Genomic DNA, 193505 nt, shown 5'->3' with positions numbered 1-193505 from the left:
CCCCAATAGTTTCATCAATCTTAAAACGGTTTTATGATTGATAACGATTCCTTTGTTTTGAAGTTCATCGGTTATTCGTCTATAACCATAACGTCCTTTATGTCGTTGATAAATAGTTTTAATCAACTCTTTAATCTTTTTATATTTATCAGGTAATCGGCTTTGTTTTTGATGATAATAAAAACTACTTCGTGCCATATTTGTTAGATCTAGAAGCAATTCTAAATCAAATTTATGCCTTAACTCTATTATGGCTTTGGTTTTCTCCTGGCTTGAATTAAGGCTTGTAACTTTTTTAGCAATTCATTCTCACAACGAAGTCTTTCGTTTTCTTTTAAAAGTTCTTCTTCTCTTGTTAAAGGTTTGTTTGGTTTGCTTTTTTTACGTTTATCACTCATAGAAATTGGTCTGCCTTTTTGTTTTGGTTCTAAGCCTTTTATTCCAAAGTTAGCAAAATCTTTTTTCCATTTTAAAACAATGGAAATATCAGGAATATTAAACCTAACACTAGCTCTTAATAATGAAAGAGATTCTTTTTCTATAGCTGTAACCACTTTTAATTTAAATTCAGAGGAATAACTTTGATTCATTCGTGGCAATAAACCTATTTCGCCATAAGTCTTGTAAAAACTGACCCATTTACGAATATTCCATCTCGGAATCTGCTTCAATTTTGAAACATATCCATCCGTATAATGTTTCTTTAAAACTAATTCTACGCATTCTAATTTAAATGCATAATCATACTTTACTTTTCTTTCCATAAAAAATGCCTCAAATAGTGTCTAACTTTTTGGGGCATGTTCAAAAACTCATTTTTAGGCTTTGTTGCTTTTTATTGTTTTGTAAAAATCAAACAAACTGGCGAACACATTTCAATACGTTTTCCGGTATCGGTTAAGGCTCATCTTACTGTGTTGAATTTCATTTATTTTTTAACTCCATAAAAGCCTTATTCTTTCTTCTTTTTATTAGTTTATCAGCTATGATAAAAAAACCTAATAAAACTAAAAAGTGGATTAAATATGATTTAGGTTCACTATGTATACTCACCACAGAAAAAATACGATTCCATCTTACTTTATTTAATCCTTTTCCATCTTTATCCCAACTAAACCAAATAAATACTGGTTTACCAACTATATGATCAAAAGGAACAAAACCCCAAGAACGAGCATCCAAGGAGTTTTGACGGTTATCTCCCATCATCCAATAATAATCTTGCTTAAAAGTATAGCTATTATTTACTTTTCCGTTAATTATAATTTCATTACCATTAACTTCTAAACTATTTTTTTCATACTCCTGAATAATACGCTTATAAAATGGAAGTGATTTTATATCTAGCTTTACAGTTACACCTTTCTTAGGAATATAGATAGGTCCAAAATTATCTATGTTCCATCCCAATGAATGAACATGAGGAAAAACTTCTTCATTATTACCTTGTCTTTTTGGTGTCAAGTATTTTGTAACACTTTTTACAACTGGATTTTTGGCTATTAAATCGGCTTCTTTGTCTGTTAAAGTTAAAAAATATTGCCCCTCATTTGTTAAAGCGAAAGTTCCATTTTCGTACTTCATACCTTCTCTGGCTCCATATCGATGTACGAGAGCATCCTGATTTATACTTTCTCCTTTTGTATCTACTAAAAAATTAAATTGAGGCTTGGCACTTTCCGGCATTTTACTCAATTTGCCATTAATGTAAATAGCTCCATTACGAATTTCTAAAGAATCTCCAGCTACACCAACACACCTTTTTACCAAATTTGTTTTTTTATCAATAGGTTTATAATAGTTTCTGTCTGGTTTAAAATTATCCATATCTCTTAAAGTATCTGCAGGTTGATTAAACACAACAATTTCATTACGCTCAATTTTTTCTATTGCAGGAAATCTAAAATAAGGTAATTGGAATTTATTTAACCAACTTGTTCCTTTCTTTGTAGCATCATCGCTAAATAGATAAGACTTTAGTTTAAAAAAAGGTATTGAATCATGCACCATTGGCAATGCAATTGCTGTCATTGGAGTTCGCGCGCCATAATTAACTTTACTTACAAACAAGTAATCTCCAATTAATAAGGTCTTTTCTAAAGATGAAGATGGAATCGTAAAAGGCTGAATAACATAAGTATGAACTAATGTAGCTACAATAATTGCAAATAAAAGTGAGCTTATTGTATCTCCTGTTTTTGTTTGAAATTTTAAATCACGATTTTCTATATAAACTAGATTTTCAGAAGTATAATTTAAATAAGCAATATAAAAACCGAATGTTACTAAGACTAATAAAGTATCCTGAGTGGTGTTTTTTCCAAAACTTCTAATTGTCTCAACCCAAATTACAGGAATCATTATAAGATTAATAATGGGAATGAAAAGTAATAAAAACCACCATATTGGACGTTTAATAATTTTCATTAAAACGACTAAATTATATAATGGTATAAAAGCTTCATAAACTTTTCTACCAGCTTTTAGATAAAGTTTCCAAGTAGATAATCCATGAATAATTTGTAGTACAAAAATAAAAATTAACCATTCTGATAAACTCATATTAATCTTTTTTATTAATTATTATTATAATTTTAGAATTCTAGTTAGCCTCATAAATAGACTATTAACAGTAAAATTTTTCTTTAAATAATTCAAATACGATGATACATATTTTTTTATCAAAACACTATTAAAATATCATAAAATTAAGCTAAATTCTTACTCTAATTTTATTATTGCTTATAATTAGGAATTATATTCGTTTAGTAGCCAATAAAATATCCTGCTGCAAAAAAAATAATTAGAAATAGTCTTGAGATTTCAGAAAGCAATCTGCAGTTTACAGAAATAAAAAAAGTTTTCAGATTAAGAATAACCTATAATCTGAAAACTTTTTTTTCTTTTAAATTCTTAAACCTGCTTTCTCCTTTCTGCAGCCTGAAATCAGTTTTACTTCTCCGTAAAAACCAAACAAACCGGAGCACACAATTCGATTCTTTTTCCGGTATCAGTCAATGCTCCTGTTTCTTTATTACGTTTAAAAACAACCACATTATTAGTATACTGATGTCCAACTAACAAGAAATTACCGCTTGGGTCAATCGCAAAATTACGAGGACCGTCACCCAAAGTACTGATTCGGGAAGCCAATGCTAATTTTCCATCTTTTAAAATTTTGAAACAACTAATCGTATTGGCTTCTTTTCTGTTGGTTGCATATAAAAATTTCTCATCTGGCGAAATATGAATATCGGCAGCTGTAAAAGGTTTTGTAAAACCATCCGCTACTACAGTAGTTTCCTGAACTAATTGCATTTTTCCTTTTTTATAATCAAAAACCGAAAGCGTTCCATCCAATTCCTGTAACAAATACAACTTACGTCCATTTTTGCTAAAAACAAAATGCCTTGGTCCACTCCCTGCTTTCACACTGATGCTGTCTTTTAAAGCTAAAGGCTTTACTGCTTTTGAATCATATTGGTACACATACAATTTATCAGTTCCCAAATCGGTTGCCAACACAAGCTTGTGATCGGGTGAAAATTGTACCGAATGCACATGCGATTTTTCCTGACGGGCAGGATTTACTCCTTTTCCTGAATGCTCTATAAGCTGCTTTAATTCCGTAAGACTTCCATTTTTATTTTTACCAAAAACCGCCACACTTCCGCCGGTATAATTGGCTGTTATCACGTTTTTGTCATCATTAATAATGTAACAAGGTCCCGGATTTTGAATCTTTTGCTTATTCAAAAAATCTAACTTTGCATTTTTCGAATCGTAGCTAAAAGCGCTAACGGTACTTTTAGGTCCGTCTTCATTAACCGAATACACAAAATCATTCTTTTTAGAAACCGTTACAAAACTGGGATTGATAATATTCTCTGTTGCAGATTTAAACTGAGAAACTCCGGTTTCTGCATCAAAATCATAAACATAAATCCCTTTGCTTTCGCAACTCTTGGTGTAAGTTCCAATGACTAAATTAAATTTCTTTTCCTGCGCCTGAAATTGTTCACAACACAATAATGCAAATGCAATTAAAAAGCTTTTCTTCATTTTTATCGTTTTTAGTTGAACGCTAAAATACATATAAAATACTAACAACTATCGGTTCCTGCTACGATTGAAAAAATACCAAGTCTACATGCTTAGAACTTTGGCACAAATTTGTATTTTTGGAAAGAATTCACTGCTATTATTTTTATAACAGCCAGTAAACATTTGAACTCCATGCATTTTAAACATCCGGAAATTCTATACTTTCTTTTTTTATTGCTGATACCTATTTTGGTTCATTTGTTTCAGTTTCGAAAATTTAAAAAAGAATATTTTACCAATGTTCGTTTCTTAAAATCGATTTCTATTCAAACCCGAAAAAGTTCCCAACTCAAAAAATGGTTGTTACTCGCCTGCCGATTATTGCTTTTTTTCTGCCTGATTTTGGCTTTTACCCAACCTTTTTTTGATGCAAAAGACAGCCAAAACCGTTCGAATGAAACCTACATTATTCTGGACAACTCTTTTAGTATGCAGGCCAAAGGCAAAAAAGGCGAATTATTAAAAAGAGCCATTCAGGAACTGCTGGAAACTACGCCGGAAAACAAAAAATTCTCCTTACTAACCAATACCGAAAGCTATTGGAACACCGATATTAAATCGATTAGAAGTACGCTTCAAAATCTAAAATACAGTGCGATTCCCTTTGAGTTAAACGCCATTTTAGTCCGAATCAATGCTCATCCTACAAATGCTAAAAAAGACATTATTGTGATTAGCGATGCTGTAGGAATGAATGAAAAACAACTCAAAAGCATTTCTAAAAATGACCTTTGTTACTTTGTAATTCCGGAATCGGAACAAAAAAACAACCTGAGCATTGACAGCGTTTTTATTGCTGAAACCACGAATGATTTTTATGATATTGAAGTCAATTTGTCCCGTTTTGGCAACGAAATCAAATCGGTTCCTGTAGCAATTTATAACCAGAAAAAGTTAATCGCAAAAACGGTTGCTAATTTAAACAGTTCCAAAAAATCATTACATTTTAATATTGCCAAACAGGCTTTTCAGGGTTATGTTTCCATTTCCGACAACAGCCTGACTTACGACAACAATTATTATTTTAGCATTGCCAACACCAAAAAAACAAAGCTAATCAGCATTGGCAAAAATGCCAAAAGCAACTTTTTACAACGCATTTATACGCCGGACGAATTTAATTACAGTAACAGTGAGTTAAGCACTTTAGACTATAATACACTCGAAAAACAAGACGCGATTGTACTCAATGAATTGGAAGAAATTCCGCAGGCTTTGCAAATTACGCTGAAGGATTTTGTTCAAAAAGGCGGCAATCTGATTCTTATTCCGTCTGTCAAAAGTTCCGCCACGGCGCTAACTTCTTTTATGAGCGCTTTTGGCAATTTCCAATTTAAATCTATCGAAACCAACTCAAAACTAATCACCAAAATAAACTTTGATCATCCCTTGTTTTCAGGCGTTTTTGAAAACAAAATCAGTAATTTTCAATATCCAATGACTAAAAGTTCGTTTGGAATTTCAAACAAACAGTCGGCCGCTTTATTGTACGAAGATCAAAGTCCGTTTTTATCGGCAATCCAAAATACTTCCGGAACCGTTTATGTTTTTTCGGCAGCTTTAAATACCGAAAATTCTAATTTTCAACAATCACCTTTAATTGTTCCTGTTTTTTACAAAATGGCACTTTTTAACCAAAATAACGGCGTAAACGCGCTAACAATTGGCAATTCTAATGCATTTATTGTTGAAACTTCTCTTTCCAAAGACGGTATTTTGGAAATCAAAAATGAACACGAACAATTTATCCCAACCCAACAAATGAGGAATACAAAAGTAAAACTCACTTTTAACGACCTGCCACAGCAAGCCGGAAATTTTGAAATTTACAATCAAAAACAATGGGTTGAAAATATCAGTTTTAATTACAACCGAAGCGAAAGCAATCTTCAGCAAACCAATACCCAAATCCTATCCAATTACCCAACAACCGATTCGGCAGAAAGTATTTTTCACCGCCTACAAAGCGACCGAATGGATAAGCAACTTTGGAAATGGTTTGTTATCTTTGCACTGCTCTTCCTGATATGCGAAATGGCGATTATAAAATTCCTGAAATAAAAAATATGACAATCATTATCCGAAACGCAAAAATTATCGATCCGCAAAGCCCTTTTCATCAGCAAACGGCAGATATTTTAATAGTAAATGGTTTAATTGAAAAAATGGGGAGTAATTTACCCAATCCAGATCATGCCGAAGAACTAAAACTGAATAATCTTCATGTTTCCCAAGGCTGGTTTGACAGCAGTGTTTCATTGGGAGAACCCGGTTTTGAAGACCGCGAAACCATCGCCAACGGATTAAACGTTGCTGCCCAAAGTGGTTTTACAGCCATTGCTTTGCAACCGAATTCTTTTCCGGTAATTGACAATCAATCGCAAATCAATTTTGTTAAAAACAAAGCTTTCGGACAGGCAACAGAACTTTTTCCTATTGGAGCTTTGACCAAAAATTCCGAAGGAAAAGACATGGCAGAGATGTACGACATGAAACAATCAGGCGCCATTGCTTTTGGGGATTATAATAAAAGTTTAGACAATGCCAATTTGCTTAAAATTGCCTTACAATACACACAGGATTTTGACAGCGTGGTAATTGCTTATGCTCAGGACGCCAACATCAAAGGAAACGGAGTGGTTAATGAAGGCGTTGTTTCTACCCGTTTAGGACTCAAAGGAATTCCAAATTTAGCTGAAGAATTGCAGGTAGCCCGTAATTTATTCTTACTTGAATACACCGGTGGAAAAATGCATATTCCTACGATTTCTACAGCAAAATCGGTTGCTTTAATCAAAGAAGCCAAAGCCAAAGGTTTAAATGTAAGTTGCAGCGTGAGCGTACATCATTTAACAATGACGGACGAAAAATTAGACAGTTTTGATACCCGTTACAAAGTAGCTCCGCCATTACGAACGGAAGCAGACCGTCAGGCTTTATTAGCCGGAGTACTGGACAACACCATCGACATTATTACTTCCGACCATAATCCGATAGACATTGAACACAAAAAAATGGAATTTGATTTGGCTAAAAACGGAACTATTGGTCTGGAAACTGCTTTTGGAACTTTGACAAAAGTGTTGCCTTTAGAAAAAGTAATCGAAAAATTAACAGCGGCAAAAACTATTTTTGGCATCGAAAATCATCCGATAAAAGAAGGCAAAAAAGCCAATCTGAGTTTATTTAATCCGGAAGGAACAAGCATTTTTACCAAAGAAGCCATTTTGTCCAAATCTAAAAACTCTGCTTTTTTAGGTCAGGAATTAAAAGGAAAAGCCTACGGAATTGTAAATCAGGGAAAAATAATTTTAAGCAAATAAAAATACAATGACTTTAGATAAAGAAAGTAAAAACATAGCCATCATAAGCTATTTCACGATTATTGGAGCTGTAATTGCGCTGTTTATGAATAATGACAAAAAAGATCCTTTTGCCTCTTTCCATATTCGTCAGGCGTTGGGTATCTTTTTATCCTTTTTTTTAATTGGGTATTTTATTGGTTATTTTGACAGCTGGACCATTTCTTCTGCCTTTTATATCTTTTATTTTATTCTTTGGATTTACGGATTTCTGGGAGCTTTGCAAGGACAAATGAAAGCGATTCCTATTTTAGGCGAACAATTCCAAAAAATATTCAAAAACATCTAATTCCAAAATGAATTTATCCTTAGAATACCTCATCAGAGAACCCAAAATAAAATTAGACACAAATCCGCTTCTATTATTATTACACGGTTACGGCAGCAATGAAGCCGATTTGTTTTCTTTTGCTTCTGAATTACCCGAAGAATATTATGTAATTTCTGCACGTGCTCCTTATGACTTACAATATGGAAGTTATGCCTGGTATGCGATTAATTTTGATGCCAATGAAAATAAATTTTCTGATCACGAACAGGCAAAATTATCCCGTGATTTGATTGCTCAATTTATCGAAGAATTGGTTGCTAATTATCCTATTGATGAAAAGAAAGTAAGTCTTTTAGGTTTTAGCCAGGGTGCGATTTTAAGTCATTCCATCGCCTTATCACATCCAGATAAAGTGCAAAAAGTAATTGCGTTAAGCGGTTATATTAGCGAACCTATATTTGAAGAAAATTATAAAAACAATGATTTCTCCAATTTAAAAATTTTCGCTGCTCATGGAACAGTCGATCAGGTGATTCCGGTAGAATGGGCCAGAAAAACAAAATCGTTTTTGAGTAATTTAGGAATTGACGTTGTATATCACGAATACCCTATCGGTCACGGTGTTTCACCTCAGGAATTTTATGATTTCAGAAATTGGCTTACACAAAACTAAAAATTAATTTTTTCCCAAATTAATTACACAAAAAATCCCGTCTTGATGAATCTCAGGACAGGATTTTTTTATTATCTCAAAATGAAAATCTAGTGACAATTTTTATCTAAATGCTTTTTAATTCTTGCTTCATTAGTTGTATTTCCACCACAATCAGGAATTGAAGCAAAAGGAGTCACAACACCATTAACCGTTATTTCAAATTTAGTTACATAACCATCGTTATCATCATCAACATCTAAAAAATCAGGAACTCCATCTCCATCAGAATCGTCCGGATTAATTGCACCCTCTGGCAACTCCTGTTTTGTCCACATATAACCATCACCATCTATATCTTCTTGATAAGATAAAATTTTATCTGGATTTACAGTATAATCATTAGCTCCATTTCCAAATCGTATGAAACCATCTATATCACTTCTTTTTATTTCATACAATTTAAAACTAAAAACTAAAGGTGAATAGGATGGAATTCTTCCTTGTTCGGCATTATAATACCCTAGTCCCGAAGGAATAAACATTACACCCGCACCAAAATCATTATAAGAAATAGTACCGTCAGAATTAGATACATATGTTCCTGTTTTAAACTGCGGAAAAATTTCTTTCCATCCCCTTATCAGTTCAAATAATCCCATAAATCCTCGTGGATACAATACTTCTTCAAATAGTGTAGAAGTAATACTAGTGACTCCATTAGAATCCACTTCTTTCAAGTATTTACCATTATAGGAAGTAAAAACTTCATCTACATTACAAGGTTTTTCACCAACACCTTCTCTCAAAACTAAATAATATAATTTATACGTAATTCCGTCATCTTTTACATCACGACTCAAAAGTTTTGGAAAAGTATTACTATTCAAATATGACTTTATAGATCTTTGATTAACAGGATCTGTAATTTTAGTAAAAACTATATCTTGGTCTTCTGGTTGTCCAGGAGCATTGGTATGCACAAAAGTATAAGTCTCCAGATATTCCTCAATAGTGGCTTTCTCAATTACATATTGTTCTGCATAATCTTTAGGAGGTACTACTTCAATAGAATTGTTATCGTCTTTCGAACACGAAAATAACGCGAGGCTTGTAATTATTAAAATAAAATAATACTTAAATTTGTTCATTATAGCTGAATTTTAAGTGCGCAAGATACAATATTGATTTATTTTTGTAAACTATTTAACTTTGATTTTATAACTTTTTATGCGAATAGATAAATATTTATGGTGTGTAAGATACTACAAGACCCGAAATATGGTTACCGAGGCCTGTAAAAAGAATCATATCACCGTAAACGGCGTGGTTGCTAAACCTTCTAAAGAAGTTTTCCCTACCGATATAATTACTTTTAGAAAAGATCAAATTACCCAAACCATTACCGTATTAGACATCCCCGATAATCGTGTGGGAGCCAAATTGGTCGATATTTACAGAAGAAATGATACGCCGCCCGAAGTTTATCAACATCTGGAATTACTAAAATTATCCAAAGAACATTATCGTAAAGCCGGAACCGGTCGTCCCACTAAAAAAGACCGTAGAGATATTGATGATTACGGAAACGAGAATTATCCCGAAGATGATGAGGATTGAGTTAAATTCCAAAACTTCAGTGTAAAATTCCAAATCACAAATCACAAATTCCAATCCTGAAGTTTTAGAAATCAAAATTATAAACCTGTTTCCAAATTGGAATTTGGGATTTTCTTATTAGGATTTGGATTTTTTTATATTGGAATTCAAATTTAATTATATTAGCAAAAAAACAAATCATGAGCAAAAATATCATTCTTAGTCATCAGGAAATTAAACACAAAACCAAAAGAATTGCATACCAAATTTACGAAACCTTTATTGAAGAAGAAGTAGTAGTTTTGGCCGGTATTGCAAAAAACGGTTATGTATTTGCCGAAAAAATTGCTCAGGAACTTCAATCCATTTCCGACCTCAAAGTGTTATTATGCGAAGTTTATATTGACAAACAACATCCGCAACAGCCTATTCAAACTTCTGTTCCAGCTCAGGAATATGCCAACAAAGGACTTATTCTTATTGATGACGTTTTGAATTCAGGCACAACCTTAATTTATGCAGTAAAACATTTCCTGGATGTGCCTTTAAAAAAATTCAAAACTGCGGTATTAGTAGACCGTAATCATAAAAAATACCCTGTAAAAGCCGATTTTAAAGGTATTTCCCTTTCTACTTCCTTATTAGAACATGTACAGGTAGAATTTGACCAAAATAACAGCTGCGCCTGGTTAAGCTAAAATTGCCAAAATTTCCCCTACGGTCTGCTCAATAGTTTGCTCATCTACAGCAACAATATATTGTGCCTGATTGTAATAATAACTTCTTTCAAATAAATGAGTAGCAATAAACTCTTTCATCTCCGCATCATTTTTGTTGGCGATAAGGGGTCTGTTGCTCTTGTTTAAAGACAAACGGCTTACTAAAGTATTGATAGAGGCTTTTAAATAAACCGACAATACATCTTCTCGCTTTAACAACTCATGATTATTGGCATAACATGGAGTTCCTCCTCCTAATCCTATAATAACGGGCTCTGTTAAATTTAATAATTCGACAAAACATTCGTGTTCTAGCTTTCTAAAATGAATTTCTCCCTTCTCGGCAAAAATAGTTTTAATGTCCATTTTGACCTTTTTTTCAATAAATTCATCTAAATCGATGAACGGGACAGCTATTTTTTTTGACAATTCTTTAGCGATGGTTGACTTACCACAACCCATGTAACCTAACAGTATAATTTTCTTCATAGAATAAAACCCTATAAATTAGAGTGTTAAAATTTATTATTAAAAAAAGACAAATTTATAATAAAAATGCTTGGAAAACTTAAAATAAAGTCCTTATATTTGCACCCGCAATCAGGGAACGATGCAAGACTCGATAGCTCAGTTGGTAGAGCACATCACTTTTAATGATGGGGTCCTGGGTTCGAGCCCCAGTCGGGTCACAAACGAGTGATTCACTTGAAAAACAAACGTTTTCTGATGCAACGACTCGATAGCTCAGTTGGTAGAGCACATCACTTTTAATGATGGGGTCCTGGGTTCGAGCCCCAGTCGGGTCACAAAAGGTTAAGTAAAATTTACTTAACCTTTTTTTCTTTTAGGCCATGTGGAGAAACGGTAGACTCGCCATCTTGAGGGGGTGGTGCTCGCAAGGGCGTGAGGGTTCAAATCCCTCCATGGTCACTTTGAAATATTTAAAACCCCAGCAAACACTGGGGTTTTTTATTATTTATACTGGTATTTGTATCAACATTTGTATCAACATTATTATATCTAAACAAACCTATTTATATATAAACTTATAAATTTACTATTGAATTTAAACCTATTTACATTTCTGTTTTACAAATATATCTCACTTGTAAAATAGAACGAATACTACTCACAGGCATTTCAATATCTTCATAATCTTCATTTCTTGAAGTCAACAAAACATTACCTTCAATAGTAGATCTCTTCAAATATTTAACCATACGTTGTTCTTCGGTAACAATTAAATACTTCATACCGTAATTAAAAAAACTCCAGTCTTTAATAAATTTATAACCTACTTTATCTCCATTTGAAATTTCAGGATACATTGAATGTCCAAAAGTTGGAAAAGCAATATCACAATCTACACTTACAGGAACATGGATGTAATCACCCGGAACAAGACTTTGTACATCTCCTTCTTTATCCGTCAGACTGGTCTTTACTCCTACAATTCCGGCTACTATTTTCCAAATTTCGGCTCTTCGAAAATGATATTGCCAAGACAATCTTTTATTTGGAGCAACCACTAAAATTTTTGGACTTAACTTATTGGTAATTCTAATCGAGTCCATTTCAAGGTGAGGGAAATATTTAGCTGCAAAATCAGCTGCCTGACCTTCGTCAATTACGAAAAAACCTCCCCCAAGGTCTAGAATTATCTTTCCTGACAACCGTAAAATTTTCTTTTTTTAATTCAGCTTCAATTCAATTAAAAACCAGCTCTTTAATATTATTTTTATCTGTATTAATATCCATTAATCTATTCATTTGAAGGTTTTCCGATGGTAGCCAAAATTCCACCGTCCACATAAATCACCTGACCGTTCACAAAATTACTCGCATCAGATGCCAAGAAAACTGCTGTTCCGGCTAAATCTTCCGGATCACCCCAACGTCCTGCCGGAGTTCTTCCTATAATAAATTCATTGAAGGGATGACCGTCCACACGAATTGGCGCTGTTTGTGAAGTGGCAAAATACCCCGGACCAATTGCATTTACCTGTACATTATATTTAGCCCATTCTGTAGCTAAGTTTCTGGTCAACATTTTCAAACCTCCTTTGGCGGAAGCATAAGCACTAACATTGTCTCGCCCCAACTCACTCATCATCGAACAGATATTAATAATCTTTCCAGACTGACGTGCTATCATTCCTTTGGCTACTAATTTTGACATGATAAAGGGTCCTACTAAATCGACATCGATTACTTTACGGAAATCTTCTACTTTCATATCAATAGCTAAAACACGCATGATAATACCAGCGTTATTTACTAAAATGTCAATTTTACCGTGATTAGCTTCAATCTCTGCCACTTTCTTTTCGGCATCAACCTCATCGGTTACATCAAACGCATAACCTGTTGCTTTGAATCCTGCCTTTTTGTATTGTTCGATAGCTGTATCTAAAGGTTCCTGAACATTATTGGTAATAATTAACTCTGCTCCTGCTTTGGCTAAACCTTCTGCCATTGCCATTCCTAATCCGTGTATTCCTCCGGTAACCATAGCTGTTTTACCTTCAAGACTAAATAAATTTGTCATTCTTTATTATATATTAGTTATTAGTTTCACTTATTTAGTTGCCAGACTTTCTGATAATTCTTCCAAAGTCTTTCCTTTAGTCTCCGGCATTTTAAAGAAAACCCATAATAATTGCCAAACCATCATCAGACAGAAAATAGCGAACACTGTTGTAGAACCAATTTCTTTAAACAAAAACGGAATGAATGAGGGGATTAAGGCAGCCAATACCCAATGAACTGAGGTTCCAAATGAAGTTCCTGCTGCTCTTAACTTATTAGGAAATAATTCAGATATAAAAACCCAAATTACCGAACCCTGTCCTACTGCATGAGAAGCGATGAATAAAAAGAAAAATACAGGAACTGCCATTCCTTTCCACTCAAAATAAAAAGCCAGAGTTACTAATCCTAAGGAAACAATATAGCCTACAGAACCTAAATACATTAAAGTTTTACGACCATATTTATCAATTAAGGAAATTCCAATTAGGGTAAAAATCAGGTTAACAATTCCAATCCCAATACTGCTAAAAAACGATGCTGATTTTTCTAAACCCGCCAATTCAAAAATACGCGGCGCATAATACAAGAAAGCATTAATCCCTGAAAACTGATTGAAAAGTGCGATGAAAAAAGCCAGCATTAATGGTTTTCTATATTTTTTCATAAAAATAGACTCATCAGCTATTTCTTGTCCTTTTTCATTTTCCATGGCTTTTATTTCCTCAGCCACTTCTTCCTCTGTATTCACCAAACGTAATATCTCAACCGCTTTTTCTTTGTCTTTTTTATATTCATAAATCCAACGCGGACTTTCGGGAATTCCAAAAACTAATACGGTGTAAATTAAAGCCGGAGCTGCTTGTACACCCAACATCCAACGCCAGGAATTTTCGCCAATATCCTGCAATAAATAATTGGATAGAAAAGCAATCAAAATTCCGAATACAATATTAAATTGGTATAAGGCTACTAACTTTCCTCTATCTTTGGCAGGAGCAATTTCAGAAACATAGGTCGGTGCGGCAATCGTTGATGCTCCAATACCTAAGCCTCCTAAGAATCTAAAAATTGAAAATACTATAGAATCATTTGCAAAAGCAGTTCCTACAGCTGAAAGGAAAAATAAAATACCAATAGCAATTAAAGTTTTTTTACGTCCTAAAGCATTGGTAGGGATAGCTCCAAAAATAGCTCCTATTACCGTCCCCCAAAGGGCTGATGACATCACTACCAAACCGTGATACAAATCGGAAGAATTCCATAATTGTTGCAATTGCTTATCAGCACCTGAAATCACTACGGTATCAAAACCAAATAGAAAACCGGCTAAGGCAACAACTATAGACCAGTATATTATTTTTTTATTATTCATTTTTATATTTTATTTTTTGATTGGTTATTTATTAATTGAATTTATAAGTTAGTAAAGGTTGTTCTCCTTCCTTCATTTTTTTATATCTCAATAGAGCTTCTACATAATAATAATCAGCGTAAATGATTGAGTAATCAATTTCTGATCCTGCCGGTTTATGCCCTGTAGAATGCAACAACAATGCTGTATTTTTATCCCTGCTCTGATAATGTTCTGAAAGTTCTTTTAGCATCGCTTCGGCTTTATCAAAATATTCTTTTGCTAAAACAGCATCCTGAGTATAGGTCGATAATTCTAAAAGAGCCGATGCCACAACTACTGCAGCTGAAGCATCACGAGGAGCCTTTGGAATCATTGGATCATCAAAATCCCAATAGGGAATTAAGTCTTTTGGTAATCGGTCTAAATATACCCGGGTAACTTTATGTGCAAAATCCAAAAATTTAGGATCTTTCGTTTCTCTGTAAACCATAGTATAACCATAAATTGCCCAGGACTGCCCACGAGCCCACATACTGCTGTCACTATAACCCTGATGCGTTACCGCTTTTATTTTTTTACCGGTTTCTTTGTCGTAAATCACTACATGATACGAAGTATAATCCGGTCTAAAATGATTGTTCATCGTTACGGTGGCGTGACTCACCGCCATATCGTATAATTTTTTACTTCCACCATTTTTAGAAGCCCAAAACAACAATTCGAGATTAATCATGTTATCCATAATCGTATTATGTTGAGGCCATTCCATATTAGGCACCTCTCTTGGCCAGGATAAAATCGTTCCTACTTTTGGATTGTAAAGCGTTGCCAAGGTATCGGCTGTTTTTAATAAAACACTTTTATATTCCGGATTTTTAGTGATACGATATCCATTTCCATAACTATTAAAAACCTGAAAGCCTAAATCATGATCCAATGCCGGACTAACAGAAAGTGGTGCCAGATAATTAGTAAATTTATCCGCCGCTGTTGCCCAGTTTTGATTGCCAGTTGCTTCATATAGATACCAAAGCTCTCCCGACCAGAAACCACTGGTCCAATCTGTATAATCTACATAACGCCATTGTTTGCTATCTGGAGCAATATTTCTGGGAATAGAACCTTCCTCAGGTATTTGTTTTAAGGCTTCAGTAGTTTGGTTAACACAATAATTTAATTGCGCATCAACATCAAAGTCTTTATCCAATTTAGCATTTGTATATTTACTTCCACATCCCACTAAGAGAGAGGAAGTAATAAGAGCTCCTATAATTTGTTTTTTTATATTCATAATATTTTCTAGATAAATCTTTTATTTTGTCAAATTCCAATAAATAATATAACGCTCCCCATGAATTGCTGAGATAGGTTTCAAAATGTTGCCTGTACCTTTAATCTGGAAATCTAATGTTTCTTTATTCAATCTTAAACTGTTTTCTGTTAGCTGTTTCAATGAAAAATCCAGTTTATTTGTTAGACTAGCAGGAACATAATAGTCATAAGTATAATAATCGTTATAGAGCTTTGGATTGCTATATGGAGCTGGATTCCGCATTCCATCAGTACCTTTAACTCCTGCTAAAACTACCGGACCATAGGTTATGGCTGCCACCTTAGGATTATCAGCTGTAGGAACTACTTTTATTTGCATTCCAAAAGAAATATCAATATTATCACCATCACTCCAAGTACGGTTTAATACTATATAGCTTCCTGGTTTTGATTTAACCAATTGTTTTTTACCGTTTACTTTCACTTCCACATTGTTTGCCCATGAAGGGTAGCGAATATGGATTGGCATGTTAACAGCTGTCTTTGTACTCAAACTAAGGTTAACATTTCCGTTATTTGGAAAACTTGTTTGCTGCCTGATAATTATTCCTTTTTCTTTCCAATTCAATTCAGACGGAATAAAAAGGTTCACATAAAGCCCTTTATCATGGTAATAAATAAACTCCCCGTATTTTGCCTGATTTTCAAAACCACTTCCCACACAACACCAAAATGAATTTTCAGGCGTACTGTAAACCTTATGTGCACCGGGTTTCATCGGTAAAAAATAAGCTACCATCCCTGTTTTTGGATCCTGCTGTCCCAAAATGTGATTGTAAAGTGCTTTTTCGTAATAATCCACATATTTTATTTGCGGATTATAGCCATACAAATGACGGGTCAGTTTTAGCATATTATACACATTACAGGACTCTCCTGTATAACCACTCAAATGCTCTGAAAGATGATCTGGTTCAAAAAATTTCTCCTTATCACTATTACTACCTGTAACAAATGTGTGATGATCAACAACCGTATTCCAGAAAAACTCAGGGATTTCACGGTTTTTATTTCCTCCTTCCAATTCATAATTTCGTGACAAACCTATTAGTTTAGGGATATAGGTGTTGGCATGTTTTTTATTGAGATTATCAACCTTATCCAAAAGCGGATTCAATGCTTCTTCGTGATAGAAAAATTCGGCAAGGAATTTATACTTATTGTCTCCTGTAATTTCATATAAAGCATAAAAAGAATCATTCATTCCCCCAAACTCATTTCTAAGCATTCTTTTACGTTCTTCATCAGTCAAAGGCTTGAACTTTTCATAAGCCCAATCAGCCATTCCTTTAGCAATTTCTAATGCCGGCTTACTATCACAATACAGATATTGGTCTATTAAACCCGAAAATAATTTATGTTGGGTATACCAAGGAGCCCAAACACTTTTTCCTCCAATGGCGCGGTCTATTAAATTTTGTGGAAATGCACTCAGATAGCCTTTTTGATTCAATATTTTTTGAACCTCAACCAAGCCCGTAACCAAACTATCCGCTTTAACTTTGTACATTTTCTCTCCCGTAGCAGCATATAATAAAGCCAAACCGGAAAGAATATGCCCCGTACTATGACCTCTTAAATCACAATCCAGCGATTCCCAACCTCCTAATTTATTCACCGTAAAATAACCACCTTCCTGACTACTAAATGTCCCTGCATTAGTCCTGAAACTATGCAACAATCGATTAGCATCTATATTCATGATCCACTTACTTTCACGCACCATATTATCCTTAAAAGGACTGTCCAATAACTTCACATCATGGAGATCAAATCCTAAAACTTTTACGTTTTTAGTATCATCTAATTTCAATTTCCCCTGATGCTGTCCCGGATAATGAGATTGCCCATACATACTAATTGACATGCCTGCTACTAAGATTAAATACTTAATCATTAATTTTCTTTTTTATTAAAATCATTCTGTTTTTTATCTAAAAATGCTTCCTGACAAAAGTTCTTTTTACTTATTTCTTTGCTACTTTTCATCAACAAAAATTATCCTTGCTAAGAATATTCAATGTTAGTCAGAAAAATATTTTCGACAGATAAATTATGATGCAATCAGTATAAATTATCATCCTTATACCCTATAAAAACCTGTAAATACTGCAGTTTACCAATCACTCTCTTATTTCCACAAAAAAAGCAGTTAAACTTTGTTGCTTAACTGCTTTGCTTTTTTCATTTATAAAAACCTAATTATTTCTTAATCCAAAAACTTTGTTCAACAGGTTCCGCAGATTGTAATTCATCTGCAACTCCATATTGCCAAGCTACCACGATAACTTTAATTGGAAATTTTGTTCGTGGAGGAATTTTAGTAAAATGTAATGCATTATCTTCTATATAAGCCGGACCTTCTTTTACATAATACCCTACTTTGACCCCAACACTTGATTTAGCATTTAATGCTATTTTTTTCACACCAAATGCTACATCATTAATTGTTGAAAAATCAATCTGCTGTGGTGTTCCTTCTTGATTTTTAATTGGAAAACGTAAATGCAACTGTTGTACCGCACTTTTATAAACAGAATCACCATCATTGTGAGCCAAAAGCCAAATATCATTGCTTCGTTTGCTATTATTAAAACCCAGTTTATCAAAGCTAATTTGGAAAACAGTATCATTAACTTTCTTTACAGGACCACAAATACGGTCAATTAAAAGTGGTGTTTTTGCAAAATCAGAAACTGGTTTTAACCTTAAGCTATCTGAAAAAAAAGCTTTTAAAGTAAAAGAAATACCATCCTGTAAAGGTTTAAAATTTAAAGTATAGTTGGCATGGGTTTTATCAGACTGAACTATTTGTCCATTTTGAATCAAACCAATGTATTGCTTTTTCTTTCCTCTGGATTGGGCGTAAAACTGTTCTGTATTTCTTGCCATTTTTTTATCAAAAACCCAGGAAGCGGTTTCTCCGTCTCCCTTAAAATTTTTGAATGTAGCAGCCTTTGCCAATGGAATAGAATCCTGTCGCCACTTATCCATTAACCAACCTGATTCGGGTTTAACAACGTTAAGCTGTGGTTTTTCATTTAATGTAGCTTTAGCTGAGATTCTTTTTTTTGCAGCTTCCCGAATATAATTGGCCACATATTTTACCATTTCATCTGAATAATCAAAATGACCATGACCGGCATCGGCAAATAATGTAATTACGCTTTGGGGATGTTTTTGAATATAGTTATAAGCTGGCTGTATCCGTTTTTCCCACCATTCGTATTCCCCCATGATGAATAAGGATGGAATTCCGTCTATATTTCTGTTACCCCAATCGGGATTCGGTTTCCCGTTTCCTGTTAGATTCGTTTGAGGAGCATCACCATGAATTGAAACTAAAGTTAAGGTTCGCTCGGGGTTAAAAGCCGCAAAATTCCATGGAAAACTTGCCATTGCCGAATGCCCGATAGGAATGATTGGAGCGTAAGCTAATTCCTGATAACCGGAAACTTCAGCCAAATCGTTGAACATATCTGTAATAATCTTATCCTCTCCTTTGGTCATATCATACATCCAGCTTACCACCGGTGTGACCCATACTTCAGCAAAACCCAGTTCGGCCATTACTTTTCTGAAATAGGCGTGTTCCAAAATTCCTTCTTCGATCATGTTGTGTTGGCCCAAAACAATTCCTTTAACCTGCTTGCAATTCTCAGGAATCCATAAATAAGCCTGCGGATGCTGCTTTGTTTCGTCAGAAATCATTCCTTTTACCGGAGTACTCCATTGCCAAACCTGTGCATAGCTGTTCAGACAAATGAAACACAAAGCAAAATTTAAATAATTTAGAATTCTCATTTTTGAAAATTTACTTTTTAGAAACTTCAGAAATAATCAGCGCCACACCGCCTGAAGCTTTTAGATCAAAATTCAATACTTCTCCTCCTTTAATTTTTAATTCAGAAACAGCTACTTTGGTACGCGTTGCTACTTTGTCATCATCCTGAAATGATTGTACTATGTATTTTTTTCCTTTTTGAAGGAAGTTAGTTGGAATTTTAATTTTACGATTCTCTTTGTTTGTAATTGCCCCTACTAACCATTCTTTTCCACTTCTTCGGGCAACTGTAATATATTTTCCTACTTCACCATTAATTACTTTAGTTTCATCCCAAACCGCTTTTACCTTATCAAAAAATTCAATTTCCGGCTCTCCCTGATATGCAGAAGGCTGGTCATACCAATACATAAATTGAATTGGACTGTAATATACCGCTGCTAATGCCAATTGGTGTGCATGTGTATTTTTAATCGCTTTGCTATAATACGCAATCGTATAATCGGCTGGTCCTGCTAAAAAACGTGTAAATGGTAAAATCGTATTATGATCGGCATCCGGCATTTCTTCGTTGCCGCGGATTCCTTCCTGTGTCATTAAATTAGGATAGGTACGGCTAAAACCGGTAGGACGGTATTCGTCATGAATATCCACCATCAAACCGAATTCCGCACATTTCTTTACCGCTTCATGCATCCAGGTTGTCCAACGCTGATTTCCTACCTGGACAAAACCAAATTTAATTCCTTTGATTCCCCATTTTTTATATAAAGGCAAAATAGAATCTAATTGTTGAATCAAAGCTCGTTGATTCACATAAACCCAAAGCCCAATTCCTTTTGAAGCGGCATAAGCCGTCAATTCAGGCATATTAAAATCTTTGGTTTCAGAAACTGTAGTTGCATTGGAACTCATTTTCATTTCAGGGCCATACCAGCCCGCATCTAAATGAATGTATTGTAAACCTCGTTCGGCAGCAAAATCGACACATTTTTTAGCATCCTCCTGAGTTAATTTTGCTACACGAATTACTTTTCCCGGTTTAATCCAAGAAGTATCCTTAATTTGATTTTCCGGATTTAGATTCAAAATGATTGTATTGTTTTTTATTAAATCAATATCCTTATCCGCAGCCATAATTACACGCCAAGGAGTACTATAGGCAGGAATTACATCTACACTACTGTATAATGTAGCCTGTAAGGTGTTGGGTTTTGTGGCATTTAAACTAAACTTCATTCGGGCATAGTCAATCATTTGAGCTTCAGCAATTGCGACTGACAAACCATTTGTAAGTTTCATTGTCAAAGGGCGTTCGCTCTGACCTTTCCAATCTTTCAGTAGCAATAAAGAATAATGCCCTTGCGCCCAGGGTTCATAATAAGCCAAAGTACCTTCTGGCATCGTAAACTGGGTTTGTTCTCCTACAATATGCAGGAATAATCCATTTGTAGGCTCTGGAAAATGGTATCGAATAGCTACCCCTTCATTGTAAGCACGAACAATAACGTTCATAAAATAGCTTTTGTTCTTATCGTAACCATCGCCTTGCTTTTCTTTGGGAAGCTCACCTTTACGAAACGACACTGTCATTTCGTTATAATTATTATGAATAGCAACATTTTCACCGTAAACGGGCTTCCATGTTTCATTTACGGCATTACGTTGAACTCCGGTAAAATTTAAATTCTCGCCCCAAACTTTACAACTATCATTTGGTATTCCAAGAGCCGACTCGAAAGTCTGATTTTCAATCAAAACGCCCAGTTCTGATTCCTCTACAACTTTTTCCCCTTTAAAAGAAAGAGTATAATACATTTGTTTCTCACCTTCATTATTCTGCTTTTGATAAAAAGCGAATTCGTAAGCTCCGTCAGGAGACTTTAGGTTTTGTACTGTTTCCTTTATGATCGTTTGTGCATTTATTGTTGCTGCACAACAAAGGAAAACACCTATTGTATAAATTTTAAATAATTTCATTTCTTCAATATTTATTTTGTTATCCTAAACCAGTCAAAATCGGCATAGCCTCCCATTTTAACATTGGGTTGACTGATGGCAAAAATTCCAATTTTGGCTGATATCCATAAATCCTTTTCGGCTTTGGCTTTTTCTCCTATTTCAGTAAAATCAGTTCCGTTTTCACTGTAACTGAATTGACAAACGGCATCAGGAGCGGTGATTCTCATTCGTAATTGTATCTCATTCGAAGACAAAGGCTTTTCTTCTATTATTTTCTCCACCGTTCCTTCATTTGCATTGGTACAACTGATTTGTTGCACCCAATATTTCCCATCATGATAGGCAATAGCAGCATAAGCATAGGATTTTCCCATTAATAGCAAACCTGCTTTTTTCCCCGAAGTTTGCCACTCGCTAGTTAATTTAACTTTAGTCGTTGCTGTAAAATCAGGAGCCGGTAATTTTTGTAACAAAAGATTGGGTACATTCCAAAGATTGGGTTCCCCTTTCTGACTTAAAGTAAAAAGCCTCAAATAATCTGTTCCGGGAATTTGAGCACTCCATTTTATCGAAGAATTTGCATACCATTGCCATTGTAAACCCGATTTTCCATTATCAAATTCGTCGCTCTCAACGGGATGTACAATTGGTAAATTATTTCTGGTTACTGGTTTTATTCCGGAAAGTATCGGTTCTCCAACTCCGTTGCCATCATAATCTTTCCCTATCATTGGCCAGGCTTCTTTCCATTCCATTGGTTGTAGATGCAACACACGTCCGTAAACTCCCTGATCCTGAAAATGGATAAACCAGGAAGCATTATCAGGAGTCGTTACCCAAGCTCCCTGATGCGGACCATTTATTGCAGTACTTCCCTGTTCTAAAACAATTTTATCTTCATAAGGTCCGTAAATATTTTTAGAACGCATCACCACCTGCCAACCCGTTTCAACGCCACCGGCAGGAGCAAAAATGTAATAATAGCCGTCTTTTTTATATAATTTTGGTCCTTCCATCGTATGGTGATTGTCATGACCATCAAAAACATTTTGTCCTTCATCCAATACTTTTGTCCCTTCAGCATTCATTTTATTGATGGTGAGTACACTGTTGATACCGGCACGACTTCCTGCCCAGGCGTGAACTAAATAAGTATTTTCTCCATCCCAAAGCGGACAGGGATCAATAATTCCTTTTCCTTCCAGAACTAGTATGGGTTTTGACCATTTGCCATAAATATTTTTGGTTTTAATCATATAAACACCAAAATCAGGATCACCCCAATAGATGTAAAATTCACCTTTATGGAAGCGTATTGCCGGAGCCCAAACTCCTTTACTGTGCTGCGGAATATTAAAAATAGCTTCAGGAATCTGTTTTTCCAAAGCATAATTGATAATCTCCCAATTCACTAAATCTTTAGAATGCAAAATGGGTAAACCCGGTACACAATTAAAACTACTGGCAGTCATGTAAAAATTATCTTTTACCCGAATTACATCAGGATCAGAATAATCAGCATATAAAACAGGATTCGTAAAAGTCCCGTCTCCTCGATCTGATTGCCAAACTTTAGAAACATAGTTTTGAGAATTAGATTGACTTCCAGGCTGTTTTTCACTTCCCGACTTACAAGAGTATAAAGTAAAAAAAGCTATTGCAATATAAATTACATATTGAATTCTAGAGATCATTAGATTAGTGTCTTAAATTGATATTGGTCTTATTTATATATTTGTTTTACTAATTTTCTTTTTTGCTTGATCAAAAAAGAAACAAAAAAATATTCATGCGTTTTTATTGTTTTTTGGTATTCATGAATCTTCGATTTCAAGTCTTACGCTTTCTCGTCGGTCAAATTAGTTTTCGAATACTAAAAGAAAAGAACTCGTCCCGAAAGCTTTCGGGACTCAGACAGCTTTTCTTTTTACGTATTCTTCAAACATTTGACACTCGACTGCGGAAACTAAGGACGGTTTAGTGTCCAAATCAAATTTGATGATTTCAATCAACTAGTATTATTTGACAATCAGTTGTAAAGGATTTGCTATAATTTTCGCCTGTTTATTAAGCATCTCATCCCAATCCATAACATCTCTAATTTGTTTACTTCCCGTCCAGGCAAAACCGGCATAATAGGTTATTTTGTTATCCGGATGAGTCAGTATTAACAAATTACTTTGATCAGTTGCATTTGAATCGTGAACAAAAGCAGTATCAATTAATTGGGGACTTAATACAATCCCTTCTCCAACAAAAGTACTATCCATTGGTTCCCAATGACGAAACCAGCCTTTTTGCCTGTTAATATTTACTTCTCCTTTTTTATCATGAAGCGTAATCCCTACCGTATAATTAGGAATCTTTTTATCGGATTGATAAGTGATTTCAAATTTTGAGAAATTAGAATCCAAATCCAGTGAAATTCTTTTTACTTCATGAAGGCCATAAGTACTCCATGGTGCATAAATCAATTCAAAAACGGTGCGCAAAGGTCCTGTAGCAATAGTTTTGTAACTCACATAGTTTTTAGATACCTGCAAACTGTCATTTCTCCAAATTCCTGTGCCACCAGTACCTCTACTTGCTCCCACATGATAAGGATCATAACCTTCACCATGCTCAATATGATAATATCCAGGGCTTTTTACATTTTTTTGATACCAACTGTCAATAATCGAATAATCTACTTTTTTAAGCCATAAATCGATTCCGCTGAAAAGCGTTCCTCCTTCTTTTCCCTGTTCTACTAATTGCTGTGCTACAGGACCATAAGCTCTAAAAGCTACTTTATTATTTTCCCAGGCATAATCATCGATACGCTCGGGAACAAAACGGGAATAGGTTTTTGCTTTAGGAATTGTAACCGACACTGTATCTAGCATAATTACATATTTAGTTGTCGAATTGGCCGCTACATTCGCCTGAAAAAGCAATTCATCCCCTTTTCCGTCTCCATTATTATCCATCCATTGCGTTACCAAATATTTATCGGTTTCCGGAAGTTTGACACGAATATTTTTTTCATCATTTTTGTCTAAAAGAGAAAGTAATTTATTACGCTGGATGCTAACAACTTCATTTCTGCTAAAATTGAGTTTATTTTGTATTTCAATAGTAATCTCCTCTGCTTGACCCTTTTTTGTACAAGCCGTTAAAGCTATCAGTTGAAAAAAGCTTACTGCAACCAGTACACTTTTAAAATGATTGTATTTCATAATTTTTAATTTTAATTCATTTTAAAAATAATTCCCTCTGCATGTTCCCCCACAAAAATACCGGCCATATCAGCCGTTTTATACCATTTGGGTTTTCCCTGCATTTCATCTGTAATTAAAACTCCGTTTATTTTTAGATTTTCAAAACTGATGTTCTTAATTTTTCTTTGTTCGTTGTAACCGGCTATTATCGAAGTATTGGCATTTTGTCCATTATAATCGATGTTACGAAACACTACATTTTCAATTCCTAAACCAGGTGCCGTACAATACTTGGTATTATAAAACACTCTCAAATTAAGCAATTGTCCTTCTCTGAAATCTTCTACTCTGATATTCTCAAAAAGGACGTTTTTAGCCAGATTATTATCCCCAACATTGATAGCCAAACAGCCCTGATAATCGAGTTGTTTTTCTTTTTGATCTAAAATGTCAATATTTTGATAATTCAAATTTTCCAGCACATCGGGTTTCTCACTATTTCCATGTGTACCAATCAAAATAGGATGACCCACATCTGCCCATAGTGTAGAATTTTGCATAGTAATATTTTTTGCTCCGCCTTTAAACTCTTTACGAGTACCATAAACCGTAGTACAATCGTCTGAAGAGCGAATGAAGACCCCATCAAACAAGACATTATTAGCAGCCATTATATTCATCCCATCACCCCAACCAAAAAAACTGATGGTTTTTACATTTTGAATGGTTACCCTATCCGATTCGCCCGTCAAGCATTGTGAAGCAAAAATATCCTGAACAGTAATATTTTTAGAAAAAGCTATTTTAACACCCAACCTAACTTCCTGATCTACTATACCTCTGCCACAAACCTTCACATTTTGAACATTGTCAATCAATATCTGCCCTTTTAATACGGCACCACCGGCTAAATAAAGAATTTTATTCGATGGTACTTTTAATATTTGATTTGGAATTTCATGAATACCAGGACCAAAATAAAGTACCTTTTTATCTTTAGGATTGGGTTTGTTTTTTTCAATTGGATTAGCAAATAAATGCAGATTATGAAAAATATCATCATTGATTTCTACCGATAGATTCGCCGGATTTGTTAAAGTAAAATAGAGCGTATTCTCATTTATTTGGGTTTTAATTCCTTTAGACAAAGGTCTTACCCTGGCCTTGTTAATCGTTCCTTTACTAGAAGTTACAGCTATTTCTACCGTACCCGAAAAATCAAAAGAAGCCATAGAGGCATTTTGTACCGAATGTCCGGTACCAATTACCTGATCCACTTTTACATTGTATTCAAATAAATCTTTCCACAGTCCGCCCGGTTTTCTAACCTTTACAGAAAAGTCATCATTGTGCATCGTTTTTATAATATCCTCAGTCGTTTCATAAACTACTAATTCCTGAGCAGTCATATTAAAACTCATACTTAATAAAAATGCTATTGTAATTATTTTTTTCACGTTCTTTTATTTTAATCTTTAGTTAATCTCAATTTTTACTATTTGATAAGGCAATGGTGGTATCTCAAAACTTACCGTTTTTTCCTTACTATTGTATGTTCCTTTACATTGAGCACCGGGAACAGTCAAAGTAGCGCTCTTGATTTTTCCTTCTACTGATACTGTCAAGACCGAAGCCGCATCGGCACTGAAATACATTGTTCCGTTTTCATTTTTCAATACAGCCGAACCTATTTTATTCCCCAAATCAAGCGTATAATTACCATTAGAAATGTTTTTCCCATTGCCTAGAAAAAGTGTAAAATCATCCGCTTTTTTACTAATCATTCCATAAGTTCCTGTCACATAAAATTGTTTCTCATTTAATTTTATATCAGCAGTAGTATTCGAAAAAATAAAATCTTCTTTTCCTGATTTATTAGTCACATGAATCCCTACAAACTCATTTTTTCCAAAATAATCTACTGATTGAATATTGGTTTCATTATTCAAAGCAGGTTCATAAACAGCTACAAAAGGTCTGTTCCAGGCTTCTCCATTTTGTTTCACTACCAATGTTGGAATTGGACTTTTGTTAATATCATCCGGTAATAAGCCATGAGTTAAAGCAGTTGATTTTGGCGATAGCACTGAAAAAACTTCTCTGTCTGATTGTCCTTGAAACCAAAGATTCATATTTACTGTTTTGTCTTTTAAAGCCAAGTTAAATTTGCCTTTAAAATCCTGAGACGTTTCCATTGATTTTTTATCCCACATATAATCGTAAGCCATCAAATCGCCATCACCAAAAGCCAATTTTGTAGTCGGTTTTAAATCTAATGGAGTTCCGTTTGTAGCCGTCAATTCTAAATTTTGTCCCAGATTATGAAAGAAATATTCATTTTTTACATTATTTCCTTTATTTTGAGTCGAACGGAAAATATCGATATAATAGCCATCTTCAGTATTATCTTTTACAATTCCCATTACTCTGCGTTGATTACTGTCGGTTTCCGGTTCTAAAAAAGAAACATCCGAAAAAGTAACACCAGGCATGACCCCTTCAGCAATTTCACTTTTTGGATAAGCAGCATTTACACTAAAAGCGTGATTGCTTTTCATCTCTGGATATTTGGATTTTCCATTTACAATCACGGTATTATGCGCTGGAAATTGGGTGTAATATTCGGCATATTCTATCGAAAAATAACTCGATCCGTGTCCCATTTCCGGAGCTAACGGCAAGCCTTTTCCATACAATTCCATTGCAATTCCGTTAGAGTGCATGTGATTTCCCAAGGATCCAATTTGACTTATCATTAATGCAGAATCTCCTTCCCCTTGGCGTTGTACCAGCCAGCTGTTATGAGGCACATAAAATAAGGATGTAGTAAAATCGGTTAATTTTCCTGACTTGATACTGTTTTTAAAGAGTAAAGCTTTACCACCAAAAAGATCCTGAATATTTTTCCCAATAAATTTACCCTCAGTTACACCATCAGCATAAATCGTTTTGTACATTTTGGTAAAATAATTTTCATCCTCAACTTTACCATATTTTTGAGCATTCTCAATCATGTAACGGATGGGCTCATTACGCAATTTATTGTAATGTCCATCTCCAAAAGAAACCATATATTTATTAGGATAAAGATATTGTGCACTTGATTTTACTGCCTGTTTTAATAGGGGCATTTCTTTTAATAAATCAATATCAAAATTGCGGTCATAGAACTCGGCAAACGAAATAAAATCACTCAAAACGTTCATAGAGTAACCCGGACTTTCATTCCAAATTCCTGTTTTTTTATCATAACCATAATCCATCAATTTATTCATAGACCATTGTCTGGTGGAGTTTTGATTCATGATTTGATCCAAATAATATTGGGCTCCTTTAGCATTTTTATAAGCTGAATTATTTTCTAAAACCAAAGCAATATGTGAAATATGAGCTGCTTCCAATAAATTCCAATTGTTAAAACTAACTCCGTTTTTAATTTGTAAGTCGGCCCATTTTTGTAAAGTAGCATCATAAATCGCTAAACTTTCCGGATTTTTATCTCTTATAAAATCGTGTAGAAAATCATAACATTGTGTTATTTCATTTAAAATGTGATCCTGAATAACTTCAAACTGAATGTAGCTTACCAAAGTTTGATGGTGACCATGACTTAAATCAATAGGTTCATTCAAATAGTAAACCCCTTTTAAATAAGTATCCAGAACATGGTAGGCTAAATTTGCATACTCTTCCTTTCCGGTGTACCAATACAAAAATGCTGCATCTCGGGCAATACTTAAAATTTGTCTGTTAATAGCATTCGTAATACCACTTGTAGCAGCTATAGGTCCCCATTCCCAAACATTGGTGGTACTGTTTTGAAGATACAAACCTCGTGGATCATCCATGTAGGGCTTAATATCTTCTAATTTTGGAGTTCTATAACTGGAAGGTGTTCCACGTCCGCCAATAAACTTTACAGTAGGAACCGGTGCTTCTCCATCAGCATGATCATATTTCCCTCCATTAATGTAAACTTGTGTTGATTTGGTTTTCCAATACATCTGCAATCGGGAAACTAACCAGGTTTTATCTGTTTTATAATAATTAATATAGGGTGCAACGTTATTTTGAGTTTTTGCAATAATAGCTGCAGCCCAATCTTCTTTCTGTACCAGTTCTTTTACTTGTTCCAATGACATGTCTTTCCCAAAAACACGCGGATGCTGTGTCCCAATCTCTTGGGGAACAGGCAAGTTTTGAGATTCTACATTACTTATTGAAAATAGTAGAAAAAGAAGAACCAGAATTTTATTTTGCATATTAATCATTATTTATATCAGAAAGTTACAGAAAATTTGATTACTAGTTGCTAGTGACCAAACCAGCAACTATACTACAAGTAATCAAACTAACTACAAACTAACCAAAATTTGTATCGTATTCAATCTATGTCAGAAGCATTTTTAAACTGTTTCAAAAACATAGAATCATTTATTAAATTTTTAAAATTCTAATAAACAGTTGCTGGCTAACCAAACCAGCAACTGTCATAAATATTAGAAACACACTAATTACAAGTTAACCTAAACTTGTTTTTTTTAAATTCATCAGTATAACTATCCTTAGAAAGGATACAAACTTTTATATGAATTTTGATTTTGTCATTCAATAATCAGAGTAAACCGGTATTGTGATTATTTAATTCTCATACCAGCTTTAATCTTTTTCAATATTACTAAGAATCCATTTTTTTAAGGATAAATTATAATTCATTTACTATAAATTATAAGCCATAAACAATCGAAAACCGCTATATTACTGACTTTTACCATTTAACACCTATAATCAATAGTATTTATAAAATATAAAAATTTAATCTATTGTATAAATGAGAAAGCCGACTACAAGAGCCGGCTTTAATTCAATTCGTATTAATTAATTATTGTTTGATAATGTTTTTAATAGTAATGTTATGACCGTTAAAAACATATAACAAATAGTTTCCTGAAGGCAATCCTTCTAAAGAAATAGCTTGTAGTTTATTTGTTAATGCCTGAAAACGTAACTTAACACCTAAAATATTATATACTTCAAGTGTTGCGCCACTGTAAACTTCATTCACTTTTACATTCAAAATAGAAGTCACAGGATTTGGATAAACAACAACATCTTCAGTTGTATCTCCATCAGTAATTAAACTTTTAACAGCTTCTTTATTAGCAACGGCGCATGAACCTAACTTATCTCCGTGATCTAAATGTGATTGAACCGAATTTGAACTTACACAAATTGCCTGGTTATTATGGCAAACCATAACTTTGTCATTGGAATTACCACATTGTACATTTAAAGTTTTAACCTCAATAGAAGCTGATGTTTGACAACCTTTAGCATCAGTTACAATTACAGTATAGGTTCCCGTAGCTGATACATTGATTGCTTGTGTTGTTTGGGCTGTACTCCACACATAAGTGTAGGGCGCTGTTCCTCCTGAAGGAGTTGCAGTAATACTAAGAGAAGTTGGTCCATAACCAATATAAATAGTATTTTTTTCGTCAACTGTCGCACTAAGAGCATACACATCCGGAATCGTTGCGGTTAATTGTACCGGATTCGTGTCATCACAATCATTAGTATTTGCTACACCACAGGCTACTGGGCTACCCGCTCCTAATCCATCATCATCATTGTCAGCATACAGTATTTTAGTATCATCACAATCGCTGTTATTAGTAGCATATCCTTCCGGAGCATCATTTACAGAGAGCAAAACAGCTGTAATCGATCCAAAACCATCTTTATCTGCATCAACATAAAACAGCTTATTCACTGTTAGCGGTTGTGTAACTGAAGTTGCAGCATTGTAGATTTCATCTCCTGACTGCGAAGCTGAGATAATGGTTGTTCCTGCACCAACAATGTGAACTTTACCGTCAACAATTATAGCAACTTCCGGATTAGAACTCGTATAGCTAACCGCTAATCCTGAACTAGCTGTGGCACCAATATTAAAATCAACATCACCTACTATTTTTGCTTCAATTGAAGCAAAAGCAATCGTCTGATTTTTTTTCACTATCGTTAATACTCGTGCTACCGACGATGCTGATGTGTAATCGGTACTTCCTGCCTGCGATGCAGTAATAGTTGATGTTCCAATAGCTAAAATATGCACTTTCCCATCCACAATAGTTGCAACCGAGGTATCTGAACTTGTATAAGTTACAGGAAGACCTGAAGAAGCTGTAGCTGAAGGGTCAAAATCAGCATCTCCCATTTCTTTTTGAGCAAGCGTATTAAACGTAATCGTTTGAGTTGACATCATACTTCCGGCAATTTCTGATGCACTTAAAGCCCTGTTGTGAATTTTGAATTCATCAATGGAACCTTTGAACATAGGATCGTTAAATTGTGCTTTTCCTAAATAATTCAAATTGGTACTACCAATAGTCATTGGTTTTATGGTAACATTTGAATTAGAAGCCACAGCTGCCCCATTAATGTACAAGGTACAAATGTTTCCAGACTGAGTAACAGCAAAATGTGTCCAGGTGTTAAGAGGCAGATTATAGTTAAAGCTGACCTGCTGTTCTGAACTTCCATTTTTAATAGCATAACGCATAACATTAGCACTTCCTGCCTGAATAGTTAAAAACATATATTTGCTGGTTCCAGTACCAAAATCAAATACGCGCATCCAGTTTGCTTTAGCATCCATTCTTACCCATGTTGATATGGTAAAATCATTTAGTGTATTTACAATTCCGGTTGGTAATGTAGCATAAGCATTGGCTGTTCCATCCAGTTTAAGCGATTGGCTGTATTTACCGGTATCTCTAGTGGCTGTGGCTGCCAATGTTCCGTGATTTGCTCCCCAGTTGTCAATAGCACGCGTTCCACTTTGTTCATCAAATTTCAGGTAAGTTATTTGTCCTGCATTAGGAGTTGCCGCAACTTCCTCACTAACAGAGTTTTCTTTAACACCATCAACAGAAGTAACTACATAGTAATAAGTAGTTCCATTACTAACTGTAGTATCGGTAAATTTTGTACCGGCAGTATTTCCGATAACAGTATAAGGGCCACCTGAAGTAGTGGAGCGTTTAATATTATAACTAAAATCCTGGATAGCATCCCATTCAATGGTGTTTTTAGCATCACCAGATGCCACTATAACATTGCTTACTACAATATTCTGTACTATTAAAGAAATCGTCTGCGAACCTGTAACACTGCCATTGCTAGCAGTTAAGGTCACGGTAAAAGTCCCAGTTTCTGTAGGTGTTCCAGAAATTGTTCCTGTAACGTTATCAATGCTTAAACCTGTTGGTAATCCAGTTGCAGTAAAATTATTTAGCGATGTATTACCAGTAAAAGTATAGTTAAATGATTTACCTATCAATGTAGTCAATTGAGTATCATTTATAATAACCACCGTCAAAACTTGTGATTTTGATTGTGCTGGCCAGTAAGTGTCATTTCCTGCTTGTGAAGCAGTAATAGTTGCAGTTCCGGTAGAAAGAACATGAATTTTACCGTTTACAATACTTGCTACTGATTCATTCGAACTTGTATAAGTTACTGGAAGACCTGAACTTACTGTAGCCGGATTAAAATCGTCATCGCTCAATGCTTTTTGAGCAACTGGATTTAGAGTGATCGTTTGGTTTTGATAAGTTCCTGCTATTTCAGATGCACTTAAAGCCCTGCTGTAAATTTTAAACTCATCAATAGCTCCTTTAAACATGGGGTCTGGCCATTGAGATTTGCCAAGATAATTCTGATTCATAGCGCCTATTGTTGAAGGTTTAATCGAAACGCCGGTATTAGTGGAAACCAAGGTTCCGTTAATATACATACTGCAGGTGTTTCCTGATTGAGTAATTGCAAAATGAGTCCAGGTGTTAAGAGGAACAGCATAATTATATGTCATACCCTGTTCTGAACCTCCATTTTTAATTGCAAAACGTACCTGACCTACAGTTCCTGTCTGAACGGATAAAAACATATATTTACTGGTTCCGGTACCAAAGTCAAATACACGCATCCAGTTAGCTAAAGCATCCATTTTTACCCATGATGATATGGTAAAATCATTTAATGTACTAACTATATCGGTTGGAAGGCTAACATAAGAGTTAGTTCCTCCGTCCAGTTTAAGTGCGTTTCCGATTCTACCCTCACTTCGACTTGCTGTAGCAGCCAATGTTCCATGATTTGCTCCCCAGTTGTCAATAGCAAGTGTTCCTGTTTGTTCGTCAAATTTCAGGTAACTGATTTGTCCGATATTAGGTGTTGCCACAACTTCAGTACTGTTAGGGTTTTCCCCAATAGTATCAACAGAAGAAACTACATAATAATAAGTGGTTCCATTAATAATATCCGTATCGGTAAATTTTGTTCCAGTAGCAGTTCCGATGGTAGTATATGGACCACCAGAAGTAGTTGAACGCTTGATGTTATAGCTGAAATTCTGAATAACATTCCATTCTACAACATTTTTAGCATCACCTGATGCAACCATAAGATTGCTTACTACAATATCCTGTACTGTTAAAGCTAAAGTTAGCGTACCAGTCGTAGTTCCATTAGAAGCAGTTAAAACCACTTGAAAAACACCATATTCTGTAGGTGTCCCCGATATTATCCCTGTAGTACTATCGATACTTAAACCTGCAGGAAGTCCCAAGGCATTAAAGCTATTCGGTGATTTGATACCTGTAATAGTATAGCTATAAGGCTTGTTAATGAGAGTTATGTCTGTAGTGGCACTGGTAATGACAACTGGCAACGTACGTTCGTCTAGTAACTGTACATCATTTCCATCACCTCCTTTATACGTAATACGGAAATCATAACCACCTATGTTAAGTAAGGCCATTTCGGGTAAATTCATAAAGGTTCCTGTTATAGCCTCTGTCCCTATATTATCAATAAGCGTATATGCTGCTCCAGATGGTAATGTACTTCCAATACTGGTTATGATTAATTTTGGACTGTTAAGCAAGTTTACACTAGTTACATTGATTTTGTCTCCTATGGCAGTATCCAGATTAATTTCTTCCTTAAAAGTAGCATCAGCTTTCATGGTAAGTGCTCCAATTGTAAGTGTACCTATTCCCAGATATCCTGGTTCAAGGGCAGCACCTGGTCCCGATCCGGTTCCGATAGTGGCTGGAGCTGTACTTTTTCCTGTTCCGGCAAATATTCCTTCTTCTACAATTATTGGGCTGACAAAAACACCCGAAGTTGGATTATTAGCTAAAAGGAATCTTCCTTTTTTTACCGTGGTAGTACCCCCATAAGTATGGTTTCCACCAAAACCCAAGTCTCCGGTTCCTACTTTTTCTACGTTAAGAAAATTTGCAAAAGTACCTGAAAAATAGCAATTGGTATTTAAGGCACCGATACTGATTATTGGTGAACCCCCCACGTTGTTACGCAAATAACCTCTTCCTGAAAGTCCGCCAAAATGCAACGTCCCATTTTGAAACTGAATACTATGACAATCAACACCATTAGCATCTAGTAACCAATGTGCTTTAGCACTTCCCGACTGAGGTACTTCAAAACGAACTCTCTGACTACCACTACGTAATTTTGATATAAATGTACCGGTAAACTCGCTGTTATCTCCAAAAAGATGCAAACCGGCATAGGTATTTCCATCGTGTTCCAATGTACCACTACCAATAAGTCTTCCTCTTAGGTTCAATGCCCAACTGGTTTCATACATATAACTTCTCTTTCCTGCTGTAACTTCAATATCATTATAAATGGTAGCATCTCCAGACTCAGAGTATAATGTACCTCCATTCATGATAATTTTTCCAGTTCCTAACGGCCCTGAAGTTGGTACACTTTGAGTTCCCGTTCCGGTGCCAGATATCCCGATTCCATTTTGTGGAGGCCAACCACCGGTTGTTCCGTTAATGGTTGTATCTCCAGAATAGTTATTAGCTCCTGAAATATACAGGAGTCTGCTTCCTGTTTTAAGCAAACTTCCCGTACCAGTGATAACTCCTGAAAGACTTATCCCCTCTGTATTGGTATTCACGTTCAATTGGGTGTTTAGATTCACAGGCGTAGTTATGATTTGATAACTTGATGAATTATTAACTAAATCACTTTTCAAAGTAAGCTCATTTCCTCCAATGGTATAGGAGTTGGCATCAGAACCAAAAAGTATTCTGGAAACTTCCAAACCTGACATATCATTGGTCAAAGTGCTTTCTGTTGAATTATTAAAAGTGATTATAGCTGGACTTGTAGGGATTACCTCTTCTTCCCAGTTAGAGGCTTGATTCCAGATTGCTGATGGCGGGGTAGGACTCCAAGTAACAGTATTTGAACCAGCAACTCCGAAAGTTTCTGGTGAATTTCCGCTTTCTTGGGTATTACCAACTGAAGAAACTACATAATAGTAAGCATTTCCGTTAGTAAGATTGATGTCTGAGTAAACATTAGACGTAACAGAAGCAATAGTAGTATAGGGTCCGCCCATAGCTGTGCTTCGTTTTACATTGTAGGTTATAGCCCCCAAAGCAGGTTCCCAGCTTAAATCTATTTGTTGGTCTTTGTTTACCACAATAGGTTTAGATGGAACTGCCGGTGGAACTGATGCAAAAACCTCATTAGAAATTGCACTTTCCAATTCTCCTGTCAATGCCGTCACTACATAATAATTGTTTACTTCTGGTTCCGGCATTGTATCCACATAAGATGTACCTGTTATACCTGATTGTACAATGTTGTATGGACCGCCAGCTGAAAGTGAACGTTTTACAGTGTAACTGGTAGCACCTGAAGTAGCTGCCCAGGAAAGACTAATCCGTGTAGAATTAACAATGCTTGCCAATAAGTTCGAAGGTGCAGCAGGTACTTCACTATTAATCACTCTGAGTATTAAAGTGGCTGTTCCTGTTCCATTTGCATTGGTAGCTGCTATAGTAACTTCACTTTGTCCTAACTCAGTTGCTGTACCCGAAATAACTCCGGTAGTGGTGTCAAGACTAAGACCTGCCGGCAACCCGCTGGCACTATAAGAAGATGGATTAGCACTACCAATAATGTTATAACTAAAAGACGAACCAATAGTAGCCGTGGCTGTAGTAGCACTACTAATCTCTGGAGCTCCGACTGGTGCGGTTTGACTATATCCCACATTACTAAAAGTGGCTATATTTTGTGCCGACGAATTATTTGAAACAGTATAAAAACCTGCATACAAATCATTTGGAAAACCAGTAGCAGAATAGGCACAACCAATATTAGTCCAATGAATACCATCCTGTGAATGATACGTAAATATGCGGGTACCCACACGTTCAATTTTCAACCACCAGGGAGCCTTAGGCTGCCAATGCCTGCCAACTCCTCCATTAGCACCAAGGTAAATATCCCAAAAGCGGGAATCAGGTGCCAGAGATTCACGTAACATAACACCACATCCACCAGTTGTTAGCGACATATTTTCAACTTTCACGACTAATCCTGCATCACCACTAACTTTTTTAAAATTGAAACTAAAAGCATTAGAAGTTGAAGTCCCAGCAGATTTGAGTGTCCATATCCCATTATTGAAAGAAGAACTGCCTGTCAATCCAGGATTGCCAATATCTATATTAGTAAGGTTACTTACCGGCTGCACATAATCAGCAGGATAATATACAGGAGGTAAACTAACTGCTGTAGAAGCATCTGAGGATTTTAGATACAAGAAATCACCACCTGCTCCACCCAAAGCTGCTCTCATCCTGTCGGTATCAGGGGTTGGTATTCCCTTACGAACATTATAAGCACTATAAATAAGATTAGTCATATCCCCCACTCTTGCCCCAGGTTGAATCCCCCAATTAGTCCAATATGTAGCATAACCTCCGAAGGGGATAAATTCCATATTTGCACCGTCAAAAGCATATTTATGATACAATTCACCGATTGCCAATACCCGATTGTCTAACTCCGAAAACATATCTACGTTTTGCTTGTAGGCAACTTCTGCTCCCCAGGCCAAAGCTGCAGCCTGCACACGCCAGTGGTCATCACGACCGGTATCTCCAACTTCACCATTTGGCAGCGAGTTACGCATACCACCGCCAGCGTCCATTCTATAAACTTCCACAGCCTGATTAAATCTGGTGACATCATTACAAAATACGGATGCAGCCAAAGCTATTTTCAACTGAATAGCTCCTTTGTTCTGGTCGCGTAACGGATAAGGCACCCAGGAAGCTGGGAACAACACCTCAGAAAAATATTTTTCAACATGATCTGTATTGGCTTGCGTCCAGCCAGGATATGTATAGCGGAGTATTTCGGCAGCTGTAGCCCAGTAATGAGCATAGTCGCCAATATCCAGCATATTCTCATTGCCGCCCCAGCTAGTATTGGTTACTGCCCACGCATCTAGCATATTAGTGGCTTTTTGGGCATAAGCTGTATCACCAGTAAACCACCACATCCATGCCAGATTGTGGATGGCTTGCATATCGCTCTTCCATTGATCATTATTTAAATTTGGAGCGCGGCTCACCGAAGCAAACGGACCCCGCATCCAATAGTCTAGTCTGGATCTTGAATCATTTTTAAAGGCATTGTAAGCCGAAAGCCAGGGTTCCTTGGTAATATTGACCTTCAACTGATCCAGATCAGATTGAGTAAAGGGTATCCCAGGATGTACAAACATTTGTTGTGCTGAAATTTGCTGGGTAAACCCCAGAATCAGCAACAAAATCCCATAGAGAAAAATAGAGTACTTGTTTTTCATTGATTAGTTATTTAGTTAATATTGAATTAGATACTTATTTTTAATCTTAATAAAAGAAAAGAAAGATTAATTAGGGTTGTATCTATTTTTAGGAGTTTTTCTACACTAGAAGACTCTTTTACTCTAAAATTAGTTCTACAAAAAACATCTTAGAATATTTTTTTTAAAGTTTTAATTTACCATACACAACTTAATTTTAATTTACAATTAAACGATTGTTAACAAATAATTTACGTTGTACTTTATTCGTTTATTTATTTGCTAAAATTAATTTGAATGTTTTGTTTTGTATATAAATTATAGTTCATATAGCATAAATTATAGTTCTTTACTAAATATATCTCATTAAAAAAGCAGTTAATTTTTACAATATGTTTTTATTATTAAAAAAACTGCGTTTTTAATAACCTCAAAGCTTTTATTTTATGAGTAATGAATGTATCTAAATTGGAGGTATTGAAGTAATATTTTTTTACTTCATAATGCAAAATCCAAATGAAAGTTGGATTAAAAACAGAACAAAAGTTCCGACCATTACAAAAAAAAAAAGCCAAAATTGTATTTTAAAAAAAACAATTTTGGCAGATCAAATGGTATAAAAAAAGATCATTGATTATATTAAATTTCGTATTCGCATATAACCGTTTTTCGCTATCCGATTTTGTAATTATTTCAAAATAAATGGATTTTTAATTCATTTTTATTCGGTTAGTAAATCATTCCATTTCTGGTAAAAAAGATACATCAACCGAATACTTTTTAGGATCATTCCTGTCAATTAAAACTTTTATTTTATCAGTTTTTATACAGTCGGTTGGATCATAATAAATGTAGTCACTAGTAAAAACGTGCATTTTTGACGTAACTGGATTTTGCCACTGTGATTTTATTTGATAATAATTACGGCTATTTTTAGTAGAGGAATTATTATTCATTACTACACTTTGAAAATTAGTTTCAATTGTTGTTCCACTTTGTTTTAGGTGTTGCAGAAGATCTCTTTTCTTTTTGTCAAAAACATAATTGGACCAACCAAAAATAAATAAACCAACACTCCCTATTCCGGTTACGGTAGCTACTCCCCAAATTTCAAAAAAACTATTTATCTTAGCTTCATTTGAAGCTATTGAATTATATATAACTTCTACTTTTTCACCAACATGATATTGTGGACGACTATTAGCTGAATTAGATACAAACTCAACATTTTGCCCTTTCTCATCAATAAATTTAACTATTGGTCTAAACAAAACAGAATGGTCAGAACTGCGATATTTTTCAAAACCTATAACTGTGCCTTGAGATATAATAGCTGTTTCTAAAAATTTATAATTATTATAAAGTAGAAAAAAAGTGGTCGTAAGCAATCCAACCCCCACGATTATGAATATGTATTTTAAAAAATTGAGCTTTTTCATTTTAGTGACATTTTTAATTCTTATTAAATTGTTGGAACAACAACTTTTATCATTACATTTTCATTAAATTAGATATGCAACATCTGCCCATAAGACAGCATTATGAATGAAATAATTCCTGGCATCTCCATAAAAATCCCAACGATGTCCATAAATAGTAATACAATCATCCGAATTCCTCATAAAAACATTATCGATTTCAACATCCGAACAGGACATTAAATCGATACCATCACTCTAACCTTTACCGCTAAATAATTTGATTCTTCGAATTGTTAACTTATTCCTCTGGCCCCCATATTTTTAAAAAAAACCATTAGATTTCAATCTCTAATGGATTGTTAACATATCAAGACTTATTGATCAAGCAAAAAAAACTACTCTAAGGTAAACAATAAAGTCCCAAAACCTAAAAAATAAAACCTTCCCTATTTAATTATTGTTTATCACAGTAAAAAAAAAATTATGCGCGGAAGACAAGATAAATGCAGGCGCTTTTTGAATGCCCCTGCACTTATTTAAAATTAAACTAGTTTTTAACCAACTTAACCCATTTTCCTAAAAAGTAATTCCCTTTTGTATCCCTGCCTTTCATGTTCCCTAAGAACCCTATCGAAACTACCTTCGAAGTTTGCAGTTCAAAATCAAGGGTTACCTCTCCTCCAAAGTTTGGCTTGGTATCACCAATAGTCGTTCCATTATAAAGCATAACTGATGCTAAGGCTGTCGAAATATCAGCCAACAGAGGAATACCATTTCCTCCTGCCGCAACCACTAAATGTACCGAAGAATCCGTTTGAATTTCCCCATAATAATTAAGTGTCAGCGTATAGTTCCCTGCCGGTAAAGCCATAGACGTTGGCTGATAGATTGTTCCGTCAACAACAGGTGTATTACCCCAAGTTTCCCAGCAAATAAATCCGTCACGCCCATTCCATTGCTCTCTTCCATATCCTCCCCTGCCTGCTTTATTTAATCCGGCAGCGTTTGTTATCCAAGGAGCTGCAAGCGTTCCCCATCTGCTTCCATCATAAGCACTACGTACAAAGCCTCCTCCTTTTGCATCCATAACTCCAGTATTACTCATAAAATATGGCGTAATATCACCTGGTGCCGTTGGATTAATAATCGCAGTTGTTCCTGAAATCGTTAAACCACCTATTGTAATGCTAACATAACCAGTAGCATAATCAGCCGGAGCTAAAACTGTAATTTTGTCATCTGCAATAGTTTGTATTGTGGCAGCAGTACCATTAAAACTAACGGCTACTTTTGATGCGTCAGTACCAAAATTAACTCCTTTAATAGTTACAATATCAACTTCAGGAAACGCAACAGTACTATTTGTGTTACTTGAAACTACCGTACTAATTGCCGGTGCAGGAAAAACAGTAAATTGAGCAAAGGCTTCATTAGTATGTTTCCATACTTGTAAGGTTACATCTCCGGAAATTGCATTAGCAGGAACTTGTACTACTATCTTAGTATCCTCACAAGAAACTACATTCGTTGCCAGAACACCTCCAAAATATACTTTTACAGCTCCTTTTAAAGTTCCAAAATCGGTTCCGGTTATGGCAACATTAATACCAGGGTATCCAGAAGTTTGATCTATTCCTGTCGCTGTTTGCTCAGGATATTCAACAATTCTAAAAACAGGTCCTTCTTCACATGCGGTAAAAAAAGACAAGCTTAAAATCATTATAAAAACTATAATGATTGATCTATTAATTTTTAATATTTTCATAATTTTCATTAAAATTTTATTCTATTATATAATATCTATTTAAATTATTAAGATTAATCCAAAGTGTACATCAGTGTTCCAAATCCTAATTGATCAAACCCACCGCTGTTCGGACCATAATCACCACCTCCTCCTTCCGGAGTCGTACTGGTTACTCCCAATTTGGTATATTTTGCTAAATTTTCCGAGACTTTTTTAATTTTTGTATAATGAAAATAAGGACCACTCCACATAGGACGCACCGTTCCCTGACCTGCGCTACTTACCTGTGTATGCGTTTCCACTCCTCCACATACACTCCAGGCATCCTTATAATTTCTGGTGTACTCTGTAAAAGGAACATTAAGTCGAGCTACATTATACTTTGCTGTATATTCACAAGCTTTTAAAAAGCGATTATTGTCTAATCCATAAAAATCATCTCCCTGATTCCATGTTAACTGACAAATATGTCCCATTAATGCAATACATAATGTTGCGTGTCCCTGATCCCGTCCGCTTTCCTGAATCTGGGCTAAACCTTGATTATCCCCACTAAAAACATGATTTATTGCCTTATACCAGTTACCATTGCCGTCTCCCTTTTGTAAATAATTAATCGCATAATTGTAAATAGCTCTGTCATCTGTTAAAATACCTATGGCCAATACAGAGGTTAAATTAGCCAAATCCCAATTGGCCCAATAATGCGATTTGCATGTTCCCCAATGACTTTCTAAAAAGGCTTTATTCAAACTATAGAAAACATCTTTCATCCATTGTTGGTATGCGGCAAAATCATTTACGTTCCAACCCGGATAGCCTCTCAGCATTTCTCCGGCTATAGCAAATTGATATCCATAAATCCCTGCTGCCAAAGCCACATTGGAATCCCCACTAATACGAGTACAAGTTGAAGCCCATGCATTAAGAATATTTACAGCGGTTTGAGCATAAACAGCATTTCCACTTATCTTCCAACGCAATGCCAGTTGATAAGCAGCCGCCACATCATTCATAGCACGGCTATAATTATCCGGATCTGGTTCCTCCGCTGATTTTCCTCCTCTTATTAATTTTTCAACTGGACTCGGAGAATAAGTAGATTGTGCATGCGAATTGGCTATTAATTTATTCCATCCGGATGTCCATGGTTCTGTTCCAGCCTCCAATTTAGCTTTTACTCTGGTATAATCTGCATCAGTATGAATACCTCCCACATGTTTCATAGGAACAGAAACATCTAAAGTCTCAATTACATTAACAGTTGGAGTAGGAGTAATTATAGCATCCTCTTCCTCGACAGAAGACGACTTTGAACATCCCATCTCTACAATACATACCACACTTAAAATTAGTATTGGTATAAGTAGCCGATAAAATTTAAATTGATATTTTTTCATAATTACTATTTTTATAAATAGACCTTACAGCTATAAACCCTGCAAGGTCTATCAAATTTCTGGCTACTAGTAGCCCGGATTTTGAAGTAACTTATTGTTTATCCCCATTTGGTATTGGGAAATAGGAAACAAATAATGTTTAGGAGCTACAGAATGATTCAACTTACTGTCAATTACCACACATTCTAACATCCCTTTTGCAGTCTGTACTTGCTCTTCACCATATACATACGTATTAGGCTGATAAGAACTAGTTGCATTACCAGATGCGTCTTTAAAAGGCGTAGTATATGAAGCATTACCTACTACTCTACCCAAACGTGAAGGATTTAATGAAGCTTCTAAAATTCCCCAACGTTTCAAATCGTCAAAACGTTTGCCTTCACGATAAAGTTCCACACAACGTTCTCTTCTGATTTCTTCTTTCATATCTAAACTATTAGCTGAAACCAAAGCATTAGTTAAAGGTGCGACACCAGCACGAGCTCTTAATTTATTGATTGAAGCGTTCAATTGCGCATCAGTAATACTTCCGTTTAATTCGTATAATGCTTCAGCATATGTTAGGTACACCTCTGCCAATCGAATAATAGGCCAGTTAGCTGATTCCGTATTATCTTTTCTTCGATCACCAAAACCATACACGGCATATTTCGAATTTCCGTAACCACTGTATCCCAAAACTCCATATGCTAAACCAACTGAACTTGGCGCTGTAGTAGATGCATATAAATAATTTAGTAAACGTAAATCCCTGTTTTTAAATTCACCGTCAGCAGTGTGATACCCTTGAAACAAAGGCGATTTATCTGCCGGTAAACCATCGGTACATACCGCCATGTCAACAAATTTCCTACTTGGATACAATTGCCACGAAGTCCAAGTTATATTAATCCTTGACTGCTTAAGTAAATAATCGTAAACACTATACAAAATAAATTCTTTATTTGTTGATTTATCATAACCTCCCGGATTAGACCCTGAATCTTCCAAATTGAATAAGTACCAAGAACTTAAGTTAGTCATCTTAGTATCGGCATTCTTGTTCCACAATTCATAAGCTGAGTCTGCCATGATTTCCTCACATATTGCCCAAGCATCTGCCAAATAAATAGCTGCATTAGCAGGGTCATATCCTGCTGTACCCGCACCTTCTGTAATTCCATCTCCATCCGGACCCTGACCTACATATTTTTCCCAGGTAGCTTCATACAACTCTGCCTGTGCTTTTAAAGCCATAGCTGCACCTTTGCTTATTCTTCCTTTATCCGCACTTGCTAATGTCTGTTCATTAGGCAGATTAGCTATAGCTTTATCCAAATCTTTTAAAATTTGTGCAAAAACCTCATAGCGACTGTTTCGAGAACCATACAATTCAGGTGAATCAGTAGTAAGTACTGTAGTAATTAATGGTACACCTCCAAAAGTTTTTAATAAGCCAAAATAAGAATAGGCACGAAAAAAATAAGCCTCTCCAACAAATTGACGTATATCCCCTTTAGAACTATCATATTCAGTTGCTTTATCTAATAAGATATTGCTACTGCGGATAGTACCATACCATCCTCCCCAATCAATCCCTGCTGATCCAATCGTACCATGCCCAATATCATATCCATTACTATTAGCGTTCGCAGACAAATCCGAATTAGTATCCCAGTTTCCAAAACTCCATCCCTGCAAGCTTCCGTATAAACTAAGTGTATATGCTTTAAAATCACTCGGATTTTTAAAATAAACTGCATCAGTATATTGTGCTGGTGGATCTAGGTCTATAAAATCATTCTGACATCCTATCATCCCCAAAAAAAGGCCCGTAAAAACTATATATTTTAAATTTATTTTCATCTTCTCTCATTTAAATTATTAAAATCCAATATTTACACCAAAAGACCATGTGCGTCCAAAAGGATAACCTGCATTTTCTCCATCAGTAGCATTATCTTGAGCTTCCGGATCAAATCCATCTTTAATTTTAGATGCTTCCCATAAATCGTTACCTGAGAAATAAAATCTAACTTTATCTAATTTCATAATTTTTGTTATTCTTTCAGGAATAGTATAACCCACCACTAAAGTCTTCAAACGGATATAACGGTTGTTTTGCAACATAAAATCATTATTAGCATAATTCCAAGCCGCACGTGTTGGATTAACTGTTAAACGAGGAAACTCTGCATTAGGATTTTCTTCGGTCCATGTTTTTCCCAAAAATCTCGGATTTTGATTAGTAAATAAGGCTCTAAACGGATAAGCCATATATCCTGTACGCATTACATTTTGTTTTAAATGTCCTTGAAAAAATGTATTAATATCAAATCCTTTAAAATTACCTCCAAGGTTAATACCAAATGTATAATGAGATGCTGAATCTCCCGCATATACTAATGAACTTAATTTATTACCTGAACCAGTAATAATTCCTGTACCAGCTACATCAACTTTCTTAGTATCACCAGGACGTAAAGTTTTTTCCGGACTAGTTTGTTGTAATTGAGCTAAATCTCCATTACCTCCGTAAGCTGCATAATACGCATCAACTTCTGCCTGATCTTTAAAGAAACCATCGGTTTTATAAACAAAAATCGGTTTATACCCATAACCATTAACAACACCGTTTTGTCCTGCACCATAACTATCACCATTTAAGACACCAGATACTTTACTTGTTGAATTACCAATATTAAAAGACATATTATATCCATAATCCTTTTTTATTTCTTTCCAACCTACTCTAAACTCCCAACCTTTATTATTAAAGTTTCCATTATTTGTTTTCGGTGAATTAGCTCCTAAAACAGATGGATATACAATATTTATCAACATTCCAATATTTTCTTTTTGATAAACATCAAATGTAGTGGTCAGACGATTATTAAGAAATCCAAGATCTATACCTATATTTTTTTGCACTACTTTTTCCCAAGTTCGTGTCGGACTGTATATTCCATTATTCTCCAAATAAGATGCTGTTTGTTGTGTTGGTGCCTGCCCTATTACTCCACTCCCAATTCCCACAAGAGAAAGATATTCAAAATCTCGTAAATCCTTAGCTTCGTTACCTGTACTACCAATAGTTGCTCTTATCTTACCAAAATCGACAATACCATCAAGAGATTTTAAGAATTTTTCTTTTGTAAACACCCACCCTAATTGAGCAGACCCGAAATTTTTAAACTTATAACCTGTGCCAAAACGTGAATTACCATCCTTTCTGCCAATAAACTCAGCAATGTACCTTTCATCATAGTTATAATTTAGTCTGGCAATGTAAGAGTAGCGCCCGCTTAGAGTTTTATATCCTCCATTAGTTTGTCCTTCAGCAGGAGCTAAACTAATATCATAAACACCTAAATCCGTAAATCCAAGACGTGTTCCACCTATACCTTGTGAAGTAAATTTTTCACCATTTACCCCCGCCATAACCGAAACATTATGGACGCCATTAAAAGTTTTATTATAACGTGCTAACGCCTGATAATAATAATAATATTTAGATTCAGCACTTGTTGAATATACATTATTTGCCCCATCCGTTTGATAAGCATTAAATGTAGGGTTACCATACCAATTATATAGTTGAACAGGGACAACATAAAATTCTTTATCAACTCGTTCATTCTGAATAGAAGTCAAACCTTCAAATGAAAAACCATTTCCAATATCATATATTGCCTTTAAATCTATACGTCCTGTTAATGTTTTCTTAATATTCCTACCCCCATCTGAAGTTGCGGCTGCTGAATTTTTTACAGCACCAGCATCAACACCATTAAAAGGCGCATTCCATTGACCATAAGGGTTTTTAGCCGGATAAAATGGCATATCAAACGAATAAAGAATATTTCCTAACCCTCTGGAAGGCTTAGAATTATTAATATTATTAATACTTACGTTTGATTCTAATTTTAATTTATCCGTTATCTTATAATCATAACTAAAACGAACATTCATCTGTTTTTCCCCATCATAAGCTGTTAACAAATTAGCCTGATTATCCGCATAACTAGCAGATAATCTATAACTAGATTTATCTCCTCCTCCGGAAATAGCTAAATTATGTTGATATGAAAAACGTGGACCAAACAATTCTTTAATTCTGTTAGCATTGTATATAAAGAAATCTCTACCCGGAAATGCACTAAAATGATACGCGCCTTCAACACCCTGCTGTAATTTTATTAAATTTTCTTCATTATCCCAAATCCACCAATTAGGTTTAGTCTCCTCTTTATTAGCCTCAATCCACATAGTGGCATATTGATTCATACTAGGAGAAAATTTCGTTAAACCATTAGTAACATATCGGAAATTAGAATTAAAAGTAATTTTAACTTCACCTTTACCTTTTTTAGTAGTTACCAAGATAACACCATTAGCGGCACGGGAACCATAAATAGCAGCCGATCCATCTTTCAAAACGGAGATACTTTCAATATCATCCGGGTTCATATTCAAGAAAGCCTGATCACTTATTGCCGGTACCCCATCTATAACAACTAATGGAGAAGACCCATTGATAGAAGAATAACCACGAATTTGAATATTCAGTCCCTCACTTCCCGGTCTGGAAGAAGTTCTGGTAACCACCAAACCCGGTGATTGTCCTTGCAATGCCAATCCAACATTTGTAACCGCACGATCTTCAAATACTTTTGAGCTTACCACTTCGACAGCACCGGTTAATGTTGTTTTTTTCTGGGTACCATAACCTACAACAACAACTTCATTTAATGTAGAAACATCAGCCGCCATTGTTACATTTATTACTTTTTGAGTACCAACTTTAATTTCCTGAGTTTTAAGTCCTATTCCACTAAATACCAGTACTGCATTTGGAGAAGATACATTAATAGAAAAACCTCCGTCAAAATCTGTACTCACTCCTCCTTTTACTCCTTTTATATTTACGTTTACACCAGGAATTCCCATTTTATCCTCAGCAGAAACTACTTTCCCTTTAATTGTAATTTGCTGTTGAGGAGTATTTAAAGCATATTTTTCAGCCAGATTTAATTTCCCATTATTTGCTGCATACGTTTGGGAAGAAACACAAACCAGAAAAGACAAAACCAAGGATGGTTTGAGCCTGTTCCATAATTCGGTTTTATTCAAAACATTTATTTTCATAATGAATTGTTTTTTTTCGTTATTAATTGATTTAGTTAATTAGTTTTTGTTATTAATTCACCCTTAAAATTGGTGAATTATGATTGGTAATGAAATTTTAGTTCTTTTTACATTTAATTATTTTTTACAGGTTAATAATTTTAATACTCATAATTTTTAATCATTAATTTTACCATAATGATGATAATAGCATTACAATATTATAGATTTAAAAAAAAGCAGTGTATAACCTATGATTCAAACAGTATAACTTATCGACCATTTTTTGTTTTTCTCTTATTTTAAGGGACTTAACAACTACATTAAAATCTAAAAAAAATCTAAACTATTTTAAAAAAAACTCTAAAAATTAAATGATATTTCCTCTAATCCTCCCAAAGAACCATAAAAAAAAGGCTCCGTTTCAACTTAAAAACGGAGCCTTTTTTAGCAAAATATTATGTTAAAAAAACTATTCTTCAGTAGTTTCGTCTAACTCTTTTTGATCCTGAATGTACTGCGTAGGAGTTACATTAAAAACTTCTTTAAAGGTTTTCGTAAAATAAGCTGTTGAATTAAAACCACAATTAAGTGCGACTTCTTTAATCGAAAATTGATTGGTCAGTAACATTTCTGAAGCATATTTTAATCGGATGGTTCGAATAAAATTGCTTGGATTTTGACCCGTTAAGGAATTTATTTTTCTGTAAAACTGTGAGCGTCCCATTCCTAAATTACCAATTAAATCATCCAAAGTAAAATCGATATTACTGACATTATCCACTACTACTTTGGTAGCTTTATCCAAAAAGTGTTCATCTAATGAGTTAATCGTAATTTCAGAGGCAGCTACAATTCCTCCAATAGCAGCAAAGCGCTCTCTGGATCTTTTTCTGGATTCCAGCAAATTATCAATTCGGGTTTTCAGTACCGCCATATTAAACGGTTTAGACAAATAAGCATCGGCTCCTGTTTGATAACCTCGAATCATATCTTCATCTAAATTTCGAGCCGTTAATAGCAAAATAGGTATATGACTGATTTCAAAATCATTTTTAAGCTGTTGGCAGAGCTCAAAACCATCCATCTTTGGCATCATCACATCACTAATTACCATATTTGGCTGGTATTTTCTGATTTTCTCCAAACCTTCTGCTCCATTTGTAGCCTCTTTTACCTGATAATATTCTTTCAATTCACTTTTTAAGTGATTGCGAAGCACCTTATTATCTTCTACAATAAGAATTAGTGGTTTATTTTCACTTTCAGAAGCCAGTGAATCCGGTTTCATTTTTTCGTCTGAAATAGCAATTTCATATTCTGCCGATTGGATAGCATTCATTTCCTTACCTTGTGTACTCCAGTTATCCGACTGCTTTTGTTTTACTACCGCTTTTAAATCAGCAGGAAGTGTAATAGAAAAAGTAGTTCCTTTTTTATACTGACTTTCCACAGTAATATGTCCTTTGTGCAATTCGACTAAACTCTTAGTGTAATTTAATCCAATTCCGGTTCCTGTTTTGGAAGCATCGGCGTGAAAAAACCGCTGAAACACTTCTTTTAATTGTTTTTTCTTGAAACCAATACCTGTATCACTTATCTGAATTTGAATCCCTTTTACCTCAGTCGTCGGACTAAAGAACAACTTTTTATATTTCTTTTCTGAAATCATCACTTCGGATAAGGAAAGCGTAATTATTCCACCATTATCGGTAAACTTAATCGCATTGGACAACAAATTAGCCAACATTTTCTCTATTTTATCAGGATCGAATTGTCCGTAATATTCTTTTAAAACAGATTTGAATACAAAACGAATATCCTTCTTTTTAGCTAAATCTTCAAAAAGCGAAAAAGTATCTCTGGCAAAAGCAACAATATCCATATTTGAAAGTTCTAAACGGGATTTACCCAAATCCATCTTTCTTAAATCCAAAAGCTGATCTACCAAATAAAGCAATCGCTTACTACTCTTTTGAATAATCATAGCTGATTTTTTGACTTCTTCGGTATCGTTAAAATGGGATAAAATCTTTTCTACCGGATTTAAAATTAAAGTAAGTGGCGTTCTGAATTCGTGAGAAACATTGATAAAGAAACGCAACTTCATCTGATCTAATTCATGTTCTTTCTCTTCATTAATTTTATTGGTATAATATTCCAATCCGAACCACAACAATGCTACAAAAAGGGCAAAATATAAAAGATAAGCCCACCAGGTTTTCCAGAATGGCGGAAGTACTCTAATTAAGATATTTGTTTTTCCGGCATTTTTCCATTGCCCGTCAATGGATGCTATAACTTCAAAAGTATAAAGCCCCGGAGCCAAATTAGCATAATTAGCTACCCGATTGTTATCTACATTCACATATTCATCATCCAGACCGCTCATTTTATAAGCATACTTTACCCTCTCCGGATTTTGATAATTTAAGGCCACAAACCCAAATGAGATATACCCCTCGTTGTACTTTAGTTCAATTTCTTTAACATTTGACAAAGCTTTATCGAACAATACTCTTCCGTTAACAGCATCACCGGCATTTACCCGTTTATTGAATATTCTAACATCGGTTAAAATGGGCTGTACTTTGTGTGTATTTAAAGCAATATCATTAGGATAAAAAATATTAAACCCATTGAGTCCTCCAACAATAATTCTTCCATCAAAAGTTTTGGCAATCGATTTACTTTGAAACTCTAATCCCTGCAAACCATCATGAGCATTGAAATTTTTAATATTCTTAGTTTTAGGATTTAATAAGGACAAACCACTTTTAGTACTTACCCAGATATTCTTATTATTATCTTCCTGAATTCCAACTACCAAATTATTTGGAAGTCCGTTTTTAGAAGAATACGCCTGTTTTAATTTTAAATCAGTTCCTAGCTGGTACAACCCCATATCGGTTCCAACCCAAATATTTCCTTTATAATCTTCGATAACCTGATTGACACGATTACCCTGTATGTTTTTTATCTTTATTTCTTCAAAATTGATATTTTTAGGAATTCTGGTTTCCAAATGATTCAGTTTTACATAACACAAACCTAAAGAAGTCCCTACCCAAAGTCGTTGTTTAGAATCAACAAATAAGGAAAAAACAAAATTGCTTATTAAACTTTTAGAATTGTTAAGTTGATTTTTATACTGGTAAAACTTTTCCGTTTGGGTATCCAACAAATTTAAACCAGCTGTTGAAGTACCTACCCAAAGCCTATGCTGATTATCTTTAACCGCACACCAAACTGTATTTTGTCCTATTGAAAAAGGATTATTTGGATTGTTTTCATATCGTTTTACAGTTCCGGTTTCTGTATTAAATTTATTGAGCCCTCCATCCCAGGTGCATACCCATAAATCGCTATTTTCTCCCCTCGCGAGATATAAAATTTTATTGGAACTCAATGTATTTACTGAACTTGGAATTGATTTAAAGTGTTTAAACGTTTGTGTTTTACTATCAAACAAATCAAGCCCTCCTCCATCGGTACCAATCCAAATACGTTGTTTTCCATCTTCTATAACCGACTGCGCAATTTTGGTACTCAAACCTTTATTTCCACTGTTTGGCTTATAAAAATAGTGTCCGAAAGAGGATTTAAACAAAGCCAGTTTATTAATTCCTTTATTATAACTGGCAATCCAATAGATACCATCTTTATCTTCTAACACATTTGAGGGCTGGTTATTAGGCAAAGAAAAAGGATCATCCTGATTTTGTAAAAGATGCTGTAATACGCCTTTATTTCTGTCTAACAAATATAAACCACTCCCGTCAGTAGCAGCCCATACTGTTCCCTTTCTATCCTCATACAAATGAAAAACTGGTGTACTTTGTCCAACTGGTGCTACTTTTTTCGCAATTTTAGTAATAGGATTATAAAGATACAGATGAGATAAATCGTTCCCTATCCAAAAATAACCTTCTCTATCCAGAAGAATTTGTTTGGGCAAATGATCTAAATATTGATGGGTTTCAAAAACTATATTAATTCTGTCGAATGTATTTGTCTTAAAATTATAACGATGTAAATTATTCCCTTCGGTTCCTATCCAAATACCTCCTTTTTTATCCTGAATAACATTAGTAACGTTATTATTATCAATTGACTTTTTATCGTTAATCTTATTCGTATAACGGTCAAAATGAAAATTTTTAAATGAAGGATAGTCCGCAGAATTTAAAATGATTTTCACTAAACCATTTTTAGTTCCTACCCATAGCAATCTGTTTTTTTTATCAAATAACAAACTGTTTATCTCTTCCCTGACATTAACATCTTTATTTTTATAAAGATTGATTCGGTAAAATTTTTGTGATTTTTTATCAAAAACATTCAATCCATTGCTTGTACCTACCCATAAATAACCTTTACCATCCTGAGTAATGGCATTAATCCTGTTATTACTTATAGAATGAATATCATTAATAATTGGACGGTAAATTTCAAATTCATAGCCATTGTATTTGTTTAGTCCGTCAATAGTACCAAACCATAAAAAGCCATCATTATCCTGAAAAATTTCCACACTGGTACTACTGGAAAGTCCTTTATTAGTATCAAAATTTTCAAATTTCAGATTGGAATATTGTGCAAAACTTAAATGACTGACAAATAATAACACCATCCAAATGATGATTGATTTTTTCATTAATCTGGAATATAAAATGGTTTAGAGAATAGCTTTAGAAGGATTCAAATTTATAAATTAAAATTTAAAGGGAACTATTTTTCTAAAATAGAATTAAATATTCTTAATATTTTAGAATATCTATAATCAAAAAAATCACAACTAATAAAGAGACTCTAACTAATTAGAGTTAAAAAAATTTTATCAGAACTTGTAATTTAAGACATTGAGTCGTTCCAAATCCTCTACAAAATGTTTCGACATTTGTTCAGTTAAGGTCACTTGACGGAACAAAGAAAATTTTTTCTTTTTTGTCCCATTTTTTTTTTAAAACTAAACCATTGTTAATCTGATAAATTAGGAGGATTAGTTTCAAAAGAAATCAACCACAAAAAATGACTAATCATACCAACTAAATTTTAAAAAATTACCACAATCTGATATTACTTAACCCAATAGAAGTGACACAAAACAACCGAATTTGAATTGCAAATTCAGTTATTTTTTTATTAAATATTCACAAAGAACAACCCAATTAGTCTTTTGCTATTTTCTTATTATTTATCAGCTTACTTAGTTTTAAACTATATTTCATCTAATAGATCTTATTTTACAAAAGCTTTTTATTCCTTACTCATAAAAATACAATCGATTGTTTTTTTATCTACTTTTGCAGTAAATCCTTTTATAATAGCAAACAGACAAAATTTAGTTAAAAGAAATAATAACTAAAAATCAGGATGATAACACCTCAATACTTATTATAAAATGTATATTTGTTTACAAACGATTAATATTTATGGAAGAAAATAAAGTGGTGACCATATATGATATAGCTGAAAAATTAAATCTGGCTACTTCAACAATATCCCGGGCACTAAAAGACCATCATACCATCAGCGAAAAGACAATTAAAAAAGTTAAAAAAGTTGCTGAAGAAATGGGCTACGTTCCTAATACTTTAGCTGCCGGATTAAGAGGAAATAAAACCCAAACCATAGGTGTTCTTGTTCCTACAGTAACACAACCCTTTCTGTCGTCTTTGATTAGTGGTATTGAAATCACAGCACAAAAATCAGGATATAATGTTATTATCATGCAATCTAATGACTCTTATGAAGCTGAAGTAAGCATGGCCAAATCTTTGTATGGCAGTAGAGTAAGCGGTGTCATTTGCTCTTTGGCAATGAAAACGACTGACACTTCTCATTTTCAACAATTTGTAAGCAAAGATATTCCGTTAGTTTTTGTCGATAGGGTTCCAAAAGATTTTGACACTTTTAAAGTCATCATTGATAACTATGCTGCCGGATTTAAAGCAACAGAGCATCTAATTGAGCAAGGCTGTACCCGAATAGGACATCTTACAGCAGGTTCCAAATTTGGAAATTTATACACCGAAAGGATGCGAGGTTACCTAGATGCTTTGAAAAAACACAATATAACTCCAAAAGAAGAACTGATAGTTGACCTAAAAGCAGTAACCTACGAAGAAGGTGTTAAAGCCAGCAATAAATTACTCGATTTAAAAACTCCTCCAGACGGAATTTTTGCCTCGGGAGATATTATGGCTGTCAGTGCTATTCAAAGCGCTAAAAAAAGAGGCCTCAGCGTTCCGGGAGATATTGCTATTATTGGCTTTAACAATGATCCCATTTCAGAAATAATCGACCCTAATTTATCCACAATTACACATCCAGCAGCTAAAATGGGACAAATTTCGGCCGAAATTATTTTAAAAAATATCAAATCGGCCAAAAAAAATGCAGAAAAAGGAATCACTTATTTAGATACGGAAGTATTAGTTAGAGAGTCTTCTCAAAAAAACTAATTTCCATTTCCTTCTATAAATGTTATAAAAAAACTCATTGAATTTGCTTTCAATGAGTTTTTTATTTTACTTGATCTGCATTATTTTTTCACTTCAAAAGGAGTCGAAGGCAATCCCTCTTTTGAAAATAAATTAGCCTCCGACGGATTATTATCCCAGGCATAACGAACAACTATCGGATTCTTTATATTTTTATTCCAAACTTCAACAGTATTCCCTGCTATTTTAGCTTTTGCCCAAACAAATTTTTTCCCATCATTGGAAATCGCAAATGATTTTAAATCTGTTCCATTTTTTACAACCAAACCCTTTCCTGTATTCTTAAAAGAAATTATCACCTTATTTTCCTCAAATACCGATTTTGCAGGCATCGGACTTGATGCATTTAAATTCTTTTCTCCATAGGCTATTTTTCGAGCCAGCAATGCCAAACGATTTCCAACATCTTCTTTGTTCAATGGATGAATATCATTCCATTCCCCTAAATCAATGGCAACAGCCATAGCCGTGTTAGGCATTTTCAAACTTTCAAATTGTGACTGTCTTAAAACAGCCCAATTACTTTCTCTTGGTTCCGGATAAGTTTCCATATAATTAGGCAATTGTACAAACAAGAAAGGAAAGTTTCCCTGTCCCCATTTTGTTCGCCAGTCTTCAATCAATACCGGTAAAGTTTTCGCATATAATTTTGGATTTCCCGCATTGGATTCACCCTGATACCACAACACTCCTTTAATTTTTAAATGGGTCAAAGGTGCTATCATAGCATTAAACAATCCTTCCGGCTTCCATCTTATAAAAGTTGGCCCTTTTAAGGGCTGCATGGCTACGCCTAACTTATATTTCCATTCTCCCTTTAAATCAATCGTATCCTTATTAACAGCCAGAAAATACGGTTTATCTTCTACAAATCCACCTCTTCCGGAATTGTTTATTACTCTAATAGAAATGGTGTTTTTTCCTTCTTTCAATACATCTGCATTTACATCATATCTACGTGGGGGATATTGATAACTCGTTGTCCCTATTAATTGATCATTTACATAAACAAAATCCTGGTCAACAATTCTACCCATAAACAACTTGGCTGGTTTTCCAACCATGGATTTTGGAACTTCAATTTCTCTTCGAAACCAAACTACACCATTGGTATTTCCAATAGAAGAATCAGCCCAATAACCCGGTATTTGCATCGTATTCCAATCTTTATCATAAGTTCCTGCTAAATCCCAATGATTTTCTAAACCCAAATCGGTTTTATTCAATAAATCATACCAGTCATCATTCCTTTTTTTATCACCAGATTCAATCTCTTTGATTAGCTCTTTATTTTTAAATTTCTGACTCTCCTTATAAGCTTCCGGAAAAGCCCTTAAAGCCCCCTCACTTAACCAGGATTCAATTGGAGAACCCCCTAAGGCTGAATTAATCAAACCAATAGGAATTTGCTCTTTTTCATATATTGCTTTAGCAAAAAAATAAGCCACTCCCGAAAACTCCAGCACTGTTTTTGGATTAGCCGAAACCCAACTTCCGGAATCTACATCCGACTTTTCTTCGTTAAAATCATATTTATCGGGAACCAAAAACTGTCGGATATTAGAATTGGAGGCGTTTTTAATCACCTCTCCATATTTTTCTTTCAGGCGCTCCATAGGCAATTCCATATTAGATTGTCCTGAACAAATCCAAACATCGCCAAACAAAATGTCTTTTACGATGACTTCATTACCAGCATTAAAAGTCATTTCGTAAGGACCTCCTGCCTTTTGAACAGGCAATTGAATAGTCCAATTTCCCTTTTCATCGGCTTTGGTAACATACTTTTTAGATTTAAATGTTAACTGAACAGATTCATTTGGCGAAGCCCAACCCCATAGTTTTACATTTTCATTTCTTTGCAAAATCAGCCCGTCACTTATCAATTTAGGCAATCTTATTTGAGCTTTAACTGCTCCTACTTGCACAAAAAATAATAGGATAATTACATTTTTGAATACTTTCATTACTTCGATTTTTTAGTTATTTCACAGTTAATAGTATTTCTGCCATTTTTGGCGCACCCAATTCAAAACTTCTTTTCATTGGACTGGAACCTCCTACATGAATTTTAAAATCTCCCGATTCTATCATTTTTGATCCATCCATTTTTACTATTTCAAAAGCTTTTGGTATCAACTGAAAAGATACTTCTTTAGATTCACCCGCTTCTAAGCTAATTCGTTTGACTGCATTCAATTGAAAATTAGGAACATCAACAGACGCTTTTAAATCGGATACATACAATTGCACTACTTCGTCTGATTTAACCTGACCTGTATTGGTCACTTTTACCGTTACAGTTACGTCCTCTTTTTTAGAAATTTTATTTTTAGAAATTTTAGCTTCACTATAAGTAAAATTAGTATAGCTCAACCCAAAACCAAAAGGATACATTGGGGCAACATTCATGTATTTATAAGTTCTGCCTTTCATCGAATAATCCTCAAAAGGAGGCAATTGATCTAAAGATTTTGGGAAAGTAATTGGTAATTTTCCAGAAGGAGCCACTTTTCCAAAAAGAATATCTGCGACAGCATTTCCTCCTTCTTCTCCGGGATACCAAACAAGCAAAACGGCATCAGCCAATTCCTGAACTTCGGCTAAATTCATCGGACTTCCGCCTGTTACAACAGCAACTATCGGATTTCTATTATCGGATTTTTTATTGGCTGTTTTTCTTAAATCTCTAAGATACGCTATTTGATTTTCAGGCAAATTATAATTCAATCTGTCTCCGGCTGAATTAGAATCAATCGAATCACCTTCCTCTCCTTCTAAAGTACTTGAAACCCCTAAAACCACAATCGTCACATCGCTGCTTCCGGCATTTCCGGTTGCATAATTAATCGGATTTATTGATGGTTTATTGAGCATCGCACCTAAGCGGTATTCTAATTGGCTCTCAGCACTAATTGCCGATGTAATTCCTTCCAAAATAGTTACCATATTTGGATTAATTCCATAATAATTTCCTAATAGTACCTCAATACTGGACGCATTTGGTCCTGTGACGAAATATCTTGGAAGATTGGTTTTTAGAGGTAAAACACCATTATTCTTTAACAAAACAATACTTTTTTGAGCCACTTCTTTTGCCAAAGCTCTATGATTGGCACTATTAACAACCTCATACGAAATAACATCATAAGGATTACTTCCCATTGGATCGAATAAACCTAATTTAAATCTTGTTTTCAAAAGAACTGCTAATTGCGCATCGATTTCTTTTTCACTCACCAAACCTAATTTCACCGCTTCTGACAAACCTGAAAAAGAACTCCCGCAATTTAAACTGATTCCGCTTTTTAAAACAAGTGCGGCAGCTTCGGCTTTGCTTTTAGAAACTCCATGACCACCATTATCTTTGGTTGTAAAAAAATCCTCAATCGCCCCGCAATCTGTAACAATATGACCCTTAAAATTCCATTGCTTTTTTAGTACGTCACTAATTAAATATTTATTGGCGCAACAAGGTTCACCGTTAGTACTATTATAAGCACACATTACCGATTCTACCTTTGCCTCTTCAACCAAAGATTGAAAAGCCGGCAAATAAGTTTCCCATAAATCTTTAGGTGTTGCCTCGGCATTAAAACCATGCCTCACTTTTTCAGGGCCGCTGTGAACGGCAAAATGTTTGGCGCAGGCCGCCGTTTTTAAATAATTTGGATTATCTCCTTGTAAACCTTTCACAAACGCTGTTCCTATTTGTGCAGTTAAAAACGGATCTTCCCCGTAAGTTTCCTGTCCGCGTCCCCATCTTGGATCTCTAAAAATATTAATATTAGGCGTCCAAAATGTCAATCCGCTATACCTTAAATGATTTCCTTTCGCTTTTGCTACATTATGCATGGCTCTGGCTTCATCAGAAATTGCACTGGAAACTTTGTATGCCAAATCGGTATCAAAAGTCGCCCTTAAACCAATAGCCTGCGGAAAAACAGTTGCAACTCCGGATCGCCCCACTCCATGTAAAGCTTCATTCCAATAATCATAAGGCGCTATATTGAGCCTTTTAATTTCCGGAGTACTATTCATCATTTGCTCAATTTTTTCTTCCAATGTTAATCTGGAAATTAAATCCTGTACGCGTGCATCAATTGGCAAAGAAGGATTATTAAACCTAAATAATCCATCATTTTTTGCCTTCAATTGTGCTTTACAAGGCAAAATGGTAAAAAACAAGAGTACCAAAACAGAATAACAACAAAATCTCTTCATAATTTAAATATTTTTTACTTTTTAATAAAAATCATTAGGAATATAAAAAAAATAACATAAAATTTTTTTATTATATTTCTATGCTTTACTTTTACGCAACCGATTGCAAATATAAAACAAAAAAAATTATAGCATCGAATAAAAAAATAAATTCATACGATCAATAGTATTTAATTAGCTAACCAAATGAACTCAATTAAATTATTTTTTATAAATATTCCTAAAAATCCAACTTTCCTATATGCATTGGTACTACTCTTTGGTATCCAGAAAACAATAGCCCAAACAGACTATAAATTGTGGCTTCAATATAATAAAGTTGTAAATTCAGAAAGAATAACCGAATACCAAGAAAAAAACAAAAATATTGTGACGATTGGGAATTCAGAAACAATTAAAATTGCCACAAAAGAATTACAGAATGCCTTCAAAAGTCTAATTAACAAAACAGTCCCGTTATCAAACAAAACAGCTGAATCAGCCAATATCATTCTTGCCAATCAGTCAAATTTATCACCGGAATTACTAGATCAAACAAAAACTGAATTACAGAAAATAAATAATGAAGGCTTTGTCATTAAAACAATTCAGTTAAAAAACAAACCTCAAATTTTAATTACTGCCAAGAAAGATATTGGTGTTTTATATGGTGTATTTCACTATTTACGATTACTTCAAACCAATCAATCCATCAATAATTTAGACATAATTGATTCCCCAAAAACAAAAGTTCGCATTTTGAATCATTGGGATAATTTAAACGAAACCGTAGAGAGGGGTTATGCAGGATCGTCTATTTGGAATTGGCAAAAATTACCCGACTTTATAGACCAACGTTATATTGATTATGCGCGTGCCAATGCTTCTATAGGTATCAACGGAACCGTTTTAAATAATGTAAATGCCAATGCATTGATATTAACCCCGCAATATTTAGAAAAAGTACAGGCTTTGGCCAATACTTTTAGACCTTATGGAATAAAAGTATATTTAACAGCTCGTTTTTCTGCTCCTATCGAAATTGGAAAATTAAAAACTGCTGATCCTTTGTCTTCTGAAGTTCAACAATGGTGGAAAGATAAAGCCAAAGAAATCTATAATTACATTCCTGACTTTGGAGGATTTTTAGTTAAAGCCAACTCTGAGGGACAGCCTGGACCACAAAATTATGGCAGAAATCATGTGGATGGAGCCAATATGCTTGCGGATGCCTTAGCTCCTTTTGGCGGTATCGTCATGTGGAGGGCTTTTGTATATTCTGAACACAATACCGATGACAGAGCCAAACAAGCCTATAGCGAATTTGTTCCTTATGATGGAAAATTTAGAGATAATGTAATCGTCCAGGTTAAAAACGGAGCAATCGATTTTCAGCCTAGAGAACCATTTCATCCATTATTCGGTGCAATGCCCAAAACTCCTTTAATGATGGAATTTCAAATCACTCAGGAATATTTAGGATTTAGTACGCATTTAGTATTTCTTCCAAAATTATTTCAGGAAACTTTAGAAGCAGATACCTTCAGCAAAGGGAAAGGTTCAAGTATTACAAAAATCATAGACGGTTCTTTAGATAATCATCAATTAACAGGAATAGCCGGGGTTGCAAACATTGGCAGTGACCTCAATTGGTGCGGACATCCTTTTGCTCAAGCCAATTGGTATGGATTTGGGCGTCTGGCCTGGAATCCAAACTTAGATTCAAAAACCATTGCAGATGAATGGTTGCGCATGACCTTTTCTAATGATGAAAAATTTGTTTTGCCTGTTCAAGAAATGATAATAAATTCCAGAGAAGCCGTTGTCAATTATATGACTCCTCTAGGTTTACATCATATTATGGATACAGGACATCATTATGGCCCAGGTCCCTGGGTGAGTAATTTATCCAGACCCGAATGGAATCCAGTCTATTACCATAAAGCCGATAAAAATGGAATTGGATTTGACCGTTCTTCAACCGGAAGCAATGCAACCGCACAATACGCTCCCGAAGTAGCAAAAGAATTTAACGATATAGCCAATTGTCCAGAAAAAAACTTATTGTGGTTTCATCATGTATCCTGGGATTATAAACTAAAAAATGGAGCTACACTTTGGAATTCCTTGGCACTAAAATATCAGGAAGGAGTAAATCAGGTGGCCAGTATGCAAAACACCTGGAACAAGATAAAACCTTATGTTGATGAACAACGTTTTCATGAAGTGGAAATGCTTTTAAATATTCAACACAAAGAAGCCAAATGGTGGCGTGATGCCTGTTTACTCTATTTTCAACAATATTCTGGTAAAGAATTACCTAATGGAGTTGAAAAACCGACACAAACCCTAGAGTATTTTGAATCACTCAAATTTCCATTTGCTCCGGGAAATAATTAATAAAAAACAGAATAGTACAAATTAGAATAAAGGATTGAAAAATAGAATGAACAACATAATCAAAAAATATAGCTTTTATACTTTATTGATAGTATTGATTTTGACTGTTCAGAACAACTATGCAATCAATCCTAATAAATATGTAACTAATTCAACTACAAAAGGAAGTTTTCCTATTGCAACCAAAGGTAAAATTGCCTCAATCTTAGTAAGTGATAATGATTTTGCGGGTGTTTTACGTGTTGCAGGACATTTAGAAAATGATCTTTATAATGTAACTGATTTGCACGCTAAAAAATTAGAAAACAAAAATCAGGAAACCGAAAATGTCATCATCATTGGTACACTCGGACATAGTACTATTATCGATCAATTAGCTAAAGCCGGAAAAATAAATGCCGCTGAACTAACTGGAAAATGGGAAAAATTCACCACTCAAATTGTAGAAAACCCAACAAAAAACATAAAAAGAGCTTTAGTAATAGCAGGTTCAGACAAAAGAGGAACAATTTACGGCATGTATGATTTATCAAATCAAATTGGTGTATCTCCCTGGTATTTTTGGGCTGATGTTCCTGTAAAAAAACAATCGGAATTACATGTTTTACCAGGGATTCATACTTTGGGTGTACCAAAAGTAAAATACCGGGGCATTTTTATCAATGACGAAGCGCCTGCTCTTACCGGTTGGGTTCGTGAAAATTATGGAAAATTCAATGCGAAATTTTACGACAAAGTTTTTGAGTTAATCTTAAGACTGAAAGGAAATTATTTATGGCCTGCTATGTGGAGTGAAAAGTTTTATGCAGATGATCCTCAAAACGGAATTTTAGCTGACGAATATGGTATTGTCATGGGAACTTCGCATCACGAACCATTAGCAAAAGCGCATGGAGAATGGAATAAGGCTGTTAATGGCGAATGGGATTTTAATAAAAATCCGGAAAGTTTAAAGAAATTCTGGACAGATGGAATCCAACGAATGGGGACTAAAGAAACACTGGTTACCATTGGTATGCGCGGCGATGGAGACGAACCTATGACCGAAGGTACTGCGATTGAACTTTTAGAAAAAATTGTAAAAACACAACGTGAAATCATTAGTAACGTAACCCAAAAACCTGCTGAAGAAACACCTCAAATTTGGGCTTTGTATAAAGAAGTTCAGGAATACTATGACAAAGGAATGCAAGTCCCGGATGATGTAACCTTATTACTATGTGATGACAACTGGGGTAATTTAAGAAAACTACCTGAATTGAATGCAAAGCCGCGTCAAGGAGGTTTTGGAATCTATTACCACTTTGATTACGTAGGTGGTCCCAGAAGTTACAAATGGATTAACACCAACCAAATTGAACGCACCTGGGAACAAATGCATCTCGCTTATGAACACGGAGCTGATAAAGTATGGATTGTAAATGTGGGTGATATAAAACCTATGGAATTTCCTATAGAATTCTTCTTAGATTATGCCTGGAATCCTGAATATTGGAATGCAGCTAATTTACAAGATTATTATACCCAATGGGCTACAGCGAATTTTGGTGCACAAAATGCCAATGCTATTGCTGAAATATTAAAAATGTACAGCAAGTACAATTCAAATCGAAAACCTGAACTATTAAATCCTTCAACCTATAGTTTAATTCATTATAACGAAGCCGAAAACATAGTGGCAAACTATAACGAATTGGTACAAAAAGCACAAGCAGTAAATGAAAAACTAAGTCCGGAATATAAAGATGCTTTTTATCAATTAGTATTTTATCCTGTCTTAGCAAGTGCTAATTTAAATGAATTGTATGTCACGGCAGCAAAAAACAATTGGTATGCCAGTCAGGGAAGAGCAGCTACTAATCAATATGCTGATAAAGTAAAAACATTGTTTAGCAAAGATGCTGAACTTTCTAACTATTACCAGAAAACAATGGCTAATGGAAAATGGAATCACATGATGTCCCAAACTCATATTGGCTATACCAACTGGCAGGATCCTAAAACCAATATAATTCCCGAAACTAAAACAATTGTAATTCCGGAAAAAGCCGAAATGGGAGTCGCTGTTGAAGGCAACACACAATGGTGGCCTAACTCCGGCGAAGCAGCCACATTAGCTGAATTAAGTACTTTTTCAAATAATAGCTCTTACATTGATATTTTTAACCGGGGAAGTAAAGCTTTTGATTTTAAAATTACATCAAAATCTAATTGGATACAGATTTCTAAAAGAAAAGGAACAATTGCTCAACAAGAACGTATCATCGTTAAAATAAATTGGAAAAAAGCACCTAAAGGCATTCAAACTTCAGAAACAATCATTTCAGGAGCAGGAAGAAAAATTCCGGTTACAATAACAACTAATAACCTCAGCAAAGATGGGATTCAGGGCTTTGCAGAAAACAATGGATATATCGTCATCAATGCCGAAAATTTTTCAAATAAATCAGAATCTCAGGATTTTAAATGGGAAGTGGTTGAAAATTTAGGTAAAAGTAATGCCGGAGTTATATCCTTACCAATTAAAAAAGGACGAGTAGAATTAACTCCAAACTCTCCTAAACTTACTTACAATGTCAATTTTCAACATTCTGGAAAAGTTAAAGTACAACTCTATTTTTCTCCAACCATAAACTATTCTACAAGAGAAGGATTTTACTATGGATTATCTTTTGACAACGAAAAACCTAGTCAAATAAATTATTCTTCAGAACCTAATATTTTTGATTATAACGGAAAAGTACCTAAATACTGGGATAAAAATGTGTCGGATAATATTAAAGTGATTACAACCGAATTTGATATTCAAGAGGGCAATCATACTCTAAATTATTTTAGAGTAGACGAAGGCTTAGTACTACAAAAAATTATAATCGAAACAGAAAAAAGCAATTTAAAGCAAAGTTATTTAGGTCCTCCTCAAAGTTTGAATATTAAAAATTAATCAAAAAATATAAAACATGAAATCAACCAAACCAATTTTACTCTTCTTCTCGGCAGTTTTTGCCTTAAGTAGCTGTAATAATAAAATCAATACTAAATTGACAACTACAGGCACTTCGCTTAAAGATGCTTTTAATGGCGATTTTTATATTGGAACCGCATTAGATGTCAATCAAATTGAGGAAAAAGACCCCAAGGTAACTCAGTTTATTTCAAAAGAGTTTAATGCCATTACCGCTGAAAACATCATGAAATCAATGTTTGTGCATCCGCAAAAAGATAAATTTGATTTTAAAACAACCGATAAGTATGTGGCTTTCGGAAAAAAACACAATATGTTTATTCACGGGCATACGTTGATTTGGCATAGCCAATTACCAAAATGGTTTTCTGAAATAAAAGACAGTGTCGAAATGAATGCCGCATTCGAAAACCACATTACTACCATTGTAAAAAAATACAAAGGTCTAATTAATTCATGGGATGTTGTTAATGAAGCAGTCAACGATGATGGAAGTTTAAGAAAATCGGTGTTTTTAAAAACACTTGGGGAAGATTTTATAGCTAAGGCATTCCAACTTGCAGCGGCAGCTGACCCTAAAGTTGATCTTTATTATAATGATTACAGCATGACAAATCCCGCAAAAAGAGAAGGTGTAATCAGAATGGTAAAAAAAATACAGGAAAAAGGAGTTAAAATTGACGGTATTGGCATGCAGGGACACTGGCATCTTGACAGACCTACAATTCAAGAAATAGAAAAAAGTATTCTTGCTTATTCCAGTTTAGGTGTAAAAGTTGCTATTACTGAACTTGATGTATCTGTATTACCTAGTCCTTTCGGATTACAGGGTGCCGAGGTAAGTCAACGATTTGAAAATAATGAAAAAATGAATCCTTATCCTAAATCATTACCAGATTCCATGCAGGTTAAACTTGCACAACGCTATGAGGATATCTTTAAACTATTTCTGGAACACAAAGACAAAATAAGCAGAGTTACCTTCTGGGGAGTCAATGATACCCAGTCCTGGTTAAATGATTTCCCGATTAGAGGAAGAACTGATTATCCTCTGTTATTTGATGCTAATTTACAGCCAAAGAAAGCCTATTATCAAGTATTAAGTTTAAAACAAAAAAACAAATAAATAACTTTCATGAATACGACTTCACAAAAATTATCCATAAAAGAAAAAATAGGATATAGTCTGGGTGACTTAGCTGCCAATTTGGTTTTCCAAACCTTAATGACTTATCTGGCTTATTTTTATACCGATATTTACGGATTATCCCCTACTGATTCCTCGATAATTATGCTTATTGTTGGATTGATAGCTGCATTTATTTTTAATCCGGTTATTGGTGCCATTGCTGACAGAACCAATTCAAAATGGGGAAAATTTCGTCCCTGGATTTTATGGACTTCGGTTCCTTTAGGAGTGGTAGCCTTATTGGCTTTTAGCACACCAAATTTTGCTTATCAGGGAAAAGTAATTTATGCTGTAATAACCTACTCCTGTTTGTTATTGCTATATGCTGCCAATAACTTGCCCTATTCGGCCTTAAGTGGCGTAATTACCGGAGAAATGGCGGAGCGAAACAGCTTATCCTCGTACCGGTTTGTTGCGGTAATGTTTGCTCAGTTTTTTGTGCAGGTATTCATGCTAGGAATTATCAAAAGTGCCGGAAATGGCGATAAAGCAATCGGTATTGAAAAAGTAATGACCATTCTGGCTATTGTGGGAACTATCATGCTTTTAATTACTTTTTTCACCACAAAAGAGCGTATTGTTCCTAAACCAGAACAAAAATCAAGTGTTAAAGAAGATTTAGGCGATTTAGTAAAAAACAAACCCTGGGTCATTATGCTCCTGCTTACAACATTAGTATTTATTACACTGGCTTTAAAAGGAGGTTCTTATGTTTATTATTTTGAAAATTATGTTGACAAGGAACAACTGACTTTATTTATCAAACCTATTTTGGATGTACTCTCCACTGTTGGTTTAAACCATTTTGGTGACGATCCTATCTCGTCCGGATTCGGATTATTTAACGCCGGTGGCATTATTTTTATGATTGTTGGAATAACCTTGTCAAAAAAATTAGCAGACAAATATGGTAAAAGAGATATTTTCAGATTCTTTCTTTTTATATCAACACTATTTATCATTGCTTTTTATTTCTATCCTCCGCAATCGGTTTCATTGATGTTTTTATCCCAAATTTTCCATGGTTTTTTCTATGGAATTACTATTCCTGTTTTATGGGCGATGATTGCCGATGTGGCTGATTTTTCGGAATGGAAAACAAACCGTCGTGCCACAGCCATTATTTTTTCAGCGATGATGGTAGGTTTAAAAACTGGTTTAAGCATTGGAGGAGCTTTAACCACATCGCTATTAGGAATTTTTAATTATATCCCTAATTCATTACAACAACCGGAAAGTGCCGTTAATGGAATAAAATTATTAGTCAGCATCTTTCCTGCCATTCCATTCCTGCTGGGAGTTGGTTTACTGTTTTTCTATGAAATTGATAAAAAAATGGAAATCCAAATCGAATCGGAATTAAAACAACGAAGATCTTAATAATCACATAAACACTAATACAAAAACTAAAATTATGCCTGAAGAAAGTATCGAACATATCGACTTTAAAGAATTAGAACAAAATGCGATTTCTCAGCCATTAGTATCTCATATTTACACTGCTGATCCTTCTGCTCATGTATTCAATGGTAAAATATATATTTACCCTTCTCATGATATTGATGCCGGAATTGCTTTCAATGACAATGGCGATCATTTTGGAATGGAGGATTATCATGTCTTCTCCATGGATTCTATTACATCTGAAGCAAAAGACAACGGACTTACATTGCATGTAAAAGATGTTCCATGGGCTGAACGCCAAATGTGGGCTCCGGATGCCGCACACAAAAATGGAAAATACTACCTTTATTTTCCTGCTAAACGTGCCAATGGAATTTTTCAAATTGGTGTCGCCATAAGCGATTCACCAACAGGACCTTTCATTCCTGAAAAGGAAGCTATAAAAGGAAGCTATTCTATTGACCCAGCTGTTTTTGAAGATGAAGAGGGAAAATATTATATGTACTTTGGAGGGATTTGGGGAGGTCAGCTTCAAAAATACAGAAATAATAAATATGCCGAAGAAAATGAAGAACCAACAGATTATCAGTCTGCTTTAGGTCCAATAGTGGCTCGACTTTCAGATGACATGAAAGAATTTGATGAAGAACCACGAGAAATCAAAATTTTAGATAAAAATGGTCAAGAAATTCTAGCCGGAGATCACGAACGCCGCTTTTTTGAAGGTCCGTGGCTTCATAAATACAAGGGGAAATACTATTTTTCATATTCAACCGGAGACACTCATTACATTTGTTATGCCACAGGCGATAGTCCTTATGGACCTTTTACTTATCAAGGAATTATTTTAGAACCTGTTATAGGATGGACTACCCACCACTCTATTTGTGAAGTTGACGGAAAATGGTACTTATTTTATCATGATTCAAGTCTTTCAAAAGGGATTACCCATCTGAGATCTATTAAAGTTACCGAGATAAACTACAACGAAGACGCGACGATACAAACAATTAATCCCTATAAAAATGAGGATTAAAAGAATCCTGTCTGACCTGTAAAAAGGCTCTTTACAGGATCATAAAAAAATTTAAAACAGTGGTAAATTTTTATTTACTACTGTTTTTTTTTGCAGGTTCGCTTTATTTTATCAATCCCTGAAAAAAAGTTTTCAAAATAATTAAAGTAAAATACGAATCAATTACTGCTTTTAAATTTTTATAAATCATCTTGCCAAAAAAAGGGCAAAAAAAAGCTGTCCAAAAAAATCAAGACAGCTCTTCAAAGGGCTATTTTGGTTGATTGGTTTCTTTTTTAATTACTCATAATTTTTTTAATTTTTAAATAATAGATTGATTTTTTAAAATAATAACAGAAAACTCCGAATTAGTACTGAGTTTTACAAAATCCTATCTTACATTAAGATTTTAATGACTTAGTTGATTTTCTTTTTTAGATAATCAAACAGCATTTTGCTAATTAAATCAAGAGCATTTTTTAGTTACATAACTTCATTGTTTCAGCATACTCTTTAAACCATTTATATACCGGATTAGCACAGGCTTGTGGATCATTATCATAAGCAATACCTCCGATAATAGAACCTCTATCGATAAGATTTTCAGGTGATAAAACATTCCAGCTTACATTTCCGGATTCATCAGTAATAACTTTAAAATTAGCGCCAAAACCCCATCCTTCTGCAGTTCCGGTCACTCCTCCTTTTCCCCATACAGGATATTTATCAGGTCCCCAGTCAATTTCTGTAATTGCAATTGGAGCAATATCTGCTACCGGTTTAATATTTTCATTCCAATTGGCTCTAAAAACCGCAGGATCATTATTATCTTTTCCCCAATATCCGGGATAAATATGAACCGCATAACCAATATTAGTACCTGAAATTGGGTTCACTGCATAACCTTTGTACTGAGACTGCCATCCGGAACCCGGAATCCACAGTATATTATTAGCTCCATTTGCCCGAATCATATCTACTATAGGTTGGAAAAACAATTTTAACTGATCAAAATGAGCCTGAGTATTGGCTCCATAAGTCTCATCCGGAAGTTTTATTCTAATTGGCTCATTTGCCAATTCAAACATCACATGATCGGCATTTTTTAAGGACGGATGTTTCGATATATAATCCCAAATCACTTTTAAATAATCGTGATAAGCATCTCCAACTCCTATTTTATCAGGGCAAACACCAGGTGGACGTAAAATAATATACATTCCTCTTGTTTTTGCATGAGCTATAAGCGGAAGAATCACTTTGTCTATAGCGTCCTTAAAACGGTCGATATTAAATTGCGAAATATCATTTTCCTGAATACCTGAAACTCCTTGATTATTTGTCCAATAAGGATCAATATGTAAACGAACATAATTAAGATACCAACCTTGTTTTGCATCAGATAATTTATCCATTATTGCTTTATTATAGGATAAACATCCAGCCACATCATAATTGTTCCAACGCCATTCACCCACAGCGCCTCCGTTAAACCAAGGACTTGGAGTCATGGCTACTCCATGTAACTTAACAATATTGCCACAGGGATCTTTTAAATATTTTCCTTCCACTTTTAATTTAGGTGTCGCTAATGGCCATGTAACAGTTTCTTCGGCGGGTACTTCTTTTATAGGTTTTTTTGAAGTTGGAGCTTCATCCTTTGAACAGGAAAACAGGAATAAACAAACAAGTTGAATACTCAATAACTTATATAATTTCATTGGGTTTCATTTTTAAATTAAAAAACCTTTGGACGTAATTAAAAAAATAAGTACGCCCAAAGGGTAAACTCAAACTAACTATTTATGATTGCTTTTAAATAATAATAACGTTTTACTATTTTTATTATTTTGAAGACTTAAGACCTTCGGCAAAACCAACATAAGCAGGTTTACGCGTGTAATTTAAATCCCAAAGTCCAATTGGTTCTCCTCCTCGCCATGATGAATTGGCTGGACTGTCTGTCGCTGCCCATTGCGTGATACCGTAACGCTGAGCAGCTGGTACAATATCAAAATAAGCTTCTACTATCTGTTTGTAAAAATCTGACATCTGTTGTAGTTGAGCAGCAGTAACATTTTCAGTTTTTACGGTGACTCCTCCTACTTTGATTCCCATATCAAGTTCTGATATTTTTACTAGTTTGCCTGTTGCTGCTAATTTTGTCAACATTGTTCTAATTCTCTCAATTGTAGTTTCGCCCAAAGTTACATGCATCTGAGTACCTATACCGTCAACTATTTGTCCTTTACTTTCAATATAATTGACATACTGAATAAGACCGTCACATTTATCACCGCTACCTTCAAGACCGTAATCGTTGATAAAAAGTATATCATTAGGATTTCCGTACAATCTGGCTAGTCTAAAAGCTTCCACCGCATAATCTTTGCCTAAATAATCCTGCCAGTAGAATTCATCAGCAGCCATATTGGTTTTACCAACACCTGTTTTTAATTCAAATTGATTGGGCCAATCTGACATTGGCTCATTGACAACATCCCAGGCTTTTACATACGTTTTACAATTAGTAACCATTCCGCTTATCCATTTATCAAGTGCTTCAGTAATAATAGCTTTCTTCTCTTCAGGTGTTTTCTCTTGTGTTTGAATACTACCTGTAGCATTATATTTTTCAATTTTTATATTGTCATAATAAAAACTAGTAGCGAACTTCCCTAGATTAAAAGCTATTGTATTACAGTCTTTCATTTGTTCTATTACTGTAATCTCTTTAGTATAAGTTGTCCATGTTGTTGTATAAGGAACTGAACCAAAGAAATCCCAATGTCTATAACCACCGGGGTTAAATTGTGCCTGTGTAGGAGAAGAAGCTACATCATCAGCTCGCACATCCATAGTAAGCCTGTATTTCTCACCCACTTGCACGGCCGGAGAAAACTTTATGTAAAGCTGTGCATCCCATTCATTAGTACGAACACTGGCATTGGTTAATTTAAGTGCTCTGCCTGTACCGTTTGCCCCTTGACCAGCAGCAGTATAGCTTGAAGTTAAACCTGAATTAATCTGATAATTGGAACTATTATCGGTCTCAAAATTATTTTCCATTATCAAATCCCAACCTGGACCTGTTGTTGATAAAACATCCGGAGCAATCAATTTATTGAGATAGGTCGCATTTTGATTGGCATGCCAACAAAGTGTATGACCAAAAACGGAAACATTAGCCTCCTGAGCTGTTTTTAATAACTTATTGACATTGTCAAGATTAAGACTCCCATCTGCCTGAACTATTGCACCATGTTTCATTTCGTAACCCAAAGTAATCTCATCAAAATTTCTATTGGCTAATCTATACATAAGGCTTTTACTTGTATAATCATTCAAAGAAATTCCCAGCCCTAATTTAAAATTAGGGTTAGCCTCTCTGTCAACGTAAGTTTTTAAATCCGCATAAGCATCAATATCTTCCTGATTAGCAATAGTAACCGGTTTTTCAACGTCATATGAAAGTACATGTGACTCAGTACAGGATGCTAATGATAGTAGCAACACTGCAAAAGGGATAATTTTATATGTTTTTTTCATTTTGTTCATTTTTTTAGATAAAAAATTACTTAAGAACAGGATTAAACACCTCTACTTTAACACCTCTGTCACGTAATACCAGAGTATCTTTTGTAGCAACATTAAAATCTGCTAAATTAACCGTGTAATCAAGATAAAGTGCATCTCTGTCTTTAGACCCCCAACTATTTTTCTCTCCTTTTTTAACAAATTTTCCTGTACCGGTAGCTGTATAGCTACTTGGATTAGAAGAAGAAACAGTACAATTACCTGCTTCATCAAAAGAAAGTATTAATTTACAATTGATATTATTGCCTCCAGCATCTTTATAGACAACAGGAAAATCAATATTGGTTAGTGATAAAGTATTAATTTTAAATACCTCATCTTTTTCTACATAAGTCTGATGTCTAACAATTGTTTTATTTAATGAAGTATTTCCATTATTACCAACTATAACATCTTTTCCTCTTCGCAAATAAAAACCATCCCAAGGATTAACATACTTTATGGCATAAAATATAAAATCCTTTGGAGCAACTGACCAATCAGAAGCTATAGCTCGGTTAGGATTTGCAACTAATTCCTTGCCTGATAAAATAGTATCGGCATTAATCACGTTAGTCATTCTAAGAGGAATCACATAGGTGTTTTTTATAGCAAGTGGATCTGCAAAAAAAGCATCAGTCAATTGAACATCTACCCCACCTGTAATTTGTCCTTTGGAAATAACTATTTTGTCTGATGATAGTGAATAATAATTACTAGGCATAGCAACAATCTCAGCACCTGCCGCTTTAAACAGCAATCCGGTTGTTAATGGATTAGCAACTTCAACATCAATAGTAACATTTTTATCATTACTATATACACCTCCCAAAGTTGCCATGATTCTGCATTTGTGCTCATTATCCATAGAGGTATCAAAAACATCCTCACCCAGGGTTATTGTTCTAACCGGAAATTGATAAGCAAAGTAAACAGACTGGTAATCAAAATTATCAAACACCACATCTTCATTTGAACAAGATGTTAAAGTGATGAATAAAATTGTGAACATTAAAAATATCTTATTTTTCATTTTCTTTTGATATTATATTAAAAATAAATAGCACTATATAAGTTTATAAAGCTTACCATCCTTTATTCTGAATCAAAGCGTTAAACTTCAGCGTTTCACTATATGGTATTGGACCATAGAACATATCATTAGTAAAAACTCTATTCTCTACAGAAGGAATTTTAGTATATGTAGGAGAAGCTGTAGTACCTTGAATATCCATACCTTGAGCTGATTCGTTTAAGTTTAATTTCCATCTGCGTAAATCCCAAAAACGGTATCCTTCAAAACATAATTCTAAACGACGTTCATTTCTTATTAACTCACGCATTGCATCTTTGTCTGATTTAATAGATTCTAAATAATTATCCGGTTGCGTAATACCTGCACGTTTTCTAATTGCTTTAATTACATCATAAGCTGAAAAACCATAACTAGCTGTTGCTAAAGGCCCCCAAGCTTCATTGGCTGCTTCGGCATAAATTAAATACAATTCGGTGTAACGCATACGAGGTCTATAATGTCTTTGACTAGTTGTTGAATTAGGATTCAAATTCACGTCCTGTCTTAATAGTTTTTTCATATAATAACCCGTTCTTGTCGATGTTTCCACCTTATTTAATGCATCGTTAGTAGTTCCGTTACTGGCAGTTGTAATAACTGTTGAACTTACCCCGGCCACATCCTGATTCACTAAAATAAAATGTTTTAAACGTGGGTCACGATTTGCATAAGGATTAGCTGAATTGTAATTACTTAACGCATTCGTGATTGGATACCCATTGACTGCAGGGAAAGCATCCACTAAATTTTGGGTAGGATTGACACGTCCTCTACCATAAAGTGTAGGAGGAAAATTATCAGCCTCTAAATTATTACTATTAGCAATATCTGTTCTCCAAACTACTTCTTTTGAATTTACTCCTGTACCTAGTGCCGCAATTTCTGCGGTATTTTTATACCAGGTTAAACCTGTAGGATCTATACCTGCAATACCTCCATTAAGAACTAATAATTCTCCTGCTGAATTAGCGGCAGCAGCCCAATTAGCAGAGTTTCCACTATTGAATGCCGGACTGGCAGCTAATAGTGCAGCCTGAGCTTTAACAAACATCACTATTCTTCCGCTCATTCTTTGTCTGGCAAGATCTCCAAAAACTCTATTGTAATCATTTAAATTATCATAACCCGGAGGTAAACTGGTTGCTAATTCAAAATCCAAAGGAAGAAGTTCTCTTGCTTTGGTAACATCACTATAAATTTGATCCATGCATTGTTGAAATGTATTACGTGGAATATTAAAATTAGAAGCAGATGTTTCGGGCTCTAATAAAATAGGGACACCTAATAACTCGTTCCCTTCTGTTATCCCAGCATGAGCCTGTAATAAGTAATACATATACAAGGCGCGTAAACCATAGGCTTCTCCTTTCAATCTTTGCGCAAACAGTTTACTAACATTTTCATCTTTAGCCCAAGTCACTTTATCCGCTTCAGCAAGAAAAATATTGATATATTGAATAGCTGCTTTTGAGTTTGTCCATTGATCTAATGGATTAAAATTAGCAGCCCATTGTCCCGTAGCAATCTTACGATAATTATTGGCTACATCATTTGAAACAGCGTCATCCGTTGCTACATCACTAAAAGACCAACCGTTTCCTGGGAGTCTCGTATATGCATTCAGTAGAATTCCTTGTGCAAATTCTGCTTCAGCATACATATCATCAATCCCCCTATTATTTTCAATAGCCGGCTCTATAAGATCATCACAACTAACAAAAGTAAAGATGACCGATAATAATATTAGAAAAGTTTTTTTCATATCATTTATTATTTAATGATTTGTTATTTTAAAATAAAGCTTTCAAACCTAAATTGAAAAATCTGGTTTGTGGAGCTATTCCAACATTGAGTTCCATTGTTTCACGTTCAGGAGATATTGTCAACAAATTAGCACCATTTACATAGACCCCTAATTCATTGATAAATGAATTTTGAATCATTTTCTTTGGAAAATCATAGCTAACCTGAACTCTGGCTAAGTCTATTCTATTGGTACTATAAATCCAAAAATCTGATGAACGATAATTATTATCGCTTGTGGTTGTAGTTAATCTTGGATAAGTAGCTGTAGCTTGATTTTCAACTGTCCAGCTATTTCTAACCATAACTGAATATTTATCTTCTCCATCTATCCAAAAATAAGAATTGTTCTTCATAGCGTGAGCTCCAAACTGCCCCGTTGCTAAGGCAAAAAATGTCAAGTTTTTCCATTTAGCCGTAAAATTAACACCTCCCGTAAATGGAGCTCCACTCCAACCTCCTTTACCTAAATAAACCTCATCCTGAGCATTAATAATACCATCTCCATTTTGATCTTTGTATTTAATATCACCTGGTTTAACTTGTCCAAATGATGGTGTTGCATGATTAACAATATCTTGAGCGTCTGTATAAAAACCTTCATTTTTAAGTCCCCAAATTGCATCTAAAGGCTTCCCTTGTCTGTTTTGATATTGATCTTCAAACTGTTCTGCTCTTTTTGAAGCTTTAGTGTCATAATAATTTCCTGCTATTCCTAAAGACAAATCCACTTCTCCAACTCTTTTATTAACTCTCACATTAAAATCAAATCCAATTCGCTTATCATCATTGTAATTGATAAACGGAATGAAAGAAGAATTTGGAAAACCCGTAGTAAAATAATTAGGATATAAAACATTAGCCTGTATTACATTTCCCTTAATCTTATTAGCAAAGAACGAACCGTTAAAAGTGATTAATTTATTAAGAAATGATGCTTCTATACCTGCATTGATTTCCTCTCTTTTAGCATAAGTAAGTGCTAAATTTTCCCCTCTTCTTGAATCTGTACTTCTGTTTAAAGCACCATCTCTCCAACTAAACCAGGCTCCATCTGTTTGAGAATAGATACTTTCATACAAATAATAATTAGAAACATCTAAATCTGTATTTAAAATACCTGCAGATACAGTAAGTTTTAAATTATCCAGAGCAGACCAGTTTTTCATGAAATTCTCTTTACTCAATCTCCATCCTAAAGATAATACCGGAGAAGTTGCATTTCGCTTCGTTTCAGCAAACTTAGCAGAATGAACCAATGCTTCACTAAATTCTACATAATACTTATTCGCATAATTATAACTTAAATTAAGTCCTAAATTAGCATTACTTACTTTGTGATATACTTCAGAAATTGATTGTTGAAATCCATTAGCAATTAACATTCCTGAAAAATTATGAACTTCATTAATCTTTTTGACATAATCAAACTGACCTGAAAATGCCAACGTTTGCTGATAAGCACTATTAGAAATATTTTGAACTCCTGATTTAGCATCTTCTCCAAATTTAGTTAAAGAAGTAATTTGATCAAATCCGGCATAGGTATTCCAATTAGCCTGATAAACGGCATAAGTATTGTTAAAGGATTGATTATATGAAGTTTCGTAATCTACAGCAAATTTAGAATGAAAAGATAAACCATTAATAAAACTATTCAGCTTTGCATCAATACCTGTATTAAACTGGAACTGACGATTCGTATAAGTATTATACCCCCCAGCATAAATAGCCGAAAATGAATTATTTAAATCCAACTGTGTACCCCCTAGTAAATATTTACCGTCAATAATATTGTTACTATTATTCACAATAGTCTGTGAAGCATCATCCCCTTCTTCAAGCATATCGATAGGTATTAAAGGAGTAAAACGATGAGGTCTTGTAGTTGCTGCACTATTCCAATAATCAGTATTTACACCTCTACCATTATAATAAATAGCATTAGTACCAATTGAGGCTGAAATGAAATCATTAATTGCCAAATCTACATTTCCTCTTATGTTAAAACGACTGGTATTATTATTTTTAGCTTCTCCAAAATCCAATAATTCTCCTGCTCTGGAAAAATTAACTACTGTATAATATTGGGCTATATTATTTCCCCCTTTAATTTCAACATTAGCATCATACCTTTGAGAAAAATCCTTTAAATATTTAGAAGAATAATAATCTGTATCGGCATATCTGTAAGGATTATTTCCTGAAGCATAATTATAAATCGTTTCATCCGAATACAATGGTGATAAACCATCATTCATACGAGCCTGATTGTAATATTTCATGTACTCTGCTGACCCCAGATATTTAGGAAATCTTTTTGCTACATCAATCCCTGCATTAGCTCTGACGCTGATTTGTTGTTTTTGAATTTTCCCTTTTTTTGAAGTAATATAGATAACCCCTTTAGCAGCACGGCTTCCGTATAAGGCTACTGCAGCAACCCCTTTCAAAAAAGTTACCTGTTCAATCTCTACAGGTAAAATAGAACCTGCACTACGAGGAATACCATCTACTAATACCAAATAACCACCTGTTCCCCAAATATTTCCACCATTAAATCCTCCAACAAAAGTTTGCAAACCATCTAAACTGTAAGTGGTATAATTTTTTTCTAAAATATCCGGTAAGTTAACATAAGATACTCCTCCTAAAAGATCCGATTCCTGAACTTTCTTAAAAGCAACTTGAACTTGCTGACTCTTATCCAGCACTAAACTCATTTTTTCAGATGTAACAACAACTGATTTTGTAATATAACCCGTTGCATTTATTAATAATTTTGAATTCACAGGCACACTAAGTAAAAATTTACCTGTAAAATCAGTAGTTGTTGAAATATTATCTTTTTCACTAACCAGAGTAGCTCCTATAATTGGCTTCCCTTCAGCACTCTTTACAATACCATTGACATCAATTGTACGAACAGCCTGAGCAATTAGAATTGTAGGAGAAAAAGCAATAATCAAAAAACATAACACTATTCTTAGTTGTATATATCTCATTATTTTCTAATTTGTATTTATAATTTTTAAAATAATCTGCATAATTACCATCCTGGATTTTGTGGAAATTCCAAGTACATGTTCACATCAGCATTTTTCAATGGTAACCAGTAATGCTTATCACTAAAATTTCTCTCTAGGATAACCGTTTCACGAATATTAAGTACTTTATTCGTTTTTGGAGTTGCAGGATTAAAACTAGGATCTCTATCAAATTCTATTGATTTTTTCAAAGTATATGGACTCTGAGTAAATAACATCCATCTGCGAAGATCATTAAAACGATGTCCTTCAAAAGCTAATTCAACAGCACGTTCACGTCTTACTTCGTTCATAAATAAATCAAGCGTAACTAAAAATTTATTAGCCACATGACCTACATTAGCTCTGTCTCTAACCACATTTATAGCTTCTACAGCGGTTTTATTATAAGAAGGATCTTTTCCATTTGGTGAGTTGTAAGCTACAGCAGCTGATTCGGCGTACATTAAATATATATCAGACAAACGCATCCATGGAATATGAATATTTAAGTTACTTCCCCAATCATAACCGCCATCATATTTATTAGCCGTAATTGGTATAAACTTATATAATAAATACCCTGTTCTACTTCCTGTACTTATATTACGATAATTACCTCCGGTATATAAATTCGCGTAACGATCTGCAGCATTAGCAGCAGGAATTGTCCCCTTAACACATTGCACCCCATCATAAACTATATCGTTGTAAAAACGAGGATCACGACCTTGCCATGGGTGAGTTGGATCATATCCGGACTCTGCATCCGCTTGAGTAATATTTGTTATTGGTAAACCATTTGCCATACCATAATAATCAACATAATTTGCCGTTGGAAGAAACTTAACATCTCCGTCAACCAATATTGGAGCAGGTTGATATTGCTTACTTGTTCCCCAGTTAGAACCGTTTGCACCATAATAAGGTCCTCTAAAAATAGCTTCAGTACCTCCCGGAATAGCCCAGTTTTGTCCGGTAGTGTAAAAATTATCACTGTACTTAGCAAAGGGCAATAATGCATATTTAGAATTACTACTCTCAGTATGATTTAACAATTCTGCAAAAGCCTGAGCCGCTTTTTTACAAAACTCTGTATTGTAAGCAGCACTTCCGGTAGAAACTTTATTCATTAAAGGACTTCCTGCCCATAGATAATTTTTACCTAAGTATCCTAAAGCCATTATTTTATTAATACGTAAGGCATTTTTTCCTAAAGTTCTTTTTCCTACAGTAGTTTCATCCCAATCAACAGGTAATAAATCAGCCGCTAATCTAAAATCGGCTGCTGCTTTTTCGGCACATTCAGCATAACTAAGTCTAGGCAAAGTTAAAGGCTGATCACTTGGTAAAACTGTATCAATATATGGAAGTCCGCCAAAATACTGCATAAACTGGAAATGGAACCATCCTCTAAAAAATAAAAGTTGGCCTTTTATCATATCTTTTTCTTCCTGAGTAGCATCTTGTAATTTATCCATATTGGCTAAACCAATATTGGCTTTACGAATACCAGCCCATCCTAAAGTCCATAAATCTTTAGCAAACCGATCATTATTAGTAGAAACATTTCTACGATTCATCCATCCTGCCTGCCAACCATCGAATTCGGATTGCCAGCCCCATAAATTTCCGTTATCAATTTTAACAACAAAATGGAAATCACGTGCTGTAGATTGAATTTCATCTTCTCCCCAATTCCAGGAATTTGTCCAATACGCATTCGTAAAATCAGGAATACACTGATATAATTCTTCTGTAAATCCCTGAAATTTAGTAAAATTTTCAAATGCCTCATTTTCAGAAATTATTGTATCCGGAGATCTGTCAAGGTAATCTTCACAGGATACCGAACTAAATATCAAGCCAAATATAAAGCCATATTTTACTATTGTTTTGAAATAATTTTTCATACATTTTTAATTTTAAAAAATAATATTAGCTCCTATATTAAAACGTTTAACGGTTGGATAAGCACCTTGTGAAGCCCATCCTGTACCAGCATAATTACTTTCTCTATCATCCGGCATTTTTGACCAGAAAAAAAGATTATCTCCGTTTATAAAAACTCTTATATTTTGAAGTCCTAACGATTTTATTAAAGAAGTACTTCCATCAAATGTATAGGCAATTTCAGCATTCTTCAAACGCACATAAGATCCGTCGTACATATGACGTTGCGCATCATTATAACTACTTGGTGTAGAAAGCCATCGAGGCATTGGAACATCTGCATTTATATTGTCCTGAGACCACAGGGAACCTTGATTATAGACTACATGGTTTTGTGAAACTAAACTCCCTAAAACTACCTGTCTTGTAACATTGTTAACCCCATAAAACTGAACAAATGCACTGAATTTTTTCCAGTTAAAACCAACAGTAGCATTATAAGTGTTTTGAGGTGTACCTGCATGTCCATAAGGAATATTGTCATAATTATCAATTACACCATCTGCATTATAATCCAGTAAATTATAATTACCCGGTAATTTTTGATTATCATTGGTATTGGTCATAGTACTTGCATACAATTCATCCCAAGTATTATAATAACCCTGCCCAACATAAGAATATGCCTGCCCAATAACTTTACCTTCTGTTTTTTGGTAATCAGGCAATAACTGCGCGTTATTAGCATCAATAATTTTGTTTTTTGAATGACTCATATTCAAATCTGCCCACAAATTCAAATTATTAGCAAAAGTATGATTCAATTTAATCTCTATTTCATAACCTTTGTTAGTAACTCTTCCTAAGTTAGCAGCAGGAGCTACTGCCCCATAATAGGAAGGTATTGATCTTCCTCCACCCGCAATAAAAATATCAGATCGATCTTCTTTAAACAAATTGAAAGTACCTTTTACAAGACCTTTGAATAAACCAAAATCAACACCTAAATTAGATTTCTTTGCCGTTGCCCACTTTACATCCGGATTTCCAACTGCTGACTCTTTGTACCAATTATAAGGACTAAGCTCTCCACCTTCTCCGGTTGTACCTAATTGAGATTGTCCTCCAAAACTCCATTGCGTTAAATATAACCATCTGTTACCACCTATATTATCATCACCCACTTCACCATAATTTAATCGAATCTTAAGCATGTCTAGAAATGATTCCGTTTTTTTCATAAAACCTTCTTTAGAAACTATCCAAGTAATTCCACCGGATGAAAAGAAAGCAAAGCGTTTCCCTTTAATAAATCTTTCAGAACCATTATAGGCACCATTATATTCTGCAAAATATTTCCCGGCAAAACCATAAGTAGTTCTAAATACCCAGTCCTCTCTGTAACGTGGAATTTCACTTCCTGTAGCACTTTTATCTCTATTAAAAAGGCCCATTGCTGTAATATCATGCTTTGAATTTATGTTTACAGCATAATTCAATTGAGCCTGATAAAAAATTCGTCTATATGATGCCCAATCTTGTACGTTTCCTGCACTTGGAGACCATTTGATACCTTCCTGAAAATCAAATCTATTATTGGAATCGTAATTTTGTTTGTAAGTAATGGTACCTGTTACAGGATCAATCCATTTTTCTTGTGTATTATTATATAAATCAGTAACTCCACGATCTGCTTCTACGAAAGTATTATCTAATGCTATTTTACCATTAAAACTAAGCCCTTTAATCAACATATCCAGTTTTTGATCTAGGGTAAAATCGGTTGTGAGTCGTGTTGTAGTTCTATATTGAACACCACTAATAGCTAAATTACGGACAGAATTTGATGCCTTTCCTTCATTTGGAGCAAAATACCCCCAAGAACCATCCGATTCATAATAAGGTAAAAACACATCCGGAGCTGTAGAATAAGCAGCATCCCACATAGTATATTCTCCTCCTGTAGCTCCCCAAGGACTTTTCTTTACTCCATGTGAACCAGAAAGATTTACTTTAAAAGTGGTAGTTGGAGAAAATTGAAAATCCAAATTAGTTCTAACATTCAAACGATTAAAACCATAACCTGGTTCATAACCTCTATTATTACTATATTTTCTAAAAAGATCGCCTTCATGTAAAAAATCTGCACTGGTAAAATACTTAACAAATTCAGTACCTCCGCTTACATTTAAACTGGCATTATGCGACATTACATAATCCTTAAACAATGTCTTTGCCCAATCTACATTTGGATAACGCTCTCTTTCTTCCTGATTAGCAGGAAATCTATATTTATTGATAATATCCTGCGGAAGATAATCATTCCAACTTGACGGAGACAATGCCAACTCATTCTCAATAGCCTGATTTCTTATCATTAACGCATCATACGCATCATACTTATTTGGTAATTGAGAAGGAACTTTCATTGTTGAATTAACGCGGGCTCTAATTAAAGCTTTCCCTATGCTTCCTCGCTTAGTTGTAATAATAATTACACCATTTGCTCCTCTTGAACCATAAACCGCTGTAGCAGAAGCATCTTTTAAAACAGAAACAGATTCAACTGATCCAATATCTACACTGTTCATTGGGCGCTCAATACCGTCAACTAAGATAAGTGGAGAGGAATCATTCCAAGTACCTGTTCCTCGTATTACAATTCTCGGATCTTCTTCTCCCGGCATACCTGTACTGGCAGTAGTAATCAAACCAGGAGCATTACCTGTTAAAGCTGCACCTATACTTTGAACCCCTCCAGCTCGTTCTAGTGTAGATCCTGAAACCTGAGAAATGGCAGCAACTAAACTTTCCTTCTTTTGTTTACCATAACCTACAACCACTACCTCTTCTAAAGAAGTCTGATCAGTAGCCATTGCAATATTAATCACAGTTTGCCCGCTTACTTTTTTCTCTACTGTTTTAAAACCAATACTACTAAATATTAAAACTGCATCCGAAGAAGGCAGACTAATCTTATATTTCCCATCAAAATCGGTTATTACACCTAATTTAGTATTTCCCTTGACAGCTACAGTAACCCCTGGAATAGGCAACTTATCTTCGGCGGAAGTAACTGTTCCAGTTATAATTATCTGCTGGGTATTCTGATTATTCTTTGTTACTAAAAAAGGTAAAGAAGTACTCCCTTCGCTAGCCAACAATACATTTGAAAACATAAACTGAAACAAAACTCCCATTACCACGAACTTTCCTTTTCGCGGAATTTTTATTAATTGTTTTTTCATATTAATATTTTGACATTTTTTAATTTATTAAAAATTAGAATTTGACTTGATTTTACATAAGCTGCTTTTCTCTTTTAAATAAAAAAAAACAATTAAAACCATGCTTCTGAAAACTTTCATACCGTTTAATTTCATGATTAATATAACTAATTGTTTTTCTTCGCATTTCAGTATGCAAAAAGGATAAAAAAGCGATGCGATTTAGCTATTCAAAACAACTTTAACAATTTTTAATTTCTGTAAAAGAAATCTAATTTGAAAAGACCATATTTATCTCTTTCAAAACAATACAAGACAACTATATCTCGATTTTTTTTACAAAAAAAACAAACGCTTATAAAAGCTGTTCTTCTTTGGTGTTTTATTCTCTCATAGGCGTTGTTATTGGTTGTTATTGGTTAGTTAATAGTGTTTATATGGTTATTTAGTTGATTCCCTTTTTTCAAATACTTCTCCATTTGCTGTTCCCAATATTCTGTTCAACACTAGCTTTTTACAGCTCATTTTTTTTAACAAAACCGATTACGCAATCGGTTGTTTGTTTTCAGAAAAATATTAGTGTCTTTAAGACACTAATATTTTTTAACACAGTATTTTGATTAAGTGTTAAGCAAATGTAAAATAAAAAAATGTAAAAACAACCGATTGTTATATTTTTTTTACAATAAACAAAAAAATAACAGGTATAAAATATTCATTATATATTAATCCACGCTATTAAATATCATTACTTCAACAAAAAGCTTTTTTTATTTAAAAAAACAATAGTTAATTTTTACAAAAAATGATTGAAATGAGAAATCAATAAAATTAAAACTTTTAAATCCTAAACCAAAATATGGTTTGGGATTATCATCTATAATTATTCTGGCGAAGCATCATTATTTGAAGTAGCATACAATCCTAACAAGCAACCTGTAAATCCACCTGCTACATCAGTTGATAAAATATCTCCTGAAACAGGTCCTCCAACAGTAACAAAATTAACTCCATCAAGAGAATAACTGAAGTTGTATTCGTCTCCTTTGGCTTTTATTTGTAATTGTATTGATTTCTTGATATCAATTTTTGTACTGCCAACTATTGTAGAGTTTACTGCAGCATCTCTTCTCGTTTTTTGATTTTTTTGTAAAACGATATAATAGTCTTTATCTTTCATCGTAATTCCAAAAACATAATTAGAACCTTCATTTTGTAAGGCTACAACTCCAGCTAAATCTTTATCTGATTTTGGTTTATAATCAATAGTAGTCGTCAAAGAAAAACTATTATGTTGCTGACGATAAAACAAAGTTGAAGTAGGTTTTACTTCCTTAATATTAATATCAAACGGATTAATTGTCAGGCCTTTTTTCGAAGTTGTGATAAATTTTTCACGAGGTCCTCTTAAACCGATCCAACGGTAATCTAACTTAGTTGTTGTAAAATCATCTTTGAATGTAAAATTTCCATTAGGGAAGAATCCTTCTTTTCCTGTTTTGTTTTCGCTAACTCCTTTTGGCATTTTCAATTTTGGCTCCAATGGTACTAATCCATTTTCGAAAACCGGAAATTCGCCAGACCAATCTACAGGAAGGATGAAAGTTTCACGTCCAGTATTGACTCTGTTTTTTTCATTTGGTCTTACTGCTAAGAAAACTCCGTAGTATTTATCTTCAGGTCCTTTAACTAAGTCAGCATGGCCTGCCCAGTCTACTCTATTTTTTCTGTCTCTGCCAAAATACTTTTGCGTTAAAATTGGATTGCCTGGTGCAGGAATAAATGGTCCTTTTGGGTTATCACTTTTAAAGATAACTTCGGTATGATTACCTCCTGTCCCTCCTTCAGCGCACATTAAAAAATATTTTCCATCTTTTTTATACAAATGTGGAGCTTCTATCCAAATTGGGTTTTTAGCAGGATCTACTCCTCCATCAACAATAATCTTATCCGTTCCAGGAATTACCTTATCATTTTCAACATCATATTCCCATACTTTAATCACACGGTGGCCATTGTAACGCTCTTTTCCATTATCCGGTGCATCATTATGAACGATATACCCTTTACCGTTATCATCAAAGAAAATGGAAGGATCAATACCTCCAAAACCAAGTTTTATTGGATTTCCCCAACCTTTTTTCGGATCTTTAGTCTTAACAATAATATTGTTCAAACCTCCAGAAAAAGCGGTAACAATCATATAAAAAGTATCATTATGAGGATTATAAGTGATTCCAGGAGCATAAACCCCTGCACTAATACCTGTATCGTGAGGATTAAATTGAGTGACATCATTTAACACGCCACCTAAATCTGTCCAGTTTACTAAATCTTTAGAGTGAAAAACAGGTACTCCCGGAAACATTGCAAACGAAGAGCAAACCATATAATAATCATCTCCTTTTCTGGTAATGGCTGGATCAGGGTAGCAACCTTGCAAAATTGGAGTATAAAACTCATCCGATTTTAGGGGGTTATCTTTATATACCTGATCATCTCCCTGATAAGTAAAATTCGAAAATAGTGGTGCATTATTTTTTGATTTATTTTGACTGTTCGCTACCATAAAAGAAAACAGTACTACCATTAATAACAATTGCTGCACTTGCGGTTTTTTCATTACATTAATTTTAATTGGTTTATTTATAATTTATTTATTAAAAAATAATTTTTAATAGCATTAATTTGTGGTTGTTTAAAAAATCTAATTTATACTTTTTTAAAGATAAAAACAACCGATTGCTTAAATATTTAAAAAGAGGTTTATTTCGAAAACATCCAATAATCAAAGTACATGATTTGACTCGTTGCTTTTCCTTTGAAAATAAAATATAAATCGTGAATTCCTGATATTTTTTTAATATCAATTGTTTGTAATGACCAACGGTCATTACCTCCTGTCATTGGAACTTTTACCGTACCCAAAAGCTCTCCATCTTTGCTATCTAATCTTATTTCCATTGATACATTTCCATTATGAGTTGTTCCAATTCGTGCTGTAAACTTTGAAGCACCTTCTTTACGAAAATCTACCTCTTTGACCTTGGTGTAAGCATCATTGTATTTAGCGGTAATAAAATTACCAACAACATCATTTTTCATTGATTTCACACCTTCCGACCAGGCAATAGTCTCTGCTTCATTTTTAGCATAAGGATTTAATAGACTTAAGCTCTGCTTGATTCCTTCGGTCATATTCATTTGTACAATAGAACCATCTTTATTAAATTGAAGTTCTTCTACACATACCGAACGGGTAAAACCAGTTCCTCCAGGCAATCCCGCATTGTGATAAAAAAAATAACTTTTTCCTTTGAAATCGATAACACCGGGATGGTTAGTAAAAGACCCGCCTTGTGTAGGCATTACCACACCCTGATATTTCCAAGGTCCTGTAATACTTTTACTGGTGGAGTATCCAATATGTTCCGAAATAGGTCCCGCTGCAAAAAATAAATAATAAAGATTATTACGCTTATATAACCAAGGCCCTTCTTCATAAGTTGTTGGTCTTTGTTCATTCACTTTTCCTTCACGCTTGCCAAATGCTTCTATTGTATTAGGAATTTGCTGGATTTCACCCTCAGTAGAAATCATATCTTCATTCAGTTTTACATAGTGACAAACAGGATTTCCCCAGAATAAATAAGCTTGACCATCATCATCAATAAAAACGGTTGGATCAATATCGGCATTACTATTCGAAACTAAAGGTTTCCCTAACGGATCTATAAAGGGACCGTAAGGACTATTGGAAACAGCAACACCAATACCATTCTTTCCCTGACGATCGGTAATAGGCACATACATATAAAATTTTCCTTCTCTTTCAATACATTGAGGTGCCCAGGCATTCATTTTTGCCCAATCAAATTCTTTGTATGATAATACAGCTCCATGATCTGTCCAGTTAACCATATCCTCAGTAGTATATAATCGCCAGTCATTCATGGTAAACCAAGTCGAATTATCTTCATCATGGCTGGTATATAAATAGACTTTTCCATTATAAACCATTGGAGCCGGATCAGCTGTGTAATTAGTTTGTACAATAGGATTTTGAGCTCTTCCTATTATACAATTAAGACAAATTAGTATTACTATAAATAATTGATGGTACATCTTCATTTTATTAATTATTTAAAACAAATCCTCCGTTAGGCTGGATCACTATTGATAATTCTCCATTTTTAGAAACCTTTGAACTTGTAGTGTTTGTTTCTTTATTAACATTGTCATTCAAAATAAAAACATTTTGACCAGCCAACATTGGAAGTTTAATTTTCAATGCTTTAGCTGTCTTTTCAGCATTAACACCAGCAACATACCAGTTTTGTCCATGTCTTCGGGCTACTACACTGTATTTTCCTGGATATCCGTCAATAAAAACAGTTTCATCCCATGTCGTGGGAACATTTTTTAAAAACTCTAATTCAAAAGCAGGAACATCAATCAAATTATTAGGCGTTAAACCAAACATTTGAACCGGATTTTGAAATAAGACAGCTGTTGCTAACTGAAAACCGTCTGTAGTCAATCTCTGGTTTCCTTTTTGATTTCCTTTATTTAGATATTTATTCAACAATACGCCTCCAAATTCCATACTTCCTACTGCATTTCGAATAAATGGATGTAATGATGCATAATAAGCTTCTTTATCGCGTGCATCTTGTGAAAAAATCAACATTTCTGATGCCAATACGGCTTCGCTTCCCATAAAATTAGGATACATTTTTTCCCATCCACGAGGAAGTGTAGCGCCATGAAAAACAATCATTAAACCATAATCATTAGCATCTGAAAGAATATCTTCATACAATTTCATGGTTTCTTGTTTATCTCCTCCAAAGAAATCAACTTTAAGCCCTTTTACTCCTGCTTCTTTAAGCCATTTCATTTCGTTTTTTCTTGCTATAGCAGTATTCATCTTATTAAGTGGAGTCTGAAAAGCATCATTTGCAGAACCATTCGAATTATACCATAAGAAAACCTCAACATTTTTAGATTTAGCATACTTGATTAATTCTTTCATTTTATCATAACCTATTCTTTCATCCCACCAGGCATCAATCAAAATGTACTCAAACTTCATAGCTGCTGCCAAATCAACATATTTAACCTGATCTTCATAATTCATACTATTGTCCTGCCAAACAATCCAGCTCCAGCTACTACGACCCGTTTTATAATCCTGTGAAGCTTTGTAAAGAGGTTTAACAACATCAAAAGGAATAGTAGTTTCAACAATAGGCTTGAGTGTTTCGCCTACAGTAATTGTTCGCCACGGTGTTACTCCCGGAAGACTTATTTGTGCTGATGAACTTCCAAAACCATTATTCTGTTTAATATTTGGATATTCCACTGTATATAATCCATTTTTATAAGAACTTAAATGTGATCCTGTATAAGAACCACCAACACCTGTCTCAGAAAGTAAAACCCAGGCTTTATTAGCTAAATTAAAAAGTCCCGGAAATACATAACCTTCAGAGGATGTTGATTTACTCAATGGAGCATCCGCTTCGTAACCGCTTTCATAGCTGGGTGCCGTACGGGCAAATCCTGTCATTGGTCGCATCATTGGAGAAAGAAAAGTAGTTGTAGATACAGGAAATCTAAACCCTGTTTTTTCTTCTGAAATTACACAAACTTTTGTATCTCCTAATGCCGGAAGTTCATATCTAAAAGCGATATTATTATTACTTACCTGAAACAAAACCGCTATTTTTTGTTGCTTTGCATTTGAAAACACACAGTTTAAAGTATTTGCATTGTAACTTACCTGAGATTGTTTAATCTTAGTCTGATTGTAAGTTTCATCCACCTTTGCTACAGTTGAATTTACAAAATTCATATTAGTTGTAAAATCGCCAGCATTAGCAATTAATCCCAGCGGAGAATCTTCTAATACAATTCCTCCTTTGTAAGTAACAGAATAAAATGCTGTTCCGTTTTTAACTAATACATTTAATTTCAAATCTCCATCAGGACTGGAAACTGACATGTTATTTTGAGAATAAGCTGCCGAAAAAATCATCAAGCAACATAAAACTATTATATTTTTCATTTTTATTTATTTACTGAATTTCCATGCGTCAAAATTGAATAGCTCTCCCTGTTCTCCTTTAAAAACAAAAAACAAATCATGAACGCCATTTACTTTTTTAACTTTAGTTTTAAATGTTTTCCAATTTTGCCCTCCACCCGTATTTTCTATTTTACTAGTGCCAATAATAGGACCGTCAACATTATCCAAGCGTACTTCAATTGTTCCTCCATTTAAAGATGCAGCAATAAGTTCTATTTTTTTCGCCCCTTTTTGAAAATCAACTCCTCTAAGCTGAATAAAATCACCATTATGGATTTGAGTTACATAAACTCCTGACTCTTTGCTCTTATCTGCTTTAACACCTTTACTCCAAGCCATAGTTTCTGCTTCTATACGTCTGAAGGGGTTTAATGTTTCTATCTGTTCAGGTCCCTCTTTTGTGAAATAACTATAGTTTTTAATGGTTCCATCCTCGTTATAAATCATCTCTTCAGCATCTACAGAACGTCTTTCATAAAAGGTAGAAGTTTCACTTTTAAGCAAATCATAAGTATGTCCAAAAACATAAGATTTTCCTTTATAGTCAATAATTCCTGGATGATTCCCTCTTGTTTTCTCACTTGCATCTATAATCATTCCTTTGTATTCCCAAGGACCTGTAGCTGAATTACTCATTGCATAACCAATACCTTCCGGGCAACAAGTTGAAGCATAAGACAAATAATAATGATTTTTTCTTTTCCAAACCCAAGGTCCTTCCTGATAATTTTTAGGTTTTGAATCCACTTTTACAACTTCACCAGAAGTAGAAATCATATCTTCATTTAGTTTCACATAATACAAATGTGGATTTCCCCAATACAAATACGCCTGACCATCATCATCAATAAACGGACTTGGATCTATATCGTCCCAAATGTTGTGATCGGAATAAACTAGTCTTTTACCAAGAGGATCTTTAAATGGTCCATAAGGACTATCTGAAACTAAAACACCAATACCTCCACCGTGCATTGGACAGTATAAATAAAATTTACCATTTCGCTCAATACACTGAACCGCCCACGCTCCATTATCTTGTTTAGCCCATTTAAAATCTTTTAAAGATGCAACTGCTCCATGCTCTGTCCAATTGACCATATCAGTTGATGTATAGAGCAACCAATCGAGCATTTTAAAACCTTTAGCATCGTCTTCATCATGTGAAGTATAAAGAAATATGGTATCATTATGTACCATAGGTGCCGGATCAGCTGTATATTTTGTTTGAATTATTGGTTTTTGAGCTATTACTGTTGAAAGATTTAAAAGGAAAAGTGTCCCAAAAGCCAATAGCTTCTTTGTATTATGCAACTTTGAATAATTAGCCATAATTGTTTTTTACCTTGTTAAATAATATGTTATTTGAAATTTAATTGGATAATTTATCTGTAATTATTTTCCAGTAGAAGTGTTACCCAAAATAGTGTATTGATTCAAGGTCGAAACATCTACAGGTTTAAACAAAAACTGTGAGAACATATACAATCCATTTTTCCAAACCTTAAAGTCATGTCCTCCAGGCTCTAAATAATATACGTGTGGAACGTTTTTTTCCAATAAATAATCGTGTAAACGCTTGCCATAAGTGATCAAACCATCTTTATCACCACAGGAAATCCACAACAATTTCAATTGTTTTTTTGCATCTTCAGGATTAGGAACCAATACTTCCGGCATTTTAGTATTTGGTGCTGATGAGAACCCTCCTACCCAGGCAAATTTGTTTAAATTTCCTAAACCAAAATTAAGTGATTGTCCTCCTCCCATTGAAAGTCCGGCAATAGCACGATGTTCTCTATCTGTCAAGGTTGGATATTTTTTTTCGATAAACGGAATTAAATCGTCCAATAAATCTCGTTCAAAAGTGGCAAATCCCTGCACTTTATCCGGCGCCATAATGTTTCCTGTAGCACGGTCATCTTTAATAGCACGACCATTTGGCAATACCACAATCATCGGCTTTATTTTTCCTTCGGCAAATAAGTTATCCAATATTATTTGCGGTGCTCCTCCTTTTAACCATTCTTTTTCATCTCCACCAATCCCATGTAACAAATACAAAACCGGATATTTTTTATCTTTTGAAAATCCCGGAGTTTTATAAACTAAAGCTTTTCTTGTCGTACCCACTGTTTTTGAATCATAAGAGATGGTATCTATTGTACCATGAGCAATGGCTGCTCTTTCCTGATCAAATCCTTTTGGGCCTTCTTTTTCTATTTTTTGTGCAACTATTACCAGATTACACATCAACACCATTACTACGGTAGTAATTATTTTTTTCATTTTTTTATTTTTAGATGGATTGAATTATTTATACCTCAATTATTCTTTTAATCTTTGAAAAGCAAAGGAGCTAATTCTTTTATGCTACGACGCCAAGTTTGAAACTCGTGCCCTGTTTGATCAGACACATAAGATACGGCATTGAATCCAGCCTCTTTAAGCCCTTTTATAGCAGTTTGAACACGATCAGGATTTTCACGGCTTCCGCAACTTATGAAAATAAGTTTCACTTTAGATCTATCTTTAATTTCTTCCGGAGTATAAATGCCTCCACTAAGTAGTGCATATTGAGAAAAAACATCTGGTTTATTCAACGTTATGGTGTGTGTTTCCATTCCTCCCATAGAAAGACCAGCCATTGCACGATTGGGTTGGTTGGCTAACGTACGGAAATTAGCGTCCACATAAGGAATTAATTCATCGACCAAAACCGTCTGAAATGGTTCAATCTTGAAACTTGCCATACCACCCCATTTTATTTCATTAGTCATACCATAAGTCATTACAATAAGGAAAGGTTTTATTTTGCCTTCGGCAATTAAATTATCCATAATCAAATTAACGCGTCCTTGATTGCTCCAAGCCGTTTCGTCTTCTCCCCAACCGTGTTGTAAATACAAAACCGGAAAACGTTTGGATTGCTCTCTTGAATAACTTGGCGGTGTATAGACATAAGCTCTACGTGAAGTATTGGTGCTTTTTGAAGGAAAAAGAATTTGTTGTACATGACCATGAGGTACATTTTTCAAAGCATAAAAATCTTGATCATGAGCAGAAATTTCAATACCACTTTCCCAACGGGTAGAACCATAAAAATTCAAAGCTCCCGGATCATTAAAAACACCTCCGTCAACTGTTGCATGATAATAATGAAAACCTTCATCCATTGGACCTGCTGTTGTTCCTGTCCAGTTTCCGTTTTCAGCTTTAGTAAGAACAGTTCCTCCTTTTGCTCCGCCTAAACCTAAACTTACCACAACCGATTTAGCTTCGGGTGCAGAAATCTTAAATCGGGCATATCCCTGAGAATTTACCTGTGGATATTGCTGTCCAGGCTGATTTACTGTTGAAGGTTTGAAATCCTCTATAATGGTTGCCTGTGCTGTTTGTGCAGAACAAAAAGAACCAAAGAATGTTAGAAATACTAATAAAATAACAGAATACTTTTTCATGTTTTTTAATTATTTAAATTTTTACTTTTTTATAATCATAATATTAAATCAACTATTTAATTCTAAACCAATCAAAATCAGCATATCCCCCAGGATTTTTAGTTGCATAATTAAATAATCCAAAACGATAGCCCATGAAATGAGGAAGTGTATAAGGTAGGTTTATCCTGTTTCCAATAGGAGTCCAGTTGTTCCCATCTAAACTGTAATAAAATCTCCCTTTATCTGCTCTGTTTTTAAAATCGCATGCTGCTTTAAAATATACTTTGTCCTGATTTAAAGGAACACTTTCGATTTCTTTTTGAATGTCTTGTGCGGCATCAATCATTACAATTTTTTTAGAACCCTTTTCAATTTTGACAGCAATAAAACCATATTGTTTTTGTAACAAAGAAAGTCCTGCAAAGTCTCCTTCTTTCATTTTTGAAACATCAACAAGTGTCGTTGCGGAACATTCTGGTCCAAAAGTTCTTTGAGTTAAGGTATTTTTGGCTTGAACAAAACTGCTGTCTATTCTTGCGGTTTTTAATCTTAAGTAACCTTTTCGCTCTCTAACCGACCAAAGCGAATTATCCGGATTATGATTCCATTGCCAAACCAAAGGCAAAGTTGCATCGCCTTTTTTACGATTAAATTCATCAGAATTTACGATTCCCGGAATTAATCCTTTGCTAGGTGGTAAATCTAAATATTCCGGAACTTTTGCATTTTCGCCTAATATTGGCCATCCGTTTTCCCATTTAACGGGAACTAAATAAGGAATTCGACCAACACCTCCATTATCTTTAAATAAATACGAAAACCATCTGCCATCCGGAGTATCAATAAGTCCTCCTTGTGCCACACCCTGATCTTGTAATCCCACTTTTCCTTCCCAAGGTCCATTAATGTTATCAGCACGATGGATAACTACAGTACGCATTCCTCCTCGTGGCCAACAAATATTAAATAAATAGTATTTTTCGTTTATTTTAAAAAGTTGAGAACCTTCAGAATTTAGCATAATGTTATTTCCAGCCGGTGCACTGGCATTTTCAATCAAGACTCTTTTTGTTTCTTCTTTTACACTTGAAAGGTCTTTGTTTAGCTCTATAATATCCAATTTTCCTGCTCCCCAAACCAGATATACTTTTCCATCATCATCAAAAAGAATGGAATGATCGTGATAAGAATTGTTTAAAACTATTTTTTTCCAAGGTCCTTTTTCGATATCTTTTGTTGAATAAATATAGGTTCTGCCTGTCGTTCCTGAAAAAGTACTGACATAATAAATTCCGTTTTGGTAGCGCAAACAACTAGCCCAAGAACCTCTGCCATAATCATTTTTACCATTATCTAAATTGAGTCTATCATTATTATCTTCCAATGTTTCATAAGCATAATTAACCAGTTTCCAATTGACTAAATCAGTCGATTTCATAATGGGTACTCCTGGATTCACGTGCATTGTGGTACTGCTCATATAATAAGTGTCGCCGACTCTAATCATAGACATATCAGGAACATCAGCATAAATAATTGGATTTTGTGCTTTTTTTTCTTGTGCAAAAGCGACCATTTGGATAATTATAAGCAAACATGAGAAGATAAACCTGTTCTTATGTATCATTGGATAAAAGATTTAAATTGAATTAATTATTACTCGATTTTTTTAACGCCATCAGTAGTTTGTATTACTTTTTGAATCGTTCCGTCCTCATTATAATTCATATAATCCACACAAACAGAGCGTCTGTAACTACCTCCTGTAGGCAAATTTCCATTATGGTAAAAAAAGTACGAGTTCCCTTTATAATCAATAATTCCTGGATGTGTGGTGAAACTGTTAGGTACATTTTCCTGAATAATTCCCTGATACGTCCAAGGTCCTATAATGCTTGTTGCAGTACAATATTCAATCATTTCGGGTTTAGTTCCTGCACTTGCATATACTAAATAATACAGATTTTTTCTTTTGTAAACCCATGGTCCTTCAATATAGTTTTTAGGTTTGAAAGTAGTAATGGAACCGTCTATTTCAGTCATATTTTCTTTCAATTTCACCCACTTACAACTACCATTGCCCCAAAACATGTAAGCTTGTCCGTCATCATCCACAAATACGGTAGGATCAATATCATCCCATGCATGGGGTAAATCTTTAGTCATTTCGTTAATAACAAGTGCTTTCCCGATGGCGTCTTTGAAAGGCCCTGTAGGTCTATCTGAGACAGCAACACCGATTGCTGCTCCGCCGCCACTAACATCATCTTTTTTATGAAAAGTAGAAACAAACCAATAAAATTTACCATTTCGCTCGATACACTGAGCTGCATAAGCATCTCCTGTAGCCCAAGCAAAGGTACTCGGTGAAAGTGGTGCTCCGTGATCTTTCCAAGTGGCCATATCAGTTGTAGAAAACACATGCCAATCGGCCATTTTATAATTAGTATCTGCTTCTGTTGCCACATCATGACCAGTATACAAAAACAAAGTATCGTTATGTACAATTGGAGCCGGGTCAGCAGTAAAAATGTGTTTTATAATGGGGTTTTGAGCTGTCATTTTCGCAACTGGCAAGCAGCTAAAAACCAATAAAAGATTCGTAATAAATTTCATCAGCTATTTAATTATTGTTTTTATTTAATATTTCAAGCATTTTTACAGCATATCGTTTCCCTAACATTCTATATCCTTCCGCCGTGAAATGAAGATTATCTTTAGCATCCGGACAACCGCTTGAAGAAATCACATAAGAATTTGGAATTACCTCTGGCAAAGTAGCAATGATTTTGTTCATGCTAGCACATACTCCCCCTTGATCTGCATGAACCACTTCTCCGGCTAATAATGGAGTCGATTCGGCTTTCAGATTTAAATCTTTCAACAAATTATCATACACCACTTTTACTTTTTTGGTCCAAAGTGTATCACCTGTATTAGATTCTCCCTGATGTAATAATATTCCTTTTATTACACCCTTTTTTTGAGCTATTTTTGCCATTTCTACTAGTCTGGCATAAGGATTTCCATCATATTGTGATACCGTATTTTTTAGCCAATCCGGAGAACTACTCACATAAGATTTATAATTATCTTTATCAAAAAGTTCAATTTTACAGCCTCCCACCGCGACATTGATGACTCCAACTTTTACATCATCGGGTAAATTAGCTATCATTTCTCTACCAAAATAATCGGATGGTGTCAATCCTGTAGTACAACGACTTAAAGGCGGAACGGCAGTGTACCAATTGCCTTTTTTTCTTTTCAAATTATCACAATTGACTGCTTCCAAAATCTGAAATCTACTGTTTACAATGGTATCTTGCGGTTCAAACTTAGCATTCCCTTCCATATTTGATTGTCCAAGACACAAATAGATATAGAATTTTGGATCAGGTTTTTGAGCAAATAAATTGACTCCTAAAAACAAGATCATAATAAAAGAAAGCTGATTTAATTTATTTTTCATAATTCAAGTTGGTTATGGTTAATTTTAATAGATTATTCAGATTCAAATTGATAAATAGAATCTTTTTGAGTGGCTAAATCGACTAAAATAGTTGGTTTTAATTCCAAAGATTTTATACTCGATTCATTAGAAATTATTGGAGGCATTGTTTCATCTACAAAATAAAAAGGATTTAAATTTTCGCCCTTGGCAGCCTGTAACGCTTCTCCTGAGAGCAGTTTTATTCCATTGGGTAATCGCAATCGGAGGTTGCCTCCCAAATTTGATTTTATAATTAACTTTTTAATTTTAGCATTTTTCCAGCGCATTTCAACAATCTCAAATCCTCCTCTTACTTTTATTCCTTTGATATTTCCTTCCAGCCAAACATCAGGTAAAGCCGGAAGTAAATGAACAGCTCCATCGGAACTTTGCACCAACATTTCTGTAATTCCGGAAGTACAACCAAAATTTCCGTCAATCTGAAAAGGCGGATGTGCATCAAAAAGATTGTTATAGGTTCCACCTCCATCGGCATTTACTCCTAATGGTGTTAGTTGATTCTGGATTAATTTATAGGCATGATTTCCATCCTGCATCTTTGCCCACCAATTAATTTTCCACCCCATACTCCAACCAGTAGATAAGTCTCCACGCTGCATTAAAGTATTTCGGGATGCGGCAAATAATTCGGGAGTTCTGTAGGGTGAAATTTGATTAGAAGGAAATAGTCCATAAAGGTGTGAAATATGACGATGATAATCCTTTGGATTATCAATATCATCAAGCCATTCCTGAAGTTGATTGTGTTTTCCAATATGCATTGGAGCCAATTGACTTCGCTTTTCCTCTAATGTGTCGATTAATTCTTTATCATAATTTAAAATTTGTGCCGCTCGAATTGCTGTACTAAAAACATCATAAACAATCTGCGTATCCATTGTTGTCCCGGCATCTAACGAAGTGCCATTATGAGCACTCGGAGCATTCTCAGGAGAATTGCCCGGGTTTATCACTAACCATTTATATTTTGGATGCTCCACTAAAAAATCGGCGTAAAATAAAGCAGCTCCTTTTAAAACCGGATAAACCGATTCTAAAAACTTCTGATCTCCTGTATAAAGATAATGTTCCCACAAATGCTGACTAAGCCATCCGCCACCCATTGTCCAAAGTCCCCAGAATGCCCCATCAACAGCTCCGGTAATGCGCCAGATATCTGTATTATGATGAGCCATCCAACCTCTTGCTCCATACATTGTTTTAGCCGTTTCTTGTCCAGTAACTGCCAAATCCTTTATCATTTCAAATAAAGGCTGATGCATTTCAGACAAATTCGTTTTTTCTGCTGGCCAGTAATTCATTTCTGTATTAATATTGATCGTATATTTACTATCCCAGGCAGGTTTTAAACTATTATTCCAAATTCCCTGTAAATTAGCCGGTTGTCCTCCAGGCTGAGAAGACGAAATCAGTAAATAGCGACCGTACTGATAATACAATGCTACAAATTGAGAATCATTCGTATTTCTGAAATTTTTCAAACGCTCATCTGTTGGCAAATTGGCTTCTGGAGTCGTTCCTAAATCCAATTGAACCCTATTAAAATATTTTTGATACGCTAAAACATGTTCCTTTTTTAATACTGAAAAAGATTTACCTGAAACTTTTTTAATTTCCGCAATTGCTCTTTGATTTTCATCACCGTTTACATCTTGATAATTATTAAAATTTGTTGCAATGCTTATAAATAAAGTTGCGGCATTGGCTCCTTTTACGATAAGAGAAGAATCTTTTTGAATTAATTTTCCTCCCTCTAATTTTACACGAGTAATTCCTTTAAATCGGATCAAAGCTTTCACCCCTTCATGATCGCTGGTAGTACCTGAAATTTCGAGATCTTTATTTTTATTTACTTTAAAATCTTTTATTTTATGAGGAGAAGTGTAAGCAGTAGTAAACGAAATGCTTTCTTTTTTGCTACTAGTTAGATGGAGTACTATCACTTTATTGGTAAAAGAAACAAAAGCTTCTCTGGTATAAGTTACTCCATCAACCTGATAAGTTGTTGTTGTAATTGCTTTTTCTATATCCAATTCACGTTTGTAATTGGAAAAATTTTCATGCCCTTCAAAATTCAAATTCAGATTTCCAACCGATTGAAAGATTTGCCCGTGTGATTTTTTAGATACAAATGCTTCATTAGCTAATTTTTCTGCCTCTTTATATTTTCCTTCAAAAATCATTTCTTGAATTTCCGGTAAAACTGCTAATGCTTTCGGATTATCGTTTCTGTTAGGACTTCCACTCCAAACCGTGTTTTCATTTAATTGGATAATTTCATTACTCACATTACCAAAAACCATTGCGCCTAAAAACCCATTCCCAATTGGTAATGCATTTTCCCAAACCTTTCCAGAGGGCTGATTATACCACAATTTAAGTTCCTGATTATATTGAGGATAAATAAAAAACGCCCTAATAAAAAAAAGCATTACTATTATTTTTCTCATCATAAATTAAATTTTTTTCCAGTTAAAACAATCCAATTCTTCAAAATATGTGTTTAAAAAACACTTATAAAAAAGAGCAAAAAAAATTTATCGCATTAACTTAAAATAACTTTTGTCCAATTCTAAAAAAAGATTTAGAATAATCTTTTTTACTCTAAAACAAATTAATTAAAAAGCCGAGAGTAACCAGCTCCCGACTTCTCACGTAAAAAACAAACATTAACCAAATTATTAAATGAATTCTTAATTTTTTTTACTATTTCTTTAATTTGAAAAGTGCTTTTAATTAACCCGTTGGATGAAATTAATTTTTGATAATTTCACCCAACGAGTTTTAATTAATTATTATATCCCGGATTTTGATAAGCAGCTTTCTCTGCATCACTCATCTCCATTAAATCTATCTGACCCTGAGGAATAGGACGTAAATAGTGATAAGGCTCAATAGTTCTGGTAACAAGCTGTGGTGTATGCTGACCATAATTCGAACCACCAATCGAGTAAGTGCCTGCAAGTTCATTCCATTTTTGAGTTCTTACTAAATCATACCAGCGATAGCCTTCTCCATAGTATTCTCGTGAACGCTCTGCCAAAATATAATTAATATCAATTATTGCAGGGGTCGCACTGGTTAATAAAATACTATTATCTGCATTTTTAGCCATATTACCATTATTATCCCAACGCCATTTTCCTGCACGGGCACGAATTACATTGATAAGATTTCTCGCAGTCATAGAACCAGTCGCTCCTTTTACTGCTGCTTCAGCTGCAACAAAATAAAGTTCTGAGAATTTAGCTATCGGGAAAGGTCTTGTACTTCCTGCATTAGGTTGACCTAACCCTCCATCATTATCGGTACGATATGGTCCTAATTTCCATAACCCAGGATACACAATTCTACTTATTCCTTGTGGAGAAATAACATAATCAGACCTGCCTGGTAAAACTCCTGCGCCTACACCACTATCACCTGCTCCTGAAGGATATGAAATTGCTGTGATTGGTTCATCATTTAAAAAAGTTAAAATTGCACTGTTAGGAGTTACAGCTAATGAATTAGCATTAAAAAGAGTTGTTACATCAGTCAAACCTGTACCTTTTAGATTCCAGTTTCCACGATATACTGCTGTAAATGTTCCATCATATCTGGAATCATTAGTTTTATCAGCAAACGTTTTGGTGAATACTTCTATAGGTGGAGCCATTCTTGTCCAAGGTCGTCCTAAAAATTGATCCGCGACACGCTGAACGCTAGAAACTGATGCCCCAGATGCATTTTTACTTCTTATTGCGGTATAATTCCATGTTCCCATCCAACCTGCAAAATTATCAGGTGAGCCACCACTTCCATAAGTAAGACTAGCTCCATTATAATACTCACTTTCTTCAGTATGATCTGCATACAACATCATTTCCTTATTGCGATCATTAGCACCTAAATTAACATCATAATAATAATCTAACAAACCATATGAACCTGGATTATTAATACCCTCTAATGCAATATCATAAGCTTTTTGAAAGTACCATTGTGAATTATGTCCGTCTGGATCAGTTCTAGGTGTATCTGGATAAGTTGGAATATTATTTGGATTTTCTAACCACCAGGCATATGTCAAATATGCTTTTGCAAGATACAACCGGGCTAACGTTTTTGTTGCTGTTCCAGTTAATCTTGGAGCATCAGGCAATTCATTAACTGCAATTACCAAATCCGGAAAAATAGCTTTAGTGTAAACCTCTGATACTGTATTTCGTTTAGAAGATCTTGATGGTTTAGTATTAAATTTCAATTCACCAGCTCCTAAGTCTAAAGGTACACCGCCAAAATTCTGCACTAGTAAAAAATAATCAAAAGCTCTAAAAAACCTGGACTCAGCAATTAAACTGTTTGCCACTCCCACTGCTGCTCCATTTTCAATAATTCCGCTGGCAGTATTGATATCATTATATGAATTATTCCAAACAACATCAGCTCTACTAGACGTTGGGTTGATTACTCCAACACCCGACAAATCGTGATCTTTAAAATTACCATCAGCACTTTGTGCATAGGTATGTTCATCTGTACCCGTTTGGACAGAATTGTAATAATAAGCTTGTCCGTAAATCCAGCGCAAATGTGCATAATGTGAAGTTAATCCCTGTATTACTCCCTGCTCTGTTTTAAAATAGCCTGGCTCATAAAAATCATGTGGCTTTTCTTCTAAAATATCAGAGCACCCTGCAAAAGAGAATAAAACTACTGAGCCTATAATTATTCTTCTTAAAATATATCGTTTCATAGCTCTTCCTGATTAAAATGTTAAATTAAGTCCAAATAAATAATTTCTGGTTGAAGGCGTGTTTGTTCCAATAATAGGAAACCTGCTATTGTATGACGCTACTGCCTGATTTTCATTTCCTAATGAATTTGGTTCCGGATCCATTCCAGACATTTTATGGTACGGAGAGAACAGTACAAAAGGATTTTGTGCTGTAACGTAAAGTCTTAGTTTTTCAATACCTAAATCTCTCATAAACTGCTGATCCAATGTATACCCTAGCGTTATTGCTCTGATTTTTACATACGATGCGTCAAAATACCCCATAGTTGACATGTACTTCGGATTATCTCCACTTCTAATACCTCTTGGATTAGGGAATTCAGCATCCCTGTTATCCGGTGTCCAGTAATCTACATCAACATTACTTCTTCTACCATTAAGAAGATTAAGATAACTCGCTCCACCATAAAGTGTACTAATTAAAACTCCGCCACTTTTAAACGCACCAACAGCCGAAAAATCAAAACCTTTATACGTCAAATTAGTATTAAATCCACCTTGAAAATCAGGATCTGTATCTATAATTTGCCTATCACTAGCATTTATTGCACGTGTTGGTGAACCATCTGGGTTAAAATCTCCTGTATATTTAACTTTAATAGATCCAACAACAGTCCCTTGTTGATCAATTCCAGTAGGACCTGGTTCGTATATAGACATATAAGGATCCCCTTCCTGCCAGATGCCTACTTTTTGATAATCATAAATAGAATTGATATTATGACCTACAAACCAGCTATTTCCCTCATCTTTTGTAGCTCCTGACGCCAGTTTAACTAGTTTGTTATTGTTAGCATACAGGTTAAAACCAACTGTCCAAGTTAACCCTTTAGGATTATCTAGAATAACACCGTTTAATGCTATTTCGAAACCTTTATTTTCAGTCTCTCCAATATTTGCAACATAACTGCTCACACCTCCTGTTGGTGGCAGATTCACACTTTGCAGGACATCGGTTGTATGTGTTGTATAATACTCAATTGTTCCTGATAAACGATTATTAAAGAACCCAAAATCCAGTCCATAATTCCAGGTTGTTGAGAATTCCCATCCTAAATTCGGGTTAGGAGCTTGTGTAACATATACTCCTGTAGAGTTTGTACCTCCAAAATTGTACGGTCTGGTACCTAAAGCTCCTAAAGTTGAATACGGAGCTACTGCCTGGTTAGAAGTTTTTCCATATCCCACACGTAATTTCAATAGATTAATCCATGATTTTTCTTTCATAAAAGATTCATTCGAAACTGTCCATCCTGCAGAAACAGCTGGATAAGTAAACCATTTATTGCCCGGTGCCAATCTTGACGAACCATCTGAACGAACTGTTCCGGAAACAAAATATTTATTATCATAGGAATACATTAATCTCGCCATATAGGAGGTTAACCCCCACTGTGTATAATCCTGGTCACCAGGGTTTATAACAGCTTCTTCTTCACTCTGTCCTAAATTGTAAAACTGAAATGCATCCGAAGTAATGCCGTTTCTTGTTATTCGGGAACTGTTGCTAGTACGTTGTTCATTTGAATATAAGCCAACAAAATTGATGGTATGTTTTTCGGCAAAAGTCTTATCATAAGTCAACAGGTTCTCAATAAGCCACTGTGTTGACAATGTATTACTGATGGATGCATTTGAAATCGTTGTTGGATTTACATCAAATACACCAAAACCTTCATAATATCCACTGTTAGAAGTACGAAAATTTAATCCGGTATTCAAGCGGTACTTCAATCCTTCTATTCCGGGTATTTTTACCTCTGCAAAAATATTATTATAGGAACTAAATGCTCTGGTTTGATTAACATAAGAATCTCCTAACCCCTCGATAGTTTTTCTGGTATAAACCCAGTTTTCATCAGCCCCCATTCTAACAGTTCTTTTCAAAGATCCATCTTCATTATACGGATTAGCTAAAGGAGATGTTCCTAAGATAGTACCTGTACCAATATTATCTCCATTAGTGACTGCATAGTTACTATTTGTGGTGAATCCAATACGAAAAATTTTTCCAATTTGTTGGTCTAAACTTCCTCTAAGATTAAAACGTTCATATTTTTGACCTGGTAAGACAGCCTCTTCTTTATAATAGCCCAAACCAGCACTATATGAACCAAACTCAGTACCTCCGGAAACACTTACATCATGACTTGACATTTCACCAGAACCATATAACAAATCCTGCCAGTCTATGTTAGTATTTCTTGATTCATCAACCCCGTCTGAATATAAAGTTGAATAATCACGTAATGCAGCAAACTTAGTACCATCCATCATATCATATTTACCAAAAGTCTGTTTAATACCACTAAATCCATTATAAGAAAATCTGGCTTTTTGATTTTTATAACCTTTATTCGTAGTAATCAAGATAACTCCATTTGCTCCTCTGGAACCATAAATTGCAGTTGCAGAAGCATCTTTTAAAATATCAACTGATTTGATATCAACAGGATTAATATCTCCTATCTGACCTCCGAATGGAACTCCATCAAGTACCACCAACGGATCATTATCCCCTGTAAGAGATCTGGTTCCTCGTATTCGGATTTGCATAGCAGCTCCAGGTTTACTAGAGGTCTGAGTTAATTCAACCCCCGCTACTCTACCTTGTAATGCTTGTGTCACGTTAGCAGCCTGCACTTCATTTAACTCTTTTCCTCCTATCGAGGCTACAGATCCGGTCACAGCTTCTTTTCGTTGCGTTCCATAACCTATTACTACAACTTCTTTCAAAGTTTTAGCTCCCTCTTGTAAAGTTACATTGATCTTAGTCTGACCATTTACTTTAACTTCTTTAGTTTCTAACCCAACAAAACTAAATACAAGAATAGCATTCGAAGGTACTCCTTTAATAGAATATGCTCCATCAAAATTTGTCATTACTCCTGTATTAGTCCCTTTGATTAAAACATTAGCACCAGGAATTGGACCATTAACATCCGACACTATTCCTGAAACAACCGATTGCGCTTTTGCCCCAATAGAAAAAACAAAAAACATCAGTACAATAAAACTAAACTGTCTTTGATACAGAATTTCCCTCTTAATATTAAAATAGTTAATCATAAAAAAAAATTAATTGGTTAGTTAATAAATTATTAAACTATAAATACTTGTACGAATCCATAAAGTCAATTTTAGCTTAACAAGAATACAAATATATAAAATAACGCAATCGGTTGTTTGTTATTTTTTATTTTTTTAATAAAAAATATTATTCTCTTTTTTTTACAATTATAAAATAATAACCTTATAAATTAAGAAAACAATAATATAGCTTTCCATGAATACGCAAAAACCCTTTACTAATCCAGCTAACAAACCAATCTGGCATAAACAAATGTTACTTTTATTTTAAATGCATAAAATTATTCTGAAAGTATTCTTAAATCTTCTAAAAAATAGTTCGAATTTCATTCTAACTTATTCGCAAAACAGCAATCTATAATTTTTAGATTGTTGTTAATTTTTTTTAATGAATTATTTTTATTTATTCTAAATAAATAAAATAGTTTTATATTTGCCATTCCAAATTAATTTAAATCACACATTTATGAAAACAAACTTTTTAAAAAGTATAATTCTTTTTTTGGCACTAACAGTTAGCCCGGCACTATTTGCTCATGCTTTATGGATTGAAACCAAAGCCACAGGGACAAAAGGAAAACCTCAGGAAATCTCTGTGTTTTTTGGAGAATTTTCAGAAAACAACATTACTAAAACCGAAAAATGGTTTTCTGATTTGAAAGATTTCAAATTATTAGTTATTAGTCCGTCTAAAAAAGAAATTCAGCTGAAACCAAATGCTTTAGAAAACAAATATCAGGTGTTTTTTACACCTGAAGAAGAAGGTGTTTACACGGTTGTAATGCAACATACTGTAAAAGATGTTTACGGAACAATGATTCTGGATTACAACTCCAGCGCTACTATTGCAGTAGGCAAAAAAATGGCCGGAAACGAAGCAGTTTCTAACACGAATAAAATAAGCGTTTTTACTGAAAATGCTGTTGCTCTGCCTAAAAACTCAAAAATAACCGCCATTGCCAGATACAACGAAGCCATCGCTAAAGAGCAAAAAATTAAAGTTATTGCCCCAAACGGTTGGGAAAAAGAATTGTGGACAAATGAAAATGGTGAATTTTCGTTTACACCAATCTGGTCTGGAAATTATATGATTGAGTTCACACAAACCGAGAAAAAAAGCGGAGAACACAACGGAAAACCTTTCGATTCCATCTGGAAAATGGCAACTTACCAAATTACCGTGAAATAATTTTCCTATTTTTACCCAAAAAAGGTCTTTAATTTTAACGTTAAAGACCTTTTTTTATGAATGTTGTCAAAAGACAATTCTTCCATTAGTTCTGTTTTTTAGCAGCTGCAGCTGCTTTTTCAGCTTTTACTTTCTTAACATAATCACTAAACATCTGACGCCAGTTACGACCGTGATTATTTAAATATTGCTCCGCCTGCGTTTTATAAATTTCGAAAATTGCCGAAATCTCTTTCATGCTTTTATAATCCACTGCCTGTTCACGTGCTTTTTCTAACATTTTTTGAATTTCAGCTCTTTCTGTTGCTGTCAAATTAGGCACTATTGCTTCATATCCTTTCATCGTAAAAGCCACCTTCCCGATGGTATATTTATCCAAAACCAAAGCCACCTGTTCCTCTGATAAATCTTTACGCAATCCATCCATTAAATTTTGATGTACCGTAGAAGGCATGGCCGAATCGGCAATAATTTGTCGGTGTAAATCAGAAAGCGGTTTTCCGTCCAGTGGATTAATTCCGGCAGGAACCGTCGAAAAAGGATGCGAATTATGCCATTCTTTAACCGTAGCCAAATGAGTTGACACTACCTGAACCAATCGGTTTTCTTTTTCACTATTATTCAATTCTAAAGAATGAATCCACTCTTTTGCTTTTGCAGCATCTTCATCAGTAACGGTTTGCGCATTTGCAAACGCACTAAAAGCCATAAAAACCACTAACAGGGCCACTTTAATTTTCTTTGTTTTCATATACTATTAATCTTAAGTTGGCTATCAATATTTTGACAGCAAATTTTTATAGGTGTTAAAAATACAATTTTAAATACAATTGCAGAATCTTATCAAAAATGAAGCCTAAAAGGAATTATTTTAAAAAAAATACAAAATAAAATTTACTAACAAACAATTTTCTCTTTGCATTTCCCGTTACTTTCAAAAAATCATCATGAAAAAACCACTTTTAATCTGCTTACTGTTTTTATCCGCTATCAGTTGGAGTCAAACGGCTGAAAACTATTTTGATCAGGCATTAAAAAAATCGAAAGCCGGAAATCCAAAAGCCGCCATTGCCGATTATGACAAAGCCATAAAACTCCGACCTACTTTTGATAATGCTTATCTGAACAGAAGTATCGAAAAAATTAAACTAAACGACCTTAAAGGCGCACTGGAAGACGTTAATAAAACCTTGGAAATTCAAGACGACAATATGTATGCTTACACCACCAGAGCCAACATTTATTACAAACTTCAGGATTACAAATCGGCTCTAAAAGACTGCAATGTAACCATAAAATATAATGCCGCTGATTATCTAACGTATAATCTGCGGGGATTGACTAATGTGCATCTGAATGACTCTAAAAGTGCCTGCGAAGATTTTCAAAAAGCCGCACAAATGGGAAGTCAAAGTGCAGTTAAAAACCTGAAAAATTTCTGCAAATAAAACATAACTTCTAAAACTAAAAAGCTGTTTCTTATCGGAAACAGCTTTTTTTATGATTTGAAATTAACTTATTTTTGGGTAAGTCTTTTAAGTTCGGTTCCTCCCGGAATTTGCATTTTATCGGTTAAAATAGGAATATCATTTAAACTAAAAACCCCGGTTAACGACATCAAAACCGAACGGTTAATTCCATTAGCATCGTCATCAATAAACATCACAAACTCTTTGAGTTGGTTGTTATTTCCGGCGCGTTTCACATCAATAGTAACTTGTTTTCCGTTTTCATTTACTTTTTTCAACTCTTCCAAAGAAGCTGATTTAATGTAACTATCGGCAACATCTCTCATTTTTTTAGCCGCCGTACTATTAGTCGTTGAAAAAACTCTTAAATCGTCTAAATTTTGAATTAATTTCAAATATTGCAAGGTCTCTTTGTCGGAAGCATCCACTTTTACCTTACTCATTAATTCAAACATTTTTTTATTCACTATTACCGAAACAATCTCTTCCTGACCGTCAAATTGGTCAAAAACCGTCTGACCGTAAAACGAACCAGAAGCAAAGACAATCAACAAAGTAATCAGTATTTTTCTCATTTTCATGTTTTTATATTAAAATTATTCTCTGTTTTATTGAAAGTATTACCATTATTGTGCCAAAAAAATTTTATCTACACAGCCGCAAAATAGGTAAATTTATACTCTGATTTTAATTTTCTTTGTTATAAAAATCACAAATTATAAAACTAAAGATAGTACTTTTACGTTTAAAGCCCTAATTGATATTCGAATTATGAGAAAACAACAGCTTTATTTACTCTGCTTTTTTGCTGCATTTTTGTCCTTCCAAAGTTGTCAGGATTATGATGATAAATTACCGGAACCAACCGATTTGGATGTTCAAAAATTTATTTGGGGAGGATTAAACGAACTCTATTTATGGCAGGCCGATGTTCCTAATTTAGCAGACAATAAATTCAATAATGACTTGGAATATTATAATTTTCTGGAACAATATACTCCCGAAGATTTGTTTCAAAGTTTATTATACCGTCCTCCTGGCTCGGATGATGCAGCACAATATGGCGCTGTAGATCGCGACAGCTGGATAGTAAGCGATTATCTTACTTTAGAACAACAATTAGATGGTACCTCCAAAAACAATGGCGTAAAATTTGGCTTTAGCCTTGTTACTTCAAATAGTGATCAGATCATAGCTTATGTAAAATATATTGTTCCTAATTCTGATGCTTCCACTAAAGACATTCAGCGCGGAGAAATAGTTTACGCTGTTAACGGCATCACTTTAAACTTAGATAATTATGTAAATTTATTTTTTAGTTCTAATGAAAATTACACCTTAAATTTTGCCGATTTAACTTATGATTCCAATAACAATCCGGTAATTACTCCAAATGGAAAAAGCCTTGATTTAACCAAAACAACCTTGGCTGAAAATCCCATTTTAATTAAAAAAGTAATTACAAATGGGGCGCATAAAATTGGTTACCTCATGTATAATGGCTTTTACTCTTCTTATGAATCAGAACTTAATGATGTTTTTGGATATTTTAAATCCGAAGGTGTTACCGATTTAGTTTTAGATTTAAGATACAATGGTGGTGGATTAGTCCCAACAGCTGCTCGTTTAGCGAGTATGATTACAGGTCAATTTACCGGAGAAATTTTTAATGAATTAGCATACAACTCTAAAAAATCCTTCCTTAACCGAAAATATACTTTTGTTAGTACTCTAAACGGTAATTCTTTAAACAGTTTGAATCTTTCTAAAGTTTATGTTTTAACGACCAAAAATTCGGCTTCAGCCAGCGAACTTATCATTAATGGACTGGATCCTTATATCAATGTCGTTCAAATAGGTGATTATACCTATGGGAAAAATGTGGCTTCAGTTACCCTTTACGACTCTCCAACTTTCACTAAAACAAATGTAAACCCGAGCCATCGTTATGCCATGCAGCTTATTGTTGCCAAGTCAGTAAATGCTTTAGGCTTTGGAGACTATTCTTACACCGGTCTAAAACCGGATTACCAACTAACCGAAAGAATAAAAACACTGGGCGTTTTGGGAGATCCCAGTGAACCTTTATTAAGTACCGCCATTGGAAAAATCACAGGAACATCAAAATTAATAGTTCCCGAAAAAGCAACCACCGATTTCATATACTTAAATGATTCTAAAACACTTAGAAGACAGAACATGATGTATTTTAGCACAGAAATACAATAATTTTATTAAAAAATAGTTTACATTAGTAACAATCAACCATTTAAAACAAACCTTATGAAAAAAATTGTTTATTTGTTACTAATTTCACTAGTAATTGTATCCTTTGGATTTGAAAAATCAACAGATTCTGCCCCAAAAAAAATCAACGTAGTCATTGATTTAGGACATGGTGGTACTGATTTTGGTGCTACTATTAAAAACATTCATGAAAAAAATATTGTAGCGCAGATTGCAAAAAAAATTAAATCTACCAACAAAGATGTTCAACTTTATTTTACCAGAACTGAAGATCAATTTGTAAGCTTACAGCACAGAGTGAATTTCATCAATGAACTTAAACCGGATTTAGTTTTATCGATACATGTCAATGCTAATTTAGAAAAAGATAATTCTGGTCTTGATTTTTATATTGCTGAACGAAATGAATATTCAGAAAAATCAAATAAAATTGCTCAGGAACTAAGTTCCAAATTATCAGAAAATGATTTCATCAAAATAAACGAACTTAAAACAGCGCCTTATTTCATACTTAAAAACACCAATGCTCCGGCAATACTTTTAGAACTTGGTTATTTAACCAATGAAAATGACTTTAAATACTTAACTGATAGTAATTCTCAAGATAAAATTGCCAATTCTATTTCCGAATTCATTTCGAAATTACAATAAAAACAGAATCCTATACAAACAAAAATGCCGCTATATAGCGGCATTTTTGTTTATAAAAGAAAATCAATTACAAATTGATATTCAACCCTAATTTAAAATTTCTTCCCCGGGTATTATACCCAATTACTTCATAAAAATCTTCATTCAAAATATTTGTCGCTGAAGCAAATACTGTCATTCGATTTTTGATTAGCTCGTACTTAGCCGTTACATTCAATAATTTATAAGCAGCTGTAATAACCGAAGTTTGTTCGTAAGTCACCGGATCAAACAAAGCATCCGGCTTTTTATCCACAAACTGATAACTTATATTAAAAAAAGTTCGGGGCGATGGTTGATACTCAACTGCAGCATTTACTTTGTGTTTTGGCACATACAAACTCAAAGCTTTTTCTACCTGAGTGAATGTATAATTCCCTCTCAACTTCAACTGATTTGACAAAGCATAAGTAAACATGGTTTCAACTCCTTTAGCATTATACTTCCCGTCGATATTATCATACCCAGCTGAAACAAAAACAATAGAATTATTTTCTTCTCTATAAAATGCCACGGCATTTACACTGATTTTTTTATTCCATAAATCCAATTCAAAACCAACTTCAGCCGTACTGTTTTTCTCTGGTTTTAAATCTAAATTCCCATAAAATGAAGCATACAACTGATACAAACTTGGCGTAATATAAGCGGTACTGTAGGAACTCACCAATTTCAAAGGAATCTCTGAAAAAGAAAACGATGGATTGACGTTGTACACAAAATTATTTCCATATTTACTATGAATATTCAACCTTGCTCCGGCATTAATATTCAATCCAAAATCCGAATTATAAACCAATGTAGCGTAAGGATCTATAATATTAAATTTGGCCAATTCGTTTTGAATATCTCCATAAGGCGTTAAATTAACCATATCAAAAAACTGAAATTGCGCCCCGCCAATAACAAATAATTCTTCTGAAATTTGGTATTTATTAAACGCATCTGCATTTACATTTCTTGACTTATAAGTCGATAAACTTTCATAGCTATATGAATCTCTGTTCATCCACCCCACGGCAGTATTAACCACTAATTCTCCTTTTTCATATTTATACTTTGGAGAAAAACCTACACGAAATTGCTCTGATTTTCCATAATTACTTAAATTATCAATAAAAGAATCGGTATCAAAATCATATTTAAGACGATCATAATTGGCAAAAAAATCAAAACTTAATTGCTTTGTTGGTGTAAAACCAAGTTTCACAATACTATTTACTCTGGAAGAATAATCATCTTCAAATTTTTCAGCATCATTAGTCGGTCTGGCCTGAGACATTCCGCCAACTTCAGAACTGTTTAAAGCTCCAAAATAATTAAACTTTTCTGTTTTTCCATTAAATGAAAATCCCTGATTGTATTCCTGAGCTGAATAATCTTTTTCCTGAGCTGTGGTTTGCGTACCCACATTCAGATACACATTTCCGGCAATAGCTTTCTTCTCGGCCTTTTTCAAAGTAATATTAATCACTCCTGTTGCCGCTCCCGTACCATAAAGTGTACTCGCCGCTCCCTTCATTACCTCGATACTTTCAACCTGTTCCACCGGAATTAAACGTAAATCGTATTCTAAATTAATATTAGACGCATCAGTTACCGGAATCCCATCAATTAAAATTAAAGTTTGACGATTGCGTCCTCCACGAATTGAATATTTCAAATCTTTTCCTGCGCCACTCTGATTTCCGTTAATTTCAACTCCTGCAACAGTACTTAAAACCTGAGCGATGGATTGTCCCTGTCTTTTTTTCAAATCATCTGAAGTGATTTTAACGATTACTTTTCCTGATTTTTCTTTTGGCAAAGCAAACTTAGAATCCGAAATAACCACCTCATCTAATTCATTTGTTCCCGACAAAACAACTCCTTTTTTTTGTGCCAAGGCACAGGTACCTATTAATACGAATAACGCACTAATACGAACGATTTTTTTGTTCATTTTAATAAAACATTTGGTAACAATACTACTGCTACATGACTACTAATTGGGAGAAAAGCATAGAATTACCCATACCCAAACCTTTTTTCCCGAAAGTTTGATACTCGATGTAATGGGCAGGTCTCCTGGCTTGCGTCTTGTTGTTGACCTTCCCATTTTGAAGTTAGAATCCAGAAGTTAGGGGGGCAGAAGTAATTTACTTCCAACTTCCCTCTTCCTGTTTCCCACTCATTAAACAGTGGTTTTGCAGATAACAACAAGCTTGATAGCTTACAGTTGCGGGTACAGCTCAAGATTTTTGATTAATAATCCTTAATTTTTAGATTGCCAAAAAAAATTCTGAAATCTAAAATTATCAATCACTTGATTCCCTTTTAATGCTATTTTCCTAATCGAAAAACAGCAACCTCAATACGGCGGCAAAGATAAAACTTAATTCAGCTAAAAATCAAATTTATCTACACATTTGATTTCAGCAAAACAAAACACTAAAAACCAGTACCTTAACAAAAATAAATTAAAGTTAAAGTTCTAATTTTAAGACAGCCCCAAAATCTACTTTATTCATAAAAGCATCTTTTAAAGGCAAATTAGAAATCGCACAAAGAATACTTCTAATCACTCCGGCATGAGTCACTATCACTATTTTTTCTGCACTATTCAGAATAATTTTTTCCTTCCAAAAATCAGTCACCCGATGATGTAAATCCACAAAAGATTCTCCGTTAGGAACACTAACATTTACAAAATCATTCATCCAGGGAGTAAAATCAGTTTCCGGAATAGCATCCCATTTTTTCATTTCCCAATCCCCAAAATCCATTTCCATTAATCGAAAATCAGTCGTAATTGAAGAAGCTAAAAAATCAGCCAATTGAACACAACGACGCAGCGGACTGGAATAAATTATGGATTCAACAGGAATTTGCGATCTTATAGATTCAAATTGTTCTAAAAAAGGTGCTTTCAAACCCACATCTGACTGACCGTAACAAATGCCTTTTTCACAAATTGTTTCGGTATGACGCACTAAATAAATTTCCATATTGCAATTGATGATAAATAAAAAACCACTTCACAAAGCTGCTGTGTTGCCCCCAGACAATCGCCGGTATAACCGCCGATCCATTTTTGAAAATAACGGGCTAAGAAAAATCGGCTAAGAAAAACCGGAAGTAAAACAGCCCAAATTTGCCAATAAAAACAGGACAACAGCAACAAAGGAAACAATCCAAAAAAGAAAGCACCTAAAACCTCTCTCCAACTGTAAGCCTTCGCAATAGGCTTACTTTTGCTTGTGGCATCTTCTCTCGAATATTCATGGGTAAAAACAATGGAGATAGCCGCCAAACGACTTACAGCATGAGCAACCAAGAATAAAAGCAAAATCTCAAAATTTGAACTTTGATTTATCCTTATTAATTCGACCAAACTTTCAAATTTCAATAAAAAAAGTAACACCAAACCGATAGCGCCATAAGCTCCTATAGCACTGTCTTTCATAATCATCAGGATTTTTTCCTTAGTCCAGCCGCCGCCAAAACCGTCACATACATCGGCAAAACCATCTTCATGAAAAGCTCCGGTAACTAAAATTCCTGTAATCATTGAAAGCAGCACCGCAATTTCATTCGAAAAAACAAAACCAGAAACAAAATACACTAAAAAACTTAACACCCCTACTATCCAGCCAATTAACGGAAAATATCTGGAAGCTTTATTTAAGTAATCCGGATGATGATTAATATTTTCAGGACAGGGAATCCGGGTATAAAACATTAAGGCTGTAAAAAATATATGGAGTTCTTTTTTCATTATTTATAGTTATCGCTCTTATTTCTAATTTATCATTTTTTTAAATCCATATCTCAGTATAAACTCATCATATTCCTCTTGGAAAGTTTTCTTTGTATGATGTGTCTCTTGATTTTTAATGTAATCCCTAACTTTATCAACAATAGATTCTGATACTGAAACTGCAAAATATTCATCCTGCCATTCAAATTTCTCTTTCGTTAACTCATTCTTATTAATCCAAAAAGAAGATTCTCCTTTTATAAGTTGCATTACTTTTTGAATATTTTGATCAACTCCTAACGAAATAAGACAATGACAATGATCAGAATATCCATTTATAAAATCTATAAAAATTCCTTTTTGAGTGGCATTTTCCCGAATATGCTGCCAAACTTTTTGACGCAATTCAATTGAATCTAAATAAGGAATTCTGTTTTTAGTACTCCAAACACAATGAATATAGACTTTTACAAATGGCATCTCTTTATTTTTTTAATTGTTTTTAAAAATTTGGCTAAAGCCCAATCAAAGATTATCTTTTGTTCCAATAGCTAAAGCTATTGGCAATCCATAAAAAGCTTCATAACTCAAATAATTATCTCTTCAAAAATCAAATCCAGTATTGAATTGCCTCCAGATTTATCTGGAGGCATATAGAGTTCTTTCCAAAATTGGCTTTAGCCAAACTATTTCTCACTCACCCCGGCACTTTCAAAACTCGCCATTTCATTTAAAAATGCCACAGCCGATTGAACTATTGGAAAAACAAGAGCACAACCTGTTCCCTCACCCAAACGCAAATCAAGTTGAAGAATTGCCGAGACATCCAAATAATCCAACAATTTTTTATGAGCTTTCTCAGCCGATTGATGACTAAAAACAGCATTTTTTAAAATTTTCGGATTCTTTTTAAAAGCAATTAAAAAAGCCACGCTGCAAATAAAACCATCCACCAAAAAAATCATATTTTGCTGAAATGCTTCAAGCATTCCGCCTGCCATTTGTAAAATTTCAAATCCGCCAAAATGAGTCAAATAACTCTCTAAATTCTTTGAGCCTTTATAATTTTCAATCGCTTTTCTTAAAATATCAATTTTGAATTCCAGTTTTTCGTCAGTAACTCCCGTACCTTTGCCCACACAATCTTCGATGGAAAAATTACACAACACACTCATCAAAACCGAAGCCGTGGCGGTATTCCCAATTCCCATTTCACCAAAACCAATACAATTACTGCCCTGCTTGGCGATATTCGTCACAATTTCGGCGCCTTTAGCAAAACAGAATTCCATTTGCATTTTGCTCATTGCCGAACCACTCAAAAAAGAATGTGTTCCTTTATCAGTCTTAGCCGAAATCAATTTTGTATTTGAAGGAAAATCATAATTCACACCCGAATCTACAATTGAAAGAGCTATTTTATTTTGCTTGCAAAACACATTGATTGCCGCACCACCTTCCAGAAAATTAGTAATCATCTGGCGGGTTACATCCTGTGGATAAGCGCTCACCCCATGTGGTGCAATACCATGATCGGCTGCAAAAACAACCAAATGAGGCTGTTTAATTTCGGGCGTTAAGGTTTGAAAAACCGTTCCTATTTGTAAAGCCAATTTTTCAAGAATGCCCAATGACCCCGTTGGTTTTGTTTTTTGATCTATTTTATGTTGCAAAGCAATAATCGAAAATTCGGTGTCATTTTGCAAAATCGGATTGCTTTCTTTAACTTTTTCATCAATTATGGAAAGGGCCTTAATCTCAGTTACACAAGGCACTTCCGATTTTTGCTTCCAATGCAGTTGTTGTAACATCGGCTGCTTATCATAATCGGTTGCCGGTTTGCCTACGCAAAAATACCCCAGAGGTTCGATATGCTCAGGCAGACCCAATATTTTCTTGAATTGGTAATAATTCAAAATCGAAACCCAGCCCATCGAATAACCCTGCTCCGTAAGTGAAAGCCAAATATTTTGCGCCGCACAAACAGCACTAAACTTAATCGCTTCGTTACTTCCTACTGTTCCAATTGTAAAATGATTCAACACCGAACGATCATAACAAATCACCAATCCCAATGGAGCTTCTTCGATGGCTTCGAGTTTTAAAGCCTGATATTGTGCTTTTTGCAATTCGTCGTCGGTACTTTTAGCGGCTTTTTGATCGTATTCTAAAAACAAATTCTTTACAGCCCTTTTAATTTCAGCCGAATGAATTAAATAATATTTTGTTGCTTCGGTCAAGCCTACTGAGGGCGCCCAATGTCCCGCCTGCAAAGCTTTTTCTATCACCGCATCAGGAACAGGATCTGAAGTAAAATGACGGGTGTCCCGGCGTGATTTTATTATTTCGTCTAATGTTTTCATCAAATTTGCTTTTCGTTTTTCACCTACTAAAAAACCGAATTACCCTTTTATTGTAACCGGAATTCCGGAAACCATCAACACAACTTTATCGGCTTTTTTGGCTAAATATTGGTTCATCCAGCCTTGTAATTCGGTAAATTTTCTGCCAATGTGTGTATCAGCATGAACGCCCATTCCTATTTCGTTCGAAATAATGATAATCGTCACATCTGGTTGCTGTGCTACCGCTTCAAATTCGGCTTTGGCCTGACTCAAACTCAATTCGACCTCATTTTTTGTATCTACAAAAAAATTAGTCAACCATAAAGTTACGCAATCAATTACAGCAACCTTACCTGAAAAATCAATTTCGCTCAAAAACTTTTCTTTTTCAACATTTACCCAGCGTTTGTCCCTGTCTTTTTGATGACGATCAATTCGTTTTTGAAAATCATCATCCCATTTTCGAGCCGTTGCCACATACATGGGTTTTTCCGATAATTCTTTGGCTATATTTTCAGCGTAACTACTTTTTCCGGAGCGCTCTCCTCCTGTTATGAAATAAATCATTTTTAATGGTTAATTATAAATGGTTAATTATTAATTTTAAAAATATTATTTGTTATTTATTTGTCCTTTAGAAGTTTTAAGAATGCTTGTTATTAATTTTAGAATCACTATTGCTTCTTCTTCAATAACTTTCATATTCTTTTTCATTCAGGTAATTGGTAGCTTTTAATAATTCCAACCAATAAACAACTTCATTCACTTCTTTTTGGGCAATACCAAACTTATGTATAAAATCTTGTTTACTTTCGGCATGTTCCGCTTCTCTTACCATTGCACCAATACTTGTACCGCATCACAACAATTGTTTTAAAAGCACAAATTCTTTTTTATCAGAACACAAATATTGATACAATTTCACAATTCGAATTGCAAAATTAAACCTCTTAGTTTTCACTATATTATCACCCATAATTAATCATTTATAATTAACCATTAAAATTTATCTAGTATGGACAATGACGACAACCATTGCCGCAGCAACTGCCCCTTTTGAGATGAAACCAGGCTTTAAAAACATAATTCCCATTTTCTAAATAATAATCAATTCCTTCAATTAGCTGAGTCGTTTTTGGTAAATCTTTCGCTTTATTATCCAAGGCATTTTCCGGGGTAATTGTGCTAACATATTCGTCAATTTTGAGCGAACAACTGTTTTTAAAACATTCGGGACACAAACAATCGGCTCCTTCAGAAAGCGAAAAAATGGGAGGAAAATCATTGCACCAACATTTTTTATCCGCACTACTATCGCCACAGTTAAAAGAGACGCCACAAGAAGAACAACATTTGACTTTTATAATATTCATGAGGTAAAGATAGTGTTTGTTCATTTTTTTATCCTAAAAAATAAACAGGAACTTTTTTAGATTTTCTTATACCTTTGTTCAAAATCCCAAATGGCAATATGAAAACTCTTTTTCAAAAAATCATTTTCCTGATCCTTTTTAGTTTATGCTTAAGCTGTAAAAAGAACGAAAATAAAAACACACAAACCATCCAAGCTGTCAAAAACGAAATTGAATATTCCAGCAATCTTTCCATTTACAAATACGATGGTTATTCGATTGTGCAAGTTTTAAATCCCTGGCCGGATGCCAATAAAGATTTCACTTATATCTTAAAAGAAAAAAATGCTACTGTTCCGGACAGCTTGCAAAAATACACACAGTTATCGGTTCCGTTACAATCTATAGTGGTGACTTCCACCACGAATATTCCTTTTTTAGAAATGCTAAACGCAGAAAAATATTTGGTTGGTTTTCCTCACACCGATTACATTTCTTCTGTAAAAACCCGAAAATTGATTGATGCCGGAAGCGTTCAAAATGTTGGGCAAAACGAACGCCTGAACATCGAAAAACTGATTGATTTAGCGCCTGAAGCCATTGTAACTTTTGGAGTAGACAACAATAATCCAATGATTGACAATCTGAAAAAAAGTGGTTTAAACGTACTCATTCAGGCTGACTGGATGGAGCAATCACCACTTGGAAAAGCCGAATGGATTAAATTGTACGCAGCCTTATTTGGTAAAGAAAAAGAAGGTAAAATTCTTTTTGACAACATCGTAAACAACTACAAAGAAGCTTTAGAATTAGTCGCCAATGAAAAAGCCAAAACAACGGTTTTATATGGTTCTATGTACCAAAATCAATGGTTTGTAGCCAAAGGAAACAGTTGGGTTGCCGAATTTATGAAAGATGCCAAATCAAATTATTTATGGGCTGACACCGAAGGCAGCGGAAGCTTAGGCTTATCTTTTGAAAATGTATTAGAAAAAGCGAAAAAAGCCCAGTGTTGGATAGCCTCGGGTTCTTTTAAAAACCTGAAAGAATTAGCAAACAGCAATACGCATTATAGTCAGTTTGATGCCTTTACTAAAAAAAATGTTTATACTTTTGAAAGCAAATTAGGCGCTACAGGCGGAACACTTTATTATGAATTAGCTCCCAGCCGACCTGACTTGGTCTTAAAAGATTATATTAAAATCTTCCACCCCGAATTGCTAAATGACTATGCATTTACTTTTGTAACAAAACTAAATTAAAATACCTCTGAGGATAACCCAGAGGTATTAGCGAAATAAAAACCGCAGATTCACAGATTTTTATTTTTTTAATCTGTGAATCTGCGGTAAAAAAATCAAAGCAGAACTTGTTTGTGTATATATTGAAGTAGCTAAATTTGTTTTATAAACTATTTAATATCAAAAATTAATTGAATTGAAAAACCAAAAACGAAATACGATTCTATTCACCTACCTTGTTTTAGGACTGCTGTTTTTATTTTTCACCAATATCAGTCTGGGTTCAGTTACCATTCCGTTTGAGGAAATTTTTCACAGTTTATGTGGTAGTCAGGCCAGCAAATCAACTTGGGAATACATCATTATGGATTACCGCTTACCGAAAGCCATCACGGTAATTCTGGTTGGAATCGGACTATCCATTAGTGGTCTATTAATGCAAACCCTGTTTAGAAATCCATTAGCCGGGCCTTATGTTTTAGGATTGAGTTCGGGAGCGAGTTTAGGAGTTGCTTTTGTGATTTTAGGAGCCGGTTTACTTCCTCCTTTTTTACGGGAAATTGTACTTTCTTCGTACGGAATTGTCTTAGCTTCAACCATTGGGAGTTCCTGTGTATTATTGGCAGTCTTATTGGTTTCTATTCGCTTGCGGGACACCATGACTATTTTGATTGTAGGACTGATGTTTGGCAGTTTAAGTAGTGCCATTGTGGGAACGTTAAGCTTTTTTAGCACTGCCGAACAACTGCAAAAATTCACCTTTTGGTCTTTAGGAAATTTAGGAAATCTTTCTTGGACATCGATTGTCATTTTAGCTGTTTGTGTACTTGCAGGATTATTGTTGAGTTTAGCCAGTATCAAACCTTTAAACGCACTACTTCTGGGCGAAAATTATGCCCGAAGTCTGGGTTTGAATTACAATAAAGCAAGGTTGATTATCATATTTTCTACGAGTATTCTGGCGGGAAGCATTACTACATTTGCCGGCCCGATAGCTTTTATCGGATTAGCTGTTCCGCATATTGCCAAACTACTTTTTCATACCAGTAATCATACCATTTTGTTTTGGAGTACCTTACTGCTGGGCGCCATAATCATGCTTATTTGCGATACCATTTCGCAGGTTCCGGGTGGTGAAATCATCCTGCCGATTAATGCTGTAACTTCTATTTTTGGCGCACCAATTGTGATTTGGCTACTGATTAGAAAACAAAAAATGATTGGATAATTATAAATTTTAACCGCAAAGAGCGCAGTAAAAACTATCCCTCCTCTTTAAAAACGCAAAGGGCACAAAGCTTTGCTTGCTTTGCGTAAAACTTTGTAATCTTAGCGGTTAAAAACCCGCAACAGCATTAACAGATTCCTAAAAAATTATAAGAAACAAAGTCTATTTTGTTAGATTTCGAAAAAACATCGTTTATAAACAGCATTCTGTTAAAAGTTTGTGCTTTTGTGAGTTTCAAAAACGGAATAAATCCTTAAATTCGCAGTCTTAATTAATTTAGTAATCTACAGAAGATGAAGACCGCATTAGTAAACTTCATTTTTTACAATTAAAAAACAAATAATATAAATAGAAATGACATGAGCTTGCTCATCGCATTTCTCCAATAAAAATAAATAAATTTTATAGAAATGAAATACGACGTTATTGTTTTAGGAAGTGGTCCCGGCGGATATGTAACTGCCATTAGAGCATCACAATTAGGCTTTAAAGTAGCCGTAGTTGAAAAAGAAAACTTAGGTGGAGTTTGTTTGAACTGGGGTTGTATCCCAACGAAAGCTTTACTTAAATCAGCTCAGGTTTTTGATTATCTAAAACACGCTTCCGATTACGGATTAACGGTTTCTGAATTTGACAAGGATTTCCCTGCGGTTATTCAACGTAGCCGTAATGTTGCTGAAGGAATGAGCAAAGGGGTTACTTTCCTGATGAAGAAAAACAAAATCGACGTTATTAATGGTTTTGGAAAATTAAAACCAGGTAAAAAATTAGACGTTACTGCTCAGGACGGAACAGTTACTGAATACAGTGCGGATCATATTATCATTGCTACCGGAGCTCGTTCCCGTGAGTTACCAAACTTACCACAAGATGGTGTAAAAGTAATTGGTTACCGTCAGGCAATGACTTTACCGGAACAACCTAAAAAGATGATTATCGTAGGTTCAGGAGCTATCGGAGTGGAATTTGCTCACTTCTATAACTCAATGGGAACTGAAGTTACTATCGTTGAATTTATGCCAAACGTAGTTCCTGTAGAAGATGAGGATATTTCTAAAGAATTTGAAAAAGCTTTGAAAAAATCCGGAATTACAGTGATGACCAATTCTTCTGTTGAGAGAATTGATACTACAGGAAAAGGAGTTAAAGCATTCGTTAAAACGGCTAAAGGAGAAGAAGTTTTAGAAGCTGATATTTTACTTTCTGCTGTTGGTATCAAAACGAATATTGAAAACATCGGTTTAGAAGAAGTAGGTATTGCTACTGACAGAGATAAAATTATCGTAAACGCTTACAATGCCACTAATATCCCAGGTTACTACGCTATTGGCGACGTAACTCCGGGACAGGCTTTGGCTCACGTAGCTTCAGCTGAAGGAATTAACTGTGTGGAAAAAATTGCAGGTATGCACGTAGAAGCTATCGATTACGGAAACGTACCGGGTTGTACTTATGCTACTCCTGAAATTGCTTCTGTAGGTTTAACAGAAAAAGCGGCAAGAGAAAAAGGATACGATTTAAAAATTGGAAAATTCCCATTCGTAGCTTCAGGAAAAGCGAAAGCTGCCGGAAATGCAGACGGATTTGTAAAAGTAATCTTTGATGCTAAATACGGTGAGTGGTTAGGATGCCACATGATTGGTGCTGGTGTTACTGATATGATTGCTGAGGCTGTTGTAGCCCGTAAACTGGAAACTACTGGTCACGAAATCCTAAAATCAATTCACCCACACCCAACCATGAGTGAAGCGGTTATGGAAGCAGTTGCTGCTGCTTACGGTGAAGTTATCCATATCTAGTATGTCATCTCGAGCGGAGTCGAGAGACAGTTGCAGTTAGCAGACTAAAATTATAGAAATCCGATTGGTGCAAAAACCAGTCGGATTTTTTTTATTTCACAAACTCTCAAACCAGAAATAAAACCTTATTTTCCCTACTAAAAAAACGTATTTTTTTCGTACTTTTACTAAACTTATAAAAATCAGATCATTATATTTTATTTTTAGCAAAATAAATTTTCTGAAGCCCCAATAAACTGACGGCACATCATAACCCATAACAACTTCAAATACACAATGGGTTGAGATTTAATTTATTCTCTTCAATACATAAATCGGTTAATATTAACCGAATAATAGTCCATTAAAAAAATAAAAATCATGGCTATTGTAATCAAATTTAAACATTTGGGGTTTTCCAGAGCCAAATATCATGAAGTCATTAAACAGCTTGAAAATGCCGGACAAGGGAATCCTGTAGGCCGTTTTTATCATGTGTGTTACGGAAACGATAATGAAGTAGATATTCTGGATGTTTGGGATAATAGGGAAGATTTTAACGCTTTTGGTGAAACATTAATCCCCATACTTAATGCTATGGATGTTCAACTTGGAGAACCAGATATTCAGGAAATTTTTGGTGTTATCATTGGCTAAAAATTATTTAAAAAAAAACCTGACTATCAAAATCTCTAAGAACCAACTTACCATCTTAATTAATTCATTTTTAAGTTCAAAATGAATCCCATTCTTTTCTAATTATTAAATCTAAAAATCCAACATCATGATTATCGTTCAGGACACTTTTATCTGTAAGCCCGGAAACGCTTCAAAACTAGCCAAATTATTCAAAGAAATAATGAATGACAGACCCGAGCATCTTAATATTTTAACCGGCATTTCGGGAGAATTTAACAAAGTAATCATGCTTAGTAAATACGAAAGCATTACTGCTTACGAACACTCTTATGACGAATACATGCAGGACAGCGAGGAAGTAAAAAGAATTAAAGAAAAGATGAAAGGCTATCATGACATGTATTTTACCGGCTCTCGCGAAATTTATCAGGTTTGGTAAACTCCTTTCTAACAAAAGCAATCCAAAAAATTACTAACCATCAAAAAATTAAATTATGGAAAACACTACATCCCTTTTTGAAAGACTTGGCGGCCTCAAAGGAATTGAAGCCATCGTTGATGATATTGTGGAATTACACATGAATAATCCCAATGTAAAATCCCGTTTTTTACCCTTAAAAGACAATCCGGAACATTTTGCTGAAGTTCGCCAGCACCTCATTAGCTTTCTGGCTTTTGGAAGCGGCGGTCCGGTAGAATACAAAGGAAAAGACATGACTGCCGCTCACAAAGGCATGAACATCAGTAACGGAGAATACATGAACGTAGTCGATGACATTATGACTGCACTTGATAAAAATAACATTGATGAACAAACTAAAAAAGATGTTTTGTTTATCGCTTATTCCCTCAAAGCAACCATGGTTCACGTTTAATTTTACTAAAATAGTATTTTGAAAAAGTCCCTTTTTATTCCGTTTCTACATTAAAAACAACTTTGTTCCAAAAAATCAAACAAAGTTGTTTTTTTTTTGCAAAAATTATTCAAACAAATTGCCTAAGACAAGGATTCCAACTGATGAAAAACAGGCGTTTTTGACTCATTTTAAAATTTAATTAAAAATTATTCTAAACAAGCGCTAGGAATTTACATACTAATTTCATAATTTAACACTAACAAAAAAAATACCACATACGCATACGATTTAACTGAATTCTTAACCATTAAATCTATATCTTATGTCTAAACTAAGTCTTTATGAAAGCAACTGGATTAACCTAGTTTTCGAAAACAGAAACAAAGAGTACGGCGCTTTTCAATTGCGTCAGGAAACCACCAAAACTTCCTTTCGGGCTCTTACTTATGGAATTTTATTGTGTACAGCACTCATTGTCCTGCCCAATTTTTTAAATCTCTTTAAAACATCCGACATCTCAGTTCCTACTACCGATTGGACAGATACGGTTATACAATTAGACAACATTTATTCACCGGATAAAACGCCTGAAGCAGCAGCTCGGGCATTGCCAGCCGCCAAAGCTCCAGTCGATGTAACAGACTCTAAACAACTTATCAATCCTACTGTGGTAGCAGCTCAGCAAGCAACTCCTGTGGATAATTATACACTGGAACGCACTAATCCGGTTGAAAATCCAACGACTGGAAATGCCATCTCAGGCTCAAATACCGGTTCTGAAATTGGTGTAGCCGGAGGAACAGGAAACGGAAATGGTTCGGCGCTCGGTACAGGAAATTCAGATACTAACGGAAGTGAAATCGTAAATAATGTAATGCTGGACAAAAAACCGGAATATCCGGGAGGAATAGAAAAATTCTATCGCTATGTGGGGAATCATTTCAACAGCCCGGTAATGGATGAAAATAAAAATGTTCGCATTTTTGTTTCATTTGTAGTCGAAAAAGACGGCAGCATGACCGACATCAAAGTGCTCAATAAACCGGGAGCTGCACTAGAAAAAGAAGCCATCAGAGTTTTACAATCTATCAAAGTAAAATGGTCGCCTGGTATTTACAATTCAAAACCAGTACGAACAGCTTATAATTTACCCATAGTGGTTCAGGTTAATTAAATTAGATTTAGTTAAAAAAGGAAAAGGAGTTGTTACTAAAAAGACAACTCTTTTCTGTTTTTATCCGGCTAAATTTAACATTTAAAACAATCCGCACTATTTTTTATCTGAAAGCTTCCCGGTTTAAAAACTATCTTTTTAAATCAACATTCCGTATATTTGTAGCCTTAAAATTGATTTATGGAAACTGTTGTAGATAACAATAATCCCGTTACAAGCCAAACTGAACCAGCAGCAAATGTTGCTAAACCAAAATGGTTAAAAGTAAAACTCCCAATCGGAAAAAAATATACTGAACTTCGAGGCTTAGTTGATAAATATAGCTTAAACACCATTTGTACCTCCGGAAGCTGCCCTAATATGGGAGAATGCTGGGGCGAAGGAACCGCAACTTTTATGATTTTAGGTAATATCTGTACACGTTCTTGCGGTTTTTGTGGCGTAAAAACTGGACGACCTGAAACTGTAGATTGGGACGAACCGGAAAAAGTAGCCCGTTCTATCAAAATCATGAATATTAAACACGCCGTAATTACAAGTGTAGACAGAGATGATATCAAAGATGGAGGTTCTATTATTTGGTTAGAAACGGTAAGAGCTATCCGCCGTATGAATCCAAATACCACTTTGGAAACACTTATTCCTGATTTTCAGGGAATCGAAAGAAATATTGATCGTATTGTGGAAGCAAATCCTGAAGTTGTATCTCACAACATGGAAACCGTTCGCCGATTGACTCGTGAAGTGCGTATTCAGGCAAAATACGACCGAAGTCTGGAAGTATTACGCTATTTAAAAGAAAAAGGAATCAACAGAACCAAATCCGGAATTATGTTAGGACTTGGAGAACAGGAAGAAGAAGTTTTTCAAACTATGAGAGATTTACGTGCTGCCAATGTTGATGTTGTAACGCTTGGACAATATTTACAACCAAGTAAAAAACACCTTCCGGTTAAGGAATTTATCACTCCGGAACAATTTGCCAAGTATGAACAATTTGGTCTGGAATTAGGATTCCGTCACGTAGAAAGCGGTCCGTTAGTTCGTTCTTCCTACAAAGCACAAAAACACATATTATAAAAAGTTTATTCGGTTAATCGTTTATTTGCTTAACCGATTAAACCGTTAAACAAATAAACAAGAAACTTGAAAACAAGAATTGCCATCAATGGTTTTGGCCGAATCGGTCGAAATCTGTTTCGTCTTCTTTTAAATCACCCGGAAATAGAAGTAGTTGCTATCAATGATATTGCCGATACCAAAACAATGGCACATTTGATAAAATACGACAGTATTCACGGTGTTTTGCCACAAAATGTTACAGTAAGCGAAACCGGTTTTTTTATTGAAGACAAACACTTTTTGTTTTTTCACGAAAAAAGTATCTCCAATCTGAACTGGAAAGATTTAAATATTGATTTTGCAATTGAATCAACCGGAAGACACAAAAGTTACGAAGCCTTAAACGAGCATATTATTGCCGGTGCAAAAAAGGTAATTCTTTCGGCTCCTTCAGAAGTGGACACCATCAAAACAGTCGTTTTAGGTGTTAACGAACATATTTTGGACGGAACCGAAAAAATCATCTCAAACGCCAGTTGTACTACGAACAACGCTGCTCCGATGATAAAAATAATCGACGAACTTTGCGGAATTGAACAGGCTTACATCACCACAATTCACTCATTTACAACTGACCAGAGTTTACACGATCAGCCACACAAGGATTTACGCAGAGCCAGAGGTGCCAGCCAGTCAATTGTTCCTACAACAACAGGTGCGGCTAAAGCATTAACAAAAATTTTTCCTATCTTAGACGGCAAAATTGGCGGATGTGGTATTCGTGTTCCTGTTCCTGATGGTTCACTAACCGATATTACTTTTAATGTAAAAAAAGCAGTATCGATAGCTGAAATCAACGAAGCTTTTAAAAAAGCAGCAAAAAATGAGTTAAAAGGAATATTGGATTATACTGAAGACCCTATTGTTTCCGTTGATATAGTAGGAAATAGAAATTCATGTTTATTTGATGCCCAACTTACCTCTGTAATTGATAAAATGGTAAAAGTGGTTGGTTGGTATGATAACGAAATTGGATATTCGTCGCGCCTGATTGATTTAATACTATTGACAAAACCAAACTAACTGGATGCATTTAAAAATCAAATTCTACCTGATTTTCATCTTTCTATTCAATTCAATCCTGTATTCTCAACATGAAGAAACGGACAGTATTAGCTATTACAACAATTTAGCCAATATTCATATTAAAAAAAATCAATACAAAGAAGTCTTTTTCTATACGCAAAAAGCCATAAATTATGCTCAGGAAAAAGCAAATACCAAAGAACAAGCCATCCAGACCGCTAAACTGGGACGCTTGTATTACAACTTAAAAAAATACGACGATGCTATCGACAAACTTACCGAAAGCATTGGTCTTTTTAAAACACTCAGTCCAACTCCCGAATATGCCAAAGCCTATTATTATTTGGGGCTTACTTATATTGAAAAAGCAAATTTGGCTGCTGCCGAAACCTGCATTAACAAAACTGCAGCTATTTCGAAAGCCTTACAACTCAAAGACAACGACAATTTAATCCTGCTTCAAAAAGCGATTATCAATAGGGAAAATAAAAAATACGAACTGGCTTCTGCACAGCTGAACACTATTATTTCTAAATCCGATGCTCCTAATTTAATAGACACTAAAGCGGAAGCTTTGTACCAAATGGGGCTTATTGAACAACAAAACAATCGCTATAATTTAGCTTTAAGTTATTTTAACAAAGCGCTGAATTTAAACGCTAAAAATCAAAATTCAGAACAAAAATCCCATATTTTACTAGCCATCAGCCTTGTTTACGACAAAATGCTGGACAAAAGCAACGCCTATTCCTATTTAAAATTGCATCTCAATTTAAAAGAAAGTCTTGCCATTGCCAACAATGAAAAATTAGGCATCAACGATTACGAAGCGTTTAAAGAAAGTCAGCGAAAAATCAATCAGGCTCGTATCAATAAAAAGAAAAAAGATCAGGAACGAACCGAAAAATTCTCCCGACTAATCAACTATCTATCTGTTGCGCTTATTGCTATTCTTTCGTTATTGAGTTTTTCACTTTACAAAATCAATATCATTCGAAAAAAATCCAATTTGTTATTACAGGAAAAAAATAATGAGTTGATAATTGCCAAAGAAAAAGCCGAAAAAGCTTCGAATGCCCGCGCCGATTTCCTTTCAACTGTAAGCCACGAATTGCGTACTCCACTGAATGCCATCAATGGAATTACTCACCTTTTATTGGAAGAAAACCCTAAAAAAGCACAGTTACACTACCTTAGTTCTTTACAATATTCCGGAAATTATTTGACTGCTTTTATCAATGATATTTTAGAAATCAATAAAATTGATTCGAATAAAATTGAAATAGAACGCATCAATTTTGATTTAAAAAAATTATTACTAGACATCAAAAATTCATTAAACGAAGTTGCTACAAAAAACAAAAACGAATTTATTCTTGAGATTGACAATGCTATTCCGACACATTTAACTGGTGATCCAATTAAATTGTCTCAGATTTTCATGAATTTAATCAACAATGCCCTTAAATTCACTAAAAACGGAAAAGTAAGCATCATAGCAAAATTAAAATCTCTTGAAAACCAAAAAGCAATCATCGCTTTTGATATTATCGATACCGGAATAGGCATTCCGGAAGAAAAACTGGAAAGTGTTTTTGACAGTTTTTCTCAGGGTTCTACCGAAATCAACAGAAAATACGGCGGTACCGGCTTAGGTTTAACTATTGTAAAAAAAATACTGAGCTTACTGGGCAGTGAAATACATCTTAAAAGCAATGTGGGCGAAGGCTCAACTTTTTCTTTTGAATTAGCCTTAACTGTTAACGAACAACAGCCGGAACAAGCACCTGTACAAGAAAACATTTTTGATCTTTCTAAAATAAAAGGGAAAAATATCTTAGTTGTTGAAGACAACAAAATCAATCAGATGATTACCAAAAGAATGCTGGAAAACAGAGAAATTCTTTGCGAAGTAATCGACAATGGCGAAGAAGCCATTGAAGTGATGAAAAACAACAAATACGATTTGGTTTTGATGGACGTGCATTTGCCAGGCATCAACGGAACGATTGCAACAGAGGAAATCCGAAAATTTGACACTACAACGCCTATTATTGCCATGACCGCTATTTCATTAAACGAAAATCGGGAAATGTTACTTTCTTATGGCATGAATGATGTGATTACTAAACCTTTTATTCCAAACGATTTTTACGTGATTTTATCCAAACATTTAGCAAACTAAGCCTTCAAAATCAATTCTCTGATTAACATTCTAACCTTCGGTTCGGCATTTTTGGCAGCTTGCAACACTTCATCGTGAGAAATCGTTTCGATACTTTCCTCGTCTCCCATATCGGTAATAACTGAAACCCCAAAAGTTTCCAAATCCATGTGACGCGCCACAATTACTTCGGGAACAGTGGACATCCCTACACAATCAGCGCCCAGAATTTTCACCATTTTGTATTCGGCCAAAGTTTCAAAAGTTGGTCCCTGCAAACCTAAATAAATTCCGTCTTGAACTTTTATATTATTTTTTTGTGCCAATACCTTAGCTAAAGCTATCATTTTTTTCGAATACGGTTCGCTCATGTTAACGAATCTTGGCCCAAAACGCTCGTCATTTTTCCCACGCAACGGATGTTCCGGAACCAAATTAATATGATCGTTGATCAGAATAATATCTCCAACTTTATAATTAGAATTTACTCCGCCGGAAGCATTGGAAACAATCAGTTTTTCAACGCCTAAATATTTCATCACGCGCACCGGAAAAGTAACTTCCTGCATCGAATAACCTTCGTAATAATGAAAACGTCCCTGCATGGCCACTACTTTTTTAGTTCCAATAGTCCCAAAAACTAAAGCACCTTTATGTCCTTCGACAGTAGAAACCGGAAAATTAGGAATCTCAGCATAAGGCAATGAAAATTCAATTTGAATATCATCGATAAAATTACCTAAACCCGAACCTAAAATCACTCCAAATTCCGGTGTAAAATTGGTTTTATCCTTAATATAACTAACGGTTTCCTGAACTAAATCCCACATAATTTTTAATTTTTTCATCAAACGGATTGGCTGCTGAAAGTAACTTACTTTGTATTGGTAAATAAAAAAGTTGTTCTTCCGGCAATTTTCCTTTCAATCGCACATAATCTTTTTCGGTCGTAATAATGATATTGTCCTGAGCCTGAATTACAATATCCTGAATATCATTTTCTGAAAAATGGTGATGATCCGGATAAGTCAAACAAATATCTTTTTCATTTTTCAAATAAGCATAAAAAGGTTCCGGCTTGGCTATTCCGGCCAAAAGCAATTTCGGTTCTTCTTTAATTCCGCTGACACTTATTTTATTTTCTGCCGAATAAACAAAATCATCATAAACAATACAGCTAAAAAACAACTCCTGATTTTCGGCTAGTTTTAATTTATTTTTTATCGAAAGTTGTTCCGGCTCTGAAAGATTTGGCGGACATTTAGTAACCACCACCACATCGGCTCTTTGCGAACCACTACGGCTTTCACGCAAATTACCTGCAGGCAACATGAAATCATCGGCATAAATATCGCCATAAGCGGTCAATAAAATATAAAATCCGGCTTTTACTTTTCGGTGCTGATAGGCATCATCCAGTAAAATTACTTCTGGTTTTTCATTTTGCGAAAGCAATTGCTCAATTCCGTTTTTACGATTAGCATCAACAGCCACCTGAATTTCGGGGAATTTTCGAAAAAACTGAAAAGGTTCATCACCTAATATTTCTGCATTCGCATTGGCATCAGCCAAAACAAAACCTTCTGATTTTCGTTTATAACCACGACTTAAAGTAGCCACCTTGTATTTTGTCGAAAGCAAACGAATTAAATATTCAATCTGAGGCGTTTTTCCGGTTCCTCCAACACTTAGGTTTCCCACAGCAATTATTGGCAAATCAAAACTGTAGGATTTTAAAATCCCTTTATCAAAAAGAAAATTTCGAATACTGGTTATCAAACCATATAAAATAGCAAACGGAAAAAATATTTTTCGAAGTAAATTCATATTACGAAAGTATATTTTTTATTTTAAAGTTGATTTGTTTATTCGTTAATTTGTTTAAGCTAAAAAACCAAAAACATGAAAATCAAAGAAATAATTTCCGTACTCGAAGAAATGGCACCCCTGGCCTATGCCGAAGATTTTGACAATGTAGGTTTACTGGTTGGGAATCAAAACACTGAAGCCAGCGGAGTTTTAGTTTGTCATGACGCATTGGAAAATGTAATTGACGAAGCTATTGCTAAAAATTGCAATCTGGTGGTTTGCTTTCACCCTATTTTATTTTCCGGAATCAAAAAAATAACGGGTAAGAATTATGTGGAACGCGCCATTTTGAAAGCCATAAAAAACGACATTGCTATTTATGCCGTTCACACCGCTTTGGACAATCATCAACAGGGAGTCAATAAAATTTTCTGCGAGGCTCTTGGGTTAAAGAAAACTGAAATATTAATTCCGAAGCAAAATTTCATTCGAAAATTAATCACCTATACGATTCCTGAAAATGCTGAGAAATTACGCAATGCCTTGTTTGAGGCCGGAGCCGGGAAAATAGGAAATTACGAAGATTGCAGTTTTAATTCCAAAGGAATCGGGACTTATATGGGTAACGAAAACAGCAATCCTGAAATTGGAGAGCGTTTTGAATTTGTAGAAAGTGATGAAATCAAAATCGAAGTTACTTTTGAAAAATATTTAGAATCTAAAATTTTAAAAGCACTGTTTAAAAATCATGTGTATGAAGAAGTGGCTTATGAAATTTATGATTTGCAAAATCAGCACCAAAATATCGGTTTGGGAATGATAGGCAAACTGGAAAATCCAATGGACGAAAAAGCCTTTTTAGCATTGGTAAAAGAGAAAATGCAAGCTGATGGAATTCGCCATTCTCAATTTTTAGGAAAAAAAATCCAAAAAGTTGCGGTGCTTGGAGGTTCGGGAAGTTTTGCTGTCAAAAATGCTATTCAAGCCGGAGCTGATGCTTTTTTGACCGCCGATTTGAAGTATCATCAATTTTATGAAGCCGAAAATCAGCTAATTTTAGCTGATATTGGACATTTTGAAAGCGAACGCTATACAAAAAATTATATTGTTGATTTTCTTCGAAAAAAAATTCTTAATTTTGCCATCATTTTATCAGAAGAAAATACAAATCCAGTTAAGTACTTATAGAATATGACTAATACGAAAGAATTAAGTGTTGAGGACAAGTTGAGAGCCATCTACGATTTACAATTGATTGACTCGAGAATTGACGAAATTAGAAATGTAAGAGGCGAACTTCCTCTTGAAGTGGAAGATTTAGAAGATGAAGTTGCTGGTTTAAGCACTCGTTCTGAAAAATTGAAAGGGGAACTTGAAGTAATTGAAGAGCAAATTAAAGCTAAAAAAAATAGCATCGACGAGCACAAAGAAGCTATTAAAAAATATACAAAACAACAGGAAAGTGTACGTAACAACAGAGAATTCAACTCTTTAACTAAAGAGATAGAATTTCAGGAGCTTGAAATCCAATTGGCTGAAAAGCAAATGAAAGAAATGAAAGCTTCTATTGAACACAAAAAAGAAGTTATTGCACAATCTAAAGAAAAATTAGAGTTAAAATCAAATCATTTAAAACACAAAAAATTAGAATTAAATGATATCATGGCAGAAACTGCCAAAGAAGAAGAATTCTTAACTCAAAAATCATTAGAATTCCAAGAGCAAATCGAAGAAAGATTGTTAGGTGCTTACAAAAGAATTCGTACAAGTGTACGTAACGGATTAGCAGTAGTTTCGATTGAAAGAGGTGCTTCTGCAGGTTCATTCTTCACTATTCCGCCGCAAACTCAGGTGGAGATTGCTTCCAGAAAGAAAATCATCATCGATGAGCACTCCGGAAGAATTTTGGTTGACAGCAGCTTAGCCGAAGAAGAAAAACAAAAAATGGAAAACTTATTCGCAAGTATTTAATTATATTTAAGTCCCGATTTAACATCGGGACTTTTTTATTATGAAAAAAGCTGTTTATTTTCTTTTTACAAAATCCATTGGTTTATACCTTAATACCCTAAGTTTTGTCTTTCCTGAAAAGGCAACCCAACTAGCCTATGCTCTTTTTAGCGAGCCCCGCGACGGCAGACTGGAAAAAGACAAACTTCCCGAAATCCTGAAAGAAACCGAAAAAGAAAGTTATCAATATCAGGGAAATCATTTCCAAACCTATACCTGGAAAGGCAATGAAAATATCATTTTATTAGTTCACGGCTGGGAAAGCAATGCTTCCAGATGGGAAAAACTAATTGCTCATCTTAAAAAATCCGGCAGCACTATTATTGCTTTAGACGCTCCGGGACACGGATTATCCGGCGGAAAAGAATTTAACATCCCGCAATATGCCTCTTTTATTGATGTTTTGGTTCAAAAATTCCATCCTCAATATCTTATTGGTCATTCTTTAGGCGGAAAAACCTGCTTGTATTATCAGGCTACTTATCAAAACAACAGCATTGAAAAAATGGTCGTTTTAGGTTCGCCAAGTGATTTTAAAATTATTTTGGACAACTACATTCATTTATTAAGTTTGAATGCTAAAATTTCCAAAGGAATGGAAAATTATTACCTACACCATTTTAATCTTAAAATCGAACAATTCACCGGAAAATTATTTGCTTCCAAAATAAAAGCTAAAGGACTTATTGCCCATGATGTTGAAGATGATATCGTCTTATTTGAAGAGGCTAAAAAAATTGCCGGCGCCTGGCAGGATGCTGTTTTTATTGAAACAAAAGGATTAGGACATAGTTTACACGACGACGAATTGTATCAAAAAGTATATCAGTTTCTTTTTGAATAACTCTGCAATAACAATTGCAATAACAAATTTCAAATAAAAACGTCCATTCATTTACTATATATTTATATTGACATTGCAATTGATATTGATATTGTATTATTGTTTACTTTTGCAGCATGGAAGAAAATCTAAAACGTCTTAATAAATTCATAGCCGAAACCGGTTTTTGCTCGCGTCGTGAAGCCGACAAATTTATTGAAGAAGGTCGCGTAACCATCAATGGCACTGTGCCGGAATTAGGTACTAAAGTTGCCTCAAATGACGAAATTCGTGTAGACGGCAAACTCATTCACGAAAAAAACGAAAAACCAATTTATTTAGCTTTCAACAAACCTGTAGGAATTGAATGCACGACTAATTTGGAAGTTCGAAATAACATCGTGGATTACATCAACTATCCGAAGCGAATTTTCCCTATTGGACGTTTAGACAAGGCTTCGGAAGGATTGATTTTCATGACGAATGACGGCGATATTGTCAACAAAATTTTGCGTGCCCGCAACAATCACGAAAAAGAATATACAGTTACAGTAAACAAACCCATCACCGATCGTTTTATTCAACGTATGGGGAACGGAGTGCCAATTTTGGATACTGTTACCCGAAAATGTAAAGTGGAACAAATAAGTAAAAACACTTTCAAAATTATTCTTACCCAAGGTTTAAACCGTCAGATTCGTAGAATGTGTGAATATCTAGGATATGAAGTTACCGCTTTAAAACGCATCCGTATTATCAACATTTCACTGGATGTTCCTGTGGGACGCTACCGTGAACTAACCGATGCTGAAATTAAAGAACTCAATCAATTGATTGCTCCTTCCAGTAAAACCGAAGAAGCAAGTTTACCCAAAACGGAAACTCCTAAAAGAAGAACTGAATTCATCAAAAAAGATGATCCGAGGTTTAGACGAAGAAACTCTTAAATGCAAAAATCCCATTCTTTTACGAATGAGATTTTTTTGTATCTATTCTGTTTCAACAAACTCATAATAAAGCGCTTTAGATAAAAAAGTAGCCTTTTTATTTTTATTTAAATCATAATTGACCCAAACATCTTCGATATTTTCTTCTTCAAAAAAAGCGTTTCTCAAATTATCATTATAATTCAAACTTCGCAAAAAATTAGGATCCACTCCTTTATTTACAGCGATATTATAATGCGTAATCAAATTACCCCAGTTTACATAACTGCATAATAAAATTGTTCCGTAACAATACCAAACCATTTGATTGAACAAGAAAGCATTTGTCTTTTGCCTGATGATTTTTGTAAAAGAAAAAAACAAGCCAATTATAGCTAAAATTAAAAAGACACAAACCCCTAACCTCTTATATGTCAATCCATAATAAGAAACATATTCAGCGTTTTTAATTAATGTACTGACGATCAGAACTGCATTTAAAACAATCCAAATTTTAGCTAACTTTTTAAGTGAATTCGCTTTTACATCAAAATTAAAACCACTCTTAAAATAAAACAGAATCACACCAACGGCCATTATAATTGAAAAAATTACCGCATTAACTCTTTCATGTGTATCGGCACTAAGTTTTGCCTTTTGAACCGCCTCAAAAAACTGTTCGTAATTATAAGTCACAATAAAAACAACAAGCAAAAGATTCAATAAAAACAACGTAATCTCACCACTTTTTCTTTCAAAATCGATATCCAGAAAAGAAAATGAAGGAACTGCTTCTATTCTTTCATTTTTATTAAAATCATTATCCAAAACGCTATTCTTTTCGTAGCAAATTTCAGGAATCCAATAATTCCAAAAAGTAAAGGAAAAGTAAAAACCTAAAATGGCAATTACAACAAGATGCCAAACATCCAAATCCAAATAATAATCTGTGAAAAGCGATGAAAAATGATTACTCCCAAAAGAGTAAACCACAAAAAACAAACCTAAAAAAACTGCAGGAATTACTCCATAGGCAATCAGTTTCTTGGCCAAATTATTATTCACTTTACGCTTAGATAAATATTGAGAAAACATAAAAACACGGCCCAATGTTGTTATCCCATTTAAAAAAATCAATGGAAAAACCTGTACCAACTTAAGACCGGAATCCTGGACTTTAAACTGCAAAAAGACAATCGAAAGAAATAATGCCAAAAAAGAAACGAAATCGCCATACCAGGCAAAAGCAAAACAGGATAAAACTGAAGTAATCACTAAAAACAGATGAAGCCTTTGCGAAAATTTTTCCTGAAAGAAATAACAAATAAAAGCAATTAAAGCTAAACCAAAAAGAGCCAGATTCACCCCAACCCCTTCATTATAAAATAACAGGATAAAAATCAGACTGCTCAACAAAATAAAATGGATTTTTTTCATAATAATTAAATTTAAAAGTACTTTGTATTTCAAAGTTTATTAATAAAATTTTTTTAAGTATTTGATTTCAACAATTTTTCAAGACAATCTAAATGCCCTTTAAAAGCTTCACGCCCGTTTTGGGTAACACGATAAGAAGTTTTAGGCTTCTTACCCACAAATTCTTTCTTCACTTCTATATATAGTGCTTTTTCCAAAGCGGTAGAATGACTCGCTAAATTACCGTCAGTAATATTCAAAAGCGATTTCATTTCAGTAAAATCTACCCAGTCATTAACCATCAGCACAGACATTATTCCTAATCTGACCCGACTTTCAAAATCTTTATTTAACTGATCTATCATTCCCATTGGTACAATTATTTGTATTTTTTGAACATTACTAATCCATAAACAATGTGCAAAATACCAAAACCAAAAATCCAAAACAACAAACCGTATCCTAAATAAAAAAGAGAAATACATCCGATAAGAATTTCGCAAAAACCTAAATACTTAATATCTGAAAAAGTATATTTCTCAGCATTAACTAATGCTAAACCGTAAAAGATTAAAGTAACAGGAGCTACCAAAACAAAGAATTGATGATAAAGTAATGCCAAACAAAAAACTCCTCCGGCCACTAATGGAATAGCTAAATTCAACAACATCTTTTTTGTCGTTGAAGTCCAGATAGGTAAATCATTTTTTTTGCTTTTTCGTACTGTAAAAAGAATCCCAAAACCTAAAGCGAATACAAAAATCAACAATCCAACAATTATTAATTGCAGGATTAAGTCATGTGAAAATTCAAATCCCTTCTCTTCAAAAAAGTCAATACCTTCCTTTTCCAATAACTGATACACATACAAACCGCCAACAAGAGCAGAAAGCCCTGCAAAAACACCTGAAAGTCCGCTCAGGGAAATAAATCGGGAAGAACGCTCCATCATGGAACGTATATGCATTAAATCTTCTTGATGCTTCTGATTCATAATTAAAGTACTTTGAAATACAAAGTTATATTTTATTTTTAAATAGCAAATCAAAATTTTATTTTTAATATAAAAAATAAAAGTCTAAAATCCCGTCTATAACACTGTATTAAACAACTTAAAACCATTGCTTTCTTTTGAACAAGAACACTCCAAAAAGAGACAACAAAAATGAAATAAGAATAATAATCCATATACCATATTGATTGTTCTCTAAATTATTAGGCACATTCATTCCATACAAACTTGCAATTAAAGTAGGAATCATCAATATAATAGAAATGGAAGTCATTTGTTTCATGATGGTGTTCATATTATTTGAAATTACCGAAGCATAAGCATCCATTGTACCTGTTAAGATATCGCTGTATATATTAGTCGTTTCCTGTGCCTGACGCAACTCAATTTCAACGTCTTCTAACAATTCCGGATCAAAATTTTCTCTTTGCAATTTTATATTTCGAATCCGGTGTAATAAAATATCATTTCCTTTTAGTGAGGTCATGAAAAAAACCAAGCATTTTTCTATTTGTAACAATGCCTGTAGTTCTTCATTTTTAATAGACTTTTCAAGATTGTTTTCGGCTAATTTTATTTTCTGATTGACTTGTTTCAGGTATTTTAAATACCATACACTGGAAGACAGCAACAGTTTTAAAACTAAATCAAAATTATCTTTGATATCGATTTGTTTACGTTTTGTATAAGACACAAAATCTGTAAGCATTTCTGTTTGTTGAAAGCTTACAGTAACACAAATTTCTCCCTTAAAAACTATACCCACAGGTATCGTTTGGAACGGCAATTTAACATCATTGCTTTTCACCGGAATTCTAAGAATAATTAATGTCCAGCCGTTTTCGACCTCAATACGTGGTCTTTCATCTAAATCCTCAATATCATTATAAAAAGCTTCCGGAATCTGAAGCTCATCAAGCAGGTATTTTTTTTCTGTTTCAGTAGGACATTCTACGTTAATCCAGCAGTTAGGAGTCCACGCTTCAACTTCTATTAATCCGTCATTATTTTTGTAAAATGCTTTCATTATAAAATGCTATAAAAAGTTTAATAGCATTTTGAATAATGTTCAAATGCTATATCAATATATTATTTCCGAATAATAATCGTCCATTGGGAAGGATTGTTTTTTAAAAGTGCTGCAAAAGTATTCTTTAAATTTTGTTACAAAAGCATTTCTGAAAAAAATTATACAATTTTTAAGATAAAAAAAGCCTTAAACTTGGCGTTTAAGGCTTTTTATAGAACAATAATTCTTTATTATTTGCGGCTTCTGATTTTACGAGCCAAAAGTGTATTTTTCAACAACATAGCAATCGTCATAGGCCCTACTCCTCCAGGAACTGGTGTAATGAAAGATGATTTCGGACTTACTCCATCAAAATCAACATCCCCTTTGATTACATAACCTTTAGGATTAGAAGCATCTTCAACACGGGTAATTCCCACGTCAATGATAACCACACCATCCTTAACCATATCCGCTTTTAAGAATTCCGGCACTCCTAAAGCCGTAATAATAATATCGGCATTTTTAGTAAATTCAGCCAAATTCTTAGTACGACTGTGAGTCAAAGTTACTGTAGAATCACCAGGATTTCCTTTGCGGCTCATCAAAATACTCATTGGACGTCCCACAATATGACTACGACCGATAACTACGGTATGTTTTCCGGAAGTTTCTACTTTATAACGCTCTAACAACTCCATAATTCCAAATGGTGTCGCTGGCAAGAAAGTTTCCATTTCTAAAGCCATACGTCCAAAGTTTGTTGGATGGAAACCATCCACATCTTTTTGCGGATCAATAGCCAGAAGGATTTTTTCTTCGTCAATATGTTTTGGCAATGGCAACTGAACAATATAACCGTCCAAATTGTCATCCTGATTCAAATCTTTAATTTTAGCTAACAATTCTGCTTCAGTAGTTTCTTCTGGCAAAGCAATTAACGTAGAATCAAAACCAATTTGCTCACAAGAACGAACTTTACTTCCTACATAAGTTAAACTTGCTCCATTATTACCAACAATAACCGCTGCTAAATGAGGTACTTTTTCGCCGTTGGCTTTCATTTGTTGTACTTCAGCAGCAATTTCTCTTTTAATATCTTCCGAAGTTTTTTTTCCGTCTAGTATTTGCATTTTTATTTTGAGTTATAGGTTATGAGTTATGAGTTACATAAAACTCACAATTTATAATTTATAATTTATTTCATTCCCGGCATACCACCCGGCATTCCTTTCATTCCGCCCATCATTTTCATCAGGTTTTTTCCGCCTGGACCCTGCATCATTTTCATCATTTTGCTCATTTGATCAAATTGCTTCATCAGCTGATTTACCTGCTCCACCTTGGTTCCTGAACCTTTAGCAATACGATTTTTTCTTTTCACATCAATCAAAGCCGGTTTTTTTCTTTCTGCCGGAGTCATCGAATAGATAATTGCTTCAATATGTTTGAAAGCATCGTCTTCAATCTGAACATCTTTCATAGCCTTTGAAGCACCTGGAATCATTCCTACCAAATCTTTCATGTTACCCATTTTCTTCACTTGCTGAATCTGAGCTAAGAAATCGTCAAAACCAAATTCATTCTTGGCAATTTTCTTCTGTAATTTGCGGGCTTCTTCTTCGTTGAATTGCTCCTGAGCTCTTTCAACCAGAGAAACAACGTCCCCCATCCCTAAAATACGTTCAGCCATACGATCCGGATAGAACACATCAATAGCATCCATCTTTTCACCTGTTCCGACAAATTTAATTGGTTTGTTCACCACTGATTTGATAGACAATGCCGCTCCACCACGGGTATCACCATCTAATTTGGTTAAGATAACCCCGTCAAAATTCAAAATATCATTGAAAGCTTTCGCTGTATTTACTGCATCCTGACCTGTCATGGAATCTACCACGAATAAAGTTTCCTGTGGTTTAATAGCACTATGAACACGGGCAATTTCGTCCATCATTTCCTGATCTACTGCCAAACGACCTGCCGTATCGACAATAACAATGTTGAATCCGTTGGCTTTGGCAAAAGCAATCGCATTTTGAGCAATTTCAACAGGATTTTTATTCTCCGGTTCTGAATATACTTCAACCCCGATAGAGTCTCCCACTACATGCAACTGATTAATCGCCGCAGGGCGGTAAATATCACAAGCAACCAAAAGAGGTTTTTTATTCTTTTTTGTCTGAAGATAATTAGCCAATTTTCCGGAGAAAGTAGTCTTACCGGAACCTTGTAAACCTGACATCAAAATCACTGTTGGTGAACCCTGCAAATTGATTCCTGCAACATCACCTCCCATTAATTCAGTCAGTTCATCTTTAACTAACTTTACCAATAATTGTCCTGGCTGTAAAGTAGTTAATACATCCTGACCTATTGCTTTATCTTTTACTCTGGCAGTAAAATCTTTGGCAATTTTAAAATTCACATCGGCATCCAATAAGGCACGACGTACTTCTTTTAAGGTATCAGCAACGTTTACTTCGGTAATTTTACCGTGACCTTTTAATATATGAAAAGCTTTGTCTAATTTTTCGCTTAAATTATCGAACATGTTTTTTAAATTTTATTGAAGTGCAAAGATAAACTAATTAGATAATTAGGCAATTACATAATTAGAATATTGAGCTGCTTTTAAACTTTATTTTAACTCAAAAAACGACTCCTTTTCAAAGTCGTTTCCCTACTGTTTTTACATTCTCTCCGGAACATTAATTCCTAACAAACGGAAAGCGTCGGCAATCGTATCCGCTACTCTTTTGGATAACTGCACACGGAAGATTTTCACTTCTAAATCAGCTTCTCCCAAAATTGGCACTGCCTGATAGAACGAATTATATTCTTTTACTAAATCATAAGTATAATTAGCAATCAACGCCGGACTGTGATTTTGAGCCGCATTTTGAATTACTTCAGGGAACAACTCTAATTGTTTTATTAGTTCTTTTTCTTTCTCGTGCAGGGTTTCAATTTTTGAAACATTCGAAAAATCAAAATCAGCTTTTCTTATAATTGACTGAATACGGGCATAAGTATATTGAATAAAAGGCCCTGTATTTCCGGCAAAATCAACCGATTCCTCCGGGTTGAAAAGAATACGTTTTTTAGGATCTACTTTCAAAATATAATATTTCAAAGCCCCCATTCCGATAGTTTTATACAATCGGGCTTTTTCTCCTTCTGAATAACCGTCCAGTTTCCCTAATTCCTCCGAAATTTGCTGAGCCGTATCACTCATATCTTTCATTAAATCATCAGCATCGACCACAGTTCCTTCACGGGATTTCATTTTTCCGGAAGGCAAATCAACCATTCCGTAGGAAAGATGAAAAAGATTATCTGCCCAGTCAAATCCTAATTTTTTCAGAATTAAAAACAACACTTTAAAGTGGTAATCCTGCTCATTTCCAACGGTGTAAACCATTCCTCCTACATCCGGCATGTCTTTCACACGTTGAATAGCTGTTCCAATATCCTGAGTCATATAAACGGCTGTTCCGTCTGAACGTAACACAATTTTACGGTCTAAACCTTCATCTGTCAAATCAATCCAAACCGAACCATCAGGATCTTTTTCAAAAATTCCTTTTTCTAACCCAATTTGAACCACATCTTTTCCTAACAAATAAGTATTGCTTTCGTAGTAATAACTATCAAAATCAACACCTAAATTCTTATAGGTTTCCGCAAAACCATCATAAACCCATTGGTTCATGGTTTTCCAAAGTGCAACCACTTCTGCATCACCAGCTTCCCATTTGCGAAGCATTTCCTGTGCTTCCAGAATAATAGGCGCTTGTTTCTTAGCTTCTTCTTCCGTTTTCCCTTCAGCCATTAATTGGTTGATTTCCTCTTTGTAGGCTTTATCAAAAGCCACATAAAAATTCCCAACCAATTTATCTCCTTTCAATACGGTTGATTCCGGTGTTTGGTCTTTACCAAATTTTTGCCAGGCCAACATTGACTTACAAATATGAATTCCTCTGTCGTTAATGATTTGGGTTTTATAGACTTTTTTACCGGAAGCCTTGATAATTTCGGCTACCGAATAACCCAATAAATTATTTCTAACGTGACCTAAATGCAATGGTTTATTCGTATTTGGTGAAGAATATTCCACCATCACCGCTTTCTCTTCAGGATTTGGCGTTACAAAACCATATTTTACACTATCTTTAATTCCGTTGAAAAAATTCAAATAATAAGCATCCGAAATCACGATGTTTAAAAACCCCGAAACCACATTAAACTTGGCCACCTCAGCCACATTTTCTACTAAATAGTTTCCAATTTTATTTCCTAATTCTACCGGATTGCTTTTTATGATTTTCAACAAAGGAAAAATTACCATCGTAATATCTCCCTCAAATTCCTTACGTGTAGCCTGAAATTCAACTTTATCGATTGTTACATCAAATAAATCCTGAATCGCTTTTTTTATAGATGGCGTAAGCGCTTGTGATAATGTCATTTTGTCTTTGAATTTATAAAGTGCGCAAAGATAGTCATTATGTAGCGATTTGAAAATTGGAAAACAAGATAAATTTCCATTATTCCAAAGCATTTCTTATAAAAATTTGTAAGATTATATTTTTTTATAAAAAACAGTACTATGTATTGCAAAGTATTATCCAAAAGATATATATTTGCATTATCAACTAAACTGTTAATCTAAAAAAACAAAACCATGAAAATAAAACTTATCTTAATCTGTCTCTTTGGTAATATGATTACTATGGGAGCACAAAATTCGATTCAGCCAAGTGAACTGGATCTTCTGGGCAGTATTTCAGGAAAGGTGATCGATAAAAAAACGAACGAACCGCTTCCTTTTGTAAACATTATTATTCAGGATAACGGTAAAGTTGTTACAGGCGGCGTTACTTCTGAAAAAGGAATATTCTTAATTAAAAATCTGGAGTTAAAACAATATGAAGTACAAATTCAGTTTATGGGATATAAAACGATTACTAAAACTATCTTTCTCTCAACAAACAACAGAAACTTAAACCTAAACACCATTGCCATAGAGGAAGATGCCATAGAACTAAAAAGTGTTGAAATTGTAAGCGAAAAATCGATTATTGAACAAAAAATTGACCGAAAAGTAATTAACGTCGGCAAAGATTTGATTTCTGCTGGTGCCACCGCATCTGAAATCATGAACAATATTCCTTCGGTGAGCGTTGATCCGCAAACTAACGCTATCAGTTTAAGAGGAAATTCGAATGTAAAAATTCTTATTGACGGAAAACCTACTAATATTGATGCGGCTCAGTTATTACAACAAATTCCTTCTTCTTCTATCAAGCAAATAGAGCTGATTACCAATCCTTCGGCCAAATACAATCCGGAAGGAATGAGCGGAATGATTAATATTGTGCTGAACAAAAACAGCAAAATTGGTTTTAACGGAAGTATCAACAACGGACTTACATTTGCTATAACTCCAAAAGTAAATTCGTCTTTTGATGTAAATTATAAAAAAGGAAAAATAAACTGGTTTGCTAATTACGGATTCAATCATGGCAAATACACTAATTATGGTCATATAAACACAACCGAAGCCGAACTGGAGGATTTTCAAGACTACCGTTTTATAGATCAAAATAGCTCTCATTTAGCCAAATTAGGTTTTGATTTTTATTGGAACGAAAAAAACACCATTTCTTTCTACACCAATCAAAATTTCAATCTGGCTCATGGAAATTCGGACACCAAAATTGATTTTGTTGCCCCTAATAAAGCTGATATCCGTCAATTATTCAACAACAAAGTAAACAACCATTGGCAAACTTATAATCTTGATTATAAAACCAACTTTAAAAAAGAAGGCCACACACTTGAATTAGAAATTAATCAAAACAACGGAAACAACAAAGAAGACGCTTTTTACAGCGATCCCAGAACGAATTACATCAGCATCAAAGGCAACAATACTTTGATTAATTTGGATTATGTTAATCCGCTTTCGGAAAACAGCAAACTGGAATTAGGTGCAGAAAGCAGAATAGAAAACACTAAAAATAAATTTCTGTTAGATGATACTTATAATTCTGCCTTTAGTTACGACCGAAATATTTATTCCATCTATGCTACTTTTTCAAAACAATGGAGAAAATGGAATGCACAGGCCGGAACGCGATTAGAATATTTTGAAGCTGATGCATTATTTAAAAAAGTAAACGAAAGTGATGTTGCTTTCAACAATACCCTTTTCAACTTTTATCCGTCGGCCTTTTTAAATTACAATCCCAGCGAAAAAAACAGCTTTAATTTAAGCTTTTCAAAACGTGTAGATCGCCCGAGCATCAACCAGTTGAATCCAATACGGGAATGGAGTACTCCGCAAATTGATTCGGAAGGAAATCCGTCTTTACAACCACAATTTACTTATTCTTATGAATTAAATTATACCCGAAAACTCAAAATTGGTTCTATGACAACGGGAGTTTTCTTCCGAAGTATCAATTCCGAAATCACCAGAACTTTATATCAAAATCCGGATGATATTTCGAAACAAATTTTGTCCTACGCTAATCTGAATGACAATAATGCTTATGGTTTTGAAATTTCTTCCAATTTAGATTTCACCAAATGGTATAGCACTAATATTAGTATGGATGCTTACCACAAAAAAATAAGAGGCGTGGTTTCGGATGAATCGGTTTCTGCCAATGTAACTGCTTTCAATGCCCGAATAAACAATACCTTTAAAGCATCTAAAAATTTGCGTTTCCAATTGTTCAGCATGTACAGAGGTCGCGATTTAGGCTTGCAATTAATGGGAAAACCCATGTGGAAAATGGATTTAGGCTCCAGTCTTAATGTATTGAAAGGCAACGGAACAATTTCTTTAAAATGCAGTGATATCTTTAAAACAATGCGTTACCGTTTCACAGCCGAAATTCCAAAAGAACAAAACGGACAATTTAACTGGGAAAGCCGTTCAGTATATGTAGGTTTCAATTACCGATTTGGTAGCGGAAAAAACAAAGCGGTACAAAGAAAAACCAGAGATCAAAACGAAGTTCAGGGTGGTGGTATGTTATAATTGTAGTTTTAAATATTCCAACAAAAGAAAAGTCCGAAGCCTGCCAGCCTCGGACTTTTTTGATTTATAATCATTCCGTTTCTACCACTTAATAATGGCGCTCGCCCAGGTAAATCCGCTACCAAAAGCTGCCAAAACTACCGTATCTCCTGATTTTATTTTTCCCTGTTCCCAGGCTTCTGTTAACGCAATAGGCACTGAAGCCGCCGTAGTATTTCCGTATTTTTGAATATTATTAAAAACCTGTTCGTCTGACAATTGAAACTTATTTTGAATGTATTGCGAAATTCTCAAATTAGCCTGATGCGGAATCAGCATATCGATATCGGAAACACTTAAATTATTGGTTTCTAATCCCTCATTGATTACTTCTGCAAAGCGAACCACTGCATTTTTAAACACAAATTGCCCGTTCATGTGCGGAAAATAACTTTCATCCTCCGGATTATTATCTGCCAAAATATCATTAACCCAGCGACCTCCCATTCCGGGAGCGGTTAAAACCAATTCTTCGGCGTGGATTCCTTCTGAATGCAAATGGGTAGAAAGAATTCCTTTAGTCAAATCTTCTTCACGGCTTAGCACCGCTGCTCCTGCTCCATCACCAAAAATAACAGAAACACTTCTTCCTCTGGTTGTCATATCCAAACCTGATGATTGCACCTCTGAACCAATGACTAAAACATTTTTATACATTCCTGTTTTAATATATTGATCAGCAACTGAAAGCGCATATACAAATCCGGAACATTGATTGCGTACATCTAAAGCGCCAACGGTTCGCAATCCTAAATCTCTTTGCACTAAAACTCCCGGTCCCGGAAAATAATAATCAGGACTTAAGGTTGCAAAAACGATAAAATCAATGTCCTTTTTATCAATTCCGGCGCGTTCAATGGCAATCTTGGCCGCTTTTACGCCCATTGTTGTGGTTGTATCTTCTCCTTTTATAATATGCCGACGTTCCTGAATTCCGGTGCGTTCCTGAATCCAAGCATCATTGGTATCTATAATTTTTGACAAATCGTCATTAGTTACCACATTATCCGGGACATAAAATCCCAGACCTGAAATTTTTGAATGATACATTTTCCAATTTTTTATATTAAAAACTAAACATAATAAAAAAACCAGTCTGAAAACTGGTTTTCTAATGCTGTATTCTCTGTTTTAACTAAGTTGTTTGATTATCCACAGCGGCATCCGGCGCATTTTTCTTAACCGATTCAATACCATTTTCCCGAGCTGCAACCGACTCATACATTTCGCTATTTCCAATAATCTGACCATTTCCGGCTTTCAAATTGAAATAATGCTTCCCGTTTTTCGACTCTTTGCGATCAAAACGACCGTCTTCCTGAGAATTTTTTCTAACCGATTCAATTCCGTTGTCACAAGCCGCCAGAGTTGTATAACCCTCACTTGCTAAAATTGTCTGACCATTACCTGCTTTCAGGTTAAACTGAAACTCGCCATTTGTTCTTTTTGTAATTACAAATTTTCCCATATTTTTTTTATTTATAATTGGATTAAAATTAGAATTAAAACTTATGTCAGCTAAAAATAATAAAAAAATACAGAAAACTCAGAAAAAAATCAACAAATCTTCAGATTTACTTCCTGATTAAATTCTAAAGGAGCTTCATGTTCAAAGAAAATAACTTTTCTATCAAAAACCGCTTTAATCAAATAATAACCGCCTTTGTAATACGATTGTTTAACCAAAACATTCATAATTCCTTTTTCATCCACTTTTAACTGATGTGGATAAAGCAAAAGCAATTCGTCATCTTCTTCACTTACATTAATGAGTTGTGATAATTTCAATTCATTTACTTCCCCAAAAAGCGAAGCGACATATTTGTTAATTGGATTGTTGTACAAATTATACGAATCGGCTTTATCAACCATTTTCCCATTTTGCAACACAATGGTTTCATCGGCAAAAGATAGCGCATCGGTACTGTCGTGCGTAGCCACAATACAGGTAATTCCCTGCGCTTTTAAATAAGCAAATAAATTACGCCGCAGCGCATTTTTTCTAAAATTATCAATATGACTAAAAGGTTCGTCAAGCAGTAAAACTTCCGGTTCCAAAGCCAAAACTCTCGCCAAAGCTACACGCTGCTGCTGCCCTCCGCTCAAATATTTAGCTTTCACATCGGCATAATCAGTCATTTCAACAATTTCCAGTAATTCCCAAACGCGGGCTTTTTTCTTTTCAGGATGAATATTAGACAAATATTTGCCCACATTTTCTGCCACCGTTATATAAGGCATCAGGTCAAAATCCTGCGAAAGATATTTCATAAAAGGCATTCCCGGTACCAGATTAAAACTGGTTCCTAAAACCTTTGTTTCATTCCAAAAAATCTGTCCCTGATTCAAATCATACAAACCGTAAATCAATTTTAGCAAAGTGCTTTTTCCACAGCCACTTTCGCCAATTACAGCAATGTTTTGTCCTTTTTGAACAGAAAATTCGATATTTTGAACTACTGGTTTTTCAGTATAACCAAAGGAGATATTTTGAACTTGAAGCATTATAAAATGAATGTTTTTTTGAAAGTGCAAAGATAGATTTCTTTGATATAAAAAAATATTGAAGATCATAAATATCTTTAAAAAAATCTCTTTGGAAAAAGACTCGAAAAGAAATAAAAAGTTACCGCAGATTCGCAGATTAATATAAAAAAATTTGCGAATCTGCGGTAAAAAACAAAAAAGTCGCTCCAAAACGGAGCGACTTCAATATTATTTAAAAAAACTAAAAACTAGTTTCCGGCTTCTTTTTCAGCGTCGGCTTTCATTTTAGCATTTGCTACGATAGCAAATTCTACACGACGATTTTGGCTTCTTCCCTCGGCAGTTCCATTGTCTGCAATTGGATCAGCAATTCCCATTCCCTGAATATTGAATCGGCTTCCCGCTAAACCTTTTCCAATTAAATAATTTTTAACGGAAGTGGCACGCTCTCCAGACAATTTTAAGTTATAATCAGCAGGACCTGTACTGTCAGTATATCCAAAAATAGTAATATCAGTATCCGGATATTCGTTAAAAACAGTTACTAATTTATCCAAATTAGCTTTGGCAGTAGCAGTCAAAGTCGATTTGTTAGTATCAAAACGCACTGCATTTTCGTTTAAAACTAATTTAATTCCTTCCCCAACGCGTTCTACGTCAGCTCCCGGAATAGCCTGGTCAATTTGTCTGGCTTGTTTGTCCATTTTGTTACCAATAACACCACCGGCAACACCACCAACAACACCACCAATTACAGCTCCCATAGCTCCTTTTCCACCTTTTCCAAGGTTATTTCCCAAAATCCCTCCTAAAATAGCTCCACCGGCAGCTCCGATAGCAGCTCCTCTTTGGGTTTTATTTGTATTTTTTAACGATTCACAACTTGTAAAAAGGGAACCTAAAACCATTACTAAAGCTAATGCAACTACTGATATATTCTTCATAACTTTCTGTTTTTTTATTATTTTTTAAAAAGGCTTAGTTAACACGTTGAAATTGATAAACCACATCAGTTAATTTTCCTCCAACATCAATTCTGTCAATCAATTGGAAAGAACTTTCGGTTAAATTAGCCACACGCAATACATAACCATCTCTTACTTTTTTAGCTTTTTCGCCAGCATCTAAAATTTTCATTACAAATTCCCCGTTGCTATTTACAAACCAGGTAATTGGCGAACTAAAAACAGGACAATCGTACTTTGTTAAAGCCATATTTCCTTTGTTGTTATTGGAAACAAATTTCCAAGTACTTCCTTCAAAACATTTTGAATCAGCTAATTGAAAAGAATTGACTTTAATGTAGTCAGAACCGGGATAAGAAACTGAACTGATTACCCAGTTTCCTTTAACTCCTGTTTGAATGTTTCGATCCAATTTAGTCGCTGTTACCGAAGATGTTTTACAAGAAAATAACGCCAGCGCAATTGCTGTAACCAAAATTATTTTTTTCATCATTTATCGTTTTTATATTAAACTTAGGCAAAGATACAATCTAACTTACAAATTTTATTTCATAATCCCCTTATTTTATTATAAAATTTAAGGATAAGACATTTTGTCACACTCAAGCAAATTGGTATTTTATTTGAATAAAAGCCTAACAAATTGTAAAACACTTTAAAAATTTTAAATATGACAACTGGAAAAATTAATGTGTCAGTGGAAAATATTTTCCCACTTATTAAAAAGTTCTTATACAACGATCACGAGATCTTTTTACGTGAATTAATTTCGAATGGAACAGATGCAACTTTAAAATTAAAACACCTGACCAACATTGGCGAAGCCAAAGTAGAATATGGCAATCCAATTCTTGAGGTAAAAGTTGACAAAGAAGGCAAAAAATTACACATCATCGATCAGGGAATCGGGATGACAGCCGAAGAGGTAGAAAAATACATCAACCAACTGGCTTTTTCAGGTGCTGAAGAATTCCTTGAAAAATACAAAGACACCGCTAAAGATTCCGGAATTATTGGACATTTTGGTTTAGGTTTCTACTCGGCTTTTATGGTTGCTTCTAAGGTAGAAATCATCACCAAATCATACAAAGACGAACCGGCAGCACACTGGACTTGCGACGGAAGTCCGGAATTCTCCCTTGAACCGGCTGACAAAACCGAGCGCGGAACTGAAATTATCCTTCATATTGCTGATGATTCTTTAGAATTCTTAGAAGATTCAAAAATCAGAGAGTTATTGAACAAATACAATAAGTTCATGCCGATTCCAATTAAATTTGGAACCAGAACGGAAACTTTGCCTAATCCCGAAGCTTCGGGAGAAGACGCTCCGGAAGATTACAAAACCGAAACGGTTGAAGTAGATAACATCATCAACAACCCAAATCCGGCCTGGACAAAGCAACCTTCAGATTTAAATGATGAAGATTACAAAACGTTCTACCACGAATTGTATCCAATGCAATTTGAGGAGCCTTTATTCAACATTCACTTAAATGTAGATTATCCGTTCAACCTAACAGGAATTTTGTATTTCCCTAAATTAGGTTCGGATATGCAAATTCAAAAAGACAAAATCCAATTGTACCAAAATCAGGTTTTTGTTACCGATAACGTAGAAGGAATTGTTCCTGAATTCTTAACAATGCTAAAAGGAGTTATCGATTCTCCGGACATTCCGTTGAACGTTTCCCGTTCCGGATTGCAGGCTGATGCTGCGGTGAAAAAAATCTCCAACTACATCACCCGTAAAGTTGCCGATAAATTAAAATCTTTATTCAACGAAAACAGAGCCGATTTTGAAGCCAAATGGAACGACATCAAAATCGTTTTGGAATACGGAATGCTTTCGGAAGATAAATTCTACGAAAAAGCAGGGGCTTTTGTATTGTATCCAACAGTTAACGATAAATATTACACCCTTGACGAATTAAAAGAAAACCTTAAAGACAAGCAAACCGACAAAGACGGTAAATTGGTTGTTTTATACGCAGGAAACAAAGAAGCGCAACACTCTTACATTGAAATTGCCGAAGAAAAAGGATACGAAGTATTACTTTTAGATTCGCCAATTATTTCACATTTAATTCAAAAATTAGAAAACGACAATCAAAATGTTACTTTCGTTCGTGTCGATTCAGATCATATTGACAACTTAATCAAGAAAGACGAAACTCCTATTTCTAAATTGTCTGAAGACGAACAAAACAACTTAAAAACTGCAGTGGAAGCGGTTGTTAATAAACAAACTTATACTGTACAACTGGAAGCTTTAGACAGTCAGGCGGCTCCGTTCATGATTACGCAACCGGAATTCATGCGCAGAATGAAAGAAATGAGTCAAACCGGCGGTGGCGGAATGTTCGGAATGGGTAATATGCCGGAAATGTACAATTTGGTGATTAACACCAACTCACCTTTGGCTTCTACCATTTTAAACACTGAAGACAAAGCAAATCAGAAACACTTGGTAAAACAAGCTTTGGATTTAGCTAAACTATCGCAAAACCTGTTAAAAGGTGAAGCTTTAACTACTTTTGTAAAACGTAGTTTTGAGATGATTAAATAAACATCAAATAAATTGAATTAAAAAGACCTGCTGGTAAAAACTGGCAGGTCTTTTTGTTTTATGAATAAATTTGAATTATATTTTGTAAGAATATTTTAATATATTTGATTTACAATAAAAGATAAGATGAAATAAATTTTAGCTATTATAATTTAAAAACATGCATCAATTTAGTGAATTAGTTTATAGAAGTACTGCATTTTCGCTGACAACATTAGAGGAAATACAATCTAAAATAATTGAAGAATTACAGACAAGTAGTTCTACTCATCTTGTTAAGACTTTACAAATGATTCAATTGCAAAAAGCAATTATAGCAATTGGAATGTTTTCTTTGTTTGAGTCTATTTTACAAGACAATTTGAGCTGCGGAAATGGCTTTAAAGAAGCCAAAAAAATTCTAGTTGAAACCGGAAATACTGAACTTAAAAACCGTTTTGAAGATTTCTTTAATGCCATTAATATTTTAAAACATGGAAAAGGAAGAAGTTATGATGCTTTAGTTGCTAAATCAAGTTCATTAACTTTTAAAATAAAATTACCCGAAGAATATTTTTTTGATGAAGGTGACGTTTCTGAAATTTCAACTTTAATCGAAGTAAATGATGAATTTGTATTAGACTGTGCAAAATTAATTGAGGAAGTTTCTTCTGAAATTAGAAAAGTAAATCCTAATATTTTTATTTAAAAAAATCGATAGCGAGGATATACTATTCATGCTGACAAAGACGAACAACTTTTTGGAATTACTAAATGAGATTGCTTCGTTCCTCGCAATGACACACTGGGCGCAAAGTCATTGCGAGGAACGAAGCAATCTCACTAACAAGAGTAAATCTAGTCTCTAAAATACAATTACATCGCTAGTCACTCAATAAAACTAAAAAAAGATGAAACCAGGATTTGTATATATCATTACCAATAAATACCAAACGGTAGTTTATGTTGGAGTTACATCAAATCTTCCACAAAGAATTTTAGAACATAAAAACAAGAAATACCCAACATCATTTTCAGCCCGATACGATGTCAACGTCTTAGTTTACTATGAGCAATTTCAATGGATTGAAGACGCTATAGCCCGAGAAAAACAAATAAAAGCGGGTTCAAGGGCTGCCAAAAACAAACTGATTCAATCTATCAATCCTACATGGAAAGATTTATTTGACGAAATCAAAGACATAATGACTGAATAATAATTAGTTATAAATTTAAAATCCAAATCAACATAACAAAACTTCAAACAACACAACCATGAAAAAAACTTTTTACATTCTTACCCTTTTACTAATCAACATTTTTCTATTTTCCTGTTCGAATGACGATGATTTAAATTATCAAAATGATTTTGAGAAAAGCAAAAGCGCCTGGTTAGATTTTAAAATAACATCTGATAATTCTTATCAGTATGTTGTAACTGGAGGCTCAGTCTTTTCAACTTATGGTTGGGAAACAACGATTACTGTATCTAACGGAGTCGTAATTCAACGAGATTTTGCCTACTTAGGAACACCGGAAAACATTCCTCAGGAAGATTTAGCATGGACCGAAAATGAAACCGAGATAAACAGTCACCAAAACACAAATGCTGCAAGTGCGTTGACATTAGACGAAATTTATACTAAGGCAGAAAAGGATTGGCTAATAAAAAGAAAAAATGCCACTTCATATTTTGAAACCGAAAACAACGGACTCATTTCAACTTGTGGGTATAATGAAAAAGGCTGTATGGATGATTGCTTTATTGGAATCCGAATAAAAAGCATTACAAGCTTATAAAATTCAAATCAAAAAATCTAATAGTACGAAATCCTAATCCATAAGCTATTCATTAGCAAATATTTTCAGCAATACCATTTTAAAAATCACTAAATTAGTACTGAACTAATTCCAGTAATGATGAAAATTTGCTGCTTTTTTATTCTTCTGCTAAGTTTTCAGTCCTGTGCCACAAAAAAACACACTCACATCAGGCAATGGGCTGAGGGAATACAATCGGCAACGGAAAAAAAATACCGCGTCAGTCAAAACTCAAAAAAACTTTTATACACTAAAGAATACCTTTTTACCCGAAACGGACGTATCAAATATTCTAAAACAAATGACTCGCTGGGGAATATTATCCAAGAAACCCAAAAACGTTTATGGTTTGTGGTAGAATCTTATCCGGACAAAGAAAATTATTATTGCAAAACCCGATGGAAACCGGGACAAAGGGAACGAATTAGCTGTTATACCCGTAAACAATTCAAACAAAACGAAGCCATTTACCAGTACAATCCTGATGGAACTATAGCCAAAATAACAAACCGCTTCCCTCCTTTTTTCACACAATTTTTTGATTACAAACATAACTATCTTTCCAAAATTAGCATCAAAGCTGTTAATGACAGTCTGATTGATGAAATACAAATCCATTGCATCAACAAAGATGAAAAGGGAAATTGTCTTAAAGAAATCCGCCAATATTCTAAAAGCAACCTACAGGAAGAAATTGACTTTTACCCAAAATACCAGTAACAAAATAATGCTTACCAAAGAAAAATTTTCAAATCTGTTAGGATTTTTAACAACATAAATCTAAAAAGAATGTAATTTTAAGATACTTTTTCGCCTTTATACCCAACACAACAATGAAAGAATCTAGTGAACTTATCGATATATTACCACCGGATTTAATCAAATTTATTCTGGTAGCCTTATTTTCTCTGCTCATCGGACTGGAACAACGCCGCCAATTCATAAATTCCAGTTTAGGAAGTCGTTTTGGAACCGACAGAACTTTTACGCTTATCGGAATTTTAGGATTCATTCTTTACAAGCTTGACCCTGTTAATTTAATACCTTTTCTGGGTGGCGGATTGATTTTAGGCTTATTTCTCTCCGTATTTTATTTCACCAAAAGTTTCCTTCAAAAGGAATTTAGTATCACTTCCATAGTAGTAGCTCTTATCACTTTTTGTTTAGCTCCGCTAATTTATACACAAGCCGACTGGTTAGTAATCCTCATTGTCGTTTCTGTTTTAATTTTAGTCGAAATCAAAGAAACTTTATTTAATTTTTCAAAAAAAATTGACGACAATGAATTTATCACACTGTCAAAATTTCTAGCCATAGCGGGAATAATTCTTCCTTTGCTGCCTAACACGCCTATTTCGGAAACTATTTCTATTTCGCCCTATAAATTTTGGCTGGCTATCGTAGCGGTTTCGGGTATTTCCTATTTTAGTTATTTGTTGCAAAAATTTGTTTTCCCGCAATCGGGAATTATACTCACCGGAATTCTAGGCGGATTGTACAGCAGTACTGCCACGACTTTCATTTTGGCTAAAAAAAGTAAAGAATCCGACGAAAATTATAAAATAACAGCCGCAATTATTCTTGCCACAACAATGATGTTTATTCGTATTTTCATCCTGGCTTATCTCTTTAATAAATCAATAGCGATACAACTGGCGCCGGGTTTAAGTTTGCTCGCTGTACTCTCGGCTGCCATTGGTTTGTATTTTATCTGGCTGGATCAAAAACAATCCAAAACTCCGGAACAGCAGTCTGAAATTAAAACAATGTCCAATCCTCTGGAATTTAGAACTTCATTGGTTTTTGGTGTTCTCTTTATTGTTTTTGCCTTACTTACCAGTTTTGTAAACAGCCAATACGGTACTTCGGGAATTCAAATTTTATCCTTTGTAGTCGGAGTTACCGATATTGATCCTTTTATTATTAATATTTTTCAAAGCAAATGGAACATTAGTGAAGGAATTTTAGCCACTGCAGTTCTCAATGCCATTACAAGTAACAATGTTTTGAAAATGATTTACGGCATTAGCCTTTCGAAAAAAAACATCAGAAAGCCCATCCTGATTGGTTTCAGCATTTTAATTCTAACAGGATTGTTATGCTCTTTTATTTTTTAGAACTTAAAATTGACTCACACTTTTCAGTTTAATAATTTTCTTACCAATATTATTTTTTCAATATCTTTGATAAAAGAAACACTAGTCATTAATTAACAACTACAATAAAATTATGGGATTATTTTCAGCATTACTTGGAAACGCAGGAACGGTTAGCCAGGAAGAATTACTAAAAGATTACAGCAAATTACTAATTGCCGGTGAGGAAATCGAAATGGGTTTTAAACTCATCAGAGATGTTTTTATTTTCACCAATAAAAGACTGATTTTAGTTGACAAACAGGGAGTAACCGGAAGCAAAATTGAGTACAAATCGATTTCATACAAAAGTATCAGCCGTTTTAGTATTGAAACTGCCGGAACTTTTGATTTGGATGCCGAATTGAAAATTTGGGTTTCCAGCGAACAAACCCCTAGTATCCGAAAACAATTCAACAAATCGGTTAATGTTTATGATGTACACAATGTTTTAGCCACTCACGTTCTAAAATAAACCGAATAAAAACAAAAAAGCTAGCTGTCTAAGTCAACACTCAGACAGCTTTTTTTTTATCATTTAAGCAAAAAATTATCTGGAATAATATTCCATTCAGGCAAGTAAACCTCTAATAAATCACAACATTCTTTCGTTCAATTCTCATTGCATCTACAGATTCCTATTAAACCGTTAGCATTTCTAATATTTTTTATGTTATAATTCAAGAAAGTTCCCTTCAAAAGTACTTTAGTAAATACATAAAAAATCAGTAACTTAGTAAACATCTTAACTTGTAACAACTATAGCATTTATAATAGTAACTATAAAACGAACTATTAAAAATAGAATCGCTAAACAAAGTACTCATAAGAATTTCAATTTGTTTCAGTAAAAATTAATTCAAATTTCAAATGTAGATTATGAGTTAAATCACTCTTTATCAAACTGTACCATTTTTTTCTTTATCCTATGAAAAAGATAATCAAACAACTCGTCAAATTCACAGGTGACTACGTAAATAAAGAAGAAATTATTTTGCGTGATCACTTAGCCATTGAACGCACAAAACTGGCAAACGAAAGAACCTTGCTCACTTATATCCGAACCTCTATTTATCTGGTTCTTGGAGGCATGGCCTTTTTAGGAATGCAGGATTTTGAAGAAATTAGATATATGGGGCATCTGTCCCTGTCTTTAAGTTTTATACTCTTGGTTATAGGAATCGTTCGCTTTATTCAACTAAAAAGACATATTAAAGCAATGTACGAACCTATTTTGGCAAAAGAAATAAAAGAGGCGACAGAAAATAAATAACCTTTCTAAAATCCCTCTAATTCAGAAACAAAAAAGCTGTCTAAGTCAAAAACTCAGACAGCTCTTTTTTTTTTATGGTTTAAGCTAAAAATTATCTGGAATAATTTGGCGCTTCTTTAGTAATGGTTACGTTGTGAGGGTGACTTTCAGAAATTCCGCTTGAAGTCAAACGTACAAAACGCCCGGTTGCCTGTAAAGTAGCAATGTCTTTAGCTCCGCAATATCCCATTCCGGCACGTAAACCTCCGATGAATTGCAACATACTTTCGTTTAATTCTCCTTTGTAAGGCACACGACCTACAATTCCTTCCGGAACTAATTTCTTCACATCGTCTTCTACATCCTGGAAATAACGGTCTTTAGAACCTGTTTGCATCGCTTCCACAGATCCCATTCCTCTGTATGATTTGAATTTTCTTCCTTCAAAAATGATCGTTTCACCAGGAGATTCTTTAGTACCTGCTAAAAGCGAACCTAACATCACACAGTCAGCTCCGGCAGCAATAGCTTTAGGAATATCTCCTGTATAACGAATTCCACCATCAGCAATTACAGGAACTCCTGAACCTTTAATTGCAGCTGAAACCTCTAAAACCGCAGAAAACTGAGGAAAACCAACTCCGGCAACCACACGGGTTGTACAAATAGATCCCGGTCCGATTCCTACTTTTACTCCGTCAGCTCCGTTATCCACTAAATATTGAGCCGCTTCCGGTGTTGCAATATTTCCAACTACAACATCTAAATCAGGGAATTGCGCTTTCACCGCTTTTAATACATCCACCACACCTTTGGTATGTCCGTGAGCCGTATCGATAATTACCGCATCCACACCAGCATTTACAAGTGCTGTTGCTCTTTCAACCGCATCAGCAGTAACTCCTAAAGCGGCAGCTACACGCAAACGTCCGTATTTATCTTTATTAGCATTTGGTTTTTGATTCAATTTAGTAATATCTCTAAAAGTAATCAAACCTACTAATTTATTGTCTTTGTCAATTACAGGAAGTTTTTCGATTTTATGACCTTGCAAAACGACTTCTGCTTCCACTAATGAAGTTCCTTCAGCAACTGTTACCAGATTTTCACTAGTCATTACCTCAACAATAGGACGAGAACTGTTTTTCTCAAAACGTAAATCGCGGTTTGTAACAATTCCTTTCAAAGTTTGATTTTCATCAACAACAGGAATACCTCCAATACCAAATTCTTTCATTGCTGCTTTTGCATCAGCAACAGTAGCCGAAAGAGGTAAAGTTACCGGATCGATAATCATCCCTGACTCTGCACGTTTTACTTTACGCACTTTAGCAGCCTGCTGTTCGATAGTCATGTTTTTATGTAAAACACCAATTCCTCCTTCCTGAGCCATAGCAATAGCCATAGAACTTTCGGTTACTGTATCCATAGCAGCAGATACAATAGGAACGTTAAGCGTTATGTTTCTTGAGAATTTTGTTTGGATACTCACTTCGCGAGGAAGCACTTGTGAGTAATTAGGAACTAATAATACATCATCGTAAGTTAAACCTTCACCGATAATCTTTGAATTGTGTGCTATCATGTTGCAATTTCTAGTTGAATTGCGTGCAAATATAGCAAATTATTTTAATTTATTAAAATTCAGAATCCAAATAAATTTCACAGCCTGAAATACCTCAAAACAATACCGCTTTAAAAATTCTCATCAAAATCAATAAGGAGGCTCGTTACTGTCGGCAAAAATAAAATTAAAGCCAAACTGAAAAGAAAGACTCTTAGCTTTGGATACATCCTGATAACCCAATAAATTATCGCCCATAAAATACAGATTAAACTTCCCTAAAGTTGCCGACATTCCTAATCCAATATTCGTATAAGAATAAGAATCCAAAGTATAAGTTGCTTTCAACTGTAATTTATCTGAAACATTTCTTTGATAAAACCCCGTAAGAGCTGTAATAGGCGTTCGTGGTGTACTCATCATAAAAAATTGAGCTCCAACTGAATTTTTATATTTTTTCTCTCCGGCATAACAATTACAATCTTCCTCGCTGCTAATTCCATAAGAATATTTATAAGAAGCATTCAATTTTATTGGCCGCCAGGTGGTGTATTTATTGTATAATGTGTCTAATTTAACCGCATCCTGAAAATCACCGTATACACCATCCGGATCATCTGAACCGGTAAATCCCGGATTGATTCCTTCATACTTATAATAACCTTTATAAGTAAAGTTTTCCACATCCTTTGAGTGACTCACAAAACCAACATCCAGAATACTGGCTGTAATTTGCGTATTTTTTTTAGGATAATAAGTAAAACCCAAATCAAAACCAAGCCCCATATCACTACCAAACAAAAGTTGTTTACGGACATCAGTCGCAACATCTCCATTATAATCTTCGTCAATATATTTTGAAATTCCAGAAGTATTCAAGGTTAAATTTGAATTAACTATTTGTTCATACATTGTCGTATTAGCATTTCTGGTTAAAATATATCCCGAATTGTGGGTAGAAGTTGCATTGAATCCGCTGAAATAAATTTTCCCACGCGCGCCTATAATTAAATTATCAGCAATATTTTTATGATAACCAATGTGTAATACCGAAACCGTTTCGGCTTTCACACTTAAATCAGACAAATCAAATGATTTTCCAATATAATTTCGATTACCATCCAAAGCCAAAATAGCCAAATCCTTAGGCATATAGCTCCAAAAGTCGAATTCCTGATACAAACCAAAGGACAAATACCCTTTGTCTTCCAACCAATCCCCTAATTTCACACCGCCATTAAAAATTTCGATTTGCTCATTCAGCGCACCATGATCATCCCTATTGGTTGCATAAACTACCTTTCGCAACTTCTGATTGAAATCGACTCCGTCATTGGCAAACAAATCATACATTGAAAAACCGGTAGATCCAACTTTGAACGAAGTTCCCGAAAGCAACGGAACTCCAAAATAAAATTTATACTTAAAATCGGCTCCCGGATTGAGCATTAAAGATTGTGGAACCGAAGTCATATTATACAATACTTGCTTATTTTGAGAAAAGCAATTTGCAACTACCACTAACAGCAAGAATAAAAAACCTTTTCTCATTGTATATCCATATAAACTGTGGCACTTGAACGCAAAATTAAATTTCCGGGACTATTTTCATCCAAAACCGCCCCTGGTTTCATTGCAACCATAAAACGCATTTTTCGGGTACTTTTAAGCAATTCTAATCTTGCGTTTTGAAAAATTTCTGTTTGCGAAATAGTATTGGCTGTTCCGGAATAAGCAGGAACATCCATAATAATTGTGGTCAGCATATTATTATTGGCATCCAATAAAACAATATTCAATGAAAAGGCACGCGCAATAGTATTGGTAATTTCAAAATAAAAATCGGCTCTTTGTAAATAACTGTTGATGTATTTATCTCTAAAAACATCAAATTCCTCATCGTCATAAGCCCATTGATAATTAGTCCCATCACTAGCTACAAAAGCAGTTGCCGGAACATTAAAATAGCTAAAATTAAGCTCATAAACCGGTTCCAGCTTCAAATCATTCACCTGATTAAAGTCTAAATCACTGGTACAGGAAAAATGCACCCCTACAAGAAGCAACAAGCAAATAATTTTACTTAAATAATACTTTTTCATTTCTGAACCTTATTTTGGTAATTCTAAAAATTTCATTTCAAAACGATTTCTAATAATAGGTTTGAAAAATTTTGGAAGCCTCGTTATACGCACTTTCAAAACTCAACGGATTTAAATTCAAATTTTCCTTATTAGCCGTAAAATAAGACAGTAATTTTTCGGTAGGCATATTTCCAGTCAATTCGTCTTTTGCCATCGGACAACCGCCAAATCCCTGAATAGCGCCGTCATATCTTCGGCAGCCGGATTCATAAGCCGCTTCAATTTTCTCAAACCATTTATCATAAGTTGTATGCAAATGCGCTCCAAACTCAATTTGGGGATATTTCGGAATTAAATTGGAAAACAGATAACGAATGACTTCCGGAGTCGAACTTCCAATGGTATCCGACAAAGAAAGAATTTTAACTCCCATTGCCGCCAATTTTTCCGTCCACTCCCCTACGATTTCCACATTCCATGGATCGCCGTAAGGATTTCCAAAACCCATCGACAAATAAGCCACAACTTCTTTTTGATGTTTATCAGCAATTTCCAGAATCTCCTGCATACTCACAATCGATTCGGCAATAGTTTTATGCGTATTACGCATCTGGAAATTTTCAGAAATAGAAAAAGGAAAACCCAAATATTGTATTGGTTCAAATTGGGCAGTCATCTCCGCCCCTTTGGTATTGGCAATGATAGCCAAAAGTTTGCTGCTGGTTTTAGACAAATCCAATTGCTCTAAAACTGCTGCAGTGTCCTGCATTTGCGGAACCGCTCTTGGCGACACAAAACTGCCAAAATCTATGGTATCAAACCCCACACGCAGCAAAGCCTGAATATAAGCAACTTTCTTTTCCGTAGGAATAAAACTTTTAATGCCTTGCATGGCATCACGCGGACATTCGATAATTTTTATTGGTTCCATAGTTTCCAAAGATACTAAAACTTGCAAAGCAGCAAAATTTAGAACCAACAAAAAAGCGCAACTCTGTTGAAGAATTACGCTTTTATAATCTATTATAATATTAGATAAAAAAACCAGAAAACTTAACTGCAAAGTTCACAGAGTCAAAAGTAATCCACTTTATAAACTGTCATTTTTTAAACAAAAAAACTTTGTGAGTCTTCGTCTTTTCTTAGCGAATCTTTGTGTTATAATTTCAAACGACTTAAAATCTTTTTATTGATAGCTTTTACCAAGGCCGGTCCTTCATAAATAAATCCGGTATAAAGCTGCACCAAACTCGCTCCGGCTTCTAATTTTTCGATAGCATCATCGGCAGAATGAATTCCTCCTACTCCAATAATCGGAAAAGCGTTATTGCTTTTTTGAGACAGAAAACGAATCACTTCAGTAGAACGTTTTGTCAACGGCTTTCCTGACAAACCTCCCATTTCAGTTTTATTTACCGATTGCAAACCTTCGCGGGAAATCGTGGTATTAGTAGCAATTACACCTGCAATTTGAGTTTCTTTGACAATATCAATAATATCCAATAATTGTTCGTCAGTCAAATCCGGAGCAATTTTTAATAAAATTGGCTTTTGTTTTGGCTTAGCTAAATTTTTATTTTGCAAAGTCTGCAACAGCTGTGTCAACGGTTCTTTGTCCTGTAATTCGCGAAGATTGGGTGTATTTGGCGAACTCACATTCACCACAAAATAATCTACGTAATCATACAAAGCGTCAAAACAAATTTCATAATCCGAAGTTGCTTCTTCATTAGGAGTTACTTTGTTTTTTCCAATATTTCCACCAATTAAAACACCCGGATTTGATTTTAATCGCTCCACTGCTTCCATCACTCCACCGTTATTAAATCCCATGCGGTTGATAATCGCCGAATCTTCTTTTAAGCGAAACAAACGTTTTTTAGGATTTCCATCCTGCCCTTTCGGAGTCAAAGTTCCGATTTCGATAAAACCAAAACCAAAATTTGACAATTCCTTGTACAACTTGGCATCTTTATCAAAACCTGCCGCAAGTCCTACCGGATTTTTAAATTTCAATCCAAAAACTTCTCTTTCTAATCGTTTATCATCAACTAAATAAAGCGATTTATAAATTGCCGAAAAACCGGGAATTTTAGAAGTAAAACGAACTAAAGAAAAAGTAAAATGATGTATTTTTTCAGGATCAAAACAAAAAAATAACGGTCGGATAAGCTGTTTATACATAGGTTTTTAATTTGAGTGCAAAAATAGAATTATCTAAACGAATAAGAAACAATTAAACACATTTTTTAGCACTGCTTTTTCTCAGAAATAATTGGATGCTATTTAACTTCCTACGCTATTTTTAAACAAACTTTCATTACTTTTAAATAAAAAATCTATGCAAATGAACATCAATAAAAACTGGCATCAAAGACATTATGATAGTCTTGAATTTGGAAGTCGCATAGCAGACTGGGTTGCTAAAGGAATGGGATCCTGGCGTTTTATCATCCTTCAGACTGTTTTTGTAATCGCCTGGATGGGTTTAAACCTCATCGGATACATTAAACACTGGGATGCATATCCCTTTATCCTTCTCAATCTTTTATTTTCTACTCAGGCTGCTTATGCTGCCCCGATAATTATGATGGCACAAAATCGTCAAAATGAAAGAGACCGTATTCAGGCTCAGGACGACTACGCCACTAATAAAGAAGCCAAATTGGAAATCGAAGCTTTGGCCGCCAAACTGAATGCTATTGAAATTGAAAAGCTGGACAAAATCCTGAAAATTTTAGAAAACATGCAATAACGCATTTGGTTTTATACTCTAAATTAGCACTATCTTTGCATTCCAATAAAAAAACATCATTTTATGCAAAATATTATTGATCGCTTTATCAGCTATGTAACTATCGATACCGAATCAGATCCAAATTCAAACACAACACCAAGTACTGAAAAACAATGGGATTTGGCTAACAAACTGGTTGAAGAACTCAAAGCAATCGGAATGCAGGACGTTACCATAGACGACAAGGCGTACATCATGGCAACTTTACCAAGCAATATTGAAGAAGAAGTTCCTACAATTGGATTTATATCTCATTTTGACACTACTCCTGATTTTACGGGCGCCAATGTAAAACCACAAATCGTAGCAAATTACGACGGGAAAGATATTGTACTTAATGCCGAACAAAATATTATTTTATCGCCTTCTTATTTTAAAGATTTATTACAATACAAAGAACAAACCTTAATCACTACCGACGGAACAACACTTCTTGGTGCCGATGACAAAGCCGGAATTACCGAAATTGTGACCGCAATGGAATATTTAATCCAACATCCGGAAATCAAACACGGAAAAATCAGAGTTGGTTTTACTCCGGACGAAGAAATTGGTCGTGGCGCACATTTTTTTGATGTGGAAAAATTTGGCGCGCAATGGGCTTATACCATGGACGGAAGTCAAATTGGCGAATTAGAATACGAAAATTTTAATGCCGCCGGAGCAAAAATTACTTTCAAAGGAAAAAGCGTTCATCCCGGTTATGCCAAAGGAAAAATGATCAATTCGATGTTAGTTGCCAATACTTTCATCAGTGAATTGCCTGCCGACGAAGTTCCTGAAAAAACAAAAGGCTATCAGGGTTTCTTTCACATCAATCATTTAACCGGAAGCATTGAGGAGACAGTTTTAGACCTTATTATCAGAGACCACAACAGAAAAAAATTCGAAAAAAGAAAAGAGAAAATTCAAAAAATTGCCAAAAAAATCAACAAGAAATTTGCAAAACAATTTGGAGAAGACATTGCTGTAGTTGAAATCAAAGACCAGTATTTCAACATGAAGGAAAAAGTAGTTCCTGTAAAACATATTGTGGATATCGCCGAAAAAGCAATGAAAAACTTAAACATCAAACCTATCATCAAACCTATTCGTGGCGGAACGGACGGTTCTCAGTTGTCTTATATGGGATTACCTTGTCCGAATATTTTTGCCGGAGGACATAATTTTCATGGAAAATACGAATATGTTCCGGTGGAGAGCATGCAAAAAGCCGTAGAAGTTATTATCAAAATTGCCGAATTGACCGCCTTACCTAACTTTGGTTTAGACGAAGCGAAATCTAAAAAAAGCAAAAAAAAGTAACAAAATACAATCCATAAAAAAAGTCCCATCCCGATAGCTTCAGGATGGGACTTTTTTTATCATTTAAGATTAAATCTTATGCTTGTTTTTTGGCTAAAGAAGCACTTAATTCCATTGAAATTGCAGTACGCTCCATTTTTAATTTTCCGGCCATTGTTTCAATCACTACTGTTGTATCGGCAAGCTCTACTACTTTTCCGTGAAGTCCGCTTTTAGTAATAATTTTATCCCCTACTTTTAATCCTGCTTCAAAAGCTTTTTCTTGTTTCATTTTCTTTTGTTGCGGTCTGATCATGAAGAAATAGATAACCACAAACATTAACAGAAACGGTGCAAACTGACTTAATTGTTCCATAATTTTTAATTCTTTTTTAATTTATTACTATTACATTAAACCGCGACCGGTTTTAAGCATTTTTTTACTGGTTTCTAATTCTTTTACCAAATTATCTAAAATTCCGTTGATAAAAATACTACTCTTTGGTGTAGAATATTCTTTGGCTAATTCTAAATATTCATTCAAAGTTACTTTTACCGGAATAGACGGAAATTTCAACAACTCGCAAATGGCCATTTTCAAAATAATGGTATCTACTTCGGCAATACGGTCACTATCCCAGTTTGGCGTTTTATCGACAAATTCTTTTGCCAGTTCTTTTTCGTTCAAAACTGTTTTGCGGAACAAATCTTTCACGAAATCTTTATCATCAATATCTTTATATAATTTTGGCACTTTAAAATTATCGTTTTCAATTGGCTTCATCGCTTTCAATTGCTTGATAATTTGCGTGTTTACCATCGGAATATCATCAATCCATGTTAACTTATCATCTTCCAAAAATTCATATAATTTCTCATTTGGGACAATAATTTCAGTAAACAAATCCACAATTAATTGTCGGTCTTCTTCAAAAGAACGCTCCGAATTGCTCATGTATTTTTGGTAATATGAACTCTCTTTGATTGCATTTAACAACAACGAAATATAATCTTCGTGCAAATGCCAGGCATTGATTTTTCTTGTTTCTAATGCAATACTTAACGAATTGTTTTCAGCAAGAATTTCAAAAATACTGTTCTTAATGAATTTTTCATTCGGGTTACGCTCAGCAGCAGTTGCCAAATGTTTTTGACTGGATAAATGCAAAAACTCTCGCTCTTTTTTGCATATTTCCAATAAGGAAGAAATCATTGTAAGGTATAAATCCTGAATGTTATCGATACTGTAAAAAAGAAATTTTTCTTCCTTTTCTAAGTTATCTGAGCCGTTTTGATGCATCGCATAAATGGTTTGCATAACTTTAACGCGAATGTGTCGTCTATTTACCACCTTATAAGAACTTTTAAAAAATTAGGCTGCAAAAATAAGTATTTCCTTTGTCAAAATAAAATTTAAATCTCTAAAAAGGGACTTCACCTAACATAAAAAATCAGAAGCTTATTTCTTAAATATTCTTTAATGAATCATAAACTCAAAAGCCTGATTGCTATTATTGCTTATATTTGTATTTCTTTTAAAATAGCACTTCCTTATAATGAAAGAATTACTTTATTTAAACAAATACTTCATCAAATATAAATACCATTTTTTGCTTGGTATTTTATTCACCATTATAGCACAGATCTTTATGTTGTTTACTCCAAAACTGATTAGCAAATCATTTTTGGCTATTGAAACTTCATTTAAAAATGAAAAAATCTTAAAATCAGTTATAAAAAATGAACTGGTTGAAAACATTTTACTAATTATAGCAACTACAATTATTGCCGGTTTTTTGACTTTCTTGATGCGTCAAACACTAATTGTGATGTCGCGACGCATAGAATTTGACCTAAAAAATGAGGTTTTTAGACAGTATGAAAATCTTTCGCAAAATTTCTACAAAAGAAACCGCACCGGAGATTTAATGAACCGTATTAGCGAAGATGTTTCAAAAGTAAGAATGTATGTTGGTCCTGCCGTCATGTACACCATCAACACCATCATTCGTTTTGCAATAGTGATTTTATTCATGTACAAAGTTTCGCCCTTACTGACTTTTTACACCCTTTTACCGCTGCCATTATTATCCTATGCTATATTTAAACTAAGTACCGAAATCAATAAACGAAGTACTACATTTCAGCAATTCCTTTCCAAAGTTTCCAGCTTTACTCAGGAAACATTTTCCGGAATAAGAGTTATCAAGGCCTACTCGCTCGAAAACCAACAGCAGGACAACATGACCGCTCTGGCTTTAGAAAGCAAAAGCAAAAGTTTGGATTTAGCCAAAGTTCAGTCTTTATTCGGGCCATTAATGCTGGCGCTTATTGGAATCAGCAACCTCGTGGTTATTTATGTTGGCGGCATGATGTACATCAACGGAACCTTAAAAAGTATCGGAACTATTGCCGAATTCATCCTTTACATCAACATGCTTACCTGGCCGGTTGCGTCATTAGGATGGGTTTCTTCAATGGTTCAGGAAGCCGAAGCTTCCCAAAAAAGACTCAATGAATTCTTAAAAACAGAGCCGGAAATCAATAATAATAATCTGGAAAAATCAATTATCGAAGGCGTTATTAATTTTGAAAATGTAAGTTTTACTTATCAGGACACTAATATAACTGCCCTGAAAAATATTTCTTTTACAGTAAAAAAAGGAGAAACTCTGGCAATTTTAGGAAAAACCGGCTCCGGAAAATCTACTATTCTTTCACTCATTTCCAGAATGTACGATGTTAACGAAGGGACGATTAAAATAGATCATAAAGAAATCAGCAGTTTGAACTTGTTCGATTTACGAAACAATATCGGAATGGTTCCTCAGGATGCCTTTTTATTTTCGGATTCCATCAAAAACAATATCAAATTTGGTAAAGAAAATGCCGAAATGGACGAAGTTATTTCAGCCGCTAAAAACGCCGTGGTTCATGACAATATTATGGGATTCAACAAACAATATGATACTATCTTAGGAGAAAGAGGCATTACGCTTTCCGGCGGACAAAAACAGCGTGTTTCCATCGCCAGAGCTATCATTAAAAACCCTCCAATTTTATTGTTTGACGACTGTTTATCAGCGGTTGATACCGAAACTGAAGAAGCTATTTTAAACAACCTAAACGCCATTTGTAAGGACAAAACAACTATTATTGTGAGTCACAGAGTATCATCTGCCAAAAATGCCGATAAAATAATCATTTTAGAAAACGGGAAAATCATTCAACAAGGTTCTCATAACCAGTTAATAAATCAGGAAGGTTATTATTCCGCTTTATATTTAAAACAACTTTCTGAAAAAGAATTACTATAAATCTTGCTTAATCCATATATTTTTATCATTTTTGGTTTCAATTAACAACCATATTATTGTACAGAACGGATTATGAGAGAAAATGACATGTTAGAAAAAGAAGAAATCTTTTCTAAAGTTTTACGTGCAGGAAGAAGAACTTATTTCTTCGATGTGAGAGCTACTAAAGCTGATGATTACTATATTACCATTACCGAAAGTAAAAAATTCACGGAAGAAGACGGTTCGTTTCATTTCAAAAAACACAAAATATATTTGTACAAAGAGGACTTCACAGCTTTTACAGAAATCCTTGGAGAAATGACTTCTTACGTTTTAAACCATAAAGGAGAAGAAGTAATTTCAGAAAGACATCAAAAAGATTTTAAAAAGGAATATGCTTCAGAAAAAGCAATAGCCGGAGAGGAAGTACCGGAAATATCAAATTTCACCGATATTGATTTTGACGATATTTAATATCCTTCAAAATATTAAAATTTAAACATTTATATTTATAAAGTCCAAAAATCATCGGTTTTTGGACTTTTTTTTATTAATTAAAATGACAACACAATGAATTTAACCACAATCAACTGGCAGGAAATCACTACCAAATACATCAACGAATACGGCGAACATATCATTCCCTGGCTGCTAACCAGTGGTATCAAAATTATTTTTATAATCGCAATCGCTTTTTTCCTGAACAAAGTTTTAAGGCGGTTTATAGAAAAAGCGGTTCGAATAGCCGTAAGACCAGACAAATACTCTTCTAAAGAAGCCGAAGAAAAAAGAGAGAACACGCTGATTCAAATTTTTACAACTACCTCTAAAATTTGTATTTTATGTATTGCTTCCTTGATTGTTTTAGAAGAATTTGGCATCGAAATTGGCCCCATCCTTGCCGCAGCCGGAATTGTAGGTTTAGCATTTGGTTTTGGAGGACAATACCTTATTCGAGATATTATTTCCGGACTTTTTATCATTCTCGAAAACCAATACCGTGTGGGTGATGTTGTCGATTTAGATTTAGCCAGCGGAAAAGTAGAACAAATCAGTTTACGAAAAACAACTTTAAGAGACATTGACGGAACGGTACACCATATCCCTCACGGAGAAATTAAAAAAGTTTCTAATCTTTCAAATGAATTTTCCCGAATAAACATCAATATTGGTGTAGGATACAGCAGCGACGTCGAAAGAGTAATTACCATCATTAACCAAATTGGAAATGACCTGGCTGCTGATCCGCAATGGAAAGATTACATCATTCAGGCACCACAATTTTTACGCATTGATGAATTTGCCGATTCTTCCATCGTTTTAAAAATTCTTGGTGAATCTTTACCGGATAAAAAATGGGACATTACCGGTGAACTTAGAAAACGAATCAAAATTACTTTTGACAAAGAAGGTGTTGAAATTCCGTTTCCGCAATTAGTCATTCATAAAGCTCCGGAAGCGGTACAATCAAAATGATTTTGTAACTTAGTACAACTCATTCAACTCTAAAAATAAGCGCTATGAAAAATCCTATTGTATCCGTAAGTTGGCTCAAAGAAAACCTTGACAATCCGGAATTAATCATTTTAGATGCGGTTTTAGACACTCCGCCACACGACTTACAAATTAGTGGCGCGCGTACTTTTGATATTAAAAATAAATTTAGTGACACTTCTATTCCTTTGCCTAACACCCTCCCCAAACCGGAAGCTTTTGCTGCCGAAGCACGAAAATTAGGCATTCACAAACACAGTAAAATTGTGGTTTATGACACGAAAGGAATTTACTCCAGTCCAAGAGCCTGGTATTTATTCAAAAGTATGGGACACGAAAATGTGTGGGTTCTTGATGGCGGATTTCCGGCCTGGGAAAAAGAAAATTTCCCTACCGAAAAAGTAGCGCCTAAATCCTTCAAAGAAGGAGATTTTGATGCTAATTTTCACCCGGAAAAATTTAAAACCAAATTTCAGATTCTAAACAACCTCACTTCAAAAGAAGCGATTGTTATTGACGCCCGTTCTTCTGACCGTTTTCATGCCGAAATCGAAGAACCCCGTGAAGGATTACGCAGCGGACATATTCCAAATGCCGTAAACCTTCCTTTTTCCAAAGTTTTAAAAGACGGTCATTTTTTACCCAAAGAAGAACTCAAACAAATATTACCACATCAGAACCAAAACCTTTATTTTTCCTGTGGTTCCGGAATTACCGCCTGCATTGATTTAATTGCTTACGAATTAATTTCCGGCAATCCAAAAGCTGTTTACGATGGTTCCTGGACCGAATGGGGTCTCGATCATAACTTGCCTGTAGAAAAATAAAACAGACTGAAAGCCATTATTTTTTTAGTCATCAACTAAAAGATTCACATAAATTAATTTGCGAGATTTTTTTAATTGATGGCTAACTTTTTTTTTGTGGATAAAAAAATTAGCTATTAACCTATTCGTAAACCGTTTTCAATTTTAAAATCGGGAGCAAGCAAAATAACATCTCCTTCTTCACCAACTGCGCCTAAAACCAAACATTCACTCATAAATTTACCAATTTGTTTCTTTGGAAAATTGACTACCGCCACAATCTGACGATTCAAAAGCTCTTCTTTAGTATATCGCTTTGTAATTTGAGCCGAAGTTTTTCTGATTCCAATAGTTGCTCCAAAATCTATGGTTAGCTGAAAAGCCGGTTTTCTGGCTTCAGGAAATTCATTAACCCCGATAATTGTCCCCACATGCATGACTACTTTTTCAAATTCGGCCCAACTTAAATTATTCTCCATATTTTTTTATAAATTTTTCAGAATACCAAAATTAGTTTTTACAATTCAAAACGTTTTCAATTTTATTAACTTTATACCTTAAAATAAAAAGAAACCAAATGGCACGAACTCCATCCAACATGCTCGCACTGGGAACTACCGCTCCTGAATTTTATTTAAAAGACACCAAATCCAATACCGAATCCTTTTCCTTTTCTGATTTAAAAGGAGAAAAAGGCTCCTTGGTATTCTTTATATGCAATCATTGTCCTTTTGTGCATCATGTAATCGAAGAAATTGTTCGTATTGCTAATGATTACCGGGTTCAGGGAATAGGAATGATTGCTATTTCCAGCAATGATGTCATCAATTATCCGCAGGATGCACCCGAATTAATGACGGAATTTGCATTTGAAAATAATTTTGAATTTCCTTATTTGTATGACGAAACTCAGGAAGTAGCCAAAGCTTATAATGCTGCCTGTACTCCTGATTTCTACCTGTTTGACAAACAGGACAAATTAGTCTATCGCGGTCAACTGGACGACAGCCGTCCCGGAAACGGAATTCCTTTAAGCGGAAGTGATTTGCGCAGTGCTATAGACGGCGTTTTATACAACAGAATCATCAATCCGGATCAAAAACCAAGTATTGGCTGTAATATTAAATGGAAATAAAAAAAACACAAAGATTAAAAATCTTTAACTAACTTTGTTTTTAGGAAAATTAGATTCTATGCCTCCTCTAATCTTTTTTACAGCACCATACCTTTTGTTTTCTTTACGGGGAAAACCAAATATTGCTGTCCTATTTTCGCATAACAAAGCCTTTATCCATTAGGCCTCCGTCTAATTCATTTTTTCTTCGGGACGGAGGATCTTTTTTTTAATTACTATTTTAATTTGATGGATTTTTTCCGTCAAACACCTCTTATTTAGTTACTTTTTTACTCTGCTGTTAACCAAATTAGCTGCAATAAATCTATTGTATCGTATTTAATACAAATAACAATAACCTTTTAAAACTTTTAATTTTATGAAACCCATTCCAACTTTAACCTTCAATGATTATACTATTCTTCGAGAATTAGTTAAAAATGCGAAAGACAGTACCAACATTCGAGAAATTGCATTACTAACACAGGAATTAGATCGTGCTATTATTAAGAAAGAAAATATTTTAGACGAAACCATTGTCCGAATTAATTCTCACGTTATTATTGAAGATGTTATAACTAACAAACAAATGAGTTTTCAAATTGTTATGCCTTCACAATCTAATATCAAAGAAAAGAAAGTATCTATTTTAGCCCCATTATGCGTGGCTGTAATTGGTTTTAAAGAAAATGATGAAGTAGAATGGCAATTACCCTCCGGAATAAAAACATTAAAAGTAATTGCTGTAAACTATTCTAAAAACAACTAAGTTTTTATTATTTTCAAACACCTCTTATTGTGAAGGTGTTTTTTTTTATGTCTCTAAAATAAAGCCATAAAAAAACCAATTTCATTTTTTAAAATGAAATTGGTTTTTTGTATCTGTATCAACTAATCACTAAAAACTGATCACTGAATATTATTTAACGTCCATTAATTCAACGTCAAAAATCAAAGTAGCATTTGGTGGAATTACTCCTCCGGCACCACGAGAACCATATCCTAAGTGAGCCGGAATTACAAAACGAGCTTTATCACCTACATGCAACAAAGCAATTCCTTCGTCCCATCCTTCAATTACATTACCTTGCCCTAATGGAAACTCAATTGGTTTTTTACGTGGGTAAGAGCTATCAAAAACTTTTCCGTCAGGCAATTGTCCTGTATAATGAACAGAAACTGTTTTACCATTTTCAGCTTTTTTACCTTCTCCTCTTTGGATAAATTGGTAACGCAATCCACTATCTGTTTTTTGAAAACCGGCAGCTAATTTTTCTAAAGCCTCTTCTGCAGCCGCTTTTTCAGCCTCTAAACGCTTTTTTCTGTTTCCTTCAAAAACTCTAAATGCTTCCACAGCATTCCATTTTTCAGCTTCTTCACCCACACGGATAATTTCCAAAGTTTCCAAAACATCACCCTGAGCAACAGCATCAACCACTTCCTGTCCTTCAACAACATGACCAAAAACAGTGTGTTTTCCGTCTAACCAGGAAGTTGGAACGTGAGTAATAAAGAATTGAGAACCATTTGTACCAGGTCCCGCATTAGCCATAGACAAAACTCCTGGTTTATCGTGTTTTAAATCTGGGTGGAATTCATCATCAAATTTATAACCAGGATCTCCGGTACCTGAACCTAATGGACACCCACCCTGGATCATAAAATCAGGAATAACTCTGTGAAAAGTTAATCCGTCATAATATTTTACTCCCTGAGGTTTTTTATTGTTTTCTAAATTACCTTCAGCTAAAGCTACAAAGTTACCTACTGTTCCCGGTGTTAAATCGTGAGTTAATTTTACTAAAACCGAACCTTTAGCGGTGTTGAATTTAGCGTATATTCCGTTTTCCATTTTTTAAAATTTTTATTGAAGTGCAAATTTACAAATTAAATCAGAGAATGAGTCAATCCATAAAACAGAAAATTTGAAGGCGAATTTATTTAATGAAAAGTAAAATCAATAATAAATATCCAAAATGATGTTAGACTTAGAATTATCAATCAACTTTTGAATTCTACTGTAATAAACTTCATTTACCATTGGACAACCTAAACTATTACAGATATAAGTATTCTGCTCTCCATAAGGCACTTTATTGTATTGATGCAAAACAATATTTCTTGAAAAAGCATTACTATTTGTTGATTCCAAACCATGTAATTTATAGGCTTTCCCAAATTCACCAAAATAACTTTTACCAATATAATATTTACCCAATGAAGTACAATACGAATTGTTTTCGTTACTAAATTCTAAATCACTAAACATTCCCGATCCGAGCCCATGTGCTACCAGCCCCTGATCGATAATCTTATCATGAATTAAATCATAAACAAAAAAGCGATTTTTACCCGACATTATTTTCATATCCAGCAAAAAAGCTATCTCATTATTAAACTTCGGATTTGATTTCAACATCGACTTAATTGCAACAATTTGTTCGGAAATTCTTTCTTCTTTAGTTACAATCTCTAATCGACTTTCATTTTGAATCTTTTTCAGAGATTTGGGATTTACTCCAAAACCACACAGTATTCCTATTGAAAATACTCCTATTAGTATATTTCTCATTAGCAGGTTCTAATTCTATCCAACACAAAATCAATATCTTAACAAAATATTTATCAGCACTTTGATAATAAATTTTGGGACACCCAAAAATATAACTTTTTTAAATCCAAAACACATCTCTAAAAACTTTAACACACTAATTTTCAAAAAATTATTTTCTAAAAAAGCTTTAATCCATATCAATCTATAAGCTCCTGAAAAAACTTTGTAACTTTGCCACTTCAAAATTTTAGAACAAAATTCATGCGCATCGATATCATTACCGTTTTACCTGAATTATTACGCAGTCCGTTTGAAGCTTCTATTATGAAAAGAGCTATCGACAAAGGACTGGTTGAAGTTCATATTCATAATTTAAGAGACTACACTACTAACAAACAAAAAAGTGTAGACGATTACCCTTATGGCGGAGGAGCAGGAATGGTAATGACAGTACAACCTATTGATGATTGTATTACACATTTAAAAAGCCAAAGAAATTACGACGAAGTTATTTACATGTCTCCTGACGGTGAAACTTTGAATCAAAAAATGGCCAACACAATGTCGATGTATGAGAATATCATCATTTTGTGCGGACATTATAAAGGTGTTGACCAAAGAGTGCGTGATCATTTTATTACCAAAGAAATTTCCATTGGAGATTACGTTTTAAGCGGAGGCGAATTAGGAGCATTAGTATTATCTGATACACTAATTCGATTGATTCCGGGTGTTTTAAGTGATGAAACCTCAGCATTAACCGATAGTTTTCAGGACAATTTATTATCCGGACCTATTTATACCCGCCCAGCAGATTACAAAGGATGGAAAGTTCCTGATGTTTTATTAAGCGGGCATTCTGCCAAGATTGACAAATGGCGGGAAGATATGGCGTATGAACATACTAAAAACAGAAGACCGGATTTGTTAGAATAAATTTCCTTTAAAAATTCCAATATTTTAAATTTCAAATTCCAATTGATTATGGAGTTAAAAAAATTGGAATTTGGAATTTGTATATTGAAAATTTTAATTACTTTTGCGCCACATTTAATTAACCTCTGGCGATACCCGTGAATGTTGGTTAGATTTTAAACCGTAATTAGCAATTAAAATGGCAAATTTAGTAGATTTTGTTAACAGCGAATTTGTAACAAAAAAAGATTTTCCTGATTTCGGAGCTGGAGATACTATCACAGTTTACTACGAAATTAAAGAGGGTGAAAAAACAAGAACTCAGTTCTTCAAAGGAGTTGTAATCCAAAGAAGAGGTACAGGAAGTACTGAAACTTTTACGATTCGTAAAATGTCAGGTTCAGTAGGTGTTGAGCGTATCTTCCCTATCAACTTACCAGCTTTGCAAAAAATTGAAATCAACAAGAAAGGTGCTGTACGTAGAGCAAGAATCTTCTACTTCAGAGAACTTACTGGTAAAAAAGCAAAAATCAAAGACAAAAGAAGATAATCACTTATCTCTTTATCATAAAAAGTCCTGTTCCGAACCTTCGGAGTCAGGACTTTTTTTTTATAAAATCACAATTCAAAAAAAAATCAGGCTAAATCCAACAGATTCACTTAAAAAAATAACATTTTAAAGCCTTGTCGTTAGTTATCCCATAATTCGCTTAATTCTATAACAAACGGGACAATATTTTGGTCTGATTTACATATATTTGCACCGCTTTATTCAAAGCAAACAATACATTTCACATTCTTCACAAGAAGAATTACGATTATAAAACAAAAAAAATGACACAAAATTCAAAGATTGTTTACACATTAACTGACGAAGCACCTTTGTTAGCTACTTATTCGTTTTTACCTATTGTTAAAGCTTTTACCGCAACTGCCGGGATCGAAATTGAAACAGAAGATATTTCTGTTGCTGCCCGTATTCTTGCTAACTTCCCGGAATCTTTAACAGAAGAACAAAGAGTAAAAGATTCTTTGACAGAATTAGGAAAATTAGCTACTGCTCCGGAAGCAAACATCATTAAATTACCAAACGTTTCTGCATCAGTTCCTCAATTAAAAGGAGCTATTGCCGAATTACAAGCACACGGATACAACGTACCTAATTACCCGGAAGATCCACAAAACGAAGCAGAAGCTGCCATCAAAGCTAAATATGCTAAAATATTAGGTTCTGCCGTAAACCCGGTTTTACGTGAAGGAAACTCTGATCGTAGAGCTCCTAAAGCAGTAAAAAATTACGCTAAAGCAAATCCTCATTCAATGGGAGCCTGGTCTGCTGATTCTAAAACAGCAGTTGCTTCTATGGAAAGCGGTGATTTCTACGGAAGCGAAAAATCACTTACTGTAGCTAACGCTACAGATGTTAAAATCGAGTTCGTTGGTCAGGACGGAACTACTAAAGTTCTTAAAGCAAGTACTCCGTTAAAAGCTGGTGAAATTATCGATAGTTCAGTAATGCACTTAAACGCTTTGAAATCTTTCGTTGCTAAAACAATCGAAGAAGCTAAAGCTCAAGGCGTTCTACTTTCTGTTCACTTAAAAGCTACTATGATGAAGGTTTCTGACCCAATCATCTTTGGAGCTATCGTTGAAGTTTACTTCAAAGACGTTTTTGAAAAATACGCTGCATTATTTGCTGAATTGGGTGTAAACACTAAAAACGGTTTAGGTGATGTTTATGCTAAAATTGCAGGAAACGCACAAGAAGCTGAAGTAAAAGCTTCTATCGATCAGGCTATCGAAAAGGGTCCGGCTTTAGCTATGGTAAATTCAGACAAAGGAATTACTAACCTTCACGTTCCTTCAGACGTAATTGTTGATGCCTCTATGCCGGCAATGATTCGCACTTCTGGTCAAATGTGGAACAAAGAAGGAAAACAACAAGATACTATCGCAATCATCCCGGACCGTTGCTACGCTGGTGTTTATACAGCTACAATTAATTTCTGTAAAAAACACGGAGCTTTTGACCCAACTACAATGGGAAGTGTTCCAAACGTAGGTTTGATGGCTCAAAAAGCAGAAGAATATGGTTCTCATGACAAAACCTTCCAAATGTCAGCTAACGGAGTTGTTCGTGTAGTTGACATTAATGGAAACGTATTAATGGAACAAGCTGTTGAAGCTAATGACATCTTCAGAATGTGTCAGGCTAAAGACGCTCCTATCCAAGACTGGGTAAAATTAGCTGTAAACAGAGCTCGTTTATCAAACACACCTGCTGTTTTTTGGTTAGACGAAAACAGAGCACACGACAGACAATTAATCGAAAAAGTAAACTTATACTTAAAAGACCACGATACAACCGGGTTAGATATTCGCATCTTAAGCCCTATCGCTGCAACTGAATTTACTTTAGAAAGAATCATCAAAGGGCAAGATACTATTTCAGTAACAGGAAACGTTTTACGTGATTACCTTACTGATTTATTCCCAATTCTTGAAGTAGGTACTTCTGCTAAAATGTTATCTATCGTTCCATTAATGAACGGAGGTGGATTGTTTGAAACTGGTGCAGGTGGATCTGCTCCTAAACACGTAGAACAATTCATCACTGAAGGTTATTTACGTTGGGATTCATTAGGCGAATTTTTGGCTTTAGGTGCTTCATTAGAACATTTAGGGCAAACATTAAACAATGAAAAAGCAATTGTTTTATCTGAAACTTTAGATCAGGCTAATGATGCTTTCTTGCAAAATGACAAATCTCCGGCTAGAAAAGTAGGTCAAATTGATAACCGTGGTTCTCACTTCTATTTAGCTTTATACTGGGCTCAGGCCTTAGCTGCACAAAATAAAGATGCAGAATTGAAAGCTATCTTTACTCCAATTGCAAAAGAACTTACTGAAAACGAAGCTAAAATTGACACTGAATTAATTGGTGCTCAGGGAAAAGCTCAGGAAATTGGCGGTTACTACCAACCAAATCCTGCTTTAGTAAGTAAAGCTATGCGTCCAAGCACAACTTTAAATACTATTTTAGATAAAATTGCTGCTTTGAAAACAGCTTAATTTTAACTCATCAATACTTTTAAAAGACAACTCGAAAGGGTTGTCTTTTTTTTGCTTTTTTAATTAGAAAATATTTTTTTTATAAATAAGCGAACATTCATTTATAATTAATACTTTTGCTCCGTTACATAAAAAAACAATGAGAACAAGAGATACGAATAAAGAAGAAATAGTCAAACTAAATGCAATCAGACTATTAGTTGAAAAAGGGATTGAAGGTTTTAGCATGAACCGACTGGCAAAAGAAAGTAAAATTTCAGTTGCAACACTTTACATCTATTATTCTGACAAAGAAGAATTAATCAAAAAAATTGGAATTGAAATAGGAAAACGTTTTTTTGATGAAATGGCAAAAGACTTCTCTCCTGCAATGTCTTTCAAAGAAGGCTTATACAAACAATGGGAAAACAGAAGCCGTCATACTCAGGAAAATCCACTTGATGTAAGTTGTTGGGAAGTTTTAACGCATTCCAGTTATGCAGAAGAAATTTTAGAAGAAAGTCTTCAGAACTTCAAAATTATTATGGGACAATTCTTTAAAAATGCTGTTGAACGTAAAGAATTAATTCCAACAATCTCGAAAGAGGTTTTTTGGAGTGTAGCCTATGGTCCTTTATACTCCTTATTGCGCTTTGAAAGAGATGGAAAGAACTTTGGAGGAGAGCCATTTAAACTTAATAAAGAAATCACTAACGAAGCTTTTGAACTGGTTTTAAAAGCACTAACACCTTAAAACTTTGGTTATGGAAAATGAAATCAACAATATTTTAATTTTCGGGACAAATATCAAAACGGAAAAGGATAAAAATAGTATAAGTCCTATTTTAGATGCACATCCGGAAATCCACCAATGGAATATTGATCTGGAAGATATCGATTCTGTTTTACGCATCGAAAGTGAAACCCTGAATGCAGAACAAATCATCAAACTAATAACAGAACAGGATTATAAATGTTCTGAACTAAGCGAATAAAAATGAAAAAAACTCCCCAGGCGATTCCTTTTACTTCCTATCAGAAGTTTGCCATATTCATTCTGGCAATAACACAGTTTACCGTAATTCTTGATTTTATGGTCATGTCACCATTGGGTGATATTTTAATGAAAAGCATGCAAATAAAACCATCCCATTTTGGATTAGTCGTTTCGGCTTACGCCTTTAGCGCCGGAATATCCGGATTATTAACAGCCGGTTTTGCGGATAAATTTGACCGAAAAAAATTGCTCCTTTTCTTTTATACCGGATTTATATTAGGAACCATTTTGTGCGGACTCGTTAATTCTTACCCTCTATTGGTTGCCGCCAGAATCATTACCGGATTATTTGGCGGTGTTATCGGATCGATTTCCATGGCTATTGTTACCGATTTATTTTCGATGCAACAACGCGGACGTGTTATGGGATTTATACAAATGGCTTTTGGAGCCAGTCAAATCTTTGGCATTCCGCTTGGACTTTATATTGCCACAGCCTGGGATTGGCACGCTCCCTTTCTATGGGTCGCAGCAATGGCTGTTGTAATTGCGGTATTAATCGCGCTCAAATTAAAACCATTAACCGAACATCTTGCGATACAAAAAGAAAATTCACCGCTACAACATCTTTTGCATACAATCAGCAAAAAAGAATACCGCATAGGATTTGCCGCAACGGCAATTCTCTCTCTTGGAGGCTTTATGCTAATGCCTTTCGGAAGTGCTTTTGCTATCAACAACTTAAAAATAACCGAAGAAGAACTTCCTTTAATTTTTATGATTGCCGGTTTATCAACACTTATCATTATGCCTGTTATTGGGAAACTAAGTGATAAAATTGATAAATTCAAGATTTTCACTGCAGCTACTATTTGGACCATTATTACGGTTGCCATTTACACCAATCTTTCTGAAACTCCTTTCTTATTAGTTGCTTTAATCAATGTGATTATGATGATGGGCGTTATGAGCCGAATGGTTCCTTCAACGGCCTTAGTAACTTCTGTTCCTGCGAAAGAAGACCGAGGCGCTTTTATGAGTATTAACTCTTCATTGCAGCAAATTTCAGGAGGAATCGCTGCCGCCTTTGCCGGAACTATTGTAGTACAAAAAGACAATTTCAGTCCGCTGGAACATTACAACACTTTAGGTTATATCATCATCGGAATTTCTTTTATTTCCATTATTCTGCTCAGTCGTGTAAACCAACATTTGAAGAAAAATCCTGAACAGGACACTAATACTGCTATTAGCATTTCAGAAGCTTAAAAAATCACTTTAAATTAACAGTTGTTCAATTGATTTTACCTTACAAATAACAGAAATTTGTACTACAAAAAACTCAAAATGATTCTAAAAAAAATAAATCTTCTTTTAACCATATTGCTGGTCAGTTTTTCTGCTTTTGCACAGCAAAAATTCACGTTGAGCGGCATCATTACTGATGGTAAAAACAATGAAACCTTGATTGGTGTTAACGTCTATTTTCCGGATTTGAAAACCGGAACCACTACCAATGAATATGGATTTTACTCCATCAGTGTGCCACAGGGAAATCATAACATTAACATCAGTTATATTGGTTACCAAAATATCGAAAAAAATGTTTCGTTAAACCAAAGCACCAAAATGAATTGGGAGCTTAAAGAAAATGGCGAAATATTGAACGAAGTAGTTATCAAAGATAATTCCGGACGCAGCAATACCCGAACGCCCGAGATGAGTGTCAACAAACTATCTATTGCTTCTATTAAAAAAATGCCCGTTGTTTTAGGAGAGGTTGATGTAATCAAATCTATTTTACTGTTACCGGGAGTTACTAATGCCGGTGAAGGAGCCTCTGGGTTTAATGTTCGCGGTGGTGGTGCAGACCAAAACCTCATTCTTTTGGACGAAGCAACGATTTATAACTCTTCACACGTTTTTGGATTTTTCTCGGTTTTTAATCCTGATGCTATCAAAGATTTAAAATTATACAAAGGCGGAATTCCGGCACGTTTTGGAGGACGGGCTTCCTCAGTTTTAGATATTTATCAAAAAGACGGAAACAGCAATGATTTTCACGTAAATGGCGGCATCGGATTGATTTCCAGCCGATTACTCGCTGAAGGTCCGATTGTAAAAGACAAAGCTTCGTTTTTAATTGGGGGCCGGGCTTCTTATGCGCATTTGTTCCTAAAACTTTCTGAAGAACAAAAAAATAACTCTGCCTATTTTTATGATTTGAATACCAAATTAAGTTACAAAATCAACGACAACAACAGTCTTTATTTATCGGGATATTTTGGACGGGATGTTTTTGCCATAGACAAAAGTTTCAGCAATACTTACGGAAACACAACGCTCAATTTACGTTGGAATCATCTTTTTTCAGATAAATTATTTTCGAATTTGTCATTGATTTACAGCGATTATTATTACGGATTGGATTTGGATTTTATAGGTTTTAACTGGGAATCGGGCATTAAAAATTACAATATCAAATATGATTTTAAAAATTATATTTCCGATAATTTCAAATTGAATTATGGTGTCAATGGAATTTATTACAATTTCAATCCCGGAACCATCGTCCCTTCTTCTGAAGATTCCGGAATAAATCCGGATCAATTAGATCAAAAATACGCTTTTGAACCGGCTGCTTATATAGAAGCCGAAAACAAAATCAGTAAAAAATTCACTGTTGCTTATGGTTTGCGATACAGTTTATTTTACCGTTTAGGAAATTCGACCATTAATTTATACGAAAATAACAATCCGGTTGTTTTCAATTCGGACTTCCGGATTTATGAAAAAGCAATTCCCATTGGAACAAAATATTATGGTAAAAACAAAACTATAAAAAGCTTCAACAACTTCGAACCACGTTTTGCTGTTTCTTACCAACTTAACGAGGACCAAGCCGTAAAAGCCAGTTACAACCGGATGGTACAGTATTTACAGTTGGTTTCCAATACCTCGTCTCCAACTCCATTGGATGTTTGGATGCCAAGTGATACCTACATCAAACCCCAAATTGCCCATCAGGTGGCTATTGGTTATTTTAAGAACATTCGCAACGGCGATTATTCGATTGAAATTGAAAGTTTTTACAAGAAAACCCAAAATCGCATGGATTATATTGATGGCGCCGATTTAATTGCCAATGAAGCCATCGAACAGGTGGTTTTAAATGGAAGAATGCGCTCTTACGGACTTGAAATGATGTTCAAAAAAAATGAAGGTCGCTTAAACGGTTGGATTTCTTATACTTTGTCAAAATCAGAACAACAAACTCCGGGCAGAACTCCCGAAGAAATCGGAATTAATTACGGAAAATGGTACAATTCCGCTTATGACAAAACCCATAATCTGGCCATTACCTCAGCTTACAAACTGAATGAAAAATGGGATTTTGGAGCTAATTTTATCCTGCAATCCGGACAGCCGGTGACTTATCCCGATGGCAAATACAATTATTTAGGAGTTGATGTACCCCATTACGGTTTGCGTAACAGAAACCGTTTGCCTCTTTATCATCATTTGGATGTTTCAGCAACACTCACGCCTGCTAAAAATAAAGATAGAAACTGGAAAGGCGAATGGGTTTTTAGCATTTACAATTTGTATAACAGACAAAATGCAGCTTCCATGAATTTTAGACAAAACTCTGATACGGCTGCTAATGAAGCTGTAAAAACATCCATTTTTGGGATTGTTCCTGCGGTGAGCTATAATTTTAAATTTTAATACTATGAAAAAGATATTTTTCCCTTTTATAATTCTTCTTATCGGTTTGTGTTCCAGTTGCGAAGAAGTGGTTGATTTAAAATTAAACACAGCTGCTCCCCGACTCGTTGTCGAAGCTTCCATTTATTGGATAAAAGAAAGCAGTGGCAATGCACAAAAAATAAAATTAACTACCACAACCGGCTATTACGATACTGAAATCCCTATTGTCACCGGAGCAAATATCAAGATTACGAACAGTGAAAACACCATTTTTAATTTCGAAGAAATTCCGAATTCCGGCGAATATGCCTGCACGGAATTTGTTCCTAAAATTGGAGAAACTTACACACTTACGATTATTTACAACGATGAAACCTACGTTGCCACAGAAGTTTTTCAATCATTGGCATCAATAACCAGAGTGGAGCAAAATAATGAAGGTGGTTTTACCGGAAAAGACATCGAGGTAAAAGCGTACTATAACGATCCTGCTAACGAAGATAATTTCTACCTGTACCGTTATCAATATACTAACGAAGCCACAATAAGTTACAGCATTGATGACGACCGATTTTTTCAGGGAAACGAATTCTTTAGTAATTCAAGCAATGACGATTTAAAAGCCGGAGATGTGGTAGAATTAATGCACATGGGAATTTCCCAACAATATTACAATTACATGAATATTTTAATTGACAATACCGGATCTAATTCCGGAGGTCCGTTCCAAACCCCACCCGCAACCGTAAGAGGAAATATCAAAAACATCACTAATCCGCAGAATTATGCTTTAGGTTATTTTGCGTTGGGCGAAACGGATTTACGTCGTTATGTAGTGCAATAATTTATTGTAAACCGCACAGCAAACAAGTTTTTCGCAAAATCCACAAATAAACAATCCTCAAATTCTGTACAATCTGTGGCTAAAAAAACAAAAAACTATTAGTTATCTTTGTCACCTAAAATATCTAATTTAAAACTTTAATTCTTTTGTCATCACATCATATTGTTCGCGACGATCAGGAACCTGCCTTAATTATTGCCAATGGCGCTGCCTGTACCCCTGAATTATTAGGTCAGTTACTCGAATGGTCTCCTTTTGTAATTGTACTGGATTCAGCTATTGAACGTGTTTTGGAATTAGACATTAAAGTTGATGTTTTGTTAGGGGATTTCGACCGTGGTTTTGATGCCGATTATTACAAAGAAAAACAATATCCGCTGGAAATTGTACACACACCGGATCAGGACAAAACCGATTTAGAAAAAGCTTTTGATTATTTGTGCGAAAGAAATTTTTCAGCTGTCAATGTTGTTTGGGCCACCGGAAAAAGAGCCGATCATACGATTACCAATTTAACGAATATCGTTCGTTACCGCGACAAACTAAAAATTGTCATTCTCGATGATCATTCTAAAGTTTTTTTATTGCCTCGAAAATTTGAAAAATGGTACACCGCTAACACTCCTATTTCCCTGATTCCGATTGGGCATGTTACGGGAATTCATTCCGAAAATCTTTTTTATCCGTTACAAAATGACAGCCTGACTATCGGATACCGCACCGGAAGCAGCAATCATGTCGTTCAGGACGGAATGGTTATCATCGAGCATCAGCAAGGCGATTTATTATTAATGGAATGCATGGATTAAGCTGGTTAACAAAAACACACTTAAACTTCTTATTATTATCCATTTACAAATTAAAAGCTTACTTTTGCAAAAAAATTTGAAGCAAATCAAAATGGCCGTAATTACTGAAAAATCTAATTTGCATCCCCGCAATTTGCATCGTTCCCGATACGATTTCAAACAACTTACTGCCGTTTGTCCGGAACTAAAAGTATTTGTTCTCACCAATGAACATCATCCGGAGACTTCGGGAGAAAGTATCGATTTCAGTAATCCACAAGCCGTAAAAACCTTAAACAAAGCTTTATTAATCAGTTATTATGACATAAAAGGCTGGGACATTCCTAAAAATTACCTTTGCCCGCCTATCCCCGGAAGAGCCGATTACATCCATTATATAGCCGATTTATTAGCCGAAAGTAATAACGGCGTCATTCCAACCGGAATAGAAATTGAAGGTTTAGATATTGGAACCGGAGCCAACTGTATTTATCCCATCATCGGAAATTCGGTTTACGACTGGAGTTTTGTGTGTACTGACATTGATGAAAAATCACTTGAAAATTGCACCAAAATTATTGAAGCCAATCCAAAATTGATTGATGCTGTCAGTTTACAACAGCAAATAGAATCCCGATACATTTTCAAAAACATTATCACGCCCGAAGATCATTTTGCTTTCACCATTTGCAATCCTCCTTTTCATAAATCAGCAGAAGAAGCCGCTAAGGGAAGTCTGCGAAAAGTGAGCAATTTAAAAGGTCAAAAACAAACAAAAGCGGTTTTAAACTTTGGCGGTCAAAACAACGAACTCTGGTGCGAAGGTGGCGAACTGGCTTTTATTACCCAAATGATTTATGAAAGTGCGCGCTACCCAATGCAATGTCTTTGGTTTACCACTTTGGTTTCCAAACAATCACATCTGAAAAGTTTATTCAAAACCCTAAACAAAGTCAATGCTGCACAAATTCGCTCAATTGACATGGCGCAGGGACAAAAAACCAGCCGTATTCTGGCCTGGTCTTTTCTAACCGAAACCCAACAACAGGATTGGGAATTTGAAATTAAACAGCCTCTTTTTTAATAAATCCTCTTTTTTATTTCTTTCTTTTTTTTCGTTTATTTTCTTTTTGTTTGTTTTTACAACTAAAAAAATTATCTTTAACAGCTTTACTTTTAACTGAAATATCTTTTTCAGAATTATCAAAATCGCTATTTGAGACTAAAAATCTAGAATAAAACAAAAAGAAACATGAGAAATCCAATTTTTATTGCCCTATTTTGTTTAACACAAAGCCTGATTTCAGCACAAAACTCAACACCTGCAAAACCCCGGGTTTTAATTAGTACTGATATTGGTGGCACCGATCCTGACGATAATCAATCCATGGCACATTTGCTCATGTATAGCGATTTGTTTCAACTCGAAGGCTTAGTTTCCTCTCCTTCTTATGGAGAAGGAAACAAAGAAGAGATTCTTAGAATGATTGATCTTTACGAAAAAGATTTACCAAAACTTAGAAAACACAATAAGAATTTGGCTAAGCCAAAATATTTACGTTCCATCACTAAACAGGGACGTAAAGGAAACGCACCATACCAAGGATTCAGTACCTCAACAGAAGGTTCGGATTGGATTATTAAATGTGCAAAGAAAGAATGCACACAACCTCTTTGGGTTTTGGGTTGGGGTGGTTTGGAAGATATCGCACAGGCTTTGCACGATGCACCGGAAATTCAGGATAAAATTAAAATCTATTGGATAGGCGGCCCTAATAAAAAATGGAGCGCCAACAGTTATGCTTACATCGCTGAAAATTTCCCAAATTTGTTTTTCATTGAAGTCAATTCAAGCTATTACGGTTTTTTCTCCAATACAACCGAAATAGATCAGGTAAACAATTCAAATTATTATGACACTGTTATCAAAGGAGCGGGAAATTTGGGCTTGGATTTCAAAAAATATTACAACGGCGAAATTAAAATGGGAGATTCCCCTTCTCTTTTTTATTTGATGGATGGCAATCCAGACAATCCGGAAAGAGACAGCTGGGGCGGAAGTTTTGAAAAAATAAATCACAGTCCCCGATTAATTTACAATCAAACCACTAGTGTTAAAGACAGCGTTGCTTTTTGTTCCATTATCGAAATGCATTTAAAAGGGCCAAAATCAAATTTTACTTCGGATGACGTTTGCTTCCAAATGGAAATTCCATACGGAAATGCCACGCAAAAATGGCCGGGCTATTATTTAGGCAACGGAGATTATGCCATCAGATATATTCCCAAAAAAGCTGAAAATTTGAATTACATTTTCACTTCTGAAATTCCTGAAATTAACGGTTTAAAAGGAAGCCTTGTCGTGACCAATTTATGGCCGGGAACAAAACATTCCACCGATTATCCTTTGGGTAATAATTGGTACAGCGACAAATCAAATCCGGAATTATACGATGGAAAAATCCAGGGAGGAAAAACCGTTTCAAAATGGAGAAAAGCCATTTTAGACGATTGGGCAAAACGTTGGAATTGGTTGAAATAAACCCCTCATAATTCCACAATTACATCATTGCTCAACAAAAACCAAATTCCTTAAAATTGCCAATAAACTTTGTACCTTTGCAAGTCTAAACTTTGCAACAAAAAACAAATGAAATTTCAAGTTGTTTCGGATTACAAGCCTATGGGCGACCAGCCTCAGGCTATTGAAAAACTAGCACAAGGTATTATTGATGGGGACCAATTCCAAACACTTTTAGGTGTTACCGGTTCCGGAAAAACTTTTACGGTGGCCAATGTGATTCAGGAAGTACAACGACCAACCCTTGTTTTAGCACACAATAAAACCTTAGCAGCGCAATTGTATTCGGAATTCAAACAGTTTTTCCCCAATAATGCCGTAGAATATTTCGTTTCTTACTACGATTATTACCAGCCGGAAGCTTTTATTCCGGTTACTGGTGTTTATATCGAAAAAGACTTATCTATTAACGACGAGCTGGAAAAAATGCGTTTAAGCACCACTTCTTCCTTACTTTCAGGACGAAGAGATATCATCGTAGTGGCTTCGGTTTCCTGCTTGTACGGTATTGGAAATCCAGTAGAATTTCAAAAAAATGTGATTGCTATCGAAAGAGATCAGGAGATTTCCAGAACGAAACTGTTACATTCTTTAGTCCAAAGTTTGTATTCGAGAACGGAAGCCGACTTTAATCCGGGAAATTTCCGGATCAAAGGTGACACCGTAGAAGTTTTCCCGAGCTATGCCGATGATGCGTATCGTATACACTTTTTTGGAGATGAAATAGAAGAAATCGAAAGCTTTGACATCCAAACTTCCAAAGTCATTGAGCGATTTGATAAACTAACCATTTATCCAGCCAATATGTTTGTGACTTCTCCGGATGTTTTACAAAATGCTATTTGGCAAATCCAGCAAGATTTGGTTAAACAAGTGGATTATTTCAAAGAAATAGGAAAACACCTCGAAGCCAAACGACTGGAAGAACGTACTAATTTTGATTTGGAAATGATTCGTGAATTAGGCTATTGTTCCGGTATTGAAAATTATTCCCGTTACCTCGATGGTCGTGAAGCAGGAACCAGACCTTTCTGTTTATTAGATTATTTCCCAAAAGATTATCTGATGGTAGTGGACGAAAGTCACGTAACGCTTTCGCAGGTTCATGCCATGTACGGTGGCGACCGCAGCCGAAAAGAAAACCTAGTGGAATACGGCTTTAGACTTCCCGCAGCAATGGATAACCGCCCGCTGAAATTTGAGGAATTTGAAGCGATGCAAAATCAGGTAATTTATGTTTCAGCTACTCCGGCTGATTATGAACTGAAAAAATGCGAAGGAATTTATGTGGAACAAATTATCCGACCAACTGGATTAATCGATCCTGTTATCGAAATTCGTCCAAGTTTGAATCAGATTGATGATTTAATTGAGGAAATTCAACAACGTTGCGAATTGGACGAACGTGTTTTGGTTACAACCCTTACTAAAAGAATGGCGGAAGAACTTGCCAAATATTTAGCCAAAGTAAGCATTCGTTGCCGTTACATTCATTCGGATGTGGATACTTTGGAACGCATCGAAATCATGCAGGATTTACGAAAAGGACTTTTTGATGTTTTAATTGGGGTAAATTTATTGCGCGAAGGTTTGGATTTACCTGAAGTTTCGCTGGTTGCTATTCTCGATGCTGACAAAGAAGGTTTTTTACGTTCGCATCGTTCGCTTACGCAAACCATTGGTCGTGCCGCCCGAAATCTGAATGGAAAAGCCATAATGTATGCGGATAAAATTACCGACAGCATGCAAAAAACGATTGATGAGACCAATTACCGCAGAACCAAACAGATTAATTTTAACACCGCCAACAATATTGTTCCTCAGGCATTAAACAAAAAGATCGACAATGTATTTACCAAAAATCCTTTGGTTGAATATGAATTAGGACATACTGTCAATAAGGCTGCGGAAGAAACAAATGAATACTTATCTAAAAATGAAATAGAGAAACGCATTCGCGAAAAGCGAAAATCTATGGAAAAAGCCGCAAAAGAACTCGACTTTATGCAAGCCGCAAAATTACGTGACGAAATAAAAAAATTACAGGAACAATTGGCTTAATAATCTAAATCATTTTGAAAAATACTCCACAGCATTTCATCAGAAATAGTTGAATTAGGAGCATTTTTGATTTTTTTCAACAGCACCTTAGTCGCATCAAGATCTAATCCCATACTGATAGCGATATGACCTATCAACTCCGGATCCTGCTTGTACAACACACCATCGTTCTGAAAAAAGAGAATTAACCTGTAAAATTGCTTGATACGCCCCAATTTGATATTCTCCGGCATCGGAGGTAATTCCTGACTTAATAAATCAATAAAACCTCCTTTCTCGAAATGTAATTCGTTAGCAATTAAGAATAAAAAATCATAACCTTTTTTATTCAATTGTCCGTCAACGGTTGCATAAGCAATCATTTCTAAAAGCAATTTCTTTTTTTCTTCACAAGTGTTCATATCGTAAATAATTTTAGCTAAAATATCATTTTTTATGCTAAAAACCCAAAGAAATATCCACAATCAAACAATTTAATTAAAAAATCACATTTTTTTTCCAACATAAAAAAGGAAAAAAAGACAAAAAAATCACAAGATTTTAATTTTTTGCACCCAAAATACGTAGTTGCAAAATTCACTTTTTACAGAAAACACTTTTATCACTATTGTTTTTTATTATTTATGCAAAATGAGATTAAAAAATTCCGAAAATCAAAATTCTTCATCTTCACTAAATAATATTCATTTTTATAGCTTAATTTTATCATAAAACCAGACAATTATGGAATTGATTATTAGAGAATACGAGCTACAATTAAAGCACACTTTTACAATCTCTAGAGAATCAATCGATATTCAGCCTTCTTTAATTGTACAATTAAAAAGTGGCGGATTCTCCGGATATGGTGAGGCAACTTCAAATCCTTATTACCACATAAGTGTCCCCATGATGAAACAGGATTTAGAAGCCGTACGAACTCTCATTGAGTCTTCTGTTGATGAAACTCCCGAAGACTTTTGGGCAAAAATGTATCCGCATTTAAAACACGACATGTTTGCACTTTGTGCACTGGATATGGCTTTCACGGATTTATATGCCCGAAAAAAAGGTAAAAAACTACATGAACTCTGGGATTATAGCATCGAAAGAAATCCTTTGACCAATTATACCATTGGAATCGATACCATCGACAAAATGGTGGCTAAAATGAAAGAACTTCCCTGGCCTATTTACAAAATAAAATTGGGCACCAAAGAAGATATTGCCATCGTAAAAGCTTTAAGAGAACATACCGATGCCATTTTTAGAATTGATGCTAATTGTGGATGGGAAATTGAAGAAACACTAAATAATGCCGTAGAATTAAAAAAACTGGGCGTAGAATTTTTAGAACAGCCCTTAAAAGCAGACGATTGGAAAGGACACGAAATTATTTTTAAACATTCGGTTTTACCAGTTATAGCTGACGAAAGTTGTATTGTAGAAAACGATGTTGCCAAATGTTTTAATCATTTTCATGGAATAAATATTAAATTAGTAAAATGTGGCGGACTCACTCCTGCCCGAAGAATGATTCAACAAGCCAAAAAACTGGGATTAAAAACGATGGTAGGTTGTATGACCGAATCATCAGTTGGAATCTCGGCCATTGCTCATTTAATTCCGCAATTAGACTATGTGGACATGGATGGCGCCTTATTGCTTTCGGAAGATATTGCCAGTGGAGTCCAAATTAAAAATGGAAAAATTGGCTATTCTGAATTAAACGGCACCGGTGTTGTTTTAAAATAATTATTAATGAAAGTTGACAAATTTCCCGATCGATTGATAAAAGTCGATAACGAAAAAATTTTATACTTTGGCGGGACAGCTTATCTGGGCTTACCGCCAAATAAAAAATTCAAAAAAATACTTTATAAAAACATTGAGCGTTGGGGCACCGCTTACGGAAGTTCCCGAAATGCCAATATCAAACTCACCGCTTACGAAAAAGGGGAAACTTTTTTAGCTCAATTTATCCAGGCCGAAGCGGCCCTTACTATTTCTTCCGGAATGTTAGCCGGGCAAATTGTTTTAGACAGTTTAACATCGGATATAGATGTTTTTTATCATTTTTCAAACAACCATGTCGCTATCAGCAATTCAAACAGTCTTCCGCTTTTTACCAATGGAATTCTAAATCCAAAATTACTGGATAATAAAACAGAAAAAATTTGTATTCTTACGGATGCTGTTCCTTCTAACACCGTAAAACCAGTCACACTTTCTTTTTTAGATAAAATTTCGGACTATAAAGAAATAACTTTGGTGCTTGACGAGTCGCATTCGTTAGGAATTTTAGGCGAAAATGGCAGCGGAGTTTACACCTCGATAAAGCACCCCAAAATCAAACGCAAAGTTTTAGTTTCGTCACTGGGAAAAGCGATGGGATTATCTGGCGGTGTAATAGCCAGCGATTGTGATTTTATCAATACAATAAAATCCAATGATATTTTTGTTTCCAGCGCCGGAATGAACCCGGCTTTTGTAAGCACACTGGCTGATTCGGAAAAGTTATACCAAAAACAAATTAAAAAACTAAAAAGAAATCTGGCTTACTTAAAAACTAATCTTTTGGCAAACCCAAACATTCTTTTTGACGAAAATTATCCGGTAATCTATCCTGAAATGGCAAACATCAATACTATTTTGGCTTCCAAAAAAATAATTATCACCAATTTCAAATACGCATCCGAAACCGATTATTTGAACCGAATTATTATTACAGCCAATCACAAAAAGAAAGATTTGGATAAAATCATTCAAATTCTAAATGAATATCAATCCGAAATAGATTAGCTAACACTTTATAGCGTACCTTTGTAAAAAATTTAAAATGACAAACAACGATATTTTCAAAAAATTACGCGTTGCCTTAATGTTACGTGACGACCAAATTGTAGAAATTTTAGAATTGGTCGATTTCAGAATTTCCAAATCCGAATTAGGCGCTTTTTTTCGTGATTCCAAACATCCCAATTATGTGGAATGTGGCGATCAGGTATTGCGTAATTTCCTTAACGGCTTAGTCATTCATTTGCGCGGAACAAAAGAAAATCCTAAAAACCCAAAAGATGTTTTAGCTAAACATAAAACCGAAATCCCTGCAAAGAAAACAACGGTTTCTAATGAACCAAAAGTTGCAAAAACAACTTTCAAGAAAAAACCCAACTTTAAAAAAGCTGCTCCTAAAACTCCTGTGGTTGAAAAAGTAAAATTCAACAACGGTAAAAACAAAAAATCTTAATTGGAAATCGAACTTTGATTTTATAAAAAAATCCCGCCTGATATCAGACGGGATTTATTTATTATTTGGTAAACTTAACCAAAAAGACAAGTCCATTACCTGCTTCCAAATCATTTGCTGTTAATTTTTTATAATTCAACGTGTTTTTAATATAATAATTCAACTCCTCATTAGTTGTATTAGTGCTCATCACAACCATTTCATGATGCTCATTAATAGCAATCCTTACTTTTACTAAAACATCTCCTTCTAATCCGCTAAAAGCAGGATAAGCATTGAGCATTTTAGTTATTTCCTTATAAGTCTTGTTGTAATCCTCAGGATTATTAGAAGACTTCTCTGCAGCGAACGCTGTTGTTAAAAATAAAGTTGCAACAGCTGATAAAAATAACTTTCTCATAATTTCTTTCTTTTAAATTAAAATTAATTCGTTTGAGATTTCATTACAAATTTATCAAAAAAAACATCAAAAAAAGAACTTATATTATTGACAATGCAATTTTTACGATTGACAAAAAATTAAACTACAAATTTTAAAATTCTAATAAAAAAAAATAATTTAAATTTCACTATTTATATAAAAAACAGAAAACGAAATAAAAAAAATCATCAAAACACCCCTAAAACGAAGTTTTTTTGATGATATTTCAACAAAAAAACTCTTAAAACAAAAAACCAGTTTTATTTATTAAAAATAAAACCGGTTTTACAAATTACAATACAGCTTCCTTTATTTTGCAAATTTTACCAGAAAAACTAATTTATTACCTATTTCTAATTCATTCGCTGTTAACTTCTGATAATTCAAACTGTTTTTAATATAATAACTCAATTCACTATTGGCTGCATCAGTACTCATCACCACAATCTCATGATTTTCATTTATAGCGATTTTTACTTTCACAACAACTTCTTCGCGTAAACTTTCAAAATTCGAATAGGTATTCAAAAGTTCAGCCAACTCTTTAAAAGTCTTTTCATAATCTTTATCCCTGTTTGGAGAACCCACAGCCGCAAAAGCTGTATTCATAAATAACGCAACAATAACCGATAAAAATAATTTTTTCATGATTTCTTTGTTTTTAATTACAGTTCAAAATTAGCACTGAAATCCATTCAAAAATCACAAAAACAATTGCTTAACCCAAAGATAAAATGAATCTTAAAAACGCTTTTTAGAAGTCTTAAAATTGATTTGCCTAAAAAATAACAGCCTTACAAATAAACTTTGATAAAAATAAGTTTATAACAAAAAACAACTTCTTTTATTGAAAATTCCAAATCAATATAGCTGTTAATCTTAAATTAATACAAATATTGAAAACAAAAAAAATCCTGTCCCAAAAGGAACAGGATTTCAATATATTAGAATTTCTTAATTAAGAAAGCGCAGCCTGAACCTGATCAGCAGCTTCCTGGAACTGAACTGCAGATAAAATTGGCATTCCTGAATTATCGATTAATTCTTTTGCAATCTCAGCATTTGTACCTTGCAAACGAACAATGATTGGCACATTGATAGCGTCTCCCATGTTTTTGTAAGCATCAACAACACCCTGAGCTACACGGTCACAACGAACGATTCCTCCAAAGATGTTAATCAAAATAGCTTTTACATTAGGATCTTTCAAGATAATACGGAAAGCTGTTTCCACACGTTTTGCATCAGCAGTTCCTCCTACATCAAGGAAGTTAGCCGGCTCAAAACCTGCATATTTAATTAAATCCATAGTTGCCATTGCAAGACCGGCACCGTTTACCATACATCCTACAGTTCCGTCAAGATCAACATAGTTCAATCCTACTTCTTTAGCTTCTACTTCAATTGGATTTTCTTCACGAACATCACGCATATCAGCATACGCTTTTTGTCTGTATAATGCGTTATCGTCAATATTTACTTTAGCATCTACCGCTAAAATTTTATTATCAGATGTTTTCAAAACCGGGTTGATTTCAAACATAGAAGCGTCTGAACCAATATAAGCTTTGTATAAAGCATCGATGAATTTTACCATTTCTTTGAATGCATTTCCAGTAACTCCTAAGTTAAAAGCAATTCTTCTTGCCTGAAAACCTTGTAATCCTACAGCCGGATCAATTTCTTCTGTAAAGATTAAATGTGGAGTATGCTCAGCAACTTCCTCGATATCCATTCCACCTTCAGTAGAATACATAATCATATTACGTCCTGTTGCTCTGTTTAATAATACAGAAACATAAAACTCAGAAGTTTCAGATTCTCCAGGATAGTAAACATCCTCAGCAATTAACACTTTGTGAACAGTTTTCCCCTCAGCAGAAGTTTGAGGAGTCACTAATTGCATTCCGATAATTTCGCTTGCAACACCTTCCACTTTGTCAATTCCTTTAGCAAGTTTCACCCCGCCTCCTTTACCACGACCACCTGCGTGAATTTGGGCTTTAACAACATACCAACTCGTTCCCGTTTCGGCAGTTAATTGTTTAGCAGCCGCAACTGCTTCTACTGGACTGTTAGCAACGATCCCGCGTTGAACGCGAACTCCGTAGCTGGCTAAAATCTCTTTTCCTTGATATTCGTGTATGTTCATAATATAGAATTTGTCTGAATCTGATTTTATTTCAGAAAATAAGTCCGACAAAAGTATTAAAAACGAACTTAAAACTGAAATCTTTTTAGTGATTTAAAATATCTTATAAATAAAGTTAAAAAAAGACGTTTTCACAGCTTTTTTTCTATCAAAAAAAAGATTTTGCCTCAAAAAAAAGAGTGAACTGACGTTTTTACATGGAATTCATCAATTATCGATTTGAAAAAATAAGAAATAATTGTCAAAATATCAGGTCAAAACCCTCTTAATATTAATAATTTGTTAATACACAGCCCAAATAATGCAATTATTATTATTAATTATACATTTTTCTATTATTCCTGTAAAAGTAACTCATTATAAGCCTAACCGATACATTATATATAATGAAATATCTATTTTTGTAAAAAAAATTATCAAGCATGAAACTTAAAGAACAAGGCCTTTATTTGCCAGAATTCGAGCATGAAAACTGTGGAGCTGGTTTTATCTGCAACCTTAAAGGTGAGAAAACAAATCAAATTATTCACGACGCATTAGAAATTCTAGTAAAACTAGAGCACCGTGGTGGTGTTAGTGCTGATGGAAAAACGGGAGATGGAGCTGGACTTTTGATTGACATACCTCACGAATATTTCAATAGAGTTTGTGATTTCAATTTACCTGCCCCACGTGAGTATGCTGTTGGGATGGTATTTTTACCAAAAATTAATAATCAATACGTTTTTTGTAAAGACATATTTGAAAAAGAAATTAAAGCACAAGGACTTTCTGTTTTAGGATGGAGAGAAGTTCCTGTTGATTCTTCTCAATTAGGAGAAATCGCTTTAGCTTCTGAACCTACTATCGAACAAATTTTTGTTGGTAAAAACGAAGCTATTGACGAAACTACTTTCAAAGCTAAGTTATATGCTGCCCGTAAAATTACGGAGCACACTATTGCGAATTCTAAAATCTCGCAAAGTTCTTATTTTTATGTACCTAGTTTATCTACTACTACCTTAATATATAAAGGTATCATTATGCCTGAAGATATCGGGCCATACTATACTGACTTACAACAAACGGATTTAGTAACACGTTTGGCGTTAGTTCACCAACGTTTCTCTACTAATACGATGCCTACTTGGGAGTTATCTCAACCATTTAGATACATGTGTCAAAATGGAGAGATTAACACTTTAAGAGGTAACGTAAGCAGAATGCGTGTTCGTGAAGAAATCATGAAAAGTGATGTATTCGGTCCGCAAATAGAGAAGTTATTCCCTATTATCTTACCTGGAAAATCAGATTCAGCTTCTATGGATATGGTTGTTGAATTGTTAACACATACAGGACGTTCGTTACCGGAAGTAATGATGATGATGATTCCTGAAGCATGGGAAAAACACAAAACCATGTCAGAAGAAAGAAAAGCGTTCTACGAATACAACGCTTGCATTATGGAACCATGGGACGGACCTGCTTCTGTACCATTCTCTGACGGAGATTACATCGGAGCTTTATTAGACCGTAACGGATTAAGACCTTCTCGTTATACAGTAACTAAGAGTGGTAAATTGATTATGGCTTCTGAAATTGGAGTTGTAACTGTTGATCCGGAAGATGTAGAAAGCCACGGTAGATTAGAGCCAGGAAAAATGTTCCTGGTTGACATGAACGAAGGACGTATTGTAAACGACGAAGAAATTAAAAACAAAATTGTTTCTGAAAGACCATACAAAGAATGGTTAAAACAATACCGTTTGAAC

General features: G+C 34.6%; 146 protein-coding genes, 3 tRNA genes, 1 pseudogene and 1 riboswitch (1 of these 151 only partly in view). Of the genes and pseudogenes, 66 read left to right on the top strand and 84 right to left on the bottom strand.

Annotated features, from left to right (window positions below; all coding sequences use genetic code 11):
* From H599_RS0105665 to H599_RS0105645, 4 genes are all read right to left on the bottom strand, one after another.
* The coding region (locus tag H599_RS0105665) for an IS3 family transposase (protein WP_155960745.1) at positions 1 to 198 on the bottom strand (198 nt) is incomplete at its 3' end.
* A 50-nt stretch (positions 199 to 248) separates the two neighbouring features.
* Complete coding sequence (locus H599_RS0105660) at positions 249 to 764, bottom strand: transposase (protein WP_026713234.1); 516 nt, start codon at positions 762 to 764, stop codon at positions 249 to 251.
* 160 nt (positions 765 to 924) lie between these two features.
* A complete protein-coding gene (lepB, locus tag H599_RS0105650; protein ID WP_026713233.1) occupies positions 925 to 2562 on the bottom strand; it encodes a signal peptidase I in 1638 nt (545 codons plus the stop codon).
* Positions 2563 to 2952: 390 nt separating this feature from the next.
* Positions 2953 to 4062, bottom strand: coding sequence for a lactonase family protein (locus H599_RS0105645; protein ID WP_026713232.1), 1110 nt, complete (start codon positions 4060 to 4062; stop codon positions 2953 to 2955).
* Between the two features lie 174 nt (positions 4063 to 4236).
* On the opposite strand from H599_RS0105645, the gene H599_RS0105640 reads away from it, so the two are divergent.
* Genes H599_RS0105640 through H599_RS0105625 form a run of 4 tightly spaced genes read left to right on the top strand, consistent with a single transcriptional unit; the run spans position 4237 to position 8410 of the window.
* Complete coding sequence (locus H599_RS0105640; protein WP_026713231.1) at positions 4237 to 6165, top strand: vWA domain-containing protein; 1929 nt, start codon at positions 4237 to 4239, stop codon at positions 6163 to 6165.
* Positions 6166 to 6170: 5 nt separating this feature from the next.
* A complete protein-coding gene (locus H599_RS0105635) occupies positions 6171 to 7427 on the top strand; it encodes a dihydroorotase (RefSeq protein ID WP_026713230.1) in 1257 nt (418 codons plus the stop codon).
* Between the two features lie 7 nt (positions 7428 to 7434).
* Complete coding sequence (locus H599_RS0105630) at positions 7435 to 7755, top strand: DUF4870 domain-containing protein (RefSeq protein WP_026713229.1); 321 nt, start codon at positions 7435 to 7437, stop codon at positions 7753 to 7755.
* A gap of 7 nt (positions 7756 to 7762) precedes the next feature.
* Positions 7763 to 8410: an alpha/beta hydrolase gene (locus H599_RS0105625; RefSeq protein ID WP_026713228.1), complete on the top strand. Its 648-nt coding sequence runs from the start codon at positions 7763 to 7765 to the stop codon at positions 8408 to 8410.
* A gap of 89 nt (positions 8411 to 8499) precedes the next feature.
* Here H599_RS0105625 and H599_RS0105620 read toward each other — a convergent pair whose 3' ends face one another.
* Entirely contained in the window at positions 8500 to 9540 is a 1041-nt protein-coding gene (locus tag H599_RS0105620; protein ID WP_026713227.1) for an FKBP-type peptidyl-prolyl cis-trans isomerase, read from the bottom strand.
* Between the two features lie 79 nt (positions 9541 to 9619).
* Between H599_RS0105620 and H599_RS0105615 the strand changes: the two genes are divergently transcribed.
* Positions 9620 to 10009 (top strand): RNA-binding S4 domain-containing protein, encoded by a 390-nt coding sequence (locus H599_RS0105615; RefSeq protein ID WP_026713226.1) that lies wholly within the window; start codon positions 9620 to 9622, stop codon positions 10007 to 10009.
* Between the two features lie 179 nt (positions 10010 to 10188).
* Positions 10189 to 10686: a phosphoribosyltransferase domain-containing protein gene (locus H599_RS0105605; RefSeq protein ID WP_026713225.1), complete on the top strand. Its 498-nt coding sequence runs from the start codon at positions 10189 to 10191 to the stop codon at positions 10684 to 10686.
* On the opposite strand, the gene H599_RS0105600 is transcribed toward H599_RS0105605, so the two are convergent.
* Positions 10678 to 11196 (bottom strand): shikimate kinase, encoded by a 519-nt coding sequence (locus H599_RS0105600; protein ID WP_026713224.1) that lies wholly within the window; start codon positions 11194 to 11196, stop codon positions 10678 to 10680. The genes H599_RS0105605 and H599_RS0105600 overlap by 9 nt on opposite strands.
* 127 nt (positions 11197 to 11323) lie before the next feature.
* On the opposite strand from H599_RS0105600, the gene H599_RS0105595 reads away from it, so the two are divergent.
* The 3 genes from H599_RS0105595 to H599_RS0105585 all read left to right on the top strand — a co-directional run bounded on the left by H599_RS0105595 (position 11324) and on the right by H599_RS0105585 (position 11637).
* A tRNA-Lys gene (locus H599_RS0105595) sits at positions 11324 to 11396 on the top strand.
* A gap of 44 nt (positions 11397 to 11440) precedes the next feature.
* Positions 11441 to 11513: transfer RNA gene (locus H599_RS0105590), tRNA-Lys, on the top strand.
* Between the two features lie 41 nt (positions 11514 to 11554).
* Positions 11555 to 11637, top strand: a tRNA-Leu gene (locus H599_RS0105585).
* A 146-nt stretch (positions 11638 to 11783) separates the two neighbouring features.
* Here the strand turns inward: H599_RS0105585 and H599_RS20260 are convergent.
* The 19 genes from H599_RS20260 to H599_RS0105475 form a co-directional block, all read right to left on the bottom strand.
* Entirely contained in the window at positions 11784 to 12380 is a 597-nt protein-coding gene (locus H599_RS20260; protein WP_051590653.1) for a S24 family peptidase, read from the bottom strand.
* Between the two features lie 89 nt (positions 12381 to 12469).
* Positions 12470 to 13255, bottom strand: coding sequence for a gluconate 5-dehydrogenase (locus tag H599_RS0105575; protein WP_026713223.1), 786 nt, complete (start codon positions 13253 to 13255; stop codon positions 12470 to 12472).
* 30 nt (positions 13256 to 13285) lie between these two features.
* Positions 13286 to 14611 (bottom strand): sugar porter family MFS transporter, encoded by a 1326-nt coding sequence (locus H599_RS0105570; RefSeq protein WP_026713222.1) that lies wholly within the window; start codon positions 14609 to 14611, stop codon positions 13286 to 13288.
* A 31-nt stretch (positions 14612 to 14642) separates the two neighbouring features.
* The gene (locus tag H599_RS0105565) at positions 14643 to 15884 is read right to left on the bottom strand and encodes a glycoside hydrolase family 88 protein (RefSeq protein ID WP_026713221.1); all 1242 of its coding nucleotides are present in this window, start codon (positions 15882 to 15884) and stop codon (positions 14643 to 14645) included.
* A 21-nt stretch (positions 15885 to 15905) separates the two neighbouring features.
* The gene (locus H599_RS0105560) at positions 15906 to 17822 is read right to left on the bottom strand and encodes a glycoside hydrolase family 127 protein (RefSeq protein WP_026713220.1); all 1917 of its coding nucleotides are present in this window, start codon (positions 17820 to 17822) and stop codon (positions 15906 to 15908) included.
* 305 nt (positions 17823 to 18127) lie between these two features.
* The gene (locus tag H599_RS0105550) at positions 18128 to 19729 is read right to left on the bottom strand and encodes a hypothetical protein (RefSeq protein WP_035141210.1); all 1602 of its coding nucleotides are present in this window, start codon (positions 19727 to 19729) and stop codon (positions 18128 to 18130) included.
* A gap of 10 nt (positions 19730 to 19739) precedes the next feature.
* The gene (locus H599_RS0105545) at positions 19740 to 21689 is read right to left on the bottom strand and encodes a glycoside hydrolase family 97 protein (protein ID WP_051590652.1); all 1950 of its coding nucleotides are present in this window, start codon (positions 21687 to 21689) and stop codon (positions 19740 to 19742) included.
* Positions 21690 to 21700: 11 nt separating this feature from the next.
* On the bottom strand, positions 21701 to 23365 hold the full coding sequence (locus H599_RS0105540) for a glycoside hydrolase family 43 protein (protein WP_026713217.1): 1665 nt from the start codon (positions 23363 to 23365) through the stop codon (positions 21701 to 21703).
* Between the two features lie 324 nt (positions 23366 to 23689).
* Complete coding sequence (locus H599_RS0105535; RefSeq protein WP_026713216.1) at positions 23690 to 24889, bottom strand: DUF4861 family protein; 1200 nt, start codon at positions 24887 to 24889, stop codon at positions 23690 to 23692.
* 11 nt (positions 24890 to 24900) lie between these two features.
* Positions 24901 to 26328, bottom strand: coding sequence for a glycosyl hydrolase family 28 protein (locus H599_RS0105530; RefSeq protein WP_026713215.1), 1428 nt, complete (start codon positions 26326 to 26328; stop codon positions 24901 to 24903).
* Between the two features lie 18 nt (positions 26329 to 26346).
* Positions 26347 to 29133 carry a heparinase II/III domain-containing protein gene (locus H599_RS19255; protein ID WP_162174249.1) on the bottom strand — a complete coding sequence of 929 codons (2787 nt, stop codon included), beginning with the start codon at positions 29131 to 29133 and terminating at the stop codon, positions 26347 to 26349.
* A 620-nt stretch (positions 29134 to 29753) separates the two neighbouring features.
* A complete protein-coding gene (locus H599_RS0105520; protein WP_081810516.1) occupies positions 29754 to 37583 on the bottom strand; it encodes a LamG-like jellyroll fold domain-containing protein in 7830 nt (2609 codons plus the stop codon).
* A gap of 716 nt (positions 37584 to 38299) precedes the next feature.
* The gene (locus tag H599_RS0105510) at positions 38300 to 39001 is read right to left on the bottom strand and encodes a DUF3592 domain-containing protein (protein WP_026713213.1); all 702 of its coding nucleotides are present in this window, start codon (positions 38999 to 39001) and stop codon (positions 38300 to 38302) included.
* Between the two features lie 63 nt (positions 39002 to 39064).
* Positions 39065 to 39220, bottom strand: a complete 156-nt coding sequence (locus H599_RS21400; protein WP_211253740.1) for a hypothetical protein — start codon at positions 39218 to 39220, stop codon at positions 39065 to 39067.
* 310 nt (positions 39221 to 39530) lie between these two features.
* Positions 39531 to 40748, bottom strand: coding sequence for a DUF5013 domain-containing protein (locus H599_RS20255; RefSeq protein ID WP_162174248.1), 1218 nt, complete (start codon positions 40746 to 40748; stop codon positions 39531 to 39533).
* A 53-nt stretch (positions 40749 to 40801) separates the two neighbouring features.
* Positions 40802 to 42130 carry an alginate lyase family protein gene (locus H599_RS0105490; RefSeq protein WP_026713212.1) on the bottom strand — a complete coding sequence of 443 codons (1329 nt, stop codon included), beginning with the start codon at positions 42128 to 42130 and terminating at the stop codon, positions 40802 to 40804.
* A 66-nt stretch (positions 42131 to 42196) separates the two neighbouring features.
* The gene (locus H599_RS0105485; RefSeq protein WP_026713211.1) at positions 42197 to 43978 is read right to left on the bottom strand and encodes a RagB/SusD family nutrient uptake outer membrane protein; all 1782 of its coding nucleotides are present in this window, start codon (positions 43976 to 43978) and stop codon (positions 42197 to 42199) included.
* Between the two features lie 18 nt (positions 43979 to 43996).
* On the bottom strand, positions 43997 to 47260 hold the full coding sequence (locus H599_RS0105480) for a SusC/RagA family TonB-linked outer membrane protein (RefSeq protein WP_026713210.1): 3264 nt from the start codon (positions 47258 to 47260) through the stop codon (positions 43997 to 43999).
* 451 nt (positions 47261 to 47711) lie between these two features.
* Positions 47712 to 51896, bottom strand: a complete 4185-nt coding sequence (locus tag H599_RS0105475; protein WP_026713209.1) for a two-component regulator propeller domain-containing protein — start codon at positions 51894 to 51896, stop codon at positions 47712 to 47714.
* A gap of 778 nt (positions 51897 to 52674) precedes the next feature.
* On the opposite strand from H599_RS0105475, the gene H599_RS0105470 reads away from it, so the two are divergent.
* The gene (locus H599_RS0105470) at positions 52675 to 53706 is read left to right on the top strand and encodes a LacI family DNA-binding transcriptional regulator (protein WP_026713208.1); all 1032 of its coding nucleotides are present in this window, start codon (positions 52675 to 52677) and stop codon (positions 53704 to 53706) included.
* Positions 53707 to 53786: 80 nt separating this feature from the next.
* Here the strand turns inward: H599_RS0105470 and H599_RS0105465 are convergent, their stop codons facing one another.
* The gene (locus H599_RS0105465) at positions 53787 to 55712 is read right to left on the bottom strand and encodes a sialate O-acetylesterase (protein ID WP_081810514.1); all 1926 of its coding nucleotides are present in this window, start codon (positions 55710 to 55712) and stop codon (positions 53787 to 53789) included.
* A 16-nt stretch (positions 55713 to 55728) separates the two neighbouring features.
* Entirely contained in the window at positions 55729 to 57969 is a 2241-nt protein-coding gene (locus H599_RS0105460; RefSeq protein WP_026713206.1) for a glycoside hydrolase family 3 C-terminal domain-containing protein, read from the bottom strand.
* A gap of 186 nt (positions 57970 to 58155) precedes the next feature.
* Between H599_RS0105460 and H599_RS0105455 the strand changes: the two genes are divergently transcribed.
* Genes H599_RS0105455 through H599_RS0105435 form a run of 5 tightly spaced genes read left to right on the top strand, consistent with a single transcriptional unit; the run spans position 58156 to position 66942 of the window.
* Positions 58156 to 60348 carry an alpha-glucuronidase family glycosyl hydrolase gene (locus H599_RS0105455; RefSeq protein ID WP_026713205.1) on the top strand — a complete coding sequence of 731 codons (2193 nt, stop codon included), beginning with the start codon at positions 58156 to 58158 and terminating at the stop codon, positions 60346 to 60348.
* Between the two features lie 46 nt (positions 60349 to 60394).
* Entirely contained in the window at positions 60395 to 63292 is a 2898-nt protein-coding gene (locus tag H599_RS0105450) for a glycosyl hydrolase 115 family protein (protein WP_035141208.1), read from the top strand.
* A gap of 16 nt (positions 63293 to 63308) precedes the next feature.
* Positions 63309 to 64439, top strand: a complete 1131-nt coding sequence (locus tag H599_RS0105445) for an endo-1,4-beta-xylanase (protein WP_026713203.1) — start codon at positions 63309 to 63311, stop codon at positions 64437 to 64439.
* A gap of 9 nt (positions 64440 to 64448) precedes the next feature.
* A complete protein-coding gene (locus tag H599_RS0105440) occupies positions 64449 to 65882 on the top strand; it encodes an MFS transporter (protein ID WP_026713202.1) in 1434 nt (477 codons plus the stop codon).
* Positions 65883 to 65916: 34 nt separating this feature from the next.
* The gene (locus H599_RS0105435) at positions 65917 to 66942 is read left to right on the top strand and encodes a glycoside hydrolase family 43 protein (protein WP_026713201.1); all 1026 of its coding nucleotides are present in this window, start codon (positions 65917 to 65919) and stop codon (positions 66940 to 66942) included.
* 458 nt (positions 66943 to 67400) lie between these two features.
* Here the strand turns inward: H599_RS0105435 and H599_RS0105425 are convergent, their stop codons facing one another.
* From H599_RS0105425 to H599_RS0105335, 19 genes are all read right to left on the bottom strand, one after another.
* Positions 67401 to 68642, bottom strand: coding sequence for a cellulase family glycosylhydrolase (locus tag H599_RS0105425; protein WP_026713200.1), 1242 nt, complete (start codon positions 68640 to 68642; stop codon positions 67401 to 67403).
* Between the two features lie 124 nt (positions 68643 to 68766).
* Positions 68767 to 70470 (bottom strand): endo-1,4-beta-xylanase, encoded by a 1704-nt coding sequence (locus tag H599_RS0105420; protein WP_081810517.1) that lies wholly within the window; start codon positions 70468 to 70470, stop codon positions 68767 to 68769.
* 25 nt (positions 70471 to 70495) lie between these two features.
* Positions 70496 to 71530, bottom strand: coding sequence for a DUF5627 domain-containing protein (locus H599_RS0105415; RefSeq protein ID WP_026713198.1), 1035 nt, complete (start codon positions 71528 to 71530; stop codon positions 70496 to 70498).
* Between the two features lie 52 nt (positions 71531 to 71582).
* Entirely contained in the window at positions 71583 to 73334 is a 1752-nt protein-coding gene (locus H599_RS0105410; RefSeq protein WP_026713197.1) for a RagB/SusD family nutrient uptake outer membrane protein, read from the bottom strand.
* Positions 73335 to 73362: 28 nt separating this feature from the next.
* On the bottom strand, positions 73363 to 76380 hold the full coding sequence (locus H599_RS0105405; RefSeq protein ID WP_026713196.1) for a SusC/RagA family TonB-linked outer membrane protein: 3018 nt from the start codon (positions 76378 to 76380) through the stop codon (positions 73363 to 73365).
* Positions 76381 to 76424: 44 nt separating this feature from the next.
* Complete coding sequence (locus H599_RS0105400) at positions 76425 to 78314, bottom strand: RagB/SusD family nutrient uptake outer membrane protein (RefSeq protein WP_026713195.1); 1890 nt, start codon at positions 78312 to 78314, stop codon at positions 76425 to 76427.
* 12 nt (positions 78315 to 78326) lie between these two features.
* A complete protein-coding gene (locus tag H599_RS0105395) occupies positions 78327 to 81542 on the bottom strand; it encodes a SusC/RagA family TonB-linked outer membrane protein (RefSeq protein WP_026713194.1) in 3216 nt (1071 codons plus the stop codon).
* Positions 81543 to 82404: 862 nt separating this feature from the next.
* Positions 82405 to 84144 carry a glycoside hydrolase family 43 protein gene (locus tag H599_RS0105390; RefSeq protein WP_026713193.1) on the bottom strand — a complete coding sequence of 580 codons (1740 nt, stop codon included), beginning with the start codon at positions 84142 to 84144 and terminating at the stop codon, positions 82405 to 82407.
* Between the two features lie 143 nt (positions 84145 to 84287).
* A complete protein-coding gene (locus tag H599_RS0105385; RefSeq protein WP_211253739.1) occupies positions 84288 to 85652 on the bottom strand; it encodes a glycoside hydrolase family 43 protein in 1365 nt (454 codons plus the stop codon).
* Positions 85653 to 85656: 4 nt separating this feature from the next.
* Positions 85657 to 87591: a glycoside hydrolase family 97 protein gene (locus H599_RS0105380; RefSeq protein WP_026713191.1), complete on the bottom strand. Its 1935-nt coding sequence runs from the start codon at positions 87589 to 87591 to the stop codon at positions 85657 to 85659.
* Positions 87592 to 87597: 6 nt separating this feature from the next.
* Positions 87598 to 88944 (bottom strand): glycoside hydrolase family 43 protein, encoded by a 1347-nt coding sequence (locus H599_RS0105375; RefSeq protein ID WP_081810513.1) that lies wholly within the window; start codon positions 88942 to 88944, stop codon positions 87598 to 87600.
* Between the two features lie 63 nt (positions 88945 to 89007).
* Positions 89008 to 89901 carry an alpha/beta hydrolase gene (locus tag H599_RS19240; protein ID WP_081810512.1) on the bottom strand — a complete coding sequence of 298 codons (894 nt, stop codon included), beginning with the start codon at positions 89899 to 89901 and terminating at the stop codon, positions 89008 to 89010.
* A 47-nt stretch (positions 89902 to 89948) separates the two neighbouring features.
* Positions 89949 to 91073 carry an alpha/beta hydrolase-fold protein gene (locus H599_RS0105365; RefSeq protein WP_026713189.1) on the bottom strand — a complete coding sequence of 375 codons (1125 nt, stop codon included), beginning with the start codon at positions 91071 to 91073 and terminating at the stop codon, positions 89949 to 89951.
* Between the two features lie 52 nt (positions 91074 to 91125).
* Positions 91126 to 92682 carry a glycoside hydrolase family 43 protein gene (locus H599_RS0105360; protein ID WP_081810511.1) on the bottom strand — a complete coding sequence of 519 codons (1557 nt, stop codon included), beginning with the start codon at positions 92680 to 92682 and terminating at the stop codon, positions 91126 to 91128.
* Positions 92683 to 92711: 29 nt separating this feature from the next.
* On the bottom strand, positions 92712 to 93671 hold the full coding sequence (locus H599_RS0105355) for a glycoside hydrolase family 43 protein (protein WP_026713187.1): 960 nt from the start codon (positions 93669 to 93671) through the stop codon (positions 92712 to 92714).
* Between the two features lie 7 nt (positions 93672 to 93678).
* Positions 93679 to 94527, bottom strand: a complete 849-nt coding sequence (locus tag H599_RS0105350; protein ID WP_026713186.1) for a sialate O-acetylesterase — start codon at positions 94525 to 94527, stop codon at positions 93679 to 93681.
* A 32-nt stretch (positions 94528 to 94559) separates the two neighbouring features.
* On the bottom strand, positions 94560 to 97022 hold the full coding sequence (locus H599_RS0105345) for a glycoside hydrolase family 95 protein (protein WP_245600494.1): 2463 nt from the start codon (positions 97020 to 97022) through the stop codon (positions 94560 to 94562).
* Between the two features lie 335 nt (positions 97023 to 97357).
* Positions 97358 to 99307 (bottom strand): RagB/SusD family nutrient uptake outer membrane protein, encoded by a 1950-nt coding sequence (locus H599_RS0105340; RefSeq protein WP_026713184.1) that lies wholly within the window; start codon positions 99305 to 99307, stop codon positions 97358 to 97360.
* 12 nt (positions 99308 to 99319) lie between these two features.
* Positions 99320 to 102418, bottom strand: coding sequence for a SusC/RagA family TonB-linked outer membrane protein (locus tag H599_RS0105335; protein WP_026713183.1), 3099 nt, complete (start codon positions 102416 to 102418; stop codon positions 99320 to 99322).
* A 487-nt stretch (positions 102419 to 102905) separates the two neighbouring features.
* Here H599_RS0105335 and H599_RS0105330 point away from each other — a divergent pair, with 487 nt between their 5' ends.
* Positions 102906 to 103628: a hypothetical protein gene (locus H599_RS0105330; protein ID WP_026713182.1), complete on the top strand. Its 723-nt coding sequence runs from the start codon at positions 102906 to 102908 to the stop codon at positions 103626 to 103628.
* A gap of 85 nt (positions 103629 to 103713) precedes the next feature.
* Here the strand turns inward: H599_RS0105330 and H599_RS0105325 are convergent, their stop codons facing one another.
* Positions 103714 to 104379 (bottom strand): DUF3826 domain-containing protein, encoded by a 666-nt coding sequence (locus tag H599_RS0105325; RefSeq protein ID WP_051590645.1) that lies wholly within the window; start codon positions 104377 to 104379, stop codon positions 103714 to 103716.
* Positions 104380 to 104575: 196 nt separating this feature from the next.
* On the opposite strand from H599_RS0105325, the gene H599_RS0105320 reads away from it, so the two are divergent.
* Positions 104576 to 105076: a tetratricopeptide repeat protein gene (locus H599_RS0105320; protein WP_026713180.1), complete on the top strand. Its 501-nt coding sequence runs from the start codon at positions 104576 to 104578 to the stop codon at positions 105074 to 105076.
* A 68-nt stretch (positions 105077 to 105144) separates the two neighbouring features.
* On the opposite strand, the gene H599_RS0105315 is transcribed toward H599_RS0105320, so the two are convergent.
* A complete protein-coding gene (locus tag H599_RS0105315) occupies positions 105145 to 105672 on the bottom strand; it encodes a DUF4252 domain-containing protein (protein WP_026713179.1) in 528 nt (175 codons plus the stop codon).
* Positions 105673 to 105868: 196 nt separating this feature from the next.
* Here H599_RS0105315 and H599_RS0105310 point away from each other — a divergent pair, with 196 nt between their 5' ends.
* Both H599_RS0105310 and H599_RS19235 read left to right on the top strand, forming a co-directional pair.
* Entirely contained in the window at positions 105869 to 107326 is a 1458-nt protein-coding gene (locus H599_RS0105310; RefSeq protein WP_026713178.1) for a S41 family peptidase, read from the top strand.
* Between the two features lie 54 nt (positions 107327 to 107380).
* Complete coding sequence (locus tag H599_RS19235) at positions 107381 to 107995, top strand: N-acetylmuramoyl-L-alanine amidase (RefSeq protein WP_051590644.1); 615 nt, start codon at positions 107381 to 107383, stop codon at positions 107993 to 107995.
* Positions 107996 to 108062: 67 nt separating this feature from the next.
* Here the strand turns inward: H599_RS19235 and H599_RS0105300 are convergent, their stop codons facing one another.
* From H599_RS0105300 to H599_RS0105265, 8 genes and pseudogenes are all read right to left on the bottom strand, one after another.
* Entirely contained in the window at positions 108063 to 109976 is a 1914-nt protein-coding gene (locus H599_RS0105300) for a TonB-dependent receptor plug domain-containing protein (protein WP_026713177.1), read from the bottom strand.
* A gap of 98 nt (positions 109977 to 110074) precedes the next feature.
* Positions 110075 to 110403, bottom strand: a riboswitch (cobalamin riboswitch).
* Positions 110404 to 110499: 96 nt separating this feature from the next.
* Complete coding sequence (gene cobC, locus H599_RS0105295) at positions 110500 to 111021, bottom strand: alpha-ribazole phosphatase (RefSeq protein WP_026713176.1); 522 nt, start codon at positions 111019 to 111021, stop codon at positions 110500 to 110502.
* Complete coding sequence (locus tag H599_RS0105290; protein ID WP_026713175.1) at positions 111006 to 111791, bottom strand: adenosylcobinamide-GDP ribazoletransferase; 786 nt, start codon at positions 111789 to 111791, stop codon at positions 111006 to 111008. Before H599_RS0105290 ends, cobC begins: the two co-directional genes overlap by 16 nt.
* Before the next feature lie 24 nt (positions 111792 to 111815).
* Positions 111816 to 112253 carry an IS200/IS605 family transposase gene (gene tnpA / locus H599_RS0105285; RefSeq protein WP_026713174.1) on the bottom strand — a complete coding sequence of 146 codons (438 nt, stop codon included), beginning with the start codon at positions 112251 to 112253 and terminating at the stop codon, positions 111816 to 111818.
* A 206-nt stretch (positions 112254 to 112459) separates the two neighbouring features.
* Complete coding sequence (cobT, locus tag H599_RS20520; RefSeq protein ID WP_026713173.1) at positions 112460 to 114136, bottom strand: nicotinate-nucleotide--dimethylbenzimidazole phosphoribosyltransferase; 1677 nt, start codon at positions 114134 to 114136, stop codon at positions 112460 to 112462.
* Positions 114137 to 114175: 39 nt separating this feature from the next.
* The gene (cobU, locus tag H599_RS0105275) at positions 114176 to 114685 is read right to left on the bottom strand and encodes a bifunctional adenosylcobinamide kinase/adenosylcobinamide-phosphate guanylyltransferase (RefSeq protein ID WP_026713172.1); all 510 of its coding nucleotides are present in this window, start codon (positions 114683 to 114685) and stop codon (positions 114176 to 114178) included.
* Positions 114686 to 114730: 45 nt separating this feature from the next.
* A pseudogene (locus H599_RS19225) lies at positions 114731 to 115094 on the bottom strand (four helix bundle protein).
* 34 nt (positions 115095 to 115128) lie between these two features.
* A complete protein-coding gene (locus H599_RS0105265; RefSeq protein WP_245600493.1) occupies positions 115129 to 115515 on the bottom strand; it encodes a DUF5522 domain-containing protein in 387 nt (128 codons plus the stop codon).
* A 74-nt stretch (positions 115516 to 115589) separates the two neighbouring features.
* Here H599_RS0105265 and H599_RS0105260 point away from each other — a divergent pair, with 74 nt between their 5' ends.
* The 10 genes from H599_RS0105260 to H599_RS0105215 all read left to right on the top strand — a co-directional run bounded on the left by H599_RS0105260 (position 115590) and on the right by H599_RS0105215 (position 126720).
* Positions 115590 to 116732 carry an ABC transporter substrate-binding protein gene (locus H599_RS0105260; protein WP_026713170.1) on the top strand — a complete coding sequence of 381 codons (1143 nt, stop codon included), beginning with the start codon at positions 115590 to 115592 and terminating at the stop codon, positions 116730 to 116732.
* 175 nt (positions 116733 to 116907) lie between these two features.
* Positions 116908 to 117939: an iron ABC transporter permease gene (locus H599_RS0105255; RefSeq protein WP_026713169.1), complete on the top strand. Its 1032-nt coding sequence runs from the start codon at positions 116908 to 116910 to the stop codon at positions 117937 to 117939.
* Between the two features lie 410 nt (positions 117940 to 118349).
* A complete protein-coding gene (lpdA, locus tag H599_RS0105250; RefSeq protein WP_035141205.1) occupies positions 118350 to 119738 on the top strand; it encodes a dihydrolipoyl dehydrogenase in 1389 nt (462 codons plus the stop codon).
* 360 nt (positions 119739 to 120098) lie between these two features.
* A complete protein-coding gene (locus tag H599_RS0105245) occupies positions 120099 to 120374 on the top strand; it encodes a hypothetical protein (RefSeq protein WP_026713167.1) in 276 nt (91 codons plus the stop codon).
* A gap of 127 nt (positions 120375 to 120501) precedes the next feature.
* Positions 120502 to 120795: a hypothetical protein gene (locus H599_RS0105240; RefSeq protein WP_026713166.1), complete on the top strand. Its 294-nt coding sequence runs from the start codon at positions 120502 to 120504 to the stop codon at positions 120793 to 120795.
* 55 nt (positions 120796 to 120850) lie between these two features.
* Entirely contained in the window at positions 120851 to 121231 is a 381-nt protein-coding gene (locus tag H599_RS0105235) for a group I truncated hemoglobin (RefSeq protein ID WP_026713165.1), read from the top strand.
* Positions 121232 to 121535: 304 nt separating this feature from the next.
* Positions 121536 to 122387, top strand: a complete 852-nt coding sequence (locus H599_RS0105230) for an energy transducer TonB (protein WP_026713164.1) — start codon at positions 121536 to 121538, stop codon at positions 122385 to 122387.
* Between the two features lie 180 nt (positions 122388 to 122567).
* A complete protein-coding gene (gene lipA, locus H599_RS0105225) occupies positions 122568 to 123467 on the top strand; it encodes a lipoyl synthase (protein ID WP_026713163.1) in 900 nt (299 codons plus the stop codon).
* Positions 123468 to 123533: 66 nt separating this feature from the next.
* On the top strand, positions 123534 to 124532 hold the full coding sequence (gene gap / locus H599_RS0105220; protein ID WP_026713162.1) for a type I glyceraldehyde-3-phosphate dehydrogenase: 999 nt from the start codon (positions 123534 to 123536) through the stop codon (positions 124530 to 124532).
* 4 nt (positions 124533 to 124536) lie between these two features.
* Positions 124537 to 126720: a tetratricopeptide repeat-containing hybrid sensor histidine kinase/response regulator gene (locus tag H599_RS0105215; RefSeq protein WP_245600492.1), complete on the top strand. Its 2184-nt coding sequence runs from the start codon at positions 124537 to 124539 to the stop codon at positions 126718 to 126720.
* Here H599_RS0105215 and H599_RS0105210 read toward each other — a convergent pair.
* Together H599_RS0105210 and lpxK are read right to left on the bottom strand one after the other, a co-directional pair.
* Positions 126717 to 127529 (bottom strand): purine-nucleoside phosphorylase, encoded by an 813-nt coding sequence (locus H599_RS0105210; RefSeq protein ID WP_026713160.1) that lies wholly within the window; start codon positions 127527 to 127529, stop codon positions 126717 to 126719. The genes H599_RS0105215 and H599_RS0105210 overlap by 4 nt on opposite strands.
* Positions 127501 to 128526: a tetraacyldisaccharide 4'-kinase gene (lpxK, locus tag H599_RS0105205; RefSeq protein ID WP_026713159.1), complete on the bottom strand. Its 1026-nt coding sequence runs from the start codon at positions 128524 to 128526 to the stop codon at positions 127501 to 127503. The genes H599_RS0105210 and lpxK overlap by 29 nt, the downstream gene beginning before the upstream one ends.
* Before the next feature lie 75 nt (positions 128527 to 128601).
* Here lpxK and H599_RS0105200 point away from each other — a divergent pair, with 75 nt between their 5' ends.
* The 4 genes from H599_RS0105200 to rluF all read left to right on the top strand — a co-directional run bounded on the left by H599_RS0105200 (position 128602) and on the right by rluF (position 132288).
* Positions 128602 to 129696: a Nif3-like dinuclear metal center hexameric protein gene (locus H599_RS0105200; RefSeq protein WP_026713158.1), complete on the top strand. Its 1095-nt coding sequence runs from the start codon at positions 128602 to 128604 to the stop codon at positions 129694 to 129696.
* A gap of 3 nt (positions 129697 to 129699) precedes the next feature.
* Complete coding sequence (locus H599_RS0105195; protein WP_026713157.1) at positions 129700 to 130479, top strand: zinc ribbon domain-containing protein; 780 nt, start codon at positions 129700 to 129702, stop codon at positions 130477 to 130479.
* A gap of 40 nt (positions 130480 to 130519) precedes the next feature.
* Positions 130520 to 131362, top strand: coding sequence for an alpha/beta fold hydrolase (locus tag H599_RS0105190; RefSeq protein WP_026713156.1), 843 nt, complete (start codon positions 130520 to 130522; stop codon positions 131360 to 131362).
* Between the two features lie 116 nt (positions 131363 to 131478).
* On the top strand, positions 131479 to 132288 hold the full coding sequence (rluF, locus tag H599_RS0105185) for a 23S rRNA pseudouridine(2604) synthase RluF (protein WP_026713155.1): 810 nt from the start codon (positions 131479 to 131481) through the stop codon (positions 132286 to 132288).
* Positions 132289 to 132330: 42 nt separating this feature from the next.
* On the opposite strand, the gene H599_RS0105180 is transcribed toward rluF, so the two are convergent.
* The 7 genes from H599_RS0105180 to argS form a co-directional block, all read right to left on the bottom strand.
* Positions 132331 to 133704 carry a DUF4153 domain-containing protein gene (locus tag H599_RS0105180; protein WP_026713154.1) on the bottom strand — a complete coding sequence of 458 codons (1374 nt, stop codon included), beginning with the start codon at positions 133702 to 133704 and terminating at the stop codon, positions 132331 to 132333.
* A 53-nt stretch (positions 133705 to 133757) separates the two neighbouring features.
* Positions 133758 to 134054, bottom strand: a complete 297-nt coding sequence (locus H599_RS0105175) for a winged helix-turn-helix domain-containing protein (RefSeq protein ID WP_026713153.1) — start codon at positions 134052 to 134054, stop codon at positions 133758 to 133760.
* A gap of 8 nt (positions 134055 to 134062) precedes the next feature.
* Positions 134063 to 134677 carry a hypothetical protein gene (locus H599_RS0105170; RefSeq protein ID WP_026713152.1) on the bottom strand — a complete coding sequence of 205 codons (615 nt, stop codon included), beginning with the start codon at positions 134675 to 134677 and terminating at the stop codon, positions 134063 to 134065.
* Positions 134678 to 134795: 118 nt separating this feature from the next.
* A complete protein-coding gene (locus H599_RS0105165; RefSeq protein WP_026713151.1) occupies positions 134796 to 135722 on the bottom strand; it encodes a magnesium transporter CorA family protein in 927 nt (308 codons plus the stop codon).
* A gap of 233 nt (positions 135723 to 135955) precedes the next feature.
* Positions 135956 to 136837, bottom strand: a complete 882-nt coding sequence (locus H599_RS0105160) for a bifunctional 5,10-methylenetetrahydrofolate dehydrogenase/5,10-methenyltetrahydrofolate cyclohydrolase (RefSeq protein WP_026713150.1) — start codon at positions 136835 to 136837, stop codon at positions 135956 to 135958.
* Between the two features lie 65 nt (positions 136838 to 136902).
* Complete coding sequence (gene ffh, locus H599_RS0105155) at positions 136903 to 138261, bottom strand: signal recognition particle protein (RefSeq protein WP_026713149.1); 1359 nt, start codon at positions 138259 to 138261, stop codon at positions 136903 to 136905.
* Between the two features lie 138 nt (positions 138262 to 138399).
* Positions 138400 to 140178 (bottom strand): arginine--tRNA ligase, encoded by a 1779-nt coding sequence (gene argS / locus H599_RS0105150; RefSeq protein ID WP_026713148.1) that lies wholly within the window; start codon positions 140176 to 140178, stop codon positions 138400 to 138402.
* 216 nt (positions 140179 to 140394) lie between these two features.
* Between argS and H599_RS0105145 the strand changes: the two genes are divergently transcribed.
* Positions 140395 to 142761 (top strand): outer membrane beta-barrel family protein, encoded by a 2367-nt coding sequence (locus tag H599_RS0105145; RefSeq protein ID WP_026713147.1) that lies wholly within the window; start codon positions 140395 to 140397, stop codon positions 142759 to 142761.
* Between the two features lie 81 nt (positions 142762 to 142842).
* Here H599_RS0105145 and H599_RS0105140 read toward each other — a convergent pair whose 3' ends face one another.
* The 5 genes from H599_RS0105140 to H599_RS0105120 all read right to left on the bottom strand — a co-directional run bounded on the left by H599_RS0105140 (position 142843) and on the right by H599_RS0105120 (position 146742).
* Entirely contained in the window at positions 142843 to 143850 is a 1008-nt protein-coding gene (locus tag H599_RS0105140) for a 3-oxoacyl-ACP synthase III family protein (protein ID WP_026713146.1), read from the bottom strand.
* Between the two features lie 85 nt (positions 143851 to 143935).
* Positions 143936 to 144268: a YegP family protein gene (locus tag H599_RS0105135; RefSeq protein WP_026713145.1), complete on the bottom strand. Its 333-nt coding sequence runs from the start codon at positions 144266 to 144268 to the stop codon at positions 143936 to 143938.
* 89 nt (positions 144269 to 144357) lie between these two features.
* Positions 144358 to 145305 (bottom strand): ABC transporter ATP-binding protein, encoded by a 948-nt coding sequence (locus H599_RS0105130; protein ID WP_026713144.1) that lies wholly within the window; start codon positions 145303 to 145305, stop codon positions 144358 to 144360.
* Between the two features lie 230 nt (positions 145306 to 145535).
* On the bottom strand, positions 145536 to 146231 hold the full coding sequence (locus H599_RS0105125) for an OmpA family protein (protein WP_026713143.1): 696 nt from the start codon (positions 146229 to 146231) through the stop codon (positions 145536 to 145538).
* A 34-nt stretch (positions 146232 to 146265) separates the two neighbouring features.
* Entirely contained in the window at positions 146266 to 146742 is a 477-nt protein-coding gene (locus tag H599_RS0105120) for a lipocalin family protein (protein WP_026713142.1), read from the bottom strand.
* Between the two features lie 180 nt (positions 146743 to 146922).
* On the opposite strand from H599_RS0105120, the gene htpG reads away from it, so the two are divergent.
* The 8 genes from htpG to H599_RS0105080 all read left to right on the top strand — a co-directional run bounded on the left by htpG (position 146923) and on the right by H599_RS0105080 (position 154029).
* Positions 146923 to 148821 (top strand): molecular chaperone HtpG, encoded by a 1899-nt coding sequence (gene htpG / locus H599_RS0105115; RefSeq protein WP_026713141.1) that lies wholly within the window; start codon positions 146923 to 146925, stop codon positions 148819 to 148821.
* 160 nt (positions 148822 to 148981) lie between these two features.
* Complete coding sequence (locus H599_RS0105110; protein WP_026713140.1) at positions 148982 to 149509, top strand: hypothetical protein; 528 nt, start codon at positions 148982 to 148984, stop codon at positions 149507 to 149509.
* A gap of 202 nt (positions 149510 to 149711) precedes the next feature.
* Positions 149712 to 150017: a GIY-YIG nuclease family protein gene (locus tag H599_RS0105105; RefSeq protein ID WP_026713139.1), complete on the top strand. Its 306-nt coding sequence runs from the start codon at positions 149712 to 149714 to the stop codon at positions 150015 to 150017.
* Between the two features lie 58 nt (positions 150018 to 150075).
* Positions 150076 to 150600, top strand: coding sequence for a hypothetical protein (locus H599_RS0105100; protein ID WP_026713138.1), 525 nt, complete (start codon positions 150076 to 150078; stop codon positions 150598 to 150600).
* Positions 150601 to 150717: 117 nt separating this feature from the next.
* The gene (locus H599_RS0105095) at positions 150718 to 151341 is read left to right on the top strand and encodes a hypothetical protein (RefSeq protein WP_026713137.1); all 624 of its coding nucleotides are present in this window, start codon (positions 150718 to 150720) and stop codon (positions 151339 to 151341) included.
* A gap of 113 nt (positions 151342 to 151454) precedes the next feature.
* Positions 151455 to 152738 carry an MgtC/SapB family protein gene (locus tag H599_RS0105090; protein ID WP_035141202.1) on the top strand — a complete coding sequence of 428 codons (1284 nt, stop codon included), beginning with the start codon at positions 151455 to 151457 and terminating at the stop codon, positions 152736 to 152738.
* Positions 152739 to 152850: 112 nt separating this feature from the next.
* Positions 152851 to 153231, top strand: coding sequence for a PH domain-containing protein (locus tag H599_RS0105085; RefSeq protein ID WP_026713135.1), 381 nt, complete (start codon positions 152851 to 152853; stop codon positions 153229 to 153231).
* 453 nt (positions 153232 to 153684) lie between these two features.
* Entirely contained in the window at positions 153685 to 154029 is a 345-nt protein-coding gene (locus H599_RS0105080) for a DUF202 domain-containing protein (protein ID WP_026713134.1), read from the top strand.
* Positions 154030 to 154120: 91 nt separating this feature from the next.
* Here H599_RS0105080 and guaB read toward each other — a convergent pair whose 3' ends face one another.
* From guaB to H599_RS0105050, 5 genes are all read right to left on the bottom strand, one after another.
* Positions 154121 to 155593: an IMP dehydrogenase gene (gene guaB / locus H599_RS0105075; protein ID WP_026713133.1), complete on the bottom strand. Its 1473-nt coding sequence runs from the start codon at positions 155591 to 155593 to the stop codon at positions 154121 to 154123.
* A 129-nt stretch (positions 155594 to 155722) separates the two neighbouring features.
* Complete coding sequence (locus H599_RS0105065) at positions 155723 to 157123, bottom strand: DUF5723 family protein (RefSeq protein ID WP_026713132.1); 1401 nt, start codon at positions 157121 to 157123, stop codon at positions 155723 to 155725.
* A complete protein-coding gene (locus tag H599_RS0105060; RefSeq protein ID WP_026713131.1) occupies positions 157120 to 157674 on the bottom strand; it encodes a hypothetical protein in 555 nt (184 codons plus the stop codon). The genes H599_RS0105065 and H599_RS0105060 overlap by 4 nt, the downstream gene beginning before the upstream one ends.
* 49 nt (positions 157675 to 157723) lie before the next feature.
* Positions 157724 to 158587: a hydroxymethylglutaryl-CoA lyase gene (locus tag H599_RS0105055; RefSeq protein ID WP_026713130.1), complete on the bottom strand. Its 864-nt coding sequence runs from the start codon at positions 158585 to 158587 to the stop codon at positions 157724 to 157726.
* Positions 158588 to 158814: 227 nt separating this feature from the next.
* On the bottom strand, positions 158815 to 159840 hold the full coding sequence (locus H599_RS0105050; protein WP_026713129.1) for a quinone-dependent dihydroorotate dehydrogenase: 1026 nt from the start codon (positions 159838 to 159840) through the stop codon (positions 158815 to 158817).
* Positions 159841 to 160003: 163 nt separating this feature from the next.
* On the opposite strand from H599_RS0105050, the gene H599_RS0105045 reads away from it, so the two are divergent.
* Both H599_RS0105045 and pepT read left to right on the top strand, forming a co-directional pair.
* Positions 160004 to 160411: a DUF1003 domain-containing protein gene (locus tag H599_RS0105045; protein ID WP_026713128.1), complete on the top strand. Its 408-nt coding sequence runs from the start codon at positions 160004 to 160006 to the stop codon at positions 160409 to 160411.
* Between the two features lie 63 nt (positions 160412 to 160474).
* Positions 160475 to 161758, top strand: a complete 1284-nt coding sequence (gene pepT / locus H599_RS0105040; protein ID WP_026713127.1) for a peptidase T — start codon at positions 160475 to 160477, stop codon at positions 161756 to 161758.
* Between the two features lie 76 nt (positions 161759 to 161834).
* On the opposite strand, the gene yajC is transcribed toward pepT, so the two are convergent.
* On the bottom strand, positions 161835 to 162113 hold the full coding sequence (gene yajC / locus H599_RS0105035; protein WP_026713126.1) for a preprotein translocase subunit YajC: 279 nt from the start codon (positions 162111 to 162113) through the stop codon (positions 161835 to 161837).
* 30 nt (positions 162114 to 162143) lie between these two features.
* Entirely contained in the window at positions 162144 to 163055 is a 912-nt protein-coding gene (gene nusB, locus H599_RS0105030) for a transcription antitermination factor NusB (RefSeq protein WP_026713125.1), read from the bottom strand.
* 238 nt (positions 163056 to 163293) lie between these two features.
* Here nusB and H599_RS0105025 point away from each other — a divergent pair, with 238 nt between their 5' ends.
* The 4 genes from H599_RS0105025 (at position 163294) to H599_RS0105010 (ending at position 167357) form a co-directional block, all read left to right on the top strand.
* Positions 163294 to 165054, top strand: a complete 1761-nt coding sequence (locus H599_RS0105025) for an ABC transporter ATP-binding protein (RefSeq protein WP_026713124.1) — start codon at positions 163294 to 163296, stop codon at positions 165052 to 165054.
* A 72-nt stretch (positions 165055 to 165126) separates the two neighbouring features.
* On the top strand, positions 165127 to 165510 hold the full coding sequence (locus H599_RS0105020) for a PUR family DNA/RNA-binding protein (protein ID WP_026713123.1): 384 nt from the start codon (positions 165127 to 165129) through the stop codon (positions 165508 to 165510).
* 96 nt (positions 165511 to 165606) lie between these two features.
* Positions 165607 to 166512 carry a mechanosensitive ion channel family protein gene (locus H599_RS0105015; RefSeq protein ID WP_026713122.1) on the top strand — a complete coding sequence of 302 codons (906 nt, stop codon included), beginning with the start codon at positions 165607 to 165609 and terminating at the stop codon, positions 166510 to 166512.
* Between the two features lie 44 nt (positions 166513 to 166556).
* Positions 166557 to 167357: a sulfurtransferase gene (locus H599_RS0105010; protein ID WP_026713121.1), complete on the top strand. Its 801-nt coding sequence runs from the start codon at positions 166557 to 166559 to the stop codon at positions 167355 to 167357.
* A 116-nt stretch (positions 167358 to 167473) separates the two neighbouring features.
* Here H599_RS0105010 and H599_RS0105005 read toward each other — a convergent pair whose 3' ends face one another.
* Positions 167474 to 167815, bottom strand: a complete 342-nt coding sequence (locus H599_RS0105005; RefSeq protein ID WP_026713120.1) for a tRNA-binding protein — start codon at positions 167813 to 167815, stop codon at positions 167474 to 167476.
* A gap of 98 nt (positions 167816 to 167913) precedes the next feature.
* Here H599_RS0105005 and H599_RS0105000 point away from each other — a divergent pair, with 98 nt between their 5' ends.
* Together H599_RS0105000 and H599_RS0104995 are read left to right on the top strand one after the other, a co-directional pair.
* Positions 167914 to 168471, top strand: coding sequence for a thioredoxin family protein (locus H599_RS0105000; RefSeq protein ID WP_026713119.1), 558 nt, complete (start codon positions 167914 to 167916; stop codon positions 168469 to 168471).
* 358 nt (positions 168472 to 168829) lie between these two features.
* Positions 168830 to 169219, top strand: coding sequence for a GreA/GreB family elongation factor (locus H599_RS0104995; RefSeq protein ID WP_026713118.1), 390 nt, complete (start codon positions 168830 to 168832; stop codon positions 169217 to 169219).
* 150 nt (positions 169220 to 169369) lie between these two features.
* Here H599_RS0104995 and H599_RS0104990 read toward each other — a convergent pair whose 3' ends face one another.
* Both H599_RS0104990 and H599_RS0104985 read right to left on the bottom strand, forming a co-directional pair.
* Complete coding sequence (locus H599_RS0104990) at positions 169370 to 170302, bottom strand: peptidylprolyl isomerase (RefSeq protein WP_026713117.1); 933 nt, start codon at positions 170300 to 170302, stop codon at positions 169370 to 169372.
* Positions 170303 to 170407: 105 nt separating this feature from the next.
* Positions 170408 to 171022 (bottom strand): murein L,D-transpeptidase catalytic domain-containing protein, encoded by a 615-nt coding sequence (locus H599_RS0104985; protein ID WP_026713116.1) that lies wholly within the window; start codon positions 171020 to 171022, stop codon positions 170408 to 170410.
* Between the two features lie 243 nt (positions 171023 to 171265).
* Between H599_RS0104985 and trmD the strand changes: the two genes are divergently transcribed.
* The 12 genes from trmD (at position 171266) to uvrB (ending at position 185952) form a co-directional block, all read left to right on the top strand.
* Positions 171266 to 171940, top strand: coding sequence for a tRNA (guanosine(37)-N1)-methyltransferase TrmD (gene trmD, locus H599_RS0104975; RefSeq protein WP_026713114.1), 675 nt, complete (start codon positions 171266 to 171268; stop codon positions 171938 to 171940).
* Between the two features lie 178 nt (positions 171941 to 172118).
* Positions 172119 to 172469 carry a 50S ribosomal protein L19 gene (gene rplS / locus H599_RS0104970; RefSeq protein WP_026713113.1) on the top strand — a complete coding sequence of 117 codons (351 nt, stop codon included), beginning with the start codon at positions 172119 to 172121 and terminating at the stop codon, positions 172467 to 172469.
* 284 nt (positions 172470 to 172753) lie between these two features.
* Entirely contained in the window at positions 172754 to 174991 is a 2238-nt protein-coding gene (locus tag H599_RS0104965) for an NADP-dependent isocitrate dehydrogenase (protein WP_026713112.1), read from the top strand.
* Positions 174992 to 175130: 139 nt separating this feature from the next.
* Positions 175131 to 175724 carry a TetR/AcrR family transcriptional regulator gene (locus tag H599_RS0104960; RefSeq protein ID WP_026713111.1) on the top strand — a complete coding sequence of 198 codons (594 nt, stop codon included), beginning with the start codon at positions 175131 to 175133 and terminating at the stop codon, positions 175722 to 175724.
* A gap of 10 nt (positions 175725 to 175734) precedes the next feature.
* Entirely contained in the window at positions 175735 to 175965 is a 231-nt protein-coding gene (locus H599_RS0104955) for a hypothetical protein (RefSeq protein WP_026713110.1), read from the top strand.
* 2 nt (positions 175966 to 175967) lie between these two features.
* A complete protein-coding gene (locus H599_RS0104950; RefSeq protein WP_026713109.1) occupies positions 175968 to 177236 on the top strand; it encodes an MFS transporter in 1269 nt (422 codons plus the stop codon).
* Positions 177237 to 177314: 78 nt separating this feature from the next.
* Positions 177315 to 179696, top strand: a complete 2382-nt coding sequence (locus tag H599_RS0104945; RefSeq protein ID WP_026713108.1) for a TonB-dependent receptor — start codon at positions 177315 to 177317, stop codon at positions 179694 to 179696.
* Positions 179697 to 179700: 4 nt separating this feature from the next.
* On the top strand, positions 179701 to 180522 hold the full coding sequence (locus tag H599_RS0104940) for a DUF4249 domain-containing protein (RefSeq protein ID WP_026713107.1): 822 nt from the start codon (positions 179701 to 179703) through the stop codon (positions 180520 to 180522).
* A 146-nt stretch (positions 180523 to 180668) separates the two neighbouring features.
* Complete coding sequence (locus H599_RS0104935; protein WP_026713106.1) at positions 180669 to 181331, top strand: thiamine diphosphokinase; 663 nt, start codon at positions 180669 to 180671, stop codon at positions 181329 to 181331.
* Positions 181332 to 181422: 91 nt separating this feature from the next.
* On the top strand, positions 181423 to 182394 hold the full coding sequence (gene rlmF, locus H599_RS0104930; protein ID WP_035141194.1) for a 23S rRNA (adenine(1618)-N(6))-methyltransferase RlmF: 972 nt from the start codon (positions 181423 to 181425) through the stop codon (positions 182392 to 182394).
* 168 nt (positions 182395 to 182562) lie between these two features.
* On the top strand, positions 182563 to 183852 hold the full coding sequence (locus H599_RS0104920; RefSeq protein ID WP_026713104.1) for a nucleoside hydrolase-like domain-containing protein: 1290 nt from the start codon (positions 182563 to 182565) through the stop codon (positions 183850 to 183852).
* Positions 183853 to 183960: 108 nt separating this feature from the next.
* Entirely contained in the window at positions 183961 to 185952 is a 1992-nt protein-coding gene (gene uvrB, locus H599_RS0104915; RefSeq protein WP_026713103.1) for an excinuclease ABC subunit UvrB, read from the top strand.
* On the opposite strand, the gene H599_RS0104910 is transcribed toward uvrB, so the two are convergent.
* Positions 185949 to 186353 carry a hypothetical protein gene (locus tag H599_RS0104910; RefSeq protein WP_026713102.1) on the bottom strand — a complete coding sequence of 135 codons (405 nt, stop codon included), beginning with the start codon at positions 186351 to 186353 and terminating at the stop codon, positions 185949 to 185951. The genes uvrB and H599_RS0104910 overlap by 4 nt on opposite strands.
* 322 nt (positions 186354 to 186675) lie before the next feature.
* Between H599_RS0104910 and H599_RS0104905 the strand changes: the two genes are divergently transcribed.
* The 3 genes from H599_RS0104905 to H599_RS0104895 are packed head-to-tail and all read left to right on the top strand — an operon-like array spanning position 186676 to position 189181.
* Positions 186676 to 187686 carry a dipeptide epimerase gene (locus tag H599_RS0104905; RefSeq protein WP_026713101.1) on the top strand — a complete coding sequence of 337 codons (1011 nt, stop codon included), beginning with the start codon at positions 186676 to 186678 and terminating at the stop codon, positions 187684 to 187686.
* A 6-nt stretch (positions 187687 to 187692) separates the two neighbouring features.
* The gene (locus H599_RS0104900) at positions 187693 to 188733 is read left to right on the top strand and encodes an aminotransferase class I/II-fold pyridoxal phosphate-dependent enzyme (RefSeq protein ID WP_026713100.1); all 1041 of its coding nucleotides are present in this window, start codon (positions 187693 to 187695) and stop codon (positions 188731 to 188733) included.
* A 37-nt stretch (positions 188734 to 188770) separates the two neighbouring features.
* Positions 188771 to 189181, top strand: a complete 411-nt coding sequence (locus tag H599_RS0104895; RefSeq protein WP_026713099.1) for a DUF1456 family protein — start codon at positions 188771 to 188773, stop codon at positions 189179 to 189181.
* A gap of 61 nt (positions 189182 to 189242) precedes the next feature.
* Here the strand turns inward: H599_RS0104895 and H599_RS0104890 are convergent, their stop codons facing one another.
* The 3 genes from H599_RS0104890 to sucC form a co-directional block, all read right to left on the bottom strand.
* A complete protein-coding gene (locus H599_RS0104890; RefSeq protein WP_026713098.1) occupies positions 189243 to 189581 on the bottom strand; it encodes a hypothetical protein in 339 nt (112 codons plus the stop codon).
* Between the two features lie 330 nt (positions 189582 to 189911).
* Positions 189912 to 190250 carry a hypothetical protein gene (locus H599_RS0104880; protein WP_026713097.1) on the bottom strand — a complete coding sequence of 113 codons (339 nt, stop codon included), beginning with the start codon at positions 190248 to 190250 and terminating at the stop codon, positions 189912 to 189914.
* A 310-nt stretch (positions 190251 to 190560) separates the two neighbouring features.
* Entirely contained in the window at positions 190561 to 191754 is a 1194-nt protein-coding gene (gene sucC / locus H599_RS0104875; RefSeq protein ID WP_026713096.1) for an ADP-forming succinate--CoA ligase subunit beta, read from the bottom strand.
* 422 nt (positions 191755 to 192176) lie between these two features.
* Here sucC and gltB point away from each other — a divergent pair, with 422 nt between their 5' ends.
* Positions 192177 to 193505, top strand: partial view of a glutamate synthase large subunit gene (gene gltB / locus H599_RS0104870; RefSeq protein ID WP_026713095.1) — the beginning only. Its footprint extends 3186 nt past the window's final position; only the first 1329 of its 4515 coding nucleotides appear in the window; it begins with the start codon at positions 192177 to 192179; the stop codon falls past the right edge of the window.

This window comes from Flavobacterium daejeonense DSM 17708, from assembly GCF_000425425.1.
Taxonomy (GTDB): Bacteria; Bacteroidota; Bacteroidia; order Flavobacteriales; family Flavobacteriaceae; genus Flavobacterium; species Flavobacterium daejeonense.
Note: the sequence above shows the minus strand (reverse complement) of the source record. Positions and strands in the feature narration are given on the sequence as shown.

Excerpts from the sequence above, each read along its gene's own strand:
- guaB (WP_026713133.1), bottom strand. The coding sequence starts at position 155,593 with ATGATAGCACACAATTCAAAGATTATCGGTGAAGGTTTAACTTACGAT.
- cobU (WP_026713172.1), bottom strand. The coding sequence starts at position 114,685 with ATGATTTATTTCATAACAGGAGGAGAGCGCTCCGGAAAAAGTAGTTAC.
- H599_RS0104955 (WP_026713110.1), top strand. The coding sequence starts at position 175,735 with ATGGAAAATGAAATCAACAATATTTTAATTTTCGGGACAAATATCAAA.
- H599_RS0105540 (WP_026713217.1), bottom strand. The coding sequence starts at position 23,365 with ATGATCTCTAGAATTCAATATGTAATTTATATTGCAATAGCTTTTTTT.
- H599_RS0105405 (WP_026713196.1), bottom strand. The coding sequence starts at position 76,380 with ATGAGATATATACAACTAAGAATAGTGTTATGTTTTTTGATTATTGCT.
- H599_RS0105575 (WP_026713223.1), bottom strand. The coding sequence starts at position 13,255 with ATGACAAATTTATTTAGTCTTGAAGGTAAAACAGCTATGGTTACCGGA.
- H599_RS0105605 (WP_026713225.1), top strand. The coding sequence starts at position 10,189 with ATGAGCAAAAATATCATTCTTAGTCATCAGGAAATTAAACACAAAACC.
- H599_RS0105510 (WP_026713213.1), bottom strand. The coding sequence starts at position 39,001 with ATGAAAAAGCTCAATTTTTTAAAATACATATTCATAATCGTGGGGGTT.
- H599_RS0105630 (WP_026713229.1), top strand. The coding sequence starts at position 7,435 with ATGACTTTAGATAAAGAAAGTAAAAACATAGCCATCATAAGCTATTTC.
- H599_RS0104985 (WP_026713116.1), bottom strand. The coding sequence starts at position 171,022 with ATGAGAAATATACTAATAGGAGTATTTTCAATAGGAATACTGTGTGGT.
- H599_RS0105455 (WP_026713205.1), top strand. The coding sequence starts at position 58,156 with ATGAACTCAATTAAATTATTTTTTATAAATATTCCTAAAAATCCAACT.
- H599_RS0105570 (WP_026713222.1), bottom strand. The coding sequence starts at position 14,611 with ATGAATAATAAAAAAATAATATACTGGTCTATAGTTGTTGCCTTAGCC.
- H599_RS0105645 (WP_026713232.1), bottom strand. The coding sequence starts at position 4,062 with ATGAAGAAAAGCTTTTTAATTGCATTTGCATTATTGTGTTGTGAACAA.
- H599_RS0105435 (WP_026713201.1), top strand. The coding sequence starts at position 65,917 with ATGCCTGAAGAAAGTATCGAACATATCGACTTTAAAGAATTAGAACAA.
- H599_RS0105410 (WP_026713197.1), bottom strand. The coding sequence starts at position 73,334 with ATGAAAAAAACTTTTCTAATATTATTATCGGTCATCTTTACTTTTGTT.
- nusB (WP_026713125.1), bottom strand. The coding sequence starts at position 163,055 with ATGCAAACCATTTATGCGATGCATCAAAACGGCTCAGATAACTTAGAA.
- H599_RS0105235 (WP_026713165.1), top strand. The coding sequence starts at position 120,851 with ATGGAAAACACTACATCCCTTTTTGAAAGACTTGGCGGCCTCAAAGGA.
- H599_RS21400 (WP_211253740.1), bottom strand. The coding sequence starts at position 39,220 with ATGTCCTGTTCGGATGTTGAAATCGATAATGTTTTTATGAGGAATTCG.
- H599_RS0105175 (WP_026713153.1), bottom strand. The coding sequence starts at position 134,054 with ATGGGAATGATAGATCAGTTAAATAAAGATTTTGAAAGTCGGGTCAGA.
- H599_RS0105065 (WP_026713132.1), bottom strand. The coding sequence starts at position 157,123 with ATGAGAAAAGGTTTTTTATTCTTGCTGTTAGTGGTAGTTGCAAATTGC.
- H599_RS0105545 (WP_051590652.1), bottom strand. The coding sequence starts at position 21,689 with ATGAAATTATTTAAAATTTATACAATAGGTGTTTTCCTTTGTTGTGCA.
- H599_RS0105440 (WP_026713202.1), top strand. The coding sequence starts at position 64,449 with ATGAATACGACTTCACAAAAATTATCCATAAAAGAAAAAATAGGATAT.
- H599_RS0105340 (WP_026713184.1), bottom strand. The coding sequence starts at position 99,307 with ATGAAACGATATATTTTAAGAAGAATAATTATAGGCTCAGTAGTTTTA.
- uvrB (WP_026713103.1), top strand. The coding sequence starts at position 183,961 with ATGAAATTTCAAGTTGTTTCGGATTACAAGCCTATGGGCGACCAGCCT.
- H599_RS0105380 (WP_026713191.1), bottom strand. The coding sequence starts at position 87,591 with ATGAAAAATATAATAGTTTTATGTTGCTTGATGATTTTTTCGGCAGCT.
- H599_RS0105425 (WP_026713200.1), bottom strand. The coding sequence starts at position 68,642 with ATGAAATTATATAAGTTATTGAGTATTCAACTTGTTTGTTTATTCCTG.
- H599_RS0105005 (WP_026713120.1), bottom strand. The coding sequence starts at position 167,815 with ATGGAGAATAATTTAAGTTGGGCCGAATTTGAAAAAGTAGTCATGCAT.
- H599_RS0104995 (WP_026713118.1), top strand. The coding sequence starts at position 168,830 with ATGAAACCCATTCCAACTTTAACCTTCAATGATTATACTATTCTTCGA.
- H599_RS0105265 (WP_245600493.1), bottom strand. The coding sequence starts at position 115,515 with ATGAACAAACACTATCTTTACCTCATGAATATTATAAAAGTCAAATGT.
- H599_RS19255 (WP_162174249.1), bottom strand. The coding sequence starts at position 29,133 with ATGCAAAATAAAATTCTGGTTCTTCTTTTTCTACTATTTTCAATAAGT.
- H599_RS0105660 (WP_026713234.1), bottom strand. The coding sequence starts at position 764 with ATGGAAAGAAAAGTAAAGTATGATTATGCATTTAAATTAGAATGCGTA.
- H599_RS0105170 (WP_026713152.1), bottom strand. The coding sequence starts at position 134,677 with ATGAATCAGAAGCATCAAGAAGATTTAATGCATATACGTTCCATGATG.
- H599_RS0105475 (WP_026713209.1), bottom strand. The coding sequence starts at position 51,896 with ATGAAAAAATCAATCATCATTTGGATGGTGTTATTATTTGTCAGTCAT.
- H599_RS0104910 (WP_026713102.1), bottom strand. The coding sequence starts at position 186,353 with ATGAACACTTGTGAAGAAAAAAAGAAATTGCTTTTAGAAATGATTGCT.
- H599_RS19235 (WP_051590644.1), top strand. The coding sequence starts at position 107,381 with ATGAAAAAAATTGTTTATTTGTTACTAATTTCACTAGTAATTGTATCC.
- H599_RS0105000 (WP_026713119.1), top strand. The coding sequence starts at position 167,914 with ATGGCACGAACTCCATCCAACATGCTCGCACTGGGAACTACCGCTCCT.
- H599_RS0105020 (WP_026713123.1), top strand. The coding sequence starts at position 165,127 with ATGAGAGAAAATGACATGTTAGAAAAAGAAGAAATCTTTTCTAAAGTT.
- H599_RS0105015 (WP_026713122.1), top strand. The coding sequence starts at position 165,607 with ATGAATTTAACCACAATCAACTGGCAGGAAATCACTACCAAATACATC.
- H599_RS0105180 (WP_026713154.1), bottom strand. The coding sequence starts at position 133,704 with ATGAAAAAAATCCATTTTATTTTGTTGAGCAGTCTGATTTTTATCCTG.
- H599_RS0105600 (WP_026713224.1), bottom strand. The coding sequence starts at position 11,196 with ATGAAGAAAATTATACTGTTAGGTTACATGGGTTGTGGTAAGTCAACC.
- H599_RS0105300 (WP_026713177.1), bottom strand. The coding sequence starts at position 109,976 with ATGAACAAAAAAATCGTTCGTATTAGTGCGTTATTCGTATTAATAGGT.
- H599_RS0105320 (WP_026713180.1), top strand. The coding sequence starts at position 104,576 with ATGAAAAAACCACTTTTAATCTGCTTACTGTTTTTATCCGCTATCAGT.
- H599_RS0105330 (WP_026713182.1), top strand. The coding sequence starts at position 102,906 with ATGAAAACAAACTTTTTAAAAAGTATAATTCTTTTTTTGGCACTAACA.
- lpxK (WP_026713159.1), bottom strand. The coding sequence starts at position 128,526 with ATGAATTTACTTCGAAAAATATTTTTTCCGTTTGCTATTTTATATGGT.
- H599_RS0105470 (WP_026713208.1), top strand. The coding sequence starts at position 52,675 with ATGGAAGAAAATAAAGTGGTGACCATATATGATATAGCTGAAAAATTA.
- H599_RS0105080 (WP_026713134.1), top strand. The coding sequence starts at position 153,685 with ATGAAAAAGATAATCAAACAACTCGTCAAATTCACAGGTGACTACGTA.
- H599_RS0105490 (WP_026713212.1), bottom strand. The coding sequence starts at position 42,130 with ATGAAAAAATATCAATTTAAATTTTATCGGCTACTTATACCAATACTA.
- H599_RS0105635 (WP_026713230.1), top strand. The coding sequence starts at position 6,171 with ATGACAATCATTATCCGAAACGCAAAAATTATCGATCCGCAAAGCCCT.
- H599_RS0105345 (WP_245600494.1), bottom strand. The coding sequence starts at position 97,022 with ATGATGAGAAAAATAATAGTAATGCTTTTTTTTATTAGGGCGTTTTTT.
- H599_RS0105230 (WP_026713164.1), top strand. The coding sequence starts at position 121,536 with ATGTCTAAACTAAGTCTTTATGAAAGCAACTGGATTAACCTAGTTTTC.
- H599_RS0105620 (WP_026713227.1), bottom strand. The coding sequence starts at position 9,540 with ATGAACAAATTTAAGTATTATTTTATTTTAATAATTACAAGCCTCGCG.
- H599_RS0105160 (WP_026713150.1), bottom strand. The coding sequence starts at position 136,837 with ATGCAAATACTAGACGGAAAAAAAACTTCGGAAGATATTAAAAGAGAA.
- H599_RS0105195 (WP_026713157.1), top strand. The coding sequence starts at position 129,700 with ATGACTAATACGAAAGAATTAAGTGTTGAGGACAAGTTGAGAGCCATC.
- ffh (WP_026713149.1), bottom strand. The coding sequence starts at position 138,261 with ATGTTCGATAATTTAAGCGAAAAATTAGACAAAGCTTTTCATATATTA.
- H599_RS0105450 (WP_035141208.1), top strand. The coding sequence starts at position 60,395 with ATGAACAACATAATCAAAAAATATAGCTTTTATACTTTATTGATAGTA.
- H599_RS0105365 (WP_026713189.1), bottom strand. The coding sequence starts at position 91,073 with ATGAAAAAGTATTCTGTTATTTTATTAGTATTTCTAACATTCTTTGGT.
- H599_RS0105010 (WP_026713121.1), top strand. The coding sequence starts at position 166,557 with ATGAAAAATCCTATTGTATCCGTAAGTTGGCTCAAAGAAAACCTTGAC.
- H599_RS0104890 (WP_026713098.1), bottom strand. The coding sequence starts at position 189,581 with ATGAGAAAGTTATTTTTATCAGCTGTTGCAACTTTATTTTTAACAACA.
- H599_RS0104900 (WP_026713100.1), top strand. The coding sequence starts at position 187,693 with ATGAAAGTTGACAAATTTCCCGATCGATTGATAAAAGTCGATAACGAA.
- lipA (WP_026713163.1), top strand. The coding sequence starts at position 122,568 with ATGGAAACTGTTGTAGATAACAATAATCCCGTTACAAGCCAAACTGAA.
- sucC (WP_026713096.1), bottom strand. The coding sequence starts at position 191,754 with ATGAACATACACGAATATCAAGGAAAAGAGATTTTAGCCAGCTACGGA.
- H599_RS0104945 (WP_026713108.1), top strand. The coding sequence starts at position 177,315 with ATGATTCTAAAAAAAATAAATCTTCTTTTAACCATATTGCTGGTCAGT.
- H599_RS0104965 (WP_026713112.1), top strand. The coding sequence starts at position 172,754 with ATGACACAAAATTCAAAGATTGTTTACACATTAACTGACGAAGCACCT.
- H599_RS0104895 (WP_026713099.1), top strand. The coding sequence starts at position 188,771 with ATGACAAACAACGATATTTTCAAAAAATTACGCGTTGCCTTAATGTTA.
- H599_RS0105085 (WP_026713135.1), top strand. The coding sequence starts at position 152,851 with ATGGGATTATTTTCAGCATTACTTGGAAACGCAGGAACGGTTAGCCAG.
- H599_RS0105520 (WP_081810516.1), bottom strand. The coding sequence starts at position 37,583 with ATGAAAAACAAGTACTCTATTTTTCTCTATGGGATTTTGTTGCTGATT.
- H599_RS0105360 (WP_081810511.1), bottom strand. The coding sequence starts at position 92,682 with ATGATACATAAGAACAGGTTTATCTTCTCATGTTTGCTTATAATTATC.
- rlmF (WP_035141194.1), top strand. The coding sequence starts at position 181,423 with ATGGCCGTAATTACTGAAAAATCTAATTTGCATCCCCGCAATTTGCAT.
- H599_RS0105190 (WP_026713156.1), top strand. The coding sequence starts at position 130,520 with ATGAAAAAAGCTGTTTATTTTCTTTTTACAAAATCCATTGGTTTATAC.
- H599_RS0105415 (WP_026713198.1), bottom strand. The coding sequence starts at position 71,530 with ATGAAAAATAAGATATTTTTAATGTTCACAATTTTATTCATCACTTTA.
- H599_RS0105210 (WP_026713160.1), bottom strand. The coding sequence starts at position 127,529 with ATGTGGGATTTAGTTCAGGAAACCGTTAGTTATATTAAGGATAAAACC.
- H599_RS0105420 (WP_081810517.1), bottom strand. The coding sequence starts at position 70,470 with ATGAAAAAAACATATAAAATTATCCCTTTTGCAGTGTTGCTACTATCA.
- H599_RS0105260 (WP_026713170.1), top strand. The coding sequence starts at position 115,590 with ATGAAAACTCTTTTTCAAAAAATCATTTTCCTGATCCTTTTTAGTTTA.
- H599_RS0105140 (WP_026713146.1), bottom strand. The coding sequence starts at position 143,850 with ATGTATCATTCAAAAATTTCAGGTCTGGGATTTTATGTCCCGGATAAT.
- yajC (WP_026713126.1), bottom strand. The coding sequence starts at position 162,113 with ATGGAACAATTAAGTCAGTTTGCACCGTTTCTGTTAATGTTTGTGGTT.
- H599_RS0105245 (WP_026713167.1), top strand. The coding sequence starts at position 120,099 with ATGGCTATTGTAATCAAATTTAAACATTTGGGGTTTTCCAGAGCCAAA.
- trmD (WP_026713114.1), top strand. The coding sequence starts at position 171,266 with ATGCGCATCGATATCATTACCGTTTTACCTGAATTATTACGCAGTCCG.
- H599_RS0105560 (WP_026713220.1), bottom strand. The coding sequence starts at position 17,822 with ATGATTAAGTATTTAATCTTAGTAGCAGGCATGTCAATTAGTATGTAT.
- H599_RS0105060 (WP_026713131.1), bottom strand. The coding sequence starts at position 157,674 with ATGAAAAAGTATTATTTAAGTAAAATTATTTGCTTGTTGCTTCTTGTA.
- H599_RS0105390 (WP_026713193.1), bottom strand. The coding sequence starts at position 84,144 with ATGAAAAAACCGCAAGTGCAGCAATTGTTATTAATGGTAGTACTGTTT.
- H599_RS0105105 (WP_026713139.1), top strand. The coding sequence starts at position 149,712 with ATGAAACCAGGATTTGTATATATCATTACCAATAAATACCAAACGGTA.
- H599_RS0105355 (WP_026713187.1), bottom strand. The coding sequence starts at position 93,671 with ATGAAATTTATTACGAATCTTTTATTGGTTTTTAGCTGCTTGCCAGTT.
- H599_RS0104990 (WP_026713117.1), bottom strand. The coding sequence starts at position 170,302 with ATGGAAAACGGAATATACGCTAAATTCAACACCGCTAAAGGTTCGGTT.
- lepB (WP_026713233.1), bottom strand. The coding sequence starts at position 2,562 with ATGAGTTTATCAGAATGGTTAATTTTTATTTTTGTACTACAAATTATT.
- H599_RS0105445 (WP_026713203.1), top strand. The coding sequence starts at position 63,309 with ATGAAATCAACCAAACCAATTTTACTCTTCTTCTCGGCAGTTTTTGCC.
- H599_RS0105400 (WP_026713195.1), bottom strand. The coding sequence starts at position 78,314 with ATGAAAAATTATTTCAAAACAATAGTAAAATATGGCTTTATATTTGGC.
- H599_RS0105025 (WP_026713124.1), top strand. The coding sequence starts at position 163,294 with ATGAAAGAATTACTTTATTTAAACAAATACTTCATCAAATATAAATAC.
- H599_RS0105550 (WP_035141210.1), bottom strand. The coding sequence starts at position 19,729 with ATGAGAATTCTAAATTATTTAAATTTTGCTTTGTGTTTCATTTGTCTG.
- H599_RS0104905 (WP_026713101.1), top strand. The coding sequence starts at position 186,676 with ATGGAATTGATTATTAGAGAATACGAGCTACAATTAAAGCACACTTTT.
- H599_RS0105130 (WP_026713144.1), bottom strand. The coding sequence starts at position 145,305 with ATGCTTCAAGTTCAAAATATCTCCTTTGGTTATACTGAAAAACCAGTA.
- H599_RS0105315 (WP_026713179.1), bottom strand. The coding sequence starts at position 105,672 with ATGAGAAAAATACTGATTACTTTGTTGATTGTCTTTGCTTCTGGTTCG.
- H599_RS0104950 (WP_026713109.1), top strand. The coding sequence starts at position 175,968 with ATGAAAAAAACTCCCCAGGCGATTCCTTTTACTTCCTATCAGAAGTTT.
- H599_RS0105310 (WP_026713178.1), top strand. The coding sequence starts at position 105,869 with ATGAGAAAACAACAGCTTTATTTACTCTGCTTTTTTGCTGCATTTTTG.
- H599_RS0105095 (WP_026713137.1), top strand. The coding sequence starts at position 150,718 with ATGATGAAAATTTGCTGCTTTTTTATTCTTCTGCTAAGTTTTCAGTCC.
- H599_RS0105385 (WP_211253739.1), bottom strand. The coding sequence starts at position 85,652 with ATGAAGATGTACCATCAATTATTTATAGTAATACTAATTTGTCTTAAT.
- H599_RS0104960 (WP_026713111.1), top strand. The coding sequence starts at position 175,131 with ATGAGAACAAGAGATACGAATAAAGAAGAAATAGTCAAACTAAATGCA.
- H599_RS0105110 (WP_026713140.1), top strand. The coding sequence starts at position 148,982 with ATGCATCAATTTAGTGAATTAGTTTATAGAAGTACTGCATTTTCGCTG.
- H599_RS0104880 (WP_026713097.1), bottom strand. The coding sequence starts at position 190,250 with ATGAAAAAATTATTTTTATCGGTTATTGTTGCGTTATTTATGAATACA.
- H599_RS0105615 (WP_026713226.1), top strand. The coding sequence starts at position 9,620 with ATGCGAATAGATAAATATTTATGGTGTGTAAGATACTACAAGACCCGA.
- H599_RS0105350 (WP_026713186.1), bottom strand. The coding sequence starts at position 94,527 with ATGAAAAATAAATTAAATCAGCTTTCTTTTATTATGATCTTGTTTTTA.
- H599_RS0105135 (WP_026713145.1), bottom strand. The coding sequence starts at position 144,268 with ATGGGAAAATTTGTAATTACAAAAAGAACAAATGGCGAGTTTCAGTTT.
- H599_RS19240 (WP_081810512.1), bottom strand. The coding sequence starts at position 89,901 with ATGAAAAAAATAATTACTACCGTAGTAATGGTGTTGATGTGTAATCTG.
- cobC (WP_026713176.1), bottom strand. The coding sequence starts at position 111,021 with ATGGAAATTTATTTAGTGCGTCATACCGAAACAATTTGTGAAAAAGGC.
- H599_RS0105640 (WP_026713231.1), top strand. The coding sequence starts at position 4,237 with ATGCATTTTAAACATCCGGAAATTCTATACTTTCTTTTTTTATTGCTG.
- H599_RS0105055 (WP_026713130.1), bottom strand. The coding sequence starts at position 158,587 with ATGGAACCAATAAAAATTATCGAATGTCCGCGTGATGCCATGCAAGGC.
- argS (WP_026713148.1), bottom strand. The coding sequence starts at position 140,178 with ATGACATTATCACAAGCGCTTACGCCATCTATAAAAAAAGCGATTCAG.
- H599_RS0105375 (WP_081810513.1), bottom strand. The coding sequence starts at position 88,944 with ATGGCTAATTATTCAAAGTTGCATAATACAAAGAAGCTATTGGCTTTT.
- H599_RS0105215 (WP_245600492.1), top strand. The coding sequence starts at position 124,537 with ATGCATTTAAAAATCAAATTCTACCTGATTTTCATCTTTCTATTCAAT.
- H599_RS0104920 (WP_026713104.1), top strand. The coding sequence starts at position 182,563 with ATGAGAAATCCAATTTTTATTGCCCTATTTTGTTTAACACAAAGCCTG.
- cobT (WP_026713173.1), bottom strand. The coding sequence starts at position 114,136 with ATGAAAACATTAGACGAAATAATAAAATCACGCCGGGACACCCGTCAT.
- H599_RS0105325 (WP_051590645.1), bottom strand. The coding sequence starts at position 104,379 with ATGAAAACAAAGAAAATTAAAGTGGCCCTGTTAGTGGTTTTTATGGCT.
- H599_RS0105090 (WP_035141202.1), top strand. The coding sequence starts at position 151,455 with ATGAAAGAATCTAGTGAACTTATCGATATATTACCACCGGATTTAATC.
- H599_RS0105290 (WP_026713175.1), bottom strand. The coding sequence starts at position 111,791 with ATGAAAAAAGAACTCCATATATTTTTTACAGCCTTAATGTTTTATACC.
- H599_RS0105480 (WP_026713210.1), bottom strand. The coding sequence starts at position 47,260 with ATGAAAATAAATGTTTTGAATAAAACCGAATTATGGAACAGGCTCAAA.
- H599_RS0105240 (WP_026713166.1), top strand. The coding sequence starts at position 120,502 with ATGATTATCGTTCAGGACACTTTTATCTGTAAGCCCGGAAACGCTTCA.
- H599_RS0105045 (WP_026713128.1), top strand. The coding sequence starts at position 160,004 with ATGAACATCAATAAAAACTGGCATCAAAGACATTATGATAGTCTTGAA.
- H599_RS0105465 (WP_081810514.1), bottom strand. The coding sequence starts at position 55,712 with ATGAAAGTATTCAAAAATGTAATTATCCTATTATTTTTTGTGCAAGTA.
- H599_RS0105120 (WP_026713142.1), bottom strand. The coding sequence starts at position 146,742 with ATGAAAAAAATAATTTTGGTTACAGCAATTGCGCTGGCGTTATTTTCT.
- H599_RS0105165 (WP_026713151.1), bottom strand. The coding sequence starts at position 135,722 with ATGAAAGCATTTTACAAAAATAATGACGGATTAATAGAAGTTGAAGCG.
- H599_RS0105100 (WP_026713138.1), top strand. The coding sequence starts at position 150,076 with ATGAAAAAAACTTTTTACATTCTTACCCTTTTACTAATCAACATTTTT.
- H599_RS0105125 (WP_026713143.1), bottom strand. The coding sequence starts at position 146,231 with ATGAAGAATATATCAGTAGTTGCATTAGCTTTAGTAATGGTTTTAGGT.
- rplS (WP_026713113.1), top strand. The coding sequence starts at position 172,119 with ATGGCAAATTTAGTAGATTTTGTTAACAGCGAATTTGTAACAAAAAAA.
- H599_RS0105485 (WP_026713211.1), bottom strand. The coding sequence starts at position 43,978 with ATGAAAATAAATTTAAAATATATAGTTTTTACGGGCCTTTTTTTGGGG.
- H599_RS0105050 (WP_026713129.1), bottom strand. The coding sequence starts at position 159,840 with ATGTATAAACAGCTTATCCGACCGTTATTTTTTTGTTTTGATCCTGAA.
- tnpA (WP_026713174.1), bottom strand. The coding sequence starts at position 112,253 with ATGCCATTTGTAAAAGTCTATATTCATTGTGTTTGGAGTACTAAAAAC.
- H599_RS0105535 (WP_026713216.1), bottom strand. The coding sequence starts at position 24,889 with ATGAAATACAATCATTTTAAAAGTGTACTGGTTGCAGTAAGCTTTTTT.
- pepT (WP_026713127.1), top strand. The coding sequence starts at position 160,475 with ATGCAAAATATTATTGATCGCTTTATCAGCTATGTAACTATCGATACC.
- lpdA (WP_035141205.1), top strand. The coding sequence starts at position 118,350 with ATGAAATACGACGTTATTGTTTTAGGAAGTGGTCCCGGCGGATATGTA.
- htpG (WP_026713141.1), top strand. The coding sequence starts at position 146,923 with ATGACAACTGGAAAAATTAATGTGTCAGTGGAAAATATTTTCCCACTT.
- H599_RS0104940 (WP_026713107.1), top strand. The coding sequence starts at position 179,701 with ATGAAAAAGATATTTTTCCCTTTTATAATTCTTCTTATCGGTTTGTGT.
- H599_RS0105395 (WP_026713194.1), bottom strand. The coding sequence starts at position 81,542 with ATGAAAAAACAATTAATAAAAATTCCGCGAAAAGGAAAGTTCGTGGTA.
- H599_RS0105145 (WP_026713147.1), top strand. The coding sequence starts at position 140,395 with ATGAAAATAAAACTTATCTTAATCTGTCTCTTTGGTAATATGATTACT.
- rluF (WP_026713155.1), top strand. The coding sequence starts at position 131,479 with ATGGAAGAAAATCTAAAACGTCTTAATAAATTCATAGCCGAAACCGGT.
- H599_RS0105460 (WP_026713206.1), bottom strand. The coding sequence starts at position 57,969 with ATGAAGAGATTTTGTTGTTATTCTGTTTTGGTACTCTTGTTTTTTACC.
- H599_RS0105200 (WP_026713158.1), top strand. The coding sequence starts at position 128,602 with ATGAAAATCAAAGAAATAATTTCCGTACTCGAAGAAATGGCACCCCTG.
- H599_RS0105625 (WP_026713228.1), top strand. The coding sequence starts at position 7,763 with ATGAATTTATCCTTAGAATACCTCATCAGAGAACCCAAAATAAAATTA.
- H599_RS20255 (WP_162174248.1), bottom strand. The coding sequence starts at position 40,748 with ATGAAAATATTAAAAATTAATAGATCAATCATTATAGTTTTTATAATG.
- H599_RS0105335 (WP_026713183.1), bottom strand. The coding sequence starts at position 102,418 with ATGATTAACTATTTTAATATTAAGAGGGAAATTCTGTATCAAAGACAG.
- H599_RS0105565 (WP_026713221.1), bottom strand. The coding sequence starts at position 15,884 with ATGAATATAAAAAAACAAATTATAGGAGCTCTTATTACTTCCTCTCTC.